Source organism: Caballeronia sp. 11_S32 (genome assembly GCF_056930355.1).
Map to the genome: position 1 here is coordinate 337,882 of NZ_JBXOWH010000001.1, position 230,686 is coordinate 568,567.

Below are 230,686 nucleotides of genomic sequence, written 5' to 3' on the forward strand. Positions count from 1 at the left end.
AGCGATGCTTTGCGAGATCCTTGAGCGCAATGCGCCTGCGTTTCGCGAGCGGGTGCGCGATGTTCGCGATCACCGCAAGCGTTTCGTCTTTCACGATCGCGCTGTCGTAGAGATACGGCGTTTGACTCACGCTCGTGCGGCATATCGCGAGATCCAGCCGGCCCGCGTCGATCAAACCGAGCAGACCAGGGCTCGTATCCTCGACGATTTCCACCGACATCTCCGGCTGACGCTCGCTCACGGCGGTAATGGCGTCGGTGAGGAGCGGCACCGCGCCCATGATCACGCCCACCGACACACGCCCGCCATAACCGCGCATGATGCCGACGATCTCTTCACGCAGATGCGCGAGGTCCGTATGAATGAGCCGCGCATAGCGGATCACGCAATGACCGACCGCGTTCGGCGCCAGCCCGCGATTGGTGCGCACGAAAAGCGGCGTGCCGAAGGTGGTTTCGATTTCATGCAGCGCCTTGCTTGCGCCCGGCTGCGTCAGTGCGAGCTGCTTTGCCGCGCCGAGCAGCGAGCCGCGTTCTTCGAGGGCGATCAACAAACGCAGCTGCTTGACGTGCAGGCGCGAGACGATCGAGGTGAGCGAGGGCGTCATCGAAAGATTTTGGGTTGACGAAAAGTTATAGCGGTATCAAAAGTCGTCAGTATCGCGCGGGCGCGTCCGCTCGTATACTGGCAGGCACCGGGCCGCCGGAACCGGAATGGGCCGGGCGGCAACGACTATAACCTTCAGTCAGTGACCATGTCTCTCATCAATTACATCACGCAGATTCAGTTCGATTTCGGCGCGGTGCGCCTGCTTGCCGGCGAGTGCGAGCGAATCGGCATTCGCCGTCCGCTGATCGTGACCGATGCCGGCATCCGCGCGGCGGGCCTGCTCGACAAGGTGCTCGATGCACTCGGTGCCTCATCCCCCGTGCCGGTGTTCGACGGCACGCCGCCCAATCCGAACGAAGCGGCCGTGCGCGAAGCCGTCGCGATGTTCAAGGAGAACCAGTGCGACGGCGTGATCGCGGCGGGCGGCGGCTCGTCGATCGATCTCGCGAAAGGCGTCGCTGTCTGCGCGACGCATGACGGCCCGCTGCAAAGCTTCGCGGTGATCGAAGGCGGTCTCGCGCGCATCACCGCGAAGACCGCGCCGGTGATCGCCATTCCGACGACCGCGGGCACCGGCAGCGAAGTGGGCCGCGGCGCGATCCTGATTCTCGACGATGGCCGCAAGGTCGGCGTGATCTCGCCGCATGTCGTGCCGAAGGTCGCGATCTGCGATCCCGAACTGACGCTCGGCCTGCCGCCGGTGCTCACCGCCGCGACCGGCATGGACGCGATCGCGCATTGCCTCGAAACCTTCATGGCGCCCGCCTTCAACGCGCCCGCCGACGGCATCGCGCTCGACGGCCTGTGGCGCGCGTGGCGTCACATCGAGCGCGCGACGCGCGACGGCTCGGACCGCGTCGCGCGCTGGAACATGATGAGCGCGTCGATGCAGGGCGCGCTCGCGTTTCAGAAGGGCCTCGGCTGCGTGCACAGCCTGAGCCATTCGCTCGGCGGCATCAATCCGAGGCTGCATCACGGCACGCTCAACGCCATCTTTTTGCCGGCGGTCATCGCGTTCAACAGCAGCGCGCCTTCCATGCAGGAAGAGAGCAAGCTCGACCGCATCGCGCAGGCGATGGGCCTGAAGTCCGGCAGCGAGGTCGGCGAAGCAGTGCGTCGGATGACTGCGACGCTCGGCCTGCCGCGCGGTCTCGCGGAACTCGGCGTGACGCGCGAACTGTTCCCGCGCATCATCGCGGGAGCGCTTAAAGATCACAGCCACAAGACGAATCCGCGCGAGGCGTCGAGCGCGGATTACGAGGCGATGCTGGAAGCATCGATGTGATTCCGTAAGGCGCGCCTCGTCCCAAAAAAGGGCCGGGGCGCAAACATCGTAGCGGCGGGCGATTTGCGGCATTGCAACAAACCCTTAGGGGAAAACCCTAGGCTCTGTTACAATGTTGCAAAAATTGAGGAACAGATCATGCGTCGCCGCTACGAAATGCTCGAAAAAGCCGCTTTTGCCTTGCTCACGATTTCCGCCGTCATGGACGCGAGCTACATCACCTGGGAAAAGCACCCGAATTTCCGTGAAAACGTCACGGAAATGGTCAAGATGAGCGCGGAACTGTCGCTCGCGAACCCGGGCGTGGGCGAGCCGACGCCGCTGGTTCCGATGGCGCTCAACTAAATCCCCCTCCCTGGCGCGACCTTCGCCGCGCCCTCTGCAGCAAGCCAGATACAGGTTATTCGACGCGCCGCCGCACGGCGCGCGCCGGCTGCTATATGCTGGCGGCTTCCCATGCCGTCGCCGCCCAGCATGTCTTCCGCTCTCCATTCGAACGCCGCTTTCGGCGACCAGCTCCGCAGCTTCGCCCGCGCGATCGGGCAAATCGTGCTTCAGCGCAACGCCGCGACCGGCGCGCTGCTGTTTCTCGCCGTCCTGTGCGCGAGTCCGCGCCTCGCGTGCGGGCTTCTGATCGGCACGCTGACGGGCAATGTCATCAGCGTGATCACGGAAGAGAGCGACGCCCCCGCGTTCCGCGACGATCTCTACGGCTTCAACGGCGCGCTCGCGGCGCTCGCCGCGTTCACCTTCATCGGCGATGCATCTCAGGCAGCGGCCGTCGCGATCGTGGCGGCGATGTTCGCGACCTTCCTCGCCCGCAAGCTCACGCGCGTGCTCGCGCGTCACCGTTTGCCGATCTTCTCGAGCCCCGCGATCATCGTGACCTGGTGCTGGCTGCCGTTGTTCGCGGACCGCGGCGACACGGGCGCGATTCCGCAAGTCGCGGCGGGCTTCATCACGATGCTTCAGGCCGCGTTCGCGGGTCTCGCGCCGATCACCTTCGCGACCGGCGCGCTCGCGGGCGCGTTGATCGCGGCGGGGCTATTCGCGTCGCGGCCGTCGCAGGCGGGATGGGCGCTGGCAGGCAGCGCGCTCGGCGCCACGTTGCACGGGCTCGGCGGCGCGAGCGATGCCGTCGTGCTGTCGGGCGCGTGCGGTTTCAACGCGGCGCTTGCGGCGCTCGCGACCGCGCCGCTAGGCAAGCGCTATGCGCTCGGCGCGATCGTCGCGGCGGTGCTGATCGAGCGCGTGATCGATTGCATCGGCATCGCGGCGCTGACCGCGCCCTTCGTGCTCGCGTCATGGGCGATGATCGTCGTTCAGCGGCGCTGGTCGGGAACATCGAAACAAGGAGATTCGCATGTCGTTCACCCACACGCCTGAGCGCAGGATCGCGGAAAGCGGACCGCGCTCGGCGGCCGAAAACGCAACGCGCGTGGACCTCGCCGCCGCCTACCGGCTGGTCGCGCTCAACGGCTGGGACGATATCGTCTACACGCACATTTCCGCGAGCGTGCCGGGCGAGCCGGGGCGCTTTCTCATCAATCCGTTCGGGCTTTCGTTCGATGAAGTCACGGCGTCGAATCTCGTGAAGATCGATATCGACGGGAACGTGATCGGCGAAAGCGCGCATCCGGTGAACGCGACGGGATTCGCGCTGCACGGCGCCGTGCATGCCGCGCGCCACGACGCCGCGTGCGTGATGCATCTGCATGTGCGCGAGGCCGTCGCGGTGTCCGCGCAGCCGCCTGGTCTGCTGCCGGCGTCGCAGCACGCGATGCGCTTTCATGGTCATCTCGCGTACCACGATTACGAAGGCCTGGCGTTCTCGCCGGCCGAAGGCGAACGCCTGGTGAAAAGTCTCGGCGCGCATCGCGCGATGCTGCTGCGCAATCACGGGCCGCTCACGCTCGGGCGCACGATAGCCGAGGCTTACGTGCTGATGGATATGCTCGTCAAGGCATGCGATATTCAGCTACGCGCGCTCGCGGGCGTGGGCAAGATGATCGTGCCGACTCCGGAAGTCGTCACGCGCACCGCGGCGCAACTGCATGACGATGACGCCATCGAAGGCGCGCTCGAATGGCCCGCGCTATTGCGCAAGCTCGATCGCATCGATGCGTCTTATCGCGATTGAAGCCACTTTGAAAAAGGAGATCAACGGCATGCCGACATTCAACATTCAGCTTTTCGAAGGCCGCACGGTGGAAGAGAAGCGCAAGTTCGTCGAGGCGATCACGCGCACGACGTGCGAGACGCTCGGCTGCGAGCCGGGCTCGGTGGATATCATCCTGACGGACGTGAAGCGCGAGAACTGGGCGACCGCGGGCAAGCTCTGGTCGGAGCAGTGAAGACGGCGCGCGCACGCCGGTTCGCGTGCGCGCGCTTTCAGGTTACATCGATTCCTTCACGGCAAGACGGAACTTGTGCAGCAGCGGTTCCGTATAGCCGCTCGGTTGCGTGCGGCCTTCGAACACGAGCGCGCACGCGGCCTTGAACGCGAACGAGCTGTCGAACGAAGGCGCCATCGGGCGATAGTACGGATCTGCCTCGTTCTGCTTGTCGACGACAGCGGCCATGCGTTCCAGCGTCGCGCGAACCTGCTCTTCCTTCACGATGCCGTGACGCAGCCAGTTCGCGATGTGCTGGCTCGAAATGCGCAGCGTCGCGCGGTCTTCCATCAGGCCGACATCGTGAATGTCCGGCACCTTCGAACAGCCCACGCCCTGATCGACCCAGCGCACGACATAACCGAGAATGCCCTGCGCGTTGTTCTCGATCTCGTTCTTGATGTCCTCTTCCGACCATGTCGGCTTGTCGACGACGGGAATCGTCAGCAGGCCGTCGAGCAGCTCGTTCTTCTGGCTGTCATAGTCGATGCTTTCGAGTTCCTGCTGAACCTGCTGCACATCGACCATGTGATAGTGCAGCGCGTGCAGCGTGGCCGCGGTCGGTGACGGCACCCATGCGGTGTTCGCGCCCGCCTTCGGATGCGCGATCTTCTGCTCGAGCATGGCGTGCATGAGATCGGGCATGGCCCACATGCCCTTGCCGATCTGCGCGCGTCCGCGCAAACCCGTGTTCAGGCCGACGAGCACGTTGTTGCGCTCATACGAGCTGATCCACTTCGACGACTTCATGTCGCCCTTGCGCATCATCGGGCCGGCTTCCATCGACGAATGCATCTCGTCGCCGGTGCGGTCCAGGAAGCCCGTGTTGATGAACGCGACGCGCGGGCCCGCCGCCGCGATGCACGCCTTGAGGTTCACGCTCGTGCGGCGTTCCTCGTCCATGATGCCCATCTTAATGGTGTGACGCGGCAGACCGAGCAGGTCTTCGACGCGCGAGAAGAGCTCGTCGGCGAACGCCACTTCGGCGGGGCCGTGCATCTTCGGCTTCACGATATAGATGGAACCCGTGCGCGAGTTCATCTTGTTCTTGAGATCGTGCATCGAGCCGAGCGTGGTCATCACGGCGTCGAGGATGCCTTCGGGGATTTCCTTGCCGTCGCGATCGAGCACGGCGGGGTTCGTCATCAGATGACCGACGTTGCGGACGAACAAGAGCGAACGTCCGTGCAGCTTGATGGTCGAGCCATTCGGCGCGACATATTCACGATCAGCGTTCATGCTGCGCGTGAAGGTCTTGCCGTTCTTCGTGACCTGCTCGGAGAGATGGCCTTGCATCAGGCCGAGCCAGTTGCGATAGAGCTGCGTCTTGTCGGCGGCGTCGACGGCCGCGACCGAATCCTCGCAGTCGATGATCGTGCTCACCGCCGATTCGATCAGCACGTCCTTCACATGCGCGGCATCCGTCTTGCCGATGGAGTTGTTCGCGTCGATCTGAATCTCGAAGTGCAGATCGTTGTGCTTCAAAAGAATGGCGGACGGCTCCTTCGCATCGCCCTGATAGCCCGCGAACTGCTCGGCGTTCGCGAGCCCGCTCTTGCTGCCGTCCTTCAGCGTGACGACGAGCTTGCCTTGCTCGACGCCGTACTTCGTCGCTTCGGCATGCGAGCCGTGGGCGAGGGGTGCATTGTCGTCGAGGAAAGCGCGTGCATAAGCAATGACCTTCGCGCCGCGCTTCGGATTGAACTGCGCGGTGCGCTCGGCGCCGTCGCTTTCGTCGATGGCGTCGGTGCCGTAGAGCGCGTCGTACAGGCTGCCCCAGCGCGCGTTGGCGGCGTTCAGCGCATAGCGCAGATTCGAGAGCGGCACGACGAGTTGCGGGCCGGCCTGCTCGGCGATTTCGCGATCGATATTGGCGGTGCTCGCCTGCACATGCGCGGGCGCCGGCACGATATAGCCGACCTCTTCGAGAAACTTGCGATAGGCACGCAGATCGCGCACCGGGCCGGGATTGCTGCGATGCCAGTTGTCCAGTTCGGTCTGGAGACGGTCGCGCTCGGCGAGCAGCGCGCGGTTCTTCGGCGCGAGATCGTGCACGATGGCATCGAATCCCTTCCAGAACGACGCGCTGTCGACGCCCGTGCCGGGGATGGCTTCTTCATCAACGAACTTCGCCAGGCTCGCGTCGACCTGCAGGCCGTGTTGTTTGATCATGTCGTTCATGGGCACTCCGGCTGTGATTGCTGCTTAAACAGGGGTTTTGGGGATGGGCTGATGCTTATGTTAGCGCGTCTTGGGGGAGGATCGAACCCCAAGGGGCAGGCAAGCGGTGTGCCTGTACGAGTGTTCGTGAGCCGGAGAGGGTCTGGAAACGCAGAGGCTAAAAGGGCGCCTGCGACACAAGTAGCGTTTCCCGACGGCTGCTAGCTGATGCGCTGCAATTCTTCGGCGAGCAACTGGAACTGTCGACCAAGAGTCGGAAGGTCCTCGCGGACCGTCACCCAGACGATCCCGAAATCGATCTTATGGTAGCCGTGCGACAGCGCGTTGCGCATTTCGTACGCGGACTGGAAGGCACCTCGGGATGCCGGGCGGCGAAGTCAGGAAAATATCGCCGGATATTGCTACATGCTTCGCCGATCACTTCGATGTTGCGGACCACTGCGTCCTGCACGAACTCGTCTTTGCTGAAAGTCGCTTCGTTCAGTCCATCGGTATAGCGCGTGATACGTCCGATTGCGGTGAGAACGTGGTCAACGTACTCGGCCAACGTCGATGCGTCCCGGCTCATACGGGAATCGCGCCTGCGATGATGGTATCGCGCGTACGGTCGGGCAGCGCGCCGGGCGTCAACACATCCACCTTAACGCCGAGCAGATCGAGATCACTTTCTTCCGTATCTTCGCCGCGCGCGACCGAGCCGAAGATGCGCGCATTTTTCGCGCGATGCGCTTCGACGACGCGGCGAATTTCCTCTCGGTGACCTTGCAGGGCAACGGATGGCTTCATGGTTCGGCGCAAGTTAACGTTTCGATGTTACGCACAATCGGGAACAAGGCTGCGAGGGCAGTCTAGCATAGCGATTTGCATGCATCCGTCTGCTGTCCGCGGCTCAATGGAGCGCGGGAGAACTCGCCCCGCAGCATTGCTTGTACTTGCGCCCACTGCCGCATGGGCACGGCTCGTTTCTGCCGATCTTTTCGCTTTTCCGCTGCATCGGCGCGGGCGCATCGCGCAGCGCGTTTTCATTCCGGCGCGCGTCGAAGTAGCGGTAGATATAAGTCAGCCCGGCGATCATTTCCTGGATTAACGTGTCACGGTCTTCAAATGCTTCCGGGTCGGTCCGAAGCTCGGGATCGGGGTCGTCCTCGTGATAGAACATCAGTATCGGAAGCAACGGTTCCGCGTGCTCATCGTCGTTGAACAACTCGCCCCAGCTTTCGCGGCGCATCGCTATGCCTGCCATGAAGCCTTCCGCCCATTCGTTGGCGTGAGCGGTGCCGTCTTCTTCGTCAAGTGACAGCACGGGCAGATAGACGGCGTCTTCGTGCAGCGTGACTTCGAGATTGTCCGCGATGGTGTTCCAGTGACGAATCAGCAGTTGCAGCGTCTTCTCGGCGTCCCTTTCCTTTGCGAGCTCGAAATCCTTGCCCAGCACCGCGAGAAGCCATTCGTGCGGCGGGACCGCTTCGGGGCCGCAAATCAGCGCCGCAAAAAGGCCATCGACCATCTCGACGGTCATCGCCTCATCGCCGAAGGAATCGAGCAAGGCTTCCAGGCGATCGAGTTCGCGTTCGGTCAGCGGCTTGTCGGTGGGGTCTTTCATTTGTTTGCCTGATGGATGCGCGATTCGAAACCCGATTCGCCGCGGACCTCATTATACGAATCGGTCTCAGCGAATAAGCCCGGCTTCCGAATTGTCGAACGATACGGAAAGCCGGGGCGCGCCACCAACAGTGTTTAAAGCAAATCCTCGATCATCACCGGCAGCTTCCTCACCCGCACACCGGTCGCGTGATACACCGCACCCGTGATCGCCGCCGCGATACCCGCCAGCCCGATCTCCGCGATCCCGCGCGCGCCCAGCTCATTGAAGACCGTGTCCGGATAGTCGAGGAACGTGACGTCCATTTTCGGCGTATCCGCGTTGGTCGCGACCACGTAGTCCGCGAGGCTGCTGTTGACCGGCGCGCCAGTCCGCTCGTCGTAGACGGTGTGCTCGAAGAGCGCCATGCCGACGCCCATCACCACCGCGCCTTCGATCTGATTACGAGCCGCGCGCGGATTGAGGATCTTGCCGCCATCGATCACGGTCACGACGCGGCTCACGCGCAGGCGCGCGGTCGCGGGTTCCCACGTCACTTCGGCGAAGTGCGCGCCGTATGAGTGGATCGACCATTTCTTCTTCAATGGATCGTCGAAGCCGCCTTTCGCGCTGCCGCTGCCCGATGCGGCATGCAGCTTCGCCGCCTCGAGAATGCGCGCATACGGCACGCCGCTTTCGGGCCGCTCGTTCTTGCGATGAACATGGCCGCCGCTCAGCGCAAGCTCGCCGGCCTTCGCGCCCGCGAACGGAAAGCCCTCCGCCTTCGAAGCACGCGCAAGCAACGTCTTGATGGCCGCGCGTACCGCATCCGATACCGCCGGAATCACCGAAGCCGTCGCCGCCGATCCGCCCGAAACCGGACCGAGCGGCAGCGCCGTATCGCCGAGGCCGACTTCGATCTTGTCGAGCGGAATGCCCGTATGCTCCGCGACGATCTGCGCAAGGATCGTGTACGTGCCCGTGCCGATATCCTGCGTGCCGCACACGACGCGCGCGGTGCCGTCCGCGCGCAAATCGACGGTCGCGTCCGCCGAGAAGCGCAGCCCTGGCCAACTGCACGCGCCGACGCCCCAGCCGAGCGTGAGCCCGTCGCGTTTCATCGATCCGACTTCGGGCGTGCGCTTCGACCAGCCGAATTTCTCCGCGCCCGTCTTCAGGCATTCGACGAAATGCCGCGACGAGAACGGCAGGCCGCTGCTTTCATCGACGCCCGGTTCGTTGCGCAAACGGAGTTCGACCGGGTCGATCTTCAGCGCGGTGGCCAACTCGTCCATTGCCGATTCGAGTGCGTACAGGCCGGGCACGGCGCCGGGGCCGCGCATCGACGTGGGCGAACCGACATTGCGCTTCACGGTGCCGCCCGTCACGCGCAGATTGGGCGTGCTGTACATCGATGGCGTGGCTTCGCCGCAGTCCTCCGTGTAATCGTCCGCGATCGCTTCGTGATTCACGAAGTCATGCTGCAGCGAAACGAGCTTGCCGTCCTGTGTCGCCGCGAGCCGCACGCGTTGCTGCGTGGTCGGGCGATGGCCGACGTTCTGGAACATCATCTTGCGCGACAGCACGAGCTTTACGGGCCGCTCGAGTTGCCGTGTCGCGGCGGCGGCGAGCAGCGAATGCGGCCACATCCACAGCTTGCTGCCGAAGCCCGAGCCGAGATAGCGCGAGATCACGCGCACTTTCTCTTTCGGCAGGCCCATCATCTGCATCAGCGTGCCCTGATGATTGCTGACAGCCTGGCTCGTTTCATAGAACGTATAACTCTCGCCGTTCCAGTGCGCGATAGTCGCGTGCAGCTCGAGCGGGTTATGTGTCTCGACGGGCGTCACGTAGGTTTCGTCGATCTTCACGGGCGCGTCGTCGAACGCCTTGTCCGGCTCGCCGCGCTCGCTGTGTACATCCAGCTTCTTGCCGGGATCGAGCGCCGTGCTGACATCGTGCGGGGTCCTGTCATAGCCGACCTTGATCGCGGAAGCCGCCGCGCTCGCCGCTTCGAACGTATCGGCCACGACGAGCGCGACGTATTGCCCGTAGTAGCGAATGATGTCGTCCTCGAAGGGCGGGCGATTTTCGTCGACGAAACCGGTATCGATCGAATTGCCGGAAATGCGATAGAAGCGGCCGATATTGCCGCGATGAAGAATCAGCTTCACGCCGGGCATCGATTGCGCGCCGGCGAATTCGAGCGACGTGATCTTGCCGCTCGCGATGGTTGCGCCGACCGGAACGGCATACAACATGCCGGGCAAGTCGACGTCTGAGGTGTAAGTCGCGCGGCCGCAAACCTTCAGCGGTCCGTCGATGCGCGACTGGGGCCGTCCAATGAAGGACTGCGTGATGTCGGGCGCGGTGGACATGTTCGGTTCCTCGGTCGTGGTCAGGAAGTTTGCGTGGCCGTCTTCAGCGCATGCACGATGCAGCGCTTCGAAAGCTCGACCTTGAAGCCGTTCTCGCTTTGCGGCTTCGCAGAGCTAAGCGCGGCATCGGCGGCGCGCCTGAACGTCGCTTCATCGGGCGCTGCGTCCTGCAGTTCCTTCTCCGCCTCGCGCGAGCGCCACGGCTTCGTGCCGACGCCGCCGAGTCCCACCCGCGCATGGGCGATGCGCCCGTCCTTCACGCCGATCACGACACCCGCCGACGCCAGCGCGAACTCATACGACGCGCGATCGCGCAGCTTCAGATAGCACGAGCGCGCGCCTTCCACCGGCGGCGGCAAGGTCACATGCGTGACGAGATCGCCCGCGTCGAGCACGTTCTCGCGATCGGGCGTCGTGCCCGGCAGCAGAAAGAATTCGTCGATGGGAATCGCGCGCTTGCCGCCCGTGCCTTCGATATGAATCGTCGCTTCGAGCGCCTGCAGTGCGACGCACATATCCGACGGATTGCTCGCGATGCACGATTCGCTCGTGCCCATGATCGCCATCATGCGATTGAAGCCCTGAATCGCCGAGCAGCCGGTGCCGGGCTCGCGCTTGTTGCACGGCGAGGTCGTATCGCGGAAGTAGACGCAACGCGTGCGCTGCAGGATATTGCCGCCGGTGGTCGCCATGTTGCGCAGTTGCACCGAGGCGCCCGCGAGCACCGCTTGCGAGAGCACCGCGTAACGTTCGCGAATCAGCGGATGATGCGCGAGATCCGAATTGCGCGAGGTTGCGCCGATGCGCACGCCGCCGTCCGGTGTCGCTTCGATCTTGTCGAGCGGAAGACGGCTGATATCGACGACGCGCATCGGCCGCTCTACGTTGAGCTTCATCAGGTCGAGCAGCGTCGTGCCGCCCGCGAGAAAGCGTACTTCCGCGCCTTGTTGCGCGGTATGCGCGAGCGCGCCCGCGTTGATCGCGTCGCGCATGTCGCGCGCGCGGGAGAGCTGAAACGTGTCCATGTCGCTCTCCTTACTTTGCCGATGACTTGTTCGCGCGCACCGACTGGATCGCGCTGACGATGTTCTGATACGCGCCGCAGCGGCACAGATTGCCGCTCATCGCTTCGCGCACGTCGTCGTCGCTCGGACCGATGGGTTCGTCGAGCAGCGCGACCGCCGACATCAGTTGGCCGGCCGTGCAGTAGCCGCACTGATAGCCGTCGCATTCGACGAACGCGGCTTGCAGCGGATGCAGCGCTTCCACTTCGCCGATGCCTTCGATCGTCGTGATCGTGTCGCCGTCGCATGCGGCCGCGAAGCAGAGACACGAGTTCACGCGGCGGCCGTTCACATGAACGGTGCATGCGCCGCATTGACCGTGATCGCAGCCTTTCTTCGTGCCTGTCAGATGAAGATGCTCGCGCAATGCATCTAAAAGCGTCGTGCGTGGATCGAGCGAAAGCGTTTCGCTGTGGCCGTTGACGGTCATCGTGAAAGTGATGGACGCGCCATCGGCTTGAGCGGGCGTGGGCGCGAGTGCTTTGTTCGGCGTATCGGTATGTGTGGTTTTCGATTGGGGGACGGGACGTTGTGGCATCGAGCAATCTCCTGAAATAGTGCAGCAAGCTGCTGCACTGGATGCGGCCAAAGCAGCGGCAATGAGCGGCAAAGCGCGAGAGAGGCGAAGATGCGGCGAAGCGTGTCGCGCGCCGATGGCGCGGAGGAAGGGCGGCAAAAAAGGGTCTGCGCGCCGGGGCGCAGGACCTTCGGGCGCCGACGACGCGGCGAAAGACGACACTCAGCCAGTATAGGCATCCGCCGCGAAACTTTCCCGATCGAAAGCCGGCGGGGCATGCGGTGCTGCTCGCGCACGAAGCATGCCCGCTGCGGGCGAAGCGCTCAGTGCGTGAGCACGGTCCGCGCGAACAGCGAAAGCAGGAACACGCCGACCGTCGTGAAGACGGTGAGCACCACGAGGATCATGATCAGGCGAAGGATCAGTTGCATCGCGTGGCTCCAAAAAAAATGGCCGCTTGCGCGGCCGGAAGGAGGGGTGGGTCGGTCAGGCTTCAGATTAAGCACGCATTCTTAAGTCAGACTTAAGCGCGCCGTTCTTCCGTGCAGGCCGCCCATTTTCCTTCCTTTGCCGATTCGATGCAGCGCCTTAGCGCAGTGCTTCGCTATAGCGGTCGCGCAGCGGGAAGATCGTCAGGAGCGCGACTGCGCTGCCGAAGATCACGTAGTAGCAGATCGAGAGCGGATCGCCGGTGGTCATCGTGAGCCATTGCACGATGGCCGGTGCGAAGCCGCCGAAGATCATCACCGCGACGTTGTAGCTCACCGAGATGCCCGTCGAGCGCACGCTCGAAGGCAACAGCTCGGAGATGAACGCGGGATAGCAGCCCTGGAAGATGCCGAGGTAGGTCATCAGTAGCGCCTGACACACGACCAGCATCGGCAGGCTCGGATGCGCGGTCAGCACAGCGAAGATCGGATACGCGGTGACGAGCGACAGCGTGAGCGCGGTGGCCATCAGCTTCTTGCGGCCGATGCGGTCCGAAAGGCGGCCGAACACCGGGCAGCAGACGAGATACACGAGCGCGCCGATCGTCGAGCTGATGAGGCCATCGGTGAGCGCCATGTGCAGCACGCGCGTCGCGTGCGTCGGCAGATACAGAAGGAAGATGTACGTGCCGATGGTGCCGAACACCGTGAGGCCGAAGCCCGCGAGCACGGGCATCCAGTGCTTCGTGGCGGTATCGCGGATCGGGCGCGTGGTCAGCTCGTTCTTCTGCGCCTTCTCGACGAACACGGGCGATTCGTCGAGCTTCGAGCGCAGATACAAACCGACCGGCACGATCAGCAGGCCGATCACGAACGGAATGCGCCAGCCCCAGCTATTGAGATGCTCTGGGCTCAGCGTGCGCGTGAGCACCGCGCCGAAGAACGAGCCCGCGAGACTCGCCGCGGCCTGCGCCACCATCTGGAAACTGCCGAAATAGCCGCGCTTGTTGGCGGGTGCGTATTCAACGAGAAACGCCGTCGCGCAGCCCACTTCGCCACCGGCGGAGAAGCCTTGAATCAGGCGGCCGAGCAGCATCAGCAAGGGCGCGGCGATGCCGATGGCGGCATACGTCGGCGCGAACGCGATGATCGCGATGCCGACCGCCATCAGCGAGATGGTGAGCGTGAGCGCCGACTTGCGCCCGACGCGATCCGCGACCGCGCCGAGCACGATGCCGCCGAGCGGCCGCGTCAGAAAACCGACGCCGAAGGTCGCCCAGGTCGCGAGCAGGGAGATGGTGGGGTTCGTAGCGGGAAAGTACAGCTTGGCGATGATGACGGCGAAGAAGCCGTAGACCATGAAGTCGAACCATTCGAGCGCGTTGCCGATGGTCGATACGACGATGGCTCGTCGGCCGGACAGGTTGAGTGCGGCGTTTTCGTCGGCCGCGTGGGATGCAGGTAATACGGTGCTCATCGAATGCACTCCGTGGCGTGGTGCGATTGATCTGGTGCGACGACATCCGCTTTTTGTTGGCCCGCTCCGGGCAGGCGCGAGCCGCTGCAACACGCCAACATTACGCCGAGTTGAAATAAGAAAATATAGAATTTCTAAACTGACACTCAAGAAAACCTGATCGAACGATCCGGGTTGTCCCTTAGATCCATGAGCAACATTCGCTTCCTGCGCACCTTTATCGCGGTCGCGCGCTATGGCTCTTTCGCGGCCGCCGCCGAGAAAGTCGCGCTCACGCAAGCCGCCGTGAGCATGCAGATGCAATCGCTCGAAGACGATCTGAAACGGCCGCTCTTCGATCGCGTGGGCCGCACGAACCGGTTGACGAGCATCGGCAAGCAGGTGTTGCCGCAGGCCGAGCGCATCGTCGCGCTGTACGACAGCATGCGGCTCACCGGCCTCGACGATGAAATCGCCGGATCGGTTTCCATCGGCGCGGTCGATTCGGCGATGGGCGCGCTCGCATCCGTCGTCACCGAATTGAAAGGCCAGTATCCGAGGCTCGATGTGCGGCTCTTCACCGGCAAGGCGCTCGCGCTCGCGCCGCAAGTGGAGGCGGGCGAAATCGATGCCGCGGTAATCGTCGAGATGGCGGGCAAGACGCCCGCGAGCCTCAACTGGACGCCGCTTTATTCGGAGCCGCTCGTTGCTATCGGCTCGCCGGGCAGCGCGCCCGCGAGCGCCGCCGAGATGCTCGCGAGCCGCCCGTTCCTGCGCTTCGATCGCGCGCAGCGCACCGGCGCGATGATCGAGCGCGCGCTCAAGCACAACCGGCTCGCGGTGAATGAGTTTCTCGAATTGAATTCGCTGGAAGTGATCGTCGAACTGGTGCGGCAGGATGCGGGTGTCTCTGTCGTGCCGCTGCTCGAATATGGATCGTGGGCGAGCGATCCGGCGTTGCGCGTGCTGCCGCTCGCGAAGAACACGCCGCGTCGCGTCGTGGGCATGCTGGAGCGCAAGATTCACGACCGGCACGCGGTGATGAGCGTCGTGCAGGAACGCATCCGCATGCGTTCGCATGGCGCCCTGTCGCCGCGGGAAAGCTAAAGCTTTCCTTAAGTCACGCACAAGAAATATCAGCTTTCGCTGTGATTTCCGGCCATCGACAATGCTTCGGGCATAGCAACGCAGCCCGTTCACTCAAACACAAGAGGAAAGCATGTCGATCATTCCGGAGATCGCCCAGTCGCGCGACGAGATTCAGGCCATACGCCGCGATATCCACGCGCATCCCGAACTCTGCTACGAAGAGGCGCGCACCGCCGAGCTCGTCGCGCGGAAGCTCGAAAGCTGGGATATCGAAGTGACATGCGGGCTCGGCAAGACGGGCGTCGTCGGTGTGTTGAGGAAAGGCACGGGCACGCGCGCGATCGGCTTGCGCGCCGACATGGACGCGCTGCCCATCCCCGAGCTCAACACGTTCGCGCACGCGTCGCGTCATGAGAACAAGATGCACGCGTGCGGCCACGACGGCCATACCGCGATGCTGCTCGGCGCCGCGCAATATCTCGCGAAGCATCGCGATTTCGACGGCACTGTCGTGTTCATCTTTCAGCCGGCCGAAGAGGGCGGCGGCGGCGCGAAAGCGATGATCGACGATGGCCTGTTCGAGCGCTTTCCCGTCGATGCCGTATTCGCGTTGCACAACTGGCCCGGCATGGCGGCGGGCGAATTCGGCGCGCGTGTCGGCGCGACGCAGGCATCGAGCAACGAGTTCGAGATTCGCATCGAAGGCGTGGGCGCGCATGCCGCGATTCCGCACGATGGGGTCGATCCCGTGTTCACCGCGCTGCAGATCGGCACGGGCTTGCAGAGCATCGTGACGCGCAACAAGCGGCCCATCGATGCCGCCGTGCTTTCGATCACGCGAATGCAGGCGGGCCACGCGGTCAACGCGATTCCCACGACCGCGACGCTCGCCGGCACCGTGCGCACGTTTTCCGTCGACGTGCTCGATCTGATCGAGACGCGCATGAAGGAGATCGTCGCGGCGACGGCGGCGGCATATCGATGCAAGGCCGAGGTTAGTTTCGTGCGCAACTATCCGCCGACCGTGAATACCGAAGCGGAAACGCATTTCGCGCTGGGCGTGATGCGCGACGTCGTGGGCGCGGAGAAAGTGAACACGAACGTCGACCCGACGATGGGCGCCGAGGACTTTTCATACATGCTGCTCGAGCGGCCCGGCTGCTACGGATATATCGGCAATGGACTGGGCGGGCATCGCGATCATGGTCATGGAATCGGACCGTGCATGCTGCATAACAGCAGCTACGACTTCAACGACGATGTGCTCACGCTAGGCTCGACGTATTGGGTGCGCCTCGTCGAGAAGTTCCTCGCGCGTAGCTGAGGAGACGAACATGTTTTCATCGAGATACCAGGACGCGCGTCGGCGCTTTCTCGATACCGCGTCACAGCGAAAGCTCTCGGTCGATACGCGCGTGCTCGAAGGCATCGACGGTCTGGAAGGCGAGACGCTCGCAACCGACATCGTGCGCATCGGTCCGCGCGAGGCCACGCGCCTGCTCGTGCTCACGTCAGCGACGCATGGCGTCGAAGGCTTTTGCGGCTCGGGCGCGCAGATCGCGTTGATGCGCGACGACGTCTTGCCCGCGCTGATGGACAAGCTCGGTGTCGCGATGCTGCTCGTGCACGCGATCAATCCGTATGGCTTCTCGTATTTGAGCCGCACGACCGAAGGCAATGTCGATCTGAACCGCAACAGCGTGGATTTCGGCGAGCCGTTGCCGCGCAATCCGGGTTACGCGGAGCTGCATGATCTGCTGATTCCCGCGAGCTGGCCGCCGGACGAAGCGAACGTCGCCGCGATTCGCGGCTATATCGAAACGCGTGGCCAATGGGCGTATCAGCAAGCCGTGACGACGGGGCAGTACACGCACGCGCAAGGCATGTTCTACGGCGGCGACGCGCCCGCATGGAGCACGCGCACGATGCGCGCGTTGCTCGCGGAATACGGGGAGACGTGCAAGGCGATCGGCTGGATCGATTTTCATACGGGTCTGGGACCGAGCGGCTTCGGCGCGAAGATTTGCGTCGGCGACGTGCAGCGCGCGCGGCGCTGGTGGGGCGCGGACGTGACGAGCCCGGCGGACGGCACGTCGATCGCGGCGGATGTCGCCGGTCCCTTGCTCGATACGTTGCGGCAAACGTGTCCGCGTGCGGCGGCTGCATCGATCGCGATCGAGTACGGCACCGTGCCGCTCACCGACATGCTCGACATGTTGCGCACGGATGTGTGGGTGCGCCATCACGCCGATGCACCCGAAGCGTTGAAGGCCGATATCCGCAGGCAGATTCGCGCGGCCTTCTATATCGACGACGATATCTGGCGCGGGATGATCGTGGGTCAGGCGCGCGCGGCGGTATTGCAGGCGCTATACGGGCTTGCACGCGAAGAGGGTGCTTAACGCAACTCTAGCCACATCGGCTGATGGTCCGATGACCGGCTCTTCTGATCCGCTTCGCATCCGGCGATGCGCGGCTTCAGGTCTTCGGTGACGAAGATGAAGTCGCACGCGAACGGACCGTCGGGCCATTGATCGTGATCGTATAGGCCGACGGTCGCCGCGCGCGGCTCGTTCGGATGCGCGCGGGTCCAGGCATCGACGAACGAGGGCGCATCCGCGATCGGATCGAGCATCGCGCGATATGCCGATGCCTCGAACGCGCTGTTGAAATCGCCGCAGATGATCGCGGAGCCCGGCCGCGCGGTATCGGCGAACGGGCTCGCCTGACTCTCGGCCTTCGCGGGCTGACGCTCGTGCGCGCAGGCTTCGGCGTGCAGCTCGCGCAGTCGCGCGACTTGCGCGACGCGTTGCTTCTCCGAATAAAACTCCAGATGCGTGCTGATGATGCGCAATGGGCCGACGTCCGTGTCGATGACGGCTTCGAGCGCGATACGCAGCATCGATGGTTTGGCGGGGTCGGCGGGCCAGGGCAGCGAATGACGCAACACCTGACGCACCGGCAGGCGGCTGACGATCGCGTTGCCGAACTGGCGGCGCGCGAGGCCCGCGCCCACGGGCGGCAAGTCGGAGCCGATTCCGTCTATGACAGCCGCGCCGGGGATCAGCGCTTCGAGCTCGGCGAACTGATCGGCGCTCGGGCGTCCCGCGAGACCGCCCGCCTGTTCGCTTTCGTGAAAACCGCGCGTGACTTCCTGCAGGCACAGCACATCGAAGTCGTGCAGCGCCTTGGCTTCCGTGACAATGCGCGCGAGATCGACGCGGCCGTCCACGCCGCGTCCCCATTGGATGTTCCAGTCGACGAGTCGCATTTTCAACCTCGGCGTTAGGTACTGAGTTGATCTTCTCTTACGGGCAGCAAGGAATGTGCGCGGTCCGACGCGCAGCCGTGGCGTTCGCTTATTGAGATAAGCGGAGGTTGCCTGCGCTGCATGTCACTAGAATTCGGGCCATTACAAGAACGCGCAAACCCCGTCCTGCTGAGAGAGGAAACAAGTGGCAAAAGCAGAAGCAACAGTCGAAGAACTCGTATCGATGATCGAGCGCGGCGAACTACGGCTCCCGGAGATGCAGAGGCAGTACGTTTGGCGCTCCACGCGCGTGCGCGACCTGCTCGATTCGCTTTATCGCGGATATCCATCGGGCGCGATTCTTTTGTGGGAAACCGATGAAAAGATTGCCCTGCAGGATTTCGCGGTCAGTCAAACGAAGAATCCCTACCAAAGCACACGTCTCCTGCTCGATGGCCAGCAGCGGCTGACATCGCTTTCAGCGATCATTCGCGGTGAGCCCGTCACGGTGCGAGGGCGGCGCAGGCCCATCGACATTCTGTTCAATCTCGAACATCCCGACCAGCTCACCATCGTGACCGAAGTCGAGGAGCACGATGCGGACGACGAAGATATCGACGAAGACGATGAAGAAGTCGAAGATCATGCCGATTCATCCGAGGACGAACTGCAAAAGCGCTTCGACAAGATGACCTTCGTCGTGTCGACGCGCAAGCTCGAGCAGATGCCGCAATGGGTTCGCGTGTCGGACGTCTTCAGGAGCGACAGCGACAAGATGTTCCTCAAGCAGGCCGGCATCACGGACTTCGACGATCCTCGCTACGAAAAGTATAGCCAGCGTCTCGCAAGGCTGAGGGGCATTCGCAAGTATCTCTATCGCATGGACGTGCTCGAACGCACGTTGTCATACGATGAAGTCACGGAGATTTTCGTTCGCGTGAATTCGCTCGGCGCGAAGCTGCGCAGCTCCGACCTTGCGCTCGCGCAGATCACCGCCAAATGGCGCAGCTCGCTGCATATCTTTCTGGACTTCCAATCCGAATGCGCGAAGACGGGATTCGATCTCGAACTCGGCCTGCACCTCAAGAACCTGGTTGCATTCGCGACGGGCCAGTCAAGATTCCTCACGGTGGGCAGCCTGACGCTCGACGTATTGCAGACTTCGTGGAAGGAAGCATGCGAGGGCATGATTTTCGGGTTGAACTTCGCGAAGAGCAATCTCGGAATGGACAGCCCGGCGTTGCTGTCGTCACCGTATCTTTTGATCGTGATCGCCTATCTCGGGCACGCGCGCCGCTTCAAGTTGAGTGCGCACGAGGCCCGGCAACTCAGGCACTGGGCACTCGTCGCCAATGCGAAGGGGCGCTTTTCTCGCGGCTCCAGTGAAACCATTCTGGATCAGGATCTCGCAACTATCCGAAGCGGCGGGACGATGCAGGATTTGATCGACCGTCTGCGTCTGCAAGTCGGGCGGCTCGATATCACCCCGGGTGAACTGGAAGGCCGCAACCGGCGCAGTGCGCTCTTCAAGACGATGTTCCTCGCATTCCGCAATGCCGGTGCAAAGGACTGGCGCTCCAATCTCGCGATATCGCTGGATCACTCCGGTGCGCAGCACAAGCTGCAGTTTCATCATCTCTTTCCGAAAGCCCAACTGAAGCATGCTTATACGCCGAGAGAAGCGGACGACATAGCGAATCTCGCGTTTATCTCCGGACGGACGAACAGGGCGATCAGCGACAAGTTGCCGCTGTACTACTTTACGGGTCTCATCGAACAGCATGGTATCGAACCATTCGACGCGCAGGCGATACCCACTTCTCCGGAGTTGCTGGATCTCGCGAGCTACAAGGCATTTCTCGCCGAGCGGCGCGCGCTCATCGCGGCGAGATTGAACGATTTTCTTGGCACGCAAGCGAGCGTCTGATTGATCCGGAAATCATTCAAGATCATGAAACTCAGTATTTCTTATCGTCCATTGCCGTGACGGCGATACAATCCACTGGCAAATCACGAGCATCTTCTGAAACATGAACGCACGCATCAAACTTTCACTCGGCGCGCTTCTGCTGATATCGACCAGCATCGCGTGTCAGGCGCAACAGGCCCAGGCTCCGCAGCAAGCTTTTCAATCCGCCGCTGCCCGCTCGCTCACGAAGGAACAGCAGGACGCGCTCGACAAGCAAGACCAGGACATCGCTCAGGTTGCGTTGGCCGTCGTCAGGCTGATCGATCAAAGCAAGACAGGCGAGGTGTGGGATCAGGCGTCGCCCATCGCGAAACAGGTCATTTCACGCGATGACTTCACGAAGAAGATTACACACGACCGCTCGCCGCTCGGCACGCCGGGCATGCGCATGCCGATGGGCGTCAAGCATTACCACTACGACGGCTCCGGCAACATGCCGGCCGGTGCGTACATCAACATTCTCTTCGATACCCAGTTCAGCCAGGCCCATCAGTCGTCACGCGAGATGGTGACGTTCATCCTCGATTCGGACAAGGTCTGGCGTTTCGTCGGCTATTCCGTGCGCTGAAGCGGTATTACATGTTCGTGTACGATGCGCACCAGCCTTTTCCGGCCACGAGCTTGTCGTTGAAAAGGGTGCAGCCGCCCCAGGCATCGCTCGATTTGCCCTGGAACAGCGAGCAGTTCGCGCACGTCTGCCCCGCCGCGAAGTTGGAATACTTCGCCTTGTCCACTTTCGCGGCGTCCTCCTTGTAGCCGACGGCGACAGCAGCCGGATCGGATTCGCTGAGACGCGGCGCCTCGGCCTGGGCTCGCGTGAGCCACAGCGCCGAGCCCATGCCGATGCTGAAAATCATGAAGCTGCGACGGGACGTGTTCATCGTCTTGGACCGTTTTTTCGTTTGTGGGGAATGTCGTCGCGCGCTCTTCGGGCGCTAATCGAACGATACGCCGGCGCGTGCGGTCGTGCCTGTTTTGTAAATAGAACGTTCGATCCATTTTCCTGACGCACCGTTTGCGCACCCTCTTTTAACGCGCCGCTAAACCTTTGCGCGCGCGTGCCGTAAATCAGGCCAGAACGCAGTTGCAATCGCGTGAATCACTCCCGCGGCGCCCGGCCGTGGCTCAATTCAAAGGGGAACAGGCGTGACCGAAGTGGAATGGATGATGGCTGGCGTGTATCTCACGGCGCTCGTATGCAGCACGCTCTTGATGAGCGTGCTCGCGCGCCGCAGCCTGAACAGGGTGGAAAAGCGCGGGCATTGAGACTCGCACGCGGCTCGCATCGCACGCGGCTCGCATCGCAGGCGGCAAGCCGCAAATGAAACGCGCGCCGTGAGCCGACATCGAATCGGCCCTCCGGCGCGCGATAACTTTCCTGCCGACTTACTGGAACAGCTTGATCGCCTGCGTGAGCGTGTTCGTCACGCCCCATGCGAGCGGAATCAGCACATACGCCCAGAACATCAGCAGCAGCCCTTTATTGGACGAGTTGCCCTCATGAGTGTCGATGCGGGTATTCATCGCGGATCTCTCTCCTGAATCTCAGTTGGCGGCGTGCGCCGGCATGTTCATGTGATGCTTCTCATGCACCCGCGTGACGAGCAGGTTGCAGATGAAGCCGATGACGAGCAGCGCCGCCATGATATGCAGCGTCATCGTATAAGCCTCGGCGCCGGCGACGCCATGCGACACCTGATAGGCGCGCACGTAATTGACGAGCACCGGACCCGCGACGCCCGCGGCCGCCCACGCGGTCAGAAGCCGTCCGTGAATGCCGCCGACGAACGCCGTGCCGAACATATCCGCGAGATACGCGGGCACGGTCGAGAACCCGCCGCCGTACATCGAAAGAATCACGCCATAAGCCAGCACGAAGAGCGCGATGTTGCCCGCGCCGGCGAATTGCGGCACGAGGAAATACAGCACCGCGCCCAGCACGAAGAACACGAAGTACGTATTCTTTCGGCCAATCCAGTCCGACGCCGACGCCCACACGAAGCGCCCGCCCATGTTGAAAAGCGAGAGCAGCCCGACGAAGCCCGCCGCCGCGCCCGCCGTGATCGACGCCTTGAAGCTTTCCTGAATCATCACCGATGCCTGGCCGAGTACGCCGATGCCCGCCGTCACGTTCAGGAACAGCACGAGCCACAGCAGATAGAACTGCGGCGTCTTCAACGCCTGATCGATGTGCACGTGGTTCTTCGTGATCATCTTGTTGGCGGTCGCGGGCGGCGTCCAGCCAGCCGGCTTCCAGTCCGCCGGCGGGATGCGGATCGCGAGCGCGCCGATCGTCATCGAGATGAAATACAGCACGCCGAGCACGAGGAACGTTTCGGCTACGCCGGCGCTCGTCGCGCTCTTGAAGTGGTTCATCAGTGCGACGGAGCCGGGAGCGGCGATCATCGCGCCGCCGCCGAAGCCCATGATCGCCATGCCGGTTGCCATGCCGCGCCGGTCCGGGAACCAGCGGATCAAGGTGGATACCGGCGACACATAGCCGAGCCCGAGCCCGATGCCACCGATCACGCCATAGCCGAGATACAGCAGCCATATCTGATGCAGATGGACGCCGAGCGCGGACACGAGAAAGCCGCCGCCGAAGCAGCACGCGGCGGTGAACATCGTGCGGCGCGGGCCGACCTTCTCCAGCCACTTGCCGGCGAATGCCGCCGACAGGCCGAGGAACACGATCGCGAGCGAGAAGATCCAGCCGAGCGTGGTGAGCGACCAGTCATCGGGCGCGGACTTGGTGATGCCGATAACCTTCGTGAGCGGCGCGTTGAACACCGAGAACGCATACGCCTGCCCGATGCACAAGTGAACAGCCAGCGCGGCGGGCGGCACCATCCAGCGCGAGAAACCGGGCCGGGCGATGGTCGCCTCCTTGGAAAAGAAACCTGTCGGGCCGTGCACGGCCCCTTGATTGATTGTGCTGTTCATGTGGTCTCCGTGGCGCGTCATGCATGCACGTGCGCGCTCATCGTTTGCTTGAGGTGCCGTACGGGGTCGCCGGACAGCAGCCTGCCGTGGTCATGCGAGCGGCTACGCGGTTTGCATCGCGCGCTCGCAAGGCCATTTCGCGCCGCCCAAACATGCGATGGGACGACATATGGATGCGACGCTTTGCCACGGCTGGGCATGACCATAGACAACTGTGAATGCCTTTGCAATATGAACACTCGTGCCATAAGCGTTTGCCCGCAGCATCGGCGCGGCTCGCGCGGCAATGCGTGTGCTTCCCGGACGCTTTGACGGTTCCATCAATGCTGTATCGCATCGCTACAGGGCAGGGCAGGTGTTCTGAATGTGAACAGATCACATGGCCTTCGTATAAACCCTGACCATGCGATGCGAAACCGCGTGCCGATGCGGCTTTCGCGTGCATCGCGTCATCGCGCGGGCGATGGCATGGAACTCGCAATCTAGGGCGACCGGCGCCGGACATCGGCAGTGCCGGCCCGTTCACGTCGACATGCGAGGAGCACATAGAAATGAATCACGCGGAGATGCAGTTCCTGAGCACCGAATACCCCTACAAAAAGCAGTACGGCAACTTCATCGGCGGCAAATGGGTGCCGCCCGCGGGCGGCGAGTATTTCGACAACATCTCGCCGATCACCGGCGAGCCCTTCACGTCGATTCCGCGTTCGCGCGAAGCCGATATCGAAGCCGCGCTCGATGCGGCGCATGCAGCGAAGGCATCGTGGGGCAAGACCTCCGTCACCGATCGCGCGAACCTGCTGCTGAAGCTCGCCGATCGCATGGAGCAGAACCTGCCGCGTCTCGCGCTGGCCGAGTCCATCGACAACGGCAAGCCGCTGCGCGAGACGATGGCCGCCGACATTCCGCTCGCGATCGATCACTTCCGCTATTTCGCGAGCGCCGCGCGTTCGCAGGAAGGCGGCATCTCGGAGATCGATCACGATACGGTCGCGTATCACTTCCATGAACCGCTCGGCGTCGTCGGGCAGATCATTCCGTGGAACTTCCCGATCCTGATGGCCGTGTGGAAGCTCGCGCCCGCGCTCGCTGCCGGTAACTGCGTCGTGCTGAAGCCGGCCGAGCAGACGCCCGCATCGATCCTCGTGCTGCTCGAAGTGATCGAAGATCTGCTGCCGCCGGGCGTCCTCAATGTCGTGAACGGCTTCGGGCTGGAAGCGGGCAAGCCGCTCGCGTCGAACAAGCGCATCGCGAAGATCGCGTTCACCGGCGAGACCACGACGGGCCGCCTCATCATGCAGTATGCGAGCCAGAATCTGATTCCCGTCACGCTGGAGCTGGGCGGCAAGAGCCCGAACATCTTCTTCGAGGACGTGCTGAATGCCGACGACAGTTTCTTCGACAAGGCGCTCGAAGGCTTCACGATGTTCGCGCTGAATCAGGGCGAAGTGTGCACGTGCCCGTCGCGCGCGCTGGTGCAGGAGTCGATTTACGAGCGCTTCATGGAACGCGCGTTGAAGCGCGTCGCGGCGATCGCGCAGGGCCATCCGCTCGACACGAAGACGATGATCGGCGCGCAGGCTTCGCGGGAGCAACTGGAGAAGATCCTGTCGTATATCGATCTCGGCAAGCAGGAAGGCGCCGAGTGTCTCTCCGGCGGCGAGCGCAATAGCTTCGATGGCGAATTGAAGAACGGCTATTACATCAAGCCGACCGTCTTCAAAGGCCATAACAAGATGCGCATTTTCCAGGAGGAAATCTTCGGGCCGGTGCTCTCCGTGACGACCTTCAAGACCGAGGAAGAAGCGCTCGAGATCGCGAACGATACACTCTACGGCCTCGGCGCGGGCGTGTGGACGCGCGACGGCACGCGGGCTTATCGCTTCGGCCGTGCGATTCAGGCGGGTCGTGTATGGACCAACTGCTATCACGCGTATCCGGCGCACGCGGCGTTCGGCGGCTACAAGCAATCGGGCATCGGGCGCGAGAATCACAAGATGATGCTCGACCACTATCAGCAGACGAAGAACATGCTCGTCAGCTATAGCGACAAGCCGCTCGGCTTCTTCTAAAACCTGTGGGGCCGCCGCTGCGTCTCGCGGCGGCCGATTCGAACAACGGGGACATCATGAGCGAACAGGAAGTGCTGCGCGTGACGGCGACGCCCGCCGCCATCGACTTGATCGAAAAGCTCAGGGCCGAGCATGGCGACGTGTTGTTCCATCAATCCGGCGGATGCTGCGACGGCAGCGCGCCGATGTGCTTTCCAGTGAACGAGTTCATGGTCGGCGGGTCGGACGTCAAGCTCGGTGCGATCGGCGGCGTGCCGTTCTACATGACCGAATCGCAATACGAGTACTGGCAGCACACGCAACTCATCATCGATGCGGTGCCGGGCAACGGCGGCATGTTCTCGCTCGAACGCCCGACGGGACTGCGCTTTCTCACGCGCTCGCGTTTATACAGCGATGAAGAGAACGCGTGGCTCGAAAGGCACCCGGTCGAGCACGTGGGCTGAGCGCTCATGTCCAGCGCGGCGGCCGCTTTTCTATGAACGCCTGCGTGCCTTCGAGCGTGGCGTCGTCCATCATGTTGCAGGCCATCGTTTCCGATGCGAGCGCGTATGCCGCTTCGATGCCCGTTTCGAGCTGCCGATAGAACAGCCCCTTGCCGGCCGCGACCGCTTCGCGCGGCTTGGCGGCAATCGTGGCGGCGAGCGTGTGCACGGCATCGTCGAGCGCATCGGGCGATACGACGCGATTCACGAGGCCGCGCTCGCGCGCCGTGGCGGCATCGATGAACTCGCCGGTGACGAGCATTTCGAATGCAGCCTTGCGCGATACGTTGCGCGTCAGCGGCACACTCGGCGTCGCGCAGAAAAGCCCGAGATTCACGCCCGAAACCGCGAAGCGCGCATCGCTCGATGCCACCGCGAGATCGCACATGGCGACGAGCTGGCAGCCCGCCGCCGCCGCGACCCCATGCACGCGCGCGATCACCGGCTGCGGCATGCGTTGAATCGTGAGCATCATGCGCGAGCACCGCGCGAAAAGCGCGCGATAGTAGTCGAGCGCGGGTTCGGCGCGCATCTCTTTCAGATCGTGTCCCGCGCAGAACGCGCGGCCTTCGCCGGCAAGCACGACCACACGCGCATCCGATCCGGCGACATCCTTCAACGCGCTTTCGAGCGCTTCGAGCATCGCTTCCGATAGCGCATTGAACGCGCCGGGCCGATTCAGCGTCAGCCGGACCGCGCCTTTTACGCCGTATGCATCGTGTTCCACTTTAACGAGTGCATCGCTCATGGGCTGACTCTCCATCAAACGTCGATTGCCGTGACCGAGCCCGCGCGCTTGCGCAGCTCGAACTTCTGGATCTTGCCGGTCGATGTTTTCGGCAGCTCGCAGAACTCGATCGCGCGCGGCACCTTGAAGCCCGCGAGATGCTTCTTGCAATGCGCGATCAGGTCTTCGGCGGAGACTTCCGCGCCCGCCTTCAGTTCGACGAACGCGCAAGGCGTCTCGCCCCAGCGCGTATCCGGCTTCGCGACGACCGCCACCGCAAGCACGGCCGGATGCCGGTACAGCACGTCCTCGACCTCGATGCTCGATATGTTCTCGCCGCCCGAGATGATGATGTCCTTGCTGCGATCCTTGATGCGAACATAACCATCCGGATAGGCGACGGCCAGATCGCCCGTATGGAACCAGCCGCCGCGAAACGCTTCTTCCGTCGCGGCCGTGTTCTTCAGATAACCCTTCATCGTGATGTTGCCGCGAAACATGATCTCGCCGATGGCTTCGCCGTCCATGGGCATGAGTTCCATCGACATCGGGTCGCGCACCGTCACCGCATCCTGCAAGTGATAGCGCACGCCTTGCCGCGCATTGAGCCGCGCGCGCTCGCCGATATCGAGCGTGCTCCACGCCTCTTGCTGCGCGCAGACGGCGGCCGGGCCATAGACTTCCGTGAGCCCGTACACGTGCGTCAACTGAAAGCCCATGCGCTCCATGCCTTCGATCATCGCGGCGGGCGGCGCGGCGCCCGCGACCATCGCGTGCACTTTCTGTTCTATGCCGGCCTTCATCTCGTCGGGCGCATTGACGAGCAGGTTCTGCACGATCGGCGCGCCGCAATAATGCGTGACGCCTTCGCTTCTGATCAGTTCGAAGATGGTCTTCGCATCGACGCGGCGCAGACACACGTTCACGCCCGCGCGCGCCGCGACGGTCCACGGAAAACACCAGCCATTGCAATGGAACATGGGCAGCGTCCACAGATACACGGCGTGCTTCGGCATGTCCCACTCCAGCACGTTGCTGATCGCATTCGTGTATGCGCCGCGATGGTGATAGACCACACCCTTCGGATTGCCCGTCGTCCCTGACGTGTAGTTCAGGCAGATGGCGTTCCATTCATCCGATGGCGGCGACCATTCGTATGCGGGATCGCCGCTCGCGAGCAGCGCCTCATAGTCGATTTCGCCGATGCGTTCGCCCGCGCCCGTGTACTGCGAATCATCGACGTCGATCACGAGCACGGGCTGCGGCACGCTCGCGAGCGCCTTCTTCATGATCTCCGAGAATTCGCGATCGACGAGCACCGCCTTCGCTTCGCCATGTGTGAGCATGAATGCGAGCGTGGCTGCGTCGAGCCGCGTGTTGAGCGTGTTGAGCACGGCACCCGTCATCGGCACGCCGAAGTGCGCCTCGACCATTTCGGGCGTGTTGGGCAGCATGGCGGCGACCGTATCGCCCAGGCCGATGCCGCGTGCAACGAGCGCCGACGCGAGCCGCCGCGTGCGCGCATAGGTCTCGGTCCAGTTGCGCCGCACATCGCCGTGGACGATGGCGGGGCGCGTCGGATACACGGACGCCGCGCGCTCGATGAACGTGAGCGGCGTCAGCGCCGCGAAGTTGGCGGCCGTTTTGGGAAGGCCATCGTCGTACATGCCGGCTGTCATGGTTGTCTCCTCGAGCGCGGATCGAGCGAGGGTGCCCGCGCCACCGATGTTCTCAAGTTTATCGTTATCATGCGCGCGACTTACGTTAGCCTGACGTCCGGCCTCATGGTTTGCCCTTATACGGGCCTCGCAACAGGCGTCAGGCGAGATCGTCGAGCTTGACGTCGAAGCCGCGTCTGACGCCCGGACGCGCGAAGAGCGCTTCGTACCAGCGCTTGACGTTGGGGTAATCATCGAGCGAAACCTGATGACGCTCGTGCCGCCACGCCCAGCCGAGGATCGCGAAATCGGCGACGGACAATTCGCCCGCGACGTATTCAACCTGCGCGAGACGCTTGTCGAGCACGCCGTACAGGCGGCGGGTTTCATCGGAATAGCGCTTCAGTCCATAGCGTCGATCGCTTTCCGCTTCGACCATGCGGAAATGATGCACCTGTCCCGGCATCGGGCCGAAGCCGCCCATCTGCCACATCAGCCATTCGAGCACCGGCACGCGGTCGCGCAGGCTCGCGGGAAGAAACTTGCCGGTCTTCTCGCCAAGATAGAGCAGAATCGCGCCGGATTCGAACACGCTGATAGGCTCGCCGTCGGGGCCGTCCGGATCGACGATCGCCGGAATGCGGTTGTTCGGGCTGATGCTCAGGAAGTCGGGCGCGTGCTGCTCGCCTTTCGTGATGTTCACCGTCTTCACGGTGTAGGGCAGTTGCATTTCCTCCAGCGCGACGCTGATCTTGCGTCCGTTGGGCGTGTTCCAGGTATGAAGTTCGATGGTCATGGCGTTGCGTCCCGGTTCAGGTCAATGCGGGCGACACATAACGCTGGAAGCCCGCGCGCTGCGTGATGCCCAGATACCAGCGTTCGAGCGCGGGCAGGGCGGGCCGCACGAGTTCGGCGATGCCGAACCAGCGGCGCGCATAGGCCGCGATGACAAGATCGGCGAGGGTGAACGTATCGCCTTCGAGATAGTCGCGGCCCTTGAGATGCGCATCGACGGCGCGCCAGAGCTTTTCCACTTCGCTCGCGGCGGCGGCGAGTTGCGCGGCGTCGCGATCCGCCGCGCTCGTGCGGATATAGCCCCAGAAGACGGGGCGCTCGGCGGGCTGCAGCGTGGAGAGCGACCAGTCGAGCCAGCGGTCCGCACTCGCACGCACTTTCGGCTCGGCGGGGTAGAGCGTGCTGTCAGGCGCGTATTGCATCGCGAGATAGCGGATGATCGAGTTCGATTCCCAGAGGACGAAATCGCCATCGACCAGCGTGGGTATGCGGCCCATCGGGTTCATCGCGAGATAGTCGGGCTCGTTGTTGCGCCCGAATTGCAGGCCCGCGTCGATGCGGTCATATGCGAGGCCCAGTTCCTCGCAGCACCACAGCACTTTCTGCACATTGACCGAGTTGGCTCTGCCCCAGATCGTCAGCATTCGATGTCTTCCTCCGTTGGTTTCGCTTGCGCGTCGAAGCATCAATCTTAGCTGTGTTTCGCGGTTTGCCTTGAGCCGCGCTGGAAGCATGACGCTCTCGACGGTCGCCAGCACATGCGATCCAGCGTGTTCTTGGCTGGCTCGCTGCCCGTTCGCGCCGTGCGAAATGCGATCGATTCACTTTTGCTCCCGGCGGGCGCGCGGCTTGCTGAGTCATGTGCGATCGGCTGCGTTCGATAACGTCGCCGATCGCTATCACTAACATGAGCGCTGGCTCAAATCGGCGTCTCTCCAGGGAGGAAGAACATGAAGAAAGTTGCCACGGTTCTCGCGTCTTTACTGCTTGCCTCGACGGCGTTCGCGCAAACATCGGGCACTTCGGATACCACCAAGGCACAGCTAAAGGCAAACAGCGAGAAGAGTGAAGCGCAGGCTACCGCCAACAAGAAGAAGGCTGAAGCCCAAAGCGACGCCGACAAGGCTCAGGCGTCGGCTAACGAAGACAAGGCTTCGGCGCAGGCAGACGCTGACAAGAAGGCCGCAAAGACGGAGAAGGCCACGACTGCAAGGGAAGCGTCCAATGCGCGCGGAGACGCGGCGAAGGCGCAAGCCAAGGCCGACCAGAAGAAACGTGATGCTCAGGCCAAGGCCGACAAGAAGAAGCGCGATGCCAGCAAGGATGCGAGCGTGGCTCAAGCGAAAGCCGATAAGGACAAAGTCGAGGCGCAAAACGATGCGAACAAGAAAGCAGCCGATGAGAAGGTCGACGCTGCCAAAAAGTAGTAAGCGAGTTCGCTCGGTCGCGCGGATTTTGGCGACACAATACTGCTAGGATCAGTGAAAGGGCGAGCATTGCGTTCGCCCTTTTCAATAGCTTGAAAGTGGTTGCGTCTAACGCAAAAAGTCGGCTACTTAAATAAATAAAATACGTTCGTCGATAAAGATAAGTCGTTGCGCCAGTGGGATTGTATTCGGCGAAACCTTAGCGCGAGCTTAAGAAAAATAACGTGTATCGAATCCGCCAATCTTAGCGCTGACTTAGCGGTCGATAAGATGACAGACCGCATCGGTGTTTTCACTTAAAGCCTGTTTGACGGGCGCTTCTTTGTCACGAAGACAACTTTCAAATCTCCACGCGCCGCTTTACAGCGGAAGACGAGATGCGCCCTCGGGAGGCGCGAACGAAGCGCGGCCCCGCAACGGTTAGCGTACGCAAGCTTGCAACGCCACGGTTCTTTGGTCTGCCTTCAACATTACTAAGACCGTCAGAGTTCTGTTCTAAACAGATTACAGCAGTCATACGTCCATCAATAGTTCCATATAGGAACCATCAAATCATTTGCTGTGCATTGTTATGGATGCTTGAGCATGCTTGCGTCCATGAGTTTCGCGGCGGGTTCATAACCCAGTCGCGCCATGCGAGTGGTGCTCGGTCGGCAAAGACCAGCGCTCCGCTGGAAAGAGTCTCGGGTTTGCCAGTTCTGTCCCAACGAAGGAGCCAATTGATGAAAAAGCCTTTGATCGTGCTACTCCTTGCTGCAACTGCCGTGATAGCCGGATGTGGCGGCAGCGACAGCTCGGATTCGTCGACGTCCAGCTCGACACCGTCCACATCCACGCCCGTGAACTCGAAGCTGCTGACGAACATTGCCGTGCCGAATGCGTCGAGTCCGCCATTCAGCTTCGATATCGGCTACGTGGAAGCGGGACGATACTATCTGACCGATCGGAACAACAAGTCCGTCGATGTCGTCGATACGAAGTCGAATACGCTCATTGCCCAGATTACCGGCTCCTTCGCGGGCGTCGGCGCATCGACGGACGCGTCCGGACCGGACGGCATCGTTGGCATTACAGGTACGAATACGTTGTACGTGGGCGACGTGGACTCGGTCAAGATCGTCGATACCGCCGCGCTCAAAACGGTCAAGACGATTGCTGTCAGCAATTCGGGTTCACGCGTGGACGAGGGATGTTATGACCCGGACGATCATCTGGTGATGTACGCGAGCCCTGGAGAGACGCCGCCTTTCGTCACCTTCATCTCGACGACGACGCAAAGCGTGGTGTCGAAGCTGGTGTTCAATGGATCATCGGGGCTCGAGGCCTGCACCTATGATTCGACCACGAAGAACTTCTACATCAATAACGATGGCACGTCAGCGCACCCCGATGGCGAACTCGATGTCATCACGGCGAAATCGGTGGTTGCCGGCGCACCGGTTGTCAGCAAGGCTTTTCCGCTCGATAAGTGCTCGCCTACAGGCATAGCGCTGGGACCGAACAACGACGTGCTGGTGGGATGCGATCCTTCCGCCGGCAATCCGCTCATTACGCTGATTCTCGACCGAACCACCGGCGCGCAACTGGCCTCCGTGCCCTTCGGCGGCACCGACCAGGTGACATACGATCCGGGCTCGAATCGATACTTCCTGCCCGCGCGGCACTACGTAGCGAGCGGTACGGCGGCATCGTCGGGGTTCAGCCCGCAGATGGGCGTGATCGATGGCGCGACGCGGCAATTGCTCTACAAGGTGCCCGTTGGAGCGGGCGCGCATTCCGTAGCCGTGGACAGTGGTCTCGGTCAAGTCTATGTGCCGTTCCAGCCTGGCACGTCGACTCAATTCACAAATGGAGGCATATCGGTGTTTGCGACGAAGTAATCGCGCATCGGCGGCAAGCCCTTCGACGAGAACGTGTCGTTTTCGTCGAAGGGCCGAGCAATCAGGCTACGTGCGAAACACGGCCATCGCGGAGCGCAACTGCGCGGCCTGGTCTTCGAGCGACTTGGCCGCCGCGGCGGCCTGCTCGACGAGCGCCGCATTTTGCTGGGTCACCTCATCCATTTGACTGATCGCCTGGTTCACCTGCTCGATGCCGCGAGTCTGCTCGTGCGAGGCCGTGGCGATTTCGTCCATGATGTCGGTCACGTGCTGAACAGCCGAGCTGATCCGTTCCATGGTTTCGCCGGCCTTCGATACCAGTTCAGTACCCGCGTGCACCCGGCTTCCCGAGTTTTCGATCAGTTCCCTGATTTCCTTCGCGGACGAGGACGATCGCTGGGCCAGGCTGCGAACCTCTGTTGCCACTACCGCGAAGCCACGGCCCTGTTCGCCGGCTCGCGCGGCTTCCACTGCGGCATTGAGCGCGAGGATATTCGTCTGGAAAGCGATCCCTTCAATGATTCCGATGATGTCGGCGATCTTCGCGGAGCTTTCGTCGATTGAAGCCATCGTATGGACGACCTCGCCAACGATCTTCGCGCCTTCGTTTGCGACACTGCGCGCGTTGGCCGCAAGACCACTGGCTTGCCGGGCGTTTTCGGCGTTCTGCCGCACGGTCGCGGTGAGTTCTTCCATGCTGGCCGCTGTTTCCTCGAGAGAAGCGGCCTGTTCCTCCGTGCGGGACGAAAGGTCCGTGTTGCCCGATGCGATTTCTCCGCTCGCGTTCGCAATGGCGCCCGCGGACTGCTTGACTGTGCCGATAGCTGTCAGGAGTTGCGCCTGCATGCGCGACATGGCTGCCATCAGGCTCGTGCGGTCGTTCGCCGCCGTCTTCACGGAAACGGTCAAATTGTTATCAGCGATCTGGTTGGCGATCTCTGCCGCATAGGCTGGCTCCCCGCCCATCGAACGCAGAATCCCGCGGTTCAGGACGGTGACGATGGCGCCCAGCACGAACGCAAGCACGAATAGCGTGCCGAAGGTAGTCGCGAGGGACGAATAGAAATCCGCCGTGATGTCGTCGATATAGACCCCGGCGATGTAGATCCAGTCCCACTGCGGATAGGCGAGCACGTACGACAGTTTGGGCAACTGCTTCGTCGTGCCCGGTTTGGCGAACGCGTAGTGAACATAGCCGTGGCCGTCACGTTTCACGAGGTCGATGGCATCGCGGTATAGAAATACCCCGTTCTGATCGTGATAATCCAGCATGACCTTGCCGATGAAATCGGGCTTGACGCCATGCGTGAGAACCTTTCCCTGTGAGTCGATGACCGTGAAATATCCGTCGGCGCCAAAGCGGATTTGCCGAATGCTCTCGAGCGCCTGTGTCTTCGCCGCATCTTCCGACAACTTTCCTGACGCAACCTCGCTTGCGAAAGCCTTCACGATGCTGTTCACCACTTCGCTCGCGTGTTGCAAGTCCATCATCCGCTCTTCAGTGCGTATTTGACGCATCCGGTACGCGTCGGCGATGGACATTCCGACCATGCAAAGGAGACTGAGGATCAGCGGAAGCCAGAGTTTTTTTGAAAAAGACAAGTTCATTTGAGGCTCAAAGGTGATTCGCTTCTTTTCTCGGGGCATCGCGTGCGATTGCGATGCGCTCGCCGATAGGGTTTACGGCAATACCCAGCGATTCCTTATCCCGCCCTAAAAAGGTGGCTTCGAGCCCGTATTGAGATGTCGATCAAGCGAGAGCGATCGAATCCCCTGAGACAGGGTTCGAGCCGTTGCTTAAGCGATGCTTAACAACGCTTCCTGGAAGAAAAAATATTCATCTCGAAGAATAACCAATCGAAAGTCTTTGTTCACGGAGTCGACTCAAAGGCGCTGCACATTGTCGGGGCTGTTCGAGACGTCCTGATCGACCAATGAGGAAACGACATGAATAAAGGAACCTTGCAGGGCGCATTGCGCCTCTCTATGACTACGGCCATGCTCGCGATGTTTGCATCTCAAGGTGCGAATGCTGCGTCCGTCGACGGGAAACATGGCCACGGCGGCAACCCGGAATCCGTCTCGCGCGTCTTGCTGATCAGTTTCGACGGCTTGCACGAACAGGACGTGGCGCGCTGTATCGCGGCAAACGCATGCCCGAATATCGCAGTGCTCGCCAAAGCGGGTACGACATACCGCAACGCCTATACGCCCGGACTTTCCGATTCGTTTCCCGGTCTGGCGGCGCTCGTGACGGGCGGCTCTCCGAAGAGCGCGGGCCTCTTCTATGACGTGTCGTACGATCGCACGCTGTACGCGCCTGCCGATACGTCGTGCAGCGGCCCGCAAGGCTGGAACGTCGTGTTCGACGAAACCACCGGCTACGATGCGTTGAACGGCGGTCCGCTCACGCATCTCGACGGGGGCGGCAGATTCAATCCGCAGGCTATTCCGAATGCCAAGGTCGACGGTGTGTGCAAACCGGTCTATCCGCACGATTACGTGAAGACGAATACGGTTTTCGAAGTGGTCAAAGAGAAGCTTGCCAACGCGCGAACCGCATGGGCCGACAAGCACGCGTGGGGTTATGACTGGCTCAACGGCCCGTCTGGGCATGGCGTCGACGACCTCATGCGCACCGAGATCAACTCGGTCGACCCCGCAACCGGCACTGACTACACGGACGTCTATACGCACACGGAAAAGTTCGACGACTATCACGTGCAGGCGATCATCAACCAGATCGACGGAAAGACTTCCACGGGGAAGCGCGCCGCCGCTGTCCCGACGATATTCGGCACCAACTTCCAGACGTTGAGCGTCGCGCAGAAGGCGCCGGTCGCCGACGGCGGAGGCTATCTCGACGCGAGCTTCACGCCGGGGCCGCAGGTGACGGCGGCCATCGCCTATGTCGATGCGTCGCTCGGGCGCATGGTGGCGGAGCTCAAACAGCGCGGGCTGTATCAATCGACGGCTATCATCGTGACGTCGAAGCATGGCCAGTCGCCGGCCGATCACTCGAAGCTCGTTAAGAACGGAGACACGCTCTCGAAGCTGCTCGAATCGAACAACTACTTCGATGCGAGCGGGAACATCGGGCAAGCGAACACGAAAAGCGGCAACCTGAATGACGGCAGCGGACTGACCGGCACGGGCTTCATCCAGACCGACGACGTGGGCCTCGTCTGGCTGCGAGATCAGAATCAGCTCGCCGCCGCCGTAAAAACGCTCAAGGCGAATCTGGGCTGCAACGCGCCCGGCATCTGTGCAGACGGCCCGGGCGCGTACATTCTTTATGGCCAGCCGCTCGCGGAGCGCTTCGGCGATCCGGGGCAGGGCCGCACGCCCGACATCGTCGTTCAGCCGAACCCCGGCGTGATCTACACGACGAGCGCGAAGAAAGACGAGGAGCACGGCGGCAACGCACCCGACGATAGCCATCTCGGTCTGATCGTGTATGTGCCCGGCGCTCACGAGGCGGGCCGGATGATCGATGCGCCGGTGCTCACGACCCAGGTCGCTCCGACGATTCTAGAGTTGCTCGACATCGATCGGAAGCTGCTCAAGGCCGTCGAGCTGGAGGGCACACAGGCACTTCCGGGATTGGGCGCGAAACGCTTCTGAAACACGCTCTGTGCCGGCTCTTCGTCGGGCCGGCACGCGAAGCGCAGCAGTGGAATGCTGATTTCGCTTTTAGATCAGCTTCCGCCGGCTGCGAAAGCAATCCAGTCGCCGAGCTAAAAGTTTTACCGTTTCTTTCGTCAAGCCGGCAAATCAAACCAGCAATAGTTACTGAACTCCGTCCGACGGGTGTTTAAAGGAGCTTCGTCGACGAATTTCTTGTCGCCTGGCTTAAGCGTCGCTTAATGTGTATCGGCATAGCATCGCGCGCGAATGTAAAGGGGCATATTCCTTGATCTGGAATGTGTTCCTTTCATGACGCGACTTGATACGCTTGCAGACACTTCCACACCGGGGACAGGAATGAACACCATATCGGAAGAAGAAAACACGCTGACCGACAGCGAATTCCAGATGATGGTACGGGCGGTCGCTGCCTTGCGGGAAGGGGAGAGCGTACAGAAATTGCCCGTCGACTGGACAGGCGTGAAAGGACAGCTAGCCGCTGAACTGAACATGCTGGCCGATCAATGCGCGCGTCAGTCGTCGGCGCTCGGGCGCGCAACGGGGAATGCGGCAGCGGGCGTGCGCGATGGCCGCGGCGTCGACGAGGAAGGGCTGAGCGGCTTCTGGCTGCAACAGGCGCGCGACTCCAACGAACTTCTCCGGGCGTCCGACACGGCGCACGCGTGTACCCGGGATATCTACGCCGCGCTCATCGCCTTGAGAAAAGGAGAGGGGGCGTCGCTTGCCGCCGACTGGCCGGGTCTGCACGGCAAGCTCGCGGACGTTTTCAATGATGTGGTGGACCAGAACATCCGCATGTCGGATGAACTCGCGCGTCTGAGCCAGGCAGTCGGAAAGGAAGGCCGCATCTACGAGCGCGCTACCCTGCCCGATCCCCGGGGTTTCTGGCGCCGCTCGATCGACTCGGTGAATTCGCTCATCGTGGATCTCGTTCATCCCACGAGCGAAGTGGCGCGCGTCATCGGCGCGGTGGCGCAAGGGGATCTCAGCAAGAGCATGGCGCTCGAAGCGGACGGGCGGGCGCTCGAAGGCGAGTTCCTGCGCACGGCGAAGATCATCAATCGCATGGTCGAGCAACTGGGCACCTTTGCCGCGGAGGTCACGCGCGTGGCGCGAGAGGTCGGCACCGAGGGCAAGCTCGGCGGTCAGGCGGACGTGCAGGGCGTGGCGGGCACCTGGAAAGACCTGACCGATTCCGTGAACTTCATGGCGGGCAATCTGACGAGCCAGGTGAGAAACATCGCGGAGGTGACCAAAGCGGTCGCCGCCGGAGACTTGTCGAAGAAGATCACCGTGGACGTGAAGGGCGAGATTCTCGAACTCAAGAACACGATCAACACGATGGTCGATCAATTGCGCTCGTTCGCCTCCGAAGTGACGCGCGTGGCGCGCGAGGTCGGCACGGAAGGCAAGCTCGGCGGTCAGGCGGATGTCAAAGGCGTCGCGGGAACATGGAAAGACCTGACCGACAACGTCAACTTCATGGCGGGCAATCTGACGAGTCAGGTGCGCAATATCGCGGAAGTCACAACGGCCGTGGCGGCGGGCGACTTGTCGAAGAAGATCACTGTCGACGTGAAGGGCGAAATCCTCGAATTGAAGAACACCATCAACACGATGGTCGATCAGCTGCGCTCCTTTGCCTCCGAAGTGACGCGCGTGGCGCGCGAAGTGGGCACCGAAGGGAAGCTGGGCGGTCAGGCTGACGTGAAGGGTGTCGCCGGTACCTGGAAGGACCTGACCGACTCGGTCAACTCGATGGGCAGCAATCTGACCGCGCAGGTGCGCAACATCGCCGATGTGACGACGGCCGTCGCCGCCGGAGATCTCTCGAAGAAGATCACGGTGGACGTCAAGGGCGAAATCCTCGAACTCAAGAACACCATCAACACGATGGTCGATCAGTTGAGTTCGTTCGCATCGGAAGTGACGCGCGTGGCGCGCGAGGTCGGCACCGAGGGCAAGCTGGGCGGCCAGGCGGACGTGCAAGGCGTCGCGGGAACGTGGAAGGACCTGACCGATTCGGTGAATTCGATGGGCGGCAACCTGACCGCACAGGTGCGCAACATCGCCGAGGTGACGACAGCCGTTGCCGCGGGCGATCTTTCGAAGAAGATCACCGTCGACGTGAAAGGCGAGATTCTCGAGCTGAAGAACACGATCAATACGATGGTCGATCAGTTGCGCTCGTTCGCCTCGGAGGTGACGCGCGTGGCGCGCGAGGTCGGCACCGAAGGCAAGCTGGGCGGTCAGGCCGATGTGCAAGGCGTCGCGGGGACGTGGAAGGATCTGACCGACTCGGTCAACTCGATGGGCAGCAACCTGACCGCACAGGTGCGCAACATCGCCGAAGTGACGACGGCAGTGGCCGCGGGCGACCTATCGAAAAAGATCACCGTGGACGTGAAGGGCGAGATTCTCGAACTCAAGAACACGATCAACACGATGGTCGATCAGTTGCGCTCGTTCGCGTCGGAAGTGACGCGCGTGGCGCGCGAGGTCGGCACCGAAGGCAAGCTCGGTGGTCAGGCGGACGTGCAGGGCGTCGCGGGCACGTGGAAGGATCTCACGGACAACGTCAATTTCATGGCCGGCAATCTGACGAGTCAGGTGCGCAATATCGCGGACGTGACGAAGGCGGTGGCGGCGGGCGACCTGTCGAAGAAGATCACCGTGGACGTGAAGGGCGAGATTCTCGAACTCAAGAACACCATCAATACGATGGTCGATCAGTTGAGCTCCTTCGCCTCCGAAGTGACGCGGGTCGCGCGTGAAGTGGGCACGCTCGGCAAGCTCGGCGGACAGGCGGATGTTCAGGGCGTCGCAGGCACCTGGAAGGATCTGACGGATTCGGTGAATTTCATGGCCGGCAATCTCACGAGTCAGGTTCGCAACATCGCGGACGTGACGAAGGCGGTGGCGGCGGGCGACCTGTCGAAGAAGATCACCGTGGACGTGAAGGGCGAAATTCTCGAACTCAAGAACACGATCAACACGATGGTCGATCAGTTGCGCTCGTTCGCCTCCGAAGTGACGCGCGTGGCGCGCGAGGTAGGCACCGAAGGCAAGCTTGGCGGGCAGGCGGATGTGCAGGGCGTTGCGGGCACGTGGAAGGATCTCACCGATAACGTCAACTTCATGGCCGGCAACCTGACGAGCCAGGTTCGCGGCATCGCGCGCGTGGTGACGGCAGTCGCAAACGGCGATCTGGGACGCAAGCTGACCGTCGAAGCGAAAGGTGAAATCGCGGCGCTCGCCGATACGATCAACAGCATGACGGACACGCTCGCGACCTTCGCCGATCAGGTCACCACCGTCGCGCGCGAAGTCGGCGTCGAAGGGAAACTCGGCGGACAGGCCAAGGTGCCGGGCGCGGCCGGCACGTGGAAAGGGCTCACGGAAAACGTGAATCAGCTCGCGGCCAATCTGACGACGCAGGTCCGCGCGATCGCGGAAGTGGCGACGGCCGTGACGCAAGGCGACCTCACACGATCCATCACCGTCGAGGCGCTCGGTGAAGTTGCGGCGCTGAAGGACACGATCAACGAGATGATTCGCAACCTGAAGGACACGACCGCGCTCAACACGGAGCAGGACTGGCTCAAGACGAACCTGGCCAAGTTCAGCCGCATGTTGCAGGGGCAGAAGGATCTGGTCGCGGTCGGTCAGCTCATTCTCTCGGAACTCGCTCCGGTCGTCGGTGTGCAACAGGCGGAGTTCTATGTATTCGGGATGGTCGATCAGGCCGCCTCACTGAGGCTCGTCGCGAGCTATGCGTCGGACGGTCATCGTTCGCACGGAAAGCAAGTCGAGCTGGGCGAGGGGCTCGTCGGTCAGTGTGCTTTCGAAAAGCGCAAGATCCTGCTGGCGCCATCGGCGTCCGTGGACTATCGCGTCGAATCGGGTCTGCTCAGCGTCGTGCCGCAGAACGTGCTGGTGCTGCCGATCGTTTTCGAAGGGCAGGTGAAGGGTGTGATCGAACTGGCGTCCATCGAGCGCTTCAACTCGACTCACCTCGCGTTCCTCGACCAGTTGACCGAGAGTATCGGCATCGTCATCAATACGATCGAAGCGAACACGCGCACCGAAGATCTGCTCACGCAATCGCAATCGCTCGCGCAGGAGTTGCAGAGCCGGCAGGAAGAACTGCAGCAGACGAATCAGGAGTTGCAGGAGAAAGCGCGTCTGCTTGCGCATCAGAATCAGGAAGTCGAGCGCAAGAACTCGGAAGTCGAACAGGCGCGTCAGGCACTCGAGGATAAAGCGAAGCAGCTCGCTCTGACATCGAAGTACAAGTCAGAGTTTCTCGCCAACATGTCGCACGAATTGCGCACGCCGCTCAACAGCCTGCTTATCTTGTCCGATCAGCTTTGCAAAAATCCCGAAGGCAATCTGTCCGGCAAGCAGATCGAGTACTCGCGGACCATTCATTCCTCGGGGAATGATCTGCTGATGCTCATCAACGACATTCTTGATCTTTCGAAGATCGAGTCCGGCACGGTCGTCCTCGATGTTGCCGAGCATCGCCTTGCCGATATGACGACGTACGTCGAGCGCACTTTCCGCCACGTTGCCGAAGCGCGAAACGTCGATTTCGTCATTCATCTGGATAGCGATGTGCCCGTGTCGATCGTGACGGACCTCAAGCGGCTGCAGCAGATCCTCAAAAACCTCCTCTCCAATGCCTTCAAGTTCACGCATCAGGGGCAAGTATCGTTGTCCATCGAGCACGCGCTCGGAGGATGGGGCGAGGACAACGAAGCGCTGAATAGCGCGGGGTCCGTGATTGCCTTTTCGGTTCAGGACACAGGCATCGGTATTTCGCCCGATAAACAGCAGATCGTATTCGAGGCTTTCCAGCAGGCCGATGGCAGCACCAGCCGCAAATATGGCGGCACCGGACTGGGCCTTGCGATCAGCCGCGAACTGTCCAAACTGCTGGGTGGAGAAATCCGCCTGACCAGCGCGCCGGAAGAGGGAAGCACATTCACGCTCTTCTTGCCGCGTGCGAACGAACTCGTGAGAACGGGGCGCAGAAAGCACGCGCGCCGCGATGGAGCGGGCGTGACTGTTCTGGACGTATCGTCGAGCACGAGTCACACACGCGCGGACTTCGCGACGCAGCCCGAACTGGCCGTCGAGATTCCGCATGAAGTCGCGGGCACGCATATCGCCGACGACCGGAACAATATCGTGCAGGGCGACCGGGTCGTGCTGATCGTCGAGAACGATGTAGCCTTCGCGCGCGTCATGGTCGATGCGGCGCGGCAGCGAGGGTTCAAGGCGCTCACCACGGCATTCGGCGCGTATGCCCTGATGCTCGTCAATCAATTCAAGCCGGACCTTATAACACTCGATCTGTTTCTGCCCGATATGGAAGGGTGGCAAGTGCTCGCGCGAATAAAAAACGACATGGCCACGCGGCACATTCCGGTGTGCGTTATCTCGACCGATGAATCGCGCGACCGCGCACTGCGGTCCGGCGCTTTCGCCTTTCTTCCCAAGCCGGTCGAATCGCAGGCCATTCTGGATGACGCGCTCGCATCGATGGCCCGGTATATCGAGGCGAAAGGACGCGTCGTTCTTGTGGCGCTTTCATCGGTGATCGAGCGGGAACTGCTCTCCAGTGCATTGCAGGGCACGCAGGCCGCGGTGGTTTTTGCCAATTCACGCGATGCGCTGCTGCAGCAGTTATCGTCTCAGCCCGTTGACGCGCTGGTGCTCGCCGACGGAATCCTCGGCATCTCACCCGAGGACATCGAAGCGGCACTCGCTTCGCGCGAGAGCATTGCGCCGCTGCCGGTCATCGTGAGCGCGGCGGGCGATGTCCCGCCCGCACGCTGGAAACACGCCCGCGAAGGCTTTATCGTGCAGCACGCGGCAAGCCGAGACCAACTGCTGGATCTGAGCGTCGCCGCGCTTCACATCGATGCAAAGCGGCTCGCCCTGGAGCACGGCGCCATTCTGCATGCGTTGCGGGCGTCGCAGAGTGCGTTGAAGGGCGTCAAGGCGCTGATTGTCGATGACGACATGCGCAACATCTTTGCGCTCGCGACGATCATGGAAGACCTCGGCATGCGGCATGTGTGGGCCGACAACGGACGCGATGCGATACGGCAGGTGGAGTCCGATCCCGAAATCGAGATCGTCATGATGGATATCATGATGCCCGAGATGGACGGCCTCGCCACGATGCGGGAAATCCGCAAGAGACCAGTCGGAAAGGCACTGCCGATCATCGCGGTCACGGCCAAGGCGATGAAGGGCGATCGCGAGAAGTGCATCGAGGCGGGCGCGTGGGATTACCTCTCGAAACCCGTCAACCGCGATGATCTGCTTGCCGTGCTGCGCGCGTGGCTGCATCGTTAGGAGCGTGGGTATGGCTATGCTCGACGTATCCGCGCAAGACAAGGTCAGCATCCTCGTGGTGGACGACCTTGCCAGCCAGCACGTGGTTCTGCGCACCGTGCTCGAGGGCCCGGATCAGGAAGTGGTCACGGTGTCGTCCGGACGGCAGGCGCTGAAGGCGGTGCTTCAACAGGAGTTCGCCGTCATACTGCTCGACGTGAACATGCCCGAGATGGACGGCTTCGAAACGGCCAGCATGCTGCGCTCTTATCGGCGGACCGCATCGACTCCGATCATCTTCGTCACGGCTTATGTCGACGATGCCGAGATGGCGCGAGGCTATTCGCTTGGCGCGGTGGACTATATCTCGTCGCCTGTCGTGCCGGAGATTCTCAGCGCCAAAGTGCGGGTGTTCGTGCAAATGTATCGGATGAACCGCGAGTTGCTCGCCCGCGCTGCGCAGCGAGAAGAACTCGCGCGGGCGGAAGCCCAGCGCGCGTCCGCGGACCAGGCCCGTCAGCGCGCCGATTTTCTGGCGCACGTGAGCCATTTGCTCACGCGTTCGCTCGATGTGGAGACAACCCTTTCGCGCATCCTCGACACGTCGGTGCCTGCACTGGCTGATGTCGCGTGCGTCTACCTCGAAATAGACGGCGAACCGTCTGCGCGGACATCGCTGCACTGCGGTCCGGCCGTTTACGCACTGATCGATCCGGCCAGCGGGCAGGCGCGCCAGACCATCGCTCCGCTCGAGCAGTTCTTCGTGCTCGCGAAACAGATCGTGGATTCAGGCGAAAGTCTCGTGTGCCGCGGCGGCGCGAACAGCATATTCGGATGGACATCCGGCAGCGGACACAGGATGAACGCAGTCGAGTTCGAGGAGGTCGGGTTTCATCCGCTGCTGAGCGGCGCGGAGCGCAAGGCGGTCATCGCTTTCGGCATCGTTCGCTGTGACGAAAACCATCAGCCGGCGCCCGTCGTCACCGAGTTCGTGAGTCGCGCGTCCATCGCGCTCGAAAATGCGTTTCTGTTTTCCGCCCTCCGTGACGAGGACAGGCGCAAGAACGAGTTTCTCGCGATGCTCGCGCATGAGCTCCGAAATCCGCTCGCACCGATTTCGAACGCCGTGAGCGTGATGCGAAGCACTGAGCCGGGCGACGCCGAAGTGATGACGTGGGCGACCGGGATCATCGGAAACCAGCTCGATCACATGGTGCGCATCGTCGACGATCTGCTCGACGTATCGAGGATCGCGCGCGGCGCGGTGGCGCTGCAACGCAAGCCACTTTCCTTGCGCGTCGTGGTCGATCGTGCGGTCGAAACCAGCCGTCCACACTTTGCTGCCCGCTCGCAGGCCTTCTCATGCGAAGCGTGTCCGAACGATTTGATCGTCGAGGGCGATGTCGTCCGTCTCACGCAGGTTGTCGCGAACCTGTTGAACAACGCCTCCAAATTCACGCCGCCCGGCGGGCGCATCAGTCTTTCAACCGGCTTTTCCGACGGGACCGCCATCATCACGGTCACCGACGACGGCGAGGGAATCGAAGCCAAGCTCCTTCCGCGCGTCTTCGATCTCTTCGCACAGGGGGACAGCGCCCTGGATCGCGCGCAGGGTGGATTGGGAATCGGGCTGACGCTCGCGCGCCATCTGACCGAGCTGCATGGAGGCTCGATTCGTTGCTGGAGCGGCGGCCGCGGACGGGGAGCCAAGTTCACGGTGGAGTTGCCGGCGTCCATTGCGACGGAGAAACCAACTGCCGTCGCCGATGTCCTGCCGCTGCGTCGCAAGCGTGACGTGCGGGTGCTCGTCGTGGACGACTCCGTTGCGTCCACGGAAAGCCTGAAGATCTTTCTCGAACTGCACGGGCACGAGGTGCAATGCGCGCACGATGGCGTCTCCGCGCTTGCGCTGGCAAAGAAATTCGTGCCACAGGTTGCCGTTCTGGATATCGGCCTTCCGGGCATGAACGGCTATGACGTCGCCAGGGTCATCCGCGCGGACACCGCGCTGAAAAACTGCATGCTGATTGCCTTGAGCGGTTATGGCCAGGACGAAGATCGCCGCAAGTCGAGATCGGCGGGCATCGATCATCATCTGATCAAGCCCGCCGATTTAACCTTGCTTATCGAACTGATTGCGGCACACGTGCCGCGCGGCGGCGTGGGTGCCGAAGGAGAGGGACGGCCAGCGTAGAGATCCGCCGTAGCTTTTACCGAAGCCGCGGCGGCGCACAAAGGACTTCATACTCCGCATTGATTCTCCTCCCGCTGCCGCTTATTACAGGACATCGCGAGGTGAGCCGGTAACCGTCGCATCGCTGACCCAGGTGTCTTCCCAATATGGCGTGCGGCCATAGTGTTGATGGACACTCCTGGCCCAGGTCGCGTCCGCCATGGCCGGCCACGAGTCCTTGTCGAAGCCCGGCGCATTGCGTACCTGTTCCGACGTGGCGGCCAGTCTGAAGCACTTGTTGTTGGTGTCGAGCGTAAGCGCGCCCCACGGAATTGCCAGTAGCTTGTCGCCGATGCCGAGGAAGCCGCCGCTCGACAAGACGGCATAGGCCACTTGCCCCGAAGCCACATCCAGCATGATGTCCTTGATCTTTCCGACATCATCGCCGTCGCTGCTGAGGACGTTGTTTCCGTCCAGCGTGCTGGCCGCCATCACGTCCGGTCCCGGGCCTGCCGCCGTCTGCGCGCCCTTGCCGGTAATGTCCATCCTGCTGTTTTCGGTTGACACGGTTGATCTCCCTGGTTGATATCAACGCCAATGAGATCAGCAACGATCGTTCCTCGGGAGCGTGGGCGGCAGCGGGCACGCTGCAATCCGCCGATGATATGTTCCATCTCACGCGACATCCTCGCCGTGATGGACCCGTTTCGCATGTCCTGGACGCAGCTAAACCGCGTTCATCTGACGCGTCCGTTCTTATTGTTAGCTCAGGAACTCAGCATTCCTCTATTTATGGGATATTGAAGCGGCTATCAATTGCGCTCGTTATGCATTATTCGATGCAACGATCTTTCGCCGTCTTCTCACCTCCGTGGGCCAGGTCGAGCTTATTACGGTGCGTATGCGCCACCCCGGCTAGCTCGGTAAATATCTTGTTTCGAGGTGCGCTAATCCTTGGTTTTGGCTCGGCAGAATGGAAGCAGCCCAATTGGCAAGAACCGATTGGGCTACATGATCGACTTCAGCAGTTTCCTTTCTTTGCTTGCCCCGGCGGGCAAAATCCATTGCCAGGACCGCCTTGCGGCTTGACTGCGACCGGTGGCGCATCGGGGACGTATACGGCGCATCCATTGATCATGCCGGCCATAACCAGCAGTGACACGAGTAGAACCGCTCTTTTCATCATGATCTCCGTTTTGGAACGGAAGCGTTTCGACGCTTCGCGTTCCGGTTCTTTGCCCGTCAGAAGCTCAAATTGACGTTGCTCTGGCTCGTCGTCGCATTGACGGACGTTGACTGCGTTGCGCCCGAAGCCGCGTCTGCTTCCAACCTGTATTGGCCGGTTGCCGCCGATGCTGCCGCGAAGTTCACAGGCAGCGAGCCCGAGTAGGTGCTGACGAGCGGCGCTGCCGCAGGCAAGGAAAGTTGGTATGCGCCCGTATCGAGATTCGCGTTGACCGATGCGATTTCATACGCGCTCGTATCGATCACCTGCAATGCACGCACGAGAGCATCAGCGGCTGGACTCACCGTCCCGCTCACGGTGCTCATCGACGAGGAGGGCAGCGTAATGGGTGCGTCGGACGTCGAGACCGGCGTGTTCGTATTCACGACGACCGGCACCGAGCGCACGACGCCCGAAGCGACGCGGTTCTGGACGATCACCACATCGTAGTTGCCTTGCGTGGAACTTTGGATGAGCGGCGAAAGCACGAATTTGCCGGTGCTGTCAGCAATGGTGCCCTTGATGACCTTTCCGCCCTGCTCGGCATACACCGTGGCTCCCGCTTCCGCGCGCGCGACATAGCCAGAGATCTGGCCGCTCACCGTTGTCGGTGTGGCCGTCACCACCGGCTTCAGTGCATAAGACCCGTTGCCCCGCGTGACGACGGACTTGCAGGCGTTGAAGTCAAGCACCAGGTCGACCAGTGTGTTCGGCTGTACGGTGAAAGGCTGAATGATCTTGTAGCCGCTTTGTGTCGCGCTGGGCGTGTCGAGCGGCTGTTCCTTGCCGCCCGTAGGCACGACGGAGTTCGCAAGCGCGTTGCCCGAATTCGCGTTCAGGAGCAGGCGCACTTGCTGGTATTTACCGGCCGGCAGCGCGGTTTGGCCAAGATCGGCCAGCACGCCGTTCGTGAGAGAGAGCAGGTCGATTTTCTGCGGGGCGGGCAGCGTAATGGTTGTCCAGCCCGCGTCGTTGTCGGCCGCCTGCGCATTTGCGTTGACGCGCACCTGCGAGACAGTGATGTACACGTGATCGAAACCGCATGACGGCGCGTCCGTCATTGCGACGTGGAGCGTACCATTCGGCGGGCTCGATCCGCCATCGCCTCCACCGCCGCCGCACGCTGAAAGTACGATAGGCACTGCCGCCGCGAGCGCAAAGAGCTTCCAAGGCTTTCCAATCATATCCGCACCGTTTCTGTCTTGTTTGAGTGACGGAAGCTTAGCGGCGTTATCGTATGACGATTGTAACTGCTGAGCCCAAATCTGTAAGTTCCCGATCGAAACGTAAATGACGTCCGGCAAATACCGTTAGCGTCGCGCCAAATGTCTTCCGGCATTCACGCAAAGCGGGCTCTTAAGCGTTACTTAAGGTTCGCGGACGTAACCCGCCAGGTTCGATCTCGTAAGCTCGCCGGCTCCGACGAAGGACGAGATAGCGGCCGTTGCGGCCTCCGGCGTCAATGCATCGGTGATCGATAGCGGCGCGAGCAGGGCGCCAGTCATTACCGTCACGCACCCGCGTGGCACAAGTACTGGAAGCCCGCTGACGGTTCCTATCTCCTATGTCAACCGCAGCCCTTCAATTTCCGACATCTTCAACGACCCATCGCTGCGACCCGACACGCGCAAAGCATTCCTGTAGCGAAAGCAGCTTGAAAGAATGGAGGGGCATTCATGACGTTTTCGCATGATCGTCTTTATCGTTATTACTGATTCAGCGCTTGAAATGTGAGTGCTACTGTTTGTCGGCAAATCCTTAATTGCTGCATGTGTCTGTGTCTGGCTGTCGTCGCTCCAATATCGATTACCGATTACAAAGAGGAGACCGAAGATGTCAAAGCGCAAGACGTGGCGGGGAGTGAGCACCGCCATCGCAACGAGTACGGTGATGGCGGGGCTGGGCCTCTCGGCCACGGCGCATGCAGCAGGGGAGCCGATCAAGATCGGCGTCATCAGCGAAGAGTCCGCTGTCGCGGGCGCTTCGATCAGCAAGGCCGCGCAACTCGCGGCGGAAGAGATCAACGCCAAGGGCGGCGTCGACGGCAGGCAAATCCAGATCATCGCGTATGACGACCATTCATCGGCCTCCGACGGCGTGCGCGCATTCCAGCGCGCGGCGAGCCAGGACAAGGTGGTCGCGATCATCGGCAGCTATATCAGTGAAGTCGCGCTCGCGATGGAGCCGTGGTCCGCACGCCTGAAGATGCCGTTCATCACGCCGGGCGCGGCGAGCAATGAAATCTCGAAGCGCGTTCACGACGACTACGAGCACTACAAGTACACATTCCACGGCTGGATGACGTCGGCGTTCATCGCGCAGTCCATCTGCGATTTCTCGCATGACGTGCTCGTCGGCGAGTTCAAGATGAAGACGACCGTCGTGATGAGCGAGGACGCCGCATGGACCAAGCCGCTCGACGAGCGCTTCCTCGAATGCCTGCCGAAAGCGGGCCTCAAGGTGCTGGACCACATCCGCTTCAATCCGGACACATCCGATTTCACGCCGATCTTCAACCAGATCGAAGCGAAGCATCCGGACACGATCACGACCGGCATCAGTCACGTCGGCGTGCAGCCGACCGTGCAATGGCACGATCAGCAAGTACCGATTCCGATGACCGGCCAAAGTTCGCAAGCCACGACGACGAGCTTCTGGAAAGACACCAACGGCGCGACCGAAGGCGTCATCACCGCGTCGGCGGCGGCGCCCGGCGTCGCGATGACGCCAAAGACGGTGCCTTTCGTCGAGTCGTATCAGAAGCACTTTGCCGGCGTATCGCCCGCGTATGACGGCTTCACGAGCTATGACCTCGTGTACATCATCGCGGACGCGATTCATCGCAATCAAGGCTCGACCGATCCCGACAAGATGGTCGATGCACTCGAAAAGACCGACTATGTCGGGACGATTGGACGCTGGCAGTTCTACGGCAAGAACGATCAGTTCACGCATGCGTTGAAGTACGGTGAAGGCTATATCACCGGCATCAACCTCCAATGGCAGAACGGCAAGCAAGTGGCGATCTGGCCGAAGTCCGTGGCGAACGCGAAAGTCAAGTTCCCCGCCTTCGTGAAGGTGCAGTCGGCCTCGAACTAAACGCCTTGGCATCGTGAGGCGCGTGCGCTCCAACCGGCGCGCGCGCCTCGCGGCGCATGTTGCGGGGACCGGTTCCACATTGGCATCGACATAAAGGGCCGCTATGTTGCCACTGCAAATTCTCATCGATGGCTTCGCGATCAGTTCGCTCTACGCACTCGGCGCGATCGGCTTCACATTGATCTTCGGGGTATCGGGCGTGCTCAATCTCGCGCACGGCGGCGTGATGTTGATCGCCGCGCTGCTCGGCTGGGCGCTCGCGGGCGAAGCGGGTTTGGGCACGTATCTCGGCACGCCGCTCGGCGTGATCTGCGGAATGATCGCGGCGTACATCACGTATTTCATGGTGGTGCGGCCCATTCAACGTTCCACCGCAATTCCGCGGGAAGAGAAAGAAATCTTCGTGCTGACCGGCACGCTGCTGTGGGGCATCATGATCCAGCAGGGCATGGCTTATCTCTTCTCCGATAACCCCATCACGATGCGCCCGCTCATTCCGGGCGTCGCGAGTGTCGCGGGCGTGCGGGTGCCCTACAACGAGATCATGATCGCCGTGGTGTGCTGGGTCGTGATCGGCTTGTTATGGCTTTTCGTGAATCGCACGAAAGCGGGCAAGGCGCTGCTCGCGGCTTCGATGAATCCGCGCGGTCTCACGCTGCTCGGCTTCGAGCTCTCGCAGATCTATCTGCTCGCGTGGACCATCTACGGCGTGCTTGCGGGCATCGCGGGCGTGCTGCTCGCGTCATTCCTCGGCGTGAGCACGAACAACACCGGACAACTGACGGCGAGCGCGTTTTCCATCGTCGTGCTGGGCGGTCTCGGCAGCGTGTCGGGCTCGCTCATGGCCGCGTATGTGGTGGGCTATCTGGAGACGATCACCGCGTATCTCATCGCGCCGACGCTGCGGCCGCTGCCCGCGCTGCTGCTGCTCGTGCTCGTCGTGTATGTGCGGCCGCAAGGCTTTCTCGGACGGCGCTAATCATGAAAGACATCGTACGTTCCCGTCTGATATGGTCCGCGGTGCTCCTCGCGATCGTCGCCGCGACGTTGCCGTGGTGGCTCACCGGATACATCCTCGGCGTACTCACCGTTGCGTATTACTTCGGCGTATTCGCGATGTCGTGGGACTTGTTGTTCGGCTTCGCGGGTGAAGTCAACTTCGGTCCCACGTTCCTCATTGGTCTCGGCGCGTATTCCGCCGCGATACTCAACGCGCACGCCGCCGCGCCGATACCGGTATGCGTGATAGCGGGCGGCCTCGTTGCGCTCGTCGGCGGCTTGCTGCTCGCGGTGCCCGCGTTGCGATTGCGCGGGCCGTACTTCGGCCTCGTCACGCTCGTCGCGGTGCTGCTCCTGCAGAACGCGATCGTGATCTTCGCGGGCATCACGGGCGGCGAGATCGGCATGATGGTGCCCGATGTGATGTCCGTCGATGCCGACCATAACTACTGGATCGCGCTTGCCTTCCTGATCGTGTGCGCGATCCTCCTGTTCGGGTTGTCGCGCTCGGCGATCGGCCTCATCCTGCAGGCGAGCGGACAGGACACGGTGGGCGCGCAGGCGCTCGGCTTCAATGTCGTGAAGCACAAGCTCGCGGCGTTCTGCATCAGCGCGGTGTTCTCGGGCGTTGCGGGCGCGATGCTGGTGTTCTATCAGGGAACCGCATCGGTCAGCACGGTGGTGGATATCGGCATCGGCGTGCAGATCATCATCGCGGCGGTGCTCGGTGGCCGGCGCACGATACTCGGCGCGGTGCTCGGCTCGATCTTTCTCATCGTCGCGGGCGAGTTCCTGCGTCCGCTCGGGCAGATCAACACCTTCGTGGTCGCGGCCGTCGCGCTCGCGGTCATCCTGTTCTTTCCGGATGGATTGCTCGGCAACATCCTGCGCGTGAGGGAGCGCGAATGAACGATACTCCTCTGCTCTCCGTGCGCGGTTTGACGAAACGCTTCGGCGGCCTGGTCGCCGTGAAGGACATCGGTTTCGATATCAGGCCCGGCGAGATACTCGGCCTCATCGGTCCGAACGGCTCGGGCAAGTCGACGGTGATGAAGCTCATCATGGGCATCGAGCGGCCCAACGCGGGATCGATCAAGGTCGATGGCGTCGAGATGGCGGGCTGGCTGCCGCATCGCATCGCGCGAGCCGGCGTGGGCATCGTGTTTCAGCATTCACGGCCGCTGCATCGTCAGACCGTGCTGGAACATATCAAGCTCGCGCTGTTGCCCGATTCGCTCGTGAAGCTCGCCGCCGATCCGCACGTGAATCGGCGTGCGCGAGAGATCGCGGAGCGCGTGGGCCTGAGCAAGGTGATGCATCGTCATCCGTCGACGCTGCCCTTCGCCGATCTGCGCCGCATGGAGATGGCGAAGGCGGTCGCGCGCGATCCGCGAGTCGTGCTCGTCGACGAACCCTTCGCGGGTCTCACCGCTGCCGAGTCGGAAGCGTTCTCCGAATTGATTCGCGGCTTTCGTGCGGAAGGGCGCGCGGTGCTGCTCGTCGATCACAACGTGAAGAGTCTCGCGGCGCTCGCGGACCGCGTGCTCGCAATGTATCTCGGCGAGTATGTCGCGGAAGGCACGGCCGAAGAGGTGATGCAGAACGAGACCGTGCGGCGCGTGTATCTCGGCGGCAAGATCGAGGCGCGCGAGCGCGGCACGGAAGTGGTCAGCAACAAGCCTTCGATTCTGCAGGTCAACAATGTCGGCGTGCTGTACGGCAAGGCGCGCGCGCTCGACAGCGTGAGCATGCATGTGCGCGAAGGCGAGTTCGTGTCGGTCGTCGGATTGAACGGCGCGGGCAAGACGACGCTCTTCAATGCGGTCTCGGGGCTCGTGCCGTATCAGGGAAACATTCGATACGGCTCACGGGATCTGAAGGGCATGAGCGGCGCGGCGATCGCGCGCGCGGGCATCGTGCAATGTCCCGAGACGCGCGAACTGTTCGGCGACATGACCGTGCGCGAGAACCTCGATCTCGGCGGCTATCATCTCTCGGACAAGGTGCGCGCGGATCAGCTCAAGTGGCTCTTCGAGCTCTTCCCGATACTCGAATCGCGTCAGGCGCAGACCGCGCGCACGCTCTCGGGCGGCGAGCAGCAGATGCTCGCAATCGCGCGTGCCTTGATGATGCAGCCGAAGCTGCTCATTCTCGACGAGCCGACGCTGGGTCTTGCGCCGGTGATTCTGGAGCAACTGTCGAAGGCGATGGACTTGATGCAGAAGACCACGCCCATCACGGTGCTGCTCGGCGAGCAGAACGTCACGTTCGCGCTGCCTCATGCGGATCGCGTGTATGTGCTCGAGCATGCGCGGATCGTGTGGGAGGGCAGTCCGTCGCGCTTCGAGAAAGAGATGGGGCGCGGGTTTCTCGAAGCGGTGCCGTCGGAGCCCGTGCAGGCGATGCAGGCGAGAGCGTAATCAACTCCAGGGAGTTTGAAAGGCGCGACAGCGATCGATCGGGGCGCACTAAACGAGAGCCCGCTGTTGCGCAAAACACCACACGTATTGCACCGAACCACGCGTTGCGGCATTTGATGTGTTAAAAAACCGCGTGCCTTCTTCGCGCAGCGCCAAGCACGGTTCGCTCGGTCAGTGGACTGAAAGACTGCGCATCGAAGGCGTAATAAAAATCGCTAATAAATTAACGCGTCCAACACATCATGAACACATTCGCATCGCGCGCCGTTGCCGGCATCGGCGCTTCGGTCATCGCGCTCGCCTGTCAGTCCGCATTCGCGCAAAGCTCCGTCACGCTGTACGGCGTCGCCGACGTGAGCGTGCGCTATCTGACGAACGCCAACGCCAACAACGACGGCAACGTGTTCATGACCAACGGCGCGATCACCAACAGCCGGATCGGCTTCAAGGGCACCGAAGATCTCGGCGGCGGCCTGAAGGCGATCTTCCGGCTGGAAAGCGGCGTGGAGCTGCAGAACGGCCAGTACTCCGACAGCGCGCGCGCATTCAACCGCGCGGCCTTTGTCGGTCTTTCGAACCAGTACGGCACGCTGACCCTCGGCCGACAGAAGACGCCGCTCTTCGATATGCTCGGCGACACGTATGACCCGCTCACCGTTGGCAATTATTTCGAAAATGCATGGCTTCCCGTTGCGCTCGGCGCGGGTCTCTATGCGGATAACGCGGTGAAGTACAACGGCACGTTCGCGGGCCTGACGATCGGCGCGATGTACTCGTTCGGCACGAACTACACGTCGACCGGCGCGGGCGGATTCTCCGGTCAGGTGCCGGGCCATATGGGCGCGGGCAATATGTACGGCTTCACGGCTTCCTATGCGATGGGCCCGCTTTCCATCGGCGGCGGCTATCAGCAGAACAGCGACAACTCCGCGAACAAGCAGAAGATCTGGAACGCCAACGCGGTCTATGCGATCGGACCGGCGAAGCTCTATGTCGGCTATCTGCATTCGACCGACGACACCGGTTTCGTCGACAGCATTCTGCAGCAGCGCGGCCTCGTGGCGGGCACCGATATCCTGAAGGGCTCGGGGCGCCGCGACGACGGTCCGTTCGCGGGCGTCACGTATCAGGTCACGCCCGCGCTGTTGCTGACGGGCGCGTTCTATTACGATCACATGAAGAACGCGGCCATTGGCGGCGGCGCGACGGGCAGCGGCAATCGCTATACGGGCGTTGCGCTGGCGGAGTACGCGCTGTCGAAGCGCACCGAAGTCTACGGCACGGTGGACTTCAACAAGGTGACGGGCGCGGCGGATGTCGAATTGCCGGGCCGCTCGAACCAGACCGGCGTGTCCATCGGCTTGCGCAACATCTTCTGATCGCGCGTCAACGCACGCGCAACGTGTAGCGCGTGCGTTGACGATAGACCTCGCCAGGACGCAGGACGGCGCGCTCGCCGTCCATGTTGATCTCGTTCGGGAAGCCGCCCGCTTCGAGACATAGCCCCGCATGCTTGCGATAGCGCGCTCCATTGCGCGCCGCCACGCCTTCCAGATAATTTCCCGAATAGAACTGCAAGCCGCGCGCATCGGTCGAGACGCTCAGCTCGCGTCCGCTCGACGGATCGAACAGCACGGCTACGCGGCGCGGCTCGCGTGCTTCGTCATCGAATGCATAGCAATGGTCGAAGCCGCCGGCTAGCGCCAGTTGCGCGTGAGATGCATCGAGACGCGCGCCTATGGATGCGCTCGCGCGCAAATCGAACACGCTGTCCGCCACATTTGCGCGCGCGACAGGAATCGACCTTTCATCGATCGCGAAGTAGCTATCCGATGCGATCGATATCTCGTGATCGCGAATGCTCGCGCCGCCGCTCAGGTTGAAGTACGCATGATTCGTGAGACTGACGGGCGTGGGCGCGTCGGTGCGCGCTTCGTAATCGATCGACAAGGTGCCGCCATCATCGAGTGCATAGCGCACGGCCACATTCAGATTGCCGGGAAAGCCCGCTGCGCCCGCGGGCGAATCCAGTGCCATCACGAGCGCGCCATTCGAATGATCCGCGCGCCACATCTGCCGATGAAACCCCGCCGAGCCGCCATGCAGATGGTTCGCGCCTTCGTTGCGCTCGACCTCATGCGCGATGCCATCGAGCACGAAGCGCGCATCGCGGATGCGATTGGCCCAGCGCCCGATGATCGCGCCCATGAACGCGCTGCCGTTGCGGTATTCGTCGGGCGTGTCGTGGCCGAGCAGTACATCGGCGAAGTGGCCGTTGCGATCGGGCGCGAGCCAAGAGACGAGCGTCGCGCCGAGATTGCTGATCTCGAGTCGCATGCCCGATGCATTGCGCAAGGTGTACAGATGCGCGTCGCCCCAGGGGCGAACGTCGATGGATGCCGTCATATTAAGGCCGCGCGGCGACTTCGTCGAGATGCAGCAGAAGATCGGCCGGATCTTCATACACGCGCAACGCGCCGGAGCGCTCCAGCTCATCGCTGCCATAGCCGCCCGACAGCAAGCCGACGCCGAGCGAACGGCAACGCCGCGCGGCCAGCATGTCCCAGATGCTGTCGCCGACCACGACCGTATGCTCGATCGGCACGTTCAAACGCGCGGCCGCGGCGAGGAAGAGATCGGGATCGGGCTTCGCGTACTTCACCATGTCGCGCGTGATGACCACTTGCTTCGCGGGATCGACGCCGAGCGCTTCGAGATTGACCTGTGCCGTTTCCATGCGTCCGCTCGTCGCGATGGCCCAGCGCGTGCCGGCTTGCGTCAGCGCGTCGAGCAGCTCGCGCGCGCCCGGCAGCGGGCACACCTGCGCGCGCAGCCGCTTATACGCTTCCGCGTGCAACTGACGCAGCCGTTCGACGCGATCCGCGCTGATCTCGCCATGCGTCTCGCGCAGCAGTTGATTGGTGAAGAGCCCGCCGCTCATGCCGATCTTGCGATGGATGCGCCATACCGACAACTCGATGCCTTCGGCGTCGAGCGCTTCCTTCCACGCGAGCACATGTTGATAGACGCTATCGACGAGCGTGCCGTCCAAGTCGAACAGGAATGACGTTTCGATTCGCATGATGCGCTCCATTGAGTGTGTTCGAGTGTGTCGTGCCGGCTTCATCATACGCATGATCGAGCGCGCGGGCTGCCGCAAATGCGATAATGAATGTTTGCGCCGCAAGGCCATAAGCGCGCGGAACGCACGCATAAAGTCCCTGAATTTTGCATCAATTACGCATGACGGAGCCCATCTTGACCCGCATCGACAATCCCTCCCGCGATCAGGAGGCAGGCGTGGCCGACTCCACGCAAGACACGACCCGCATCGACGATACGCGCATCGGCGCCGTGCGTCCGCTGATCTCGCCGGCGCTGCTGCTCGACGAACTGCCGGTCACGCAAGGCGTGCAGACGCTCGTCGAGGAGAGCCGCGCGGCCATCGCCAATATCCTGCATGGCCGCGATGACCGGCTCGTCGTCGTGGTCGGCCCGTGCTCCATCCACGATCACGATCAGGCGATGGAATACGCGCAACACCTGAAAGCGGTCGCGGACCGCCTGCGCGACGATCTCTTCATCGTGATGCGCGTGTACTTCGAGAAGCCGCGCACCACGGTGGGCTGGAAGGGCTATATCAACGATCCGCGTCTCGACGGAAGCTTCCGCATCAACGAAGGCCTGCGCCGCGCGCGCGAGCTTCTGCTCGACATCAGCGGCCTCGGCTTGCCCACCGCGACCGAGTTCCTCGATCTGTTGAGCCCGCAATACATCGCCGATCTGATCGCCTGGGGCGCGATCGGCGCGCGCACGACCGAGAGCCAGAGTCATCGTCAGCTTGCATCGGGCCTGAGCTGCCCGATCGGCTTCAAGAACGGCACCGACGGCGGCGTGCAGGTCGCGGCGGACGCGATCGTCGCGGCGCGCGCGAGCCATGCGTTCATGGGCATGACGAAAATGGGCATGGCCGCGATCTTCGAAACGCGCGGCAACGACGACTGTCACGTCATTCTGCGCGGCGGCAAGACAGGCCCGAACTACGATAAGGAAAACGTCGCGGCGAGTTGCGCGGCGCTGGCTGCGCTCGGCCAGCGCGAGCAGGTGATGATCGACTGCTCGCACGCCAACTCCAACAAGTCGCATCTGCGTCAGGTGGATGTCGCGCAGGATATCGCGCGGCAACTGGAAGGGGGCGAGAAGCGCATCACAGGCGTGATGATCGAGAGTCATCTGGAAGAGGGCCGTCAGGACCTCAAGCCGGGCGTGCCGCTCAAGCACGGCGTATCGATCACCGATGCATGCCTTGGCTGGACGCAAAGCGAGCCGGTGCTCGAACTGCTCGCAAAGGCCGTGAGGAAGCGCCGCGCGGGATAAATTGCCCGTGCTGTGACAAGAGGGACAGGCGCGAAGCACCAACTGAGTGCAACGCTTCACAAAAGCTTCATTCAAGTTCGCGCGTGACGGGTCGTTAGGTTTGTCGATAGCACGTTCGATCGAAAAAAGGCCCATGTCCCTCAGCCTCTGTGCACCCGAGACGCAACCCTCCAGCATCCAGCGGCTCATCGCATCCAATGCGTTGACGGCCGTGTTTCGGCCTATCGTGCGTTTCGCGGACGGCGAAATCATCGGCTACGAAGGCCTGATTCGCGGGCCCGCGGGCAGCGGGCTGGAATCTCCCGCTGCGCTCTTCGAGCAGGCGGCGCTGGAGAAGCAAAGCATCGCGCTCGAACAGGCGGCGGCGCGCGCGTGCATCACGGCGTTTGCGCGGCTTGCGCGCGCGGGGCTTCTGTTCATCAACTTCAGCGCGGCGGCGATCGAATCGGGCGTTACCGAATGCGAGACGCCGGGCGATCTCGCGCGCGAAAGCGGGCTCGATGCGAAGCGTCTCGTCGTCGAACTGACGGAACAGAGCGTGATCGCCGATGCCGATCGTTTCGGCGAGAGCGTGCGCGCGCTGCGTGCATCCGGCTCGCAATTCGCGCTCGATGATTACGGCAGCGCGAATGCGTCGATGAATCTGTGGGTGCGCTTCGCGCCGCATTACGTGAAGATCGACCGCTTCTTCGTCGCGGATATCGCGCGCGATCCGCTCAAGTTCGAAGCCGTGAAGGCGATGGTGTCGTTCGCCAAGGCGAGCGGCGCCTCGTTGATCGCGGAGGGCATCGAGACGGAGGCGGATCTCGAGATCGTGCGCGATCTCGGCATAGCCTGCGCGCAGGGTTATCTGCTTGGCCGGCCCGCCGCGATGCCCGATGTGCATCTGCCCGAACCGGTCGCCAATGCGCTGCGCTCGGGGCAGATTTCGGTCTATCCGGCGCGCACGCGAACGAACGCCACCGCCGACATGAACGCGGTGCTGCTCGAACGCATGCTCGTGGAGGCGCCCACGCTCACGGTGAAGTCGCGCAATGACGACGTCGTGCGCCTGTTCAACGCGATGCCTTCGTTGCACGCGGTCGCGATCATCGACGATGGCAGGCCGGTCGCGCTCATCAATCGCCGTTCGTTCATGGATCAATATGCGCTGCCGTATCACCGCGAGGTGTTCGGCAAGCGGCCTTGCATGCAGTTCGCGAATCTCACGCCGCTCGTCGTCGAACGCGGCTCGACGCTGGAGCAGATCGCGCGTCTGTTTGCGAACGACGATCAGCGTGACTTGTCGGATGGCTTCATCGTCACGGAGAACGGGCGCTATGCAGGGCTGGCGACGGGCGCGAGCATGGTTCGCGCGGTCACCGAAGTGCGTGTGGAGGCGGCGCGCTATGCGAATCCGCTGACGTTCCTGCCCGGCAACGTGCCGTTGAATTCGCATATCGACAGGCTGATCGCGAACGGCTCGGCGTTCGTCGCATGCTATTTCGATCTGGATCACTTCAAGCCTTTCAACGATCGCTACGGTTATTGGCAAGGCGATGAAGTGCTGAAGGCGACGGCGAACACGCTCGCGTCGGTATGCGAGCCGACGCGCGATTTTCTAGGGCATGTCGGCGGGGACGATTTTCTGCTGCTCTTTCAGAGCGATGACTGGCGCGAGCGGGCCCGGCGCGCGATGGAAACGTTCAATGAACTCGTCCAGCGCTTCTATTCGCCGGAGGAGCGGCTCGCGGGCGGCATTCACGGTGAGGACCGGCTGGCGCGGCCGACGTTCTTCGGCTTCGTGCGCTTGTCAGCGGGGGCGGTGCTCGTCGAAGCGGGCGCGGCGCGCGGCAGCGCGCATGTGAGTAATGCCGCGGCCGTGGCGAAGAGATGGGCCAAGGAGCATGCGAGCGGGTTTGCGGTGCTCGATCTCGCGGAGTTCGATCCGGGGGTGATGTAGACCTACCTCACCACCGCCGCATTCAACGCATCGATCAACGCCAGAGGATCGAACGGCTTGCGCAGTTGAATGGCTTTGGGCAAAGCGCGCCGCTCGTCATCGCTGAGCGCGAGATCATAGCCCGTCACGAATACGACGCCGAGCCCCGGTGTTTCCCGGCAAGCGGCAATCGCAAGCTCCACGCCCGATTGCCCCGCGAGGTCCACATCCGTCAGCAGCAACTCGAACCGGTGCGCGCGCAACAACGCGAGCGCTTCATCGACGCTGCCCGCCTCAATCAGATCCAGCCCGAACGTGCGCAGCAACTCGGCGGTGCTTGCGCGCACGAGTTCGTTGTCTTCCACGAACAGCACGCGCATGCGCGAAAGCGCATCGTCTTGCGTGACGCCTGGCACGCTCGTGTCGATGCCCGTCAGCGCCGGCGCCGATGGCTGCACGGGTTGCCCGAGAACATGCCGGACCTTGCGCGCCAAAGCCTCGTGCGTATAGGGCTTGCTCAACAGATCGATGCCCTCGTCGAGCCGTCCCGCATGCACGATCGCGTTATCCGTATAGCCCGACGTGAACAGCACCGCGATGCCCGGCACGCGCTCGCGCGCCTTGCGCGCGAGTTCAGTGCTGCGCAAGGGGCCGGGCATCACGACATCGGTGAAGAGCAGATCGATCGGCACGCCGCTCTCGACGATGGCAAGCGCGCTCTGCGCATCCTTCGCGCGCAGCACGCGATAGCCGAGGTCCGCGAGCAGTTCGACGACGGTCGCGCGCACTTCTTCATCGTCCTCGACGACGAGTATGGTCTCGCTTCCGCCCTTCGCCGGCCCGGCGTCGATGGCCGTCTCCCGATCCTCTTCCTCGCGCGCGCGCGGCAGATAGACGCGCACCGTCGTGCCGTGTCCTTCTTCGCTGTACACCTTCACGTGCCCGCCGGACTGCTTGACGAAGCCGTAGACCATGGAGAGGCCGAGGCCCGTGCCCTGACCCTCGCGCTTGGTCGTGAAGAACGGCTCGAACGCGCGCTCCTGCACTTCGGGCGACATGCCCGCGCCCGTGTCCGTCACCGCGACCATCACGTACTGGCCCGGCATGACATCGACATTGCGCATCGCGTAGGTTTCATCGAGCGATGCATTGCCCGCTTCGATGGTGAGCTTGCCGTGACCGTTCATCGCATCGCGCGCGTTGATCGCGAGATTGAGCAGCGCGTTCTCGACCTGGAAGGGATCGACGAGCGTATTCCACAAGCCCCCCGACACGACGGTCTCGATCTCGATGCCGTCGCCGAGCGCGCGGCGGAACATGTCGTCGAGGCCGCGCACGAAGCGGCCCAGATTGACCACCTTCGGCGCGAGCGGCTGACGTCTGCCGAACGCGAGCAATTGCGACGCGAGATTCGCGCCGCGCGCGACGCCCGCGAGCGCGCTTCGCACGCGCTGTTCGGGCTTGTCCTGTCCCGCGACGTCCTTCGCGAGCAACTGCAGATTGCCGCCGATCACCTGAAGCAGGTTATTGAAGTCATGCGCGACGCCGCCCGTCAACTGGCCGATCGCCTCCATCTTCTGCGCGATGCGCAGCGCTTCCTCGGCATGACGCAGCGCATCGGCGGTTTCGCGGTCCGCGGTGACGTCGCGGCCCACGCCGTGAATGCGCCGCGTGCGCGGATCGAGCGAGACCGTCCACGCGATCCAGCGCCAGCCGCCGTCCGCGCGCCTCAACCTGCACTCGTAACGCACGGGCTGGCCGCTCGCGCGCAGTCTGTCGAGCTCGGCGGCCGCGGCGCGCGCATCGTCGGGATGCACGAGGTTCATCACCGTGTGCGAATGCAGGCGCTGCGAGTCGAAGCCGAGCACGGTAGTCCATGAAGGACTCACGCGCAGGAGGGCGCCCTCGAAGCTCGCGACGTAGAAGAGGTCTTCACTCAGTTCCCAGAGCCGATCGCGGTCCGCGACGGCATCGGCCACGCGGCGCTCCAGCGTCTCGTTCAGATCGTGCAGCGCGTCGTGCGCCTTCGTGCGTTCGGCGATCTCGGTCTGCGCTGCCTGAAAGAGACGCGCATTGTCGATGGCGATCGCCGCCTGCGATGCGATGCCCGTGACGATGTGCTCCGAGCGCTCCGTGAAGACGCCCGGCTGCGGATGCCCGAAGAACAGTCCGCCGAGCACTTCGCCGGTGCGCGAGATGACCGGCGCCGCGAGATAGCTGCACAGGGCGAGATGGCCCTTCGGCATGCCGTGATGCGGGGCGTTGTGACCGTAGCGCGGATCTTTCGTGATGTCGTCGGAGCGCACGATGCCTTCGCCCGCGAAGGTCGGGCCGAAGACGGCGGTGTTGCGCGGCATCGGGAACTTCGAGAACGTGTCCTTCGGCACGCCCGACAACGTATAGAGCGTGTAGCGCCCGCCCTTGTCGTCGAGCACGTTGTAGAAGAACGAGCCGAAGGCGGCGCCCGTCAGCTCCGTCGCGGCATCGACGACGACCTGCACGGCGCGGCTCAGTTCGAGCTCGCCCGCCACTGTCGTGCCGACGCGGTTGAGTATCTCCAGCGTGCGCGATTCGTCGCGCAGCTTCTGTTCCGTGGCATGACGCAGCCGCGCGAGCCGCAGATTGCTCGCCACACGCGCGAGCAGTTCGCGCGCGGAGAAGGGCTTGGTCAGATAATCGTCCGCGCCCGCTTCGAGGCCGCCGACGCGCGCTTCCTCGCCCGCGCGCGCCGACAGCAGCACGACCGGCGTATCGCGGAGCGACTCGTCCTCGCGCAGCGCGCGCAGGAGCGCGAAGCCGTCGAGGCGCGGCATCATCACGTCCGAGACGATCACTTCCGGACGCGACTCGCGGGCCATCGCGAGCGCGGCTTCGCCGTCGGCGGCGAGGCTCACGTCGTGGCCCGCCGCGATCAGCATGCGGCGCATGTAGTCGCGCAGATCGGCGTTGTCATCGACGACGAGCACGCGGCCCGGCATCGCGTCGGCGGGTGTCGGTTCATCGGCGGGCGTCGCGGCGAGCGACGTGTCTTCGTCGCTATCGACGACGGGGGAAGCGGCCGCGTCCGGCATCCAGCGCATGGCGGCGTCGACATACGAGCGCGCGCGGATGCTCGCCTCGACATGCTCCGCATGTGCAAGCGCGCGCGGCGCGGGCAGCGTGACCGTGAAGCACGCGCCATCGCCGAGCGTGCTTTCCACGCGGATCGCGCCGCCGTGCAGCTTGACGAGCTCCTGCACCATCGCGAGCCCGATGCCGCTGCCTTCCACCGAACGGCCCGCCGCGCCCGCCACGCGATGAAAGCGCTCGAACACGCGCGCCAGCTCGTTCTCGGGAATGCCGATGCCCGTATCGCGCACGCTCAGCGCGATGCCGTGATCCGCGCCGGCATGGAGCGAGATGCGGATGACGCCGTCGAACGTGAACTTGAACGCGTTCGACAGCAGGTTCATCACGATCTTTTCCCACATGTCGCGGTCGATATCCGCGATGACGGGCGTCGAAGCGATATCGGTCTCGAGGCGCAGGCCGGCCGCATCGAACGCCGAGCGAAACAGCGACGCGAGCTCGGCGGTGAACGCGGCGATGTCCGTCGGCTGGCGATGCATCTCGATGCGCCCGGCCTCGATGCGCGAGAAATCGAGCAGCGCGTTCACGAGCTTGAGCAGCCGCAAGCCGTTGCGATGCATGATCTCGACGAGCCGTATGTCCTCCGGGCCGATTCTTTCGGGACTCGCCAGCAGTTCTTCGAGCGGGCCGAGCATCAGCGTGAGCGGCGTCCTGAACTCATGGCTGATGTTGGAGAAGAATGTGGTCTTCGCGCGGTCGATTTCGGCGAGCGCTTCGGCGCGGCGGCGCTCTTCGTCGTAGGCGTGCGCGTAGCCGATCGCGGCGCCGATCTGGTTCGCGACGAGATTCACGAACGCGCGATAGCTTTCGTCGAACAGGCGATACGGATTGAGGGCGGCGATCAGCACGCCCGCGCGGCCGTTCTCGCCCGATGCCGGGATGGGCACGAGCACGGCGCTGCGCGGCGCCGTGTTCCATGCGCCGGTGGGCAGCGGCGCGTCGAAGAGACGATCGAGATCCGTCACGACGCGCGCTTCATTGGCGCGCAGCACGTCCTGAAGGGGCCAAGGATTCGCGCGCGCGGCCGGATGCTCCGGCTCGATGCCGCACGCGCCGACGAGCGTGGCCGCTTCGCCGCCCGGCTCGGCGGCATAGAGCAGCGCGAAAGGCATGTCGCGCGATGCGATTGCGAGCGCGTTCATCGACAGTTCACACGCCTCGCGCCACGTGCGCGCGTCCGCCGCCGATGCCGCGAGCTCGCGCAGCACGTTCAATTGACGTTCGCCGAGCACGCGCCGGGTGTCGTCGCTGTTCGCGCAGATGATGCCGCCGGTGCCGCCGCGGTCATCGGGGATCGGGCTGTAGGAGAACGTGTAGTACGTTTCCTCCGGAAAGCCGTTGCGCTCCATGATGAGGAGCTTCTGCTCGACGAATGTCCCTTCGGTGCCCGCGAGCGCGGTCTCGAGCAGCGGCCCGATGTCGCTCCAGACTTCGCGCCATACCACGGACGTCGGCTGACCGAGCGCGTGCGGGTGCTTGCCGCCGATGATCGATTTGTACGCGTCGTTGTAGAAGAAGAGCAGGTCGGGACTCCAGCCGACCCAGATCGGCTGGCGCGAGGTCAGCATGATACGGATGGCTGTCTTGAGGCTTTGCGGCCAGTGCTCCGGCGAACCGAGCGCGGTCTGCGTCCAGTCGAAACTGCGGATGAGCGCGCCCATTTCACCGCCGCCCAGGAGGAAGCTCGGGTCGAGCCCGTTCATCCTCGTGTCCGCAATCAGATTGTCAGCTTTCATCGACGCCTGGTCTCCTCGCCCTGTCTCTCGATGTGGCGACGCAATTGGTCCGGGACAACGCCCGTATTGATGTTCGAAACGTACGCGCGCGGTGCATTCGTATCGCACGCTGGCGATTCCGGATTCTCGCACGGAAAGCGCTTCCATTCGCAGCGGCCGCAAGCGCCGCAGGCCCGTCCTTAAAGGCGTTCGGGAGCGGTCGGAGCGACCGGCCGACTATGCCAGCGGCGCGCACGGTGCTCCGTTCCTGCGGCGACGCAAGTTGCCGTAGCAACGCGCGCGCCTCGCCGGGTGCGGCGGGCGATCGGAATGCCGCGGCAAAACGCGTGACCGGCTGCCAATCTTCGATAAGCCGCCCGGCGAATTGGGCGCCGGGCAAGTCGCTGATGTGCCGGAATCCAATATCGAATTCCATTCGCGGCCAGGGCGGCAACTTTCGTGAATAACAATTTCACGGGGGGAGCACGTCATTTCGACATAACTTTTTGCACTATACTGATTTGAATGCGTTATCGTCTCACCCCGTCCGATCGAGACTAGTTCGAACTTCAAACTGGTTTGCAGATTGATTCGCGATGCAAATCAATTGATTGAAGCGAAACGGACTGATTTCGCCAGTCCGCCGCGGTTTGTGTGATTCCTACGTGGTTCGACCGCGTCCATCGATTTTATTTGCGATGTAAATAAGAAAAAATCCATGATAATCAAAGACATGATTTTCGTCCGTCGTTTTCCGTGAATATGGCCCGTCCGGGCCGAATCCCGTATATGAGTGATTTCCCATGAGTCAACCAAACAGTGGTGCCAAATTGAGCCTGGAACAATCGGAAGCGGCGCTTCGTCAGGATCTGGCCAGAAACCCGAATTCCATCGCCGCGCAGAATAATCTCGCGCTCGTGTTGCGGCAGCTTGGCCGTCCGGCGGAAGCGGAAGAATTGCTGCGCGGGGCATTGCAATTGCAGCCGAATGTGGCGGACCTGCACGTCAACCTGGCGCTCGTATTGCTCGACCTCCAACGCACCGATCATGCCGAAGCGAAATTGCGCACCGCATTGGCGCTCGAACCGGAAAATGTGTATGGCAATTTTCTGCTCGGCGGCGTTCTGGCCAATGTCGGCCGTCGGACCGAGGCCCAGCCCATACTGGAGAAGGCCATCTCGCTGAAACCGGATCTGGCAGAAGCGCATCTGGCTCTGGGCAACACCTTGTTTCGTCTGGGACGCATATCGGAGGCCGAAGCCGCGTTTCATCGCGGGATCGAACTGCGCCCGGACATGATCGAAGGCCATCTCGGGCTCGGCGACGTGCATTGCGCGAACGGGAGCCTCGCGGCCGCCGACGATGCGTTCAAGCATGCGCTCGCCATGGACCCGGATTCGGCGGAGGCGAACTGCGGCCTGGGCAACGTCGCGCATCGCCGCATGGACCTGGAAGAGGCCGAAGCGCAATACAGGCTGGCATTGAAGAAGCGCCCGGTCTTCTTCGAGGCGAGCCGTGGCCTTGGCGTCACATTGATCGATCGCGGGCATTTCGTCGAGTCCGAAGCGGCGCTTCGAAGCGCATTGGCGATTCGGCCCGAGGACGAGATTGCCCGGAATGCGCTGAACTTCGTTCTGGCAAGAAAGGGGGATACCGGCAGCATCGGTCTCCAGACCGACCTCCGGACACTCATGGCGCAAGGCCGGTCTGACCGCTGAAATCGGACATACCCGGCAAACGATCGCAAGCCGGGCGCACTGCGAAAGAGCGGGGCCACGCACGCACCTCGAGAGGGATTCGTCGCGGCGTGGACTCCGCCGAATCCCAACCTTCCACTCTTCGCACCATCCTTCTGTTCCCGTCACCGTGCGCGGCGACGGCGGAACACTTATTGCTGACCTGCCCTGAACCGATAACGAGCACATGACGGCTCGCTGTCGCCGAGTGATCGCGCGGCGGCAGCGCGCTGTCTCATGCGCCAGCACGCCTTCAGCGAACCATGTCCAGACCGATGCCTAAAACCGCGCCAACATCCGAAGCAGGGACACACGAAGGCTTCGATATCTACGCGTCATACGTGGTCAACGCGACGGGCATGCACATCGGCACCCTGAAGGTCGTGAGAAAGCGCGACAAGCGCGTGCTCTATCCGTTCGACGGCTGCGAGACCATCGGCCCGTTCGAATCGAGCGATGAAGCCCGCCGCGCCGCCGAAGCGCTCGGCGAGCGGATCGTCGCGGCGGACATTGCCCATCCCGAACCCTGAGCCTCTTCGTCTTCCGGATTGTCCTATGACGCTGCGCGCGTCACCGCGGCGCGGCAAAACGCGCCGCGGTGACGCGCGTCAATCGGCAGAAATGGCCCGTGCTTTGGGGAAAACCCCAGCGTGCCGATCGTCCTAGGACATGCGAGGCATGCGCGATGCGTCTGTATCTTGAACTCAAGGCGGTGCGTGGCGCGCGAACTCGAGCGCAGCACCGGGTCAATGACGCATCCGGAAGACGACTATGAGTTACGTGCAACCATCCACGAAGCAAGCCGGCCAGTCGGCGTCTTATCAAGAGCCGTCGCGCGGGCCGCTCAAACGCGCGATGGCCGCCTCGGCCATTGGCAATGCGACCGAGTGGTTCGACTACGGCATCTACAGCTACGGCCTCACTTACATTTCAGCCGCGCTCTTTCCCGGCAGCACCGCGCAGGCGACGCTCTTCGCGCTCGCGACCTTCGCCATCTCTTTTCTGGTGCGGCCGCTCGGCGGGCTATTCTGGGGGCCGCTCGGCGACCGCCTCGGCCGCAAGCATGTGCTCGCGCTGACCATCATCATCATGTCGGTGGCGACGCTGCTCGTCGGCCTCCTGCCTTCGTATGCGAGCATCGGCATATGGGCGCCCGCGGCGCTCATCGTGCTGCGCATGATTCAGGGCTTCTCGACGGGCGGCGAGTATGGCGGCGCGGCGACCTTCATGGCGGAGTACGCCCCGGATCACAAGCGCGGCTTTTGCGGCAGCTTCCTCGAATTCGGCACGCTCGCGGGCTTTTCGCTCGGCGCGTTCCTGATGCTCGGCTGCTCGGTCCTGCTCGGCAACGACGCGATGCATGCATGGGGCTGGCGCCTGCCGTTCCTCGTCGCGGCGCCGCTCGGTCTCATCGGTCTGTATCTGCGCTCGAAGATGGAGGACACGCCGGTGTTCCGCGAATGCGCCGAAGCGGCGGAGCGCGAGCATCATGCGGGCGTGCCGCTGCGCGAGCTGTTCGCGAACTACTGGAAGCCGTTGCTGCAGCTCGGCGGGCTGGTTGTCGCGCTGAATGTCGTGAACTACGTGCTGCTCGCCTATATGCCGACTTTCATGAAGAAAGAGCTCGGCATGAGCGACAACGTTTCGCTGCTGCTGCCCTTGATCGGCATGTTGTCGATGATGGTGCTGCTGCCGTTCGCGGGCGCGTTGTCGGATCGCATCGGACGCAAGAAGGTGTGGTGGCTCTCGCTCGTCGGCATCTTCGTCGCCGCGGTGCCGATGTTCTCGCTGATGTCGCATGGCATCGCCGGTGCGCTGATCGGCCTTGCCGTGCTGGGCTTGCTCTATGTGCCGCAACTCGCGAGCATTTCCGCGATGTTCCCCGCGATGTTCCCGACGCAGGCGCGTTATGCCGGGATGGCGATCGCATATAACCTGTCGACGTCGATCTTCGGCGGCACCGCGCCGATGGTCACCGACTGGCTGATCGGGCGCACGGGCAGTACGCTGGTGCCGGCTTACTACATGATGGCCGCGTGTGCGGTGGGGGCGGTTGCGTTGTTGTTCGTCACGGAGACGGTGGGCTGCTCGTTGCGTGGGCGTGAGATTCCTGGGAAGGCGGCCGCCGATGCGCATCGTGAGGAAACGGTCCATGAGAGGATGCCGGAGCATCGGCACGCTTGATTCTTTCTGGTGTTTTGCTTCTTGAATAATGGCCTGCGGCCCGGACTGGCTTCTTTTGTGTTCGGGCCGTTTTTGTTTTTGTTTTCGGTTTTTTTTGCCGGATCCCGTGTTCGTGTCGGTCTATTAGCGTTGCCCCTGTGCGGGGCGGCAGTCACTTTCTTTGCTGAATCCAGCAGTGGGCGCGGATGCGCAGCCGCGTGCAGTTCTAACCGTCCGCCGAAAGGGAAAGCCCCGTGAAGGGGGCCTTCATGCGTCATTGATCGAGCTTCGCGCAACAGTTGTCTGGACATCCGATGCTAAACTGAATAAATGCTGATCGGCCCTCTGATCAATAGCTCGCTGGATTGCCAACAGAGCCTAGCTCGCTCTTGATCTCGATGGGCGCAATCGATAAACCTAAGTCCAACGCAAGCTTGGCCCCTTGACGGCTCGACGGCGTGCAAGCGCGTTAGGCTGACCTTCAGTGGGCATTGCATCTCCAGTAATAGAAAGCCATTCCTGGAGAGGATGTTTTGAGAGCATCTCAGAGGCCCGTTCGCGAAAGGAACGCTCTAAAATCCGTGAGGACATCGACTCAACAATCCGGTCGCCGTTGCTCAGGCGGCTACCGATCAACGCAACTGACCGGGCAACGTTCACGGCTGCCGCGCCAGCCCCATCGATGATGGTTGCTTCACTGCCATATTCGTAGGTAACCGTATCGCCAACACGCGCGAGCCAATGACTGGCTACAGTACCGGTACCCGATGCGCGCGTTACTCGTCCACCGCGCTCAGTGCGGGAACCAAGCGTCGGGAATAAATACTTCGTGCCGCTTTCTGTAATTTCGATAGAAGCTATAGATTCGATATGTTTATTATCGTCAAAAGACCAATCTCCAGATTTTCGATGACACTCGGCTTAGTGGTCAAACCAGCATAACGAGACGCTTTCTCGGTATTGTTAGCAATTGTTGTGAGGTGTGTGTGTTGCATTCCACAGGCGGCGCGCGTTAGTTGGCCGCTTGGCTAGCATGTCCGCAAATATCGGGCGTGAGGCGTCTCGAAGGGCTCAGGTGCAGTATCCTCGCCAAGCCGCGATTGATCTGCACATCGTGACATGTACGCGCACGGCGGCATACAGCGCACGCGCTGCGCTTTCACCAATCACCACCCCTTCGGCCGCGAAGACTGCGGCGGCTTGCTGGCGCGGACTCTCTTTGCGGAAAAAAAGAAGGTGACTGTTTTTGAGCGCCCGATAACTTTGGGAGCAATCCTGCCAGCAATTCGCGATTATGCAGATCGTCAAACGGCGACGCTTCGCTCAATTTCCGCCGAAATGACTGAAATCCGCACGTCGAGGGTAACCGCATTGCCCAGAACGCGCTTGAGCGAATTGTGTATGAAGGAAGTCGACTGCATACGAACTTGATGGCCGTGCTTTGCTTTTGATCGTGCTCGCATTCACCGGTGCTGCCGCGTGCTCGTCGTGCAAATATTCGCGGGATCATCTTAAGAAGCGATGACCACTCTTCTGGGAAAAGGAACGGCCCGCGCTTGGCGGGCCTTCTGCGCTACTTCTTCGGTGGCGTATAGCTTCCGTCACAAAGCTGGGCGCAATGCCCGTAGCATTGAGGTGTGAATTCTATGTACACGTCCCTAAGCCGCTCTCGCGCTTCCTTGCTCGGCGCAATGAGATGAGACAGGACCTTCGCGTCAATGAAGATATTCTGTTCTTTTATACCGAGTTGAAGCAGAATGTCCTTGACTGCGGCGGCGCGTTTCTTCGAGAGTTCTTCAGGCTTGCGCTCGGTGGCGAACGCTGGTGTGAGCACTGAAGCGATAGTTTCATCCGGCCACGCACGCGTGCGAATGATAGTATCGGCAAGCCTTAACCGCGCTTCGTTATGGATTTCTACAGCGTTGGGCGGCATGCTTGCCGAGAAATCCATAGACACCCTACACGCAAGTGCCGTTCCGCTCGAGACTAATCCCGCTGTGCACATAGCAACGAAAGAAAGTATCGCCTTGACTCGTATCACCTGCCTCATCGCTTGATCTCCTTACTGAGATCGACGCCTTCAAAGTGGGCAATGTAGTGCGCAATGTTATCAGCGTTTGTGAAGGCGTCAGCCTCGTGAGTGCGTGTCCATATTTCAAGACCACGCCCGTTTCCGTACATCGTATCTACAGAGTTGAATACATCGGTGAAGTGGGTGCATTCGTGTATTAGCGCTTTAACTTTGCAAGCCTTTTCCAGAGCGGCGTCGGGTTCCGTGCAGAAGTGAGAGTAGAAGGCAATCATTCTCTTGGTTGAATCCGGTTTGCAAACTGATGCATCGTTACTTCCAGAATCGGGTACCGGGCTGCATGTCAGTGTACGCTGACGTTCGTCGTCGTATCGCATGAAGTTTTCCGGCTTAAGCTCACCCAGTACGGCGCTCAAACGGGCTAGACCCGCTTGCAAAATACTCCTTGATTCTAAGTCTGACCGGCCGAGCCATAATTGCATGCGTTTTTGCTCTGTTGTCCACATTGTGCTTAACGCTACGGCCCGCTGCGTGATAAGGCGGAGAGAAATATCTCTTAATTGCATCATGAGATTTCTAAACTCTGCATTCGTCATGTTCGTGCAAATGGGCGCTGTGTTGACCGACACCTTGATGCATGAATCTGGTGTGTCATTTGTCACGCCAGTTGCCACCGTGCACCATTCATGAAGAGGCATCTTCAAATTCCTTTTACTTGAAGCTTGTAGTTTTCAGCAGTGCGAGTCGTGATCCGTCGAGTTCTACCCAATGCATTTGTGATGCCTTCGATCACCACGCCTGAATCACCAACTAACCGATAAGCTCGGTTAGCGAGCGGTGATCCGGTTTCAACATCGGTTAGCTGGAATCCTTCATCAAAAATGGAAGCGTCTAACGGCGCACCCGCAAACGACTCCGTTGTTGCTGCGCGGTTACTGGGCGCTCCACCTCCTGTGAAGAGAAATTCCCAATTTCCCGAGAGCACGCGGTTTTGTCCGCAAGGGCACAACACTCGATCTAGATGTTTGACCGTTGGCAGCCCATCATCGAGCCACGTGTCCGCAGTTCCCAATATAGGAAACGCCCCCTTACAGTTTCCGCACGTCGCGAGATCATTACGTCGGGCCAGCGTCTGACCGTTCGAGGCATACCAAGAAGACGAACCGCCGAGCACACGGCCTTGGGTCGTTGTTAAGTCCCCCTTGGCTACTAACCGATCGGTCATACAGCCCCCGCAGAGTAGTCAGGCGCAACGTAGGTAGGATCGAACAAACCGGGAATAATTCGGCTATGCCGAATAAATAAACCCGTTCGATCCTGAAGCGACTCGACAATCCGGTCGCCGTTGCTCAAGTGACTACCGACCAACGCAACTGACCGATCAACGTTCACGGCCGCCGCGCCAGCCCCATCGATGATGGTTGCTTCGCTGCCATCTTCGTAGATAACCGTATCGCCAACGCGCGCGAGCCGATGACCGTCTACAGTACCGGTGCCCGTTGCACGAGTTACTCGTCCACCGCGCTCGGTGCGGGAACCAAGCGTCGCGAAGAAATACTTCGTTCCGTTCTTTTCTGTAATGTCGATAGACGCTATAGATTCGTTATGCTTGTTTTTGTCCAAAAAACAATCTCCAGCCTTCGATGCCACTCGGATGAGTGGTCAAGCCAGCATAACGGGCTGCTCTCGCGGTATTGTTGAGAAGTGTCGCGAGTCGCGCTTGTCGCATTCCACGGACGGCGCGCGTTGGCCGGCCGCTTGGCTCGCACGTCCGCCATATTGCGCGTGAGGCGCCTCGAACGGCTCAGATGCTGTATTCCCGCCGAGCCGCGATTGATCTACACATCGCGACATGTACGCGCGCGGCGGGATGCAGCGCACACGCTGCGCTTTTACCAATCACCACGCCTTCGGCCGCGATGACGGCGGCGGCTTGCTTGCGCGGACGTTCTTCGCAGCAGCAAAGAAAGTGACTGCCGCCCCGCACAGGGGCAGTGCAAATAGACCGACACGAAATCAGGATTCCATAGAAGCGCAAATAAAACCTCATCGCGCCAGCAACCTCATCGCGCGAGCTTGACCGGCCTATTCAAAACCCGCGCCTGCAACACAATCACGAGCAACAAAAACAACCCGCGAATCACCGACTGCCAATACGCGGACAGCGAAATAAACCCAAGCCCATTCTCGAAGTTGAGCAGATTGAAAACGAGCCCGAGCAACGCAACACCGGCGATCGTCATCGCGATAGACCCATCACCGCCGGTCAGCCGCGTCCCCCCCAACACGACAGCCGAAATCGCGAACAACTCCCAACCGACGCCTTCATTCGGCTGCCCCGCGCCGAACTGCGCGGCGAGAATCGCTCCTGCGATACCCGCAAGCAATCCGGAAACGGCATAAACGAAGACCAGCGTGCGATCCACATTCAACCCCATCAGCCGCGACGCTTCTTCACTCCCGCCGATCGCGAGCGCATGCCGCCCAAACCGCGAGCTGCGCAACGCGATCCATCCGATCACAGCCACCGCCGCGCACACGATGCCCGGAATCGGCAGACCAAGAAAATCGCCTTGGCCGAACGCGGCGAAACGCATATCCGACGATATCGCCACCGCATCGTTATGACCAAGCAGCAACGCGAGCCCATGCGCGCCCAGGCTCGTCGCCAACGTGACGATGAACGGCAGAATCCGCATGTGCGTGATGACGAGCCCATTCAGCACGCCAATCGCGAGACCCGCGCACGATCCCGCGATCACGCCCGCCAGCGCGCCATGCGGACTCGCCAGCGCCGAAACGACACTCGCCAGCGCCGCCACCGCACCCACGGACAGGTCGATGCCGCCCGTGATGATGACGAACGCCATGCCCACGGAGATGAGCGCGAACATCGAGTTGTAGCGCCAGAACGACGTCACGTTATACGCCGACAGAAAATGCTCGTAACGCGTGACGCCAAGCACGAGCAACGCGACGAGCGCGATCAGAATGGGCAGGTTCTTCTTCATGCTCTGTCAGCCTCGCTTGCGTTGCACATACACCGCCGCGATGATGATCGCGGCCTTCAGCACGAGCGCGGCCGCATCCGGAATGCCGTGCGCGAGCAAGGTATAACGCAGCAATTGAATGATGAGCGCGCCGATCAGCGTGCCCGTGATATACGCCTTGCCGCCCGTCAACGCGGTGCCGCCAACCGCGACCGCCGCGATTGCATCGAGCTCAACGCCGAGCCCCACGACGTTCGCATCCGACGACGAATTCACGGATATCGATATGAGTCCCGCGAGTCCCGCGAGCGCCGCGCACACGGTGTACGCGATCATCTTCACGCGCGCGGTTGGAATGCCTGAGAGATACGCGGCGTCCTCATTGCCGCCCGTTACGAGAAGGTATTTGCCGAAGAGCGTCTTGCGCACGATCCACGTGAAGAGCGCGACCAGCGCGAGCATCAACAGGATCTGGAAGGGCACGCCCGCGATCTTGCCGAGCGCGATCCATTGAAACGCGGGATTGTTGAACGCCTGCAAACTGCCATCGGTGACGACCTGCGCGATGCCGCGTCCCGCGATAAACAGCACGAGCGTCGCGACGATAGGCTGCACATTGAGCCGAGTCACCAGAAAGCCGTTGAAGACACCGCACGCGGCGGCGGCCAATATCGGCAACGTGAACGCGAGCAGAATGCCGAGCGGCCCTTCGATGTTCATGAAGAGCATCGGCGCGAGCGCACCGGCAATCGCCATCGATGCGCCCACGGACAGATCGATGCCGCCAGTCGCCACAACGAGCGTCATGCCGATGCCGACGATCACGATCGTCACCACCTGCGTAAGATTCACGTTGAACGTCTGCAAAGAAACGAAGTGCTGCGTGAAGATGAGGTTGAACACGATCATCGCGAGCAGCACGGCGATTTCGCGCTGAATCGCGACGCCGCGTTTCTTTTTCGCGGGCGGCGTCTGTGCGAGTGAGGCGGCGTGCTGCGTCTTGTCGATCATCATTCGCTTCCTCGCGCCGTCGATTCGACCGCTTCGGCCAACGTCGATTGCTCTCCCGCGCCGTACGCGATCGCGTCCATGATCGATGCCTCGTTCATCTGCGCGCCGTCCAGTTGCGCGACCGTTTCGCCATCCCGGATCACGACCGCGCGATCGGCCACCGCCGTCAATTCTTCCAGTTCCGATGCGGACAGCAGCACCGCAAGCCCCGCATCGCGCAATTCGCGCACGATTTTCGCGACATCGGCTTTCGCGCCCACGTCGATGCCGCGCGTGGGTTCATCGAGCAGCAGGAGGCGAGGGTGCGTCGCGAGCCAGCGCGCGAGCAGCACTTTCTGTTGATTGCCGCCCGATAGCTCGCGTATAGGCTGATCCGGCGAGCGCAGCTTGATGCCGAGCGACTCGATGAGGCCATCGACGATTTCCTTCTGCTTCGCCACATCGACGACGCCGCGCTTCGTCAACGTGGGCAGGCATACGAGCGTGAGGTTGTCGCGCACGGATAGCTCGGGCACGATGCCTTCGGCCTTGCGATCTTCTGTCAGATACGCGACGCCGCGCGCGATCGCATCCTTCGGCGATCTGAACGCGGCCTGCTCGCCGCCGACAGCAAGCGCGCCTTTCGCGGGACGGTCCGCGCCGAAGAGCAGGCGCATCGTTTCCGTGCGTCCCGAACCAAGCAGGCCCGCGAGACCGACGGCTTCGCCCGCATGCACATCGAGCGATACATCAGTGACTTTCGCGCCCGCCGCAAGCCCCTGAGCCGACAGCGCGACCGGCCCGCGCTTCGCGAGATTCGCTTCCTTCACAGCGCTGTCCTCGTGCACGACCGCGGCAAGCGTCCGGCCGAGCATCGTCGTGACGAGCTTCAGCTTGTCCATCTCCCGCAGTGTGCTTTCGGCGACGGTTTGACCATCGCGCATGATCGTGACGCGATCGCACAGCGCATAGAGTTCATCGAGCCGATGCGATACGAAGATCACCGCGCGCCCGTCGTCGCGCAAACGGCGCACGACGGTGAAGAGCAGTTCGACTTCGCGCTCGTCGAGCGATGACGTCGATTCGTCCATGATGACCATCTTCGCATCCGAAGAAACCGCGCGCGCGAGCGCGACCATCTGCTGAATCGCGGTCGAATACTCGCGCACGGGCTTCTTCACATCGATATGCAATCCGAACGATTCGAGAAGATCAGATGCGCGCCGCTGCACCGTCTTCCAGTCGATGAGACCGAAGCGGCGCGGCTCGCGTCCGAGAAAGATGTTCTCCGCGACCGAGCGGAACGGCACGAGATTGATCTCCTGATAGATCGTGCTGATGCCCGCCTCGCGCGCGTCCTTCGGTGTGCGGAAATCGACCTCGCGGCCATCGAAGCGAATTGTGCCCGCGCTCTTGCGATACGCCCCGGTGAGAATCTTGATGAGCGTGGACTTGCCCGCGCCGTTCTGGCCGATGAGCGCATGCACTTCGCCTGCCGCGACGGTCAGGCGCGCGTGTTTCAACGCAGCGACACCGCCGAACGCGATGTCGATGTCCTGCATGTCGAGAAGGGGAGTCTGAGCCATGCCGTGATGTCCGTCGAAATGAAAAAGCGAGCGCCGGCTATCCGGCGCCCGCAAGACACACACTTCGCTCAGTACCCGTATTGCATGCTCGCGTCGACGTTGCTCTTGTCGTAGAAGCGGTCCGACACCTTGACCCACGGCGGAATCGTCTCGCCCTTCGCGTACTTCTGCGCGACATCACAGGCGAGCGGGCCGAAGAACGGGCTCGATTGCACGCTCGCGCCAAGCTCGCCCGCCTTGATCGCTTCGAGGCCGCCCTTGGTGCCGTCGATCGTCACGAGCACGATGTCCTTGCCCGGCTGCTTGCCCGCCGCCTTGATCGCGGCGATCGCGCCGAGCGCCATTTCGTCATTGTGCGCATAGACGGCGGTCACGTCGGGATGCGCCTGCAACAGCGTTTCCATCACCTGACGGCCCTTGTCGCGCGCGAAATCGCCGCTTTGCGACGCGACGATCTTCATGCCGGGATTCTTCGCGATGACTTCGTCGAAGCCCTTCTTGCGATCGTTCGCGGCGGACGCGCCCGTGGAGCCTTCCAGTTCGATGATCGTCGCTTTGCCGTTGGTCGCTTTCACGAGCCAGTCGGCGGCGCGGTGTCCCTGATCGATGAAGTCCGAGCCGATGAACGTGATGTAGTCTTTGCCTGCCTTCGCCATCGACTGATCGATATTGCGGTCGACGAGAATCACCGGAATGCCCGCCTTCTTCGCCTGCATCACGACGGGCACGAGCGGCTTCTCCTCGCGCGGCGGAAACACGAGCAGGTCGACGTGCTGAGCGATCATGCTCTGGATGTCCGAGACCTGCTTGGCCGCCGAGCTATTGGCGTCGGTCATGACCATCTGCCAGCCGCATTTCGCCGCGATGTCCTTGAAGCTCTTCGTTTCGGCGAGACGCCACGGGTTGTTGCTCTCGGTCTGCGCGAAGCCGACCTTCAACGGTTTCTTGGCCGCAATCTTCGGCAGGCCGTCATCGGCAGCGTGGGCGGCGGTGAAGCCGACCGCGAGCGTGAGGGCGGTGAGTGCGGCAGCGAGCGGGCGCAGGGCCAGACGCGATTTTTTCTCTAGCGACAGCATGTCTTCCTCCAAAGGATGGTTTGCCTTTTTCTAGTAGTGCCGATGCTTGTGTTGCCCGGTCTGCCTGCTGCGAGAGTGGTCATGCATGCTGCGACTTCGGCGATTATTTCATCGCGTTTTATTAATGGTCAATCGTTAATATTATGAACGGCGAGCTGCTTCGCCTCGTTGATCGTCCTGACCGAACCGCGCTCGATCAGCGGTCCATCGAGCTTCACGGTATGGCGTCTCACCGGCGCGCCCGCCGCGCGGTTCTGTTCTTCTTGCAGGAGTGTCTCGACTGCCCACCGGCCAAGTTCATAGTTCGGCAGCACCACGGTGGAAAGCGGCGGATGCGTGTGCCGCGCGATTTCCTGATCGTCATAGCCGAGCACGGAGACGTCGTCGGGCACGCGCAGGCCGAGCTGCTTCAGCGCCTCGATCGCGCCGAGCGCCATTAGATCGTTCGCGCAGAAGATGGCCGTCGGCGGATTCGGCTCGCGCATCAGCGAAAGCGTGTGCTCGAAGCCCGTGCCGGGGCTCCAGTCGCCTTCGCGCACGAGTTCAGGTGCGAACGGCAGGTCCGCCGTGGCAAGGGCAGTGCGATAACCCTTCAGGCGATCGCGCGCGGCGTCCTGCCAGGGCTCGCCGTTGATATAGCCGATGCGCCTGTGGCCCGCTGCCAGCAAGTGATCCGTCGCGGTGTGACCGCCCGCGACTTCCGCAGGCACGACCGACGACACATTCGCCTCGTTCGCATAGCAGTTGAGCAGCACGGTCGGCACCTTGGCCAGCGCGGCGGGCAGCGTGACGCGGCGCGTGTAGACCGTCGCGTAGATCACGCCGAGCACGTTGGGGTTGCCGAGCGTTGCGTCGAGCACGCGCGCTTCGATCTCCGCGTTGCCGTGCGTCGAATAGACCGCGAGCATGCGGCCGTTCGCAAACGCGGCATCGCGCGCGCCGTCGATGCTCACGACCGGATGCGGGCTCGTCGATATTTCATCGGCGAGATAGACGATCAGGTTGCGCTCGCCCTGGCTTTCGAGCGCCGCGACCGGCTCGCGCTGCGTCATGCGATAGCCGAGTTCCTGCGCGGCGCGCAGCACCTTGTCGCGTGTGGTGTCGGAGAACTTCGCGCCACTGGCGTTGTTCAGCACGAGAGAAACCGTCGATTGCGAGACTCCGGTGAGCTTCGCGATGTCGGTCATCGTCGGGCGGCGTTGCGTGGATTTTTTCATTGTGCGTGCCGCGTCGGGCGGCTGGACTCTTCGCGGACGATGTGTCGCGGGCCGGGAAAGCTTGCCATTAATATTAGTGGTGAACGACGCGGAAAGCACGCTTTTATTCGCCATTTGGATTCAGGGTTTTCACGGGCTATTACTAATAATATTGACGGATGGATTACACGCGTGCGATTCTCTTCACACTCGCAACGAGGAGACGGCGCATGAGCAAGTACGACGAGAGCACGCGCGACGCGCTCGCCGAGGCGTTCGAGCGGGACGGTTTCGTCCTGCTGCGCGATCACTTTCCGCGCGCGGTCATCGAAGCCTGGCGCCAAGCGTTCGAGCCGCTGTTGAAGCCGCATGTGGATGCAGCGCGTGAATCGTCCGCGAACGGGAATCGTGGGCCGGGCCGCTATTACGTCACGCTGCCGTTCGAAGCAGAATTCGCCGATCCATCGGTCATGTGCGACGGCGATATCGTCGGCATCGTGGAGCGCGTGGCCGGGCGCGATCCGGTGATGTGCCAGCTCGCCACCGATACGCCCGTGCTCGGCTCCGAGTATCAGGACTGGCATCGCGACACGCCGCCGCTCTTCGACGGCGGGCCCGAAACGCCGTCGTTCCAGCTCGCGGTGAACTTTCCGCTCGTCGATGTCGATGACCGCAACGGTCCGCTCGAAACCACGCGCGGCACGCATCGCCTGTCTCGCGAGGAAGCGCTGGCGGGCTTGGAGGCAGGGCGCTTTGCCGCCGAGCGTGTGCTCATGAAAGTCGGCGATGTAATGATCCGCGACGTGCGCGGCCTGCATCGCGGCACGCCGAATCTGACCGCCGAGCCGCGTCCGATGGTCGTGATCGGCTACAGCCGCGCGTGGTATTTCCGGCCCGAGGTGCATATCGACGTGCCGCGCGATGTCTTCGCCGAATTGCCCGCCCGGGCGCGGCGTCTGCTGCGCTTCAATCCGCAGGTCGAGAAGACGGCGCGCACGTTCGACGAAAGCTACCGGCAGTTCGCATATTGAGCGCCGCGCCGTCCGCTACGCTGGTCGAACTGCGTCACGGCGCGCGGCGCGTGCTGCTTGCGCCCGAAGTGGGCGGCGCCATCGCGGCTTTCGACGAAACGCGCGATGGACGTTCCATCCACTGGCTTCGTCCCGCGACGCCAGCCGCGCTTGCCGCGCGCGATCCGCTCGGCATGGCGAGCTTTCCGCTCTTGCCGTATTGCAACCGCATCCGCGATGCGCGCTTCATGTTCGAAGGCGCGCTCATCGATCTTTCCGAAGATGGCAATGCGTTCCCGCACGCGCTGCACGGCAACGCGTGGCGCCTGCCCTGGCGCGTGGGGGACGTGTCGGCATCGCGGGCGCGCTTGCATCTCTTGTACGAGCCTTCGCGTGAGGCGGCGCATCACTGGCCATTCGCTTACGAAGCGACGCAGGACATCGCGCTCGATGCACACACGCTAACCGTCACGATATCCGCGCGCAACCTGTCCGATCGGCCGATGCCCTTCGGCATGGGGCATCACCCATACTATCCGCGCACGCGAAATACGCGCGTGCATGCGCGCGTCGAAGCGATGTGGCATTGCACGCCCGATCTGCTGCCGACGCATGCGGGACCGCATCCGTGCGTCGACGCGATGGCATCGAGCGAAGGCATGTCCGCCGATGCTTTCGATCTCGACAACAACTTCGCCGGCTGGTCGCGCACGGCGACGATCGCCTGGCCGGACGAACGCCGCGCGATCACGCTGCGCGCCGACGCGCCTTTCGATCACATGGTGGTCTACGCGCCCGCGGCGCATCCCGATTTGCTCTGCGTGGAACCGGTGAGCAACGCGGCGGACTGGGTGAACTTGAATGTGAATCGCGCGCTGAAGGGTGGCGCGGTGCTTAAGGCGGGCGAGTCGGTCATCGCGACATTCGCATGGACGACTCGCATCGGGTGATGAGTCGCGGACGATGTTGCTCCCCGCCCGCGACGTAGAGCCTACGTCAGGTCATTGACCGAAGAAGACGTCGCAGCGAGGCGCGTCGCCGCAGCCGCCTTGGCGCCGGCCGCTCGCGGATGCGCTCGCGCCGGCTGCCATGCCGCCGTACGCGGAATCGTCGGCTTGCGCGGCGGGCATCGCGGCGCTTTGCGTCTGATCGGGCGTGTCCTGCGACATATACATCGGGCGCATCGTCTGGACCAGTTGCTGCGCGTCCGCGGGCATGCCCTGAGCGTGAGCCCCGCCAATGCTGGCGACGGTGGTGACGAGCGCGCTGGCGGCCATCATCGCGATGAGTTTCGGATTGAGTGTCTGCTTCATGTTCCAGCTCCTTGAAACGAATGCACAAGTAGCCGGGAACGCGATTCTCGGACTCCTTGCATTGTCGATGGACGGGATCGAGCGCAGCGGCTCAAAAGGCCGGAACATGCTTCGCTCGGCGCGACAATGAACAGCACGCCGGGCGCGACGGATAGCGCTCAGGAGCTAAGTTAAGGCAAGGGGCAAACGCGAGAAATCCCTATCTCGTAGGGATGCTTTGGAGGGGTGAGCGCAGAGGGCGGCCGGGCATTTGCATGGTTTGCGGATGGAAGGTGACGACACGCCCGGGCTTAAGCGAAGCCCGAGCGCGCGCTGTTGACGTGGACTTAGTACGACTTGGACGCGCCGCCGCTCGATGTGCCCGAGTCCGAACTGCTCTTCTTGTTCTTGTGCATCTTGTTGCTTTGCGACGAGCCCATGGTGTTCGCCCCCGATGCGCCCGAGGTCGTTCCCGTTACGCCGTTGCTGTTCGGCGTGCTCATGCCGGTGCCGCCTTGACCCGCGCCATTGCCGCCCGCCGTGCCGCCACCCGCGCCACCGCCCGCGCCTTGCGCGAACGCTGCACCGGATAGGCTCAGGATCATTGCCGAAACAAGCAGGCTTCTCTTCGCGTTCTTCATGGTGTCCTCCCGTTGATCGATGGTCTTGATGCGCGCCGCCTCGCACAATGCTGCGGCGTCGCGGAGTTCCTTGCGCAATCGCCGTGCCGCGCGAGATGGGGCGAGCGCCGGTTCGGCTTCAGACCGTACTACGGGAAGAAGCACAAGCGTCAGGCCAACGCCTCGTCGCACCATTCGATAGCCCACGCCCGCGCGCAATGCACGGCATCCGATTCGCTCGTGAAGGAATCGAGTTCGCCCGATTCGAAGGCTTCCATGTGCCCGCTGTGCTCTTCTGGCGAACGCGTGATCTTTGCGTGTGCGTAGTAACTTCCGTCCTGATCGTGACGCGCGGTGCAATCGATGTGGAACGTCTTGTAGTCGAATCGCATGAGGCTCTCCGATGAATGAAGTGTTGGGCCAGGCGCGAAGCATGCGAGAGGGGTTGCAAACGTCCTGCCATGGACATTTGTGTTTGACTCCGCGACCTACGTGAGATACTGTATAAACATACAGTATCATATGCAAGATGGATCTCTCCGAAAAGCTCGAAATTCTCGCGGATGCCGCCAAGTACGACGCTTCGTGCGCGAGCGGCGGCGCGCCCAGGCGCGAGTCGCGCGGCATCGACGGTCTCGGCGCCAGCACCGGCTCCGGCATCTGCCACAGCTTCACGCCCGATGGCCGCTGCGTTTCGCTGCTCAAGATCCTGCTGACCAACTTTTGTCTTTACGATTGCCGGTACTGCATCAACCGCCGTTCCAGCAATGTGCCGCGTGCGCGTTTCACGCCCGATGAAGTCGTCGGCCTCACGCTGGATTTTTACCGCCGCAACTACATCGACGGCCTGTTTCTCAGCTCCGGGGTGATTCGTTCGTCGAACTACACGATGGAGCAGCTCGTGCTCGTCGCGAAGACGCTGCGCGAGAAGCATCAGTTTCGCGGCTACATCCATCTGAAGACGATTCCTGATGCCGACCCCGAACTCATTGCGCAGGCGGGGCGCCATGCCGACCGCCTCAGCGTGAACATCGAGCTGCCGACGGAAATCGGCCTCGAGCGGCTCGCGCCGGAAAAAAGCGGCCGCACGATCAAGCTGGCGATGGGCAACATCCGCGTGGCGCGCGAGGAATCCGAAGCGGAGCCGCGCGCGCCGCGTTTCGCGCCGGCGGGGCAGAGCACGCAGATGATCGTCGGCGCCGATGAAACCGACGACCGCACCATCCTCGGCACCGCCGAAACGCTCTACGGCTCGTATCAACTGAAGCGCGTCTATTACTCGGCGTTCAGCCCGATTCCCGACAGCCCGTCTGGCGTGCCGTCGCAGGCGCCGCCGCTGCTGCGCGAGCATCGTTTGTATCAGGCGGACTTTCTGATGCGCGGCTACGGGTTCGCCGCCGCCGAGTTGCTCGGCGATGCCGGCAATCTCCCGCTCGATGTCGATCCGAAGCTCGCGTGGGCGCTCGCGCATCGCGAACGCTTTCCCGTCGACCTGAACGCCGCGCCCGCGCGCATGATCGCGCGCGTGCCCGGTATCGGCATGCGCAACGCGAAGCGCATTGTCGAATTGCGGCGGGCGCGGCGTGTGCGCTATCACGATCTCGTGCGGCTGCGCTGCGGCATGGACAAGGTGAGGCCGTTCGTCGTCACGGAGGATTACCGGCCGCCGCTCGCCGAAGCGCCTTCGGAAAATCTGCGGCGCGCGCTCGCCACCGGTCCGGTGCAACTCTCGCTGATCTGATGCGCGTCATCACTATCGACGACGATTTCGACGCCTGGCGCGCCGCCGCGCTCGATGCGCTCGCGCAGGGGCTCGCGCCCGAATCGGTCGACTGGCGCACGTCGCAAGCGGAGCCTGCGTTGTTCAACGAATCCGCGCCGTCCGTGCATTCGGCCGACACGCCTCGCATCCGCGTATCGCGTGAACTCGCCGCGCTCCTGAAAGACGCCGCGCATTTCCGCGACGCGCGCCGCTGGAGCTTTCTCTACCGCGTGCTCTGGCGCTGGGCGGCGGGCGACCGTTCGGCGGCATCGCCCGCCGATGAAGACGGCGCGCGGCTCTACAAGATGGCGAAAGCGGTGCGCCGCGCGCAGCACGACATGATTGCGTATGTGCGCTTTCGTCAGCGCGACGCGGCGCTCGGCGCGCCCGAATATGTCGCGTGGTACGAACCCGATCACGACGTGCTCGCCTGGGGCGCGGAGCATTTCGCGGCGCGCATGGGACGCTCGACATGGCTCATCGCGACACCCGACGGCGCAGCGATGTTCGACGGCGAGCGCCTGCAACTGGAACGCCGCCGCGCGCTCGCGTCGGACCATGCCGCGGACGCGCCCGATGCCGCCGAAGCCCTCTGGATGACCTATTACCGCAGCATCTTCAATCCCGCGCGCCTGAACGAATCGGCGCTCGAGCAGCACATGCCGGTGCGCTTCTGGAAGGGCCTGCCCGAAGGCGCGCTGATTCCCAAGCTCGTGAGCGATGCGCGTGGCGGCGCGCGGCGTGTCGCGCAGGCGCAGAGCGTCGGCGCGCTCGGCGGCAAGCCCGTTCAGGTCGATGCGCTCGATGCCCAGCCCGAACGCGACGCGCCCACGTCGCTCGACGCCTGCCGCCGCTGCGATCTGTGGCGCAACGCGACGCAGGCGGTGCGCGGCGCGGGTCCGTCCGACGCGCGCATCATGCTGCTCGGTGAACAGCCTGGCGATCAGGAGGATTTGAAGGGCGAGCCGTTCGTCGGTCCGGCGGGCCAGTTGCTCGACGACGCGATGCAACGCGCCGGCCTGCCGCGCGAGCACGTCTTTCTGACCAACGCCGTGAAACACTTCAAATGGGAGCCGCGCGGCAAGCGGCGTCTGCACAAGACGCCCGCGCAGCAGGAAATCGAAGCCTGTTCGTACTGGCTCGAACAGGAATTGCGCGACATCGGCGCGCGCGTGATCGTCACGCTCGGCGCGACGGCGCTCACCGCGCTTTTCGGCCGGCGCGCGAGTTTGTCGGCGCATGTCGGGCGCGTGGTGCCGTATCGGGACAAGCTCGTTGTCGCGACGTATCACCCGTCGTATGCGCTGCGCCAGAACGACGAAGCCGCGCGCGAGCGAACCGTCGCGGCCATCGTCGCGGCGCTGGAACAGGCGCGCGAACTCGCGTCGTCGTCGCAATGAGGTCGCGATAACGCCACGCGCTCAGAACGCCGCGCGCACGACGCCGCCGTCCGCGCGCAAGGCCGCGCCGTTCGTCGCCGACGACAACTCCGAGCACACATACGCGACCATGCTGGCGATCTCCTCCGGCGTGATGAAGCGCTTGAGGATCGAGGTCGGGCGCGCTTCCTCGAAGAACTGCTTTTCGAACTCGTGGAAACTCTTGCCGCCCGAAAGCTTCTCGACGAAATCGGTGACGCCTTCGGAACTCGTTGGCCCCGGCAGCACCGAGTTGACCGTGACGCCGGTGCCCGCGCAAGTCTCGGCGAGTCCGCGCGCAAGCGAGATTTGCGCCGATTTCGTCATGCCGTAGTGAACCATCTCGACGGGAATCTGGATGCCGCTCTCGCTGCTGATGAACACCACGCGGCCCCAGTTCTTCTCCTTCATCTTCGGCAGATACGCGCGCGACAGCCGCACGCCCGACATCACGTTCGCGTTGAAGAAGCGCAGCCATTCCTCGTCCGGAATCTCCTCGAACGGCTTCGGATCGAAGATGCCCATGTTGTTGACGAGAATATCGACGTGCGGGAAGCGCTTCACCAGATCAGCGACCTGCGCGGCATCGGAGACGTCGCCGGCGAAGCCTTCGGCCTGTGCGTTCGGCGCGAGTTCGCGCAGCTTGGCGAGCGCGGCATCGACGGATGCCTGCGAGCGGCCGTTGACGATCACGCGCGCGCCCTCGCGCGCGAGCGCCACCGCGATGGCGTGACCGATGCCCTTCGTCGATCCGGATACGAGTGCGAGCTTGTTGGCGATCTTGAGATCCATCTCTGCTCCTTTTCAAAGGTACGACGGAATGCATCGCGAATCGCACGATGCGTCGATCCGAAGTTAAGCAGAAGCGCGCAAAGCCTGCAGAAAAGCGCTACGAACGAGGCCCGCGCGAGGCGCGCCGAATGGGCTGAAAGCCGCGTCAGACAAGGCGCTCGGGACGATGAAACCGCGCGACATAAATGTTCGATGGCCTCGGCGGAAGGCATCGCTCATAGTTGCGCCAGCGTGATCGAAACGAAGCAGCAGCGAGAAACGAGAGCCGTATCACGCATCCATCCCAACACGATTCCCGGCGCGGCCGGCACGGAGATGCAACATGAACAGCCCGATCAAATTCTCGTCGCTCAACGCAATCTTCAAGAAGGCGCGCGGCGTGGCGCTGGCCAGTGTGGTCGTCGGCACGGCGCTGCTCACGGGCTGCGCGAGCAATCCCGCGCAAGCCGCGAGCCAGTACAACCAGTACGGCGGCCAGTACGTGCAGACCGTGGCCGCGACGCCCGCCATGCGCCCCGACACCATCTATGTCTACGCGTTCGCCAGCGACGCCAGCGACGTCAAGCTCGACAATCACGGCATGATCTCGAAGATCGGCTCCGCGTTCTCCAGCGATTCGCAGGCGCAGAAAGAGACGCAGGACGCGATCGCCGCGCGCGAGGAAGTCGCGAACGAGATCGTCGCCAAGCTCCAGTCTATGGGCCTGCGCGCGATCCGCGCCGATGTGCCGCCGCCGCAAGACCAGAACGTGCTCGTCGTCGAAGGCAGCATCAATACGATCGACGCGGGCAATCGCCGCCGCCGCATGCTGATCGGCCTGGGCGCGGGTGAGAGCAAGGTCGGCGCGACGGTGCAACTCGTCTTCAAGCCCGCGCACGGCGCGCCGCAACTGCTCGAACAGTTCGACGCGAAAGCCGATAGCGGTCACATGCCCGGCGTCGCCGAAATGGCGGGCGTGGGTGCGGCCGCGGGGCATGTGGCGAGTTCGCTCGCGGTGTCGGGCGGGTTGCACGCGGTATCGGAGACGAAGCACGCGGATGTGTCGTCCGACGAGAAGCGCCTCGGCGATTCCATCGCCAAGCAGATCGCCAAGTTCGGCCAGGAGCAGGGCTGGATGCCCGCGAAGAGCTGAACGCGGTCGGGCGATGCGCGGTCCGGAACCTGCTTAAACTAATGGGTCCGGACGGATGTTCGCTTCGCGAGGCCCGCGCATGCCGACGATTGCTTTGATTGCCCTGACGATTGTCGTGACGCTCGTCGTCGTGCTGGTGATTGCGAATCTGACGAGCGGCGAGAAGAAGATCGAGCACAAGATCGAACGGCTGTACTCGAGCGACGACCCGCAGTTCATCCGCTCGATGGGCCTGCTGCTCGGGCCGCCGGTGATCGGGGGCAACCGCTTCGAGGTGCTCGTGAACGGCGACGAGATTTTTCCGTCGATGCTCGAAGGCATCCGCTCGGCGCAGAAGACGATCACCTTCGAGACCTTCATCTACTGGTCCGGCGCGATCGGCGAGGACATTGCGCGGGCGCTGTCGGACAAGGCGCACGAAGGAATCGCGGTGCATGTGCTGCTCGACTGGGTCGGCTCGTCGAAGATGGACAAGCGCTACCTGCGCATGCTGCGCGACGCGGGCGCGGAAGTCATTCAGTATCACAAGCCGCACTGGACCGGCCTCGGGCGCATGAACGATCGCACGCACCGCAAGCTGCTCGTGATCGACGGGCGTATCGGCTTCACGGGCGGCGTAGGCATTGCCGAGGAATGGACCGGGCACGCGCAGGACGAAAAGCACTGGCGCGATACGCATTTTCGCCTGGAAGGTCCGGCGGTCGGCCAGATGCAGGCCGTCTTCATGGACAACTGGATCAAGGCGACGGGCAACGTGCTGCACGGACCGCGCTATTTTCCGGACCTCGAAGACGCGGGCGATGGCTTCGCGCACATGTTCAGCAGCTCGCCCTCGGGCGGCAGCGACGACATGCAGCTCATGTATCTGATGGCGATCACCGCCGCGACGAGCTCGATACATTTGTCGAGCGCGTATTTCGTGCCGGACAAGCTGACGATAAACGCGATCGTCGAGGCGGCGAGGCGCGGCGTCAGGGTGCGCATCATCACGCCGGGCAAGCGCATCGACACGCATACGGTGCGCGAGGCGTCGCGCGCATGCTGGGGCGATCTGCTCGCGGCGGGCGTCGAGATGTACGAGTATCAGCCGACGATGTTTCACTGCAAGCTCATTGTCGTCGATGAATATCTCGTCTCGGTGGGCTCGACCAACTTCGACAACCGCTCGTTCAAGCTCAACGACGAAGCCAATCTCAACATCTACGACCGCGATTTCGCGCGCCGGCAGACGGCTATTTTCGACGACGACGTCGCCCACGCGAAACGCATCACGCTCGATGACTGGCGCCGCCGTCCGCTCGTCGAAAAAGTGCTGGAGCGCGTCGTCGCGCTGCTCGATCCGCAACTTTGACCGGAGCGCGCAGCGGCCCGCGAATATTCGCGGGCGCGAGCCTAAAGATTCGGGAGCGTGAGCCGATAAGTCGCTGACGCAAACGAGTCTCCGGCTGACCCGCACTATGCATGGCACTTACAACTTATGGCTGGTCGCGGCATCGCTCGTCGTCGCGACGCTCGCTTCCTATACCGCACTCGATATTTCGGGCCGCATCGCGATGCTGTCGCGATCGCGCACGCGGCACGCCTGGCTCGCGGGCGGAGCGGCGTCGATGGGCATCGGCATCTGGTCGATGCATTTCATCGGCGTGCTCGCTTTCGAGCTGCCGATTCCGCTCGGCTATGACCTGAAGATCACTGCGGGTTCGCTCGGCATTGCGGTGCTCGTGTCGTTCTTCGCGTTGCATGTCATCACGAGCAGGCGGCTGACGGCGAAGCGTCTCATCGCGAGCAGCGTGCTGATGGGCGCGGGCATCGCGGCGATGCACTATACCGGCGATGCCGCCATGCGCATGAATCCGGCAATCGAATATGATCCGCGCCTCTTCGCCGCATCGATCGCGATCGCGATGATCGCGTCGGGCGCGGCGCTGTGGATCGCGCACGCGCTTTCCGATGCGAGCCAGACGCACGTGCTCGCGAAACGTACGGCTTCGGCGTTCGTGATGGGAATCGCGATCACCGGCATGCACTACACGGGCAACGCGGCGGCGAACTTTCTGCCGGGCGCGATTTGCGGCGCGGCGAACGACGTCGATGCGCGCTGGCTCGCGACGACCGTCGTGCTCTTCACGTTGGCGATTCTGATCATTACGCTCGTGCTGTCGCGCTTCGACGCGCGCACCGCGTTGCTCGCCGGTTCCGTGACGCGCCTGAATGGACAGATCGTGCGCATGGCGACTTTCGACACGCTCACGGACTTGCCGAACCGCCGCACGATGAACGAGCGAATCGAGCGCGCGATCCTCGGCGCGAAGCAGAGCGGCAGCCGCTTCGCGATTCTCTTCATGGACCTCGACGGCTTCAAGACCATCAACGATTCGCTGGGCCACACCGTTGGCGATGAAGTGCTGAAGGCGTTCGCGCGGAGGTTGCAGGAATGCGTGCGCGGCGGCGACACGGTTGCGCGACTGGGCGGCGACGAGTTCGTCGTGATGCTGGAGAACCTGCACGCGCCGACCGACGCCGAGACGATGGCCGAGCGTATTCTCGACATGATGAGAAAGGGTCTGCTCGCGGGAAATCATCCGTTGCAGGTGATGCCGAGCATTGGCATAGCGCTGTATCCGCAGGACGGCGATAGTGTCGAGTCGCTGCTCAAGCATGCCGATGTCGCGATGTACGAGGCGAAGCGCGGCGGGCGCAGCACGTATCGCTTTTTCGAGGCGAGCATGAACGAGGCGGCCGTGCGGACCTTGCAGATCCAGCAGGCGTTGCACGAGGCGCTGAACGGCGGCCATTTCTATCTGCTCTTCCAGCCGAAGTTTCGCGGCAAGAGCGGCGAGCTGGCGGGCGCCGAGGCGCTCATCCGGCTGGATCATCCGGAGATCGGCACGCTGACGCCGCTCGAATTCATCCCTATCGCGGAGCGTTCAGGGCAGATCGTGCAGATCGGCTACTGGGTCGTGCGCGAGACGTGCCGGCACCTTGCGCGCTGGCGCGAGGAAGGGTGTCCGCCGGTGAAGGTGGCGATCAATCTGTCGCCGCGGCAGATGAGCGAGGCGGATCTCGTTGCGAACATCATGACGATTTTGCGTGAAGAGGACGTGGCGAGCGAGCAGATCATGTTCGAGATCACCGAGACGGTGGCGATGCAGGATGCGCCGCGCACCATCGAGATGATTCGAGTGTTTCAGGAGAACGGCTTCGAGATTGCGATCGACGATTTCGGCACGGGATATTCGAGTCTTGCTTACTTGCAGCGCTTTCGCGCGAAGCAGTTGAAGATCGACAGGTTCTTCACCAATGGGCTCGACGAGAACGGACAGGAAGGACGGGCGATCGTGTCGGCGATCATCGCGCTCGCGCACTCGCTCGATATGGATGTCGTCGCGGAAGGGGTCGAGACTGGGTCGCAGCTCGATCGGCTGCAGGACATGATGTGCGATGAGATGCAGGGGTTTTTGTTGGCAATGCCGTTGACCGCTGACGCGTTTGGGGGGATGTTGGAGGGGAGTGGGGTGGTTCGGGTTTAGGGGGCTGTGGTTGGCCTTCGCTTCTATGAAATCCTGTATTCGCGTTGGTCTATTGGCTCTGCCCCTGTGCGGGGCGGCAGTCACTTTCTTTGCTGCTGCAAAGAAAGTAACCAAAGAAACAGCTATCCCCATCCAAAGTACTTCATGCCGGCCCCGGCACAGAAGATGGTATGTGGTCCGGCAGTAGCGAGTGCCCTCAAAGGTCTAACCGGGCTTGGATCGCGCACGGTCTGTCACATCGCGCCACTTAACTTACTGGTTCAGCACGAAATAGCTCCGGCCCGCTGCGCGGCCGACCGGTCCATCGGGTCCGCGCGCGCTTCTTTGCTGATACTTCCATCTCACTGCATTTGCCTTTCGTTGGGTTCCCTTGCAAACCCAGCGGCAGCGCGTAGCGCTGTGCCGGAGCTAATTCGCCCGGCGAAGAGCGCTTCTTCCGATGAGTCGGTTGCGCATGCGGCTATGGATTGAATGTTTTTTTGCTTTTCGGGCCGCTTCTTCTATGGAATCCTGTATTCGCGTCGGTCTATTTGCTCTGCCCCTGTGCGGGGCGGCAGTCACTTTCTTTGCTGCTGCAAAGAAAGTAACCAAAGAAACAGCTATCCCCATCCAAAGTACTTCATGCCGGCCCCGGCACAGAACTGCGCAAGTGGTCCGGCAGTAGCGAGTGACCTCAAAGGTCTAACCGGGCTTGGATCGCGCACGGTCTGTCACATCGCGCCACTTCACTTACTGGTTCAGCACGAAAAAGCTCCGGCCCGCTGCGCGGCCGACCGGTCCATCGGGTCCGCGCGTGATTCTTTACTAACGCTTCTATCTCACCGCATTTGCCGCACACTGGTTTCCCTTGCATACCCAGCGGCAGCGCGTAGCGCTGTGCCGGAGCTATTTCGTGCTGAACCAGCGTCCTTAATGCTCTAGCTAGACAGACCGTGCGCGGTCCAAGCCCTGTGAGTTTTGTGAGGGCACTCGCTACTACCGGACCACATACCATCTTCTGTGCCGGGGCCGGCATGAAGTACTTTGGATGGGGATAGCTGTTTCTTTGGTTACTTTCTTTGCAGCAGCGAAGCGAGCTATCGGCCGCAAAGCCTTACCGGGCGGTATTTCCAGCGAAAATTACCCGCGCTCACCCCCGCCGTTACCCCCGTCGAATCGACCGGATAATTTCCTAGAAAATCCCTTCTAATTTCCGGTGAATATTCTGCCTGAGATTGCACCGGATCGGCGCTCAATCGTCGGCAGCTTCGAGCGTGCGAATGTGGTGAGGCTTCCTTCGATGCGGGAATGCCGTTTCTAGCTGGCGGTGAAAGACTAGCGGGCGCTCGTGAGGGTCGGTGCGTATGGTAGAGCCTCCCGCGCTTCCAGCGGCTCCTACGCGAGCTTTTGCGAACGCGCGTGCGCCGGGAATGAGCGGTGCTCATGGTCACGGCCACCACGAGCGAGGCCCGCGATGATCGATTCCCTCTACACGCAATTGCGCGCCTTGCCGGTCGGTGCGGCGCTCGTGTTGCCGCTCGCCATCACCGCGCAGAGTGCCGAGCACGCGATTGCATCGATGATCGAGCGCCACCCGGAACGGCGCTATGCAATCGGTGCGCATGTTGCCCGGCCGCGTCAAGGCGAAGCGGTGCACCACGTGCGCATCGAGCGCTTGCCCGATGAGCCATGATGCGCCGTGAAGGGTGAGCCGATGCGGGAGCGCGAAGAAGACGGCGCACGCTCTCAAGCGATGATGTAAGACGGTCAACTAATGCGACCATCAAACGCCGCTCGCCCGGATAGGTTGATCGAGCTTCACGACGCGCGCGGGCGTCGCATGAAGTCGGCGTTGCGCGGTGTCGATGGCGCGAATGGTCGTGATGCTCGCTTCGGCGTTCGCCGGGATGGTGACGCACGAGAGTTCGAGCCATTGCCACTCGGTGAAGCGCATGCCGGGCGTGCCTCTGCCGCGTGGCTCCATCTTGATCGGCTTAAAGCCGATGCTCACGCCGCGCACGAGTTCGGCCTTGATCGATTGCCAAGCTTCTTCGAGCCGATCACGAAGCGCGCCGGGTTCGTCGCATTGTGCGAGCTTCGCCCGAAACCCGATGCCCCGCGCATCGGTGGCGGCAAACTCCACGCGGCCCACGGGCTTCGAAGTGTCGTGTTGCCACAGAAGCGCGAGCGGCAGCTTGTAGCGTGCGCCTTGCGGCTCGATCACGTCATCGTAGGCATCGGGGCTTGGTGTCGAAGCCACGCCCTCAATGATTCGCTCCGCTTCGTTCACGCGTTTCAAGATAACGACTTGCGCAACAGCACGATTGAGTGTCATGGCTTCTCTCCTTTGGTCTTCGCGCGAGCACGTAGCACACGATTGCGCATGCTCTCCGGGTCGCTATCGATCACACGCTGAAACTGCATATCGGCTTCGGATGCCGGGCGATATTGAGCAGTGACGATATCGACGGGCACCGGATCAGCAGGCGGCACGCCGTGCGCGCGTAGCGCTTGCGTCACGAGTTCGCCCGCGCATAGCTCGGTGCAAATGTCTTGGCTTCGCGCGAACGCTTGCAACTGAGCGTGCACGCCGGGCGTTATCCATGCAATCACGGGTAGGCTCACTCGCTCTTCTCCGTCGTCATCGGGTGCGCGGTGCCTTGCCAGTGCCGCGCCACTGTCCCGTGCTCGCGCGCTCGCTCACGGGTCATGCCGAAACGGGAGCTTTTGCGCACCGGCACGGCAAGCCTTGATCACGTCTTAACCCACGGCCGCTTCACGCTCGAAGCCTTTGGCACCGGCCGGGCATCGGCCGCATCTTGTCTCATGCGTGCACTCGGACAGATGCGAAGCTTGCCCGCTAACAAGCTCAGTGTGGCGCACGCGGTAGTGAAGGCGGTATGCGCCGGGTTGATCATCTTGCGTCCGCTCGAAGGGTTCTCGATGATCGCGCCTTGCTCATTCACGAGCTTCGCCAGTTCGCCCGCCATCACTGCCGCGTCACAATAGCGGTAGAGCAATTCAAGATCGCACTCTCCGAAGTGCGCGAGCGGAAAAGAATCGACGGTTTCCCGAAACACCGCACGTTGCGCCTTCGGCATGCCGCGCGGTGCCTGCATCTTTGTCGGCGGCACCAATTTCAATGAGGCGGCTCTGTCGTCGCTTGCCAATCGTCCACGTGCGCCCATATCAAGCCTCCGTATGGCTTTAGGTAGTCTCCCTAATCGATGTGGATTATGCGCCTTTCGAAAGCCGATGCGCGGCGGGATAGGCCCGGTGCGGTGCCGGTTTAAGCTCAGTTCATGGATCGTCGGGGTTTCCCTAAGTCGGTTCGAAACTTCGAACCCTCCCGCCCACGGGTGCACCCGCCAGCTTTCGAGCGCTCACGGGCCATCGATGAAGCCAGTGCGCACGAGCACGGCGCGAACATCTTCATGCGGCGCATAGCTCAATGCAGCGTGAGCCAACGAGCACGCGGCCGATGATCCGTAATGCCCACCGAGCACGAGCGCACGAAGCTCAGGTGCACCGCGCCATCCAGCGGCGGAAGCAAGCGCGAGCACTTCACCGAAAGCGCGCTTGCCTTGCTCGCGCTCGTGTGCGCTCTTCGATGTATCACGGGCCATCTCTCCCGCGAAGAGCACGATGCTCGGCAGTGATGCGGCGGTGGCCTTGCCTTCAAGATCGAGCGTGGCATTGAGCATGAGGCTTCTCCTTTTCGAATCACGCGCAGAGGCGAAGCGTGCGGGGATCATGTTGGTTTGGCCTATCGTTGTCGTTATCGCCATCGAGGATCGGCAGCACTCGCACGAGCACTTCACCGTGCGAGGTTTCGACCATCACGCAAACATGGCCCGCTTCGACGTCTTCATCTTCGAAGGCGTCGATTGAAACGAGCCGCGCATGATGCTCGATCACAAGCGCGGCGCATTCATCGCACAGCGAAGCAAGTGCGGCTTCGAAGTCATCGGATATGAGCGGGAAGCGCGGGTCACGCACAGTGCGATAGCGGCGCATTTCGAGCGCGCGGCACACGCGGCGCTTCACATAGGCGTGAGCATCATCCGTAGTCATGCTTTCGCTCCTTCGCTCGTGACAGGTTGAGCGGCACCGATGCCGGTGAGCACCGAGACTGAGCCGGGCGCGGCAAACCAGTTGCAATATTCAACGAGCCTGAGCGAGCTAAGGTCTTGTTGCCACAAGCTCACGAGTGTTGAGCCTTCGCCGTCATCGTCGGTGACTTCAATCGATGCTTCGGTGCTCGCGTCCGCAACGAAGATGCGCGGGGCCATCGCGATCATCGAGGGATCGCAGAGGATCAAGCTATCGGCGGGCACCGAGCGATGCGAGATGGCCGGTATCCCCGCCAGCGTGCCTACTTGCGCGGTGCCAATATCCGATGCGCCGATGCTCGCGCCACTCAGTGCAAAGGAGATGGCAAGCGATGGCGATAGCAAGAAGACACTCGATGAGAAGTCACCTTCGAAGCCGTCGGTGAGTGCTTCGATGTCGTCTTTCGTGTTGCCGGTGGCGGCGGTGGTCGTGGCATCGTGAAGGATGCCTCCGGGCGTGGTGTCGTCTGCCGCGTCATCCGATAGGAATGCATCGCTCTCGGTCTTGCTTGCCGCTCGTCGGAGCGCTCGATTGAGCGCGGCATCACCGGCCGGACCGAGAAGCCGAAGCATCTCCACGGTGAGCACGATCAAGCTCGCGAGCTTCAGCGGTGGCAAGCGCATCGTCGTGAAGCTTTCGCGCGAGGTCGTGATCGGTGAGCCTTCTTTGATCCAATAGCAAAGCGCGCCTTCGCCTTCAACAAGAAAGGGTTGTGCGGTCGGCACTTCGGGAAACGGGCTAACCGCGTTGATGGCGTCGATGATCGAGAGCGGCCGGGCCAACGAAAGGAAGGCGTTCGATGCGGTCGTGGCGTCCACATCACCAACGATAGCGCCCGTGTCGATGACGCCCTTCGCAAGAAGGCGCGTGGCGAGTGCCATTGCGCCATGCTGCGCTTCGAGGTAAGAGCGGGCTTGCGGTATCGAGCCACGAGCGATAGCCAATGCTCGCGCGATCCGCGCCAATGTGTAGCCGTCGCCGTCTGTCAGTCCCATGATGAGCCTCCGTGAAGTGAGGCATCAGCATCGCGCGCATCGAGCACATCGAACAGATACCGTAGCGGCCATCGCCGGCCGATGCCAGTCACGAGATGGCCAATGGTGGAGCGGTAACTTCATTGCACCGCTCCAAGATGGCGATGCATCGGCGGTGACATCGTTGTACCACCGAAGATCACGAAGGTTTTGTGTGGTTATCACCACGCGACCACACATGACGCGCCTTCGGCTCAGGCGGTAGCTTCGTGTCACCGCCTGAGTCGAAGGAAAAGGTGCCCACGCTTAGATTGTGCGGAGAGGTGATCATCCCGCACAACCGCGCCATACCAATCGCGTTCTACCGGAGTGGTAAGCACCCCGGTAGAAAAGGCACCTACGTTTGCCGAGCAAGGCATATCGAAGCAACAGGCTAAAGACTGGCAAGCCGAAGCCAAAGGTTCGCGCGGCACCATTCGCGGCCGTGATGCTTCGGGCAGTGCCATCGTTGCACCGCTCGAAATCACCGCGACGCGGTGCAATGATGGCACCGCGTCACGAGAGGGCCGATGGTCTCTGCTTCTTCTGGCGGTGTCATTGTCACCCCGCCAGAAACTACTGTGCATTCCTATTAGACTCACGAGACGGCATATCGATCACGCTCAAGCTCGATGTGCGTGGCGATGGCTCGGAGCGAATAGAACCATCGCGGGCCTACGCGCCGCCGTCCGTGGCGCAGTGCATCCGATAAGCGGCCTTCGGTGGACAAGCGGCGCAATGCCTTGAGCGAGATGAAGCCGAGTAAGCGGCACGCGGTAGGCTCATCGACTTCGCCAGCGGGCGAGACGGTGACGCCGTTAGCCCGGCACCACGCTTCAAGCATGATGAGCGTTAGCGCCACGCGCTCTTCGAAGCTCCGCATCGTCACGCGCTCTTCTTCACGTGAATCACCTTTCGGCCGGTAGCTTGCTTCTCATCGTGCCGCTTGACGTTCAATGCATCGAGCGCGGCTTGATGAGCGAGCGCGGCGCGATAGGCCATCACAAGCGCATCATCGGGAAGCAATGGCTCACGCGGCCAGTAGTCACCGCACCAATCATCGGGACCAACAAGCGGCCAGCGTGCATGGCTCAGATCGGCGGGTGCGGGCGATGCAAAGCGGCATTCGAGGTAAGGCGCGGTCGATGGCACCGCATACCGGCAGTGCTGGCACTGTGCAAGCTCCGCGAAGAGCGGGCCAGGCGGTAGCGCATCACCGAGCACGAAGGTTCCATCCGGGGCAGGCTTGTATCGAACGCTCATTGCGGCGCTCCCTTGCTTACAGTGGCGGTCCGAAGCACTTGAGCGAACGCATTGGAGCGCTCCATTGCAGCGGGTGAGCGGTGATCACTGCATATGCGCACGGTGAGCTTTCCTCTTTGCGCCGTCGCGATGTGGATCAAACCAAGTAGTGCTTCGGTCACTTGCTCTTCGGTGCCGAGCACGGTCATCGCTTCGTCACTTCCTGCAAGCTCGAAGGTGGCATACACCGAGCCGCCATCGAGCGCCTTGAAGTGCGCCGTGGCTATCGACGGCGCGCGGGTCTTGTTGCGTGGTCTTCCGTCTTTCATCGCATCACTCCTTTCGGGGCCTTGCATGGTTGAGTGCATCCGGTAGGCGGTCCATCACCTTCGACGGCGCTTCGGTTTCTTCGTCGCTTGCTCATCGAGCACGGCTTCAATGCATTGCATGAACGAGCGCGCACGGTGATGCATTTCGCCGCTTATGAAATGGCGGCGCATGGCTTCATCGAATGTCTCATCGCTTACGCGCGGGTCGCTCGCCAGCTTGCGAAGCCAAAGCGGTTGCGCGTTGCCCTTAATGAGCAAGTGCGAACGGCAGACCGTCTGCATCCGCTCGAAGCGCTCGGTGACTTCGGCCGGTGTGAGCGCTTCGGCTTCGCCTTTAGATCGCGAGGCGTTTTTTTTGCTGCGCTGCACCGCTTCATCGTCATCATCATCTTCGGGGTGAAGTGAAGCCGCCGCCGCCGCCGAAGGCGGTGCATCGTCGTGCGCCTCGCGCGCGCGACTTCGCTGCGGCGGCAGCGAACCCTGATTTGGACCCTGCTTGTTACCCTCATAACCCTCTAAACCCTTGTCCCCCACAGTGGGGGAGCGTTGACATGTTTTTGGGGGAGCGTTGACCCTTTTTTGGGGGAGCGTTGCATCCGATTTGGGGGAGCGTTGCGCTCCATTTGGGGGAGCGTTGACGTTATCCACAGGCTCCACGTTCCCCCACAGCGGGGGAGCGTCGAAGTGATCGAAGTGATTAACGGTCCCCGCGTGTGGGGGAGCGTCGAAGGGCGAGCGATCCCCATTGAGGCGCGGCCGGGTAGCGTTTTTGCTGCGCTGCACCTTGAGCCGCGTCTTGATTTCCTCCCACGGCGGCGGTGATCCGTACACTTGCTCGATGCGCTCCACGTTGATGCAATAGACGTTCGTTCCGCCTTGCCCTACGGTCTCGCCGGTAGCATGCAAAATGTCATTCTCACGAAGCTCGGCAACGATGCGCTCCACGGTTGTTTCACCTAGGCGCGTGCGCCACGCGATCCATGCAAGCGATGGATACACCACGTTTTTCTTTAAGCTTTGCATCAGGCGTGCAAGCACGATCAACACGATCATGATCTTGGCATCCGGCGCATGATCTTCAGCAGCGCGAATGATTGTTTCCGGGCCGCTCAGATGGTCTGCGTCCACGTGTCGATGAGCGTTCATGCTCGACCCCCGCGCTTGTATCGATCAGCGAAGCGATGGGCCATATATCGCCATCGTGCGTCGTCGGTTTTCGAGCCGAACGCCTTGCGAGCTTCACGGGCCACCCGATGCCATACGATTTCGCCGCGCTCGATTGATACGGTCTGAATCGCGTGCCAAAACTGTTTATCGGTCAAACCGCGCGACGCGAGTTCAACAAGATCGATAGCCATGCGGCTTCTCGCAAGGCGCTTAGTGCGGATCGGATGGCGGGCGGCATAGTGATCGAGCATTTCAAGCGCGCGCGCCTTTTGATCATCGCTCGCTGCCGTAGCTTCGATCATCTTCGATACTTCGGCTATCGGGTCATACCGCTCAGAGAGGAAGGGATAAGGGCCGTTCATCACCGATCACCTTCGGCGGTGCGCGCTTCGCTGCTCGCCTTCTTCGATGCGCGGTAACGCGAGCTATAGCTTTCCCATCCGTTCGCACGAAGATCGGCAATCGGTGTCGTCGGATCGATGGTCGATTCAAGGCGCTTGAAGATGGCGAAAGCTCTGTTGAGCCGGTCGATATCGACATTGCCCGCGCGGTCGGGATGAAGGCATCCGAGCACGAGCCGATATTCATCGAGCGTCATTAGTTGCGGCAAGCGCTTGCTCATCGCTTGATAGCGGCGCACTTCGTCGCGGGCCGCGCGCGCGTCTTTCTCGTATTGCTCGCGCAGTTCGATCAGGCGTGCTTCGCAATACTCGTTCGCGGTCTTGCTCAACAGTTGAGTGCCGAGCACCTTTGCAAGCAAACGGGCATCGTCGCGATAGTCTTCGGGCAAAGCATCGATCATTTCGTGGACGGATGCACCTTTGCAAAACACGTCGTTGTAAAACGTGGCAAGGCCATTCCAAAATGCGGCCGCGACGCTATCCACGGGCTGTTCGCGCGGTGGCGCGGTCTTCTCTTGCTTCTCGGTCTTCGGCTTCGTGGCCGGTTGCTTGCGCGCCTTGCCATCGGCACCGATGCGCTTTTGAACTTCGGAGATTTCCGAAGTTGATTCGAGTTTGTGGCGCACGCTTCCGACCGTCTTATCGGAAACGCTCAGGTCTTTAGCAATTGAGTTATCTGAACGTTCAGGCGTGTCACGCAGTTGGTCCGCTATCACGGCGCGAATCTGTTCACGCGTGAGCATCCGCCGGGTCGCGTTGATCGTGCGCGCGAGCGTGCGCTTCTGTTGATCGCTTAAGCCTGCGCGCACTTCGGTCGGGCAATGGATGCCGAGTTCGGCGGCGAGCTTGAAACGATGATGCCCGTCGATCACCGCGCCGTTTTCATCGATCAGCACGGACATCAGCACCCCGTGCATTTCGAGGCTAGCGCGTAGCTCCCGCTCTTCGGTGGCGCTCAGAGGTGGCATCACCTGATACGGGGGCGCGCTCATGCGAGCACCGCGAAGATGGTGATGTGCTCACCAATGGCGAGCGGAATTGCGGTGAGGTAGCATGCAGCATGCATCGCGTTTTTCCTCCGAATGGTGACGCGAAGGCATGCGAGAGCGGCCCGGATCATTCCCGGTGTCGCTCTTTTTTTCGTCTATGCCTTCGTGTGAATCAGCGGTAGGGGTGGCGTGCCGCGTGTACTTAAATCGTATCGAAAGTGAAGACTCCTACGCAGCGCGAGCGCGCTTGTTGGTTTGCGTTTCCTTCGCTTCGCGGGCTTGCTGGGCCTTCAGCTTCAGATACGCAATCCAGTCTTCGCGCATCCAGTGGTCCTGACCATTGAGCTTGAACGCGGGCGGGAAACTCGGGTCTTCGTTGATCAGGCGGCGGGCGCTCCCGCGCGACTTGTTGCCAATGTCGCGGGCAATGTCGTTGATGTCCACGGTGAGGCTTTCGCGCGGCACCGCAGGCGGGCGAGCCTTGCGCGGGCGTCCCGGTCCACGTTTGACTTCAGCTTGTTCTTCGCTCATATCGCGCCCCCTTGTTTACCGTGAAGCTTGGTTGAGCGAAACGATGCGCTTTCTTCACGGGCCTTTCAAGGCCGGGTGCCGCTCATCAAGCGTGCCTGAAGAGTGAATTTTTGCAGAATGGGGCTTTTTGGCGTGGCATCGGATGGCACTAAAACGATATGCAATGGCATCCAACGATATGCAATGGCACACATCGGTACTGTGCGCGATTTGCCGTTTATCGAACGGTTCTCCTCGTGAGAGCACGCAAGGCCGCGCATTCATTTTTATTTGATGGCGCGGCCGGTGCGCTTCTCACTGCACGAGCGCTTCGGCTTCGAGCGCTTCATCAGGCGGTGCGGTGTCGGCGGGCACCGCGTTGGAGGCGTCCACGAGAAAGGCGCTCCACTCGTGCATGATCGGTTCACGCTGCGTGAGAAAGGAAGTGCGCTCATAAATCCTTCTGAGCTTCCCGCGCCGCTCGTGCTGGATGATCGCATCGGCCACATGCACCGGCACTCCGGGCCGCTCGTCACCGATCCATGAGCGCACGCCGGTGCGTAGACCGTGAAGGGTGGCTTCGCCTACGGCATAGCCGATCTCGCGCAACACATCGTTGAGTTGTGAGTTTGCGTAGGCACGGCCACGCGGCGAAGCAAACACGAGCGCATCGGCATCGAAGGCACCGTTGCGGTAGCTCGGCAGGGCGCGCAACAGATCGCGCACCGGGCGCGTGAGCGGCACGATGAAGGGATCATTCATCTTCATTCTCTCGCCGGGGATGGTCCAGCGGGCCGCATCAAGATCAAGCTCACGCCACGTCACGAGCCGCGCCACTTGTTCGCGCACGCCGGTATGAGCGAGGAATTCGACGGCACGCGCCGCCGTGCCTTCGAGCGCTTGCAACTTGCGCACGGCGGCGGGCAGTTGCGGCCACGCGATGGCGGCGCGGTGCCCGCCTTCGTGCTCCACCTTCGGCAAGAGCTTCAAAACTGCTTCGGAAGCGGCGGGATTGTCGCCGCTCGCGCCTGTTTCCCGTTGCCACCAATCGAAGACGCATTGCACGCGGGCAAGCACGATTTTCGCGGTCGGGTTCATCTCTTCCCAGAACGGGCGCAACACATTCGCCACATCTTCAGGGCGCACTTCGTGACAGTCCAAGCGGCCGATGACAGGCGCGGCGAAGCGCTCGAAGTGGCTTCGCCATTCCTTGCGTTGCTTTTCGGTCTTCAGCTTGCGATCCGCGAGCGCCTTTTCAGCGGCCACGTTGAAGCTCATGCGGGTTTGATCGAGGCGCTTGGCTTCTCGCCGGTCGGCGCGCTTGGCGCTCAACGGGTCGATGCCCGTGGTGAGCACTTGCCGCATTTCGAGCGCGCGGGCGCGCGCCGCCTTGAGCGATACCACGTCCACGCTTCCAAGCCCGGCTTCACGCATGCGACCGTGGCGCTCGTAGCGAAAGAGCCATGACTTGGTGCCGGATGCCGAAACTTGCAAAACCAGATTCCCGCCATCGGACAGGTAACGCGCGCGGGCCTTGCCTCCCGGTTGCGCGGGTTCGCGTGGTGTGGCACTTTTGACGGTGGCGGCGGTGAGTTTGTTGGTTGCGGGCATCGAGCGTTCTCCGGTTCTCCGCCTTCACCCCCGTCCTTACCCCCGTCGATTTGTGCGGCGAGGTGAAGCGAAGTGAAGCGGCATTAAGCGAAGAATTGTACTCTGAGCCTTGAATTTAAAGGCTTTCAAGCTCAAGGCCGCGCAATGCCGATTCACCGATTATAGGCACCTTGCTTTGCAGCAGCAAAGAAAGTGACTGCCGCCCCGCATAGGGGCAGAGCCAATAGACCGACGCGAAAACAGGATTCCATAGAAGAAGCGGCTCGAAAAGCAAAAAACATTCAATCCATAGCCGCATGCGCAACTGACTCATCGGAAGAAGCGCACTTCGCCGGGCGAATTAGCTCCGGCACAGCGCTACGCGCTGCCGCCGGGTCTGCAAGGGAAACCAACTTGCGGCGAATGCGGAGAGATAGAAGCGTAAGCAAGGAAGCACGCGCGGACCCGATGGACCGGTCGGCCGCGAAGCGGGCAGGAGCTATTTGGTGCTGAACCAGTAAGTGAAGTGGCGCTCTGTGACAGACCGTGCGCGATCCAAGCCCGATTAGACCTTTGAGGGCACTCGCTACTGCCGGACCACTTGCGTTCTTCTGTGCCGGGGCCGGCATGAAGTACTTTGGATGGGGATAGCTGTTTCTTTGGTTACTTTCTTTGCAGCAGCAAAGAAAGTGACTTCCGCCCCGCATAGGGGCAGAGCCAATAGACCGACGCGAAAACAGGATTCCATAGAAGAAGCGTCTCGAAAAGCAAAAAAACATCAATCCATAGCCGCATGCGCAACTGACTCATCGGAAGAAGCGCTCTTCGCCGGGCGAATCAAAACCAGCAACGGCACCACCAACAACGTCGCGACGAACATCAACTTGAAGTCGTTGAGATACGCGATCATGGAAGCCTGCTGCGTAATGGTTTGATTGAGCACTGCCATATCCTGCACGGAGCCACCCGACAACATCGACTGCACCGCCGGATTGAAAGGCGTCACCTGCGCCGCAAGGTCCGCATGCGCGACTTGCGTATTGCGCGTCATCAACGTCTGCACGATCGAAATCCCGATACTGCTGCCAATATTACGCATGAGGCTATAGGTAGCCGTGCCATCGGCGCGCAATTCGGGCGTAAGGGTCGAGAACGTCAGCGCCGACAGCGGCACGAACACGAGGCCCAGCCCGAAGCCCTGAATCACGCCCGGCCACACAATGTCCGATGCCGACAGCACGATCGTGTAATGCATCATCTGCCAGAGCGCGAACGCGGAAATCAGAAAGCCCGAGAGCAACAGCAAACGCGCATCGATATGCTTCAGAAGCCGCCCCGCGACGAGCATCGCCACCATCGTGCCCGCGCCGCTCGGCGCCGTGACGAGGCCCGTCGTCGCGACCGGATAGTTCATCAGGTTTTGCAGCATCGGCGGCAATAGCGCGCGCGTCGCGTACATCACCGCGCCGATCACGAAGATGAAGCATGTGCCCGTCGCGAAGTTGCGATCCTTCAACAACTCGTACTTGAAGAACGAGCGCGCGCCGGCCGTCGCCGTATGCGCGATGAAGAAGATGAAGCTCAGCGCCGCGAGCACCGCCTCGATGCGAATCTCGATCGACCCGAACCAGTCGAGTTGCTCGCCGCGATCGAGCATCGCCTGAAACGCGCCGATGGCAAGGCCGAGCGTCGCGAAGCCGAAGGCATCGAACTTCACCGCGCGCCGCGCGACCTGCGTCGGCAGGAAGCTCATCACGCCAAAGAGCGCGAACGCGCCGATCGGCACGTTGATGAAAAACACCCAGCGCCAGTTGTAGCTGTCGGTGAGCCAGCCGCCGAGCGTCGGACCGAGAATCGGCCCGACCATCACGCCCATGCCCCATACGGCCATCGCCTGGCCCTGCTTCTCGCGCGGATTGATGTCGAGCAGGATCGATTGAGACAGCGGCACGAGCGACGCCCCGAAAATGCCCTGCAACAAGCGCGACGCGACGATCTGCACGAGCGTCTCCGACAGCCCGCAAAACGCCGACGCGACCGTGAAGCCCGCGATCGAAATGCACAGCAGCTTCTTCACGCTCAGCCGATCGGACAGCCAGCCGGTGAGCGGCGTCGCGATCGCCGCCGCCACGATGTACGAGGTGAGCACCCACGTGATCTCGTCCTGCGACGCCGACAGGCTGCCCTGCATATGCGGCAGCGCTACGTTGGCGATGGTGCTGTCGAGCGTCTGGATCAGCGTCGCGAGCATGATCGAGACGGTCAGCATGCCGCGATTGAGGGGCGCCGCGGCGTGTTCCGTGGTGACTTCGGAGGACATGGGGTACGGCCGTCTGGAGGCGGCTTTGATAAGTAAGGTAATAATAAGCAGGCTTATTATACGGCGTGGGTGGCGCGGCGCAATGCGCACGATTACGGGGCGCGCATGTGCACGCACTGAAAGCTCTTACCTATAATCGCGCGATGGAAACTCAACTCGACAAACGTTTCGGCTTCCTCGTTGCGGACGTGGACCGCCTGTGCGGCAACCGGTTCGATGAACTCGCGAAGTCATCGCTCAATCTCACGCGCGCGCAGTGCCGCGTGCTCGCCTATCTTTCGCATTACGGCGAAGTGAATCAGGCGCGGCTCGCCGGGCTGCTCGAAGTCGCGCCGATCTCCGCCGGGCGCCTGCTCGACCGCATGGAGGAGGGCGGCTGGATCGAGCGCCGTCCGAATCCCGGCGACCGACGCGAGCGCCAGGTCCGCATGACCGCGAAGGCCGAGAAGGCGCTCGACCGCGCGCGCCGCGTCGGCGACGAGATCACGTCGGAGGCGCTCGCGGGCTTCAGCCGCCAGGAAAGCGAGCAGCTGATCGCGCTCCTGCAGCGCGTGCGCGGGAATCTGAGCCGTATAGTCGATCGCTGAGGGTTCGGCGAGCCGTGCCAACGTGCCGCCGCATGGATCGCTTATTGCTGACGCGGTCCTCGCAAGCGCCGTTGCAGACCGTCGCCATCCATCCGGAGAAGATCGATCATGAACAAACGCACTGCACCAACCGCCGTCATCGCCATGACCGCACTGTGCCTTTCGGCGCTCGTCGCCATGCCCGTCGCGCAGGCGCAGGACACGGCGGCATCCACGCCGAAGCAGGTCAAGAAAGCCGAGCGTAAGGCGGCGCGCGAGAAGAAGAATGCCGAGCTGAAGGAGCTGGAGAAGAACGGCTATAACCCGGCCGGCGAGCAGACCAACTATCCGCAGAATCTGCAGAACGCGCAGTCGAAGATCAATGCGCAGAAGGCGGGGAAGCCGGCGCCGGCGTCGACGCCGTGATATCGGCTCCGCTGTAGCGGACATGCGCGCCCGGTTCGACGCGCTTCCGGCGTACCAAGAAGCCGGCGCATGCAGCGCGCGCCGGCCAGTTCCTGGCTTTACGAGGGCTGCCAGAAACCCTTCACGGCCGGACTATTGAACGAACGCGCCCGGTCGTTCGACCGTCACGCCGCGTCGGCGAGCGGCAGGTCGCGAGATCCGTCGCCGCGGCGCGGCGGCCTGCGTCGCGCCATCGTGCTGGCAAGACGCGCGCCGGGCACGTTGTCGATGCCGAACGCAGGCCGCGCGAGGAAAAAGCCCTGTGCGAGCACATGCGGCCATTGCGCGATCCATTGCGCCTGCGCGGCGGTCTCGACGCCTTCGACGACGATCGCCACCTTAAGCCGCGTGAGGAGCGTCAGCACCGACGAGAACACCAGGCACGCATTCGGGCAGCGCGGCGCCCCGGAAAGCAGTTCCTTCGCGATCTTCACGGTCCGGAAGTCGATCGGTCCGAGCGCGGCGAGACACGAGTAGCCGGTGCCGAAATCGTCCATCGCGACGCTCACGCCCTTGTTCTTAAGACGACGCACCACCTTCGGCATGGACGGCATGCGCGTGAGATCCTCGCTCTCCAGCAATTCGAGCTCGATGCAATCCGGCGCGACGCCGCGCGCACGGCAGATCTTCTCCATGCGTTCGGCGAAGTCGGGAAGCGCCGCGACCGATGGCGGCACGTTCACGGCCACGGAATAATGCGCGCCGCCGCGTGTGCGCCACGCGTCGATTTCGGATGCAACGGTATCGAGCACGAACCACGTGAGTTCGCACATGATGTCGGCGTCTCTGAACGCCTCGCTGAATGCGCCTGGCAGCAATACGCCGTGTTCCGGATGACGCCAGCGGATCAGCGCCTCCATTTGAGCGAGCTCGCCGCTGTCGACTCGGTAGATTCCCTGATAGGCGATGCAGAATTCTCCGGCCTTGAGGCCTGCGAGCACGCGATGCCTGAATGCATGATCTGAGTTCGGCGCGGCTTTCGGTGCAGATGAGCCGTGAGTCGTTCCTTTCATGCTCTAGCCATCCCCTCCCTGTTGGTCGTGGATGCGGTTGCACGAGTCGTGCCAGATCCGCCGTTCCCGTGCATCTCCATGCGCGCTGCGTCGACCGATGCGCCTCGATAGTGCTTGCACGCGGTCTCCGGCTATCACGATCGTGCGACAGCACGCTACATCGCGGTCAGGGTTACATAATGAATCGACAATGTGTTACGGGGTTTGTGGGGTGGCGCACATAGGACCGTGCCGCGCGGCCTCGTGCCAACAAGCCGTTTTGCAGTTTTGTACAGACAGGCTCTGGAATATTTGTAATCCCGACTAGTGTCGGGCGAGCGCGAAGGCGCCGATAGAAAGTGCTGCCGAGGCGCTTTTCAAGCGTATGCCGCGCTCGCGATCACCGTCAGACGGCCGCCGTCTCCGCCACAGGCCGCATGCGTTCGAGCGCGCTGCCGTCCTCGCGGAACAAATGCACGTGACGAATGCTGAAGCCCGCGTTCAGGCGCTGCCCCTCGACCGCGGTCGATTCCCCCGAGCCCTTCACCTGGATCACGAGCTCGTTGGGCAGGCGCACATGCAGCAGCGTTTCTCCGCCGAGATGCTCGATCACCATGACCTCGCCGGTGAGACCGCTGTCGATATCGCCGCTGCCTGCTTCGACGAAATGCTCGGGCCGGATGCCGAGCGTGAGCGTCTCGCCCGCTTTCAAGGACGAAGCCGCGAACGGCAGCGTGAGCGGCTCGCCGCCGGGCAGTTCGATCGTGACGCCCGCGGCATCGACGCGCATCACGCGCACGTCCATGAAGTTCATTTTCGGCGAGCCGATGAAGCCCGCGACGAAGCGATTGTGCGGCGTGCGATATAGCTCGAGCGGCGAACCGATCTGCTCGACGCGCCCATGATTCAGCACGACGATGCGATCGGCCATGGTCATGGCTTCGGTCTGGTCGTGCGTGACGTAGATCATCGTCGCATTGAGCTGCTTGTGCAGCTTGATGAGCTCGAGGCGCATCTGCACGCGCAAGGCGGCATCGAGGTTGGAGAGCGGTTCGTCGAAGAGAAAGACTTTCGGCTCGCGTACGATCGAACGGCCGATGGCGACGCGCTGACGCTGCCCGCCCGACAGCGCACGCGGACGCCGTTCGAGCAACTGGCCGATCTGCAGAATTTCCGCCGCGCGATGCACGCGCTCCTTGATCTGCGCTTCGGGCAATTTGAGCATGCGCAGTCCGAACGCGATGTTTTCGTACACCGACATGTGCGGATACAGCGCATACGACTGAAACACCATTGCGACGCCGCGCTGCGATGGCTCCAGCTCGGTGACGTCCTCGCCGCCAATCAGCACTTGCCCTGAGTCGCTGCGTTCGAGTCCGGCAATGGTGCGCAGCAAGGTGGATTTTCCACAGCCCGAGGGACCGACGAAGACCATGAACTCGCGATCCGTCACTTCGATATCGACGCCCTTCAGCACGTCGACGCCCGCAAAGGCCTTGCGAATCTGCTGCAGATGAACTGCGCTCATACGTTGTCTCCAGTTCGCTGCTGCGGCAGCGCAGCATCGGATGCATCGTCGATTTTTGTTCTTGACAACCTGTTCGCGCCAAAATATACAATTGTAAAACCGAAATTACAAGTGAAACGACACGCATGTTCCGAAGCACGCGCGAGCGTTGCGTGACGACGCGAATTCATATCTTCGACAGCAGGAAGAACCAGGAAAGAACCAGGAAAGAAGCAGGAAAGAACCGAACCCGTCAGCCGTACCCGCTCGAAAAAAACCAAGGAGACAGGCATGAAGAAGCGCTTCATCCCGGCCATGCAGCCCGGCCCGATCAAACACGCCGCGGCAATCGCGCTATTGGCGGCGAGCGCGGCGTTCGCCGCATCGAATGCGCAGGCCTGGACTCTGAAGGAAGCGGCGCAGCCCTACTCGGGCACCACCATCAAGGCCGTCTTTCTCGATCGTCCCGGCTACAAGGCTGCACAGCAGCTGATCCCGCAGTTTGAGAAAGAGACCGGCATCAAGGTGCGCTGGGAAGTGATTCCCTACGAGAACACGCGCGAGAAGGAAGTGCTCAATTTCGTCGGCGGCGGCGATCAGGACATCGTGCTCGTGGATGTCGTGTGGATCGGCGAGTTCGCGAGCAACAAGTGGCTCGTGCCAATCAAGAAGTTCACCGACGATCCCAAGCTCGCGGACCCGAACCTCAATCTCAAGGGCTTCTTCCCGATCCTTCTCGATTCGTTCGGTACGTGGGACAAGGTCACGTATGGCCTGCCGTTCGATAACTACTCGGGCCTGATGTTCTACAACAAGTGCATGTTGAAGGACGCGGGCTTCGACGAACCGCCGAAGACCTGGGACGAACTCCTCAACACCTACGCGCCGAAACTGACAAAGGGCGACAAGTTCGCGTTCGCGCTGCAATCGCGGCGCGGCGAGACGCAATCGGCGGACAGCTTCATGCGCGTGCTGTGGCCGAACGGCGGCTCGCTGCTGGATGCGAAGTTCAAGTCCAACCTGATGTCGGCGCAATCGCAGGCGGGCCTGGAATACAGGCAGAAGCTGATGAAGTACATGCCGCCGGGCATTGTCGACTTCGACCACGCCGAAGCGGTGAATGCGCTCGCGCAAGGGCAGGTGGCGATGATCACCGAATGGTCCGCCTTCTATCCGACGCTGACGGATCCGAGCAAGTCGAAGCTCGGCAACTGTCTCGCCATCACGACCGAACCGAAGGGCCCGGCAGGTCTGAAGCCCGCGCTCGGCGGCTTCTCGCTCGCGGTGAATGCGAAGTCGAACGCGAAGAAGCAGGCCGCTTCGTGGCTCTTCATTCAATGGATCACGTCCGAGGCGATGGCCAAGCCTTACCTCGAAGCGGGCGGCGTGCCGGCGCGCACGGCGGTGTATCAGGACAAGGCCGTGCAGGACAAATATCCGTTCGTGAAGCCGATGGTCGAATCGTGGCAGGGCGGCGTGCCGGATTATCGCCCGCGCTTCCCGGAATGGCCGGCGGTGTCGGAAGTCATCGGCGAATGGGGCAGCAAGATGATGCTCGGCCAGGTGACGGTGAAGGAGGGTGCGCAGACCATCGGTCAGAAGACCGAGGACATCCTGAAGAAAGCGGGCTATTACGACGGCAAGAAGCCTTTGCTGAAGTAAATCGCATAGAGAAAGCTACCAGGAACCGGAGGCGTTCGAATGGCATCACCCGCAATGCACGCGAGAGGACCGCGCAAACCCACGCGCTATTTCGGCATCCTGCCGCGTTCGCCCGCCTTCTGGTTCCTGATTCCCGCGATAGCCGCGCTCGCGATCATCGGCGTCTATCCGCTGCTGCTCGCGCTCTATAACTCGTTTCATCAATACAAGCTCGCGGATCTCGGCTCGGGCACGCCGTTCGTCGGTGTCGACAACTACATCGCGACGCTGACCGATCCGACCTTCTGGGAAGCGCTCGGCCGCACCGCCTTGTTCCTGTGTCTCGCGTTGCCGATCGAGATCGCACTGGGTCTTTTCGCGGCGCTTCTGCTTCATCGGACGGAATTGCCGTGGATGCGCGCGGCGGCGCGCGTGAGCCTCGTGATTCCAATGGCGACGACCTACGCGGTCGTCGGCCTGATCGGGCGCCTGATCTTCAATCGCCAGTTCGGCGTGGCGAACTATCTGACGGGCCTCATCGGCATTCCGCCGCAAGACTGGCTCGCGGACCCGACGCTCGCGTTCGTCTCCGTGATGATCATGGATATCTGGCAATGGACGCCGTTCTGCGCGCTGATTCTGCTGGCCGGACTGTCGATGGTGCCGAAGGAAGCCGAAGAAGCCGCGCGCCTCGAAACGCCGAAGTGGAGCATGATCCTCTGGCATTTGCAGCGGCCTTATCTGCTGCCGGGTCTCACGGCCATTCTCATTCTTCGTTCCGCCGACATGCTCAAGATGTTCGACGCCGTCTTCACGATGACGCGCGGCGGCCCTGGCGCCGCGACGGAATTCATCAGCGTCTATATCCAGCGCGTGGGCTTTCGTCTCTTCGATCAGGGCATGGCGTCCGCGCAGGCGATCATCCTGCTCATTCTGACGATCGTCCTGTCGCGTCTTTATATCCGTTTCGTGTATCGGGAGGCCGCGTGAGTTCACCGACTTTGCAGGCTGCCAATGGCGGCGCAACGCAACGAGCCAGACGCGCGCGCGCCGCGCGAAAACGCGCCACGGTATGGCATTTTCTGGGCCTCGTCGTCGTGTTCATGTCCTCGGTGTTTCCGTTCTACTGGATGGTCACGACGAGCCTGAAAAGCCAGGCCGATGCGCTCGCGTATCCGCCGAAATGGCTCTTCTCGCCAACGTTCCATCACTATTCGGCGGCGCTCTTCGAGCATGACGTGGCGGGCAGCCTGCTCAACTCGCTCATCATCGCGAGCAGCACGACGGTGCTCGCGATCCTGCTCGGCACGCCCGCGGCCTATGCGCTCGCGCGCTACGAATTCCGCGGCAAGGAAGACCTGTGGTTCTGGTTCATCTCGAACCGCATGGTGAGCCCGGTCGTGCTCGCGGTGCCGTTCTTCCTGATCGCGACGAAGCTCGATCTCGTCGATACGCATATCGTGCTGATCCTGCTCTATCTCACGTTCTCGCTGCCCATCGTCGTGTGGATCTGCACGGACCAGTTCCGCAATATTCCGGTGGAGCTCGACGAAGCCGCGCGTCTCGACGGCGCGTCGCCGTGGCGCGTGTTCTGGCGCATCAACCTGCCGCTCGCCATGCCGGGCATCGTCGTCTCCGCGATCTTCGCGTTCATCTTCTCGTGGAACGATCTGCTCTACGCGCTCGTTCTGACGCGCAGCGACGCGATCACGTCGCCGGTCGCCGCGACGAGTTACATGAGCGGCTATGAATTGCCGTGGGGCGAAATCATGGCGACAGGCACGCTGATCGTCCTGCCGATGGTGGTGTTCGCGTTGCTCGTGTCCGGCCGACTGGTGCAAGGCCTGACGATGGGCGCGGTGAAATAAAATCGCGGCGCCTTTCATTGAACACTGGGAAAACATGAGCAAGAGCGCACCGCCCATCGCCATCGCCGAAGCGGACGATTCCATCGATTCGGAAGAGGAACTGCAGGCGCGCGTCGCGTGGCATTACTACGTCGGCAATCTGACGCAGCAGGAGATCGCGCAGCGCATCGGCAGCAATCGCGTGCGCGTGAATCGCCTGCTTGCCGCGAGCCGCGAGTCCGGCCTCGTGCAGATCACGATCAACAGCAAGATCGCGCCGTGCGTCGCGCTGGAAGAGGCGCTCGCGAAGCGCTTCGGGCTGGAATGCGCGGTCGTCGTGCCGAGCGGCGCGAACAACGAGGCGAACAACGCGGCGCTCGGCATCGGCGCGGCGACGTACTTCGCGAAGCAGATCGTCGCGGGACAGACCATCGGGCTCGGCTGGGGCCGCACGATTCGCGCCGTGCTGCGCGCGATGCCGCAGCGCACGTATGGGCCGGTGTCGGCAGTGTCGTTGCAGGGCGGCCTGTCGCATTGCCCGAGCATCAACACGTTCGATATCGTGTCGGACTTCGCGAACATCTGCCGTGCCGACGGCTATCTCTTCGCCGCGCCGATCTATGTCAGCAGCCAGAAGGCGCGTGACGTCATCCTTCAGGAAGAGACCGTGCGCGAGACTTATGAACTCGCGCGCAATGCCGATCTCGCGTTGCTCACATGCGGCGACCTGACGGAATCGCTCGTCGTGACATATGGCATCGACAATCCCGAGCAGTTGCGCACGCTCGAAAAGGCGGGCGCTGTCGGCGACATGCTCGGTCATTTCATGGATGAATATGGCGAGCTGATCGATCATCCGCTGAATCGCCGCACGGTCGCGATCACGCTCGACGACCTGCGCAAGATCAGGCGCGTGATTCTCGTCAGCGGCGGCAAGAAGAAGTTTCATGTGACGCGCGCCGCATTGCGCGGGCGCTATCCGTCGGTGCTCGTGACGGATGAAGACACCGCAAGACGTCTCTGCGACGAACCCTGAAGACGACACCATGACGACCATCGACAGAAACCGCGAGTTCGCGGGCAAGACCGTGCTCGTCACGGGCGCGGGCAAGGGCATCGGTCATGCGACGGTTCATCTGCTGATCGAGCGCGGCGCGCGCGTCATCGCGTTGAGCCGCAACGCCGCCGACCTCGACGCGTTGAAGAACGAGACGGGTTGCGAAACCATCGCCGTCGATCTCGCGGATGCGAACGCCGCGCGCGATGCGGCGCGCGCCGTGCAGCCCGTCGATCTGCTCGTGAACAACGCGGGCATCGCCGTGCTGGAGCCGTTTCTCGAAACTTCCGTGGAATCCTTCGACGTGACGATGAACGTCAACCTGCGCGCCGCGATGATCGTCGCGCAAGAGTGCGCGAAGAGCATGATCGCGCGCGGCGTGGGCGGGTCGATCGTCAATGTGTCGAGCCTGTCGGCGAATGTGGGCTTCGCGCTGCACGCGGCGTATTGCGCATCGAAAGGCGGGCTCGATGCGATGACGCGCGTGATGGCCAACGAGCTCGGGCCGCACGGCATTCGCGTGAACGCCGTGCTTCCGACCGTCACCATGACACCGATGGGCGAAAGAGCCTGGAGCGATCCCGCCAAATCCGCGCCGATGCTCGCGCGCATTCCGATGAATCGCTTCGTGCAGCCGGTGGAAGTGGCGCGCACGATCGCCTATTTGCTCAGCGACGATTCGAGCATGGTGAGCGGCGTCAGCCTGCTGGTCGATGGCGGATTCCAGTCCTGCTGATAACGCCTATTTCTCTATCAAAGGAACGACGATGGAAGCACTGGTTCTCGAAGAAGCGAAACGCATCAGCCTGCGCCCGTTCAGCCTGCCGCAGGTCGTGGGCCCGCGCGATGTGCGCATCAAGATTCATACGGTCGGCATTTGCGGCAGCGACATTCACTATTATCAGCACGGGCGCATCGGGCCGTTCGTCGTGAACGAACCGATGGTGCTGGGGCACGAGGCTTCGGGCACGGTCGTCGAAGTGGGCGAGGAAGTGAAGCATCTCAAGGCGGGCGATCGCGTGTGCATGGAGCCGGGCGTGCCGGACATGGAATCGCGCGCATCGCGTGAAGGCTTATACAACCTCGATCCGAAAGTGCGCTTCTGGGCAACGCCGCCGGTGCATGGCTGTCTCGCGCCGTATGTCGTGCATCCGGCCGCGTTCACGTACAAGCTGCCGGACAACGTGAGCTTCGCGGAAGGCGCGATCGTCGAGCCGCTCTCGATTGGTCTGCAGGCCGCGAAGAAGGCCGCCATCAAGCCAGGCGATGTAGCGGTCGTTCTTGGCGCGGGCACTATTGGCATGATGTGCGCGCTGGCCGCGCTCGCGGGCGGATGCAGCCGCGCGATCGTCTGCGATCTCGTGCAGGAGAAGCTGGAATTGATCGGCAGCGTGCAGGGCGTGACCACGGTGAATATCCGCGACAGGCGCCCGCTCGATGTCATCAACGAACTGACGGATGGCTGGGGCGCGAATATCGTCCTCGAAGCGAGCGGCAACGAGAAGGCGTTCGAAGGCATTGTCGATCTGCTGTGCCCGGGCGGCTGTATCGTGCTCGTCGGCATGCCGCAGCGCGCGATTCCGCTCGATGTGGTCGCGGTGCAGATCAAGGAAGCGCGCATCGAATCGGTGTTCCGTTACGCGAATATCTTTCCGCGCGCCATTCAGTTGATCGCATCGGGCAAGCTCGATGTGAAGCCGTTCATCTCGCGCACGTTCCCGTTCGCGGAAGGCATCAAGGCATTCGAGGAAGCGGCGAGCGGCGTGCCGACCGACGTGAAGGTGCAGATCGTACTGGAAGAGTAAGCGGTTCATATAACCAGAGGGAGACACGTCATGGCCGATTCCGAAATGACGGCGATCGTATGCCGCGCGCCGAAAGACTATCGCGTGGAGCGCGTGCAGCGTCCGCGCCCCGGAAGAAATGAACTCGTGATTCGCATCGCCGCGTGCGGCATCTGCGCGAGCGACTGCAAATGCTGGTCGGGCGCGAAGATGTTCTGGGGCGGACCGAATCCGTGGGTGAAGGCGCCGGTGATTCCGGGCCATGAATTCTTCGGTTATGTCGAAGAACTGGGCGAGGGCGCGGAAGAACATTTCGGCGTGAAGAAAGGCGATCGCGTGATCGCCGAGCAAATCGTGCCGTGCGCGAAGTGCCGCTATTGCAAGTCGGGCGAGTACTGGATGTGCGAAGTCCATAACATTTTCGGCTTTCAGCGCGAAGTCGCCGATGGCGGCATGGCCGAATACATGCGCTTTCCGCCGACGGCGATCGTCCATAAGATTCCTGATGGCATTTCACTCGAAGATGCGGCGATCATCGAGCCTTTGGCTTGCGCCATTCATACGGTGAATCGCGGGGATATCCAGTTGAGCGATGTCGTCGTGATCGCGGGCGCGGGACCGCTCGGGCTGATGATGGCGCAGGTCGCGCATCTGAAGACGCCGAAGAAGCTCGTCGTGATCGATCTCGTCGAAGAGCGCCTTGCGTTGGCGCGCGAATACGGCGCCGATATCACGATCAATCCGAAGACCGACGACGCACTGGAAACGATTCGCTCGATCACGGACCGCTATGGCTGCGACGTGTATATCGAAACGACAGGCGTGCCGGCGGGTGTGTCGCAAGGGCTCGAACTGATCCGCAAGCTCGGGCGTTTCGTCGAGTTTTCGGTGTTCGGCGCCGATACGACCGTCGACTGGTCGATCATCGGCGACCGCAAGGAACTCGACGTTCGCGGCGCGCATCTCGGACCGTATTGCTATCCGATTGCGATCGATCTGCTCGCGCGCGGCCTCGTTACGTCGAAGGGCATCGTCACGCATGGCTTCACGCTCGAAGAATGGGACGAAGCCATCAAGATCGCGAATTCGCTCGACTCGATCAAGGTGCTGCTGAAGCCAAAATGATTGCATTTGCAATCTTCGACGGTGGCGTGATCAGGTAATAATTTCGCCGTCGTTCGGCTTATTGCTGGCCCTGTGTGAAACAGGGCCACATAAGCTATTGATTTTTATGACAGAATGCACGGCAGATGCGTGGAGTCATCCGTTCGCACGGTTGGCATGCGGTTATTGAGTAATTGTTGCGCATCCTTTCTGGATTCGACGTTCTCTCGTTTTAGGAGTGTTTTGATATGGGTAGTCTGAGCATTAGTCATTGGCTCATCGTTTTGGGTATCGTTGCGCTTATCTTCGGTACCAAGAAACTGCGTAGCGCCGGTTCCGACCTGGGTGGTGCCGTCAAGGCGTTCAAGGAAGGCATGGGCGGCGATGCGTCGAAGTCGGCTGACAACGCAACCGCAATCCCGGCGACGATCGAGGTCCAGGCGAAGGACGTGACCGCGCGATAAGAGAGAAAAAGCCGGTCGAAGAAATCCCCAAACTCGTGGCAGGACACTGCCGGGCAACACGGCCGCCTGCCACGACGTATCACTGCTGATCCGACGCGATCACTCTCTCCGGCCCGTCGCGGCCAAAACCCCTACTCACCGAAAACCTCAGCGCCACAGCGCCCGTAGCCGCTGGCGTCGTCGAGCGTTTTTCCTTCAAGCCGCTGATTTCCTCCGACAAAAATCCTGCTGCCGCCGACGGGAAAACCCCTAGCGCGCGAACCCGTCATTTCCTTTGACAGTCTTTCGAGTCGAAACTAAACTCCTTCGAAACGAAAGATAGGAAAAGGCAGAGACATGCTCCCAAGCAAAAGTTCGCTGAAGCGCAGGTTGCAGATCGTCGAACTCGTTCGAAAGCGCGGCGAGGTTTCCGTCGAAGAATTGAGCCAGGTTTTCGATGTTTCGAGCGTCACCGTCCGTACCGACCTGACCTATCTCGAGCAACAGCGTTACCTCGTCCGCTCGTTTGGAAAGGCGCGCTATCTCGCGCAGAAGGCTGGAGAGAACATCCTTGTGCCGGTGGCGGACGAGGCCACTCGAAAGGCATTGGAACTGGCGATTGCGCGGTTCGCGGCAGAAGCGGTAGATGATCACCAATCGTTGATGCTTGGCACCGGCGCAATCGTTCACAAGATTCTTCCGTTTCTTGCGGACCGGTCGAACCTCGCATTGATGGTTCACGACATTGAGATGGCTCGCACCGCGCAGCGCTTTCTTCACTGCGAGCTTTCGCTGACGGGAGGGCAACTGGAGACCGGCGAGATGATCCTGACTGGCCCTGATGCGGAGGCTCTGGTGAGTAGACGGTCCATCGACCTCTGCATCCTGGAGGCCAACGCGCTAGACCGTGACGGCCAGTTGCTGCGCGCGGACCCGGAGGTGGCGCGTCTGTTCGAGGTCGCGCGAAAGGCTGCGAAACGTACGATCGTGGTGGCCTGCCAGCCGCAGCTCGATGAGCGCGATGGGGAAGCCTTCGCGAATCTCGACGACATAGACGCGCTCCTCCTGGATGACGGCATCGACCCGCCGACGATGGAACTGATGCCTCAGAGGAAATTGATGCTTCATAGGCGGGAAAGCGGAATTCTCGAGTTTCGCAAGGAAGTGAGCTAAGGCGATCTCGAGAAATCGTTGAACGCGACAGGGGCGAACGTCTGGATCGTCCCTGATGAGTCAGTCCGTAAGTACAACCAATCGAATTGCACATCATGGCTATCACCGAACTGCATAAATCCGGAAAATCCGGCTACATCCTGGCGATGGGTGAAATCCTCGTCGAAATCATGGCCACGGAGCGCGGACAGTCGTTCCGCCGACCGGGCACGCTCGTCGGGCCGTATGCGAGCGGAGCCCCGGCCATCTTCATCGATCAGGTCGCAAAAGCGGGCAGCCCTTGCGCGATGATCGGCTGCGTCGGCGACGACGATTTCGGCGCGCTCAACGTCGAGCGCCTGCGAGCGGACGGCGTAGACGTCTCAGGTATCGCAGTCATCAAGTCGGCGACGACCGGAAGCGCTTTCGTCACCTACCGCGACGACGGCGACCGCGACTTCATCTACAACATCGCCAATAGCGCTTCGGGCCATCTATCGGTCGGCAACGTCCGGGACGATCTGCTCAAGCGATGCCGTCATTTCCATGTGATGGGCTCGTCGCTCTTCTCCTTCCGCATTATCGAAGCGATGAAGAAGGTCATCGAGACGGTCAAAGGCAACGGCGGCACCGTCAGTTTCGACCCGAACATTCGAAAGGAGATGCTTCGCATCCCGGAGATGCGCGAAGCGCTCGACTTCATTCTCGACTACACCGATGTCTTTCTCCCGAGCGGGCACGAAGTCATGCTGCTGATCGGCGCAGGCACGGAAGCCGGGGCGATCGAGGAACTGCTGAAGCGTGGCGTCAGGGAAGTCGTTGTGAAGCGCGGAAAGGAAGGCTGTAGCTACTACGACGGCGAGACCACGCTCCACTTGCCGGCGCTTCCTGTCGAAGAAGTCGACCCCACCGGCGCCGGAGACTGCTTCGGCGGGACCTATATTGCGTGCCGTTCGCAAGGCATGGCGCTGGAAAAAGCACTGCGCTACGCGAGCGCAGCCGGTGCGCTGGCGGTGAGTCACCGTGGCCCGATGGAGGGCACGGCCACCCTTGAAGAACTCGACGCGTTCATTGCAAGCAAATCGGAGTAATGGCATGACCAACGTTGTCTCTCGCCTCACGGGAAACCCGCGAGCAGCTCGGAAGCTCAAAGGCATGTACTCGATTTGCTCGGCCCATCCGTGGGTTCTAGCCGCCGCAATGAGCCAGGCGCTCGCCGATGACACGCCGCTGCTCATCGAATCGACGTCGAACCAGGTCGATCAATTCGGCGGCTACACCGGCATGAAACCGGCGGATTTTGTCCGCTTCGTGCATCTCATTGCCGACCGCGTGGGCTTGCCGCGCGAACGTATCGTTCTGGGCGGCGATCATCTCGGGCCGAACGCATGGCGCCAGCTTCCGGCTGAAGAAGCGATGAAGCGCGCGGAGGCGCTTATCGCCGCCTACGTGTCCGCGGGCTTCACGAAGATTCACCTCGATACGAGCATGGCCTGTCAGGGCGATGACGAGCGTTTGCCCGACGACACCGTGGCCGAGCGCGCGGCGCGACTCTGTGCAGTGGCCGAGGCTGCCGCCGACGATCAGGGCAAGCGTCAGCGGCCTGTCTATATCATCGGCACGGAAGTGCCCGTGCCGGGTGGCGCTGCCGAGGAACTGGAAACAGTGGAGGTTACCCACGAGACCGCGGCGCTCGACACCGTTGCAGTGCACCGCGATGCGTGGCGCAAGCATGGGCTCGATGCTGCGTGGGAGCGCGTGATTGCACTCGTCGTTCAGCCGGGTGTCGAGTTCGATCACACGAAAGTCGTGGACTACAAACCCGAGTTGGCGACGGAATTGTCCGGCGTGCTCCGTCGCTTGCCCGGGATGGTATTCGAAGCTCATTCCACCGATTATCAAAAGCCCGAAGCGCTCGCCGCGCTGGTCCGAGACGGCTTCGCCATCTTGAAGGTTGGACCCGGGGTGACGTTCGCGTTGCGCGAGGCGCTCTACGCGCTGGCCGAAATCGAAGATGAGCTTCTTGCATCGGACATCAGGTCGAATCTCCGCGCGGTCGTCGAAAAAGTCATGCTCGAAAAGCCGGGTAACTGGCAAAAGTATTATCGCGGCGACGAACAGCAACAGCGGCTATTGCGAACCTATAGCTACAGCGACCGCGTCCGATATTACTGGTCGGATCCCGAGGTCGACACAGCCGCGCAGAGGCTGGTGAGCAACCTCTCGAATCAGAAGATCCCGGAGAACCTGCTGAGCCGATATCTTCCCGAGCAGTATTGGCAACTGCGACGCGGCGAACTCGACGGAACGCCGATGAGCCTGATTCAAGGCAAGGTCCGCGATGTTATCGGCGCATACGCCGCCGCGTGCCGATGATGACGTTGTATTGACGGGTAGGTCGATTTTTACGGATGGTATTCAACCTTATATACGTAGCACACCTATTTGAAAGTTCGCGGGACACTTCCCAACAGGAGAAGAATCATGTTGTTGAAAGACAAGATTGCCATCGTCACTGGCGGTGGCACCGGAATTGGCGAGGCAGTGGTCCGTCGATATCTGAGCGAAGGGGCAAAGGTAGTGGTCGCCGATGTCAAAACGAAGTCGGACCTCGAAGCGACGTACGCGAAGGAGGACTCGTCTCGACTGCTCCTTTTGCAAGCGGATGTGACCCGGCGCGCCGGCGTCGAAGCGATTGTGAGTTCGACCGTCGAGCGATTCGGCCGCGTCGACATCCTGTTCAACAATGCAGCCGTCTTCGACATGCGTCCGTTGCTGGACGAGTCGTGGGAAATCTTCGATCGTGTCTTTGCCGTCAACGTCAAAGGGATGTTCTTCCTGATGCAAGAGGTTGCCCGTCAAATGGTCAAGCAGGGAGGCGGCGGAAAAATCATCAACATGGCTTCGCAAGCTGGCCGTCGTGGCGAAGCGCTGGTGTCGCATTACTGCGCAAGCAAGGCAGCTGTCATCAGTTACACGCAGTCGGCGGCGCTCGCGCTGGCTGTGCACCGCATCAATGTCAACGGCATTGCACCGGGCGTCATCGACACGCCGATGTGGAAGGAAGTCGACGCGCTGTTCGCCCGCTACGAAAACCGCCCGCTCGGTGAGAAGAAGCGGCTCGTTGGCGAAGCCGTGCCGCTCGGCCGCATGGGGCGGCCGGACGAACTGACAGGCGCCGCAGTGTTCCTGGCATCTGCTGACGCCGATTACATCACGGCGCAGACCCTCAATGTCGACGGTGGCAACTGGATGAGCTGATTGCAATCGTCATGACAAGCAGCCGCAGCACTTCAGAACTGAAGGTAATAACCATCCGGAGACAGAAATGAACGAAGCATCATCGGCTTGCGCGCCTGTTCGCAAAGCCCTCATCGCCGCAGTCACCCTGTGCGCGACTCAATTCGCGAGTGCTGCAAACGTCACGATCGCGACGCTCAACAACCCTGACATGCTCGAGCTCAAGAAGCTGTCGTCGAACTTCGAGAAGGCGAATCCGGACATCAAGCTCAACTGGGTGATTCTCGAAGAGAACGTATTGCGCCAGCGCGCGACGACCGACATCACGACGAACAGCGGTCAGTTCGATGTGGTGGCGATTGGCACGTACGAGGCACCGCAGTGGGGCAAGCGCGGCTGGCTCGCGCCGATGACGAATCTTCCCGCGGACTACGACCTCGAAGACGTCGTGAAAACCGCTCGCGATGGCCTGTCGTCGAACGGCCAACTCTGGGCGTTGCCGTTCTATGTGGAAAGCTCGATGACCTTCTATCGCAAGGACCTGTTCGCGGAAAAGGGTCTGAAAATGCCCGATCAGCCGACATACGATCAGGTCAAGGAGTTCGCCGACAAGCTCACCGACAAATCGAAAGGCATCTACGGCATCTGTCTGCGCGGAAAAGCGGGTTGGGGCGAGAACATGGCCTATGTCTCAACGGTGGTCAACACCTACGGTGGGCGCTGGTTCGATGAAAACTGGAAGGCACAACTCGACACGCCGGAATGGAACAAGGCCATCACTTTCTATTCGGACCTGCTGAAGAAGGACGGTCCTCCGGGCGCAAGCTCGAACGGCTTTAACGAGAACCTGACGTTGATGTCATCCGGAAAGTGCGCGATGTGGATCGACGCGACGGTTGCCGCCGGCATGCTCTACAACAAGGCGCAGTCTCAAGTCGCGGACAAGATCGGGTTCGCTGCTGCGCCGACCGGTGTTACGCCAAAGGGATCGCACTGGCTGTGGTCGTGGTCGTTCGCGATTCCGAAGACGTCGAAGTCGCAAGATGCGGCGAAGAAGTTTGCGGAATGGGCGACATCCAAACAGTACATCGAACTGGTGGCAAAAGACGAAGGTTGGGCTTCCGTTCCGCCGGGAACCCGCAAGTCGACCTACGCGCGGCCCGAGTACAAGCAAGCCGCGCCGTTCGGCGAGTTCGTTCTGAAGGCCATTGAAACCGCCAACCCGAACGATTCGACCCTGAAGAAGGTTCCGTATTCGGGCGTGCAGTTCGTCGGCGTTCCCGAGTTCCAGTCGTTCGGGACAGTCGTGGGCCAGGCTATTGCCGGTGTCGTCGCGGGCCAGACCGATGTCGCGTCCGCCCTGAAAGCAGGAAATGCGGCCGCCGACCGGGCGGTTCGGCAGGCCGGCTATCAGAAGTAACCGGTACGTCCAGAAAAGCGAGGCGCCGAGTTTGGTCTGCGCCTCGCTCGCACCCGAGGTGACTCATCATGCAGCAAGCTGTCTCTTCCGCTCATCCGCCAGCGGCACCCGCTAGCGGACTCGACCAGAAAGGCGCGTCGTCGTCACGCTGGCTCGTCAGCCCGTCCGTCGGGATCCTTGTCTTGTGGATGGCCATTCCGCTCGCGATGACGATCTGGTTCTCGTTCTCGCGCTATAACCTGCTCAATCCTGACGTCAAAGGATTCGCCGGCTTCGATAACTATGTATTCCTCGCATCGGATCCTTCCTTCGGGCCGTCTATCGGACACACGCTTCAACTGATCGTCTCCGTGCTGGTGATAACCGTAGTCGGCGGCATCCTCATGGCGGTTCTGTTCGACAGGAAGTTCTATGGGCAGGGCGTCGCGCGGCTGCTTGCCATTGCTCCGTTCTTCGTGATGCCCACAGTGAGCGCGCTGATCTGGAAGAACATGATTCTGCATCCAGTGTACGGACTCGTGGCGAGCGCGATGCGTGCGGTCGGTCTCACGCCGATCGACTGGTTCGCCGACTATCCGCTGACGGCCGTCATCATGATCGTGTCCTGGCAGTGGCTCCCGTTTGCGTTCCTCATTCTGTTTACCGCCATTCAGTCGCTGGATCAGGAGCAGAAGGAGGCAGCGAAGATCGACGGTGCCGGTCCATTCGCGATGTTCTTCTTCATCACGTTGCCGCATCTGAAGCGAGCCGTTGCAGTCGTCGTGATGATGGAGACGATCTTCCTGCTCTCCATTTTCGCTGAAATTTACACGACGACCGGCGGCGGCCCCGGCACAGCCACGACCAATCTGTCGTATCTCATCTATGCATTGGGTCTGCAGCAGTTCGATGTCGGTCTCGCATCGGCCGGGGGCATTCTCGCGGTGGTGCTCGCAAATATCGTGTCGTTCTTCCTCGTCCGGATGCTTGCGAGGAACCTGAAGGGAGAGTACGAAAAATGAGCCATGTTCTCACTAATGCCGATACCTCGAAGCGAACGTCGCTCTATTCTCCGTTTGCCTTTGCCCGGAGAAGCGCGTTGGGAGCGATCGCGTGGCTTATGGCGCTGCTGCTGTTCTTCCCGATTTTCTGGATGACGCTCACTGCGTTCAAGACAGAGCAGCAGGCATACGCTTCATCGCTGTTCTTCGTACCGACGCTCGATAGCTTTCGCGAGGTATTTGCGCGCAGCAACTACTTTGCCTTTGCATGGAACTCGGTGCTGATTTCTGTCGGTGTCACGATCCTGTGTCTTGTGCTTGCAGTTCCGTGCGCGTATGCGATGGCTTTCTTCCCGACCAAACGTACTCAGAAAGTGCTGCTCTGGATGTTATCCACGAAGATGATGCCGTCCGTCGGCGTGCTCGTGCCGATTTACCTGCTGTGGAAAAACACCGGCCTTCTCGACACGGTGACCGGCCTCGTGATCGTCTACACGCTCATCAATCTTCCGATAGCAGTGTGGATGGCGTTCACGTATTTCGCTGAAGTGCCGCGAGACATTCTCGAAGCGGGGCGAATCGACGGCGCGTCCACATGGCAGGAGATCGTATATCTGCTCATGCCGATGTCTCTTCCCGGACTGGCATCCACCGCGCTGCTGCTGGTGATTCTGTCCTGGAACGAAGCGTTCTGGAGCATCAACTTGTCGAGCTCTGCGGCAGCGCCGCTCACCGTGTTCATTGCCTCGTATTCGAGTCCGGAAGGGCTTTTCTGGGCGAAGTTGTCCGCAGCATCGTTGCTCGCCGTCGCGCCGATCCTGATTGTCGGCTGGCTGTCCCAGAAGCAGCTCGTGCGCGGGCTTACCTTCGGCGCGGTGAAGTAGCGAAGGAACGATGCCTGAGCTTCGCGGGCACTGAACTTGATCAGCCGGCATGCCGGCGAATGAAAGGAGACGCACCATGGCAGGACTAACATTGCGTGGCGTGAGCAAGCGCTACGAAGAACACGAGGTGATGCGCGACATCGACCTCGACATTGCGGACGGAGAGTTTGTCGTGTTTGTCGGTCCGAGTGGCTGCGGCAAGTCGACGCTCATGAGGATGATCGCCGGGCTCGAGGAAATCAGCGGTGGCGATTTGAGCATCGACGGGGCGCGGGTCAACGAGTTGCCGCCCGCCAAGCGAGGCATTGCGATGGTGTTTCAGTCCTACGCGCTGTATCCGCACATGACGCTTTACGACAACATGGCGTTCGGACTAAAGCTTGCCGGAGCGAAGAAGCCCGAGATCGACGCGGCGGTCCGAAACGCGGCAAAGGTGCTTCATATCGACCATCTGCTCGACCGAAAGCCGAAGCAATTGTCCGGCGGTCAGCGGCAGCGTGTCGCAATCGGGCGCGCCATCACGCGCAAACCCAAGGTCTTTCTCTTTGACGAGCCGCTCTCGAATCTCGACGCGGCATTGCGAGTCAAGATGCGTCTCGAGTTCGCCCGTCTGCATGATGAACTCAAGACGACGATGATCTATGTGACTCACGATCAGGTCGAAGCGATGACGCTTGCCGATAAGATCGTGGTGCTTTCAGCCGGTAACATCGAGCAGGTGGGAACGCCGACCGAGCTTTATCACCGGCCCGCGAACCGGTTCGTCGCCGGATTCATCGGCTCTCCAAAGATGAACTTCCTCGATGGCACGATCGAGAGCGTGGGGACGGAGAGCCTTGTAGTCAAGTTCGCTTCGGGGGAAACGCAGATTGCCGCTGTGAGGGCGCCGAACGCACGGCCGGGAGAGGAGGTCACTGTTGGAGTGCGACCGGAACATGTGCACGTGAGCGGAATGGGCAAGGGTATCGGTGTCAAGGTTCTGACGGTGGAGTCATTGGGGGACGCGGCATATCTTTATGCCGAGACTGCCCTGGCGCCAGACGGAGTGATAGCGCGGATTCCCCCGCTCGACCGCCATGTCCACGGAGCGCAACTCACGCTGGTCGTCGAGCCCGAGCATTGCCATGTTTTCGACGTTGACGGAAAAGCGTTCGAGCGCGTGAGCAGCCGCGCTCTAGCAGCGTGAGACGGCAGTCGGGCGTCGGGCGGATCGAAGATTCAGGATCAAAGCACCTTGCCAGGATTCAGAATCTGCCGTGGATCAAGGGCCGTTTTGAGCAGGTGCATCAGACCAATTTCAGCGTCGCTGCGTGTGCAGGCAAGGTACGGCCGCTTCAGCACGCCAATCCCGTGCTCTGCCGAAATCGATCCGCCCATTTCCTGAACGACCGCATAGACCGTGCGGTCGAGTTCGTCCGCGAGTGCTTCGTCGAGTTCGGTGAGGGACACGCCAATGTGCACGTTGCCGTCACCGATATGCCCGAAGAAGAGGCACACGATGCCCGGCCAGCGCGCGCGCAGCGCCGCCTCGCAACGTTCGGCGAACGCGCCAAGCTCGCCCGTCGGAAGGCTCACGTCGAAGTTCACGAGATGCGGCAACTCGTCGATCGCAAGGCCCTCGCGCAGCGTCCACATGTCGCGGGCCTGCCGCTCTGACGTGGCGAGCGCGGCATCGTCGATAAGCCCGGCTTCAAGACAGTCGGCGAGGCATGCTTCGAGCGCCTGCGCCGCATCGCCGCCCGGCGTGCTGGTCGCGCATTCGATCAGCACGGCGAATCCATCCTCGCCCGCGAATGGCGCCACGACGCCAGGCGTGTGACGGGAGACGTATTGGTAGAACGACGGCCACATCGCCTCGAAGCTGACGACCTCCTCCACAGCGCGCATCCGGTCCCACAGACGCAGCACCGCGTCGTAGTCGGCAACCAGGCACATCGCGGTGGCCGGTGCGCCCAGTTTCGGGCGAAGCCGCAGCACCGCGCGCGTGATGATCCCGAGCGTGCCCTCGCTGCCGATGAAGAGTTGCTTCAGGTCATAGCCTGCGTTGTTCTTCAGCATGCGATTCATCGACGACAAGACCGTGCCGTCCGCAAGCACCGCTTCGAGGCCGAGCACCTGTTCGCGCATCACCCCGTAGCGGATTGCGCGTGTGCCGCCCGCGTTCGTCGCGATCGTTCCGCCGATCTGGCACGAGCCGCGCGCGCCGAGATCCACGCCGAAAGTGAATCCGGCCGCGTCCGCCGCCTCCTGCACGGTTTGCAACGGCGTACCGGCGCGCACCGTGATCGTCGCTGCCGCCGCATCGAGCGACTCGATGCCCGCGAACCGTTCCATCGACAGCACGACTTCGCCGCCGAGCGCGACGCCGCCGCGCGCGAGCCCGGTCAGCCCGCCCTGAGGCACGATCGGCTGTCGAAGCCGCGTGCACAACGCGAGGGTGCGCGATACGTCGCCGACGCTGCGCGGCCGCACGAGCGCGAGCGGACGCGCACCGGGGGCCTCGTTGTACGCGGTGAAGTACCGCGGATCGATATCGGCCGACCGCGCGACGAGATCCGCCCCGAGTTCCGCGATAAGCGCGGACTCGATCGCGATCGAGTTCATTGCGCCGCCGTCCGGATTGCCGCTCGCGGCGGCGTAGTCGTGAGTCTGCATGGGTTCGCTTGGAAGAGATGGCGCGCGTGCACGAATCGGTAACCGGAAATATATTCAGGGCCCGTCTACGACCACAATCGATAATATTTCATGAAAGTCATGAGTTGATCGCATGCCTGTGAAAAGGCATTTGTATAGGCCGCGGGAAGCATGCGGCGTTTCAAGGCGCCAAGGCCTGTCGCGCAACGTCGGCTTCAACACCGGCGTTCAATTAAAAACGTGACGGCGGGCTTGATTCGATCAGAACTCAGGCACGCTTTCCACGTGGTTTGAAAGCGTGCCACGTTCCACAACGGGCGCTTCGAGCACGAGCTCATTGTCGCCGTCCTTGCCGTCGATCAGCGCCATCAGATGCCGCGCCGCGCGTGCGCCGATCTCGAGCGATGGCACGCGCACCGTCGTCAGCGGCGGCTGGGTAAGCCGGGCCTGTTCGATGTCGTCGAAGCCGGTCACTGAAAGGTCTTCAGGCACGCGAATGCCTTTTGCGCGGCATTCGTCCAGCAGCCCGATGGCCTGCAGATCCGTGCCGCATATCACGACGCTGGGGCGCACCTCGCCGTCCCAGAGTTCGCGCAGCGCCTGCCTTCCGCCTTCGAACGTAAACGGCGCTTCCACGATCCATTCGGGTCTCAGATCGAGGCCCGCTTCCCTGAGCGCGGCACGCGTGCCTGCCTGCCGCGCGCGCACGCGTTCATTTCCGAATGTGGACCCGCCGCACATGGCCACGCGCCGATGTCCGAACCCGACAATGCGCCGTGCCAATTGGTATGCGGCCTCGAAGTTCGAGAAGCCGACACAATGCGGATACTGCGTTTCGTCGACCGACCAGGTCAGAACATAGGGCAAGTCGTATTGGCGCGTAAGCTCGAAGACTTCGGGCGGATGGTCGGTGCCGACGAGCACGAGCCCGTCCACGCCGCGCTCGAGAATCGCGCGCAGCACTTCGAATTCGCGCGCTGGCTTGTATTCGTGGCTCGCGATCAGCAGCTGATATCCATAGCCCCACAGCGTTTGCTGAAGCGCCTGAATGGAATCGGCGTAAATGGGGTTATTGAGCGTCGGATAGATGGCGGCGACCGTGCGCGTCTTGCGTGAGGCGAGCGCCTGCGCCGCGCCATTTCGCACGTAGCCGAGTTGTTCGACGGCGCGCTGCACGTTCGCAAGCGTCTGCGGCTTGACCTGGTCCGGCACGGACAAGGCCCGCGACGCGCTGCCGAGCGATACGCCCGCGAGGCGCGCGACATCGGCGAGCGTGGCGCGGGTCGGCTTCATGGCGCGCTGCGCGTGCGTCCGTAGGCATCGGCGCGCGCAATGCCTTCGATCAGCCTTTGCGCCGTCAATGGCGGCGTCATGTGCCGGCTGTAACGCGTGGCGAGCGTCGCCTCGGCGATGAGCGAGAGCTCCATCGATGTGAGCGGGGCGTGCTGCCCCAGTTGTGCGAGCGTGAGTGGCAATCCGACTGCGGTCATAAGCGTGGCCAACGGTTCAATGTCCTCGGGCGATGAATCCTCGACGAACAATTGTACAAGCGTGCCGAACGCAACCAGTTCGCCGTGCATCATCGAGGCTATCGCGGGGATGGACGTGAGACCGCGAATCAACGCGTGCGCGAGCGACAGCCCGCCGCTTTCGAAGCCGACGCCGCTCAAAAGCACGGTCGCTTCGACCACGCGCTCGACGGCATCGGTGAGTTCGCCGCGCTCGACATCGGCGTAGGCGCGCGCGCCGTCGTCGAGCAAGGTCGCAAGCGTCGCGCGCGTGAGCAGCAACGCGCCCGGCAGCGGCGGCGTGCCGTACGAATTCAGACCGGCGGCGCGCTGACATTGCGCGGCTTCATACTTCTTGCTCAGGGCATCGCCTATGCCGGCCGCGAAGAGACGCGCGGGCGCGGCGGCGATCAGCGCGGTATCGACGATCACGGCATCGGGATTGCGCGGCAGCATCTCGATGCCAGCGACGCGGTGCGCTTCGTCATACAGGATGATGAGGCGGCTCGTCGGCGCATCGCTCGACGCGGCGGACGGCGCGATGACGATCGGCACGTTCAGCGCCCGCGCAACGCCCTTCGCCGTGTCGATGGTCTTGCCGCCGCCGATGGCCACGACGGCATCGGTGTGTGCTTCGCGCGCCTCGCCGGTCAGTCTCGCGATGACCGCCGCCGTGCATTCGCCCGGAAACGCGGCGATGCGCGGGGCGATGCGCGCGTCTTCCAGCGATTGCGTGACGTTCGCCGACACGCGCGCGGCGACCGCGCCATCGACGAGCACGAACGCACGGCGCGCGCCGAGTTCCGAAAGCGTCGATCCGAGCGCGGCCAGCGCGCCCGGACCTTGCGTGTATCGCCCCGGAAAGCCGATGGTCCGCCAGAGCGCATTCGTCATGTCATCAGCCATCCGCCGGCCACGTCGATCACTTGTCCGGTGACGAACGCGGCTTCGTCGGACGTAAGGAAGAGACACGTCGATGCCACTTCGTCAGGCGCGCCGAGGCGTCGCAACGGCGTTTGCCGCGCGACTTTTTCGTTGGCTTCGCGCGCGACGCCGCGCACGAGCGGCGTATCGATGCGCCCGGGCGCGATTGCGTTCACCGTGATGCCATGCGGCCCGAGTTCGCCCGCGAGATGCCGCGTCATGCCGATCAGCGCGGCCTTCGTCGTGCTGTAATGCGCGGCGACGATGTCGAGATACGCCTTGCCCGCCACCGACGACATCGAAACGATGCGCCCGAAGCGCCGCTCCACCATGCCCGGCGCAAGGATGCGGCAGAAGTTGAAGACGCTGTTCACATTCACGTCCATCACGCGGCGCCATTCGTCGGGCGCCATCTGCCAGATCGGCATGGGCTTGCCCGCGTGCTTCGGCGAGATGCCCGCGTTGTTGACGAGCGTATCGACGGGACCGAGCGCCGCTTCGATCGCGCGGCAAGCCGTCTCGCACGCGGCGAAATCGCCGACATCGGCGTGCGCGAAATGCACGCGCAGGCCCGCATCGGCAAGACGCTGTGCTAACGCCGCGCCCGTTTCCGCATTGACGTCGACGATGCCGACCGCCGCGCCATCGCGCGCATAGCGCTCGACGAGCGCCTCGCCGATGCCGCCGCTGCCGCCCGTGACCAGAACCACGCGCTTGTCGTGCCGCATGTTATTGGTCTCCCACTTTCAGCATGATCTTGCCGATATGTTGGCTCGATTCCATCAGCGCGTGCGCGGCCGTAGCGTCCGCGAAAGGCAGCACGCGATGAATCACCGGCAGCGCGCGGCCCGCTTCGAGCAGCGGCCAGACGTGCGCGTGCAGCGCCTTCGCGATGGCCGCTTTCTGTTCGATGCTGCGCGCGCGCAAGGTCGAGCCCGTGAAGGTGAGACGGCGCAGCATGATCGGCATGGCATCCAGTTCGATGCGGCTGCCTTCGAGAAAGGCGATCTGCACGAGCCGGCCTTCGAGCGCGAGCGCGCGGATGTTGCGCGGAATGTAGCCGCCGCCGACCATGTCGAGGATGATGTTCACGCCTTGACCATCGGTGAGCTTCGCGACGGCATCGACGAAATCTTCATCGCGATAGTTGATCGCGTGATCCGCGCCCGCTTCGCGGCACGCCTGCGCTTTTTCCGCGTTGCCGACGGTCGTGATGACGCGCGCGCCGAACGCGTGCGCGAGCTGGATCGCGGTCAGTCCGATGCCGCTCGATCCGCCGTGCACGAGGAACGTTTCCCCCGCCTGCAGGCGGCCGCGCTCGAACACGTTGGTCCAGACGGTGAAGTACGTTTCGGGCAAGGCCGCGGCCTGCAACAGCGTGAGGCCTTTGGGCACCGGCAGACAATGCGATGCATCCGTGATGCAGTATTGCGCGTATCCGCCGCCCGGCACGAGGGCGCAGACTTCATCGCCCGCGCGCCATTGCGTGACGGCCGCGCCCGTCGCGACGACGCGCCCCGATACCTCGAGCCCCAGGAGCGGCGACGCGCCCGGCGGCGGCGGATAGGAACCCGAGCGCTGCAGCACGTCCGGGCGGTTCACGCCCGCGTAGACGACTTCGATCAGCACGTCGTTCGGGCCGGGCGAGGGCAAGGGCCCTTGCGCGAGCCGCATGCAATCGGGCGCGCCGCCCGCGCCGTGATCGATGTATTGCATCGATGCAGGAAGAGTGGATGTCATGACGTTCAACGGATGATCGATTCGATGTAGTCGGCGGGCAGACCGATCGACGCGTAGTGCCTGCGCGCCGCCTCGATCTTCGTGAAGACGTCCTCGTAACCTTGCGCGACGCCTTGCGGATCGACATACGTGTAGCCGCCCGTCACGTGGAACCAGGTGATCATCTCGGGCACGTCCTCGGGCACGAAGAGCGTGTGCGTTTCGCCCGCGGGCTCGAATGCATAGCCGCCTTGTTCCGCGACCCAGTCGTGTTCGAGGTAGTACCAGCGGCCCTTGAGCACCATCGCATGAACGGCGCCGCTATGACGATGCCGCGACACGACCCCGCTGCCGCGCACGCGCAGCAGATTCACGTAATAGCCCTGGCTCGCGTTGAGAATGAGCGGCTTGAACGACACGGTTTCGGTCGCGGGCACCCACAGCTTGTCGTCTTCGAGCCAGTCGGTCATGACGCCGCCGTGCACGAGATCCTTCGACATGTACGGCACTTGCGGCAACTGGTACGCGGTGACCTGTTCGTCGGGCTTCACTTCGGTTTGCATGAGTTTTTCTCCGTGGTTTCTGAATGCGATGCGTCGGACCGGCGAATCAATGACCGAGATAGGCGCGCCGCACGTGGGGACTATCGAGCAATTCTGCGCCGGTTCCGGAAAGCGCGATGGCGCCGTTTTCCAGCACGTATCCGCGATTCGCGAGCTTGAGTGTATGAAACACGTTCTGTTCGACGAGCAGCACCGTCACGCCGCGCGCCGCGACCGTGCCGACCACTTCGAACATCTGCTCGACGAGCAGAGGCGAAAGGCCGAGCGACGGTTCGTCGAAGATCAATAGCTTCGGCGCGGACATCATGCCGCGCGCGATGGCGACCATTTGCTGCTCGCCGCCCGACAGCGATCCGGCGAGTTGCGTGAGACGCTCGCGCACGCGCGGAAAGAGTTCGAGCACCTCGTCCATGCGTTCGCGCCGCGCGCCGCGCGCGGCGTGACGAAACGCACCCATCAGCAGGTTCTCTTCGACGCTCAGGAAAGGGAAGAGCTGACGGCCTTCCGGAATCATCGTGACGCCCATCGCCACGATGTCGTGCGACGACTTGCCGACGAGCTCCTGTCCCTGAAACGTGATGCTGCCGCCGCGCGCCGCGACGATGCCGCAGAGCGTCTTCAGCGTCGTGGTCTTGCCCGCGCCGTTCGCGCCGACGAGCGTGACGATCTCGCCTTCCTGCACATCGAGCGAGACGCCGCGCAGAACTTCGCTCTTGCCGTAGCCGGCCGAGACGTTATGCAGCTTGAGCATCGAGATACCCCTTGCCGAGATAGGCCTGAATCACCTCAGGATCGTTGACGACATCGGACGGCCTGCCTTCCTTCAGCATGCGCCCGGCATTGATGACGATGATGCGGTCCGACAGCGCCATCGTCGCCTGCATCATGTGCTCGATCATCAGCACGGCGATGCCCGAGTCGCGGATGCGCCGCACCATGTTGATCGCGCGCGCGATGTCGGCGGGATTGAGACCGGCCATCACTTCGTCGAGCAGCAGCGCGCGCGGACGCGTGGCGAGCGCGCGCGCCACTTCGAGACGCTTCATGCCGCCGACGGTCAGGCTGCGCGCTTCGGTATCGAGCAACGAAGTGAGGTCTGTGATTTCCGCGACTTCGCGCGCGATCGATTCCGCTTCCACGCGCACCCGTGTATGCATGAACGCGCCGAGCATGATGTTCTCCAGCACCGAGAGGCCCGCGAACGGCTGGGCGATCTGGAACGTGCGGCCGATGCCGTCCTTCGCGAAGGCGTCGGGCGTGCGCGGCTCGGCCCAGGTGCCATCGGCGAGGCGGATCTTGACGATGCCTTCGTTCGGGCGGATGAAGCCCGAAAGCTGATTGAAGACGGTGGTCTTGCCCGCGCCGTTCGGGCCGATCACGCCGAGAATCTCGCCGGCGTGCAGCGTGAGGGAAACGTCGTCGGTGGCCACGAGCCCGCCGAAGCGCTTCTTCAGATGCTCCGCCACCAGCAAGGGCGTGCCGAGCGGCAAGGCATCGGCGGGCGCGATCGACTTCGCCGGTTCTGGCGACGGCGTGCGCGCGCCGGGCAGGCGGTCGATGAAGCGCAGCACGTGAGCGCCCAGATGCCCGACGAGCCCGCGCGGAATGAACAGCACGACGAGCACCAGCACGACGCCGTAGACGAAGCCGTGCGTGCCGCTGCCGAACGAGCTGAGCCAGCCGCGCGCGAGTTCGGCGATCGGCAGCACGAGCACGGTGCCCGCGAGCGGTCCGGCCACGCTGCCGAGTCCGCCGATGAGCGCGAACATCGCGATCTGCACCGACAGTTCCAGCGAGAACGCGGCGGACGGATCGATGAAGGTGAGATACATCGCGTGGAAGGAGCCGATCATGCTCGTCAGCACGGCCGAGATCACCGCCGCGCCAATCTTTACCTTCACCGCGTTGACGCCGACCGCGCGGGCCGCATCCTCACGCTCGCGCACGGCGATCAGATAGAAGCCGAAGCGCGAGCGGCGGATGAGCCATGCGGCCCACAGCGTCACCAGCAGAAAGCCGAACGCGATCAGCAGATACGCCCACTTTTCGCGAAGCACCATCCATTGGAGGCCGATATTGAGCGGCACGTTCAGGCCTGCCGAGCCGCCCGTCCAGCTTTCCTCGTGCACGGTGAGCAGCCGGCACACTTCAAGGAACGCGATGGTGGCGAGCGCGAAGAACGGCCCGCGCAGGCGCAATGTCGGATAGGCGATGACGATCGCCGCCGCCGCCGAAATCACGGCGCCCGCGAACATGCCGAGCCACGGCGTGATGCCGAAGTTGATGACGAGCAGCGTCGCCGCGTACGAGCCGATGCCGTAGAACACGGCGTGTCCGAGCGAAAGCTGCCCGGCGAACCCGCCGACGATGTTCCACGCCGTCGCGAGCGCGCCGAAGATGCACACGAGCACGGCAAGGTGAAAGGCGAACGGCGATTGCAGCGCGAACGGCACCGCGAGCAGCGCGAGGAGCGCCAGCGCGCCCATATAGCCGCGCGGATGCAGGAGATTGGGAAACATCGGATGCCTCGCTGAACGTTATTCGGAGCCGCGGCCGAGGCCGAAGAGGCCGGTCGGGCGCACCACGAGAATGACGAGGAAGATCGCGAAGTAGACGACTTCCTTCATGTCGGGCGAGATGTAGTAGCCCGCGAGACTGTCGATGAGCCCGATCACGATCGATCCGACGAGCGCGCCCGGCAGGCTGCCGAGACCGCCCAGCACGACGATGACGAAGGCGGTCAGCACGAAGTACTGGCCGACGGTCGGGAACACCGGATACTGCGCGACGAGCAGGCCCGACGCGAGCCCGACCAGCGCCGCGCCAATGCCGAACGCGAGCACATACGTGGTCTTCACGTTCACGCCCATCAGCGAGGCTGCGTAGCGATGCTGCGCCACCGCGCGAAACGCGCGTCCCGTGTAGGTGCGCTGCAGGAACAGATGCAGGCCGCCCGCGACCGCCAGCGCCGCCGCGAAGGTGATCAGCTGTCCGCTCACGATGTTGATGTCGCCGAATTGCAGATGCTCGGTGCCGAAGCTCACGTCGACGGGATGCACGTCCGCGCCGAAGATCATCAGCGCGAGATTGACGAGCGCGGTGGATACGCCGACGGTCGCGAAGATCTGAATGTGCGCATCGGCGGAGAGCAGCGGCTCGATGATGAAGCGCTGGATCAGCACGCCGAGCGCGAACAGCAGCAGCGCGACGGGCACCGCCGATACATACGGATGCCAGCCGAACTTCGCGGCGAGCAGCCACACGGCGTACATGCCGACCATCAGCAATTCGCCGTGCGCGAAGTTGACCACCCGCACGACGCCGAAGATCAGCGTCAGGCCGATGCTGATGATCGCGTACGCGCCGCCCAGCAACAGGCCGTTGACGAGAAGTTGCAAAAGAATGGACATGCTCGTTTCCTGGAGACCGCGCAGCGCGCCGGCGCCACGCGGTTCGAGTGAAAGAGAAACGCGGATTGACTGCGGCGGATTTACTGCGCCGCGACGGGCCTGGCGATCGCGACCGCTTCCGGATACACGGTCACGAGCTTGCCGCCTTGCCACTGCATCACGTTGGTGGTCGCGAGCTGGTTCTGGCCGTTGTCGGCGAACTGGAAACCCCAGCCGGCCGCCGTCGTGCCGGCCGCTTTCTTGTAGGCGAGCACGGCCGCGCGAATCTTGTCCTTGTCGGTGGATTTCGCGTTGGCGAGGACGTCGAGGAAAGCCTTCGCGCCGACGTAGTTCACGAGACTGTGGCCCGAGCGCGGCGCCATGCCGTAGTGCTTCTGATATTCGGCGGTGAACGTGTCCAGGCCGGGCGCGCCTTTTTCGTTCATCGCGACCTGCGGGAAGTCGATGTCGTACACGCCGTTCATCTGCGCGCCGATGGCCTTGGCGGTATCCGCGAGCGAGTAGCCGCCGCCCGCGCCGATCACCGCCTTCGGCTTGAAGCCTGCTTGCGCGGCCTGGCGGAAGAACAGGATCGAGTCGTTCTGATACGAGGTTTGCAGCACGACATCGACATCCGCGCCCTTGAGACGCAGGATCAGCGACGACAGATCGACGCTCTTCGCCGAATACGGCAGCACCTGCACGACATTCAGACCGAGCTTCTTCGCGCCTTCCTTCTGGAAGCCGGAGACGAGCGTGCCGTACGGCCCGTCTTCCGCGATGATGGCGATCTTCAGCGTCTTCGGATCCACCTTCAACTGCGGCGCGACGACCTTGGTGAGCGCTTCCAGCGTGCCGTCCGCGAAGGTCTTCGTGGTCGAGTTGCTGCGATACAGATACTTGAAGCCGCGGCTCGTGATGGTGTCCGCGGTCGCGCCGAGCTCGAAGAACGGCACGCCCGCGAGCTCGGTCACTTGCGTCGCCGCCGACGACACCGCCGACGAGTAACTCCCGAACACCGCCGACACGTTCTCCACCGAAGTCAGACGCCGTGCTTCGCCGACGGCCTGGTTGGCATCGACGGCATCGGCCTTGACGAGCACCACTTTTTCGCCGTTGATGCCGCCCGCGGCGTTGCGTTCATCGACGGCGAGCTGCACGCCGCGATAACTTTCGTCGCCGAGCAACGCGAGTCCGCCGCTAAAAGGAAAGAGGGCGCCGATCTTGATGTCCGCGGCATGCGCCGCGGTGAGGCTCGATGCAGCGATGCACGCGGCGGCGAGTGAGCGAAGGACCGTGCGGGGAAGGCGCGAGGACATGCGGTGTCTCCTTGTATTGTTCGAAATTGAAGCGCTTCAAATTTGAGGCGAGCGACTGATCTGATTCTCAAGGATTGTCGGTTTGTGCCTCGTCGACTAGCGAGACAGCGGCGGGATTGGGCAATCCGCAGCGCCATGGCTTGTAGAAAATCATATTTGAAGCGCTTCAAGTTTGCGTCGATGACGTAGCCTCGTCAACCAAGGGTTTCCACGTAACGACAACAAGTGGGGAGCAGAGGATCAACGGTTGCGTGTGCCGTCTCGCGTGGGAGCGAGGGACATCGTCCTTTGCCGGCCGCATCGAGAGACGGCAGGTCGAGGGGAACGCAGCAAGAGACACTCGACGGTTGGTTAGCGCGATCGGTGTGTATCGCTTACTCAACGTCTGCTTTGGTACTAAGCTTGGTACTGGCGTTCAAGGTGGAGGGCGGGGTATGAAAGTCTCCATGGCGGAACGCTTCATTGGCCTTGGCTTCACGCTCATCGGCGCCGTTCTTATCGGAGTCACGGGATATGGCTTCCTCAAGCTTTTCCTGTTGCTTCTCCTTGTTTTGTACGGAAGACAGTGAAGACGAATAGCCCAATGGTAAAAAGCTCGCGAGGTCCGCAACACCAGCACCCGCGCGCAGAGAATTCCGGCGCATCGTGTGCTGCCGCTCGATGCCAGCAGCAACGTTCCGACACTCGGGCCGTGCAAGCATGTCAAAGCCGCATGGGACGAGCATCGGGCCAATGGTCTGCAAGTCTGTGAGCGGCACGGCACACGCATCGAGCCCGTGTCGAGGGACGCGTCCGTTCTCAATGTCGGCCTGCCCGTATGTCGATACGGCCCAAGTGGGCAGACAGACTCGCTAGAACCTTCCCACCCTGTAAGGCACCGGATCGGTGAAGCACGCTTCCCCGCTCATCAACTCGCCGACGAGCCTGCCGGTCACCGGTCCGAGCGTGAGCCCATGATGCGCATGCCCGAACGCGAACCAGAGACCGGGGTGGCGGTCCGCCGGTCCGATCACGGGCCGCATGTCCGGCGTGCAGGGCCGCAGGCCGAGCCACGGCGACTCGTCGATCCGCGCGCCGAGGCCGAACACCGGCCGCGCGAGCCGCTCCGCTTGTTCGAGCTGCACCGGGCTCGGCGGCCGGCCTGGGCAAGCGAGCTCGACGCCGGTAGTCAGACGCAAGCCGCGCCGCATCGGCGCCACCACATAGCCATTCTCGATGTCGACCACGGGCCTCGACAGCGCCGCGCGTCCGTCGCTTTCGTAATGCATGTGATACCCGCGCTTGGGCATGAGCGGAACGCGATAGCCGAACCTGCGCGCCACATCGCCGGACCATACGCCGAGCGCCACCACCGCCGCCTGCGCCTCGACCGGCCCGCTCGCCGTCATTACGCGCCAGCCGCTTCCCGATGGTTCGAGCGTCGCGGCGTCGCCGGTCAGGAAGCGTCCACCCTCGCGCTCGAGAAGCGCCGCATAGCCTTTCGTCAGCGCGCCCGGATCAATCACGCTGCGCGGGTCCGTCCAGTGGATCGCGCCCGCATAGCCACCATCGAGCGACGCCTCCAGCCGATGCAGCGCGCGCGCATCGAGCACCTTCATGCCGAGTCCGTGCTCGTTCGCGATCCGCTCGGCGGCGCCCGCTTCCCGCTCGAACTGCGCGCGCGAGCGATAGGCTTCGAGCCAGCCCGTGGGCCGCACGAGATCGGCGAGACCCGCCCGCGTGATCAGGGCCTCATGCTCGGCCACGCTTTTCCGAATGAGCGGCAGCATGTCGCGCGCGGCGGCCGCGAGCCGCCCGGGCGCCGACTCCCGCCAGAACCGCGCGAGCCACGGCGCATATGCGGGCAGCGAGCGCAGGTCGTAGCGCAGCGCGGTCGAGCGGTTCATCGCGAACTTCAGCACGGTGCCCCAGTCGCGCGGAAACGCATAAGGCACGACCGATGAGGCCTCGATCAGCCCCGCATTGCCGAAGCTCGTCGCCTCGCCGGGCGCGCGGCGGTCGACGAGCGTTACCTGCCATCCGCGCTGCCGCAGATGCAGCGCGACGCTTACCCCTACGATGCCCGCTCCGAGCACGATCACGTCCTGAGCCATGTTGCGATGCCTGATGAAGTGCGTATATCGCAATCATGTCGCGTTTGAAGTATTTCCGCGACAGTTGGCTCAGTGTGCCGTCCTTCCTGAATCGGCGCGGCGACCGCCCGATGCGGCATTGAAGGGGAAGAGCCGCTTTCTGCCGGTCATCTGAGCCATGCGGTTCTCGTTCGAACGGCGCGTCCACCCCGAACACGCCCGATGGTCGACGCGCACATGCTGGCCAGGGCAGGCCTAACTTTGATGGCCCCAGAGATCGTCAGCCGCGCGGATCGCAAGCAAATAGCCGTTCGCGCCAGCCCCGCAGATCACCGCGGTGGCCGCCACCGAGATCGTCGAGTGACGGTACTCTTCGGAGCGCCGGTGAATGTTCGTAATGTGCACTTCCACCACCGGCCGGCGGATCAGCTTGACTGCGTCGAGCACCGGAATCCGTCCGAACGAAAAGCCCGCTGGGTTGATGATCAGCGCGGCGTCCTGCAGAAACGCTTCCTGGATCCAGTCGATCAATTGGCTTTCGCTGTTGGTCTGACGGAACACGCAATCGAACTTGAGATCCTCGGCCAGCGCGAGACAGTTCTGTTCGATGTCCTTCAGCGTCGTATTGCCGTAGATGTGCGGCTCCCTCACGCCGAGCATGTTCAGGTTGGAGCCATTGAGGATGTGGAGTTTGCGAGTCATGGTTTCAGTGTGTGGCGCTACGTTCAAGGGACGTGTCTTTGGTTTCCCGGGACGTCGCGATCATGAGGAAGGAGAGCAGGTTCAGCGAGCCGCAGACAGCGACGATGGCCCACGGCGAACCGTGAAAGGCGTTGAGCAGTGCCACGGCGACGATCGGCATCGGTCCGCCGGTGAGCAGGTTGGCCCCCGAGTACGACAGTGCGGAGCCCGTGTAGCGCGCTTCGGTCGGAAAGGACTCGGCAAACCACACCGGCTGGATGCCGCTCTGGAACTGTGTAAAGCCGAGGAAGGCGCCCATCACGGCCATCGTCATGGCGACCGAGTGCTGGTTGAGGATCGGAAAGTAGATCAGGCAGCAGACCAGCGTGCAGAACGAGCCGATCATCAGCGCGCCTTTACGCCCGATCCGGTCGCTGAGGTAGCCGCCCGCCAGCGCGCCCGCGATGGCGCAGACATTGGCCACCATCAGGAGCATGAAGCCGGTCTGTTTGGGTACGCCGAGGTTCTTCGTCAGATAGCTGAGCGAGAAGACCACGATCAGGTAGAACAGCGCTGCCGGGCCGCAGAAGAACAGCGTCAACCGCAGTGCGGTTCGCCAGTGGAACCTGAAGACGATGCCGAGCGGATTGGCGGCGCGCGCGCCTTCGCCTTTCTTCTTGAGCGCCTCGAAGGCCGGCGTCTCGCTGACTTTCATGCGGATATAGATACCCAGCAGCACCAGCACGAAGCTCGCAAGGAACGGGATTCTCCATCCGAACGATTCGAAGTCGTCGGCTGAAAGCAGACCGGACAGCGTGAAGAGCGCGAAATTGGCAAGGATCTGGCTGAGCGGCGAGCAGATGCCGAGCAGGCCCGAATACAGCCCGCGTTTTGCTGCGGACGCGTGTTCCACCGCCATCAGTTGCGCACCCGTCGATTCCCCGCCGAGCGCGAATCCCTGAATGATGCGCAGGGAGACCAGCAATGTGGGCGCGAGGATGCCGACTTGCTGGTAAGTGGGAAGCAGCCCCATGAGGAACGACGACGCGCCCATGACCGAGACGGTTATCAGCATCAGGTTGCGGCGTCCCCAGCGATCGCCGAGCATGCCGCAGATCACCGCGCCGAGCGGGCGTGCGGCCAGCCCGGCCCAGAAGCTCGCGAGCGACGCGAGCAGCGAGGCTGTCGGGTCGAGTGACGGGAAGAACAGCTTCGGAAAGATCGTGGCTGCGACCACGCCGTACAACGCGAAGTCGAACCATTCGAGCGCTGTACCGACGGTGGCGCCCGCCACCGCGCGACGCGCCATCAAGTGAGTCTGTGCGGTTTGTTCGCCCGCGGCGATGTCTGAGTCAGCAAGCACTGACATGGTGTCTCCCCAATGTTGGTCTGGTGAAGCGTTCGTGTCTGGTCACGAACCAGTGCTATTGTTTGCCCTGCAAAGGAGGCGCGTTCCGCACCGGAACTGCATTTCATATCACGAAAATCAGCGGGACATGTCGCTCAAAAACGGCCTGAGAATTCTGGATTTCCTCGCGTCGCAAGGCGAAGGCACGGGCCTCCTGGCCATTGCGGACGCCCTGGGCCTGCCGCGCAGCACGTGCCACCGCCTGCTCGCCGAACTCGTCGAAAGCGGGTATGTCAGGCAGCTGGTCGATCACAGCCGCTACATCCTCACCATGCGCATGACGTCGAACGGGCTGGAATTCCTGAGCCTGACCGGCATCGCGGATATCGCCCAGCCGATCATCGAACGCGTTGCTGCGCAGACTGGCGAACTGGCGCGGCTGTCGCTCGTGGACGGCGACGCGATCATCTGGGTGGGCAAGGCGGACGGACAGCGCACCGGCTTCCGCTACGATCCCGACATGGGTCAGGCAGCACGACTTTCCTGCACCTCGACCGGACACGCGTGGCTCATGACCATGACCGACGAACAGGCCGCCGCGCTGGTTCTGAAGCAGGGCTTCGGACAGCCGAATGAATTCGGACCCGGCGCGCCGACGACGTTGAAAGCACTGCTTGGCTTCCTGCACGCAGCGCGCGTGCGCGGCTATGCAATGATCGACGAGGTCTTTGCCCCGCGCATGTCGGCGGTGGCGGTGCCCGTGGTGAGCGGCTCGCGCTGCGTCGGCGTCATCAGCCTGGCCGGACCGCGCGTGCGGCTGACGGCCGAGAAGATACACGAGTACTCGGTGCTTCTGCGCGAGGCCGCCAATGAGCTGGCCCAGTTGAGCAATATGGCCGGATTTCCCACTCGGCCACCGCTCGGCAAGGGATGAGCCGGAAAGCAAATAGACTGATGACCGCGCGGATTTTGCGGCTGATGGCAGGCATCGCACTGCAGCGTGAATCGCGCTTCGGCACTTCCTATGCTTTCGGGGAGCGACGCGAGCGCAGGTCACTGTCGGATCGCCTCGCTCCAGCCCGGTAATCGTCACCCGGAGGTTAGCGATGCCCAACGCGATGGACGTGGTCAAGGAAGCCTATTTTGCTTTTGGCCGGGGTGATGTCGCCGGCATGATGAAGCTTGTTTCGGACGTAGTCGACTGGCGCGTCGCTGGACCATCAAGTCTGCCGTATGCGACGACCTGCCGTACTTGTGGAGAGGTTCGGCGTTACTTCGAGGACCTCCTCGCGGCAGAGGAAATCGTACAGTTCGAACCTCGCGAATACATCGATGCAGGCAATAAAATCGTCGTCATTGGCTTCGTTGCCGCTGTCATCAAGGCGACAGACAAGCGATTCGAATCTGAATGGGTGCATATCTTCACGGTCGAGGACGGTAAGGTGACCCGCTGGCTCGAATTCTTCGATACGGCCGCGCATGGCTGAACCTATAGGCGCAAAAGGCCGGGGCTGGCGCATAATCGTGAACCTGTCACTCGGGGCGTTCGTAACCTCGCGCGGCAGTCCCCGCACAGGTCAATTGCATCGAGAAAATGAATAACAACGCATCCAGGCTATATGTCTTCACCGGCGCGGGACTATCCGCCGAAAGCGGGCTATCGACGTTCCGGACAGGGGACGGCATCTGGACTCGAAACAGCGTCGAAGAGGTTTGCAACATTCGAACGTGGCGGAAAAATCGTCCAGCCGTCTTCGACTTCTACAATGACCGCATCCGGGAGAAGCACGACGCGCAACCCAATGCCGCACACAATCTACTCGCCAAGTGGCAAAACAAGTGGGGAGCAGAACGCGTCCAACTGCTGACTCAAAACGTCGATGACCTGCTCGAAAAGGCCGGCGCGACTTCCGTCATTCATCTGCACGGCGACCTGAACTCGTTGCTGTGCACGGCGTGTGACCTCGCGTTTCCGAAGGAAGGGCTGTACTTCGACCCCGCGACCGCCTGTCCGATTTGCGGCAACCACGAGGGCGTCAAGCCAGGGGTCGTCTTCTTTGGAGAGGCGGCGCCTGCCTATAACCATCTCCATCGAATCCGGATGGAGATGCGCGCGTGCGACGTGTTTCTCGCCATCGGAAGCGCCTTCGAGGTCGTACCGCCCGAGGCTATGCTCCCTTGGGACCGACAAACCAAACATCCGAATAACTTCCTCGTCGATCCGTCACCCAGTCGGCGCGAGATGTTCGGCGTCGTGCAAGCGCAGCCGGCGACGATAGGGCTGCAGCATCTCGAGGAGCAGATCTCGGTTCTGATGGATTAGCCGGGCTCGTACGGGAATACCCGATCACTCCGCACGCACACGTCTCATTTGCGCAGCACACGAATCAAACCGACGAAGTGCGTACTATGATGTTTCGGTCAACGTGGATGATCGCGGAGGCCGAATGTGAAACGAAAGGACCTGCTTTACGTTCTGATCGTGGCCGTTCTTCTATACGTTGCTCCGACGTTTTGCATTGCGTTCATTGCATGCGGCTTCGCGGATTTCCAACGCAGCCGCCAATTCAATGTGGCTAGCTGGCGCCGCTATTACCTGGGCAATGGTCTGCTGACGTGGGTGCTTTCTCCACTCAACCTGCTCGTGGATTTGATATGCACGCACAATCGCGGCGTGTATGCGCTTGCTGATCTGCCCGAGGGTCATCAGGAAGAGATACGCTACGTCGTCGCGGCGTTCCGGAAAAATCTTCCGTTGGTGCAGCAACGCCTCGCCGCGCAAATGCCGAACAAGCGACGCGGCATGTGCTTCGCGCGCTGGTATGGCGTGCCGATAGAAAGCTCGATCGATCTGCCGGAATTTACGCGTGACTTCAAGTATGTGCAGACGATCGGCATATCGGTTTTCAACCAGCGTCAAAGCACATCGGTGCATTACGGGCCGTTGCGGCTCACGTTGCGTTGTCTCTACAATCTGCAGCCGGTGCACGACGAGAATGTCTATATCAAGGTGGCGGGGCGCCGCCATTATTGGCACGACGATCCGCTTTTCATTTTCGACGACACGCTCGTGCATCAATCGGTGAACGAGTCGGACCGCCTGCGCTACTGCGTCTTTCTCGACGTTCTACGGCCCACATATTTCGGCCGCGTGCTTCATGCGCTCGTCACGTGCGTGCGTTTGAGCGTGATATCGGTGAGACGCGTGTTCTATGCGAACTGGGAGATGATCCGCTGACCTCTAAGCCGATGCATCGTGTTCACGAAAGCGACACGCCCAGCAGCTTGCCGATTCCGTACGTGCAGCCCGCCGCAATCATTCCGATCAACACTTGCCGGACCGAAGAAAACAGCGCGCCGCGTCCGTTGAAGAGCGATGTGAACACGCCGATACCCGCAAGCCCGAGGCCGCTCAGCACGATGCACTGCACGATGCCTTCCACGCCGCTCGCCCACAGAAACGCGATGGCGGGAATGATCGCACCCACGGCGAACAACGTGAACGATGCGAGCGCGGCAGTCCATGGATTGCCGCCCAGCTCGCGCGGATCGAGACCGAGTTCTTCGCGCGTGAGCGTGTCGAGCGCCTTGTCCTTGTCGCGCATGATCTGCGCAGCGACGCGACGCGCTTCCGCCGCATCGATACCCTTCGCCTGATAGATGAGCGCGAGTTCGTGACGCTCCGCATCGGGCATATGATCCAGCTCGTCTTTTTCCTTCGCGATTTGCGTGCGAGCGAGTTCACGCGCGTTGGTGACGGAGAGCCACTCGCCGAGCGCCATCGAGGCCGCGCCCGCGATGAGGCCGGCGAATGCGGTGAGAAGCACGGTCCTGCTGTCGCTGCCCGCGCCCGCAACACCCATGATGAGGCAAAAGTTCGAAACGAGCCCATCGTTCGCGCCGAGCACGGCGGCCCGCAAGTCGTTGCCCGATGCCACGCCGCGATGCCACGATTCCGCCGCCGCGATTGCGCCGCCCTTGCTCAGCCCTTTGCTGCGATTGGCCACTTCCTGCACGATATCCGCATGATGCCGTTCTTCCGCCGACATCTGCGCCGCATCGGGCTGGCCAGCGTATTTGTCGCGGTCTGCCATTTCGTTCGCGGCGACCGAGCGCAGCACGAAGTCCGGTCCGAATGCTCGCGCGAGCGTGCGCATGATGCGCGTCTTCGCGCCGATGCGATGCGTTCGCACCGACACGCCGTTCGCGCGCAATTTCGCGGCCCATATGTCGGCGTGACGCCGTTCGGCTTCGGCTAGTTCCGCGTACACGCGGCGCTTGTCGTCCTGCTTTTCGGCTTGCGCGAGCGTGTCGTAGAGCGCCGCGCTGTCGAGTTCATCGGCGAGATTGGAGGTGAAGCGCTTGAGCTCGGTTTGCGACGCCATGTCGTCACCATTTTCGTTCGTCTCATTGATTGAAGAGTAAAGACGAAGCGTATATAGCGGCGCGAATACCCCTAAGAAACGTGATGAGTGAGAATGGAATCGCGTCTCGTCATTGTTTAGATGTGGCCTGCTTGCGATGCGTCGGCAGCATCCGTTCGAGCGTGCCATCGCGCAGCACGAACTGATGAAAGAGCGCGCCCGCGATATGCACGCCGGCGAGCGCGATCAACACCCACGCGAAGTTGCGATGCCAGTCGCCGAGCGCATGACCGATCGACGAACCGGCGGGTGAAAGCGGTGGCATCGGAACGAAGCCGAGAAACGCGACAGGCCAGCCACGCGACGATGCATTGGCCCAGCCCATCAACGGTATCGCGATCAGCAACACATAAAGCAACCCATGCGTATATCGCGCGAGCGCGCGCAACACGGGCGGCAACGTGGTGGGTTCGGGCGGCGCGGCGTGGGCGCTTCGCCAGAGGAGTCGCACGAGCACGAGCAGGATGATCGCCATGCCGATGCCCAGATGCCACGCAATCAGACCGATGGGCTTCGTGTCGCGATGCACTTCCGGCATCGTCCAGGCGAGTACATATTGAAGAAGCAACAGCAGGGCGGTGAGCCAGTGAAACAGCCGGGCGGGCGCGTTATAGACGGACGCGGGTTCGTATCGCATGGACGTATCTCCAATGGGACGGGCCTGGCGGCGAGTGCCAAGCAGGCCGTGAAGCATCGGGGAGTTATCTTAGCTGAGCCTTAGGGCCGTTCGCGCCGTTATTGTTATCGATATCGACGACGATCTTGCCGCGCGCCGTGCCGTCCGCAAGCGCTTCGTAAGCGTCTTCCGCGCTGTGCAGATCGAAGCGCCTTGCATCGACGCGCGGTGCGAGCTCGCCTGCTTCCGCAAGCCGCGTGGCTTCGCGCAGCATCTCGCCGTGATGCGCGCGATGCTGGCCCATCAACAGCGGATACAACGTGAACACGCCGGAATAGCTTGCCTCGCGAAACGAAAGTGGCGCGAGCGCATGAGTGCCCCATCCCAACGCGCTGACTACATGACCGAAGTGTCTGACCGCTGCAAACGAGGCATCGAGCGAAGCGCCGCCCACCGTATCGACCACGAGATCGAAGCCCGAACCGTTCGTATGCGCCGCGACATATTGCTCGACGCTCATCGCGCGATAGTCGATCGGCACCGCGCCGAGACTCTCGATGTAGGCGTGGTCGCGCTCGCTTGCGGTCGCGAACACATGCGCGCCGAGTGCCCGTGCGAGTTGCACCGACACGTGACCGACACCGCCCGCGCCGCCTTGCACGAGAACCGTTTGTCCCGCCTGCACATGCGCGCGATCGAAGATGCCCGCATAAGACGTGATGAACGCGAGCGGCAATGCGGCGGCGCTGCGCATCGACAGATTCGCGGGCTTGTGGGCGATAAGCGCGGCGTCGACCGAGGCGTATTGCGCGAGCGAACCCTGAATGCCGCCGACACCGCCCGTCATGCCGTATACCGCATCGCCGGGTCTGAATGTATCGACGCCCGCACCGACCGCTTCGACGATACCGGCCATATCGATGCCGAGCACGAGCGGCAGCGGATGCTTTGCATGAGCCGCCGCGCCCGCGCGAATCTTCGTGTCGAGCGGATTGAGTCCGCTCGCGGCGATACGCACGAGAACCTCACCCGGCCGGGGCTCGGGCCGCTCGATCTCGACGAGTTCGAGCGGGCCGTTGTGGCGATCGAGAACGAGTGCTTGCATGGTGGACATCGAAGGCTCCGAAAAGATTGAACGTCGATAGCGATGCGTTCATACTCCGCCATGCACGCAAGCATGTAAATCGACACTTTTGCACGGTAGTCATACGAATATGAATGGGCCGAATCTCGAATGGAGCGACGTGCGCGTCTTTCTCGCCATTGCACGTAATGGCACGCTGGGCGCGGCCGCGAGGATGATCGGCCAGACGCAGCCGACGATGGGACGCCGCCTGCGCGCGCTCGAGGAAGCGCTGGGCCATGTGCTGTTCCAGCGCACGAGCGACGGTTTCGTGCTCACTGACGAAGGCTCGGCCGTGCTTGCCTATGCCGAGCGCATGGAGGAAGAGGCACTCGGCTTCATGCGCGCATTGGCCGGGCAGGACGCCAGGCTGACCGGGTTGCTGCGCGTTTCATCATCGGACTGGTTTGGCGTGCATGTGCTCACGCCGGTATTCGCGCGCTTTCTCGCGAAGCATCCGGAAGTATCGATCGAACTCGTCACCGATGCGCGACGCTATGACCTCGCGCGGCGCGAGGCGGATCTCGTGTTTCGCATCGTCCCGTTCGATGAGCCGGATGTCATGCAGCGCAAGCTGATGCATATCGATTACGCGTTGTATGGCCGCGCCGATCTCGTTCCGCCCGAAGCGGGCAACGGAGAAAGGCAGAGGCTTATCAGCATGGATAGCGCGTTCGAACGATTACCGGATGTGGCTTGGGTCAAGCGCATGCTGCCCGCAGCGAAGATCGTTTTCGGCAGCAATAATCGCGACGCGCAGGCCCACATGTGCGCGCAAGGCGCAGGCTTCGCAGTTCTGCCATGCCCGCTCGGCGATGCCGATGCACGTCTCGCGCGCTTCGATCTCGGCGAAGCCCCACCCGGACGCGACGTATGGCTGGGTTATCACCGCGACCTGAAGCGCGTCGCGCGCTTGCGTGCGTTGCTGGATGAAACGATCGCGGCGCTCGGCAGTTGATAACTTTCAAATAGACGGACAGAAAAGGCGCAATGTCCTTATCGATTTGCGATGCAACTAACTGTCGATTTCACTAAGCCCCATCAACACGACTCCCGCTTCCTTTAAAGCAAATAGCAAAGCAAGCATTCAGCCGGACCTTTAGGCAATCCATCGAATAGAAAAGGACACGCACCAATCTGGAACGCGATAAGCAAAGCTATCTGTAAGCACCCGTCGTTCAAGCTCGATTTATTAAGCGGCGCTACAATCCCGATGCCTCAAAGCTGACTGTCCCCACGCAGTCCGCCATTTGCGATATCCGCACATACCATCCAGAAGCCGGAGCCGCTCATGACCACGCTTTCCATCAACGGCCAGAACCATACGATCGATGCGCCGCCCGATATGCCTCTCCTTTGGGTATTGCGCGACATCGTCGGACTGACCGGAACCAAATTCGGCTGCGGCATTGCGCAATGCGGCGCGTGCACCGTTCATCTCGATGGCGTCGCGGTTCGTTCATGTGTTTTACCGATCGCGGCAGTAGGCGATCGCAAAGTGACGACGATCGAAGGTGTCGGAGCCACACCTGCGGGCAAGAAAGTGCAGGAAGCATGGCGTCAACTCGACGTCGTGCAATGCGGTTATTGTCAGTCCGGGCAAGTGATGTCCGCGGCTGCATTGCTCACGACCGTCCCCAATCCCGACGACTCGGATATCGATGCGGCAATGGCGGGCAATATCTGCCGCTGCGGTACTTATCATCGCATCCGCGCCGCCATCAAGCAGGCCGCGAAGGAGGCGTGAGATGTCGCAAGGACTGATCGAAGCGGGACGTCATGCGGCTCGCAAGGAATTTTCGCGTCGTGCATTCCTCAAGCTCGGAGTGAGCGCGGGCGTTGCCGCAAGCGGCGGATTGCTGATCGGCTTCAGCTTGCCCGCTGCGAGTCAGGATCAGGGCAAAGGCAAATCCGTGATCGGCGGCGATGGCATCGAGACGCCGCAAGACGGCGTATTCGCACCGAATGCATTCGTGCAGATCGACAAAAGCGGCAAGGTCGTGCTGATCATGCCGAAGGTCGAGATGGGTCAGGGCGTCTATACCGCGCTGCCGATGTTGATTGCCGAAGAACTCGATGTGCCGCTCGACAGCGTCACCATCGATCACGCGCCGCCCAATGAGAAGCTATTCACGGACCCATTGTTGGGCGGCCAGCTGACGGGCGGCTCGACTTCCGTGCGCTATGCATGGGAACCGTTGCGCAAGGCGGGCGCCGCCGCGCGCATGATGCTCGTCGCGGCGGCGGCGCAGCAGTGGCAATGCGATCCGTCGTCTTGTCAGGCACAAGCGGGCAAGGTGATGCATGCATCGGGCGATCGCAGCGCAAGTTATGGCGATCTCGCCGAAGCCGCCGCGAAATTACCGGTGCCGCAAGACATCAAGCTCAAGGATCACAAGGAGTTCAAGATCGTCGGCACGCCGGTGAAGCGTCTCGATTCGCCGGAAAAAGTGGACGGCAGCGCGGTGTTCGGCCTAGACGTGCGCCTGCCCGGCATGGTGTACGCCGCGATCGTCAATTGCCCGGTATTCGGCGGCACGCTCGCCTCAGTCGACGATAGCAACGCGAAGAAGATTCCCGGCGTGCGTCAGGTCGTGAAGTTCGACAACGGCGTCGCGGTGATCGGCGATCATACGTGGGCCGCCAAACGAGGCGCGGCTGCGTTGCAGATTCAATGGAACGAAGGACCGGGCGCGAAGGTATCGACGAAGCAGATCGTCGATGACATGGCGAACGCGTCGCAGCGCGCGGGCGCGGTCGCGCGCAAGGACGGCGATGTGAACAATGCGTTCTCGAATGCGAAGACGCGTGTCGATGCTATCTACGTCCAGCCGCTTCTCGCGCATGCGACCATGGAGCCGGTCAACTGCACCGTGCATGTTCGCCCCGATGGCTGCGATATCTGGCTCGGCACGCAAGTGCCCACGCGCATTCGCGATGCAGGCATGAAAGCGACGGGCTTGCCAGCCGAGAAGATCGTCGTGCATAACCATCTGCTCGGCGGCGGCTTCGGCAGGCGCCTCGAATTCGATATGGCCACGCAGGCGCTCAAGATCGGCAAGGCCCTCGGCGTGCCGGTCAAGGTGACATGGTCGCGCGAAGAAGATATTCAGCACGACATGTATCGCCCGTGCTATTACGACAGGCTATCCGCCGGACTCGATGCGAACGGCAAGCCGATTGCGTGGACACATCGCATCGTGGGGTCGTCGGTGCTCGCGCGTTTTGCGCCGCCCGCGGTGAAGGACGGAGTCGATCCCGATGCGGTGGAAGTCGCATCCGATCTTCCCTACGATCTGCCCAACCAGCTCGTCGATTACGTGCGGCTCGAACCGCATGATGTGCCCACCGCGTTCTGGCGCGGTGTGGGCCCGACGCGCGGAACCTTCGTCGTTGAAAGCTTCATCGACGAACTGGCGGCGCAAGCGAAAGTGGATCCCGTCAAATACAGACGCGATCTGCTCGGCAAGTCGCCGCGTGCGCGCAATGTGCTGGATGTCGCGACACAGGCGGCAGGCTGGGGGCAGGCCTTGCCGCAAGGACAAGGACGCGGCGTTTCAGTGATGCACGCATTCGGCAGCTTCTTTGCGATCGTCGCGGATGTCGCTGTCGACAAGGACGGCGCGGTGAAGGTGAACCGCATCGTATGCGCGGTGGATTGCGGCATGGTCGTGAATCCCAATACCGTCGAAGCGCAAGTGCAGGGCGGCATCATCTTCGGCATTACCGCCGCGCTCTATAGCGAAATCACCATCAAGGACGGACGCGTCGAGCAAAGCAATTTCACCGATTATCGAATGCTGCGCATTCACGAAACGCCGCCGGTGGAAGTGCACATCGTCAAGAGCACCGAGGCGCCCGGCGGCATCGGTGAACCGGGCACGGCGGCGCTCGCGCCCGCCATCACCAATGCGATCCATGCCGCGACGGGCAAGCGACTGAGGCAGTTACCCGTAGGCGATCAATTGCGTAGCGCTTGAGGAGGCCGTCCATGAAGAACGCATTCAAGCCGCTCTTTGCAGCGCTGATCGGTGCAGGTATCGCGTTTGGCATGATGTCTTCCGCAAGCGCCGCCGATGATACACTCGTCGCGCGCGGCGCGTACCTCGCCAAAGCCGGCGATTGCATTGCCTGCCATTCCGCGCCGCGCGGCAAGCCACTCGCCGGCGGCTTGCCGATGATGACGCCGCTGGGCGCGATCTACACGACCAATATCACGCCTGACGCTGAGACTGGCATCGGCCACTATACGGAAGAGGATTTTGCGCGCGCACTGCGCGAAGGCGTGGCAAAGGACGGCCACAATCTTTATCCGGCGATGCCTTATCCGTCGTACGCGAAGATCAACGACGAGGACATGCATGCGCTCTACGCGTACTTCATGCATGGTGTAGCTCCGGTCAAGCAGGCCAATCGCGAGCCGGACATCAAATGGCCGATGAACATGCGCTGGCCATTGAAGTTATGGAATGCGGTCTTTCTCGACAAAGGCGCTTATCAGAACAAGGCCGGAAAAGATGTCGCCTGGAATCGCGGCGCTTATCTGATTCAGGGGCTCGGGCATTGCGGATCGTGTCACACGCCGCGCGGCATCGCGTTTCAGGAAAAAGGGCTGGACGAGAGCAGCAGCACCTATTTGACGGGCGGCCTGCTCGATAACTGGTTCGCGTCCAATCTGACCGGTGAACACAACACGGGGCTCGGACGCTGGTCCGAGCAGGACGTCGCGACCTTTTTGAAGACCGGCGCGAACGCGCATGCGTCGGCATTCGGCTCGATGACGAGCGTGATCAATAACAGCACACAGGAATTGACCGACGCGGATATCGCCGCAATGGCGCGTTACCTCAAATCATTGCCCGCGGCGGGCGGCAATGGCGGCGCGCCGTATTCGTATGACCCGAAGGCCACGAAGGTATCGCTGACGCGTCCGGCCGCAAACGACACGGGCGCGCGCGTCTACACGGCCTATTGCATGCATTGCCACGGCGTGGACGGACGCGGCTTCGCGCCGATGCTCGCGCCGCTCGCCGGCAATCCGAATGTGCTGGAGAGAGATGCGTCGTCGCTCATCAACGTAACGCTGAACGGCACCGGTGACCTCGTTCTTCATGGCGTGCCCGCGCCTTATCCGATGCCGCGTTATGCACCGGTGCTGAGCGATCAGCAGATCGCAGACGTGCTCACGTTCATTCGCGGCGCCTGGAACAACGGCGCGCCGGCGGTTCAGACCGAGGATGTGGCCAAGATGCGCAAGGCGACGCAGGCGGCGCGTTGATCGCGCCGCTCAGTGCCGCATTTGCAATAGCGGACGCATCAGGAAGAAAAATCGATGACGTCCAGATGAACAGAATTGGACGGATGCGCAAGAAACTTTCGATGCACGCGCGCGCTGATGCGCTCGTAGCCATCGCTCAGTGCTTTCAGCAAACGCTCGTCGCTCGCCCCTGTCGGTGCCCAGAAGCACTGCTCCAACGCCTTGCGCGTGATGTTGCATGGAATCGCCCGCTCCCGGGAGAACGCGATAAAGCTGACGGAGGCGCGGTCCGCCGAGATGGTGGCATCGATCGAGAGCTTGCTTGTCATGATTCGACAGGAGAAATCCGGTTTACTCGTTTTTATTGTGTCAGAAATCGACGAGTTCGCGCATCCTCGAATAAGCGCGAAACGTGCGCAAACGGTCAAATGAGGCTGTTCGCCCGGGCTTTGTTGTCTCGACGAGACTCGAACAGTGGGGCACCGCACAAACGTATGAATATTCAATCGAACGTTCGTTCGATTGAATGAACTGTTAAGCGCTGTCTAGTTTTCGACCCACCGCCGCAATTGCGCAAGCCACAGTTGACGCACCTGTTCAAGCTCGTCCAGGAAAAATGAAAAGAAAAGCATGCTCAGGTGTACTACTCTAGGAACGATCATCCGAAGCGGCGCGGCACACCGGCTCAGGAAATGGGACGTGCGGCGCATTCCCGGAACTCCATCGGCAACGTCCGCCCGACTTCTGTTACGGCGCGCGTTGTCGCCAGCAGGAGCGGAACATGAAGCATCCATCATTGATGGATCCCTGGAGCCGTACCCTGGCAATGCTCGATAGCCGTTCGAGCCGGCCGTCGGAAGTGAACGAGAAACTAGCGTTGATGTCACGATCGCTCGTGCACAATCTGCCGGGCAAGAGCATCTGCGCCGGTCCGGGCGAAGGCCATTGCGTCAATATTCGCGTGCTGGAGCGCCTGAGCGATTCCACGCTGGCGCTATCTTGGCACGATCCCACTTCATTCAATTACTCGGAACAGGTCTGGGCGCTTTGCACCGCCCGCAAGCGCGGAACATGCGCATTGAGCGGGCAGGCGATCAGGCGCGGGCAACCGGTTTATCGGCCCAGGCGGGTCGGCAGCTCGGTTCCGCTCAATAGCGGTGCGATGATTCTCGCGCTTGCGCTGACACCGGCTGAACAGGAAGCGAGCCTCGTTTCCGAATGATTACCTGAAGACTCGCAGGACGCGTGCGCAATGCATGCGTTTCGTCATCGCGTGCGCCAGCGCAGTCGCGAGCGCCGCTGTTGCATGAACACGCGATGACAATTTCATCGGCATGGGTGATATCGCGTGAACCGGACGAATGCATCAAACCCGAACAGGGCAATCGTGCTGATGATATGCGCCTTTGGAAATTGAAGTATTCAAAGGAAATGTTTTGCACAAGAGTGCTTATGATCGACGTTATCCCTACAAGATATGTCCGTGCATCGGAGTTCAGGCGTAGAGCCACGATCTAGGGAGGAAAAATGGCCACACTGGAACAATTGGAAAGCCAGATTGAAAAACTGCAGCGCCGGGCGGATGCATTGCGGGAAAGAAAGTCAGCGGAGGTGATCGCCAAAATTCGCGCGATGATGGACGAATTCGGCTTGACCACAGCCGATCTCGCCAAGGCCGGCTTAGGGGCGGCGAAAAAGCGAGGGCGTCCGTCCGGTTCAAAAAATGCCGGCTCAAAGAAAGGTGCAACCGGGTCGAAGCTGCCGCCGAAGTACCGCGACCCGGTATCGGGCGCAACCTGGAGTGGTCATGCGCGCCCGCCCGCATGGATCAAGGATGCGCCGGACCGCAGCGCATATCTGATCGATGGCGCGGACGGTACTGCAACTGCGAAGAGCGCCGCGGCAAAGAAAGGAGCGGCAAAGAAAGGGGCGCGGCGACCACGCGCGGCATCGGCATCGCGCGCCGCGGGTGCGAAGCGGGCCACTAGAAGCGCGGCAAAGAAATCCTCGAAACGCGCTGGCCGCACGACCGTCAAGAAAACCGCGCGCAAGAATGCGCAAGACGCCGCGGCCTGAAACTCGCGTGCTTTAGTCGAGCAAAGGACTGCGCGCGCCGGAAAATCCGCTCGCGCGATCGTACGCGAGCCCGATTTGCAGGACGCCCAGATCGCATTGTGTCGGCCCGATGATCTGCAACCCGGCTGGCAGACCGCCTGGGCCGAAGCCGGCTGGCGCGCTCAGCGCGGGCAGCGAAGCCATCGTTGCAGGAACGACGGTTTCCATCCAGCGATGATAGGTATCCATCTCCTGACCAGCGATGACATGAGGCCAGTCCAGTCCGGCGTCGAATGGAAACACTTGTGCCGAAGGCAGGACCAGATAATCGAAGCGATCGAATAGCGCGTTGATCGCCTGATACCACGCCGCGCGATTGCGAACGGCGCGCGAAACATCTTCTCCGGTCAACTTCAGGCCTCGCTCTATTTCCCATATCGCTTCGGGCTTGAGCAACTTGCGCTTCGCGTCATCGCGATACAGCGACGCATTGGTGCCGGAGAACGTGAGGCTGCGCAGATCGATCCAGGCATCCCAGAGGCGGTCGAGATCGAAATCGACCTTGGCCGCATCGACGGTGCAGCCCGCCGTTTCCAAGTGACGCAGCGCCGATACATACGTGTCCATCAAACCCGCTTCAAGCGGCAAGCGTCCATTCAAATCGCCGAGCCATCCGATGCGCGTGCCGCGCATGTCGCGTTCGAGGGAACCGGCGAAATCCGAAGGATTGTCGCTTCTGCGCGATAGCGGCGCGCGCGCATCGAAACCCGCCTGCACGGACAACAGCAAGCCGAGATCCGGAACGTTTCGCGCGATGGGACCAGCGACACTGAATTGCTGAAAGAAAACATCGTCGCTGGGCGCATAAGGCACGCATCCCGGCGTCGTGCGAAAGCCGAAAACATTGTTGAATGCGGCCGGCGTGCGCAACGAGCCCATCATGTCCGAGCCGTCCGCGCATGGAAGCATGCGCAATGCGACGGACACGGCCGCGCCGCCACTGCTGCCGCCCGCCGAGCGCGATGGATCGAAAGCATTGCGCGTCGTGCCATAGACCGGGTTATAGGTATGGCCGCCGAGGCCGAACTCCGGCGAATTCGTGCGGCCCACGAAGATCGCGCCCGCCACGCGCATGCGCTCGAACACGACCGCGTCGACCTGCGTGACTTCGCCTGCATAGATGGGCGAGCCTTTCGTCGTCACCATGCCGGCGACGGGCAAGATGTCCTTGGGCGCCTGCGGAAAGCCGTGCAAAGGCCCGAGGCTTTCGCCTTTGGATAACTGTGCGTCGCGCTCGGCGGCAAGGGCGTTCAATGCATCGCGATTCTGCAGCGCGACGATTGCATTGACGGCCGGATTCATGCGATCGATCTGCGCAAGATAGGCGTTCATCACTTCGACGCACGAGACGTCGCGTGCGTGAATCGCGCGGGAAAGCTCGACGGCATCGAGCGAAAGGATATCGTCGGGCAGCGAGGAAGCGGAGTTTGCGTCGAGTGCGGTCATGGTCTTGTCGTGAATGAACGAGCGGATTCAGCGATGAAACTCGGGAAGCACATAGGCAGCGACTTCTTCGATGATATCGCGCGCGGGCCGTCGTTCCGAACTGATGTTGAGCGTGACGTGATGCGTGCCGCTCTCGCGCATGTCCTGCAGCAGGGACGCCAGCGCGTGACGCCCGGTGCGATAGCCAAGCGGGATATCCGTTGCGGGCTCGTTTGCATCGTCACCGAGATCGAGCCGCATCGCGACGCCGAATGCACGAAAGGCGCCCGATGCCGCGCGCTCGACGGCCGCGCGCCACATGCCGTAACGGCCGCGTTGCGCTAGCGGCTCGCGATGATAAGTCATCCAACCGAGCGAATGACGCGCTATCCAGTCCACGCTCTGACCGCCCGAACCGACCGCGAGCATTGGAATGGATGTGGCCTGACGCGGCAAGAGAAAGAACTCGGGCGTGCCTTCGGGGGCGCTGTCGGGAATCACGCGAGAGGGCACGGTGACGGCAGCGGCGAGCGTTTCCCAATGCTGCCGATACAGGTCGCGTCGTTCGTCGGGATTTCGGCCGAATGCGGCGTATTCCGCAGGACGATCGCCTGAACCGACGCCGAGGATGAAGCGTCCGCGAGAGAGTGTGTTGACGGAGATCGCGGCCTTCGCGACATGAAGCGGATGTCTGAGCGTCAGCACGATCGCGCCGCTGATGAGCGCGACACGCTCCGTGTTCGATGCGAGCGCCCCGAGCAGCACCCACGGATCGAGATGTCCGACCGGATCGGGATAATCGATGCTGTTGAGCGGCACGTCGCGAACCCAGAGCGCGGTATAGCCGAGTTGATCAGCGAGCCGCGCAAGCGCGATTTGCTCGCTGTAGTCGACGATGCTTTGATTCTCGTCCGTGATCGGCAGCGTGATGCCGATGGAAAGCTTGTCCTCTTCGAATACGGCTTTCGCGATCGGGGACGATGCCACGGTGTTATCGCTTGCGGTCATGAGCGCTTGCCGACGAGCATCGCGCGCTTGCCGCCGAAGCCCGCGACCTTGCGATACTCGAAGCCGTTTTCAAGGAGCGCGCGTTTGACTTCGCCCGCGCTGGTGTACGTGGCGAACGTCGCGTCGTGCGCGGCGATGCGTGCGAGCGAGGCGAAGATGGCGGGGGTCCACATGTCCGGGTTTTTGGCGGGCGCGAAACCGTCGAGATAGATGGCGTCCGCCGTGACGCGATGGTCGGCGAGGCGATGCAGAACATCGGCTGCATCACCGAAAGCGAGCGTCAATGTAATCATGCCGGCATCGAACGCAAGCTGATGCATACCTGCTTCGAGCGGCGGCCATGCCGAGACGAGCGACGCGGCGAGCGGGACGATAGCGGAATCGTCGATGATCATGGCATGGGCGCGGCTCAAATCGTCCGCGCTGAACGGATGCTTTTCTATCGAGATGAATTCGAGCATCGTCGCGCGATATGCGTCTTCCCGCCATGCGGCCCATGTCGCAAGAAAATTGATGCCCATGCCGAACCCGGTCTCGAGCACGATGAAACGTTTGCGGGCGCGCCAACGCGCGGGCAGGCCGTTGCCGTGGAGAAATACATGACGCGCCTGAGCCAGCGCGCCCGCCGCGCTGTGATAGATATCGTCGTGACGCGGCGAATACGGCGTGCCGTCGTCGCGAAACACGAGCGATGCCGATGTCAGCAGCGCATCCATGACTCAGGCGTCGGACGACGGCTCATCCAGCGTAATGCCCAGTTCACCTGCCATGCGCTCAACCATTGCGCGCAGTTGCGCGACTTCGTGAGCAAGGCGTTTTTGCTCCGACTTCAGTGCTTCGAATTCGGACAGCGAAAACGATTCGCCGCCTTGCGATTCGCGCAAAGGCATATCGCTTATGCTGACTTCACCGCAGAGCAGATGCATCCAGCGGCTTTCACGCTCGCCGGGCGTGCGCGGCAGCTTCACGACACGCGGCGGATCGTTCTCGGCGAGCTCGTCGAGAAAGCTTTCGACCGATGATATGTCCGCAAACGAATGCAGCCTCGCGCTGTTCGCGCGCAATTCCGCCGCCGTTTGCGGACCGCGCAGAAACAGCGTCGCGAGCAGCGCAACGGACTGGCTCGGCACGCCGAGCACGCGGTTCACGTTATGCTCGAAGCGCGGGACACGGCTGCTGCTGCCCTCGATAACGAGGCTTAAGCGCTTGAGTCCATCGATGGTCGTCAGCACTTCGTCCTCGCTGACGTTCATGACAGGCGAGCGCGCGGTCTTCTGATTGCAGCCCGAAGTTAGGGAATTCAACGAAAGAGGATAAGTGTCCGGCACGGTATGCTGCTTTTCGACGAGCACGCCCAGCACGCGTGCCTCGAGAGGCGTGAGTTCGCGCAGGGCGGGACGGGGTGCGGCTTCGGAAGGCGTATTCATATGCGTGGTGACGTGCGGTGAGACGCCTATGATACCGGTGCCGCGAGGCGTTCCTGTATTTCGCGCACCGTCGTGCAGCATGAAACCGATCCTCAAGCTGTGCAGGCGCCTGAGACGATGCGTCGTTTTGGTGCAAGCGCGTGGTTCAATCCTGTTCAAACGCGCGTTTCGCAAGGAGGCAGATCACATAAGACATTGGCATTGAAGTTGCTTTTTCTGATTCGGCACTGGGCTGCCCACGCAATCGATGCTTCACACGAAACGGTGTGAAAGATATCAGAGCATCGCGCTTCGAGGTCGCCTATCGACGTGTCCGCAATGCGGGGCACGCCGCGTCTTTCGGGCTCTTCAGGCGTCTTGCGAGTGCAACCAGGAATACGAGCGAAGGGGAATCGCCACCCCGGCATGCACTTCATATGGAAGACCGGTTATGACGCAAGCATTCTTCAATGAGATGTTCGAGCGCAGCGATCTGGAGGCGCGCGGCCTGCCGGCGGCGGCGTTTCGTGCCGTGGGCGATCCTCGCACGCATTACCGCGATTTCATGATCTGGCTCTCGGCGCAAAGCGAGCAGCAGATCGATATCAAGCGCGCGCAAGCGGATCTCAACTTCAGGCGCGTCGGCATAACATTCGCGGTTTATGGAACGAGCGATCTGCCGGGCATCATTCCTGAGCGCACCATTCCCTTCGATGTCATCCCGCGCATCTTTCCCGCCGACGAGTGGCGCGCATTGGAGCGCGGCCTGCGGCAACGCGTGAACGCGCTCAACCGCTTCATCCACGACATCTATCACGAGCAGGACATCATTCGCGCGGGCATCATTCCTGAGGCGCAGATTCTCGGCAACGCGCAGTATCGTCCGGAAATGCGCGGCGTCAATGTCGCGCGGGATATCTACGCGCATATCGCGGGCATCGATATCGTGCGCGCGGGACAAGGCGAGTTCTATGTGCTCGAGGATAACCTGCGCGTTCCGTCAGGCGTGTCGTATATGCTCGAAAACCGCAAGATGATGATGCGGCTCTTTCCCGATCTCTTCGCGCGCAACCGTGTCGCGCCGGTCGCGCATTATCCGGACTTGCTGCTCGATACCTTGCGTGCCGCCGCGCCCGCCGCAGCGGAGAACCCGACCATCGTCGTCATGACGCCGGGCATGTATAACTCGGCTTATTTCGAGCACGCGTTTCTCGCGCAGCAAATGGGCGTCGAACTCGTCGAGGGGCAGGATCTCTTTGTCGAGAACGACTATCTGTATATGCGCACGACGCAAGGGCCGCAACGCGTCGATGTGATCTATCGCCGCATCGACGACGATTTTCTCGATCCGCTCGTGTTTCGTCCGGACTCCGCGCTCGGCGTGCCCGGTTTGATCGGCGCCTATCGCGCGGGCAATGTCTCGCTGTGCAATGCGGTGGGCACGGGAATCGCGGACGATAAATCGATCTATCCCTACGTGCCGGACATGGTGCGTTTCTATCTCGGCGAAGAGCCGATCCTCAACAACGTGCCGACGTGGATGTGCCGCAAGCCCGACGATCTCAGGTATGTGCTCGATCACTTGCCAGAGCTCGTCGTGAAGGAGACGCACGGCGCGGGTGGTTACGGAATGCTGGTCGGGCCTGCGTCGACGGCGGCGCAGATCGCCGAGTTCCGCGCGGTGCTCGAAGCGCATCCGGAGAAATACATCGCCCAGCCGACGCTCGCATTGTCCACATGCCCGACTTATGTCGAAGCGGGCATTGCGCCGCGTCATATCGATCTGCGTCCGTTCGTGTTATCGGGCAATGAAGTGCGGATGGTTCCAGGCGGCCTGACGCGCGTGGCGTTGCGCGAAGGCTCGCTCGTCGTGAATTCTTCGCAGGGTGGCGGCACGAAGGATACGTGGGTGCTGGAGCGCTGAAAAAAGACAAGCTGAAGCAGGCAATGCGGTCGTAAAGACAAAGATAAACAACCGGGAACACCCATGCTGAGCCGTACCGCGGATCATCTCTTCTGGATGGCGCGCTATACCGAACGCGCCGAAAACACCGCCCGGATGCTCGATGCGAACTATCAGCTCTCGCTCCTGCCGCAGTCCGATGAATATGCGGAGTTGGGCTGGCGCGCGATGCTGTCGATATCGGAACTGAGCGGCATCTATTCCGCTGCGCATCACGGCATGAAAAGCCGCGACGTGATCGACTTCATGGCGCGCGATCTGACCAATCCGTCATCGATAGTCAGTTGTTTGCGAGCCGCGCGTGAAAACGCCCGCGCCGTGCGCAGCTCGACCAATAGCGAGCTATGGGAATCGCTCAACACGACGTGGCTCGACTGTCAGCGCATGCTCGCCGATGGCATTCTCGAGCGCGAGCCTTATACGTTCTTCGAATGGGTGAAGTTCCGTTCGCATCTCTCGCGTGGCGTGCAGCTCGGCACGCTCGTCAAGGACGATGCCTTCTACTTCATGCGGCTCGGGACATTCATCGAACGTGCGGACAATACGGCGCGCATTCTCGACGTGAAGTTCGAAATGATGGAGCAACGCGCCGATACCTCCGCACAACCGTTCGATTATCACCATTGGGTCGCCGTGCTCGGTTCGGTGTCGGGTCTGGAGGTGTATCGCAGGGTTTATCGCGATGTCATCACGTCGGAACGTGTCGCGGGGCTGCTGATTCTCTATGGCGACTGGCCGCGCTCGCTCGCGGCGAGCATCGCGGAAGTGGAGCAGTTGATCGGGCAGGTGACGAAGGGGCGCGATACGGAAGCGGCACGTCTTGCGGCGCAACTGAGCGCGGAGCTGAAGAACGGGCGCATCGGCGACATCCTCAAAGGCGGGCTGCACGCTTATCTCGTGGATTTCCTCGCGCGTGTGAATGATCTCGCTGGCCGCGTGAGCCGCGAGTTCCTGTTGCCGATCGCGCCTGAAGAACCCGCCGCGCCGGAGCCGACGCAGTCGCAGTCGCAATCGCAATCGCAATCACAAGGCACGGCCTGAGCGCGTGCAATCAGCGCTTGGCAGCCGCCGCGACGACGCGATGAACGAAGCGCAATTTGTCGATGACCGCGGGCGCGAGCGTGAACGGATAGCCGTCCGGCATGCCGAGGCTGCGGTTGAGGCTGTTCAGCACATAAGTGAGAGGAAACCAGCGTTTCATGAGGTTATCGAACGTGGTTTCCTCGACCGGTGTCTGGTCGGTAAGCGTGGGCTCGTGCGGGCTGTCGGGCACGAGCACGAGACCGCACGATACCGCGGTGTCGAGCGTGTCGACGATATGCAGGTAATGCGCCCACGTCTCCGCCCAGTCTTCCCATGGATGCACCGTGGCGTAGGCGCTGATGAAGTTGTCCTCCCAACGCACGGGCGGACCTTCCTGGTAGTGGCGATCGAGCGCGGCGGCATAGTCGGCTTGTTCATCGCCGAAAGCGGTGCGAAACGGCGCGATGCGCGCAGTGTCGGCGATCAGCCGGTCGAAGAAATAGTGCCCGGATTCATGACGGAAATGACCGAGCAAGGTGCGGTAAGGCTCGTGAAGCGCGGAGCGTGTCTTCTCTCGATGGGCGTCGTCGGCCTCGGCGATGTTGAGTGTGATGATGCCGTTGTTATGCCCCGTCGTCACGCCGTGGCCTTGGGCGTCGCCTTCGAGGAACTGGAATTCGAGGCCGCGTTCGGGATCGTCCTGACGGGATATCACGGGCAGCCCCAGTTCCGAGAATGTGTAGAGCAGCCGGCGCTTGGCGGCCTCGATGCGATACCAGAAGAGACGGTTCTCCGGATTCGAAAGGTTGGGAATGGTGCTCGTCAACTGGCAGGAGCAGCAGAGCGTCTCGGGCGTACCGGTATCGGGCGCGGGCACCATCCAGTTGCAGACGTTCTCGACCGCATAGTTATGGCACGGCCGGTAAAGAACATCTTTCGCGAGCGGATGCAGGCTGCGCCAGCGGCCGTCACCGGTCTGGTCGAAAGCGCTGATCTGATTGATGTCGGGCACGTAGCCGAGCAGCGCGCCGCAGCTTTCGCAATGCGTGTTTTCGAAAAACACCAGCTGGTTGCAGCGATTGCAGTGAAAGGTCTTCATCGTGTGGTCGGCGGAAGTGTTGTCGCGCGATGTGGCGCGCGTGCTGTCGGCTGTGCAGCCGCAAACATCGTGCCGCATATCGTGCAGGGAAAGAGGCGTTTTTTCCATGACAAACAGAAAACGCGTTGCAGCGCGTGTCGCGCGCACGGCGTCATTTGAACAAAGGAGTCAGGTGTGTCCATACGTGTCGCGTTGAACCATGTCACGCATTATCGTTACGACCGGTTCGTCGGTCTGTCTCCGCAAGTCGTGCGTTTGCGCCCGGCGCCGCATTGCCGCACGCCAATCTTGTCCTATTCGATGCGCGTCGAGCCGGAGGATCATTTCATCAACTGGCAGCAGGACGCGTTCGCGAACTATCAGGCGCGCCTCGTCTTCCCCGAGAAAACGCGCGAATTCAAGGTGACGGTCGATCTCGTCGCCGAAATGGCCGTCTATAACCCGTTCGATTTCTTTCTCGAACCGTCGGCCGATGACTTCCCGTTCACCTATGCGCCCGAGTTGCTGCACGATCTTGCGCCCTACATGGTCAAGCGCGAGCCGACCCCGCGCTTTGCGGCGTTCGTCGAAAGCATCGATCTTTCGCCGCGCGGCACGGTGGATTTTCTCGTGGAGCTCAATCAGCGGCTCGCGCATGAAATCCGCTATCTGATCCGCATGGAGCCGGGCGTGCAGACGCCGGAAGAAACGCTGGAAAGCGCGGCGGGCTCGTGCCGCGATTCGGGCTGGCTGCTCGTCGAGACGCTGCGTCATCTCGGTCTCGCGGCGCGCTTCGTGTCGGGCTATCTGCTGCAACTTGCGCCGGATACGAAATCGCTCGATGGTCCGAGCGGCGCCGAAGTGGATTTCACCGATCTGCACGCGTGGTGCGAAGTGTTTCTGCCGGGCGCGGGCTGGATCGGTTTCGACCCAACGTCGGGCCTGCTCGCGGGCGAGGGGCATATTCCCGTCGCGTGCACGCCGGAGCCGGACAGCGCGGCGCCGGTTTCCGGCGCGGTGGACCCATGCGAAGTCGAGTTCGTGCACACGATGTCGATCGAGCGCGTGCTCGAAACGCCGCGCGTGACGAAGCCATACAGCGAGGAGGACTGGAGCGCGATGCTGCGCATGGGCGCGCAGGTGGATGCGCGGCTGAATGCATCCGACGTGCGCCTCACGATGGGCGGCGAGCCGACCTATGTGTCGGTGCGGGACCGCGACGCGCCAGAATGGAACACCGATGCGCTCGGCCCGACGAAGCGCGCCTACGCCGTCTCGCTGATGGACAAGCTGCGCGCGCAGTACGGAGCGCGCGGCTTTCTGCATATCGGGCAGGGCAAGTGGTATCCGGGCGAGCAGTTGCCGCGCTGGGCGCTGTCGCTGTTCTGGCGCGCGGATGGGGAGCCGTGCTGGCACAATCCGGCGCTCTTCGCGGACGAGCGCCAGCCCGCGTCGTACACGTCGGACGACGCCGCGCGTTTCATTCGCCATCTCGCGGGCAAGCTGTCTTTGGATTCAAAATACATTCAACCGGCATACGAGGACACCTGGTACTACCTCTGGCGCGAGCGGCGCCTGCCGGTGAACGTCGATCCTTTCGACTCGCGTCTCGACGACGAACTGGAGCGCGTGCGCCTGCGCCGCGTGTTCGACGCCGGCCTGCCGTCCGTCACCGGCTACGTGCTGCCGATCTCGCGCGAAGGCGGCCCGGCAATGCAGCCGGAGCGCTGGACGAGCGGGCCGTGGTTCTTCCGCGACGAGCGCATGTACCTGATTCCGGGCGATTCGCCGATGGGCTATCGCCTGCCGCTCGACTCGCTGCCGTGGGTGTCGGAGGGCGACTACCCGTGGCAGCACGCGCACGATCCGTTCGGCCCGTCGGCGCCGCTGCGGACCGCAACGGAATTACGCATGCAATATGCCGATCTGAATAATGAATCACGCATGCAAAATGCCGATGCGGGCGGCACGCGCCACGCCATGAGGGCGGGGGAAGCGCGGGAGCGCATGCCCGAGCGCGGCGAGTCGGCCGGCTGGATCGCGCGCACGGCGTTGTGCGTGGAAGCGCGCGACCCTGCGCGCGCGGCCGGTCCGAAAGCGGAAGCCGATGCGCTGGACAAGCTCGGCAGCGGCAACAAGCTCATGCACGTGTTCATGCCGCCGCTCACCGAGGTCGATGACTATCTCGATCTGCTCGCCGCCATCGAGGCGACCGCCGCCGATCTCGAGATTCCGGTCATCATCGAAGGTTATCCGCCGCCGCGCGACGCGCGCCTCAAGATGCTGCAGGTGACGCCGGACCCCGGCGTGATCGAGGTGAACATTCATCCGGCGGCGAACTGGAACGATCTCGTCGAGCACACCGAGTTTCTCTACAACGCGGCCCACGAGTCATATCTGAGCCCGGAGAAGTTCATGCTCGACGGCCGGCATACCGGCACGGGCGGCGGCAATCACTTCGTGCTCGGCGGCGCGACGCCCGCCGACAGCCCGTTCCTGCGCCGCCCCGATCTGCTCGCGAGTCTGATCGCGTACTGGCATAACCATCCGTCGTTGTCGATGCTGTTTTCAGGGCTTTTCATCGGACCGACGAGCCAGGCGCCGCGCGTCGACGAAGCGCGCAACGATCAGGTGTATGAACTCGAAATCGCGTTCGCCGAATTGCAGCGTCAACTCGACCTGCTCGGCGGGCGCGGCAATGCGACCGTGCCGCCGTGGCTCATCGACCGGATTCTGCGCAACATCCTCATCGACGTGACGGGCAACACGCATCGCGCGGAGTTCTGCATCGACAAGCTGTATTCGCCCGATGGCGCGACGGGGCGCCTCGGCCTGCTGGAACTGCGGGGCTTCGAAATGCCGCCGCATGCGCGCATGAGTCTCGTGCAACAGCTGCTGTTGCGTGCGCTCGTCGCGCGTTTCTGGGAGACGCCCTATACCGCGCGCCTCACGCGCTGGGGCACCGAGCTGCACGACCGCTTCATGCTCGGCACTTTCGTGCAGATGGATTTCGACGACGTCCTCGCCGAATTGCGCGATGCGGGTTTCGCATTCGAACGAGGCTGGTTCGCGCCGCACTTCGAGTTCCGCTTTCCGATCGTGGGCGCATACGATACGAACGGCATCGCGCTGACGATCCGCAACGCGCTGGAACCGTGGCATGTGATGGGCGAAGAAGGCGCGATAGGCCGCACGGTGCGTTATGTGGATTCGTCGGTCGAACGCCTCGAAGTGCGTGTGCTCGGCCTGAACGGCAATCGTCATGTCGTGACCGTGAACGGCGAGGCGCTGCCCTTGCAGCCGACGGGACGCGTCAGCGAATACGTCGCGGGCGTGCGTTTTCGCGCGTGGGCGCAGGCGGCGTCGCTCCATCCGACCATCGGCGTGCATGCGCCGCTCACTTTCGATATCGTCGATACGTGGACGGGACGCGCGATCGGCGGTTGCCAGTATCACGTCGCGCATCCGGGCGGGCGCAACTATCAGACCTTCCCGGTCAACGCCTATGAAGCTGAAAGCCGCAGGCGCGCGCGATTCTTCGCGACAGGCCACACGCCGGGCGCCGCGCAAGTCGAAGCGCGCGAACGCAGCTTCGAATTTCCGTTCACGCTCGACCTGCGCTATGGTTGAAGTGCAATCATCATTCGAATAAAGAACCGAGACGACTTTGGCCTATCAATCGACCTTGCCGTTCGACATCGCCGCGGCACGCATCGATGCGCTCGCGCTGCTGCGCACGCTGCCCGCGCGCGAAGGGCATTGGGACGAACTGCGTGATGCTTCCGGCCAGTTGCGCGAGCCATGGCGGCAATTCTTCGAACTGCTCGGCGAGCAGGGCATCGCACGTCTCGACGATGCCGTCGCCGCCGTCGCGCAGCAGATTCGCGACAACGACATCACGTACAACGTGTATGCCGACAATGGCAAGCCGCGCGCGTGGTCGCTCGATCTCCTGCCGCTCATCATCGACGAGGAAGAATGGGCGGTGATCGAGCGTGGCGTCGCGCAGCGCGCGAGACTGATGGAAGCCATCGTCGCCGATGTCTACGGTGCGCAGACGCTGCTGCATCGCGGGCTCCTGCCGGCCGCGCTCGTGTTCGGACATCCCGGCTATCTGCGTGCGGTGAAGGGCTTCGTGCCGCCGCTCGGGCGCTTCCTGCAAATCGTCGCGGTGGATCTCGCGCGCGCGCCATCCGGTGCGTGGACGGTCATTGCGCATCGCACGGAAGTGCCCTCTGGCCTTGGCTACGCGCTGGAGAACCGGCTGATCGTCGCGAGTCTGTTCTCGGATCCCTTTCGCGCCATGCGTGTGAGCCGTCTCGCAACCACGTATTCGCAACTCATCGCCACCGTCGCGCAAGCCGCGCGCGCGACGATGCGCGATGACGAAAACGGCCGCGGCGATGCCTCGAACGATGCGCCGCATATCGCGCTGCTGAGCCCAGGCCCTTTCAGCGAGACCTGGTTCGAGCATGTGTTTCTCGCGCGCTATCTCGGCGTGACGCTTGTCGAAGGCAAGGACCTCACGGTGCGCCACGACAAGCTTTATCTCAAGACATTGGCCGGCCTGTCGCGCGTGCATGCGGTGTTGCGGCGTCTCGATGATGCATTCTGCGATCCCGTCGAGTTACGCGCGGATTCGACCATCGGCGTGCCGGGGCTTCTTCAGGTGATGCGCGCGGGCAATGTGATGGTGTCGAACGTGCCGGGCGCGGGCTTCACCGAATCGCCCGCGCTCAACGCATTCTTGCCGGGCATCGCGAAAGCATTGCTCGATGAAGCACTCGAATTGCCCACCGTGCCGACATGGTGGTGCGGCGAGGAAGCCGCGCGCCACGAAGTCTTCGAGCATCTCGATAGCGCGCTCATTGCGCCGACATGGCCGGGCACGCAACCGGATCACGCACCGGGCATCGACGCGGGCGTGCAGGAACTCGAAGCATGGCGCGAGCGCATCGAACGCGCGCCGGATGTGTTCACGGTGCAGGAGAACCTGCCGTTTTCGACCGCGCCGCGCTTTCACGATGGCGCGCTCGGCTCGCGTCCGTGCGTGCTGCGCGCTTATGCGATCGCCAACATCGACGGAAGCTGGAGTGTGATGCCCGGCGGCTTCACGCGGCTCGCCGCCGACAAGCGCGCCACGGTGTCGATGCAGTTCGGCGGCAGCAGTGTCGATACATGGGTGATGTCGAGTCATCCCGGCGCTGCCGGTTCGCAGGGTCCCACGCCGATGAAACCCGGCGACTTGCGCAAGCATCGCACCGTATCGAGCCGCGCGGCGGAAAACCTCTTCTGGGCAGGGCGTTACGGCGAGCGCGCGGAAAACAACGTGCGGCTGTGCCGTCTGCTGCTCGGCATGCTGGACGGCAGCGACGCCGAAGAACTCTTCCCGACACTCGCCGAACTCGCAACGCAATGCGGACTGATTCCGTCGATCGATACGCTCGCACGCAGCACGCCGCAAGCATTCGAGCGCGTGCTCGTCGCGGGGCTGCCGGAATCGAGCAACGCGACGAGCATCGGCGGCAATCTCGCGGATCAGGCGCGCGCATGCGGCGAGATACGCGACCGTCTTTCGACGGACCACTGGCGCACGATCCTCGCATCACGCAACGACTTCCGCGATGCGCTCGCCGAGACGGGCGTGGAAGACACGGCGCGCATCGGCCGTGGATATGATCGCCTGCTGCTTGCGAGCGCGCTCGAACATCTCGCGACGCAACTGTGCGCGATCAGCGGCGCGCAGGGCGATCGCATGACGCGCGACGAAGCATGGCGGCTGCTGTTCATCGGACGGCACATCGAACGCGTTTCGACCATGAGCACCATCCTGCGCGTCGTCGCGGAGTGCCGCACGCTCGCATCGCCCGCGGGCTTCGATCTGCTCTTGCAACTCTTCGACAGCACGCTCACGTATCGTTCACTTTATCCGGGAAGGCTCGAAGTGCCGGCGCTGCTCGATCTGATCGTCGTCGATCAAACCAATCCGCGCGGACTGTATGGCGTGTACGCGCGTCTACGTACGAAGCTCGACGAAATCGCGGCGGCGGCGGGCGGCGCGCGCCGCGCACAGGCGACGCGCTTCGCGGATCTCCTCGTTCATGCCGATGCGTTGCCGGACCTCGCCGCCCTCTGCGAAACGCGCGACGACGGCCGCCATGAAGCGTTGATCGCGTTGTGCGACAGGCTCGTTGCGTCGGTCACCGCGGCATCGAATGAAGTGAGCGCGCGCTACTTCAGCCATGCGAATCCGCTTGCGGCGCAGGTGTCGGCATGAGTCTCGGGCTGAACGACACCGTGCTCGCGGTCACGCATCGCACGACATATCGCTATTCGACGCCGGTGGAGATCGCACAGCATCTCGCGACCATTCGCCCGCTGCATTGCCCGTGGCAGCAGGTGATCTCGCATACGGAGCGCATCGAGCCGGTGCCGTCGTATGTGCATAGCCGTGTCGATGCATTCGGCAACGACGTGCTGTACTTTTCGCTCGATGCACCGCATGAGCGTCTTTCCATGACGAGCGAAACCACGGTGCGCCTTACCCCGCGCTGGAATGCGCTGGATGCGGACGCAACGCCGCCGTGGGAAGAAGTCGCGCAACGGCTGCGCTATCACGCGGGCGGGCCTTTCTATCCGGAAAGCGAGTTTTGCTATGCGTCGCACAATATCTCGCTCGATCACGAATTGCGGAATTATGCGCAGGCCAGTTTCGACGCCGGCACGCCGCTCGTTGCGGGCGCCATCGATCTGATGCATCGCATTCACGCGGATTTCGAATATCGGCCGTCAGCGACCGCGTTCGATACGCCAGCATCGCGCGCATTCGAATTGCGTCATGGCGTGTGCCAGGACTTCGCGCAAGTGATGATCGGTTGTCTGCGCACGCTCGGGCTGCCTGCGCGCTATGTGAGCGGCTATTTGCGCAACGATCCGCCGCCGGGACATGCGCGTCTGATCGGCGCGGATGCATCGCATGCGTGGGTTTCGGTGCATTGCCCGCACAGTGGATGGATCGATCTTGATCCGACCAATGATGTGCTCGCCGACCTCGATCACGTCACGCTCGCGACAGGACGCGATTACGGCGACGTCTCGCTTTTGCGCGGAATGATTCTCGGCGGAGGCGCGCATCATGTGGATGTGGCGGTGAATGTGCTGGCGTTATGAGATAGGCGAGTCCTGCTTGATGAACTCCGGACTAGAATGAATGTTCGAAGTCCAATTCAAGCGGGAAGAGGGAATGATGGATCTAGGTATCCTGGTGTACGTCGACGATAGCCCGAGCATGCTCGAAGAGTTCGACTGGCTTTATAAAAGCCTCTACTATTCGGGCGTCATTTCGCGTAGCGGCATTATCGCCGTTTGCAATCCAAGAATCATTCAGGCTTTGCCGAAGGATGAACGCATCACGGTCATTCCGAGCGTGCCCTACGAGCAGCGCCACCCCGAATGGAACGGCTACAAGTTCATCAATTCCATCGGGAACCTGATCGAACAACCCGTGCTCGATGCATGCAAGCAATTCGAATTCATCCTCAAGACGGATTGCGATACTTTCGTTACGCCCGCTCTGCGCGATTTCCGTCCGTCGGGATTGTGCGCGGGTTTCGGCGGCTACGCGTATCAGGACGACGTGCGCGAGAAGTTATCGGAAGTGAGCGCGCGCTGGGGCTTTCCACATTCGGGGCTGCATAACGTCGGTGCATCGGTGCTTGGTCCGGCCGAGATGGTGGAGCAGTTTCTTCTCGCGCAGATGCGGGCATGCGAACGGCTCTGGCGCGAGGAGTTTCAGAACCATGACGGCGTGTGGCCGGGCTGGTGCAAGCAGGTCGTCACCATGTACGCGGGCGAACTCGCGCTTCGCGTGACATATCCCCAGCGTTGTTCTCTTGGCTTGCTCGATGCATTTCCCGCGGCGGATCGTGAACTGGCGAGCGACGTGCTGCACGTTCATGCGTGGCAGACGGACGCCTACTGGTCCAAGCGGATCTATCGCGAGGGCGGCTATGCGCATATCGCGCGCGACAGCATCGATCGCACGAAGCTGGCCGGTTATTGCCACTGGCTCGCCGAAGCCAGCATCGAGGAAGTGAAGCGCGCGGCGCAATGAGTCACCGACGCCGCGCGGCTGGCATGGCCTACTGGCCTTCCGGAAAATCGGCACCCGCCGATACGTCTTCCCAGCCATCGAAGTCCTTGCGCAACGCATCGATCTTCACGCGCGCATTGGCGAGCGCCGCCTTGCCGAGCAGCAGGCGCAGCGGCGGATTTTCGCTTTCCACGGTCTTGATGATCGCTTCGGCCGCGCGCACCGGATCGCCCGGCTGCTTGCCGCTGTAGCCGCGAATCGTGTCGGTGCGCGCCTGCGCGGTGCTCGCGTAATCCGCGATCGTGCGCGGCGCTTCGTTTGCCGAGCGGCCCGCCCAGTCGGTGCGAAACGGCCCGGGCTCGACGATCAGCACCTTGATGCCGAGCGGCGCGAGTTCATGCGACATCGATTCCGACACCGCTTCGACAGCGAACTTCGTCGCATGATAGAAGCTCACGCCTGGAAACGCGATGATCCCGCCGATCGACGATATGTTCACGATGGTCCCGCGCTCCTGCTTGCGCATTTCGGGCAGCACGGCGCGCGTCATGTCGACGAGGCCCCAGAAGTTGATATCGACCATCTTGCGCACTTCGTCCATGTCACTTTCTTCGAACGAGCCGAAATAGCCGATCCCCGCATTGTTCACGAGTACGTCGATGCGCCCGAACTTCACGATCGCCGCGCGAACGGCGGCCTGCACGTGATCGGGCTTCGTCACGTCGAGCTGCAGCACGAGCGCGAGATCGCCGTATTGCTTCGCAAGATCGTCGAGCGCGGCGGGATTGCGCGCCGTGACGACCGTGGGATAACCGAGGCTCAGCGTTTTCGCCGCAAGCTCGCGGCCGAAGCCCGTCGAACAGCCGGTGATGAACCAGATGGGTTGGGTCGAGGACGTCATGATCGGCATCTCCTGCGAAGGGTGAGGGCGAAAGAAGTCTGCGTTGCAGATAGCGTGCCCGAGCGAAGGAAGCGCGCTATGCGAGACTGCGTTAATGTCTAGGGTTTCGTCGCCATGCGCAAGCAATCGCGTGTGCCTTTCGTTTTGCAAGGAGATCCGCACGATGGAATATGTGAAACTGGGTTCGACCGGCCTCGACGTGTCGCGCCTTTGTCTCGGCTGCATGACTTATGGTGTGCCGGAGCGCGGCACGCATCCTTGGACGCTCGATGAAGAAAAGAGCCGTCCGCTCATCAGGCAGGCGCTCGAAGCGGGCATCAATTTCTTCGACACGGCCAATACTTACTCGGATGGCACGTCGGAGGAAATCGTCGGACGTGCGCTGCGCGATTTCACGAAACGCGACGACATCGTGATCGCGACGAAGGTGTTCAATCGCATGCGTCCCGGCCCGAATGGCGCGGGGCTGTCACGCAAGGCGATCTTCAACGAGATCGACAACAGCCTGAAGCGCCTCGGCACCGATTACGTCGACCTTTATCAGATCCATCGATGGGATTACACGACGCCGATCGAGGAAACGCTCGAGGCGCTGCACGATGTCGTGAAGGCGGGCAAGGCGCGGTATATCGGCGCGTCGTCGATGTATGCGTGGCAGTTCAGCAAGGCGCTTTATACATCGCGCGCGAACGGTTGGACCGAGTTCAGGACCATGCAGAATCACCTGAATCTGCTGTATCGCGAGGAAGAGCGCGAGATGATGCCGCTGTGCAAGGATCAGGGCATCGGCATGTTGCCGTGGAGTCCGCTTGCGCGCGGCCGTCTAACGCGCGAATGGGATGCAACGAGCGCGCGGCAGGAATCGGATGCATTCGGCAGCACGCTCTATCGCACCGATGAAGCCGACCGCGCGGTGGTCGAAGCCGTCGCTGCCGTGGCGCAAGCGCGGGGCGTGCCGCGCGCGCAAGTCGCGTTGGCATGGGTCGCGCAGAAAGCGCCGGTCACCGCGCCGATCGTCGGTGCATCGAAGCCCAATCATTTGAGTGATGCGGTGGCGGCGTTGGAGTTGCATCTCACGGCGGAAGAGATCGCGCAACTGGAAGCGCCCTATGTGCCGCATGCGGTCGCGGGTTTCAAATGATGCGCGGATAAGCGCAAAGCGCGCGCGGCTCACAACTGCGATTCGATCGGCAATATCCCCAGCATCCAGATGCCCGCGCGCTTGAACGCCGACACGTCCGGCTCGCTATCGAGCACGGTCGTGTTGCCGTTCGCATCGGTATCGATCCATACCATGCGCGTGTTGCCGTTGCCGTCATCGCGCAACTCGACGCGCCACGCGATGCGATCGATATTCGTCCCGATGCCGTCCGCCACTTGCTCGGCGGCGGCCGCGCTCTCGCAATACACGCCGATCTCAGTATTCAACTGCACGGAACGCGGATCGAGATTCATCGAGCCGATGAAGATGCGCTTTCGATCGAACACATACGTTTTCGCATGCAGTGAAGCTTTCGACGATCCGAATGTCGACTTCTTGGCGCTCTTGTCGTTATCGGCCGATGCGACGGGCTTCAGTTCATATAACCGCACGCCCGCTTCGAGCATGTCCTTGCGATAGCGCTGATAGCCCGCATGCACCGCGGCGACATCGGTGGCCGCGAGCGAATTCGTGAGCACGGTGACGCGCACGCCGCGCGATGTCATCGAGCGCAGCCATCGCACGCCTTCCTTGCGCGGCACGAAGTAGGGCGACACGATCAGCATTTCCTGATCGGAAACGAGACTCAGCGCCTTGAATTGCGACATCAGATGGCCTTCGGTGTCGCCGGGCGCGCGCGTGATCTTCGCGGGATCGTCATAGAGGAGCGTCGCCTTGCCCCACGAGAACGCGGTGTCGTGCTGCTGAATTACCTGGGCGAGACGCTCGCGTACCTGCGCGACATATGGCGAATGTTTCTCCGACAACAGATATGCATCGAGCTTCTCGCGATAGCCCGCGAGCGCATCGGGATCGGCATGACGTCGCATCAGGTTATCGATCGGATACGCGGCTTCCGAATTCCAGTAGAGATCGAATGCACTCGATACCTCGCGCACGACGGGACCATGCACGAGCACGTCGAGATCGCCGAATGCGACCGTGCTCGATGCGCCGAAGTACTCGTCGCCGATATTGCGCCCGCCGAGAATCGCGGCCTGATTGTCGGCGATGAGCGCCTTGTTGTGCATGCGCCGGTTCACGCGAAAGAACTCGGCCGCCGAGCCGAGCCTCTTGAACGTGCGGTTCGCGACCGGATTGAAGAGCCGCACCCGCACGTTGGGATGCGATGCGAGCGCGAGCAGGAACTGATCGTCGGCATTGGTGCCGAGATCGTCGAGCAGAAGCCGCACGCGCACGCCGCGGTCCGCCGCGCGCATGATCGATGCGGCCATCTCGCGGCCCGTGAGATCGTCGTGCCAGATGTAGTACTGGAGATCGAGCGTGCGCTCCGCGGTTTCGCTCAGGATCACGCGCGCGATCAGGGCGTCCATGCCGTTCGATAGCAAGTGAAACGCGTTGTCGCCGGGATGCGCGGCTTCGCTCGCCGCGAAGGTCATGCCGAGGCGCGTGTTCGCGGTGTCGGTGAGGGCGTGAGTTTCCATGCGTCCGGTTTGAGGCGGAAGGCTGGCGCAGGCGGTCATCAAGGACATCAACGCAACGGCGAACCATGTACGACATTTCATCGCGCGCCCTCCGTTATGTCATGCGCGTCTGGACCGTGCTCTTTTCCCGTCGCGCCGCTTCGCTCAAACGCGAGCGCACGAAGCTCACGTGCTCGCGCAGCACATAGAGCGCATCGGCATGGGCGAGCGGCAGCTTGAGTGTATCGAGCGATTCCTCGATGTAATCCAGCTCGACGAGCAGCGCGCGCCGCTCTTCTTCACTGGCGACGCGCATCGCGTTGCGCTCCACCGCGATCAGCGCGCCGTAATAGCGATAGATGCGCGAACGCACGCGCCATCGATAGAGCGCGGGCACGAGCCGCAGCGCCGGAAAGACCAGCACCGCGACGGGCAGCAACAGCACGAGCGCGCGATCCGCGATATTCGCGAGCCAGAACGGCAGCATGCGATACAGGAAGCTCTTGCCCGAGCGGTAATAGCGGCTCGCATCTTCGCTGATCGGAAACTCGTGCGCGACCGCGCTCGGAAACTGACCGGCATGCTGCAGCAGACCGGCCGCGCCATGCACTTCCTGCGCCGCCTCGATGAGCAGATCCGATAGCGCGGGATGCAGGCTCGGCCGCGCGATCAGCTCCGCGGTCGGGCTGATCAGATGCACCGTTTCCGGCGGAATGCGCCGGCCGATATCGAGCACGCCGGGCGGCAGCTCGATATCGTCGAGATAGGGAAAGAGGCGCGTGTAGGCGCGCGCTTCCTTGAAGTCCATCACCGAGATGCCGGGCACGCGCAAGAGCCGCAGCATCAGCCCGCGCGTCGCGGAGTCGCCGGAGAGAAAGACCGCGTCGGCTTCGTTGCTGACGAGTTGCGTGGCGGCCTGCAGGCCGTCCGTCGAAAGAAGCTGAGTGTCGCCGCCCGGATAGATGCCGTTCGCTTCCAGCAGCTTGAGCGACAGCATGCGCGTGCCGCTGCCTTCGCGGCCTATCGCGATGCGCTTACCTTCCAGTTGCGACAGCAGCGTGAGCCCCTTGCCGCGATAGAACACGACGAGCGGCACATATGACACGCTGCCGAGCGACATCAGCTTAGACGCCTCTTCCTTCGTCGCGACGCCGCCTTGCACGAGCGCGAGATCGACGTGCTGCTTCGGATCGAGCAGACGCTCGAGATTTTGCACGGAGCCGTCCGAAGGCAGCACTTTCAGCTTGATGCCGTTGCGCGCGAGGATTTTCGCGTATTCCTGCGAGACGACGTAGAACGAGCTGTCGGGCTGACCTGCGCTCATCGTGATGATCTTGGGCGGCGCGGGATCGACGAGCCAGTAGACGAGCGCGGCGACGATCGCAATGACCAGCACGACGGGGCCGGCGGTCCACGTGATGTCATGCAGGACGCCTTTGGCATGATCGCGAGGCAGATGCGGTCGGTTCATGCGGTGCCTCGTCATGAGGAGACGGTCCAGACTGCTTGCGTGTCGCGAAAGACATGGAGCATGTCGTGTCGGTGTCGGAAGCGGCAATTGCTTTGCAGTGTAACGCCGTATGCACGCAAAACGACAAGGCCGGCGCGCATGCGGCCGGCCTTTCAGGTTTCGTCGTGGTTCCTCCTTTATGCCCAGTGCGCGGGAATCCAGAACCGGCCGACCCAGTGGCCCGGGATCAGGACCGCGCGGTGCGGCATCACATAAACAGTCTTCGGCGCCGGCGCGACATAAACCGTCTTGACCGGAGCCGGGGCCGGCGCGACATAAACCGTCTTGACCGGAGCCGGGGTCGGTGCGACATAAACCGTCTTGACGGGAGCCGGGGCCGGCGCGACATACACGGTCTTGACGGGAGCCGGCGGCGCGACGACCACGGTGTTCGCGGGCGGCGGCGGGGGCGGCGTGACCACGACCGTCGACGAAGCCGGCGGCGGCGCAACCACCACGGTCGTCGAAGGCGGCGGCGGCACGATCACGGGCGCGGCCACCACCGTCGTGCCCGTGGCGACCGGCGTGGTCGCGACCACCGTCGTGCTCGATGAAACCGTGCCGCCGCCCACGACCGTCGTGCTGTGCGAGCCGTTCGTGACCGTCGCGGTGCCTGAGGTCGTGACGACGCCCGGCGCCACGCTCGTCGCGCTGCCCGAATGCGTGACCGTGCCGCCGTTCGCCGTGTTGACCGTGCCGGAGCGGTTGCAGGTGTAGCCCGCGCAATTCGTCGATGCCGAGTGCGTCGACATGTTGCCGTTCGGCCCCGTCACCGAGCCCGATGACGTGTACTGGCCGGGCGCCGTGCGCGTCACCGTATCGCTGCCCGTCGCGGTCTTGCCGTTCGGGCCGGTCGCGCTGCCGGTGTGCGAGCAGCTGCCGCCGGCGCAGCTCGTGTCGCCCGAATGCTGCACGGAGCGTCCGTTCGGACCGTAGGCGGTGCCGGAGTTGGAGAACTGGCCCGGCGCGGTGCGTGTCACCGTGCCGGAGTTCGTCGCGACGCGGCCCCACGGGTTTTCGACGCCGCCCGCGTGCGAGCAGCTGCTGCCGCCGCAGGAGCCGACGTGCGCGCCCTGGTATTCGCCGCGGCCGGTGTAGGCCGTGCCGCCGCGCGCCCAGCCCGCGAAGGCCGAACTGCTGCAGAGCGTGAGCGCGGCGGCTGCGGCGATCACGAGCGCGTGGCGCACGCGGCGCTTGCCGGAAGCCGCGTCGGAGGCGGAAGCAACGCGGACGTTTGAAGCGAAAGTCGATCTGTTTTTCACGGGATGTCCTTCTCGGTTCTTTAGGCCACGTTGCGTTTCGAGTGGCGACGGAAGTGACTATAGGGAAAGCGCCGCGCGAAGTCCCGCGGTAACTTATTTCACGTTATGTCATGGGTGGCGGCCCCCGCTTTCCCCTTGTGGCGCAAGGCTTTGCGGGATTTCCGGCGGACCGTCCGCGTGCCCGTCCGACATGATTTCCGGCCTTGCGTCACACTAGCGGCTCTCGTTCAATCCATTCGTCACACCAGACGGAACCGCCATGCCCACGTCCACTCCGATCAAGGTCGCCGTTCTCGACGACTACCAGAACGTCGCCCTTTCCATGGCCGACTGGTCGCCGCTCGCCAGCCGCGCCGACATCACCGTGTTCAACGATCACATCGCGGAGCGCGACGCGCTCGTCGAGCGCCTGCGCCCCTTCGATGTCGTCTGCGCGATGCGCGAGCGCACGCCGTTCTCGCGCGACATCATCGGCAACTTGCCGAACCTGAAGCTGATCGCGTCGACGGGCGCGGCCAATGCGTCGATCGATCTCGATGCCGCTGCCGAACGCGGCGTCGAAGTGCGTCATACCGGCTACGCGTCGACGCCGACGATCGAATTCACGTGGGCGCTGATTCTCTCGATGATGCGCAACATTCCCGCCGAAAACCGCTCGCTCAGGGAAGGCGGCTGGCAGACGGCGCTCGGCGCCGAACTGGCGGGCAAGACGCTCGGCCTGCTCGGCCTGGGGCGCGTGGGCTCGGCGGTCGGCGTGATCGGCCGCGCGTTTCGCATGAATGTGATCGCGTGGAGCCAGAACCTGACACGCGAGCGCGCGGAAGAAAAGGGCGTGCAACTCGTCGACAAGGACACGCTCTTCAAGACCTCCGATGTGCTTTCGATTCACGTGCGCCTGAGCGAGCGCACGCGTCATCTCGTCGGCGCGCAAGAGCTCGCGCAGATGAAGCCGACGAGCCGTCTCGTGAACACGTCGCGCGGGCCGATTGTCGATAACGCGGCGCTCGTCGATGCGTTGAAGTCGAACACGCTCGCGGGCGCGGCGCTCGACGTCTACGACGAAGAGCCGCTCGCCGCGAACGATGTACTGCGCTCATTACCGAACGTGCTCGCGACGCCGCATATCGGCTATGTGTCGGAGGAACTGTATCGCACGTTTTATGGCGATACGGTGCGCAATATCGTCGATTGGCTCGATGCGCGCAAAGCTTGACGTCGCGGTTATGACGCTTTCGATTCGCCGGGCGGCAACAGCGCGAACAAGGTTTCGATGGCCACGCTGGCGCGGCGCTTGCCGTCCGTGCGGCCCACCGCGAGATCGATGACCGCGAGCCCGACGACGAGCGCATGCACCATCGACACATGCTCTTTCGTGACGGCGAGGCCCATTGACTCGAGCATGCGCGTGATACGCGCCGCGACGCCTTCGGCCAGCTCGCGAAAGAGGCTGCGTATGGTCGGTTCTTCGTCGGCGGCTTGCGCGAGCGCCATCAGGACGCGCGTGTTTTCGTGGCGCATTGCGACATTGGCGATGGATGCGGCCGTGACCTTGGGCGATGCTTCGCCCGCGAAGGCATCCACGGCGGCGAGCTGGCCGTCGATCGCGGTGCGCGCGACGGCTTCGATCAATGCGAGACGCGTCGGAAAATAATAGGTGAGGTGACTCTGACGCACGCCCGCGCGCGCAGCGACGCGCGGCTGCGTGAAGCCCGCATAACCTTCTTCACGCAATGTGGCGAGGGCGGCTTCGAGTATGGTTTGTCGGCGATCCTGCACGGGGCGTGGTCCGTCGTTTGGTTGATGTACCAAACCTTAGCGCGCGCGATGCACGGCGTCAACCTAATCGGCCTCATCGGCTTCATGAAGTGCCGTATGAAGGCGGCTGCGGATTGTGCGCGGGGTTCGTGTCGAACTTGCGGATATCCGTGATTGCTTCGCTCGCGAGCAACCGCAGATCGGCTTCGAGCGCATCGGCCAAGGCTTTGTCATAGACTTCGTCGCCATTCACATAGAGCGTGAACGCTTCGAGATATTTGGCTTTTTTCGCGGGATTTTCGATGGTTTCGCGCGTCCATCGATAGAGCGGATAGTGCTCGATGCCATCGCGCTCCGCTTGCGCCACGTAGTCGGCGAAGGCGTCGTACTGGCATTTCAATTGAGCATTGTGTCTGATCAGGAGCGCATTGAGCGGCGCGAGTTTTTCGCTCGCCGGATCTCGACGTGCCAGTGCCGCATGCTCGGGCGCGAGCCTGATTCGAACTTGGTATTGCCAGGATTCGGTCATGATGTCCTTTCAGCATTGAAAGTGTGGAAAACACTCGCGTGCGTTTCAGTCGATTCATGCACTACACTTCCTCTCGCATCGCGAAGCAAGCCGACCATCGATGTTCATCATTGCAGGCGACGAACAGAAGGAGGGTAACAGTGAGTCTTCGACACCCGATGTACTGCCCATGTTGCGACACGGCGCCGGCCACCGCAAGCCGCCGCCGCTTTCTGGCGCTCGCGGGCCAGAGCGCCGCCGCGCTCGCGCTCTTCCCGCATCTCGCGTACGCCGACAGCGATGTGCCGTCCATTTCATACGATTCCGTTCCCGATCCGGTGCGTCTGCCGCGCGACGTGTACTTCGGTGAATGCTCCGGCGTCGCGCTCAATTCGGCGGGACATATCTTCGTGCTTTCGCGCGGCAACACCACCGGTCCCGCTTATGGCGCGGCCGCGGCGCAACTGCTCGAATTCGACCGCAACGGACGCTTCGTGCGCGAGATCGGGCATAACCTTTATGCGTGGTCGTTCGCGCATACGGTCAAGGTGGATCGGCAGGATAACGTCTGGGTCACCGACAAGGGCTCGGACATGATCATCAAGTTCACGCCGGAAGGCCGCGTCGCGATGGTGTTCGGACGCAAGCAGGAAGCATCGGACGAAGAAACCGCGCCGCTCAAGCATCCGAATCCGCCTCTTCGTTCGGAGTCGGGCCGCTTTCGTCAGGTGACGGACGTCGCATGGGATGCAGAGGGCAATACGTACATCAGCGACGGCTATATCAACTCGCGCGTCGCGAAAGTGGACAAGGACGGCAACTGGCTCAAATCGTGGGGCGATCGCGGCAATGGACCGGGGCAGTTTCATACGCCGCACAGCATTGCCGTCGATGCGAACAACCTGGTGTATGTCGCCGATCGCAGCAACCGGCGCATCCAGGTCTTCGACGGCGAAGGGAATTTTCAGCGTCAGTTCACGATCGACGTGCCGGTGCCATCCGATGCGCGGCCGGCCATCGGCAACATACCCGACGAAGCGGCGATCGCGGCGGGCACGTTCGCGCCGGGCTCGCCATGGGCCATTTGCATTTCGCCCGGGCCGAATCAGGTGTTGTATTGCTCGGATGCGTTTCCGGGCCGCATTTACAAGCTATCGCTCGATGGCAAGCTGCTCGGCGTGCTCGGGCGATCGGGCAAGCAGTTGAAGCAGTTCGGCTGGATTCATGAGATGGCTTGCCCGGCGGAGAACACGTTATTCGTCGCGGAGCTGCTCAACTGGCGCGTGCAGAAGCTCGTGTTGCATGCGTGAGTTGTATTGGCCGGCATTACTTGTTCGCAGCCTTCGTCCGCATCGACATGATCGGCCTGGGCTGCGCATCGCGGCGATCCTCGCGCCACGCGCGCAACGTGTCGAGCGCGACGGAATTGCGCACATAGCGATGCCACACGAACGCGAGATCGAAGATGAGAATCGCGAGCCACCACGCATAGAGAAAGAACGCGCCGCCGATCACGACGGGCCATAGCGGCGCCGTGTCCCGCTCGTCCCATAGCCTCACGCCGACGATCAGCGCCATCATCAGCGCGCCGAGCGCGACGAGCACGCGACGGCCCACGCGCGGCTTGCGCGGAGCGAGCCATCCGCTTATCGCGCACACCAATCCGGCGACGACGAAGAGCACCTTGCCGACGACGGAATCGACCGTACCGCCATGCAGCAGGGCCGCGAACGGGCTGGCAAGAAACGACGCGACCTTGATCGACAACACGGACCAGAAGATCGACGCGCCCGCGACGAATGCGAGCAGCGCGACGATGCGCCAGCGCAGCCACGCGCCCGTGCGCTTTCTGCCGCGCGCCTTGACGAGCCGCGGAAGGCGCGCGGCGACCGTCGTGCCCATCAGGAGGCAGGCGAGCGCGAACACCGAGCGCGTGAGCTGGATGAACTCCGGCGCGGCGCTCGCCGCTTTCGCCGCCGACTCGGACGAAGCCGTGACTGCCTTGTAGATAAAGAACACCGCGAGAAGATGCAGCGCGAAGCTCAGCAAATAAGGAATCGCCGTGCTGACGATGCCGCGAAAGCGCCTGTTTTCCGGGGCTTTCGCGGAGTTGCGATCGAGCACGACGTTCTCGATGAAGTGGCCGAATACATCGGCATCGGTCCAATAGTCCGTGTGCGCCTTGCCCGGCAGCCAGTAGCGCGAGAAGCCGAAATCATGCGCCGGCTCGAATTCGAACGCACGGCAGCCGCGATGATCGAGATAGGCGCGCGCCGTATCGAGCGCGAAGCCCACGGGGTCGCCGAAGTCATAATAGTTGCGCCACTTGATGCGCGAGGGCAGCGTGACCGGGCCACCGGGACGCTCGACCTGGCTGACCGCATCGCCCTGCATTTCGCTTTTCAGCGCCATGCCTTCCCAGAGTTTCGGCCACAGCAGGATGTGCTTGTCGATAGGCGAGCCGATGGTCATGAAGCCGCGCAGGCTTTGCACCCAGTCAGTGCTGATGATCTGCTTGGTGTCTTTCGGGTCCGTCACGGTCGATATCGACAGCGCCTGCAGAATGCCGAGAAAGCTGATCACGGTCCCTTCGCTGTGCGCGACGATATACACCTCGGGCGCACACTGGCAACGCGCGGTGACGAGCGCGACGAGGCGCTCCATCACGCGATGAAAGCGAAACACGATCGTGTCGCGATGCTGGCGGAAATCCGCGACGAGCTGCACGTCGCCGACATAATCGCGCAGCACGGGCGCGAGATCGAACTTGAAGATGCCGGCTTTTTCCGCGACCGCGAGCAGGCTCTGCATGACCGCCACGGTCTCGACGATCTCCTCGACGACGCCCGACGCCAGCGAGAAATCCGCGGGCTCGAGCTTGCGCTCGTCGACGTTGAGCATGTAGGCCGCTTGCGCGCGGCTCACGATCGACAGGCCCCACGCCTTGCTTTCCTCGAGCGTGTCGTCCTGCTTCACGACTTCGCGCGGAATGTCGGCCCAATACACTTCCGCGAAACCGAGCGCCGAATAGAAGTCGCGCTGCTCGGCCGTATAAGGGCCGCCCGCGGGAAGATCGAGCTGGCGCACATCCACTTCACCGACCCCCGCGATATCGAAATAGCCGAGCGGCATCACGGGCAGCGGCGGGTCATAGCGCGCGCCGAACTGGCTCGCCACCGAGCGCACCGTGTCGCTGTGCAATTGATTGCCGATGCCATGTATTGCGACGACGATCTTCTGCACGCGCGGCGCGATCGGCACATCGGGCAGGGGTGGCGCCTGCGCTGCGGCGCGCGCGTTGTTCCGGTCTCGCGCGTCGAGGGATGATGCGTTCATGAGCGTCTCCCGATGGCGTTTCGTTAGCGCTTCTTCGTCTTGAACGTTGCCGCCGCGTGCTGGTTCGCGGCTTCGGCGGCGCGCGGCTGCTCGATGCAGATTAGTCCATTTTCAAGACTACGGAACGAAATCGTCGTCGGGGTGCATGGGTGTCATGCGACGTCCATCGCGCCGATGGCATTTTGCATGCACGATGCTGCACGCAAGATGCAAGCGCGGTCGAATGCACGCAATGTCAGCCGCCGCGCGCGAGCCCTGTTTCCATCGCCACGCCGTTCCACAAGTGCATCGCCGCATAGGCGCGCCACGGACGCCAGCGCTCGGTGCGGGCGCGCTGCTGGGCGGGTCTGACAAGCGACGGGTCGCGCCGGGCGATCGCCTGCATGAGCACGAGATCGGCGTCGGGCCATGCGTCGGGATCGCGCAGGGCGCGCATCGCGACATAGCCGACGGTCCACGGTCCGATACCCGGCATCGCGAGCATTTCGCGTTTCACGAACTCGGGATCGGCGCCGGCATCGTCGAGCGGCAGCGCGCCCGTCGCGACCGCCTGTGCGAAGCGTTGCACGGTCTCGATGCGCTTCGTCGGCATGCCGATCTTGTCCAGATCGGCGGCGGCGAGCTCGGCGGGCGTAGGGAAGCGCCATGCGGTGCCTTCGTGCGGATGTCCCTCGATCCTTCGGCCCGCGCGCTGCACGATGCGGCTCATGATCGTCGACGCGCCTTTCACGCTCACCTGTTGCCCGACGATAGTCCGCACCACCAGCTCGAAGCCGGACCACGCGCCGGGCACGCGCAGCCCGGGCGCGGCCGCAACGAGCGGCGCGAGCACCGGGTCGGCCGCGAGGCAGCGGGAAATCTCGTGCGGGTCGGCGTGCAGATCGAACATGTGCGCGAGCGGCGCGGCGAGCGAATCCGCGTGGCGCGCCACCGCGCCGTGGATGGTCGCGACCAGCCGATGCCTGCGTTCATGCGGCCTCACTTCGATGATGCCGTCATCGCCGCGCCATTCGATCGCGCGCCGGTACACGCCGTCCTCTACCGACTCGACTCCCGCCGACGCGCGCCCGCCGATGAATTTCAGCATGCGTGTCCAGTCGAAGGGCCGCTTGAAGGGCAGTTCCAGCGTGGCGGTCGATGTGTCGAATGTCGAATGCATTTTGAATGCCGATTTGCGCGATGGTCGATTGCATGCCGATGTTACCGCGGCACGCGTGCGCCATCGGCGATGCTCATTCTTCGCTAACTCTCGGCGGCCACAATGCTTTTCACCGACAGCAACGATTCAGCCACATCAGCAGCCAAAGGAGCCGACCATGAACGCCATTTCGATCAGTATCGTCGCCATCGTCCTCACCGCCGCGCTCGCGGCCATCGCGCCGGTCACGCATTACACGCGGCACGAGATTGCCGTGCTGAGCGCGCACGCCGCGAGCACACGCGCTCAGGTTCGACTCGGCGAGGGCAGCGGACTGACGGTTTGAGAGTAGTTTTCCGAAGAACGTCTTCAGGGAATTCGCGCGACCGTCTTACCCGCTATTGCTCATCCTGCGCGGTCTTGTTCACCGCGCGCTTTTTCGGCGCTGCGGGCTTCACCGTCGACATCGTGCGCTCGGCGAGCACCGCATCGCGCTTCGACAGCAAATGCTTGCGCAGGATCTCGCCCATGCGCTTGCCATCACGCGTCTCCAGCGCTTCGATCATCTCTTCGTGATCGCGAATCGCGCTATCCCACTTCGGCGTCTGGAAATTCGAGCGAAAGCGCAGCGCCATCAGGCGCCGGTTGATCGACACATAAGTCTGTCGCAAGGCCGTGTTGCGCGCCGCTTCGTTGATCTTGTCGTGAATCGCCTGATTGCGGCTGTAGTAGCCCGACAGGTCATTCTGCGCGCGGCACGCGAGCATCGCGTAATGGAGCGCCTTGATCTCGGCGATCTCGAGCGGCGTGATGCGCTCGCACGCGAGCTCACCGGAAAACGCTTCGAGCCCGCTCATCAGTTCGAACATCTCGCGGATCTCGAACTCGCTCATCTGCGATACCGACGCGCCGCGGTTCGGCGAAATCTCGATAAGGCCCTCGGCGGCCAGCACCTTGAGCGCCTCGCGCAGCGGCGTGCGCGAGATGCCGAGCGTCTCGCACAGCTTGCGCTCGTTGAGCTTCACGCCGGGCGCGAGCAGACCCTCGACGATGAAGCCGCGCAAGTGATCGACGACGGTGTCGTGCAGACGCAGCCGCTCGACCTTCGGCAGCGGCGAGGAGACGTGCGTTTCTGGTAGATCGGGATTTTGCATTCAATACCTCGAATTCCTTTTGCGGCAATTTTAACCCGATGCAAGTGGAAAAAACCGCCAGCGGGTTATCCCTAGGCCGTTCGGCCTATGTATTTCTTTACGCGGCCAGATCGCTGCGTTATTGTATTTTGCATGCAAAATTACATTTCAAAGGACGCGCACCCATGCTGAAGCTCGACTCCCATCCTGCTGGCCGTCACTTCCTGCAGATTCCCGGGCCGAGCCCGGTGCCTGATCGCATTCTTCGCGCGATGAGCTATCCGACGATCGACCATCGCGGTCCGGAGTTCGGCGCGCTGGGTCTTAAGGTGCTCGATGGCATCAGGAAGATCTTCAAGACGAACCAGCCGGTGGTGATCTATCCGGCGTCGGGCACGGGCGCGTGGGAGGCGGCGCTGTGCAACACGCTGAGTCCCGGCGATGCCGTGCTGATGTACGAGACAGGCCACTTCGCGACGCTGTGGAAGAAGATGGCCGAGAACCTCGGTCTGAAGCCCGAGTTCCTGGGCTTGCCCGGCATCGAAGGATGGCGGCGCGGCGTGCAGGCCGACGTGATCGAAAAGCGCTTGCGCGACGACACGCGGCACGCGATCAAGGCCGTGTGCGTCGTGCATAACGAAACGTCGACGGGCGTGACCTCGGATATCGCCGCGGTGCGGCGCGCCATCGATGCCGCGAAGCATCCCGCGCTGCTGATGGTCGACACGATCTCGGGTCTCGCCTCCGCCGACTATCGCCACGACGAATGGGGCGTGGACGTGACCGTCTCGGGTTCGCAGAAGGGCTTGATGCTGCCGCCGGGGATCAGCTTCAACGCTGTGTCGGAGAAAGCGCGCGAGGCTTCGAGGCGCGCCACGCTGCCGCGCGCGTTCTGGGACTGGACCGACATCATCGAGATGAACAAGCAGGGCTACTGGCCCTACACGCCGAACACGAACCTGCTGTATGGCCTTTCCGAAGCGCTCGACATGATTCTCGGCGAAGGGCTCGACAACGTGTTCGCGCGTCATCAACGGCTCGCTGCGGCGTGCCGCGCGGCGGTCACCGCGTGGGGGCTCGAGATCCAGTGCGCGGACCCGGCCGTGTATTCGCCGGTGCTCACGGGCGTGATGACGCCCGAAGGCGTCGATGCCGACGCGGTGCGCAAGCTCATCTACGAGCATTTCGACATGTCGCTCGGCACGGGGCTTGGCAAAGTGAAGGGCCGCATGTTCCGCATCGGCCATCTGGGCGACTGCAACGATCTCACGCTGATGGCCGCGCTTTCCGGCTGCGAGATGGGCCTGAAGCTCGCGGGCATCGAACTGAAAGACAGCGGCGTGGCCGCGGCGATGAACTATCTGACGAGCCACGTCGCGAAGCCCGCGTTGAAGGCGGCCGCATGAGCGCCGCGTTCGACGCCGACGCGCTCGCGCGGCTGTTCGTCGAGGCACGCGCGCATCGCGCGAAGCTCGACGCGTTGCCGGACGGCGCGCGCCCGGCGAATGCCGACGAAGCATACGCGGCGCAGGAAGCGACATTGCGTGCGCTGCGCGCGGACATCGGCGGATGGAAAGTCGGTGCGAAATCGGCCGATGGTCCGATTCAGGGCGCGCCGCTTCCCGCCGACGGCGTGCATGGCTCGGGCGCGCGTCTGTCGATGGAGGCGTTCGGCAAGGCAGGGCTCGAACTCGAAGTGGCGTTCAGGATCGGCAGGCGCTTCGAGCCGGGCAGCGGTCCGTATCGCGATGAAGAGGTGCTGGCCGCGATCGAGTCCGTGCATGCGGCGATCGAAGTGGTGGCGAGCCGCTTCGCCGCGTGGCCGGATGTCGAGAAGCCCTGGCAGCTCGCCGACTTGCAGAACCACGGCGCGTTGATCGTAGGCGAGGGCGTGCCGTATGACGCGGCGTTTCCGTTCGTATCCCCGGCGATGACGTTCACGTTCGACGGCGCAGCGCTCTTTCAGGGCGACCCGGCCAATCCGGCGGGCGATCCGCGCCGGCTGCTCGCGTGGACGGTGAATCACAGCGTATCGCGCGGTCTCGCCGTCGAGCGCGGGACCGTGCTCACGGCGGGCACCTACACCGGCCTCGCGTTTCCCGCCGCGCCCGGCACGGCAGTGGGCCGCATCGAGGGCTTGCCCGCAGTCGAATTGCATTTCGCATAACGCATTCATAAGGCCAGGACCGCACCTCATTCCTGCACTCACCGACAGCGACGATGCTCAATTCCCCCACTGACCAGCTCATCAAGCCGATCCATCTGATGCCGGCTTCCGCGCGTGCGCGGCTCGCGTCCACGCCGACGCCGCTGCAGGCGCGTCTGCAACGCGAGCTTAAGGGCGATGTGCTGTTCGATCGCGCATCGCGCGGGCGCTACGCCACGGATGCATCGATCTATCAGATCATGCCGCTCGGCGTCGTCGTGCCGAAGGATCAGGACGACTTGCGCCTCGCATTGCAGATCGCGCGCGACACCCACGCGAGCGTGCTTGCGCGCGGCGCGGGCACGAGCCAATGCGGTCAGACGATGGGCGAGGCGCTCGTCATCGACACGACGAAGTGGCTCAACAACATCGTTCATTTCGACAAGCAGGCGCGCACCGTCACGGTCGAGCCGGGCGTCGTGCTCGATCATCTGAACGCGTGGCTCAAGCCGCATGGCCTGTGGTTTCCCGTGGATGTGTCGACGGGCGCGCAGTGCACGATCGGCGGCATGGCGGGCAACAACTCGTGCGGCTCGCGCTCGATGGAATACGGGATCATGGTGCATAACGTCGACGCGATCGACGCGATCCTCGCCGATGGCCATGAAGCGCGTTTCGGCAGGCTCTCGACCATGATGAGCGATCTACGCACGCGCGATCTCGTCTCCGGCGTGCGCAGCATCGCGATGCGCGAGCAGCAGGAGATGCGCGAACGCATCCCGAAGGTGCTGCGCCGCGTGGCCGGCTACAACCTCGATCTCTTCGATTGCCAGAGCCCGCTTCCCTTCAGCACCGACGGCGAGCCGAATCTCGCGAACCTGCTCGTCGGATCGGAAGGCACGCTCGCATTCAGCCGTCAGCTGACCTTGAAGCTCGCGCCGTTGCCCGAGCACAAGACGCTCGGCGTGGTGAACTTCCCGAGCTTCTATGATGCGATGGACATGACGCAGCACATCGTGAAGCTCGGACCGGTCGCGGTGGAGCTGGTCGATCGCACCATGATCGAACTCGCGATGTCCAACCCGGCGTTTCGTCCCGTGATCGAAAAGGCTCTGGTGGGCCGGCCCGAAGCGGTATTGCTCGTCGAGTTCGCGGGCACGGATCGCGACACGCAAGCCGCGAAGCTCGCGCAACTCGTCGAGCTGATGAGCGATCTCGGCTTGCCGGGCTCTGTCGTGCAGATGCCCGACGCCGGTCCGCAAAAGGCGCTATGGGAAGTGCGCAAGGCGGGCCTGAACATCATGATGAGCATGAAGGGCGACGGCAAGCCGGTGTCCTTCATCGAAGATTGCGCGGTGCCGCTCGAGCATCTCGCCGAGTACACGAGCCGTCTCACGGAAGTCTTCAGAAAGCATGGCACCGAAGGGACGTGGTACGCGCATGCGAGCGTCGGCACGCTGCACGTGCGGCCGATTCTCGACATGCGGCGCGACGGCGCCGTGAAGATGCGCGCGATTGCAGAAGAAGCCGCGGCGATGGTGCGCGAATACAAGGGCGCGTTCTCGGGCGAGCACGGCGACGGCCTGTGTCGCGGTGAATGGGTCGCATGGCAATACGGCCCGCGCATCAACGAGGCGTTTCGCGATATCAAGCAGCTCTTCGATCCCGAGAATCGCATGAGCCCGGATCGCATCGTTGCGCCGCCGAAAATGGACGATGCGAGCCACTTCCGCTTTCCGCCTTCGTATCGCGAGCGCGCATTGACGCCCCATCTCGACTGGTCCGCATGGAACGTGACGCGCGATCCGATGACGGGCGAAGAGGGCGCGCCGGGTTCGGGCGGCGATCTGTCGGGCGGCCTCGCGAAAGCGGTCGAGATGTGCAACAACAACGGCCATTGCCGCAAGTTCGATGCGGGCACGATGTGCCCGAGCTATCGCATCACGAAGGACGAGCAGCATCTCACGCGTGGCCGTGCGAATACGCTGCGGCTCGCCTTGTCGGGACAGTTGGGCGACGACGGGCTCGCGAGTCAGGACGTGAAGGACGTGCTCGACCTGTGCGTATCGTGCAAGGGCTGCAAGCGTGATTGCCCGACGGGCGTCGATATGGCGCGCGTCAAGATCGAGGCGCGCGCCGCGTGGACCGAGCGTCATGGCCTGCGCTTGCGCGATCGGCTGATCGCGTTTCTGCCGCGCTATGCGCCGTATGCGGGCCGCATGCCGGCGGTATCGAATGCATTCGAGGCGAACATGCCGGGCGTCGCGCGCTGGCTCAAGACGAAGCTCGGCCTCGCGCCGCAACGGGCGTTTCCGCGCTTTACGAGGCCGTTTCTCGCGGGCGAGAAGAGCAAACAAGTTGCATCCGCAACCAATGAGGTTCTGCTCTTCGTCGACACCTTCAACAACTACATGGAGCCGGACAACGCGCGCGCCGCGAAGCGCGTGCTCGAAGCCGCGGGCTACACGGTGCATCTCAACGTGAAGGCGGGCGAGCGGCCGCTGTGTTGCGGGCGCACTTTCCTCTCGGCGGGTCTCGTCAATGAAGCGAAGGCCGAAGCGCGCCGCGCGCTCGATGCGCTCATGCCTTATGTCGAGCGCGACGTGGCGATCGTGGGACTTGAGCCGTCGTGTCTGCTTTCGTTGCGCGATGAATTTCTCGGTTACGGCTATGGCGATGCCGCGCGCAAGCTCTCGCAAGCATCGTTTCTTTTCGAGGAATTCCTGGTGCGCGAAGAGGCGGCAGGCCGATTGCAATTGAAGCTGAAAGCACTGGATAAACCGAAGGCGTTGCTGCACGGGCATTGCCATCAGAAAGCATTCGACGCCGTGCGTCCTATCGAGAAAGTTCTCGGCTGGATTCCGGGTCTCGATGTGAAGACGATCGAATCGTCATGCTGCGGCATGGCGGGCAGCTTCGGCTATGAAGCAGAGCATTACGATGCATCGCAGGCAATGGCCGAGATGTCGCTGTTGCCTTCGGTGCGAGCGGCGCCCGATGCGCTGATCGTCGCGGACGGCACGAGTTGCCGTCACCAGATCGCGGATGGCGCGCAAAGAGAAGCGCTGCACGTCGCGCGCGTTCTGGCGATGGCGCTGGATATGAAGCAGTGAAGGCAGCGAGACGAGAGATTCATCCACCGATGCAAAACAGCGGACCTAGACGAGCCGCGACCAGGAGACGAGCCATGACATCACCGCGCAAACCACGCATCCGCAAGCTGCGCCGCCGCACGCAATAAGCAGGCGCATATCGAGCCGCAACTCCATCCGACGTACCCAAGCGAAGTTCCGCATGCCGTGATATCCGGCGCCTCTCGACATCCGAAGGCGCCCGGCCCACGCGCGCGGTTACACAAGGAGACGATGATGTTTCGTCGAGCCACGACGCGTGTTCTGCTGCTGCTATGCGCGATGTATTTCATCACCTATATCGACCGGGTCAATGTCAGCACCGCGGCGAGCCAGTTCGGCGCGGAGCTGGGTCTTTCGCATACGCAAATCGGTTTCGTGTTTTCCGCATTCGCGTATCCGTATCTCGTGTTCCAGATCATCGGCGGCTGGGTGGGTGACCGCTTCGGGCCTCGTCGCACGCTCACGCTGTGCGCGATCATCTGGGCGGGCGCCACCGTGCTGACGGGTCTCGCGGGCGGCTTCGCCTCGCTGATCGTGGCGCGCGTGCTGCTCGGACTCGGCGAAGGCGCGACCTTCCCGACCGCGACGCGCGCGATGTCCAACTGGATGCCCGCCGATCAGCGCGGCTTTGCACAAGGCATTACGCATGCGGCATCACGCATCGGCAATGCGGTGGCGCCGCCGCTCATCGTCTGGCTGATGGTCGCGACGAGCTGGCGCGGCGCGTTCGTCATCACGGGGATCATCAGCTTCCTGTGGGCGATCGCGTGGGTCTTCTACTTCCGCGATAACCCGCGCGATCATCCGCGCATCACGGACTCCGAGTGCGCGACGCTTGCGACCTACTCGGGCGTGAAGCAACGCACGCCGGTGCCGTGGCGCACGCTGCTCGGCCGCATGGCGCCCGTCACAGCCGTGTACTTCTGCTATGGCTGGGTGCTGTGGCTCTTCCTCGGCTGGATTCCGCAATACTTCCTGCACAGCTATCACATGCAACTCGGGAAGTCGGCGCTGTTCGCATCGGGCGTGTTCTTCGCGGGCGTGCTCGGCGACTGGCTCGGCGGTTCCGTCACCGACCGCATCCTCAGAAAGAGCGGCAACGTGCGCCTCGCCCGCAACGTGATGGTCGGCGTGTGCATGCTGCTGACGCTGCTGTCGCTCGCGCCGATCATGCTGATCTCCAACATCTCGATCACGCTCGCGGCGGTATGTCTTTCGGCAGGCTTCTTCTTCAACGAAATGACGATCGGGCCGATGTGGTCCGTGCCCATGGACATCGCGCCGAAGCATGCGGGTACCGCCTCCGGCATCATGAATTCCGGCTCGGCGCTCGCGGCGATCATCAGCCCCGTGGTGGGCGGCTGGCTCATCGACCGCACCGGCAACTGGAACCTGCCGTTCACCGTGTCGATGATCCTGATGGCCGTGGGCATCATCCTGTCGTTCACGATGCGCCCCGACCGCTCGCTCGAGGTGGAGGAGCAAAAGCAGGACGCGGCGGACGCGCGCAAGTTCGTGTGAACCCGGCGGACCCGTCGTTGAATGTCCGGTTCAATGCATTTTGCATGCATTGAACCGGATCGAATAACGCATGCAGCATTCAATTCAAGGAGGCGATGTGGCGGAACCATCCATCCTGATCGAGCGCGACGGCGATATCGCGACGGTCGTCATCGACCGGCCCGAGAAGCTCAACGCGATGACCAAACACTTGTGGCGCTCGCTCGGAGAGACCATCGAGACGCTGTCCGCCGACGACACCCTGCGCTGCATCGTGCTGCGCGGCGCGGGTGAGAAAGCATTCTCGCCGGGCAACGACATCGCGGAATTCCGCACGGATCGCTCCAACGTAGAGCAGGCGAGGGCGTACGGCGCCATCATGCATCGCACTTTGCATGCATTGCGCGAGTGCCGGCATCCGATCGTCTCGATGATTCACGGCATTTGCGTCGGCGGCGGTCTCGAGATCGCGGCGATGTGCGATCTGCGCATCTGCGGCGAATCGAGCCGCTTCGGCGTGCCGATCAAGAATCTCGGCCTCGTGATGGCGCATGCCGAAATGGAAGGGCTCGTGCGTCTGGCCGGGCCTGCCGTCGCGCTCGAGATTCTTCTCGAAGGCCGCATCTTCGATGCGAGGGAAGCGCTTGCCAAAGGGCTCGTCACGCGCGTCGTGGCGGACGCGGAGGTCACGGCGCATACGTATGAAACCGCGCGGCGCATCGCGGACGGCGCGCCGCTCGTCGCGCGCTGGCACAAGCAGTTCGTGCGCCGCGTGATGGACCCCGCGCCGCTCACGGACGAAGAACGCGACGAAGGCTTTGCCTGCTTCGGCACCGACGATTTTCGCGCCGGCTATCAGGCCTTTCTCGACAAGATCAAACCGCAATTCAAGGGACGTTGACATGGCAGACACGAAACCAGCGGCCGCAACGGGCGCGGGGCCGCTCGCGGGCATGCGCGTGATCGAGCTCGCGCACATCATGTCTGGGCCGATCTGCGGGATGATGCTCGCGGACATGGGCGCCGACGTCATCAAGGTCGAAAAGATTCCCGGCGGCGACGATTGCCGGCGTTTCGCGCCGATTCTCCCGAGCGGCGAATCCGCGTCGTTCATGATCGTGAACCGCAACAAGCGCGGCATCGCGCTCAACCTCAAGACGGAAGGCGGCAAGGAAGTGCTCAGGAAGATGCTCGCGAGCGCGGACGTCGTCACCGAGAACTATCGGCGCGGCACGATGGAAAAGCTCGGCATGGGATATGAAGCGCTCAGGGCGATGAATCCGGGCCTCATCTATTGCGCAATTTCGGGCTATGGCCGCAGCGGGCCCATGGCCGACAAGGGCGGCTTCGATCTGATCGCGCAAGGCCTGAGCGGGTTGATGAGCATGACCGGCGAGCCGGGGCAGGCGCCGATCAAGGCGGGCTCGCCTGTCACCGACATCAACGCGGGCATCCTGGCGGCGCTCGGCATCAGCGCGGCCTATGCGAGAAAACAGGCGACGGGCCTTGGCCAGATGGTCGATACGTCGCTCTTCGAAGCGGGCCTGCAGCAGATGTACTGGGCCTTCGCCAACTACTTCGCGGACGGCACCGTGTTGCCGAAAGCGGGCTCCGCCAATCCGACGAGCGCGCCGTATCAGGCGTTCCGCACACGCGACGGCTGGGTCAACATCGGCGCGGCGAATCAGAGCAACTACGAGCGTCTCGTCGGCGTGTTGAATATTCCCGGACTTGCCGAAGACGAGCGCTTCCAGACGAATGCGGGACGGCTGAAGCATCGCGCGGTGCTCGTGGAGATACTGAACGCGCGCCTCGTCGAACGCACCACGGACGAGTGGCTCGCAAGCTTCGACGAGATCGGTTTGCCGAGCGGCGCGGTGCTCGGCGTGCCGGAAGCGTCTACGCACGAACAGGCGATTGCGCGCGGGATGATCGTCGAGACGGAGCATCCGCTCGCGGGGCCGATGCGCGGCATCGGCTTGCCGATTCACTTCTCCGAAGGATGCACGAAAGCCTCGCGTCCCGCGCCGCTTCTCGGGCAGCACACGAGCGAAGTGCTCGACGAATACGGCTTCGACGAGGCGCGCATTCAGGCGCTCAAGGACGAGGGCGCGGTCCTGGAAACGGAAGTGACGGCATGACATCGACACACGAGCAAATGGTTTTATGCATTCATCATGCAGAATGCCGCGCGCTATGATCGATGTCTGATCCACTTTCGTCGACACGCCCCGCCATGACGCTTACACCTCCTCCCGCCGCTCGCGAGGGCGACACGCTCGCATCCGTTGCCACGCCTTCTCTGATGATCGATCTCGACGCCTTCGACGCCAACCTCGCGGCGATGTCCGCGTTCGCGGCGAAGCATGGCGTCGCCTTGCGTCCGCACGCGAAGGCGCACAAGTCCAGCGCCATCGCGAAGCGCCAGGTCGAAGCGGGCGCGGTCGGCGTGTGCTGCCAGAAGTTGTCGGAAGCGTATCCGTTCGCGGCGGCGGGCATCGCGAGCATTCATGTGAGCAACGAGTTCGTCGGCGTGGATAAGCTGACGATGGCGGTCGAGCTCGCATCGCATGTGCGCTTGTCCGTTTGCGTCGATGCATTGCCGCAAGTGCAGGCGCTCGGCGACGCGGCGGGGCGCGCGGGCGTGACGATCGACGTGCTGCCCGAAGTCGATGCCGGGCAGCATCGCTGCGGCGTGACGAGCGAAGATGCGCTGCTTGCACTCGTCGATGGCATCGCCGCGCAGAACGCGCTGCGTTTCGCCGGCATTCAGGCGTATCACGGCGGCATCCAGCACGTCGCCGACTGGAACGCGCGCAAGAGCGAAGCCGGCCGCGCCGCGGATATCGCCGCGCGCTACGTGCGCGCGCTCGATGCACGCGGCGTGCGCTGCGGCATCGTGACGGGCGGGGGCACCGGCACTGTCGAGTTCGACGCCACGAGTGGCGTCTTCACCGAACTGCAACCCGGCTCCTATCTCTTCATGGACGGCGATTACGGCGGCATTGGCTGGGGCGGCGAATTGCGCTGGCGCCATAGCCTTTTCGTGCTGTCGACGATCATGAGCGCGACGCGGCCCGGCATAGCCGTTTGCGACGTGGGCCTGAAGGGTCTCGCGGTCGATTCGGGCCTGCCGCGCAGCGTGCGCTGGCTCGACGCGCCCGCCGCGCCCGCGCTGACCTATATTTCCGCGAACGACGAGCACGGCATGCTGCAAGCGCAACGTGCGCCCGACGACGACTTCGCAAACCTCGTCGGCAAGCGTGTACTGTTGCCGCCGGGGCACTGCGATCCGACCGTGAATCTCTACGACGAATACGTGTGTTATCGATGCGAGCGCGTGACGGATGTATGGCCCATCGATGCGCGCGGCCTCTCGCGCTAAGCCGAACGCTCCTTGAGCGGATAGATCGTCGTGATCAACGCATCGAGATCCGCGACGATCAGCCCGACGACGAACTGCGCCACTTCCTGGGCGCCGTGCGTCGCTTCCTGAGTCGCGAGCGTGCTCTTGAGCTCACTCACGGCTGTACGGGCGCGAGCGAGCTTCGCATCGTCCTGACGATTCGATGCGAGCACGCTCGCGAGCGTCTCGAACAATGCCTGCAGTTCGCGGCCCGTTGCGCCGAAGCGCATCGCGCATGTCTCGCGATCGAGGCGCGAGACCGCCTTTGCGAGAAAGAGCGCATCGCCATGCAGGCGCCGCAGGAAAGGCGCGGCTTTATCGATGGCGTCGGAACGGTGGTTCTGCAAGAGCACGATGATGTGCTCGCGTTCGGCCTCCTTCAGCGCATCGTCGAACGCCTGCTGCGCGTCCGTGCTTTGCGTGTCGAGGCGCGTTGCGCGGGCCTCATCGCGTTCGCCCGACAGATAAAGCCCGATCAACCGACCCAGACTCTTCAAGGTATCGCCGACACTGCGATGCGCGGCCGTGAGCGCACGATTCGGCCACAGCGCCGATACGACGAACGACGATGCCGCGCCGATCAATATCTCCATCACGCGATGCATCGGCCGCTCGAAGGGCGAGCCCGGACCCGCGGGAATCAGCACGACGATCACGAGCGTCACGCATGCGAGCCGGAATGCGGGACGTTTCGCGCTCAGTGCGGCAAGCGGCACGAGCGCGACGCTGAAGACAGCGAGCGGCGGCGCGCCACGCTCCATCGCGACGATGCCGAGCACGCCCGCGACCGCGCCGATGAATGCGCCGATGATCTGATCGCGAGCGATATCGACTGCTTGCGTGAGACTCGGTTGCGTCACGATGACGAGCGTCGTGATGAGCGCCCAGTATCCCTCGGGCAACGCGGCGAGTCGCGCGGCGCCGTAGCTGATCGCGCAACTCATCAGCGTCCGTATCAGTCTTCTTGCTTCGGGTGCGCCGAAGAAGGCGCGCGCGCGGCGTCGAGTGCGGGTGATCGCGATCATGCGGTCTCGGTCGATGACGAAACAGTGAGCAAGACAACGGGGAAGGCGCGACGTGCGCGCCCGGTGCTGCATTATGCCAATGCGCACGGCGCGGAATGAAAGAGGACGTTCAGGAAGAGAGAAAGCCAAAGCGGCAACGGTGCCCATGTTTGCGGGCATGTTGCCGCGTTGGTATCGCGACGAACCGAAGGCTCGACGAAACGTCAGGGTGTGTCGTCAGGTGAGCATCGGCACTGCTTCGATCAGCGCAAGCCCGAGTAGCGCCCCGATGGCTGCGCTGATGAGCTTCGGATGCCAGCGATCCAGATGCAGCGCCGTGAGCAGCGCGCCGATCAGGATGACGCCGAGCAAAGCGAAAATCACGACAAGATAGCCGATTTCGAACTGGTTATTGATAAGCACGACGCTGGCCTCCCGCCGGCTCAGGCCGGCTGACTTGCGCATTGCGCCGCGTTGCGGCACATGTCGATCCGCCCGCGCGACACTTTAATTATATGTCACGTTGTGATGTATTAAAAGGCGCGTTGCGGGCGTACGCATTGCGAACTCAGCGCCCAGGTCCGGCGTTGAGCGGCAGGGTCGAGGCGCGCGCGCTGTCGGCTGTCATCTTCGCTCCGCCCGGTTTGTACCCGTTCGACATCAACAGAAACGCCATGATGTCCGCGTAGTCCTGATCCTTCATCTTGCCGGGACGATCGGCGGGCATATTGGTCGCCATGTAATTGAAGATGCCGCCAACCGTCAGATGAGAGTTCGATGCCGGCGCGAACGATGGTCCCTGCAACGCGGGCGCCGTCATGCCCTGAAGCTGCGCCCCGTGACACTTCGCGCACGAGCTCGAATAGAGCGCCTTGCCGTGTGCGATTTGCGCCTGTTCGAAAGAGGGCGGTTCTGCGCTTCCTTCATTCGCCACCTTGATGAAGCGGCCCGCGCGCGATGCGTTCGCGTCCGCGAGCATGATGCCCGTGTGCATGTTCGATGCGGTCGAAGGCGTGTCGAGATAGCGCGCCGCCGAAGCGGCTGGCGCGGGCAAGGTCCATTGTTTCGTCAGCGCTTGCAGGCGGCCATCGTTGGTCATCGCGGTGAGCGCATCGTCGATACGCGGACGCAACGCGGCGGTCCTCTCGCCGAAAGCGAAGGTCAGATGCCAGTCCGCATACGGCGAATCTGCGTTCGCAACCGTGAACCTGCGCTCCGGATGCGCGATGCGATAGGCGACGACCGCGGGATACCAGACGATAGCCCGTTGCGCACGTCCGTTCGCCACTGCTTCGACCGTCGAAGCCGATGTGTTCTCGAGGTCGAAGGTCACGCCTTGCTCCTGCACGGCGATCAGTTGCGCGGGGCTCGCATATGTCGCGGCGACCGTGCGCTTTGCGGCATCCTTCAGTTCGGCACCGGGCGCTTCGATGCTGACATAGCCCGCACGCAGATAGCCTTGTGAGAAGCGCATCGTGCCGCCGGATGCATCGGCGACGGTGGAGCGCGGAAAGCCCGCGATCACATCGCAATTGCGCGCAAGTGTTTTGTCGAGTTCGTGAAGCGAAACGCCGTCGTCGTCGCCTTCGCCGATACCGTTCGATACGAAGGTCGTCGCGAGATTGGCGCGCGCGAAGACCGCTTGCGCAACGGCACGGTCCATTGCCGCCGAAGGACTGCCGGGAAACGTGCAGATCTTCACGGCGGCACCGGAAGGCGTAGGCGTGAGCGCGATGCATGCGGCCAGCATGCTCACCGCGCGAATGCGATTGAGTGAATGATTCATGTCGAAGCGTCCGATGAAGTCGATGAACACCGCGAGCGCGCAATGCAGCGCACTCGCGGTTCGATCAGTGGTCAGGTGCGATTGAGCGCGAACACATAGAGCGTGCCGCCGCGCGGCACCTTGTCCGCGGCCTTTGCCATCGGGCCGCCCCAGATTGGATTCGCCCCGCCATAGCCCGCGAGAATGGCGACGTATTCCTTGCCGTCGATCTCATACACCGAAGGCTGGGCGATGATGCCGCTCGCGAGCTTGGGGCTTTGCCACAAGACCTTGCCGGTCTTTTCGTCGAATGCGTAGAGATGGCCATCGAGCGAGCCGCTGAATGCGAGGCCGCCCGCCGTCGTCGCGACGCCGCCGTTCCAGGGCAGCTTGCTCCAGTGGCTCCAGACCTTCTTGCCCGTATCGACATCGATCGCCTGCAACTCGCCATAACCCTTGCTGTTGGGCTCGGGCTTGATCTCGAAGCCTTCGCCGAGATACGGCAGGCCTTCCATGTAGTTCACCGACTTGCCCGACAAGGACATGCACGCATGCAATGCCGGCACGATCGCGAGATGCTTCTGCGGATCGTATGACACGGACCACCAGTTCTTGCCGCCCAGGAAGCTCGGGCATGTTTCGATTGTCGTGCCCGTCTTCGGATACTTCGATGCATCCTGAATCGGCTTGCCATCGTCCGTATAGCCCGTGACCGATGTCGCGGTGACGAAAGGCCGCGCATAGATCAGCTTGCCGTTGCTGCGATCGATCGCATGGAAGAAGCCGTTGCGATCCGCATGAATGATCGCGTCGTAATCCTTGCCCTCGTACTTGATGTTCGCGAGCACGGGCGTGTTGACGCCGTCATAGTCCCAGGTGTCGTGCGCGGTGTATTGATAGTGCCACTTGAGATCGCCGTTCTTCGGGTCGAGCGCGAGCAGCGAGTCGGAATAGAGATTGTCGCCAGGGCGAAGATCGGCGAGCCACGGCCCAGGATTGCCCACGCCCCAGTAGAGCGTCTTGCTTGCGGCGTCATACGTGCCGGTGAGCCATGCGGGCGCGCCGCCGTGCTCCTGCATGCCATCGGGCCACGTATTGCCGCCGGGTTCCTTGGCGCCGGGCACGGTATAGCGCTTCCAGAGCACCTTGCCATCATTGGGGTCGAGTGCCGCGATGAAACCGCGCGCGCCATACTCGCCGCCCGAGCTGCCGACGACGAGCGCGCCATCGAGCGCAAGCGGCGCAAGCGAGAACGAATAGCCGACGCCCGGATCGAACATCGCCTTCTTCCACACGAGCGCGCCCGTTTGTGCATCGAGCGCGGCCACCTCGCCGCTCAGCATCGCGACATACACGTTCTTGCCATACAACGCGACGCCGCGATTGATCACATCGCAACATGCGGTCTTGAACGATTTCGCATCGAGATTCGGCTCGTATTTCCAGAGCTGTTTGCCTGTCGCGGCATCGAAGGCATAGACGTTGTCCTTGGGCGTGGTCACGAAGAGAAAGCGTCCGTTCACGATGGGCGTCGCTTCGAAGCCTTGTTGCAAGTCCTTGGGAAACTTGTAGCTCCAAACCTGCTTCAGTCCCTTCACGTTGCTCGTATCGATCTGCTTGAGCGGAGAATGCGCGTGACCGTTATACGTGCGGTAGTACGTGAGCCAGCCGGGATCGTCCTGCGCGCTCGTGAGACGTTCATAGGTGACGTCCGGATATTGCGCCGACGTGTCGCTGGCCGCGATGGCCTGATGCTGTGCAAAGCCGAATGCGGCAGCGGCGCCTGCAGCGAGGGCTGCAGTGCGCATTGCCGGACTGAAGCGAGTTTTCATCGTTGTCTCCTGGGTATTGTCGGTGCAACGTCTTCTGGAATCTCGATAAGCGATGCGAACGGTTGCGAGGTCATCAAGGCAAGTCATGTGCCATTGACGATGCATGCGCGCGTATGCCTTGCTGCATGCGGATCTCATGCACGATGCGATGCATTCGAACGCTATGGCGCGTTCATGCGTGTGTGTTGCATCGTGGAGCAGTGGGACGTTTGGCGTGTTGCCCGATGTGACAATGCCCGGTTCAATCGAGCCAGCCGAGACGGCGCGCATCATCGATGAAGCGATACACGTCCGTCGCAAGCCCCGATCTGCCGAAGCGTGCTTCGAGCTCGCCGATGATGTCGTCGAGCTCGCGCGTGCCGTCGCAGCGCGCGAGTATCTCGCCCGCGCTGCGATTGAGTTCGACGCTGCCGCGCGGATGCACGATCTCGCATGTGCGCATATCCGCGTGCCAATGCAGCTTCAATGGCGCGCGCAGACGCGGGCGCGTGGGTGCGCCCGCACGCGCGGTCGTTGAGTTCATGTGGAGAAGAGAAGAGGGTGCAAGGCCGGGTGAGAAGAGTCACCCGGCCTTGTTTTTATCGCAGCATTAACGTGTGGCGATATACATCGTGATCTCGAAGCCGAAGCGCAGATCGGTGAAGGCGGGCGTCGTCCATTGCATGTTCATCTCCTTGGTGATGTTCGAGTAAGATCGCGAACCGTTTCGCAATCGGACGTCGAAAATGCAAGCTCCGTGCCTTCGACGAAGCGACCGTGCATGTGCACGCCGCTGCCTTTCAGTTCGATTTCGATGACGTGCGGTCATCGTGGCTGCGCTGTGCCTTCCCGCAACAGGGGTGTATCGAAGTGGAACACCGCATGGAACAGGTCATTGTTCCATCGTTGAACATGCGGGCATCTTGCGATAGATCGTGTTGCGCGAAACGCCGAGCGCGCGCGCAGCCGCCGACACGTTGCCCCGATGCCGCGCGAGCGCCGCCGCTATCACCGAGGCCGTTACTTCCTGCAGACGCCCCGAAGCGAACGTCGATGAAACGCTTGCTTCAGACGGGCTTTGCGCCTTCGCGCGTGGTTCATCGAAGAAGTCTTCGGGAAGATGCTCGCGGCGAATGCAGCCGTCGTTGTCCACCATGGCGGCGGCCGTGCGCAGCAGATTGCACAGTTGCCGGAAGTTGCCGGGCCACGCGTAGTGCTCGAACAGCGCCATCACCTCATTGTCGATGGACAGGCGCATGCCGCACGCTTCATCGGCGCTCACGGCGTGCAGCATCTTCGTGATGACGGCCGCGAGGTCGGTGCGCTCGCGCAATGGCGGGAGCTTCACAACGAGACCGTTCAGCCGGTAATACAAGTCTTCGCGAAAGCGGTTCTGCTCGATCATCTCGCGCAGGTTGCGGTGCGTCGCGCAGATGATCGCGACATCGACAGGTATCGACTTGCTCGAGCCGAGCGGGTCGACGACGCGTTCCTGAAGTACCCGCAACAGGCGCACTTGCAGCGGATAGGGCATGTCGCCGATCTCGTCGAGAAAGAGCGTGCCGCCATTGGCTTGCAACAGCTTGCCCGCCGCGCCTTTGCGGCGCGCGCCCGTGAACGCGCCTTCCTCATAGCCGAAGAGTTCCGATTCGATCAGGTTCTCCGGAATCGATGCGCAATTCACCGCGACGAACGGCCCCGCGCGGCGCGGCGAATCGCCGTGAATGGCTTGCGCGAGCAGTTCCTTGCCGGTGCCGGTTTCGCCGGTGATGAGTATCGGTATGTCCTTGCCGATGACCTTGCGCACCTTGCCGATGACGGCGCTCACTCTGGAATCGCCCGTATCGAGCGATGCGAGTTTCGACGATGTATCGATAATGGCCGATGCGCGCGGCGCGCTTTTGGACAACACGGGAGACGAGGCCGCCACTTCGCCGATGGGCGCGCGATTCAGGCGCACGCGCGCACACACGACAGTGCCGTTGTTCAGGTCGAGCGGAACGTGCGCCGCGCGGCTCGAATGCGAACGTTCGATCAGTTGCGCGCTCGTCAACCCGAAGAGCGACGACAGGGTATGCGCGCGCAGCGCCGAGAGCGGCAAGCCAAACTGGAATTGCGCGCTGCGATTGGCGGAGAGAAAACGCCCATCGCACGTGAAGGCCATGATGCCTTCCATCAGCGTGCCGAGAAATTCAGGGCGGCCATGAAACGCGATCTGCAGCATGCCCTGAAACGTACTGGAAAACAGGTGGTTTTCGATCATCTGCACCGACATGCGCGCGAGCGCCATCGTGTGACGATGGTAGCTGCGATGATCGCCGGTGACGTCGAGCACGCCGATCAGATCGCCGTATGGATCGAGGATCGGCACGCTGGAGCACGTGAGAAAGCGATTGGCGGCGAGATAGTGCTGATCGCCATGCACGACAGTCGGAGAGCGTTCCGCGATCGCCGTGCCGATCGCATTGGTGCCTTGCCGCTCCTCCGCCCAGTTCGCGCCGGCCCTGAGCGCGACTTTTTCGGCGCGTGCGAGGAAGTCATCGTCGCCCGTGGAATGAAGGATGAGTCCTTGCGCGTCGGTCAGCACGATCATGCTTTGCGTGTTGACGATCTGTTCGCGCAGCGTTTCCATCACCGGCGTCGCGTGCGCGCACAGCACGCGGTTTTGCTCGAGCTTGAGCAGCAGATCGCCTCGGGTCAGTACGTCGTAGTCGGGGCGCGTCGACGCATTCAGGCCGAACGTCTCCGACCGTTCGTGCGCCTTGCGGATCGATGGAATCAGCCAGCCGCTCTCTCGCTCATCGTGGGAAGCCGTGATCTCGCGAATATCGTCTTGCATCGTCTCCTCCTTGTGCAAGTGCCGGTCGTATCGCCGGATGTGTGAGCGCGAGGTAAAAGCAAGTCCTGCGCCAATGAGCGCGAGGAATCATGGACGTTAGCTAAACGAAAGGAGAGGTGTCGCGCGGCGTCTTGCGTTATGCGTTTTGCATGCGAAATTACAGGCCGTTCCTGCCCGCCGCGAGCACGAGGCGCAGGCCGAGCGCCGCGATCACGCTGGCCGCGATGCGGTCGATCCACTTCTTCGCGCGCAGGTACATGTCGCGCGGACGCTGGCTGGAAAAGCCCAGAGCCACGACGGTGTACCAGCCGGTCTCGATCGCGAAGACCATCGGCGGCAGCACGAAGTAGCACCACAGCGGGGGATGTTGCGGCAGAAGCGCCGCGAAGATGCTGCCGTACCAGATTGCCGTCTTCGGATTGCTCAACTGCGTCGTCAGGCCGAGCCAGAATGACTTGCGTGCGCTTCTTCGCGTGAGTCCGGGCGCTTGGTTTTGCGCCGGCATCTGCATCGGCTGCGCGGCGCCGCGCCAGATCTTCGCCGCGATATAGATCAGATAGAGGCCGCCGGCGACCTTCAGCGCGACATAGAGCCATTCGACGGCGACGAGCAGCGTATAGAGACCCGCGAGCGCGATGCCGCCGAAGAAGATGCCGCCCACGCCCATGCCGAGCGCGGTCGCGAGGCCATCGGCGCGCGATATGCCGATCGCGTTGCGCGCCACGATCACGAAGCTCGGTCCGGGAATCATCGCGCCCAGCAGCAACGAGAAGAGAATCGCGAGTACGGCGCTCGATGCGGTCATCGAATTGTCTCCTTCCGGATGCGGCCCGGATGTTATCGATTGCTTTTGCATGCGGCATGCAAAACGCCTGATTGCAGCAGCATGATACGCCCGATGCCGCGCATCGCTTCACGCGCCTCCACTAGCACCGCTGTCTTCGTGAATCGCGCGATTGCGTCCGGTGCGCTTCGCGAGATAGAGCGCCGCGTCGGCGCTGCTGAGCAGCTTGAGGAAGTCGTCGCTTTGGCGCGGCGAGGCCGTGGCGCAGCCGATGCTGATCGTCAGTACGCGCCTGGGCGCGGCGCCGTTGGGGATCGCGAGCGCCTCGACCTTCACGCGCAGGCGTTCCGCGAACGTGACCGCGCCGCTCGCGGCGGCGCCCGGCAATACGACGACGAACTCCTCGCCGCCATACCGCGCGACGATGTCGCCGGGCCGCTTCGCGGAATTCTGTATGCAATCGGCCACCGCGATAAGCGCATCGTCGCCCATCGCGTGACCGTAGGTGTCGTTATAGAGCTTGAAGTAATCGACATCGACGAACAGCGCCGAAAGCGGCTGGCCGACCCTGCGCGCGCGCCGCCATTCCTCGTCGAGCCGGCGATCGAGCGCGCGGCGGTTGCATAGCCCGGTGAGCGAATCGGTGCCCGCGAGCCGCTGCAGCTTCTCTTGCGCGATCGCCCGCGAACGCAGCGAGATCGCGAGCAGCCAGGAGATGATGATGAAGCCGCCGCCGAACATCAGCGTCAGGCCGCCGATGATAATGCTGCGCTGGCGCCAGGCACTGAGCACGTCGGCTTCCGCGGGCGCGACCGCGGCGATCAGATGCGTGCCCGGCACGTGCTGGAAGGTGTAGAGCCGCCGCACGCCGTCGATCGCCGATTTGGAGATGTAGGAGCCGGAAGGTGCATCTTTCATCGCGGCCAACGCCGGCGACTTCACGACGTATCGCGCTTCTTCCGACTGCAACGCCGGCTCGCGCGCGATCACCACGCCGTCCTCCTGCACGATGAACACCGAGCCGGACGGGCCGACGCTCACGCGCGAAAGCAGGTTCGTGAAGTACGAGACGTTCAGGGCGATCACGGCGACGCCCGCGAACGAGCCGTCGGGGGCATCGATGCGCCGGCTCATCGCGAGCGAGCTCGCGCCCTTGCGCAACCGTGACGCATACGGTCCGGAGATGAAGAGGCCTTCGTTGGGGTTGTCGGCGTGAATCCTGAAGTAATCACGGTCGTTGAACAGCAGGTCCGCATGCTGGGACGGATCACGCTCGACGACGATGCGTCCTTCGCGATTCATCACGAACGCGCCGCCGACATAGCTCATACCGGTGGCGCCATCGAACAGGACAAGGTTGCGCAGATCGGGGGGAAGCGCCATCACTTCGGGGTTTTGCGCGCCGCTGACGATGGTGCGCAGCGACAGGTCGCTCGCTTCGACATTGCGCACGATATCGGCGCTCAAGGTGGCGACGAGATTGGCCGATGCCTGATGCGCGTTCTGCAACGCTTGCGCGCGTCCCTGCCAGAGCGCGGCGAAGGACAGCACGGCCATGGAAACGGCGATGGCGGTGCCGAGAAGTCCGGCGAGCACCGGAAACCGCGAGAACGCTTCGGCGAAGCGCATTGCTGCGCTGCGGTTGCGACGCATCAGCCGGCGACTGACCATGCGCCCGGTCTTGCGAACGGCATTCAATCTGGCGGGCATTCAGGTTCTCCGCATGGCGCCATTCCCGCACGGCAGAGCACGGCATGACGTCCGGCGCCGCCCCGCATTGCGTCGAAAAACTCCGTGTTTTATGGGTTGAAATGATGTGACGCGCATCCGGAGGATCCGGCGAATACGCGCTTCACATGCCTGTGCATAAGGATTGTAGTCGGTCATGCCTCGGCCGTTTCGCACGGCCGTCCGCGAATCATCCGCCGCGTCCGCTCATGCGCTTGCGGATTTCCGAGTCGAGAATGAGCCGCCCGCGCAGCTTGCCCTTCATGCGCTTCACGTAGCGCGGCGCTTCGGTCATGTGGACCACCATCAGTTCGCGCACTTTCTCCGCATCCCGCGCGCGCGCCGCTTCGGTGATCGCCTTGTGAATCTTCACGTTCGCGCGGCCGAAGCGTTCGTGCTCCGTTTGCGGCGTGTCGTTCCTGAACTCGATGAGCTGCCGGATCATCTCGTTGATGAGCTCGCACGTGAAGCGCAAGAAAGGGTTGGGATTCGCCGCGGCAAGGATGTCGTGGAAGTTCACGTCTTCCTGACGCTGCCTCACGATGTCCCGATTCGCATGCGCCGAAGCGGGTTCATCGCAACACGCGATGTTCGCTTCGAGCGCCGCGAAGTCTTCTTCGGTGAGATGCGGCACCGCGCCCGCCGCGAGCTCCGGCTCGAGCAGTTGACGGACGGTGTAGATATCGTCGATGGTCACGTCCTTGAAGAACAGATAGTTCTGCAAGAGCTGCAAGGTGCGATCGAGCGGCACTTCGACGATGGTGCCGCCGCCCGACGGCCCCGTCGTCACTTTGATGAGGCCTTGCACTTCGAGCGACTTGAGGGCCTCGCGCGTCGTGCTCTTGCTCACCGAGAAGAGTTGCTGCAATTCGACTTCACGCGGCAGCTTGTCGCCGGGCTTCAGGTTCTTTTCCGTGATCAGCCGCTTGATTTCCTCGGCGACCAGATCCGCGCGCTTCGGCTGCTTGATCGGCTGCTGCGCGATCTCGATTGCCGCGCCGGCGCGCTTTGCACGCTCCATCACCATGTCGATGCTCCTTTCTTTGTCTGCTTGTCCGCTTGTCGGCTTCGTACGCGCGCGCACGGCGAAATCGCTGACCCGAATTTTGCCTTATTGACACCCGAATTTATTGTTCCTAGCATCAGGTTCATTCTATTTATCATGATAAATAGAATGAACCGAGCCGAGGCTTGAACGTACCACGAAAATAACGCGGGGCGGCTGCGCGGGTCATCTTCTCTAGGAGCGTCAATTTTGAATCGCCGAAACATGTTGAAGCTGGCCGCGCTGTCGGCCATTCCCGGATCGTTCGAGGCGCTCGTCGCAAGAAGCGCCTTTGCGCAGGGCTCGCCTATCCAGTTCGCGTGCCCGGTCCCGATGTCGGGTCCGTTCGCGGCCAATGGCAAGTACGCCGACCTCGGCATGAAGCTCGCGATCGAGCAATACGGCAAGGTGCTGGGGCAACCGCTCGCTTATACGACGCTCGATACCGAGGGAAAACCCGCAACCGCCGTGCGGCGCGTGCAGGAAATCGCGCAGCAAAAGAACGCGCGCTATTTCGCGGGCGGCATTCTTTCGTCGGAAGCGCTTGCGATGGGCAAGGAAGCCGAGAAGGCCGACGGCATCTTCATCACGACGGCAGGCGCGGACGAGCTCACCGGCAAGGACTGCAACAGCGCGACCTTCCGCTGGTCGGTGCCGACTTTCGGCGCGATCGAGCAGACGGTGCGTCCGCTGATCGAATCGATGCCCAAGGCGAAGCGCTGGTACACGATTACGCCGCAATACGTGTTCGGCGACGGCCTCCTTTCGGCGGCGAAGAACATCTTCAAGGAAAAGGGCATCGAGCATGTGGGCAACAGCTATCACTCGCTCAATGAAAAAGAGTTCAGCGGTTATCTGACCAATGCGGTCGCCGCGAAGCCGGATGTCCTTCTCATCCTCAACTTCGGCTCGCAATCGTCGGACACGTTGCGTCAGGCCGTGAGCTTCGGCATGAAGAACAATTGCACGATCCTGATGGCATGGGCATCGGGTCTGGAGCAATTCGAAGCGCTCGGTCCGGATATCTGCGAGGGCGTGTACTTCGGCGCTCAGTACTGGCATGCGATCGAGACGCCGCTCAATCACGATCTCGTCAAGCGCGTGAACGCGGCCTATAAGTCGAACCCCAACTACAGTCTCGCGGGTTCGTACATCTGCACGAAGATTCTTCTCGATGGCATCGTGAAGGCGGGCACCGCCGATACGAAGAAGGTTATCGCCGCGCTTCAGGGCATGAAGTACGCGGGCCTGACCGGTCCCGAAGAGATTCGCGCGGGCGATCACCAGGTGCTGAAGAACTACTACCTGTTGAAGGGCAAGCCCAAGAGCAAGATGAAAGACAAGGACGATTACGCCGATATCGTGAGTTCGGGTCAATCGTTCCTGCCGCTCGACAAGACGCAGTGCAAGCTGGCCTGATCGCTTGATGTGCTGACGCGTTGTTCTCATGCGAATGCAGGCTAGCCTTGCATTCGCGCCGCCACTCTTCTGATGCAAGGCCATGAACGTTTATTTGTTGCAGGTCGTGAACGGCATCGGCGTGGGCATGTTGTATTTTTTGCTCGCGGTCGGTTTGTCGATCGTGTTCGGGTTGCTGCGCTTCGTGAACTTCGCGCACGGCGCGTTCTATCTGTTGGGCGCGTACTTCTGCTATCAGGCGATGCAGTGGTCCATGAGCTTCTGGGCCGCGCTCGTCGTCGTGCCCATTGTCGTCGGCGCGTGCGCGTGGATCGTCGAAAAGGCCGTGCTGCGGCATGTCTATGCGCAACAGCACGAGTTCCATATTCTCGCGACGGTCGGTCTCGCGCTCGTGATACAGGAATGCGCGATCATCGCGTGGGGACCGCTCGGCGATAACGTGGCCGTGCCCGACATCCTGAACGGCGTCGTAATGTGGGGCAGCTTCATCTACCCGAAATACCGCCTCTTCGTGATCGCGTTCACGGCCGTGCTGGCAGGCATTCTGTGGTGGGTGCTCGAAGGCACGCGCCTAGGCAGCGCGGTGCGCGCGGGCAGTGAATCTAGCGAGATGGTGTCGCTGCTCGGCATCAACGTGACGCGCGTCTTCAGTCTCGTGTTCGCGCTCGGCGCAGGCACGGCGGCGCTCGCGGGCGTGCTCGCCGCGCCGATACGCGGCGTCGATCCCTTCATGGGCATCGAAGCGCTCGGTGTCGCGTTCGTCGTCGTCGTGGTGGGCGGCATGGGCAACTTTCTCGGCGCGCTCGTCGGCGGATTGCTGGTCGGCATCGTGCAAAGCGTGATGAGCACGCTATGGCCCGAAGGCGCACGTCTCATGATCTATGTCGCGATGGCGGCAGTGCTGCTGCTGCGTCCGAACGGCTTGCTCGGGAGGACAGCGTGAATTCCAAACTCGATTCGAAGACATTGGACGTGAGCGTGCCCCAACGATCCCTCAGGCATTCGCTGCATCGATATCGGTTCCTGCTGCTCGCGGCGATCGTCGTCTGCATCCTGCCGGTGACGATGCGATCCGGATCGCTCGCAACGGAAGTGCTCGTCTATGCGCTCGCCGCGCTCGGCTGCAATCTGCTGCTCGGGCATACGGGCTTGCTGTCCTTCGGGCAAGGCATCTTCTTTGGACTCGGCAGTTATAGCGCCGGCCTGATACTCACGAAGTCAGGACTGCAAGTACCCGTTGCGTTGCTCGGTGCGATCGTGGTGGGTGCGGTCGCGGCGGCCATCGTCGGATGGTTCTCGATCCGTCAGCGCGGCGCGTACTTCGTGATGCTCACGCTGGCATTCGGGCAGATGTTCTACTTTCTCGCATACACCACGCCCGATCTCACCGGCGGCGACAACGGCCTGCTCGATATTCCGCGTCCGGCCTTGTCGATCTTCGGTCAGCCGCTCGTATCGATCGCATCGCCGTGGCAGTACTACACGTTCGTCGCGGTGCTGTTCCTGATCGCGTTCTGGCTGATGCTGCGTGTGTCGCATTCGGTCTTCGGCCGCACGTTGCTCGCGATCCGCGACAACGAAGCGCGCGCCGCTGCCGTCGGCTACGACGTCAAGCGCTTCAAGCTCGCGGCGTTCGTGGTATCGGGCGCGGTCACGGGCCTGGCCGGCGCGCTGCACGCGATGATGACGGGCATTGCGCCGCTATCGAATATCGACTATCACACGAGCGAGATGATTCTCGTGATGACGGTGATCGGCGGCACGGGCAACCTCTTTTCCTCCGTGCTCGGCGCGGCGTTCTATGTGTTGTTCGCCGACTGGCTCTCGACGCTCTGGCCGCGCTGGCTCCTGCTGCTCGGGCTCGTGCTGATTGCCGTGAGCCTTTTCGTGCAGCGCGGACTGTGGGGACTGGGCGAACGTATCTGGCGCGCGGTGAGGCGCAATGAAGGAGAGCCGGCATGAGCGCGTCGATACTGGAAGCGAAGGGCGTCGCGAAGCGCTATGGCAAGTTCTCGGCGTTGACCGATGTGAATCTGCGCATCGTGAAGAATACGGTGCATTCGGTGATCGGCCCGAACGGTGCGGGCAAGACCACGCTCTTTCACGTGCTGACGGGCACGGTGCCGATCACGTCGGGCAATATCGTGTTCGATGGTCACGACGTGACGCATGAGCCCGATCATCGCCGCGTGAAGCGCGGCATTGCGCGCTCGTTTCAGGTGACGAGCCTGTTCACGAATCTCTCCGTGCGCGAAAACCTGCGCCTCGCCGCGCAAGGCGTCGACTCGAAGCGCGCGCTCAATGCATGGACGCCGCCGCGCGGCGCGCTCGAACATCGCGATACTGTGGATGGCGTTCTCGAGCGGCTCGCCCTGCAACGCTTCGCATCGACGCAGGCGGGCGCGCTGTCGCATGGTCAGCAACGACGCCTCGAAGTAGGCATGGCGCTCGCCGCGCGGCCCAAGGCGATCTTTCTCGACGAGCCGACCTCGGGCATGGGCATCGACGATCTCGACGACATGAAGCATCTGATCCGCAGCCTGCGCGACGACTATACGGTCGTGCTGATCGAGCACAACATGGATATCGTGATGGACATCTCCGACACGATCACGGTGATGCAACAAGGCCGCGTGCTCGTCGAAGGCAAGCCGGCCGATATTCGCGGCGACGAACGCGTGCGCAGCGCCTATCTCGGCAACATGATCACCGGAGGCCGCGCATGATGCTCGATGTCGATAACATTCACGGCTATTACGGCAAGAGCCATATTCTTCAGGGCGTATCGCTCAAGATTGGCGAGGGCGAGACTGTCACGCTCCTCGGGCGCAATGGCGCGGGCAAGTCCACGACGCTCAAGAGCATCGCGGGCGTCGTGACAGCCCAACGAGGCAGCGTGAAATTCCAGGGTGCAGAGCTCGCGAAACTCCCGCCTCACAAGATCGCCGCGCGCGGCGTGTGCTTCGTGCCCGAGCATCGCGGCATCTTCAAGTTGCTGTCGGTGGAAGAGAATCTTCGGCTCGGCGCGCGCAAGGACTCGCCTTGGCAACTGGCCGATATCTATCGCATCTTTCCGCGACTGAAAGAGCGGCGCACGAATGGCGGCGGCCAGCTTTCCGGTGGCGAACAACAGATGCTCGCAATCGGCCGGGCGCTGATGAATCATCCGCGCCTGCTCATGCTCGACGAACCGGTGGAAGGACTCGCGCCTGTGATCGTCGAGGAGATCGTCGCGCAACTGAAGCTGATTCGCAAAGCGGGCGTGACGATCCTGCTCGTGGAACAGAACCTCGAAGTATGCACGCAGCTCGCGGATCGTCATTACATCATCGAGCAAGGGCGCATCGTGTACGAAGGCGCGAACGACGCGTTCATCGCCGATGAATCCATCAAGGACCGTTATCTCGGTGTCGGCGTGGTTTGACGCCGCGCTTGCCATTACTTAGCGAAGGAACCTCGAATGCAAGCTCACGATATGCCGGCGCATGCCGGCTTGCGCATCGACGGTGCGCGTCTCTGGAACAGTCTGATGGCGCTGGCTCGCATCGGCGCGACGGAGAAGGGCGGCGTGTGCCGTCTCGCGCTCACCGAGCTCGACAAGCAAGGCCGCGATCTCTTCGTCGCGTGGGCCAAGGAGATCGGCTGCACGGTGCGCGTCGATGCCATCGGCAATATCTTCGCGCGCCGCGCGGGCACGCGTGACGATCTGCCGCCTGTCGTGACGGGCAGCCATATCGACACGCAGCCGACCGGCGGCAAGTTCGACGGCAACTACGGTGTGTTGGCGGGCCTCGAAGTATTGCGCACGCTGAACGACAACAACCTGCGCACCGCCGCGCCGCTCGAAGTTGCCGTATGGACCAACGAGGAAGGCTCGCGCTTCGTGCCGGTGATGATGGGCTCGGGCGTGTTCGCGGGCGCGTTCACGCTCGAGCATGCGCTCGCGCAAGTGGATCGCGAAGACGTGTCCGTGCGCGATGCACTCGCGTCGATTGGCTATGCGGGCGAGCGCGTCGCGGCCCATGACGTGGGCGCGTATTTCGAGGCCCACATCGAACAGGGCCCGGTGCTCGAAGCGAACGACAAGGTGATCGGTGTCGTGCAGGGCGCGCTCGGCCAGCGCTGGTACGACGTGACCATCGACGGCATGGAAGCGCATGCAGGCCCGACGCCGATGGAACTGCGCCGCGATGCGCTGCTCGTCGCCGCGGACCTGATTCGCACAGTCAATCGCATCGCGCTCGATCACGCGCCGCATGGACGTGGCACGGTTGGCTGGCTGAACGTGCATCCCAACTCGCGCAATGTGATTCCTGGACGCGTGAAGCTGACCGTCGATCTGCGCGCCGCCGACGATGCCACTTTGCTCGCAATGGACCGCGCATTGCGCGAAGCCTGTGCGCAAGCGGGCTTGCCGGTGACGGTAGACGAAGTGGTCTACTTCGCGCCGCAGCCGTTCGCGGACGCGCTGGTGGCTTCGGTGCGCGAGAGCGCAGATGCGCTCGGCTTCACGTCGATGGGTGTCGTGAGCGGCGCGGGACATGACGCCGTATATCTCGCACGCGTGGCGCCGGCCGCGATGATCTTCGTCCCGTGCAAGGACGGCATCAGCCATAACGAAATCGAGGATGCGCGCGCCGATCATCTCGAAGCGGGCTGCAACGTGCTTCTGCACGTGATGCTGCGGGCGGCGAATGCAGCTGAAGGAGACGCCGCATGAAGATTCTCATCGCGCGGATGAATCACGAGACCAACACGTTTTCGCCGGTAGCGACGCCGCTCGAAGCGTTCGGGCGCGACGGTCCCTGTTATGGCGACGATGCGTATCGCGAGAATGCGGGCATGCGCACGGCGATGTCCGCGTTCATCGATGCGGCGAAGCGCGAAGAGGCCGAGATCGTCACGCCGATATCGGCATCGGCGAATCCGAGCGGACGTGTAGCAGCTGCGGCTTATGACGCGATCTGTCAGGCGATCGTCGATGCAGCCGAAGGTTGCGATGCGGTGATGCTCGATCTGCACGGCGCGATGGTCGCGGAGAATTCGCCCGATGGCGAAGGCGATCTGCTCGAACGTGTACGGCGTGTGCTGCCGCATGCGCCCATCGCGGTATCGCTCGATCTGCACGCGAACGTCACGCAGAAGATGATCGACAACGCAGATGTGATGACGAGCTTCAAGACGTATCCGCACGTCGACATGTATGAAAGCGGCGAGCATGCGGCGCGGCTATTGCTCGATCTCATTCATGGCAAGGCGAAGCCCGTGATCGCATGGGCGCAGCCGCCGCTGCTCACGCACACGCTCAGGAGTTCGACCGCCGAGGGTGCGATGAAGCGCGCCGTCGATGCGGCGCGCGCCGCCGAGCGCGAGAACGGCGTGCTGGCGGTGTCGGTGCTATCGGGTTTTTCGCTGGCCGATATCGCCGCGCCTTGTATCAGTGTCGTTGTCGTGGCGGATGGTGCGCGCGCGCAAGCGCAGGAGGTTGCGGACCGCATCGCGCGGCAGATCTGGGACGAGCGCGACGACTTCGTGTATCGCAGCGCGCCGCTTGCGCAGTCGATCAGCGCGGGTGCCGCACTCGCGCGCGAAACCGACAAGCCCGTGCTGCTGCTCGATCACGGCGATAACTGCATGTCGGGCGGAACGTGCGACACGACCGATGCATTCGAGGAAGCGTTGAAGCAAGGACTCGACGGCATCGTCGTCGGGCCTTTGTGCGATCCCGAAGCGGTGGCGAAGCTCTTTGAAGCAGGCGAGGGCGCGACGGTCACGCTTGGCATCGGCAACAAGCTTGCAAGCGTGGCTTCGCTCCGCAAGCCGTCGCTCGAAGTGAAGGGCGTCGTGCGCGCGTTGACCGATGGCGAGTACATCATCAGCGGCCCGACCTACACGGGACAACGCGCGTACATGGGCCGCGCGGCGGTGATCGAAACGCCGGCGGCGCGCATCCTCGTGACGGAGCGTACGCACGAACCTTGGGATCTGGGCGTGTTCGAGAGCGTCGGCATCGATCCGCGTGACGCGCGGTTTCTGATCCTCAAGTCGCGCATGTATTGCCGCCCGGTGTTCGTGCCGATTTCAGGTGGCCTCGTCGAATGTGATAGCCGTGGCGTCACGAGCTCCGACTATGGCCTTTTCTCGTTCGAGAACCTGAAGCGGCCTGTCTATCCGCTGGATTCGGCCATCGAGTATTGATCGGGCCGGGATGCGGCGCGCCTGCTATTTCACGAGGCGCAGCCGCTTCGTCACAATGGTGCCTTCCTTGCGATCGATGAGCCACGCCGCATCGACGCTTCCATTCAGTGTCGACGTTCTGCGCGTGATGTCCGTGGGTTCTTCGTCGGTGGGCGCGCTGTGCTCGACGTCGTCCAGCAGATAGGGCGGCGCGAGGGTGCAGATGAGCACGATCGCGAAGTCCTCGTTGTCGTGCTCGTGATCGAACTTCGGCAGCAGCGTGCGGCCTCGCACGGTGGTCTTGATGCCGCCTTCGGGTTTCAACTGAATGACGTCGAAGGTCTGCACGAATCCCTTCGCTTTTGCCTCCGGCGCGACGACGAGCTTGCGGCCGCTTTGTCCCTTCACGGTCTGCTTGAGCAGAATCGCGTCCGGATTCTCCGGCGCCGCCAGCGACACATTCACGGTGAGCACCTTCTTCTTCGACAGGTAGCGCACGCCGTATGAAACCGGAATGACGAACGTGAACGTGCGGTCGGCCCGCGTGTCTGTCTGCGTTTTCGATTGACTTGCACCGGCCGCCGCAGAAGCGCCTTGCTGCGATTTGCGGAACGGATGCGAAAGAAACGCCCGCACACGGCTCGCGATCGATGGCGCCTGACCAGGCGCCGGGTGGCCCGCCAGTGCATCGCGCACGTGCTCGGGATCGTCGCCGGTGAAGTTGGGCGGAAGGGCATTGGCGGACATGATGGCCGGCGCCGATGCGCCGCTCGCGGCATCGTCAGCGGTCGCTGAATGGCCGCCGCCCGTCGCGGCCGCGAAAGTGGATATCGACCCGCACAGCAGCGCGCATGTAACACATAGCGCGGCGCCACGTCGACGTTTCAATAGAGACACCTGCCACTCCTGGCGCAAGAAGCCGAGGTCATGATGAAGTGGCTATCTTAAAACGAAGCCGGGCGGATCGGCATTTTGCATGCGTGATGATGAATTCGATCGGTGCGGCCCGCGACACGCATGACGTCGCGGGTGAGGCGCTTTTACATTCTCGACGACGCCCGACCGAACCTCGAACCTCAAACCGCAGCCGCTTCCACCCGCTCGACGAACGCGCACACGGCGGCCGTCACTTGCGCGGTCGTCGCCTTGCCGCCCAGGTCCCCGGTATGCAGCGACGGGTCTGCCGTCACCGCTTCGACCGCGGCCATCACGCGCTTGGCGGCCTCGAATTCGCCGAGATGCTCGAGGAGCATCACGACCGACCAGAACGTGCCGATCGGGTTGGCGAGACCCTTGCCCATGATGTCGAAGGCGGAGCCGTGGATCGGCTCGAACATCGAAGGATAGCGGCGCTCCGGATCGATGTTGCCCGTCGGCGCGATGCCGAGGCTGCCCGCGAGCGCGGCGGCGAGATCGCTCAGGATGTCCGCATGGAGATTCGTCGCGACAATAGTATCGAGCGTGGCGGGGCGGTTGACCATGCGCGCGGTCGATGCATCCACCAGTTCCTTGTCCCATTTGACGTCGGGGAATTCCTTCGCGATTTCGCCCGCGATCTCGTCCCACATCACCATCGCGTGACGCTGCGCGTTGCTCTTCGTGATGACGGTCAGCAGCTTGCGCGGCCGCGACTGCGCGAGTTTGAATGCAAAACGCATAATGCGTTCGACACCGGCACGCGTCAGGATCGATACATCGGTCGCGGCTTCGATCGGGTGCCCCTGATGCACTCGGCCGCCCACGCCCGAATATTCGCCTTCCGAGTTTTCGCGCACGATCACCCAGTTCAGATCTTCGGGCCTGCAGCGCTTGAGCGGAGCATCGATGCCCGGCAGGATGCGCGTCGGGCGCACGTTCGCGTACTGGTCGAAGCCCTGGCAAATCTTCAGACGCAGGCCCCACAGCGTGATGTGGTCGGGCACGTCGGGATCGCCGGCCGAGCCGAACAGAATCGCGTCCTTGTCGCGGATCGCATCCAGGCCATCGGCGGGCATCATCACGCCGTGCTGGCGGTAGTAGTCCGCGCCCCAGTCGAAATTCTCGAATTTGAATTCAAAATTTTGCGTGCTGCGTGCCAACGCTTCGAGCACCTGCTGGCCGGCCGGCACGACCTCCTTGCCGATGCCGTCGCCGGGAATGGTCGCGATGCGATACGTCTTCATGTCTCGTCTCCGTCTTCGATGTGTCGGGTGTATCTCGATGTGAGGCCACTCTACACAACTTCCAGCGCTGGAGCCGGCGCGAGACTCAAAGCATCTTTAACCTGAATTCACAAGTGGGCGTCGCGAGCGAGGCCGTTCCGGTCGGCGGATGTGCGGGAGTTTGCGGGCAAGAAGCAGCGATCGCGGCGCTATACTGACCATCCTTTCACCGCATCCCACCCGCGGGCTCATCCGAGGCGCAAATCCACAAATTGGCTGAACACGATCTAGAAAAACTCAAAATCGACCGGGGACCGTCCGCCGCCATGCCGCGGCGCCGGCGCCACTGGCTGCGTTATGCGGTCATCGTCGCGATCCTGCTCGTGCTCGCCGCCGTGGCATTGCGCCTGACCGGCCCGCAGGCCGTGGAAAGCGCCACCGTGACGTCGGTCTATCCGTCGCAAAGCTATACGCTGCTGAACGCCACCGGTTACGTCGTGCCGCAGCGCAAGGCGGCCGTCGCGTCGAAGGGACAGGGACGCGTCGAATGGCTCGGCGTGCTCGAAGGCACGCCGGTGAAGGAAGGACAGATCATCGCGCGGCTCGAAAGTAACGACGTCACCGCGTCGCTCGCGCAGGCGCAGGCGCAGGTGAAGGTCGCGCGGGCCAATCTCGAGCTGCAGCGCGCCGAACTGAAGAACGCGGAAGTCGATCTCAGGCGCTTCAGGATTCTGGCTCCGCAGGGCGCGATTCCGGCGACGCAGTACGACGCCGCGCTCGCCCGCTACGACAAGGCCAAGGCGTCCATCAATAGCGACGAAGCCGCGATCGTGTCCGCGCAGGCCAATGCGCAGGCCGCGCAAGTGGCCGTCGATCAGACCGTGATCCGCGCGCCCTTCGACGGCGTCGTGCTCGAAAAGCATGCGAACGTCGGCGACAACATCACGCCGTTCTCGTCGGCGTCGGACAGCAAGGGCGCGGTCGTCACCATCGCAGACATGAAAACGCTCGAAGTCGAAGCCGATGTCGCCGAGTCGAACATCTCGCGCATCGCCGTCGACCAGCCGTGCGAGGTCCAGCTCGACGCATTGCCCGACGCGCGCTTCGCGGGCCGCGTGTCGCGCATCGTGCCGACGGTCGATCGCTCGAAAGCCACCGTGCTCGTGAAGATTCGTTTCGTCGAGCGCGATGCGCGCGTGCTGCCCGAGATGTCCGCGAAAGTCGCGTTCCTCTCGAAGCCCGTGCCGCCCGAGGAGAAGAAGGCGGTCGTCGCGGTGCAGCCGACGGCGGTCGTCACGCGCAACGGCAGGCAAGTGGTCTACAGGATCGAGCACGACGCGGCGCGCGAAGTGCCGGTGTCGGCGGGCGAACGCATCGGCGAGCTGCTCGCGGTGCAGGGCGTGAAACCCGGCGACGTGGTCGTGCTGTCGCCCGGCGACAAGATCAAGGACGGCGCCAGAGTCACTCTGGCCAAGAAATAGCGTGAGCGCCCCGCCTCTGGTTCAAATCAGCCACGTCGCGAAGTCGTATCGACGCGGCGTGCAGACGGTGCCGGTGCTGACCGACATCACGCTGTCCATCGGGCAAGGCGATTTCGTCGCGTTGATGGGCCCGTCCGGTTCCGGCAAGAGCACGCTGCTCAATCTGATCGCGGGCATCGACAGGCCCGACAGCGGCGAGCTGCTCGTCGGCGGGCTCGACATCACGCGTCTGCCCGAAGCCGCGCTCGCGGACTGGCGCGCGGCGAACGTCGGCTTCATCTTCCAGTTCTATAACCTGATGCCGGTGCTTTCCGCGTTCGAGAACGTCGAACTGCCGCTGATGTTGACGCGCCTCACGCGCCACGAGCGGAAGGAGCGTGTCGCGATGGTGCTCGACATGGTCAACATGGCCGACCGCATGAGCCACTATCCGTCGGAGCTGTCGGGCGGGCAGCAGCAGCGCGTCGCGATTGCGCGGGCACTCATCACGGACCCGAAGCTGATCGTCGCCGATGAACCCACCGGCGATCTCGACCGCAACTCCGCCGCCGATGTCCTCGCGATGCTGCAGCGCCTCAACGACAAGCTCGGCAAGACCATTATCATGGTCACGCACGATGCACACGCCGCGAGCGCGGCGAAGGCGCTCGTGCATCTCGAGAAGGGCGAACTGATCGATGGAACGCCGCGCTAAGCCATCATGTACGTGCTCAAGCTGATCCTGCGCAACGCGCTGCGTCACAAGCTGCGCACCACGCTGACGGTGCTCGGGTTGACGATTGCCGTGCTCGCGTACGGCCTGCTGCATACGGTGGTGGATGCGTGGTATGCGGGCGCGGCGGCGGCATCGAACGCGCGGCTCGTCACGCGCAATGCGATCTCGCTCGTGTTTCCCTTGCCGCTCGCTTACGAGAACCGCATTCGCGGCGTCGATGGCGTGACCATCGTCGCGCGCTCGAACTGGTTCGGCGGCGTCTATCGCGATCCGAAGAACTTCTTCGCGCAGTTTGCGGTGTCCGAGAACTATCTCGATCTCTATCCCGAGTTCATCGTTTCCGAACAGGCGCGCGCCGATTTTCGACGCGACCGCAAGGGCGCGCTCATCGGCCGTCAGCTCGCGGATCAATACGGCTTCAAGGTCGGCGACGTGATTCCGCTCAAAGGCACGATCTATCCGGGCACATGGGATTTCGTCGTGCGCGGCATCATGGAAGGGCGCGACGAATCGACCATCACGCGGCAACTGATCTTTCACTGGGAGTATCTGAACGAGACGATCCGCAAGACGACCAAGCGCAACGTCGATCAGGTCGGCGTGTATGTGGTCGGCATCAAGGACCCGGACGAAGCCGCGGCCGTCTCGCGCAATATCGATGAGGTCTTCAAGAACTCGCTCGCCGAAACGCTGACGGAAACCGAGCAGGCGTTTCAGCTCGGCTTCGTCGCGATGTCGAATCAGATCATCGCGGCGATACGCGTCGTGTCGTACGTGGTCATCCTGATCATCATGGCCGTGATGGCGAACGCGATGGCGATGAGCGCGCGCGAGCGCACCACCGAGTACGCGACGCTGAAGGCGCTCGGCTTCGGGCCGGTGTTTCTCTCCGTGCTCGTGTTCGGCGAATCGATGGCGATCTGCGCGATCGGCGGCGGCATAGGCATACTCGCGACGCCGCCGATGGCCGAAGTCTTCAAGCACGCAACGGGCGGCGTGTTCCCGGTTTTCATGGTCTCGCGCGAGACCATGCTTTTGCAGGCCGCATGCGCGTTCGTCGTGGCGCTCGCGGCGGCGATCGTGCCGGCGGTGCAGGCGAGCCGCGTGCGCATCGTCGAAGGCCTGCGGGCGATCGGCTGAGGACGCGCGATGGCCATTCCCGTCTCCTACGTCGCACGCAATCTCTGGGCGCGCCGTCTCACGACGCTGCTCACAGCGGGCGGCCTCGCGCTCGTCGTGTTCGTGTTCGCGACCGTGCTGATGCTCGACGCGGGCCTGAAGAAAACGCTCGTGTCGACCGGCGAGCGCGATAACGTCGTCCTGATCCGCAAGGGCGCGGAGACCGAGATCCAGAGCGCGATCGACCGCGCGCAGGCCAATGTGATGGAGATGCATCCATCGGTTGCGATGAACGGTGACGGCGCGCCGCTCGCATCGAAGGAAACCGTGGTGCTGATCTCGCTCACCAAGCTCGGCGCGAACACGCCCGCGAACGTCGTGATTCGTGGCGTCTCGCCGATGGGCGTGCAGCTGCGCCCGCAAGTGAAGCTCACGGAGGGACGCATGTTCAGACGCGGATCGTCGGAGATCGTCGTCGGGAGCAGCATCGCGAAGGGCTTCGGCGGCACGCGCATTGGCGATCACTTGCGATTCGCGCAGCGCGACTGGACCGTGGTCGGCCACTTCGACGCGGGCGGCAGCGGCTTCGATTCGGAAATCTGGGGCGACGTGGATCAGCTGATGCAATCGTTCAGGCGCACGAGCTTTTCGTCGATGGTCGTGCGTCTCGCGCGCAGCGATGCGTTCGAACGCTTCAGGGCAGACATCGACGTGGACCCGCGCCTCGCCGACGAAGCCAAGCGCGAGCAGGTGTTCTATGGCGATCAGTCGAAGGCGCTGTCGACGTTCATCAATATCCTCGGCTTCACGCTGTCGACCATCTTTTCGGTCGCGGCGATGATCGGCGCGATGATCACGATGTATGCGTCGGTGGCGAATCGCGTCGCGGAGATCGGCACGTTGCGGGCGCTCGGCTTCAAGCGCTTCGATGTGCTCGGGGCGTTCCTGCTCGAAGCATTGCTGCTGGGCCTCGCCGGTGGTGTCGCCGGGCTTGGCTGTGCCGCGCTCATGCAGTTCGCTTCATTTTCAACGACCAATTTCCAGACCTTCGCGGATCTGTCGTTTCGCTTCCTTCTGACGCCTTCGGTGGTCGCGCAGACGCTCGGCTTCTCGCTGCTGATGGGATTGATCGGCGGATTTCTGCCGGCGTTGCGGGCTTCGCGGATGAATATCGTGGAGGCCTTGCGGGCGCGATGATTCGATTTTGTCGAACGGTCGATGCAGAACTATTCGATATTCAGCACCGATAGCGCGGCGTAGAGTGGACTCACCCGGCGATTGACTCATCGCTTTCGATTCCGTTTCGAAGGAGCATCCACCATGCCGCTCGTCCGCATCTCACTCGTGAAAGGCAAGCCGCGCGAGCACATCCGCGCGATCTCGAACAGCGTGCACGAAGCGCTCGTGGAAGCGTTCAAGGTTCCCGCCGACGATCGCTTCCAGCTGATTCAGCAGCACGAACGCGAAGACTTCATCTACGATCCGGGCTATCTCGGCATCGAACGAAGCGATGATCTCGTCTTCATCCACATCACCGCGAGCGATTGGCGCGACATCGCGACCAAGAAGGCTTTCTACAGGACGCTCGCCGCGAAGCTCGCGGTATCGCCGGGTTTGCGGCCCGAGGACGTGCTGATCGCGCTCGCGCCGAATCGCCGCGAAGACTGGTCGTTCGGCCACGGGCTCGCGCAATATGTGGAGGACGCGGCGTGAAAAATGGAAGGAGAGACCGACGATGAGTCCGACAACCCTGAAAGGCGCGTGCCATTGCGGCACGGTCACATTCGAAGCCGATACGCCGATCGAACCTGCCGTGCGCTGCAATTGCAGTCTTTGCAGGCGGCGCGGCGCGGTGATGTCGCCGCCGTTTCCGGCGGACAGGCTGCGCATCCTTTCAGGCGAGGACGAACTCGCGATGTATCAATTCAACACGCACGTCGCGAAGCATTTCTTTTGCAAGCGCTGTGGAATTTACACGTTCCATCAAACGCGGACGAATCCGGCGGAGTGGCGCGTGAACCTCGGCTGCATCGAAGGGGTCGATGCATATTCGCTCGACGCGAGCGTCGCGGACGGCGCGAGCAGTTCCGTCGTGACGAGTCCATAGCCTTCTGTCGTGTGAGTGAAAGGTGTTAGGAATGGCAAATGCTACATCCCGGCACCACAAGCCGTTCGCCTCCGAGGTCCTGTAGCGCAACCGCGTTTCAGACGAGCGGCGTCCGATAACTACACTCGCACGGAGCGCCGTCATGGCTCAGAAACCCTCGAACGAACCCGACGCGGTACGCCGCCGTCTGCTTGCTGCGCTCGCGAGCACGGCCATGCTGTCCGCATGTGGCGGCGGTGGCAGCGACGACAACTCCGGCACGGTCACGCCGACGAGCCCCATCGGCAACGTTCCGCCCGATCGCGCGAACCTGCCGCGCCCCGCGCTGCCCGCGCCGGCGACATCGGGCATCGATCACATCGTGCTCGTCACGATGGAGAACCGCTCGTTCGATCACATGCTCGGCTGGGTGCCGGGCGCGGAAGGCCAGCAGGCCGGCAGGCAGTTCACCGATGCATTCGGTGAGACGCATCCCACATTCTCGCTTTCCGCCAATGCGGCCTATGGCTTTCAGGGCTGCCAGTTCGCGGACCCGGATCATGAATATGACGCGGGCCGCACGCATCTCGCCAACGGCGCGATGAACGGCTTCCTGCTCACGCCGGACACGAACAAGACGGGCGGCGATCTGCTGCCCATCGGTTACTTCACGGGCAGCGATCTCGAGTTCTATCGCCAGGCGGCGACGCAATACACCGTCTGCGACTATTACATGACCGGCATTCTCGCCGATACGTTTCCGAACCGCGTCTATCTGCATAGCGGCGAAACGGACCGGCTGAGCGACACGCTCGATACCTCGTCGCTCTCGACAATCTGGGACCGACTCGACGCAAAGAACGTGTCATCGAAGTACTACTACAACGACGTGCCGTTCACGGCGCTGTACGGCACGCGTTATGTCGGGCGCTCGAAGCGCTTTTCCGATTTCCTCTCCGATGCGGCCGGGGGCAATCTGCCGTCGTTCTGCATGGTCGATCCGAGCTTCGCGGGCGAGGCGAACGGCACCTCGAACGACGATCATCCGCACGCCGACGTGCGCAACGGTCAGGCGCTGCTCGGGCAGATCTACGAGGCATTGCGCACCGGCCCGAACTGGAGCAGCACGCTCATGATCATCGTCTACGATGAATGGGGCGGCTTCTTCGATCATGTCGCGCCGCCGGTGAGGCCGCTGACCTCCGCCGAACAGAAGCTCGGCAACGACGGCCGCCTCGGCTTCCGCGTGCCCTGCATGCTGCTCGGACCACGCGTGCGCGCGAACAACGTGGCGCGCTATCCATTCGATCCGAGCTCGATTCATCAACTGCTCGCTTGGCGCTTCGGGCTCGATCCGCTGGGCGTGCGCGCGAGCGATCCCAACACGTTCAACATGGCCTATGCGCTCGACCTGAGCGCCGCGCCGCGCACCGATGCGCCGGCGCTCGCCGTGCCGCAAGGGCCGTTCGGACTCGAATGCTCGAACACGCCGGCAACCGGCACGGGCCTCGGCACCGTCGACAAATCGCAGGCGGCGAAAGCGGCCGAGGGCGCATCGCAAACGCCGACACCCGGCGGACGCTTCGCCGACTTGCGCGCAAAGGCGACGGCGCTCGGCTTTCCCTCCTGAGGCATAGACGTTGCACGCGCCGGTCGAGTCGCAGCGGGCGGCTCGGCCGGAAAGATATCGAAAGGTTTGTCTTGCCCTTGTGACGCACGCGATATGGGCCCCGAATGCTATCGTGCCTTCACATACGATTCTTACAAGGGCGCCATGCGCAGCACATGGATCAGAGGCACGGTCAGATCGCAACTCGACGCGAAGATCATGGCGTTCGTATCGAAGCACGCGCGCGCGACGAAGCCGCTCATCGACATGCGGGTGGCAATCAGGAACGAGAACGGAGAGATTTACCGGTTGATCATCGCGGACGGCGTGATCGAGATGATTCGCACCGACAAGTTTCTCGTCAGCATCGGCTGTATCGAGGAAAGCACGGACGAATTCGATGTTCTCTTTCGCGTGCCTCTTTGAACGGACGATGCGCGCGGGCGGATCATTCGAACCGCAGTGTCATGAAGACCGAATCGTGATACGTACCGCCGATCTTCAGCGCTCGCGGTTCGCGGGCATATTCGACGAACCCCGCCGCGGCGTATAGCCTGATGGCCGCGAGATTATCGGGTGCCACTTCGAGCTTCATTTCATCGACGACACCGCGCGCATGCGCGAGCACGCAATCGAGCAGCGCTCGCGCAAGTCCCGTGCCGCGCGCGCTTTCGCGCACATACATGCCCCATAGAATGCCTTTGTGCCTGAGCTTCGCGCCGGGCGGCACGAGAAGTCCGGCTACGCCGGCAAGCGTTCCATCGCTCGCATAGGCGCCGAATACCGCGTGATCCGCAATGCGCGCGCGAAACCATTCGAGCGCTTGTGTGTGTTCATCGTCATAGGAAGCGCCGAAGGACGCGGGATAGCGTTGCAGGCCCTCTAGACGGATGGCGCGAAATGCTTCGGCGTCAGCGGGCGTGAGGCGGCGAAACAATGGCGCGAATGTTTTCGGCATGATGCGCTTTTGGCGAAGCGGAATTGAAGCGTCAATCATAGCCGAGCTTCAAAAGCTCACCGAGGCAATGATCTTCATCGAAGATTACTAATGAAACCTTGAACCTCGAGTCGATAAGTTTCCTTGAGTAATGCTGACTGCGCCGATCAGCAGGCTGAATGCCGTACCGCGCTTTACAAAGCCGATGAATTCCAATATTGCTGGGGAATGGCCTTCGGGTCTATCGGATTCAGGCTTCAACCGCGCGGAGGTGAAGACATGGGAACGCGCACAAACGCGCGACAGCATCGCCCGGCAAGGCGCGTGCAGGCGGCGCTGCTCACGCTGGCTTCGATATTCGGCGCGGGCAACGCTTGGGCGACGGAAGGTGCGTTGGGACGGCCCGTCGCGGGGACGAGCGTGCTGTCCGGCGTCGGCATCGTGCCGACAGAGCCGGTGTGGATCGCGAGCCTGCAGACCGTCTATCTCGATGGCTCCATCGGCGCTGGGCGTCAGGTGCCGGTTGCGGGACAGACTTCGCTCGGCCTGAACGGCGAGTTGTCGCTCACGCTCGCGAGCCTGCTGAAGGTATGGGGAAGCTACGGCGGCTGGGCGTTCGCATCGGGCATCACGCTGCCCTACATCTGGGAGAAGGTGACGGGCAGCTTCGCCGCCGGTCAGCTCACCAGGACGACGAGCGATCGCGCGTCGAATCTCTATGACATGCTCTTCACGCCGATCGAAGCGGGCTACCATTTTTCGGAGACCGATCACATCGCGCTGTCCTTCAACATCTGGGCGCCGACGGGCAATTACGAAGTCGGCGCGCTCGCGAACCCGAGCCTCAACAACTGGACCTTCGTGCCGACCGTCGCCTATACGAAGCTCGTGCCGAAGTACGGCCTCGAGTTCGACGCGGTCATGAGCTTCCAGTTCTACACGCGCAATACCGCGACGAACTATCAGAACGCACCGCTCTTCACGCTCGACGTGATGGGCCTGAAGAAGTTCGCGAACGGCTTCGGCATGGGCGTGGTGATGGGTACCGTGCAGCAGCTCGGCGACGACACCGGCCCGACCGCCGATCGCCTCAACGGCTTCGTCGGGCATGACTTCACGGTCGGTCCGATCATCACCTACGACACCAAGCTTGGCGGCAAGGCGCCGCTATCCGCGAGCCTGCGCTGGGTGCCTTCGGTTACGAGCACCAACCGGCTGAAGAGCACGAAGACCTTCATGGCGACGGCCACGCTCGTGTTCTGACGCACTTCTGCTTTATTCCGCTTGGCCCAGCACCCAGCGATAGTACGGATTCGCGCGATCCGCCTGCAGCACCGCGCCGATGTCGCTCGTCCATGCTTCACGATCGCCGCGATACGCATCGAGCCCCGCGCGATAGAACGCGTGCAGTGTGCGGCGCTCGGCGGCGAGCGTATCGACGAAGGCCGGGTCCGCGTTCGCGAGCGGAGGCGCGCTTTGCAACGCGAGCATGTGCGAGAGCGTCGCGGCAAAATCGGCGCGACGCACCCACGGCGCATATTCGATGCGCGGATCGTCGTCCGTGACGGGGCGCGCATCTTCGGCGTAATAGGCGAGGGCGGAGCGGTCCGCGATCCACGTCGCCGCGAACGCTTCCGGCGACGCGATGCCGACTTCACGCAATGCGCGCGCGACCTCGGGCTGCGCGAAACGGGCGCGCATGCGCGGCACGTCGAGCGGCATTGGCTGCATCGAGCCGACGAGCATCATCTCGTGAAACTCGGTCGTCCATAGGGCCGCATGCGGAAACACCTGCAGGAAGCTCTGGATGAGCGAGCGCGTCTGGTTCTCGTTCTGTGTCGCGAGCGGCAGCCATTGCGCAACGATGCCGCCTTCGTTCAGACGCGCCGCCGCGAGGCGATAGAAGTCCGTCGAATACAGATTGACGACGCCCGCGGCTGACGGCGGCGGCGGCTCCAGCGTGACGAGATCGTAGCGTTCGTCGCGCGAAAGCAGTTCACGGCGGCCATCGGCGACACGCAGATCGATGCGCGGATCGGCGCTCATGCCGTAATTGCCATCGAAGCGCGACGACGCGCGCACGACCGCGGGCAACAACTCCGCGACGACGCGCTTCTCCAGCGTCGGCCACGTGAGCAGCGCGCCGCCGGTGATGCCGGTGCCGAGGCCGATGACGAGCGCCGAGCGCGGCGTGCCCGTATGCACCATGAGGGGCGCGAGCGCTTGCAGACGCATATAGCGGCGTGAGGTCATCGCATCGCCGGAGTTCGACACGCCTTGTATGTAGAGCCGGCGAAAGCGCTGCGCGCCGTCGCCCTGATCGAGCACGGCGACCGTGCCGCCCGCGCTTTCCTCGTAGTACGCGAGACTGCCGCCGTGCGAAGTCGCGAGCAGCGCGCCGAGCCGGTCGGCGGGCGTGATGATCGCGACGATCGCGGACAGCGCCGCTATCGACGCACATGCGACGATGCCCGCACGACGCGCGAGACCGCCGCTCAACGCCGCCGACAAACCGATCAGGCCCGCCGCCGCCGCGAGCACGCCGAGCGAGCGGATGAGCCCGAGCGACGGAACGAGCCCGAAGCCCGCGAACAGCGTGCCCGCGATGCCGCCCGCCGTGTTGAGCGCGAGCACGCGCCCGACATCCGCGCCGATGCCTGAGTTCGTATCGCCCGCGCGGCCGTCGGCAGCCATGCGCAGCGCGAAGGGGAAGGCGGCGCCGAGCAGCAGCGTCGGCACGAGCACGATCGCGCAGGCAGCCACCGCGAAGCTCGCGCACATCGACGTGAGCAGATTGCCGGTCGCGGCGAGCGTGAGCGCCGATGCGTGCCGTTGCGCGTCCATGAGCCAGCCGCCCGCGCCCGCGACGCCGCCGAGCGCGGAAAGACCCGCCATGCCGATGAGCACGCCGAACGCGCTCCATGGATCGCGCACGCGGTCCGCGTAGCGCGCGGCGATCGCGCTGCCGAGCGCGAGCCCGAAGAGGTAGGTCGCGAGCACGATCGAGAACGCGAAGCTGCGCGTGCTGATGAACTGCGCGATCGCTTGCGACCACACGACTTCATAGCCGAGCGCGATGCCGCCCGCGACCGCATACAGCGCCACCGCGATGCGCGCGTGCGCGGCATCGGGCGACGATTGCGCGCGTGGCGCATCGGCGGCGATGGACGCGGCCAGGCCCGGCCGCGGCTGACGCGAGATCGCCACGGCGCCGAGCGCCGCGACGGCGTTCAACGCGGCTGCGGCCAGTGCGCTGCCCTGCACGCCGAGCAAGGGAATCAGCACGAAGGCGGGCAGCAGGGCGCCCGTGATCGCGCCCGCGGTGTTCGCGGCATAGAGCCGTCCGCCCGTGCCGCCGACGCCCTGCCGCGACGGCGCGAGCGCGCGCGTGAGCACGGGCACCGTGCCGCCCATCGCAATGGCGGGCACGCCGACGAGCGCGAAGGGCAGCGCCCACGCGAGCGGACCGGCGCTCGCCTGCAACGCGGCGAAAGGCGCGGCGCTGTGCGCGAGCGCCTGCGTCGCGCCGATGCCGAGCAAAAGCGCCGCGATCTCCAATGCGGCATAGAGCAGAAAGGGCCGCCCGGCATGATCGGCACGATCCAGACGATCGGCGAGCTTGCCGAAGAGCCATCCGCCGAGCGCGAGGCCCGCGAAGAACGCGCTGATCGCGATCGTCACCGCCTGCACTTCGATGCCCACGACGAGCGTGAGCTGCTTCACCCACAACACCTGATAGATGAGCGCCGCCGTGCCGGATGCGAAGAGCAGCAGCGCGGGCACGGCGGTCTTCGTGACAACGCGCGTGTCCCGCGAGTGCGCACGGCGCGGCTTGCGGGCCGCTTCGCATCGGACGGACTTCGGATGGTCGGCGCTGAGGTGGCTCATCGCTTGCAAGTTCCGAGGAAAGCCCGCTGCGTCTTTCGATGCAGCGGGCATGGTCATCGAATGACCGTGGGCGGCTTAATTGCCGGTCGTGCCGAGGCTCTTCATCAGCGACTCGGTCATCTGGTCGATGCTGAAGCTCGCGGGCCGCTGGCTCGGCGGATACTGCTTGAAGGTCGCGAGGAACGGTGCGACCTTGGTCACCGCGTATTGCGCGAGATAGACGTTCTTCGTGCTCCAGTCGTAATACTGGTCGGACACGACATCCGCGCGTTCGTACGGGTCCATGCGCAGATTGAAGATCTTCGGCACGCGCAGGCACGTGAACGGATTGGCCCATACCTGGAACCCGCCCGGCGCGCGCTGCTCGCAGAAGACGAACTTCCAGTTGTCCTCGCGCATCGCGACGAGCAGGCCATCGTCGTTGAAATAGAAGAACTCGTGGCGCGGGCCTTCCTTCGCCTGCCCGGTCAAATAGGGCAGGAAGTTATAGCCGTCCAGATGCACCTTGAAGTTCTTGCCGCCGACCGCCGCGCCTTTCAGCAGGCGCTCGCCGATGTTCGTGTCGCCCGCGGCGGCGAGCAGAGTCGGAAACCAGTCGAGCCCGGACATCATTTGCGTCGATACGGAGTTGGGCTTGATATGTCCCGGCCATCGGACCATCGCGGGCACGCGGAACGCGCCTTCCCAGTTGGTGTCTTTCTCGCTGCGGAACGGGGTCGTCGCCGCATCGGGCCAGGAGAACTGGTTCGGGCCGTTGTCGGTCGTGTAGACAACGATCGTGTTGTCCGTGATCTTGAGGTCGTCGAGCGTCTTGAGCAGCTTGCCGACATCGCCGTCGTGCTCGATCATGCCGTCCGCGTACTCGTTGCCCGGCATGCCGCTTTGCCCTTGCATCGAGGGCCGCACGTGCGTGAAGAGGTGCATGCGCGTGGTGTTCATCCAGACGAAGAAGGGCTTGTCCGCCTTCGCCTGCTTCTGAATGAAGTCGATCGCGGCTTGCGTCGTTTCGTCGTCGATCGTTTCCATGCGCTTGCTCGTGAGCGGGCCTGTGTCCTGAATCTTGCCGTCCGCGAAGGAATGGATCACGCCGCGCGGCGCGTTGGCTTTCACATAGGCCGCATCGTTCTTCGGATAGTACGGACGCTCCGGCTCTTCCTCCGCGTTCAGGTGATACAGGTTGCCGAAAAACTCGTCGAAGCCGTGTGCGGTGGGCAGATATTCGTTGCGGTCGCCGAGGTGATTCTTGCCGAACTGGCCCGTCGCGTAGCCGAGCGGTTTCAGCGCCTGCGCGATCGTGATGTTCGCCGCCTGGAGTCCGACCGGCGCGCCCGGCACGCCGACCTTCGACAAGCCCGTGCGCAGGGTCACTTCACCCGTGATGAACGTGGAGCGGCCCGCCGTGCAACTGTTTTCCGCGTAGTAATCGGTGAAGATCATGCCTTCGTTGGCGATGCGGTCGATATTCGGCGTCGTATAACCGACCACGCCCTTGCTATACGCGCTGATATTGGTCTGCCCGATGTCGTCGCCGAAGATCACGAGGATGTTCGGCTTCTTCGAGCTCTGGTTGCCGGCGGGCTTCGCAGTGTTCTGCGCGGGCGGCTTCGCCGGCGCGGCGGGCTTCGCGTTGTTCTGCGTCTGCGCGGTCGAGACCATCGGCGGCACGACGAGCACGCAGATGGCCGCGATCGCGGCGAGTGCGCCGGTGAAATACCGGACGCGTCGAAGATTCGGCCTTGTCATTGTCGTTCTCCTTTCGCGATGCACCCGCACGCCTCAGAGAAACCGCTACTGCCTCGCGTCGCGCGGATAGATAGTGCTCCACTCGTCCTTCATGCTCACGACGATCCAGCCTTTCGCGAGCGCTTCGTCCCATGCGTGATCGAGCTTGCCAACCTTCGATTGCCGGTCGTAGGCGAACTCGCGCGAGGCATCGTCGTGATGCACGATGAGCGCGAGATGCGGGCCGGGCTGCGCGGCGGTGTATTCGAGCATCTGCTGGTCGCCGTCCGAATTGCCGAACGCGAGCACCGGCTTGCGCCCGATGTTCCGATAGATGCCGACGGGCTTGCCCGGCCCGTCATCGACGAAATCTATCTTCGGCTGGCGCACGAGCGCAGGCTTTCCGTCGCGCATTTCGTAACTCACGACCTGGCTCGAGCCGATCACCTGCTCGGGCGGAATGCCGTAGACGCGCTCGGCGAATGCGCGCATGAATTCGATCGTCCCGCCCGAGACGATGAACGTCTTGAAGCCATTCGCGCGCAGATACGCGAGCAGCTCCAACTGCGGCTGATAGACGAGCTCGGTATAGGGCCGCTGGAACTTCGGATGCTTGGCCGTTGCGAGCCAGGAGCGGATCGCGCTGTCATATTCGTCGACGGTCATGCCGCTGTTCGCGATGCCGACGAGCTTCATCAACTCCTTCTGCTGACCCGCGAGCGCTGCCTGATCGTGCGCGGCGAGCGCGCGGAACGCCGGATTGTCGCGCCACTCGGGATGCTTCGGCGCCGCGGCTTTCACCTGGTCCAGCAGGAACACGAACTGGAAGTAGAGCGGCTGTTCGCTCCAGAGCGTGCCGTCGTTGTCGAACACCGCGATGCGCTCGGCGGGCGGCAGGAACGAGGGCGAGCCTTCGCGGGTCACGTCGCCGACGAACCTGATGATCGCGTCGCGCGCGGGACCATTGCGCCACGAAGGCAGCACCGCGGCGGCGGCCTGTGCCGTGGAGGTTGCCTGCGCGCCGGCCGTGGGCTGAACGCTCGCGCTATCGACCTGACTCGCACATCCGGCGACGAGCGCCGCGGCGAGCAGCGACGCCGTGCAGCCGCGCAGACGTTCGAGCGGACTGCGCGACCCGTGCATGGTTTCTTGTTCTTCGAATCTCAAGGTCTTGCTTCCTCTCTGCTCAACGAGCGGTCGTGACAAGAGCTTCGTGCGTCCGGTCCCAGACATCCTTGTCCATCACGAGCCGGAATCCCAGATGCGACATGCTGTTGTAGGGGTCGGTGCCGCGCCGCGCGCTCGGGCGATAGCTCAGGCAATAGGCTTCGTTGCATAGAAACGAGCCGCCGCGCGTGACGCGCTTGGGTGCCTGCACGGGCACGCCGGGATCGGCGGGGTCCCATGAATCGGACGGGCCTTTGGGTTCGTCGACCACGCCGCCGGCCGATGCCTCGCGTCTGAACTGGTCCGCGCGATACCAGTCCGCGACCCATTGCCATGCGTTGCCGGTCATGTCGGAGAGGCCGTAGCCGTTGGCCGGGAAGCTGCCGACAGGGCTCGTGCCCGCCGCGCCGCCCGCCTTCGCGTTGACGACGGGAAACGGCTGCGCCTGTTGCCCTTGCCAGACGTTCGCCATTTGCTTGCCATCGGGCGTGAACCGATCGCCCCACGAATACGTGGCCTGCTCGAGCCCGCCGCGCGCGGCGAACTCCCATTCGGCTTCGGTGGGCAGGCGTTTGCCGGCCCATTTCGCGTAGGCCTCGGCATCTTCATACGAGACCTGCACGACAGGATGATCGTCCTTGCCTTCGATGCTGCTCGCGGGTCCGGTCGGATGCCGCCAGTCCGCGCCGGGCACGAAGCGCCACCAGCGCGAGTAGTCCTGGAGCGGCACTTGCTCCGCGGTTCCGACGAACACCATCGCCCCGGGCACGAGCTTGCTGTCGGGCGGACGCGGCGTGCCGGGCGGTAGCTGCACTTCCAGGGTTTCCCACGCGGGCTTCTTCTCGGCGGTGGTGACGTAGCCCGTCGCCTCGACGAACTTGCGGAACTCCGCGTTGGTCACGTGATGCTCGTCCATCCAGAAGCCATGCACGCGTACCGTGTGCGCGGGGCGTTCGTTGGCTTGCGCGAGCTTGCTGTCGCTGCCCATCAGGAATTCGCCGCCGGGCACCCACGCCATGCCTTTCGGACCATGCTCGCCGTCGCCGAGGACGATGCGGATGGACGGCTGCGCTTGGCTGGTCATCGCCCGGCTCACCGCGTAGCCGACGAGCGCGGGGCACAGCAGAAGCAGCACGGCCCATAGCGCGATGCGGCGCACACGCGAGCCGCGCACGGCTGGCTGCGATACGAGTTTCGAATTCTGCTCGCGCGTCGCGTGCTTGCGCTTCATCGACTCATTGCTCATGCACGTCCCTCCACTTGCGGCTCGGCGGCATTCGGACTCACCAATATACGAACGCCTACGCGTTTTCAATCTTTTTTTAAGCGGTGCCGCGAAGGGATGGAGGGCGCCGCTCGCAATGGAGCAACATTACTTTCATTGCTGCACCGAACGTTTCAAGAAATGTAGCAATGCGATGCTTTGACGAAAACGCCCTGGTCCAGTAACTTGTCGCTCACGCGGACTTATAGCGTCACGAGGCGGGACACATGATGGACAACCATCGGAAAGAGCCAGTCATGCGCGATACCATCCGGCGTTTCGAAGCGAGCATCGGACAAGCGGTCGTGGGGCAGGAAGCCGTCGTACGGCAGATCCTGATCGCGCTGCTCGCCGATGGCCACGTGCTGCTAGAGAGCCTGCCCGGCCTCGCGAAGACGCGCACCGTGAAGGCCATCGCGGCGCGCCTCGCCGCGACGATGAAGCGCATCCAGTTCACGCCCGATCTGCTTCCTTCCGACATCACCGGCGGCGAAACACTGCTGCAATCGGGCACCGAGCGCACGCTCACGTTTCAGCCCGGCCCGATCTTCGGCAATCTGATCCTCGCGGACGAAATCAATCGCGCGCCCGCGAAGGTGCAATCCGCATTGCTCGAAGCCATGGAAGAGCGGCAGATTTCCGTGGCGGGCAAGACGCATGCAATGCCCGACCTCTTCCTCGTCATGGCGACGCAAAACCCCATCGAACAGGAAGGCACGTATCCGCTGCCCGAAGCGCAGATGGACCGCTTCCTGTTGAAGGTGCTGATCACGTATCCGTCGCAGCAGAGCGAATGCGAGATGCTGCGTCTCCTGCGGCGCGAGACGGAAGGCGAAAAGACGAGCTTCGACACGCTCTCGCAGGAAGACATATTCGCGGCCCGCGAGGCCGCGCGCCGCGTGAGCGTGGCGCCGGCCATCGACGAATACATCGTGTCGCTCGTGAATGCGACGCGGCATGGCGAGACCATCGACGCCGACCTCGGCAAATGGATCGAAGTAGGCGCGAGCCCGCGCGGCGCTATCGGTGTCGATCGTGCGAGCCGCGTGCACGCATGGCTCGACGAGCGCGCGTTCGTTACCCCTGATGACGTGCGCGCGGTGATTCATCCTGTGCTGCGTCATCGGCTGCTGCTGTCCTACGATGCGAACGCGGACAACGTCGGCGCGGACGCGGTGATCGACCGGCTGGTGGAGAAAGTAGCCGTGCCTGCCTGATTCCGGAGGAACGTTTCGATGGCGGCGAGCGCAGAGGATCCGATCGGAAGCGTGTATGTCGATGCCGCGCATCTCGCTCGGCTCGAATACCGCGCGCGCGGCCTGAGCTTTCTCGCGCCGGCGCCGGTGTCGAGCATTCTGTCGGGCAGGCATGCATCGCGCATGCGCGGGCGCGGTTTGAACTTCGAGGAACTGCGCGGCTATCTGCCCGGCGACGATATCCGTCATCTCGACTGGCGCGTGAGTCTGCGCACCGGCAAGCCGCATGTGCGCGTGTACACCGAGGAACGCGATCGTCCCTTGCTCGTGGTGGTCGATCAGCGCATGAGCATGTTCTTCGGATCGAGCCGCGCGTTCAAGTCGGTCGTCGCGGCCGAAGCGGCCGCGCTCGCGGTATGGATGGGTTTCGCGGCGGGCGATCGCGTGGGCGGCGTCGTCTTCGGTGACGACGAGATCGTGCGCGTGCGGCCCTTGCGCAGCAGAACGCGCATCGAGATGCTGTTCGGTGCGATCGGCCGCATGAATCGCGCACTCGCCGCCGACAGTCCCGCGCGCACGAACTACACGCAACTGAACGCCGCGCTCGAAGGCGTGCTGCAGATCGCGGGGCATGATTTTCTCGTGTGCATCATGAGTGATTTCGCGGGCGCCGATGAACGCACGCGCCAGCTCTTGCGGCAACTCTCGGCCCATAACGATGTGATCGCCGCGCTCGTCTTCGATCCCATGTGGCAGCGCATGCCGGCGCATCGCGCGCTCGTCGTCAGCGAAGGGCGCCTGCAGGTGGAATTGCGTATCGAGAACGAACGCGTGCGCGCGCCGCTCGCGAGTCTCTTCAGGGGCCGCGCCGCCGAGATCGCGGACTTGCTGCGCGCGAGCGGCGTGCCGTTGATGGCCTTATCGACGGCGGAGCCCGTTGTCGATCAGGTGCGCAGGCTATTCGGCGAACGGCCGCGTCATGCGCCGCGAGGCGGCCTATGAGCGACGCGCTCGTTCCGCAAGACACGCCGGCCGCGCTGCAAGCGCTGCGTGAGTTGCCGTTGCCCGCGCCGGTTTCGTATGCGCCGCAGACCATCGGCTGGCTGTTCGTCGCGTTGCTGGTGGTCGTGATCGCGCTCGTCGCCGCATTGTTTGCGTGGCGTCGTCGTGAGAAGTCGCGTTACCGTCGCGAGGCGCTTGCCGCGCTCGCACGCATCGAATCGAAGCTGAGCGATGAATCCACGCGCGCGGAGGCGCTCGCCGAACTCGCGCCCCTCATCAAGCGCACGGCGCTCGCAGCCGCCCCACGCGGGCAAGTAGCCGCACTGAGCGGCGCATCATGGCTTGCGTATCTGAAGAAGACGAACGGCTCGTTCGACGATGAAAGCGGCGCTTTGCTCTACACGGCAAGCTATGCGCCCGCTGAACTTTTGGCCGCCGTCACGCGCG

At 62.7% G+C, this 230,686-nt stretch carries 204 protein-coding genes and 2 pseudogenes (2 of these 206 running past the window's edge); 100 read left to right on the top strand and 106 right to left on the bottom strand.

Annotated features, from left to right (window positions below; genetic code table 11):
* A protein-coding gene (locus AC1Z32_RS01585; protein WP_483476960.1) for a LysR family transcriptional regulator crosses the window boundary here: on the bottom strand, positions 1-607 show its 5' portion. The gene continues 329 nt to the left of window position 1, outside the view; 607 of the gene's 936 nt are visible here — the first part of the coding sequence; it begins with the start codon at positions 605-607; its stop codon lies off the left edge, out of view.
* A gap of 147 nt (positions 608-754) precedes the next feature.
* Between AC1Z32_RS01585 and AC1Z32_RS01590 the strand changes: the two genes are divergently transcribed.
* The 5 genes from AC1Z32_RS01590 (at position 755) to AC1Z32_RS01610 (ending at position 4,248) form a co-directional block, all read left to right on the top strand.
* Positions 755-1,894, top strand: a complete 1,140-nt coding sequence (locus tag AC1Z32_RS01590) for an iron-containing alcohol dehydrogenase (RefSeq protein ID WP_483476961.1) — start codon at positions 755-757, stop codon at positions 1,892-1,894.
* Between the two features lie 138 nt (positions 1,895-2,032).
* Complete coding sequence (locus tag AC1Z32_RS01595) at positions 2,033-2,239, top strand: hypothetical protein (RefSeq protein WP_483476962.1); 207 nt, start codon at positions 2,033-2,035, stop codon at positions 2,237-2,239.
* 129 nt (positions 2,240-2,368) lie between these two features.
* A complete protein-coding gene (locus AC1Z32_RS01600) occupies positions 2,369-3,280 on the top strand; it encodes an urea transporter (RefSeq protein ID WP_483476963.1) in 912 nt (303 codons plus the stop codon).
* On the top strand, positions 3,258-4,034 hold the full coding sequence (locus AC1Z32_RS01605; RefSeq protein WP_483476964.1) for a class II aldolase/adducin family protein: 777 nt from the start codon (positions 3,258-3,260) through the stop codon (positions 4,032-4,034). Before AC1Z32_RS01600 ends, AC1Z32_RS01605 begins: the two co-directional genes overlap by 23 nt.
* 28 nt (positions 4,035-4,062) lie before the next feature.
* Positions 4,063-4,248: a 4-oxalocrotonate tautomerase gene (locus AC1Z32_RS01610; protein WP_008347661.1), complete on the top strand. Its 186-nt coding sequence runs from the start codon at positions 4,063-4,065 to the stop codon at positions 4,246-4,248.
* 42 nt (positions 4,249-4,290) lie between these two features.
* On the opposite strand, the gene AC1Z32_RS01615 is transcribed toward AC1Z32_RS01610, so the two are convergent.
* The 9 genes from AC1Z32_RS01615 to AC1Z32_RS01655 form a co-directional block, all read right to left on the bottom strand.
* A complete protein-coding gene (locus AC1Z32_RS01615) occupies positions 4,291-6,468 on the bottom strand; it encodes a malate synthase G (RefSeq protein ID WP_483476965.1) in 2,178 nt (725 codons plus the stop codon).
* A 200-nt stretch (positions 6,469-6,668) separates the two neighbouring features.
* Positions 6,669-6,800 (bottom strand): HepT-like ribonuclease domain-containing protein, encoded by a 132-nt coding sequence (locus tag AC1Z32_RS01620; protein WP_483476966.1) that lies wholly within the window; start codon positions 6,798-6,800, stop codon positions 6,669-6,671.
* The gene (locus AC1Z32_RS01625) at positions 6,743-7,036 is read right to left on the bottom strand and encodes a HepT-like ribonuclease domain-containing protein (protein ID WP_483476967.1); all 294 of its coding nucleotides are present in this window, start codon (positions 7,034-7,036) and stop codon (positions 6,743-6,745) included. Before AC1Z32_RS01625 ends, AC1Z32_RS01620 begins: the two co-directional genes overlap by 58 nt.
* Entirely contained in the window at positions 7,033-7,254 is a 222-nt protein-coding gene (locus AC1Z32_RS01630; RefSeq protein WP_483476968.1) for a nucleotidyltransferase family protein, read from the bottom strand. The genes AC1Z32_RS01625 and AC1Z32_RS01630 overlap by 4 nt, the downstream gene beginning before the upstream one ends.
* A gap of 103 nt (positions 7,255-7,357) precedes the next feature.
* A complete protein-coding gene (locus AC1Z32_RS01635; RefSeq protein ID WP_483476969.1) occupies positions 7,358-8,071 on the bottom strand; it encodes a UPF0149 family protein in 714 nt (237 codons plus the stop codon).
* Positions 8,072-8,205: 134 nt separating this feature from the next.
* Positions 8,206-10,428, bottom strand: coding sequence for a xanthine dehydrogenase family protein molybdopterin-binding subunit (locus tag AC1Z32_RS01640; protein WP_483476970.1), 2,223 nt, complete (start codon positions 10,426-10,428; stop codon positions 8,206-8,208).
* A 20-nt stretch (positions 10,429-10,448) separates the two neighbouring features.
* Positions 10,449-11,453, bottom strand: a complete 1,005-nt coding sequence (locus AC1Z32_RS01645) for an FAD binding domain-containing protein (RefSeq protein ID WP_483476971.1) — start codon at positions 11,451-11,453, stop codon at positions 10,449-10,451.
* Between the two features lie 10 nt (positions 11,454-11,463).
* Positions 11,464-12,030 (bottom strand): (2Fe-2S)-binding protein, encoded by a 567-nt coding sequence (locus AC1Z32_RS01650; RefSeq protein ID WP_483476972.1) that lies wholly within the window; start codon positions 12,028-12,030, stop codon positions 11,464-11,466.
* A 567-nt stretch (positions 12,031-12,597) separates the two neighbouring features.
* Positions 12,598-13,914 carry an MFS transporter gene (locus AC1Z32_RS01655; protein ID WP_483476973.1) on the bottom strand — a complete coding sequence of 439 codons (1,317 nt, stop codon included), beginning with the start codon at positions 13,912-13,914 and terminating at the stop codon, positions 12,598-12,600.
* Positions 13,915-14,103: 189 nt separating this feature from the next.
* On the opposite strand from AC1Z32_RS01655, the gene AC1Z32_RS01660 reads away from it, so the two are divergent.
* The 3 genes from AC1Z32_RS01660 to AC1Z32_RS01670 all read left to right on the top strand — a co-directional run bounded on the left by AC1Z32_RS01660 (position 14,104) and on the right by AC1Z32_RS01670 (position 17,384).
* Positions 14,104-15,000, top strand: coding sequence for a LysR substrate-binding domain-containing protein (locus tag AC1Z32_RS01660; protein WP_483476974.1), 897 nt, complete (start codon positions 14,104-14,106; stop codon positions 14,998-15,000).
* Positions 15,001-15,112: 112 nt separating this feature from the next.
* Positions 15,113-16,306 (top strand): M20 aminoacylase family protein, encoded by a 1,194-nt coding sequence (locus AC1Z32_RS01665; RefSeq protein ID WP_483476975.1) that lies wholly within the window; start codon positions 15,113-15,115, stop codon positions 16,304-16,306.
* A 10-nt stretch (positions 16,307-16,316) separates the two neighbouring features.
* Complete coding sequence (locus AC1Z32_RS01670; protein WP_483476976.1) at positions 16,317-17,384, top strand: M14 family metallopeptidase; 1,068 nt, start codon at positions 16,317-16,319, stop codon at positions 17,382-17,384.
* Here AC1Z32_RS01670 and AC1Z32_RS01675 read toward each other — a convergent pair.
* A complete protein-coding gene (locus AC1Z32_RS01675; RefSeq protein WP_483476977.1) occupies positions 17,381-18,253 on the bottom strand; it encodes an endonuclease/exonuclease/phosphatase family protein in 873 nt (290 codons plus the stop codon). The genes AC1Z32_RS01670 and AC1Z32_RS01675 overlap by 4 nt on opposite strands.
* Before the next feature lie 184 nt (positions 18,254-18,437).
* Here AC1Z32_RS01675 and AC1Z32_RS01680 point away from each other — a divergent pair, with 184 nt between their 5' ends.
* Together AC1Z32_RS01680 and AC1Z32_RS01685 are read left to right on the top strand one after the other, a co-directional pair.
* Entirely contained in the window at positions 18,438-20,159 is a 1,722-nt protein-coding gene (locus AC1Z32_RS01680; protein ID WP_483476978.1) for a GmrSD restriction endonuclease domain-containing protein, read from the top strand.
* Between the two features lie 103 nt (positions 20,160-20,262).
* Complete coding sequence (locus AC1Z32_RS01685; RefSeq protein ID WP_483476979.1) at positions 20,263-20,769, top strand: DUF4019 domain-containing protein; 507 nt, start codon at positions 20,263-20,265, stop codon at positions 20,767-20,769.
* A gap of 7 nt (positions 20,770-20,776) precedes the next feature.
* On the opposite strand, the gene AC1Z32_RS01690 is transcribed toward AC1Z32_RS01685, so the two are convergent.
* From AC1Z32_RS01690 to AC1Z32_RS01700, 3 genes are all read right to left on the bottom strand, one after another.
* The gene (locus AC1Z32_RS01690; RefSeq protein WP_483476980.1) at positions 20,777-21,082 is read right to left on the bottom strand and encodes a high-potential iron-sulfur protein; all 306 of its coding nucleotides are present in this window, start codon (positions 21,080-21,082) and stop codon (positions 20,777-20,779) included.
* A 505-nt stretch (positions 21,083-21,587) separates the two neighbouring features.
* Positions 21,588-21,725 carry an MFS transporter small subunit gene (locus AC1Z32_RS01695; protein WP_483476981.1) on the bottom strand — a complete coding sequence of 46 codons (138 nt, stop codon included), beginning with the start codon at positions 21,723-21,725 and terminating at the stop codon, positions 21,588-21,590.
* 21 nt (positions 21,726-21,746) lie between these two features.
* Positions 21,747-23,144 carry an L-lactate MFS transporter gene (locus AC1Z32_RS01700; protein WP_483476982.1) on the bottom strand — a complete coding sequence of 466 codons (1,398 nt, stop codon included), beginning with the start codon at positions 23,142-23,144 and terminating at the stop codon, positions 21,747-21,749.
* 551 nt (positions 23,145-23,695) lie between these two features.
* On the opposite strand from AC1Z32_RS01700, the gene adh reads away from it, so the two are divergent.
* Positions 23,696-25,216 carry an aldehyde dehydrogenase gene (gene adh, locus AC1Z32_RS01705; protein WP_483476983.1) on the top strand — a complete coding sequence of 507 codons (1,521 nt, stop codon included), beginning with the start codon at positions 23,696-23,698 and terminating at the stop codon, positions 25,214-25,216.
* Between the two features lie 56 nt (positions 25,217-25,272).
* A complete protein-coding gene (locus AC1Z32_RS01710; protein WP_483476984.1) occupies positions 25,273-25,662 on the top strand; it encodes a DUF779 domain-containing protein in 390 nt (129 codons plus the stop codon).
* A 4-nt stretch (positions 25,663-25,666) separates the two neighbouring features.
* On the opposite strand, the gene AC1Z32_RS01715 is transcribed toward AC1Z32_RS01710, so the two are convergent.
* The 4 genes from AC1Z32_RS01715 to AC1Z32_RS01730 all read right to left on the bottom strand — a co-directional run bounded on the left by AC1Z32_RS01715 (position 25,667) and on the right by AC1Z32_RS01730 (position 29,525).
* The gene (locus tag AC1Z32_RS01715; protein ID WP_483476985.1) at positions 25,667-26,449 is read right to left on the bottom strand and encodes an enoyl-CoA hydratase; all 783 of its coding nucleotides are present in this window, start codon (positions 26,447-26,449) and stop codon (positions 25,667-25,669) included.
* 14 nt (positions 26,450-26,463) lie between these two features.
* Complete coding sequence (locus AC1Z32_RS01720) at positions 26,464-28,107, bottom strand: acyl-CoA synthetase (RefSeq protein WP_483476986.1); 1,644 nt, start codon at positions 28,105-28,107, stop codon at positions 26,464-26,466.
* A gap of 139 nt (positions 28,108-28,246) precedes the next feature.
* Entirely contained in the window at positions 28,247-28,882 is a 636-nt protein-coding gene (locus AC1Z32_RS01725; protein WP_483476987.1) for a glutathione S-transferase family protein, read from the bottom strand.
* A gap of 16 nt (positions 28,883-28,898) precedes the next feature.
* Positions 28,899-29,525 carry a glutathione S-transferase family protein gene (locus AC1Z32_RS01730; RefSeq protein ID WP_483476988.1) on the bottom strand — a complete coding sequence of 209 codons (627 nt, stop codon included), beginning with the start codon at positions 29,523-29,525 and terminating at the stop codon, positions 28,899-28,901.
* 306 nt (positions 29,526-29,831) lie between these two features.
* Here AC1Z32_RS01730 and AC1Z32_RS01735 point away from each other — a divergent pair, with 306 nt between their 5' ends.
* Both AC1Z32_RS01735 and AC1Z32_RS01740 read left to right on the top strand, forming a co-directional pair.
* A complete protein-coding gene (locus tag AC1Z32_RS01735; RefSeq protein ID WP_483476989.1) occupies positions 29,832-30,308 on the top strand; it encodes a hypothetical protein in 477 nt (158 codons plus the stop codon).
* Positions 30,309-31,030: 722 nt separating this feature from the next.
* A complete protein-coding gene (locus tag AC1Z32_RS01740) occupies positions 31,031-32,188 on the top strand; it encodes a YncE family protein (protein WP_483476990.1) in 1,158 nt (385 codons plus the stop codon).
* A 66-nt stretch (positions 32,189-32,254) separates the two neighbouring features.
* Here AC1Z32_RS01740 and AC1Z32_RS01745 read toward each other — a convergent pair whose 3' ends face one another.
* Positions 32,255-33,796: a methyl-accepting chemotaxis protein gene (locus AC1Z32_RS01745; RefSeq protein WP_483476991.1), complete on the bottom strand. Its 1,542-nt coding sequence runs from the start codon at positions 33,794-33,796 to the stop codon at positions 32,255-32,257.
* A 390-nt stretch (positions 33,797-34,186) separates the two neighbouring features.
* Here AC1Z32_RS01745 and AC1Z32_RS01750 point away from each other — a divergent pair, with 390 nt between their 5' ends.
* From AC1Z32_RS01750 to AC1Z32_RS01760, 3 genes are all read left to right on the top strand, one after another.
* Positions 34,187-35,812: an alkaline phosphatase family protein gene (locus AC1Z32_RS01750; protein WP_483478177.1), complete on the top strand. Its 1,626-nt coding sequence runs from the start codon at positions 34,187-34,189 to the stop codon at positions 35,810-35,812.
* Between the two features lie 360 nt (positions 35,813-36,172).
* Positions 36,173-42,205 (top strand): hybrid sensor histidine kinase/response regulator, encoded by a 6,033-nt coding sequence (locus tag AC1Z32_RS01755; RefSeq protein WP_483476992.1) that lies wholly within the window; start codon positions 36,173-36,175, stop codon positions 42,203-42,205.
* A 10-nt stretch (positions 42,206-42,215) separates the two neighbouring features.
* On the top strand, positions 42,216-44,378 hold the full coding sequence (locus AC1Z32_RS01760) for a response regulator (protein ID WP_483476993.1): 2,163 nt from the start codon (positions 42,216-42,218) through the stop codon (positions 44,376-44,378).
* 84 nt (positions 44,379-44,462) lie between these two features.
* On the opposite strand, the gene AC1Z32_RS01765 is transcribed toward AC1Z32_RS01760, so the two are convergent.
* Positions 44,463-44,903 carry a PRC-barrel domain-containing protein gene (locus tag AC1Z32_RS01765; RefSeq protein ID WP_483478178.1) on the bottom strand — a complete coding sequence of 147 codons (441 nt, stop codon included), beginning with the start codon at positions 44,901-44,903 and terminating at the stop codon, positions 44,463-44,465.
* Positions 44,904-45,599: 696 nt separating this feature from the next.
* A complete protein-coding gene (locus tag AC1Z32_RS01770) occupies positions 45,600-46,766 on the bottom strand; it encodes a DUF4382 domain-containing protein (RefSeq protein WP_483478179.1) in 1,167 nt (388 codons plus the stop codon).
* A gap of 649 nt (positions 46,767-47,415) precedes the next feature.
* On the opposite strand from AC1Z32_RS01770, the gene AC1Z32_RS01775 reads away from it, so the two are divergent.
* From AC1Z32_RS01775 to AC1Z32_RS01795, 5 genes are all read left to right on the top strand, one after another.
* Positions 47,416-48,681, top strand: a complete 1,266-nt coding sequence (locus AC1Z32_RS01775; RefSeq protein ID WP_483476994.1) for an ABC transporter substrate-binding protein — start codon at positions 47,416-47,418, stop codon at positions 48,679-48,681.
* A 103-nt stretch (positions 48,682-48,784) separates the two neighbouring features.
* Positions 48,785-49,660: a branched-chain amino acid ABC transporter permease gene (locus AC1Z32_RS01780; RefSeq protein ID WP_483476995.1), complete on the top strand. Its 876-nt coding sequence runs from the start codon at positions 48,785-48,787 to the stop codon at positions 49,658-49,660.
* Positions 49,661-49,662: 2 nt separating this feature from the next.
* Entirely contained in the window at positions 49,663-50,589 is a 927-nt protein-coding gene (locus AC1Z32_RS01785) for a branched-chain amino acid ABC transporter permease (RefSeq protein ID WP_483476996.1), read from the top strand.
* Positions 50,586-52,100 (top strand): ATP-binding cassette domain-containing protein, encoded by a 1,515-nt coding sequence (locus AC1Z32_RS01790; RefSeq protein WP_483476997.1) that lies wholly within the window; start codon positions 50,586-50,588, stop codon positions 52,098-52,100. The genes AC1Z32_RS01785 and AC1Z32_RS01790 overlap by 4 nt, the downstream gene beginning before the upstream one ends.
* A 242-nt stretch (positions 52,101-52,342) precedes the next feature.
* Entirely contained in the window at positions 52,343-53,479 is a 1,137-nt protein-coding gene (locus AC1Z32_RS01795) for a porin (protein ID WP_483476998.1), read from the top strand.
* A 7-nt stretch (positions 53,480-53,486) separates the two neighbouring features.
* Here the strand turns inward: AC1Z32_RS01795 and AC1Z32_RS01800 are convergent, their stop codons facing one another.
* Both AC1Z32_RS01800 and AC1Z32_RS01805 read right to left on the bottom strand, forming a co-directional pair.
* Positions 53,487-54,506 (bottom strand): aldose epimerase family protein, encoded by a 1,020-nt coding sequence (locus AC1Z32_RS01800; RefSeq protein WP_483476999.1) that lies wholly within the window; start codon positions 54,504-54,506, stop codon positions 53,487-53,489.
* Between the two features lies 1 nt (position 54,507).
* Entirely contained in the window at positions 54,508-55,182 is a 675-nt protein-coding gene (locus AC1Z32_RS01805; protein WP_061173279.1) for an HAD family hydrolase, read from the bottom strand.
* A gap of 176 nt (positions 55,183-55,358) precedes the next feature.
* Here AC1Z32_RS01805 and AC1Z32_RS01810 point away from each other — a divergent pair, with 176 nt between their 5' ends.
* A complete protein-coding gene (locus AC1Z32_RS01810; RefSeq protein WP_483477000.1) occupies positions 55,359-56,477 on the top strand; it encodes a 3-deoxy-7-phosphoheptulonate synthase in 1,119 nt (372 codons plus the stop codon).
* Positions 56,478-56,610: 133 nt separating this feature from the next.
* On the top strand, positions 56,611-58,419 hold the full coding sequence (locus tag AC1Z32_RS01815; protein ID WP_483477001.1) for a GGDEF domain-containing protein: 1,809 nt from the start codon (positions 56,611-56,613) through the stop codon (positions 58,417-58,419).
* A gap of 2 nt (positions 58,420-58,421) precedes the next feature.
* On the opposite strand, the gene AC1Z32_RS01820 is transcribed toward AC1Z32_RS01815, so the two are convergent.
* A complete protein-coding gene (locus AC1Z32_RS01820; RefSeq protein ID WP_483477002.1) occupies positions 58,422-63,263 on the bottom strand; it encodes a response regulator in 4,842 nt (1,613 codons plus the stop codon).
* A gap of 782 nt (positions 63,264-64,045) precedes the next feature.
* On the opposite strand from AC1Z32_RS01820, the gene AC1Z32_RS01825 reads away from it, so the two are divergent.
* From AC1Z32_RS01825 to AC1Z32_RS01835, 3 genes are all read left to right on the top strand, one after another.
* Positions 64,046-64,960 carry a tetratricopeptide repeat protein gene (locus tag AC1Z32_RS01825; protein ID WP_483477003.1) on the top strand — a complete coding sequence of 305 codons (915 nt, stop codon included), beginning with the start codon at positions 64,046-64,048 and terminating at the stop codon, positions 64,958-64,960.
* Between the two features lie 293 nt (positions 64,961-65,253).
* Positions 65,254-65,508, top strand: coding sequence for a DUF6723 family protein (locus AC1Z32_RS01830; RefSeq protein WP_483478180.1), 255 nt, complete (start codon positions 65,254-65,256; stop codon positions 65,506-65,508).
* A 241-nt stretch (positions 65,509-65,749) separates the two neighbouring features.
* Positions 65,750-67,162, top strand: a complete 1,413-nt coding sequence (locus tag AC1Z32_RS01835; protein ID WP_483477004.1) for an MFS transporter — start codon at positions 65,750-65,752, stop codon at positions 67,160-67,162.
* Positions 67,163-67,558: 396 nt separating this feature from the next.
* Here the strand turns inward: AC1Z32_RS01835 and AC1Z32_RS01840 are convergent, their stop codons facing one another.
* A complete protein-coding gene (locus AC1Z32_RS01840; protein ID WP_483478181.1) occupies positions 67,559-68,011 on the bottom strand; it encodes a PAAR domain-containing protein in 453 nt (150 codons plus the stop codon).
* Positions 68,012-68,260: 249 nt separating this feature from the next.
* Here AC1Z32_RS01840 and AC1Z32_RS01845 point away from each other — a divergent pair, with 249 nt between their 5' ends.
* Complete coding sequence (locus tag AC1Z32_RS01845; RefSeq protein WP_483477005.1) at positions 68,261-68,572, top strand: hypothetical protein; 312 nt, start codon at positions 68,261-68,263, stop codon at positions 68,570-68,572.
* 142 nt (positions 68,573-68,714) lie between these two features.
* Here AC1Z32_RS01845 and AC1Z32_RS01850 read toward each other — a convergent pair whose 3' ends face one another.
* The 10 genes and pseudogenes from AC1Z32_RS01850 to AC1Z32_RS01895 all read right to left on the bottom strand — a co-directional run bounded on the left by AC1Z32_RS01850 (position 68,715) and on the right by AC1Z32_RS01895 (position 77,029).
* Positions 68,715-69,092, bottom strand: coding sequence for an OmpA family protein (locus AC1Z32_RS01850; protein WP_483477006.1), 378 nt, complete (start codon positions 69,090-69,092; stop codon positions 68,715-68,717).
* Between the two features lie 95 nt (positions 69,093-69,187).
* Positions 69,188-69,868 (bottom strand): M35 family metalloendopeptidase, encoded by a 681-nt coding sequence (locus AC1Z32_RS01855; protein ID WP_483477007.1) that lies wholly within the window; start codon positions 69,866-69,868, stop codon positions 69,188-69,190.
* A gap of 2 nt (positions 69,869-69,870) precedes the next feature.
* Positions 69,871-70,155: a hypothetical protein gene (locus AC1Z32_RS01860; RefSeq protein WP_483478234.1), complete on the bottom strand. Its 285-nt coding sequence runs from the start codon at positions 70,153-70,155 to the stop codon at positions 69,871-69,873.
* Between the two features lie 24 nt (positions 70,156-70,179).
* Positions 70,180-70,395, bottom strand: a pseudogene (locus AC1Z32_RS01865) (PAAR domain-containing protein); the annotation flags it as partial.
* Positions 70,392-70,793 carry a PAAR domain-containing protein gene (locus AC1Z32_RS01870; RefSeq protein WP_483477008.1) on the bottom strand — a complete coding sequence of 134 codons (402 nt, stop codon included), beginning with the start codon at positions 70,791-70,793 and terminating at the stop codon, positions 70,392-70,394. The gene AC1Z32_RS01870 and the pseudogene AC1Z32_RS01865, both read right to left, overlap by 4 nt.
* Positions 70,794-71,233: 440 nt before the next feature.
* Positions 71,234-72,181: an ABC transporter permease gene (locus AC1Z32_RS01875; protein ID WP_483477009.1), complete on the bottom strand. Its 948-nt coding sequence runs from the start codon at positions 72,179-72,181 to the stop codon at positions 71,234-71,236.
* A gap of 6 nt (positions 72,182-72,187) precedes the next feature.
* Entirely contained in the window at positions 72,188-73,171 is a 984-nt protein-coding gene (locus tag AC1Z32_RS01880; RefSeq protein WP_483478182.1) for an ABC transporter permease, read from the bottom strand.
* The gene (locus AC1Z32_RS01885) at positions 73,171-74,736 is read right to left on the bottom strand and encodes a sugar ABC transporter ATP-binding protein (RefSeq protein WP_483477010.1); all 1,566 of its coding nucleotides are present in this window, start codon (positions 74,734-74,736) and stop codon (positions 73,171-73,173) included. Before AC1Z32_RS01885 ends, AC1Z32_RS01880 begins: the two co-directional genes overlap by 1 nt.
* A 68-nt stretch (positions 74,737-74,804) precedes the next feature.
* Positions 74,805-75,812 carry an ABC transporter substrate-binding protein gene (locus tag AC1Z32_RS01890; protein WP_483477011.1) on the bottom strand — a complete coding sequence of 336 codons (1,008 nt, stop codon included), beginning with the start codon at positions 75,810-75,812 and terminating at the stop codon, positions 74,805-74,807.
* A 128-nt stretch (positions 75,813-75,940) separates the two neighbouring features.
* Complete coding sequence (locus tag AC1Z32_RS01895) at positions 75,941-77,029, bottom strand: LacI family DNA-binding transcriptional regulator (protein ID WP_483477012.1); 1,089 nt, start codon at positions 77,027-77,029, stop codon at positions 75,941-75,943.
* Positions 77,030-77,238: 209 nt separating this feature from the next.
* Here AC1Z32_RS01895 and AC1Z32_RS01900 point away from each other — a divergent pair, with 209 nt between their 5' ends.
* Both AC1Z32_RS01900 and AC1Z32_RS01905 read left to right on the top strand, forming a co-directional pair.
* On the top strand, positions 77,239-78,039 hold the full coding sequence (locus AC1Z32_RS01900) for a phytanoyl-CoA dioxygenase family protein (protein ID WP_483477013.1): 801 nt from the start codon (positions 77,239-77,241) through the stop codon (positions 78,037-78,039).
* Positions 78,036-78,968, top strand: coding sequence for an aldose 1-epimerase (locus tag AC1Z32_RS01905; RefSeq protein WP_483477014.1), 933 nt, complete (start codon positions 78,036-78,038; stop codon positions 78,966-78,968). Before AC1Z32_RS01900 ends, AC1Z32_RS01905 begins: the two co-directional genes overlap by 4 nt.
* A 51-nt stretch (positions 78,969-79,019) precedes the next feature.
* On the opposite strand, the gene AC1Z32_RS01910 is transcribed toward AC1Z32_RS01905, so the two are convergent.
* From AC1Z32_RS01910 to AC1Z32_RS01920, 3 genes are all read right to left on the bottom strand, one after another.
* Positions 79,020-79,331, bottom strand: a complete 312-nt coding sequence (locus AC1Z32_RS01910) for a hypothetical protein (protein WP_483477015.1) — start codon at positions 79,329-79,331, stop codon at positions 79,020-79,022.
* A 326-nt stretch (positions 79,332-79,657) separates the two neighbouring features.
* A complete protein-coding gene (locus AC1Z32_RS01915; protein WP_483477016.1) occupies positions 79,658-80,029 on the bottom strand; it encodes a hypothetical protein in 372 nt (123 codons plus the stop codon).
* A gap of 71 nt (positions 80,030-80,100) precedes the next feature.
* A complete protein-coding gene (locus tag AC1Z32_RS01920; RefSeq protein ID WP_483477017.1) occupies positions 80,101-80,322 on the bottom strand; it encodes a hypothetical protein in 222 nt (73 codons plus the stop codon).
* A gap of 137 nt (positions 80,323-80,459) precedes the next feature.
* On the opposite strand from AC1Z32_RS01920, the gene AC1Z32_RS01925 reads away from it, so the two are divergent.
* Both AC1Z32_RS01925 and AC1Z32_RS01930 read left to right on the top strand, forming a co-directional pair.
* Positions 80,460-81,671, top strand: coding sequence for a putative DNA modification/repair radical SAM protein (locus tag AC1Z32_RS01925; RefSeq protein ID WP_483477018.1), 1,212 nt, complete (start codon positions 80,460-80,462; stop codon positions 81,669-81,671).
* Positions 81,671-83,092, top strand: a complete 1,422-nt coding sequence (locus tag AC1Z32_RS01930) for a UdgX family uracil-DNA binding protein (RefSeq protein ID WP_483477019.1) — start codon at positions 81,671-81,673, stop codon at positions 83,090-83,092. The genes AC1Z32_RS01925 and AC1Z32_RS01930 overlap by 1 nt, the downstream gene beginning before the upstream one ends.
* Positions 83,093-83,113: 21 nt before the next feature.
* Here AC1Z32_RS01930 and AC1Z32_RS01935 read toward each other — a convergent pair whose 3' ends face one another.
* Complete coding sequence (locus tag AC1Z32_RS01935) at positions 83,114-83,902, bottom strand: SDR family NAD(P)-dependent oxidoreductase (protein ID WP_483477020.1); 789 nt, start codon at positions 83,900-83,902, stop codon at positions 83,114-83,116.
* Positions 83,903-84,224: 322 nt separating this feature from the next.
* Here AC1Z32_RS01935 and AC1Z32_RS01940 point away from each other — a divergent pair, with 322 nt between their 5' ends.
* From AC1Z32_RS01940 to AC1Z32_RS01955, 4 genes are all read left to right on the top strand, one after another.
* Positions 84,225-85,034 carry a DUF4410 domain-containing protein gene (locus tag AC1Z32_RS01940; protein WP_483477021.1) on the top strand — a complete coding sequence of 270 codons (810 nt, stop codon included), beginning with the start codon at positions 84,225-84,227 and terminating at the stop codon, positions 85,032-85,034.
* Between the two features lie 79 nt (positions 85,035-85,113).
* The gene (gene cls / locus AC1Z32_RS01945; RefSeq protein WP_483477022.1) at positions 85,114-86,385 is read left to right on the top strand and encodes a cardiolipin synthase; all 1,272 of its coding nucleotides are present in this window, start codon (positions 85,114-85,116) and stop codon (positions 86,383-86,385) included.
* A 106-nt stretch (positions 86,386-86,491) separates the two neighbouring features.
* Positions 86,492-88,564, top strand: coding sequence for a putative bifunctional diguanylate cyclase/phosphodiesterase (locus AC1Z32_RS01950; protein ID WP_483477023.1), 2,073 nt, complete (start codon positions 86,492-86,494; stop codon positions 88,562-88,564).
* Between the two features lie 1,453 nt (positions 88,565-90,017).
* Positions 90,018-90,236 carry a hypothetical protein gene (locus AC1Z32_RS01955; RefSeq protein ID WP_483477024.1) on the top strand — a complete coding sequence of 73 codons (219 nt, stop codon included), beginning with the start codon at positions 90,018-90,020 and terminating at the stop codon, positions 90,234-90,236.
* 90 nt (positions 90,237-90,326) lie between these two features.
* On the opposite strand, the gene AC1Z32_RS01960 is transcribed toward AC1Z32_RS01955, so the two are convergent.
* The 15 genes from AC1Z32_RS01960 to AC1Z32_RS02030 form a co-directional block, all read right to left on the bottom strand.
* The gene (locus AC1Z32_RS01960) at positions 90,327-90,878 is read right to left on the bottom strand and encodes an HK97 family phage prohead protease (protein WP_483477025.1); all 552 of its coding nucleotides are present in this window, start codon (positions 90,876-90,878) and stop codon (positions 90,327-90,329) included.
* Entirely contained in the window at positions 90,875-91,168 is a 294-nt protein-coding gene (locus tag AC1Z32_RS01965; protein ID WP_483477026.1) for a hypothetical protein, read from the bottom strand. The genes AC1Z32_RS01960 and AC1Z32_RS01965 overlap by 4 nt, the downstream gene beginning before the upstream one ends.
* A gap of 128 nt (positions 91,169-91,296) precedes the next feature.
* Positions 91,297-91,731: a P27 family phage terminase small subunit gene (locus AC1Z32_RS01970; protein ID WP_483477027.1), complete on the bottom strand. Its 435-nt coding sequence runs from the start codon at positions 91,729-91,731 to the stop codon at positions 91,297-91,299.
* Between the two features lie 195 nt (positions 91,732-91,926).
* The gene (locus AC1Z32_RS01975) at positions 91,927-92,247 is read right to left on the bottom strand and encodes a hypothetical protein (RefSeq protein ID WP_483477028.1); all 321 of its coding nucleotides are present in this window, start codon (positions 92,245-92,247) and stop codon (positions 91,927-91,929) included.
* Positions 92,248-92,266: 19 nt separating this feature from the next.
* Positions 92,267-92,617: a hypothetical protein gene (locus AC1Z32_RS01980; protein WP_483477029.1), complete on the bottom strand. Its 351-nt coding sequence runs from the start codon at positions 92,615-92,617 to the stop codon at positions 92,267-92,269.
* Positions 92,614-93,651: a phage major capsid protein gene (locus tag AC1Z32_RS01985; RefSeq protein WP_483477030.1), complete on the bottom strand. Its 1,038-nt coding sequence runs from the start codon at positions 93,649-93,651 to the stop codon at positions 92,614-92,616. The genes AC1Z32_RS01980 and AC1Z32_RS01985 overlap by 4 nt, the downstream gene beginning before the upstream one ends.
* Positions 93,652-94,267: 616 nt before the next feature.
* Complete coding sequence (locus tag AC1Z32_RS01990) at positions 94,268-94,531, bottom strand: hypothetical protein (RefSeq protein ID WP_483477031.1); 264 nt, start codon at positions 94,529-94,531, stop codon at positions 94,268-94,270.
* 23 nt (positions 94,532-94,554) lie between these two features.
* Positions 94,555-94,932: a hypothetical protein gene (locus tag AC1Z32_RS01995; protein ID WP_483477032.1), complete on the bottom strand. Its 378-nt coding sequence runs from the start codon at positions 94,930-94,932 to the stop codon at positions 94,555-94,557.
* On the bottom strand, positions 94,929-95,267 hold the full coding sequence (locus AC1Z32_RS02000) for a hypothetical protein (RefSeq protein ID WP_483477033.1): 339 nt from the start codon (positions 95,265-95,267) through the stop codon (positions 94,929-94,931). The genes AC1Z32_RS01995 and AC1Z32_RS02000 overlap by 4 nt, the downstream gene beginning before the upstream one ends.
* 27 nt (positions 95,268-95,294) lie before the next feature.
* On the bottom strand, positions 95,295-96,386 hold the full coding sequence (locus AC1Z32_RS02005; protein ID WP_483477034.1) for a hypothetical protein: 1,092 nt from the start codon (positions 96,384-96,386) through the stop codon (positions 95,295-95,297).
* Positions 96,383-96,769, bottom strand: coding sequence for a hypothetical protein (locus AC1Z32_RS02010; RefSeq protein WP_483477035.1), 387 nt, complete (start codon positions 96,767-96,769; stop codon positions 96,383-96,385). The genes AC1Z32_RS02005 and AC1Z32_RS02010 overlap by 4 nt, the downstream gene beginning before the upstream one ends.
* A complete protein-coding gene (locus tag AC1Z32_RS02015) occupies positions 96,769-97,800 on the bottom strand; it encodes a hypothetical protein (RefSeq protein WP_483477036.1) in 1,032 nt (343 codons plus the stop codon). The genes AC1Z32_RS02010 and AC1Z32_RS02015 overlap by 1 nt, the downstream gene beginning before the upstream one ends.
* Positions 97,801-98,025: 225 nt before the next feature.
* Complete coding sequence (locus tag AC1Z32_RS02020; RefSeq protein ID WP_483477037.1) at positions 98,026-98,328, bottom strand: hypothetical protein; 303 nt, start codon at positions 98,326-98,328, stop codon at positions 98,026-98,028.
* Positions 98,329-98,622: 294 nt separating this feature from the next.
* The gene (locus tag AC1Z32_RS02025; RefSeq protein WP_483477038.1) at positions 98,623-99,918 is read right to left on the bottom strand and encodes a tyrosine-type recombinase/integrase; all 1,296 of its coding nucleotides are present in this window, start codon (positions 99,916-99,918) and stop codon (positions 98,623-98,625) included.
* Positions 99,919-100,675: 757 nt separating this feature from the next.
* The gene (locus tag AC1Z32_RS02030; RefSeq protein ID WP_483477039.1) at positions 100,676-102,217 is read right to left on the bottom strand and encodes a DHA2 family efflux MFS transporter permease subunit; all 1,542 of its coding nucleotides are present in this window, start codon (positions 102,215-102,217) and stop codon (positions 100,676-100,678) included.
* A 143-nt stretch (positions 102,218-102,360) separates the two neighbouring features.
* Here AC1Z32_RS02030 and AC1Z32_RS02035 point away from each other — a divergent pair, with 143 nt between their 5' ends.
* Both AC1Z32_RS02035 and AC1Z32_RS02040 read left to right on the top strand, forming a co-directional pair.
* Positions 102,361-102,804 carry a MarR family winged helix-turn-helix transcriptional regulator gene (locus AC1Z32_RS02035; protein ID WP_483477040.1) on the top strand — a complete coding sequence of 148 codons (444 nt, stop codon included), beginning with the start codon at positions 102,361-102,363 and terminating at the stop codon, positions 102,802-102,804.
* 108 nt (positions 102,805-102,912) lie between these two features.
* Positions 102,913-103,209, top strand: a complete 297-nt coding sequence (locus AC1Z32_RS02040) for a DUF4148 domain-containing protein (protein ID WP_483477041.1) — start codon at positions 102,913-102,915, stop codon at positions 103,207-103,209.
* 164 nt (positions 103,210-103,373) lie between these two features.
* On the opposite strand, the gene AC1Z32_RS02045 is transcribed toward AC1Z32_RS02040, so the two are convergent.
* From AC1Z32_RS02045 to AC1Z32_RS02055, 3 genes are all read right to left on the bottom strand, one after another.
* Complete coding sequence (locus AC1Z32_RS02045) at positions 103,374-104,261, bottom strand: EAL domain-containing protein (RefSeq protein ID WP_483477042.1); 888 nt, start codon at positions 104,259-104,261, stop codon at positions 103,374-103,376.
* 385 nt (positions 104,262-104,646) lie between these two features.
* Positions 104,647-105,768 (bottom strand): ABC transporter ATP-binding protein, encoded by a 1,122-nt coding sequence (locus tag AC1Z32_RS02050; RefSeq protein ID WP_483477043.1) that lies wholly within the window; start codon positions 105,766-105,768, stop codon positions 104,647-104,649.
* On the bottom strand, positions 105,765-106,055 hold the full coding sequence (locus tag AC1Z32_RS02055; RefSeq protein ID WP_483477044.1) for a hypothetical protein: 291 nt from the start codon (positions 106,053-106,055) through the stop codon (positions 105,765-105,767). Before AC1Z32_RS02055 ends, AC1Z32_RS02050 begins: the two co-directional genes overlap by 4 nt.
* On the opposite strand from AC1Z32_RS02055, the gene AC1Z32_RS02060 reads away from it, so the two are divergent.
* From AC1Z32_RS02060 to AC1Z32_RS02135, 16 genes are all read left to right on the top strand, one after another.
* Entirely contained in the window at positions 106,039-107,409 is a 1,371-nt protein-coding gene (locus AC1Z32_RS02060) for an ABC transporter substrate-binding protein (protein ID WP_483477045.1), read from the top strand. The genes AC1Z32_RS02055 and AC1Z32_RS02060 overlap by 17 nt on opposite strands.
* 39 nt (positions 107,410-107,448) lie before the next feature.
* Positions 107,449-108,378, top strand: a complete 930-nt coding sequence (locus AC1Z32_RS02065) for a carbohydrate ABC transporter permease (RefSeq protein ID WP_483477046.1) — start codon at positions 107,449-107,451, stop codon at positions 108,376-108,378.
* A complete protein-coding gene (locus tag AC1Z32_RS02070) occupies positions 108,375-109,256 on the top strand; it encodes a carbohydrate ABC transporter permease (protein ID WP_483477047.1) in 882 nt (293 codons plus the stop codon). Before AC1Z32_RS02065 ends, AC1Z32_RS02070 begins: the two co-directional genes overlap by 4 nt.
* A 34-nt stretch (positions 109,257-109,290) precedes the next feature.
* Entirely contained in the window at positions 109,291-110,271 is a 981-nt protein-coding gene (locus tag AC1Z32_RS02075; protein WP_483477048.1) for a sugar-binding transcriptional regulator, read from the top strand.
* 10 nt (positions 110,272-110,281) lie between these two features.
* A complete protein-coding gene (locus AC1Z32_RS02080) occupies positions 110,282-111,028 on the top strand; it encodes an SDR family oxidoreductase (RefSeq protein WP_483477049.1) in 747 nt (248 codons plus the stop codon).
* A gap of 31 nt (positions 111,029-111,059) precedes the next feature.
* Positions 111,060-112,097 (top strand): NAD(P)-dependent alcohol dehydrogenase, encoded by a 1,038-nt coding sequence (locus AC1Z32_RS02085; protein WP_483477050.1) that lies wholly within the window; start codon positions 111,060-111,062, stop codon positions 112,095-112,097.
* Positions 112,098-112,127: 30 nt separating this feature from the next.
* Positions 112,128-113,201, top strand: coding sequence for an alcohol dehydrogenase catalytic domain-containing protein (locus tag AC1Z32_RS02090; RefSeq protein ID WP_483477051.1), 1,074 nt, complete (start codon positions 112,128-112,130; stop codon positions 113,199-113,201).
* A 227-nt stretch (positions 113,202-113,428) separates the two neighbouring features.
* On the top strand, positions 113,429-113,644 hold the full coding sequence (tatA, locus tag AC1Z32_RS02095; protein WP_483477052.1) for a Sec-independent protein translocase subunit TatA: 216 nt from the start codon (positions 113,429-113,431) through the stop codon (positions 113,642-113,644).
* 336 nt (positions 113,645-113,980) lie between these two features.
* A complete protein-coding gene (locus AC1Z32_RS02100) occupies positions 113,981-114,796 on the top strand; it encodes a DeoR/GlpR family DNA-binding transcription regulator (RefSeq protein WP_483477053.1) in 816 nt (271 codons plus the stop codon).
* 95 nt (positions 114,797-114,891) lie between these two features.
* Positions 114,892-115,866, top strand: a complete 975-nt coding sequence (locus AC1Z32_RS02105; RefSeq protein WP_483477054.1) for a tagatose kinase — start codon at positions 114,892-114,894, stop codon at positions 115,864-115,866.
* A gap of 4 nt (positions 115,867-115,870) precedes the next feature.
* Entirely contained in the window at positions 115,871-117,151 is a 1,281-nt protein-coding gene (locus AC1Z32_RS02110) for a D-tagatose-bisphosphate aldolase, class II, non-catalytic subunit (RefSeq protein ID WP_483478183.1), read from the top strand.
* 108 nt (positions 117,152-117,259) lie between these two features.
* Positions 117,260-118,036: an L-iditol 2-dehydrogenase gene (locus tag AC1Z32_RS02115; RefSeq protein WP_483477055.1), complete on the top strand. Its 777-nt coding sequence runs from the start codon at positions 117,260-117,262 to the stop codon at positions 118,034-118,036.
* A 67-nt stretch (positions 118,037-118,103) separates the two neighbouring features.
* Positions 118,104-119,435, top strand: coding sequence for an ABC transporter substrate-binding protein (locus tag AC1Z32_RS02120; protein ID WP_483477056.1), 1,332 nt, complete (start codon positions 118,104-118,106; stop codon positions 119,433-119,435).
* Between the two features lie 68 nt (positions 119,436-119,503).
* A complete protein-coding gene (locus AC1Z32_RS02125; protein ID WP_483477057.1) occupies positions 119,504-120,436 on the top strand; it encodes a carbohydrate ABC transporter permease in 933 nt (310 codons plus the stop codon).
* Positions 120,433-121,299, top strand: coding sequence for a carbohydrate ABC transporter permease (locus AC1Z32_RS02130; protein WP_483477058.1), 867 nt, complete (start codon positions 120,433-120,435; stop codon positions 121,297-121,299). Before AC1Z32_RS02125 ends, AC1Z32_RS02130 begins: the two co-directional genes overlap by 4 nt.
* Before the next feature lie 76 nt (positions 121,300-121,375).
* Positions 121,376-122,485, top strand: a complete 1,110-nt coding sequence (locus AC1Z32_RS02135; protein ID WP_483477059.1) for an ABC transporter ATP-binding protein — start codon at positions 121,376-121,378, stop codon at positions 122,483-122,485.
* 38 nt (positions 122,486-122,523) lie between these two features.
* Here AC1Z32_RS02135 and AC1Z32_RS02140 read toward each other — a convergent pair whose 3' ends face one another.
* From AC1Z32_RS02140 to AC1Z32_RS02205, 14 genes are all read right to left on the bottom strand, one after another.
* Positions 122,524-123,954 (bottom strand): FAD-binding oxidoreductase, encoded by a 1,431-nt coding sequence (locus AC1Z32_RS02140; RefSeq protein ID WP_483477060.1) that lies wholly within the window; start codon positions 123,952-123,954, stop codon positions 122,524-122,526.
* Positions 123,955-124,194: 240 nt separating this feature from the next.
* The gene (locus AC1Z32_RS02145; protein ID WP_483477061.1) at positions 124,195-125,226 is read right to left on the bottom strand and encodes a LacI family DNA-binding transcriptional regulator; all 1,032 of its coding nucleotides are present in this window, start codon (positions 125,224-125,226) and stop codon (positions 124,195-124,197) included.
* Positions 125,223-126,335: a glycerol dehydrogenase gene (locus AC1Z32_RS02150; protein ID WP_483477062.1), complete on the bottom strand. Its 1,113-nt coding sequence runs from the start codon at positions 126,333-126,335 to the stop codon at positions 125,223-125,225. The genes AC1Z32_RS02145 and AC1Z32_RS02150 overlap by 4 nt, the downstream gene beginning before the upstream one ends.
* Positions 126,332-127,093, bottom strand: coding sequence for an SDR family oxidoreductase (locus AC1Z32_RS02155; RefSeq protein ID WP_483477063.1), 762 nt, complete (start codon positions 127,091-127,093; stop codon positions 126,332-126,334). The genes AC1Z32_RS02150 and AC1Z32_RS02155 overlap by 4 nt, the downstream gene beginning before the upstream one ends.
* 1 nt (position 127,094) lies before the next feature.
* The gene (locus AC1Z32_RS02160) at positions 127,095-128,081 is read right to left on the bottom strand and encodes an NAD(P)H-quinone oxidoreductase (protein ID WP_483478184.1); all 987 of its coding nucleotides are present in this window, start codon (positions 128,079-128,081) and stop codon (positions 127,095-127,097) included.
* Positions 128,082-128,110: 29 nt separating this feature from the next.
* Positions 128,111-128,647 carry a 2,4'-dihydroxyacetophenone dioxygenase family protein gene (locus AC1Z32_RS02165; RefSeq protein WP_483477064.1) on the bottom strand — a complete coding sequence of 179 codons (537 nt, stop codon included), beginning with the start codon at positions 128,645-128,647 and terminating at the stop codon, positions 128,111-128,113.
* A 46-nt stretch (positions 128,648-128,693) separates the two neighbouring features.
* Entirely contained in the window at positions 128,694-129,398 is a 705-nt protein-coding gene (locus tag AC1Z32_RS02170; protein ID WP_483477065.1) for an ABC transporter ATP-binding protein, read from the bottom strand.
* Positions 129,382-131,166 (bottom strand): branched-chain amino acid ABC transporter ATP-binding protein/permease, encoded by a 1,785-nt coding sequence (locus tag AC1Z32_RS02175; RefSeq protein WP_483477066.1) that lies wholly within the window; start codon positions 131,164-131,166, stop codon positions 129,382-129,384. The genes AC1Z32_RS02170 and AC1Z32_RS02175 overlap by 17 nt, the downstream gene beginning before the upstream one ends.
* Before the next feature lie 18 nt (positions 131,167-131,184).
* Positions 131,185-132,057: a branched-chain amino acid ABC transporter permease gene (locus tag AC1Z32_RS02180; protein ID WP_483477067.1), complete on the bottom strand. Its 873-nt coding sequence runs from the start codon at positions 132,055-132,057 to the stop codon at positions 131,185-131,187.
* Between the two features lie 80 nt (positions 132,058-132,137).
* On the bottom strand, positions 132,138-133,355 hold the full coding sequence (locus tag AC1Z32_RS02185; protein ID WP_483477068.1) for an ABC transporter substrate-binding protein: 1,218 nt from the start codon (positions 133,353-133,355) through the stop codon (positions 132,138-132,140).
* Positions 133,356-133,729: 374 nt separating this feature from the next.
* The gene (locus AC1Z32_RS02190; protein ID WP_483477069.1) at positions 133,730-134,113 is read right to left on the bottom strand and encodes a hypothetical protein; all 384 of its coding nucleotides are present in this window, start codon (positions 134,111-134,113) and stop codon (positions 133,730-133,732) included.
* Positions 134,114-134,206: 93 nt separating this feature from the next.
* Positions 134,207-135,448 (bottom strand): NAD(P)/FAD-dependent oxidoreductase, encoded by a 1,242-nt coding sequence (locus AC1Z32_RS02195; protein WP_483477070.1) that lies wholly within the window; start codon positions 135,446-135,448, stop codon positions 134,207-134,209.
* Between the two features lie 234 nt (positions 135,449-135,682).
* Positions 135,683-136,129: a type II 3-dehydroquinate dehydratase gene (locus AC1Z32_RS02200; protein ID WP_483477071.1), complete on the bottom strand. Its 447-nt coding sequence runs from the start codon at positions 136,127-136,129 to the stop codon at positions 135,683-135,685.
* 4 nt (positions 136,130-136,133) lie between these two features.
* Entirely contained in the window at positions 136,134-137,417 is a 1,284-nt protein-coding gene (locus AC1Z32_RS02205) for an MFS transporter (protein WP_483478185.1), read from the bottom strand.
* Between the two features lie 187 nt (positions 137,418-137,604).
* On the opposite strand from AC1Z32_RS02205, the gene AC1Z32_RS02210 reads away from it, so the two are divergent.
* The 4 genes from AC1Z32_RS02210 to AC1Z32_RS02225 all read left to right on the top strand — a co-directional run bounded on the left by AC1Z32_RS02210 (position 137,605) and on the right by AC1Z32_RS02225 (position 140,694).
* A complete protein-coding gene (locus tag AC1Z32_RS02210) occupies positions 137,605-138,390 on the top strand; it encodes an IclR family transcriptional regulator (RefSeq protein WP_483477072.1) in 786 nt (261 codons plus the stop codon).
* 172 nt (positions 138,391-138,562) lie between these two features.
* A complete protein-coding gene (locus AC1Z32_RS02215; protein WP_483477073.1) occupies positions 138,563-138,943 on the top strand; it encodes a nuclear transport factor 2 family protein in 381 nt (126 codons plus the stop codon).
* A 107-nt stretch (positions 138,944-139,050) separates the two neighbouring features.
* Positions 139,051-139,779, top strand: a complete 729-nt coding sequence (locus AC1Z32_RS02220) for an SIR2 family NAD-dependent protein deacylase (protein WP_483477074.1) — start codon at positions 139,051-139,053, stop codon at positions 139,777-139,779.
* A 126-nt stretch (positions 139,780-139,905) separates the two neighbouring features.
* Positions 139,906-140,694 carry an aspartyl/asparaginyl beta-hydroxylase domain-containing protein gene (locus AC1Z32_RS02225; protein ID WP_483477075.1) on the top strand — a complete coding sequence of 263 codons (789 nt, stop codon included), beginning with the start codon at positions 139,906-139,908 and terminating at the stop codon, positions 140,692-140,694.
* A gap of 22 nt (positions 140,695-140,716) precedes the next feature.
* On the opposite strand, the gene AC1Z32_RS02230 is transcribed toward AC1Z32_RS02225, so the two are convergent.
* The 3 genes from AC1Z32_RS02230 to AC1Z32_RS02240 form a co-directional block, all read right to left on the bottom strand.
* Positions 140,717-141,841: a VIT1/CCC1 transporter family protein gene (locus AC1Z32_RS02230; RefSeq protein WP_062610880.1), complete on the bottom strand. Its 1,125-nt coding sequence runs from the start codon at positions 141,839-141,841 to the stop codon at positions 140,717-140,719.
* A 109-nt stretch (positions 141,842-141,950) separates the two neighbouring features.
* The gene (locus tag AC1Z32_RS02235; protein WP_483477076.1) at positions 141,951-142,517 is read right to left on the bottom strand and encodes a cytochrome b; all 567 of its coding nucleotides are present in this window, start codon (positions 142,515-142,517) and stop codon (positions 141,951-141,953) included.
* A gap of 64 nt (positions 142,518-142,581) precedes the next feature.
* On the bottom strand, positions 142,582-143,610 hold the full coding sequence (locus AC1Z32_RS02240) for a zinc-dependent alcohol dehydrogenase family protein (RefSeq protein ID WP_483477077.1): 1,029 nt from the start codon (positions 143,608-143,610) through the stop codon (positions 142,582-142,584).
* 100 nt (positions 143,611-143,710) lie between these two features.
* Here AC1Z32_RS02240 and AC1Z32_RS02245 point away from each other — a divergent pair, with 100 nt between their 5' ends.
* From AC1Z32_RS02245 to AC1Z32_RS02260, 4 genes are all read left to right on the top strand, one after another.
* Entirely contained in the window at positions 143,711-144,577 is an 867-nt protein-coding gene (locus tag AC1Z32_RS02245; protein WP_483477078.1) for a LysR family transcriptional regulator, read from the top strand.
* Between the two features lie 333 nt (positions 144,578-144,910).
* Positions 144,911-145,366, top strand: coding sequence for a (2Fe-2S)-binding protein (locus AC1Z32_RS02250; protein WP_483477079.1), 456 nt, complete (start codon positions 144,911-144,913; stop codon positions 145,364-145,366).
* Position 145,367: 1 nt separating this feature from the next.
* Positions 145,368-147,599 carry a xanthine dehydrogenase family protein molybdopterin-binding subunit gene (locus AC1Z32_RS02255; protein ID WP_483477080.1) on the top strand — a complete coding sequence of 744 codons (2,232 nt, stop codon included), beginning with the start codon at positions 145,368-145,370 and terminating at the stop codon, positions 147,597-147,599.
* An 11-nt stretch (positions 147,600-147,610) separates the two neighbouring features.
* Positions 147,611-148,897 carry a c-type cytochrome gene (locus AC1Z32_RS02260; RefSeq protein ID WP_483477081.1) on the top strand — a complete coding sequence of 429 codons (1,287 nt, stop codon included), beginning with the start codon at positions 147,611-147,613 and terminating at the stop codon, positions 148,895-148,897.
* A gap of 38 nt (positions 148,898-148,935) precedes the next feature.
* On the opposite strand, the gene AC1Z32_RS02265 is transcribed toward AC1Z32_RS02260, so the two are convergent.
* Entirely contained in the window at positions 148,936-149,205 is a 270-nt protein-coding gene (locus AC1Z32_RS02265; protein WP_483477082.1) for a DUF1488 family protein, read from the bottom strand.
* A gap of 452 nt (positions 149,206-149,657) precedes the next feature.
* Between AC1Z32_RS02265 and AC1Z32_RS02270 the strand changes: the two genes are divergently transcribed.
* A complete protein-coding gene (locus AC1Z32_RS02270) occupies positions 149,658-150,098 on the top strand; it encodes a DUF3331 domain-containing protein (RefSeq protein WP_483477083.1) in 441 nt (146 codons plus the stop codon).
* Positions 150,099-150,403: 305 nt separating this feature from the next.
* Positions 150,404-150,952, top strand: coding sequence for an H-NS histone family protein (locus AC1Z32_RS02275; protein WP_483477084.1), 549 nt, complete (start codon positions 150,404-150,406; stop codon positions 150,950-150,952).
* 12 nt (positions 150,953-150,964) lie between these two features.
* Here AC1Z32_RS02275 and AC1Z32_RS02280 read toward each other — a convergent pair whose 3' ends face one another.
* The 4 genes and pseudogenes from AC1Z32_RS02280 to AC1Z32_RS02295 all read right to left on the bottom strand — a co-directional run bounded on the left by AC1Z32_RS02280 (position 150,965) and on the right by AC1Z32_RS02295 (position 154,851).
* The gene (locus tag AC1Z32_RS02280; protein ID WP_483477085.1) at positions 150,965-152,437 is read right to left on the bottom strand and encodes an amidase; all 1,473 of its coding nucleotides are present in this window, start codon (positions 152,435-152,437) and stop codon (positions 150,965-150,967) included.
* A 27-nt stretch (positions 152,438-152,464) separates the two neighbouring features.
* Positions 152,465-153,424: an LLM class oxidoreductase gene (locus AC1Z32_RS02285; protein ID WP_483477086.1), complete on the bottom strand. Its 960-nt coding sequence runs from the start codon at positions 153,422-153,424 to the stop codon at positions 152,465-152,467.
* Between the two features lie 5 nt (positions 153,425-153,429).
* Positions 153,430-154,140: pseudogene (mnmC2, locus tag AC1Z32_RS02290) on the bottom strand (tRNA (5-methylaminomethyl-2-thiouridine)(34)-methyltransferase MnmC2); the annotation flags it as partial.
* 3 nt (positions 154,141-154,143) lie between these two features.
* Positions 154,144-154,851 (bottom strand): YceH family protein, encoded by a 708-nt coding sequence (locus tag AC1Z32_RS02295; protein ID WP_483477087.1) that lies wholly within the window; start codon positions 154,849-154,851, stop codon positions 154,144-154,146.
* A 430-nt stretch (positions 154,852-155,281) separates the two neighbouring features.
* Between AC1Z32_RS02295 and AC1Z32_RS02300 the strand changes: the two genes are divergently transcribed.
* Together AC1Z32_RS02300 and AC1Z32_RS02305 are read left to right on the top strand one after the other, a co-directional pair.
* Positions 155,282-156,754, top strand: a complete 1,473-nt coding sequence (locus AC1Z32_RS02300) for a circularly permuted type 2 ATP-grasp protein (protein WP_483477088.1) — start codon at positions 155,282-155,284, stop codon at positions 156,752-156,754.
* A 63-nt stretch (positions 156,755-156,817) separates the two neighbouring features.
* Complete coding sequence (locus tag AC1Z32_RS02305) at positions 156,818-157,834, top strand: alpha-E domain-containing protein (protein ID WP_483477089.1); 1,017 nt, start codon at positions 156,818-156,820, stop codon at positions 157,832-157,834.
* A gap of 10 nt (positions 157,835-157,844) precedes the next feature.
* On the opposite strand, the gene AC1Z32_RS02310 is transcribed toward AC1Z32_RS02305, so the two are convergent.
* The gene (locus AC1Z32_RS02310; RefSeq protein ID WP_483477090.1) at positions 157,845-158,915 is read right to left on the bottom strand and encodes a zinc-binding metallopeptidase family protein; all 1,071 of its coding nucleotides are present in this window, start codon (positions 158,913-158,915) and stop codon (positions 157,845-157,847) included.
* A gap of 174 nt (positions 158,916-159,089) precedes the next feature.
* Between AC1Z32_RS02310 and AC1Z32_RS02315 the strand changes: the two genes are divergently transcribed.
* Genes AC1Z32_RS02315 through AC1Z32_RS02330 form a run of 4 tightly spaced genes read left to right on the top strand, consistent with a single transcriptional unit; the run spans position 159,090 to position 167,007 of the window.
* Positions 159,090-162,524, top strand: a complete 3,435-nt coding sequence (locus tag AC1Z32_RS02315; protein WP_483477091.1) for a transglutaminase family protein — start codon at positions 159,090-159,092, stop codon at positions 162,522-162,524.
* Between the two features lie 37 nt (positions 162,525-162,561).
* Positions 162,562-165,171, top strand: coding sequence for a circularly permuted type 2 ATP-grasp protein (locus AC1Z32_RS02320; protein WP_483477092.1), 2,610 nt, complete (start codon positions 162,562-162,564; stop codon positions 165,169-165,171).
* The gene (locus AC1Z32_RS02325) at positions 165,168-166,064 is read left to right on the top strand and encodes a transglutaminase family protein (RefSeq protein WP_483477093.1); all 897 of its coding nucleotides are present in this window, start codon (positions 165,168-165,170) and stop codon (positions 166,062-166,064) included. Before AC1Z32_RS02320 ends, AC1Z32_RS02325 begins: the two co-directional genes overlap by 4 nt.
* A gap of 40 nt (positions 166,065-166,104) precedes the next feature.
* Positions 166,105-167,007, top strand: a complete 903-nt coding sequence (locus AC1Z32_RS02330; protein ID WP_483477094.1) for a DUF7164 domain-containing protein — start codon at positions 166,105-166,107, stop codon at positions 167,005-167,007.
* Positions 167,008-167,035: 28 nt separating this feature from the next.
* On the opposite strand, the gene AC1Z32_RS02335 is transcribed toward AC1Z32_RS02330, so the two are convergent.
* Positions 167,036-167,887, bottom strand: coding sequence for an oxidoreductase (locus AC1Z32_RS02335; protein WP_483477095.1), 852 nt, complete (start codon positions 167,885-167,887; stop codon positions 167,036-167,038).
* A gap of 163 nt (positions 167,888-168,050) precedes the next feature.
* Here AC1Z32_RS02335 and AC1Z32_RS02340 point away from each other — a divergent pair, with 163 nt between their 5' ends.
* On the top strand, positions 168,051-169,028 hold the full coding sequence (locus AC1Z32_RS02340) for an aldo/keto reductase (protein WP_483477096.1): 978 nt from the start codon (positions 168,051-168,053) through the stop codon (positions 169,026-169,028).
* 29 nt (positions 169,029-169,057) lie between these two features.
* Here the strand turns inward: AC1Z32_RS02340 and AC1Z32_RS02345 are convergent, their stop codons facing one another.
* From AC1Z32_RS02345 to AC1Z32_RS02355, 3 genes are all read right to left on the bottom strand, one after another.
* Positions 169,058-170,614, bottom strand: coding sequence for a phospholipase D family protein (locus AC1Z32_RS02345; protein WP_483477097.1), 1,557 nt, complete (start codon positions 170,612-170,614; stop codon positions 169,058-169,060).
* Positions 170,615-170,627: 13 nt separating this feature from the next.
* On the bottom strand, positions 170,628-171,983 hold the full coding sequence (locus AC1Z32_RS02350) for a TAXI family TRAP transporter solute-binding subunit (protein WP_483477098.1): 1,356 nt from the start codon (positions 171,981-171,983) through the stop codon (positions 170,628-170,630).
* Positions 171,984-172,159: 176 nt separating this feature from the next.
* Positions 172,160-173,284: a hypothetical protein gene (locus tag AC1Z32_RS02355; protein ID WP_483477099.1), complete on the bottom strand. Its 1,125-nt coding sequence runs from the start codon at positions 173,282-173,284 to the stop codon at positions 172,160-172,162.
* A 259-nt stretch (positions 173,285-173,543) separates the two neighbouring features.
* Here AC1Z32_RS02355 and AC1Z32_RS02360 point away from each other — a divergent pair, with 259 nt between their 5' ends.
* Positions 173,544-174,497, top strand: coding sequence for a D-2-hydroxyacid dehydrogenase family protein (locus tag AC1Z32_RS02360; RefSeq protein ID WP_483477100.1), 954 nt, complete (start codon positions 173,544-173,546; stop codon positions 174,495-174,497).
* A gap of 8 nt (positions 174,498-174,505) precedes the next feature.
* Here AC1Z32_RS02360 and AC1Z32_RS02365 read toward each other — a convergent pair whose 3' ends face one another.
* Both AC1Z32_RS02365 and AC1Z32_RS02370 read right to left on the bottom strand, forming a co-directional pair.
* Positions 174,506-175,060, bottom strand: coding sequence for a TetR/AcrR family transcriptional regulator (locus tag AC1Z32_RS02365; RefSeq protein WP_483477101.1), 555 nt, complete (start codon positions 175,058-175,060; stop codon positions 174,506-174,508).
* An 82-nt stretch (positions 175,061-175,142) separates the two neighbouring features.
* On the bottom strand, positions 175,143-175,568 hold the full coding sequence (locus AC1Z32_RS02370; RefSeq protein ID WP_483477102.1) for a hypothetical protein: 426 nt from the start codon (positions 175,566-175,568) through the stop codon (positions 175,143-175,145).
* A 158-nt stretch (positions 175,569-175,726) separates the two neighbouring features.
* On the opposite strand from AC1Z32_RS02370, the gene AC1Z32_RS02375 reads away from it, so the two are divergent.
* Positions 175,727-176,857 (top strand): peptidyl-alpha-hydroxyglycine alpha-amidating lyase family protein, encoded by a 1,131-nt coding sequence (locus AC1Z32_RS02375; RefSeq protein WP_483478186.1) that lies wholly within the window; start codon positions 175,727-175,729, stop codon positions 176,855-176,857.
* Between the two features lie 16 nt (positions 176,858-176,873).
* Here the strand turns inward: AC1Z32_RS02375 and AC1Z32_RS02380 are convergent, their stop codons facing one another.
* Positions 176,874-178,883: an MFS transporter gene (locus tag AC1Z32_RS02380; protein ID WP_483477103.1), complete on the bottom strand. Its 2,010-nt coding sequence runs from the start codon at positions 178,881-178,883 to the stop codon at positions 176,874-176,876.
* A gap of 235 nt (positions 178,884-179,118) precedes the next feature.
* Positions 179,119-180,042, bottom strand: coding sequence for a DNA-3-methyladenine glycosylase family protein (locus tag AC1Z32_RS02385; RefSeq protein ID WP_483477104.1), 924 nt, complete (start codon positions 180,040-180,042; stop codon positions 179,119-179,121).
* A gap of 157 nt (positions 180,043-180,199) precedes the next feature.
* Here AC1Z32_RS02385 and AC1Z32_RS02390 point away from each other — a divergent pair, with 157 nt between their 5' ends.
* Entirely contained in the window at positions 180,200-180,367 is a 168-nt protein-coding gene (locus AC1Z32_RS02390; RefSeq protein WP_232477684.1) for a hypothetical protein, read from the top strand.
* 52 nt (positions 180,368-180,419) lie between these two features.
* Here the strand turns inward: AC1Z32_RS02390 and AC1Z32_RS02395 are convergent, their stop codons facing one another.
* A complete protein-coding gene (locus tag AC1Z32_RS02395) occupies positions 180,420-181,175 on the bottom strand; it encodes a GntR family transcriptional regulator (protein WP_483477105.1) in 756 nt (251 codons plus the stop codon).
* 164 nt (positions 181,176-181,339) lie between these two features.
* On the opposite strand from AC1Z32_RS02395, the gene AC1Z32_RS02400 reads away from it, so the two are divergent.
* The 7 genes from AC1Z32_RS02400 to AC1Z32_RS02430 all read left to right on the top strand — a co-directional run bounded on the left by AC1Z32_RS02400 (position 181,340) and on the right by AC1Z32_RS02430 (position 191,319).
* Positions 181,340-182,560, top strand: a complete 1,221-nt coding sequence (locus AC1Z32_RS02400) for a pyridoxal-phosphate-dependent aminotransferase family protein (RefSeq protein WP_483477106.1) — start codon at positions 181,340-181,342, stop codon at positions 182,558-182,560.
* The gene (locus tag AC1Z32_RS02405) at positions 182,557-183,321 is read left to right on the top strand and encodes a 2-keto-4-pentenoate hydratase (RefSeq protein ID WP_483477107.1); all 765 of its coding nucleotides are present in this window, start codon (positions 182,557-182,559) and stop codon (positions 183,319-183,321) included. Before AC1Z32_RS02400 ends, AC1Z32_RS02405 begins: the two co-directional genes overlap by 4 nt.
* Positions 183,322-183,374: 53 nt before the next feature.
* Positions 183,375-186,413 (top strand): FAD-binding and (Fe-S)-binding domain-containing protein, encoded by a 3,039-nt coding sequence (locus tag AC1Z32_RS02410; protein WP_483477108.1) that lies wholly within the window; start codon positions 183,375-183,377, stop codon positions 186,411-186,413.
* Between the two features lie 252 nt (positions 186,414-186,665).
* Positions 186,666-187,955 carry an MFS transporter gene (locus tag AC1Z32_RS02415; RefSeq protein WP_483477109.1) on the top strand — a complete coding sequence of 430 codons (1,290 nt, stop codon included), beginning with the start codon at positions 186,666-186,668 and terminating at the stop codon, positions 187,953-187,955.
* A gap of 70 nt (positions 187,956-188,025) precedes the next feature.
* Positions 188,026-188,835 (top strand): enoyl-CoA hydratase/isomerase family protein, encoded by an 810-nt coding sequence (locus AC1Z32_RS02420; RefSeq protein WP_483477110.1) that lies wholly within the window; start codon positions 188,026-188,028, stop codon positions 188,833-188,835.
* Between the two features lies 1 nt (position 188,836).
* A complete protein-coding gene (locus tag AC1Z32_RS02425; protein ID WP_483477111.1) occupies positions 188,837-190,075 on the top strand; it encodes a CaiB/BaiF CoA transferase family protein in 1,239 nt (412 codons plus the stop codon).
* Between the two features lie 95 nt (positions 190,076-190,170).
* The gene (locus AC1Z32_RS02430) at positions 190,171-191,319 is read left to right on the top strand and encodes a DSD1 family PLP-dependent enzyme (protein WP_483477112.1); all 1,149 of its coding nucleotides are present in this window, start codon (positions 190,171-190,173) and stop codon (positions 191,317-191,319) included.
* Here AC1Z32_RS02430 and AC1Z32_RS02435 read toward each other — a convergent pair.
* The 10 genes from AC1Z32_RS02435 to AC1Z32_RS02480 form a co-directional block, all read right to left on the bottom strand.
* Positions 191,316-192,365 (bottom strand): FUSC family protein, encoded by a 1,050-nt coding sequence (locus AC1Z32_RS02435; RefSeq protein WP_483477113.1) that lies wholly within the window; start codon positions 192,363-192,365, stop codon positions 191,316-191,318. The two genes, AC1Z32_RS02430 and AC1Z32_RS02435, sit on opposite strands and share 4 nt — an antisense overlap.
* 216 nt (positions 192,366-192,581) lie before the next feature.
* Positions 192,582-192,767 carry a hypothetical protein gene (locus AC1Z32_RS02440; protein WP_483478187.1) on the bottom strand — a complete coding sequence of 62 codons (186 nt, stop codon included), beginning with the start codon at positions 192,765-192,767 and terminating at the stop codon, positions 192,582-192,584.
* Positions 192,768-192,912: 145 nt separating this feature from the next.
* Positions 192,913-194,130, bottom strand: coding sequence for a c-type cytochrome (locus tag AC1Z32_RS02445; RefSeq protein WP_483477114.1), 1,218 nt, complete (start codon positions 194,128-194,130; stop codon positions 192,913-192,915).
* Positions 194,131-194,201: 71 nt separating this feature from the next.
* The gene (locus tag AC1Z32_RS02450) at positions 194,202-195,941 is read right to left on the bottom strand and encodes a methanol/ethanol family PQQ-dependent dehydrogenase (RefSeq protein WP_483477115.1); all 1,740 of its coding nucleotides are present in this window, start codon (positions 195,939-195,941) and stop codon (positions 194,202-194,204) included.
* A gap of 241 nt (positions 195,942-196,182) precedes the next feature.
* Positions 196,183-196,464 carry a pyrroloquinoline quinone biosynthesis peptide chaperone PqqD gene (gene pqqD / locus AC1Z32_RS02455; RefSeq protein ID WP_483477116.1) on the bottom strand — a complete coding sequence of 94 codons (282 nt, stop codon included), beginning with the start codon at positions 196,462-196,464 and terminating at the stop codon, positions 196,183-196,185.
* Between the two features lie 66 nt (positions 196,465-196,530).
* Positions 196,531-196,605, bottom strand: a complete 75-nt coding sequence (pqqA, locus tag AC1Z32_RS02460) for a pyrroloquinoline quinone precursor peptide PqqA (RefSeq protein WP_008347847.1) — start codon at positions 196,603-196,605, stop codon at positions 196,531-196,533.
* 207 nt (positions 196,606-196,812) lie between these two features.
* The gene (locus AC1Z32_RS02465) at positions 196,813-198,759 is read right to left on the bottom strand and encodes a sigma-54-dependent Fis family transcriptional regulator (RefSeq protein WP_483477117.1); all 1,947 of its coding nucleotides are present in this window, start codon (positions 198,757-198,759) and stop codon (positions 196,813-196,815) included.
* Positions 198,760-198,916: 157 nt separating this feature from the next.
* Positions 198,917-199,564 carry a LysE family translocator gene (locus AC1Z32_RS02470; RefSeq protein WP_483477118.1) on the bottom strand — a complete coding sequence of 216 codons (648 nt, stop codon included), beginning with the start codon at positions 199,562-199,564 and terminating at the stop codon, positions 198,917-198,919.
* A 108-nt stretch (positions 199,565-199,672) separates the two neighbouring features.
* Positions 199,673-201,253 (bottom strand): sensor domain-containing diguanylate cyclase, encoded by a 1,581-nt coding sequence (locus tag AC1Z32_RS02475; protein WP_483477119.1) that lies wholly within the window; start codon positions 201,251-201,253, stop codon positions 199,673-199,675.
* A 208-nt stretch (positions 201,254-201,461) separates the two neighbouring features.
* A complete protein-coding gene (locus AC1Z32_RS02480; RefSeq protein ID WP_483477120.1) occupies positions 201,462-202,298 on the bottom strand; it encodes a FadR/GntR family transcriptional regulator in 837 nt (278 codons plus the stop codon).
* Positions 202,299-202,526: 228 nt separating this feature from the next.
* Between AC1Z32_RS02480 and AC1Z32_RS02485 the strand changes: the two genes are divergently transcribed.
* From AC1Z32_RS02485 to AC1Z32_RS02515, 7 genes are all read left to right on the top strand, one after another.
* The gene (locus AC1Z32_RS02485; protein WP_483477121.1) at positions 202,527-203,735 is read left to right on the top strand and encodes an ABC transporter substrate-binding protein; all 1,209 of its coding nucleotides are present in this window, start codon (positions 202,527-202,529) and stop codon (positions 203,733-203,735) included.
* 82 nt (positions 203,736-203,817) lie between these two features.
* Positions 203,818-204,678, top strand: a complete 861-nt coding sequence (locus tag AC1Z32_RS02490; protein WP_483477122.1) for a branched-chain amino acid ABC transporter permease — start codon at positions 203,818-203,820, stop codon at positions 204,676-204,678.
* On the top strand, positions 204,675-205,697 hold the full coding sequence (locus AC1Z32_RS02495) for a branched-chain amino acid ABC transporter permease (protein WP_483477123.1): 1,023 nt from the start codon (positions 204,675-204,677) through the stop codon (positions 205,695-205,697). Before AC1Z32_RS02490 ends, AC1Z32_RS02495 begins: the two co-directional genes overlap by 4 nt.
* Entirely contained in the window at positions 205,694-206,461 is a 768-nt protein-coding gene (locus AC1Z32_RS02500) for an ABC transporter ATP-binding protein (RefSeq protein WP_483477124.1), read from the top strand. The genes AC1Z32_RS02495 and AC1Z32_RS02500 overlap by 4 nt, the downstream gene beginning before the upstream one ends.
* On the top strand, positions 206,458-207,159 hold the full coding sequence (locus AC1Z32_RS02505) for an ABC transporter ATP-binding protein (RefSeq protein WP_483477125.1): 702 nt from the start codon (positions 206,458-206,460) through the stop codon (positions 207,157-207,159). Before AC1Z32_RS02500 ends, AC1Z32_RS02505 begins: the two co-directional genes overlap by 4 nt.
* A gap of 36 nt (positions 207,160-207,195) precedes the next feature.
* Positions 207,196-208,455 (top strand): Zn-dependent hydrolase, encoded by a 1,260-nt coding sequence (locus tag AC1Z32_RS02510; protein WP_483477126.1) that lies wholly within the window; start codon positions 207,196-207,198, stop codon positions 208,453-208,455.
* Positions 208,452-209,933, top strand: coding sequence for a M81 family metallopeptidase (locus AC1Z32_RS02515; protein WP_483477127.1), 1,482 nt, complete (start codon positions 208,452-208,454; stop codon positions 209,931-209,933). Before AC1Z32_RS02510 ends, AC1Z32_RS02515 begins: the two co-directional genes overlap by 4 nt.
* A 24-nt stretch (positions 209,934-209,957) precedes the next feature.
* Here AC1Z32_RS02515 and AC1Z32_RS02520 read toward each other — a convergent pair whose 3' ends face one another.
* Positions 209,958-210,809: a hypothetical protein gene (locus AC1Z32_RS02520; protein WP_483477128.1), complete on the bottom strand. Its 852-nt coding sequence runs from the start codon at positions 210,807-210,809 to the stop codon at positions 209,958-209,960.
* Between the two features lie 179 nt (positions 210,810-210,988).
* On the bottom strand, positions 210,989-212,074 hold the full coding sequence (locus AC1Z32_RS02525) for a tartrate dehydrogenase (RefSeq protein WP_483477129.1): 1,086 nt from the start codon (positions 212,072-212,074) through the stop codon (positions 210,989-210,991).
* A 305-nt stretch (positions 212,075-212,379) separates the two neighbouring features.
* On the opposite strand from AC1Z32_RS02525, the gene AC1Z32_RS02530 reads away from it, so the two are divergent.
* The 8 genes from AC1Z32_RS02530 (at position 212,380) to AC1Z32_RS02565 (ending at position 219,489) form a co-directional block, all read left to right on the top strand.
* Positions 212,380-213,534: an efflux RND transporter periplasmic adaptor subunit gene (locus AC1Z32_RS02530; protein ID WP_483477130.1), complete on the top strand. Its 1,155-nt coding sequence runs from the start codon at positions 212,380-212,382 to the stop codon at positions 213,532-213,534.
* Position 213,535: 1 nt separating this feature from the next.
* Positions 213,536-214,228, top strand: a complete 693-nt coding sequence (locus tag AC1Z32_RS02535) for an ABC transporter ATP-binding protein (RefSeq protein ID WP_483477131.1) — start codon at positions 213,536-213,538, stop codon at positions 214,226-214,228.
* A gap of 6 nt (positions 214,229-214,234) precedes the next feature.
* Entirely contained in the window at positions 214,235-215,389 is a 1,155-nt protein-coding gene (locus tag AC1Z32_RS02540) for an ABC transporter permease (protein WP_483477132.1), read from the top strand.
* 9 nt (positions 215,390-215,398) lie between these two features.
* Positions 215,399-216,565, top strand: coding sequence for an ABC transporter permease (locus AC1Z32_RS02545; protein WP_483477133.1), 1,167 nt, complete (start codon positions 215,399-215,401; stop codon positions 216,563-216,565).
* A gap of 123 nt (positions 216,566-216,688) precedes the next feature.
* A complete protein-coding gene (locus AC1Z32_RS02550; RefSeq protein WP_483477134.1) occupies positions 216,689-217,081 on the top strand; it encodes a tautomerase family protein in 393 nt (130 codons plus the stop codon).
* A gap of 22 nt (positions 217,082-217,103) precedes the next feature.
* Positions 217,104-217,475 (top strand): GFA family protein, encoded by a 372-nt coding sequence (locus AC1Z32_RS02555; RefSeq protein ID WP_483477135.1) that lies wholly within the window; start codon positions 217,104-217,106, stop codon positions 217,473-217,475.
* A gap of 142 nt (positions 217,476-217,617) precedes the next feature.
* Positions 217,618-219,084: an alkaline phosphatase family protein gene (locus AC1Z32_RS02560; protein WP_483477136.1), complete on the top strand. Its 1,467-nt coding sequence runs from the start codon at positions 217,618-217,620 to the stop codon at positions 219,082-219,084.
* Positions 219,085-219,228: 144 nt separating this feature from the next.
* The gene (locus AC1Z32_RS02565) at positions 219,229-219,489 is read left to right on the top strand and encodes a hypothetical protein (RefSeq protein WP_483477137.1); all 261 of its coding nucleotides are present in this window, start codon (positions 219,229-219,231) and stop codon (positions 219,487-219,489) included.
* A gap of 22 nt (positions 219,490-219,511) precedes the next feature.
* Here the strand turns inward: AC1Z32_RS02565 and AC1Z32_RS02570 are convergent, their stop codons facing one another.
* Positions 219,512-220,021, bottom strand: coding sequence for an N-acetyltransferase family protein (locus AC1Z32_RS02570; protein ID WP_483477138.1), 510 nt, complete (start codon positions 220,019-220,021; stop codon positions 219,512-219,514).
* 258 nt (positions 220,022-220,279) lie between these two features.
* Here AC1Z32_RS02570 and AC1Z32_RS02575 point away from each other — a divergent pair, with 258 nt between their 5' ends.
* Positions 220,280-221,263: a SphA family protein gene (locus tag AC1Z32_RS02575; protein WP_483477139.1), complete on the top strand. Its 984-nt coding sequence runs from the start codon at positions 220,280-220,282 to the stop codon at positions 221,261-221,263.
* 12 nt (positions 221,264-221,275) lie between these two features.
* Here the strand turns inward: AC1Z32_RS02575 and AC1Z32_RS02580 are convergent, their stop codons facing one another.
* From AC1Z32_RS02580 to AC1Z32_RS02595, 4 genes are all read right to left on the bottom strand, one after another.
* Positions 221,276-223,888 (bottom strand): fused MFS/spermidine synthase, encoded by a 2,613-nt coding sequence (locus AC1Z32_RS02580; protein ID WP_483477140.1) that lies wholly within the window; start codon positions 223,886-223,888, stop codon positions 221,276-221,278.
* Positions 223,889-223,963: 75 nt separating this feature from the next.
* Entirely contained in the window at positions 223,964-225,631 is a 1,668-nt protein-coding gene (locus tag AC1Z32_RS02585) for an arylsulfatase (protein WP_483477141.1), read from the bottom strand.
* 45 nt (positions 225,632-225,676) lie between these two features.
* Positions 225,677-226,753: an HAD family hydrolase gene (locus AC1Z32_RS02590; RefSeq protein WP_483478188.1), complete on the bottom strand. Its 1,077-nt coding sequence runs from the start codon at positions 226,751-226,753 to the stop codon at positions 225,677-225,679.
* A 43-nt stretch (positions 226,754-226,796) separates the two neighbouring features.
* Positions 226,797-227,861, bottom strand: a complete 1,065-nt coding sequence (locus AC1Z32_RS02595; RefSeq protein ID WP_483478189.1) for a formylglycine-generating enzyme family protein — start codon at positions 227,859-227,861, stop codon at positions 226,797-226,799.
* 437 nt (positions 227,862-228,298) lie between these two features.
* Here AC1Z32_RS02595 and AC1Z32_RS02600 point away from each other — a divergent pair, with 437 nt between their 5' ends.
* The 3 genes in view from AC1Z32_RS02600 to AC1Z32_RS02610 are tightly spaced (at most 18 nt apart) and all read left to right on the top strand, a layout consistent with a single transcriptional unit that may run on beyond the window.
* The gene (locus tag AC1Z32_RS02600) at positions 228,299-229,258 is read left to right on the top strand and encodes an AAA family ATPase (protein ID WP_483477142.1); all 960 of its coding nucleotides are present in this window, start codon (positions 228,299-228,301) and stop codon (positions 229,256-229,258) included.
* Between the two features lie 18 nt (positions 229,259-229,276).
* A complete protein-coding gene (locus tag AC1Z32_RS02605; protein ID WP_483477143.1) occupies positions 229,277-230,239 on the top strand; it encodes a DUF58 domain-containing protein in 963 nt (320 codons plus the stop codon).
* A protein-coding gene (locus AC1Z32_RS02610) for a DUF4381 domain-containing protein (RefSeq protein WP_483477144.1) crosses the window boundary here: on the top strand, positions 230,236-230,686 show its 5' portion. It continues 65 nt past the right edge of the window; only the first 451 of its 516 coding nucleotides appear in the window; it begins with the start codon at positions 230,236-230,238; its stop codon lies beyond the right edge, outside the window. Before AC1Z32_RS02605 ends, AC1Z32_RS02610 begins: the two co-directional genes overlap by 4 nt.

Bases quoted from the DNA above. Each gene is read 5' to 3' on its own strand.
- AC1Z32_RS01590 (WP_483476961.1), top strand. From the start codon at position 755: ATGTCTCTCATCAATTACATCACGCAGATTCAGTTCGATTTCGGCGCG.
- AC1Z32_RS01595 (WP_483476962.1), top strand. From the start codon at position 2,033: ATGCGTCGCCGCTACGAAATGCTCGAAAAAGCCGCTTTTGCCTTGCTC.
- AC1Z32_RS01600 (WP_483476963.1), top strand. From the start codon at position 2,369: ATGTCTTCCGCTCTCCATTCGAACGCCGCTTTCGGCGACCAGCTCCGC.
- AC1Z32_RS01605 (WP_483476964.1), top strand. From the start codon at position 3,258: ATGTCGTTCACCCACACGCCTGAGCGCAGGATCGCGGAAAGCGGACCG.
- AC1Z32_RS01610 (WP_008347661.1), top strand. From the start codon at position 4,063: ATGCCGACATTCAACATTCAGCTTTTCGAAGGCCGCACGGTGGAAGAG.
- AC1Z32_RS01615 (WP_483476965.1), bottom strand. From the start codon at position 6,468: ATGAACGACATGATCAAACAACACGGCCTGCAGGTCGACGCGAGCCTG.
- AC1Z32_RS01620 (WP_483476966.1), bottom strand. From the start codon at position 6,800: ATGCGCAACGCGCTGTCGCACGGCTACCATAAGATCGATTTCGGGATC.
- AC1Z32_RS01625 (WP_483476967.1), bottom strand. From the start codon at position 7,036: ATGAGCCGGGACGCATCGACGTTGGCCGAGTACGTTGACCACGTTCTC.
- AC1Z32_RS01630 (WP_483476968.1), bottom strand. From the start codon at position 7,254: ATGAAGCCATCCGTTGCCCTGCAAGGTCACCGAGAGGAAATTCGCCGC.
- AC1Z32_RS01635 (WP_483476969.1), bottom strand. From the start codon at position 8,071: ATGAAAGACCCCACCGACAAGCCGCTGACCGAACGCGAACTCGATCGC.
- AC1Z32_RS01640 (WP_483476970.1), bottom strand. From the start codon at position 10,428: ATGTCCACCGCGCCCGACATCACGCAGTCCTTCATTGGACGGCCCCAG.
- AC1Z32_RS01645 (WP_483476971.1), bottom strand. From the start codon at position 11,453: ATGGACACGTTTCAGCTCTCCCGCGCGCGCGACATGCGCGACGCGATC.
- AC1Z32_RS01650 (WP_483476972.1), bottom strand. From the start codon at position 12,030: ATGCCACAACGTCCCGTCCCCCAATCGAAAACCACACATACCGATACG.
- AC1Z32_RS01655 (WP_483476973.1), bottom strand. From the start codon at position 13,914: ATGAGCACCGTATTACCTGCATCCCACGCGGCCGACGAAAACGCCGCA.
- AC1Z32_RS01660 (WP_483476974.1), top strand. From the start codon at position 14,104: ATGAGCAACATTCGCTTCCTGCGCACCTTTATCGCGGTCGCGCGCTAT.
- AC1Z32_RS01665 (WP_483476975.1), top strand. From the start codon at position 15,113: ATGTCGATCATTCCGGAGATCGCCCAGTCGCGCGACGAGATTCAGGCC.
- AC1Z32_RS01670 (WP_483476976.1), top strand. From the start codon at position 16,317: ATGTTTTCATCGAGATACCAGGACGCGCGTCGGCGCTTTCTCGATACC.
- AC1Z32_RS01675 (WP_483476977.1), bottom strand. From the start codon at position 18,253: ATGCGACTCGTCGACTGGAACATCCAATGGGGACGCGGCGTGGACGGC.
- AC1Z32_RS01685 (WP_483476979.1), top strand. From the start codon at position 20,263: ATGAACGCACGCATCAAACTTTCACTCGGCGCGCTTCTGCTGATATCG.
- AC1Z32_RS01690 (WP_483476980.1), bottom strand. From the start codon at position 21,082: ATGAACACGTCCCGTCGCAGCTTCATGATTTTCAGCATCGGCATGGGC.
- AC1Z32_RS01695 (WP_483476981.1), bottom strand. From the start codon at position 21,725: ATGAATACCCGCATCGACACTCATGAGGGCAACTCGTCCAATAAAGGG.
- AC1Z32_RS01700 (WP_483476982.1), bottom strand. From the start codon at position 23,144: ATGAACAGCACAATCAATCAAGGGGCCGTGCACGGCCCGACAGGTTTC.
- adh (WP_483476983.1), top strand. From the start codon at position 23,696: ATGAATCACGCGGAGATGCAGTTCCTGAGCACCGAATACCCCTACAAA.
- AC1Z32_RS01710 (WP_483476984.1), top strand. From the start codon at position 25,273: ATGAGCGAACAGGAAGTGCTGCGCGTGACGGCGACGCCCGCCGCCATC.
- AC1Z32_RS01715 (WP_483476985.1), bottom strand. From the start codon at position 26,449: ATGAGCGATGCACTCGTTAAAGTGGAACACGATGCATACGGCGTAAAA.
- AC1Z32_RS01720 (WP_483476986.1), bottom strand. From the start codon at position 28,107: ATGACAGCCGGCATGTACGACGATGGCCTTCCCAAAACGGCCGCCAAC.
- AC1Z32_RS01725 (WP_483476987.1), bottom strand. From the start codon at position 28,882: ATGACCATCGAACTTCATACCTGGAACACGCCCAACGGACGCAAGATC.
- AC1Z32_RS01730 (WP_483476988.1), bottom strand. From the start codon at position 29,525: ATGCTGACGATCTGGGGCAGAGCCAACTCGGTCAATGTGCAGAAAGTG.
- AC1Z32_RS01735 (WP_483476989.1), top strand. From the start codon at position 29,832: ATGAAGAAAGTTGCCACGGTTCTCGCGTCTTTACTGCTTGCCTCGACG.
- AC1Z32_RS01740 (WP_483476990.1), top strand. From the start codon at position 31,031: ATGAAAAAGCCTTTGATCGTGCTACTCCTTGCTGCAACTGCCGTGATA.
- AC1Z32_RS01745 (WP_483476991.1), bottom strand. From the start codon at position 33,796: ATGAACTTGTCTTTTTCAAAAAAACTCTGGCTTCCGCTGATCCTCAGT.
- AC1Z32_RS01750 (WP_483478177.1), top strand. From the start codon at position 34,187: ATGCTCGCGATGTTTGCATCTCAAGGTGCGAATGCTGCGTCCGTCGAC.
- AC1Z32_RS01755 (WP_483476992.1), top strand. From the start codon at position 36,173: ATGAACACCATATCGGAAGAAGAAAACACGCTGACCGACAGCGAATTC.
- AC1Z32_RS01760 (WP_483476993.1), top strand. From the start codon at position 42,216: ATGGCTATGCTCGACGTATCCGCGCAAGACAAGGTCAGCATCCTCGTG.
- AC1Z32_RS01765 (WP_483478178.1), bottom strand. From the start codon at position 44,903: ATGGACATTACCGGCAAGGGCGCGCAGACGGCGGCAGGCCCGGGACCG.
- AC1Z32_RS01770 (WP_483478179.1), bottom strand. From the start codon at position 46,766: ATGATTGGAAAGCCTTGGAAGCTCTTTGCGCTCGCGGCGGCAGTGCCT.
- AC1Z32_RS01775 (WP_483476994.1), top strand. From the start codon at position 47,416: ATGTCAAAGCGCAAGACGTGGCGGGGAGTGAGCACCGCCATCGCAACG.
- AC1Z32_RS01780 (WP_483476995.1), top strand. From the start codon at position 48,785: ATGTTGCCACTGCAAATTCTCATCGATGGCTTCGCGATCAGTTCGCTC.
- AC1Z32_RS01785 (WP_483476996.1), top strand. From the start codon at position 49,663: ATGAAAGACATCGTACGTTCCCGTCTGATATGGTCCGCGGTGCTCCTC.
- AC1Z32_RS01790 (WP_483476997.1), top strand. From the start codon at position 50,586: ATGAACGATACTCCTCTGCTCTCCGTGCGCGGTTTGACGAAACGCTTC.
- AC1Z32_RS01795 (WP_483476998.1), top strand. From the start codon at position 52,343: ATGAACACATTCGCATCGCGCGCCGTTGCCGGCATCGGCGCTTCGGTC.
- AC1Z32_RS01800 (WP_483476999.1), bottom strand. From the start codon at position 54,506: ATGACGGCATCCATCGACGTTCGCCCCTGGGGCGACGCGCATCTGTAC.
- AC1Z32_RS01805 (WP_061173279.1), bottom strand. From the start codon at position 55,182: ATGCGAATCGAAACGTCATTCCTGTTCGACTTGGACGGCACGCTCGTC.
- AC1Z32_RS01815 (WP_483477001.1), top strand. From the start codon at position 56,611: ATGTCCCTCAGCCTCTGTGCACCCGAGACGCAACCCTCCAGCATCCAG.
- AC1Z32_RS01820 (WP_483477002.1), bottom strand. From the start codon at position 63,263: ATGAAAGCTGACAATCTGATTGCGGACACGAGGATGAACGGGCTCGAC.
- AC1Z32_RS01825 (WP_483477003.1), top strand. From the start codon at position 64,046: ATGAGTCAACCAAACAGTGGTGCCAAATTGAGCCTGGAACAATCGGAA.
- AC1Z32_RS01830 (WP_483478180.1), top strand. From the start codon at position 65,254: ATGCCTAAAACCGCGCCAACATCCGAAGCAGGGACACACGAAGGCTTC.
- AC1Z32_RS01835 (WP_483477004.1), top strand. From the start codon at position 65,750: ATGAGTTACGTGCAACCATCCACGAAGCAAGCCGGCCAGTCGGCGTCT.
- AC1Z32_RS01845 (WP_483477005.1), top strand. From the start codon at position 68,261: ATGTACGCGCACGGCGGCATACAGCGCACGCGCTGCGCTTTCACCAAT.
- AC1Z32_RS01850 (WP_483477006.1), bottom strand. From the start codon at position 69,092: ATGGATTTCTCGGCAAGCATGCCGCCCAACGCTGTAGAAATCCATAAC.
- AC1Z32_RS01855 (WP_483477007.1), bottom strand. From the start codon at position 69,868: ATGCCTCTTCATGAATGGTGCACGGTGGCAACTGGCGTGACAAATGAC.
- AC1Z32_RS01875 (WP_483477009.1), bottom strand. From the start codon at position 72,181: ATGAAGAAGAACCTGCCCATTCTGATCGCGCTCGTCGCGTTGCTCGTG.
- AC1Z32_RS01880 (WP_483478182.1), bottom strand. From the start codon at position 73,171: ATGATCGACAAGACGCAGCACGCCGCCTCACTCGCACAGACGCCGCCC.
- AC1Z32_RS01885 (WP_483477010.1), bottom strand. From the start codon at position 74,736: ATGGCTCAGACTCCCCTTCTCGACATGCAGGACATCGACATCGCGTTC.
- AC1Z32_RS01890 (WP_483477011.1), bottom strand. From the start codon at position 75,812: ATGCTGTCGCTAGAGAAAAAATCGCGTCTGGCCCTGCGCCCGCTCGCT.
- AC1Z32_RS01895 (WP_483477012.1), bottom strand. From the start codon at position 77,029: ATGAAAAAATCCACGCAACGCCGCCCGACGATGACCGACATCGCGAAG.
- AC1Z32_RS01900 (WP_483477013.1), top strand. From the start codon at position 77,239: ATGAGCAAGTACGACGAGAGCACGCGCGACGCGCTCGCCGAGGCGTTC.
- AC1Z32_RS01910 (WP_483477015.1), bottom strand. From the start codon at position 79,331: ATGAAGCAGACACTCAATCCGAAACTCATCGCGATGATGGCCGCCAGC.
- AC1Z32_RS01920 (WP_483477017.1), bottom strand. From the start codon at position 80,322: ATGCGATTCGACTACAAGACGTTCCACATCGATTGCACCGCGCGTCAC.
- AC1Z32_RS01925 (WP_483477018.1), top strand. From the start codon at position 80,460: ATGGATCTCTCCGAAAAGCTCGAAATTCTCGCGGATGCCGCCAAGTAC.
- AC1Z32_RS01930 (WP_483477019.1), top strand. From the start codon at position 81,671: ATGCGCGTCATCACTATCGACGACGATTTCGACGCCTGGCGCGCCGCC.
- AC1Z32_RS01935 (WP_483477020.1), bottom strand. From the start codon at position 83,902: ATGGATCTCAAGATCGCCAACAAGCTCGCACTCGTATCCGGATCGACG.
- AC1Z32_RS01940 (WP_483477021.1), top strand. From the start codon at position 84,225: ATGAACAGCCCGATCAAATTCTCGTCGCTCAACGCAATCTTCAAGAAG.
- cls (WP_483477022.1), top strand. From the start codon at position 85,114: ATGCCGACGATTGCTTTGATTGCCCTGACGATTGTCGTGACGCTCGTC.
- AC1Z32_RS01950 (WP_483477023.1), top strand. From the start codon at position 86,492: ATGCATGGCACTTACAACTTATGGCTGGTCGCGGCATCGCTCGTCGTC.
- AC1Z32_RS01955 (WP_483477024.1), top strand. From the start codon at position 90,018: ATGATCGATTCCCTCTACACGCAATTGCGCGCCTTGCCGGTCGGTGCG.
- AC1Z32_RS01960 (WP_483477025.1), bottom strand. From the start codon at position 90,878: ATGACACTCAATCGTGCTGTTGCGCAAGTCGTTATCTTGAAACGCGTG.
- AC1Z32_RS01970 (WP_483477027.1), bottom strand. From the start codon at position 91,731: ATGGGCGCACGTGGACGATTGGCAAGCGACGACAGAGCCGCCTCATTG.
- AC1Z32_RS01975 (WP_483477028.1), bottom strand. From the start codon at position 92,247: ATGCTCAATGCCACGCTCGATCTTGAAGGCAAGGCCACCGCCGCATCA.
- AC1Z32_RS01980 (WP_483477029.1), bottom strand. From the start codon at position 92,617: ATGACTACGGATGATGCTCACGCCTATGTGAAGCGCCGCGTGTGCCGC.
- AC1Z32_RS01985 (WP_483477030.1), bottom strand. From the start codon at position 93,651: ATGGGACTGACAGACGGCGACGGCTACACATTGGCGCGGATCGCGCGA.
- AC1Z32_RS01995 (WP_483477032.1), bottom strand. From the start codon at position 94,932: ATGAGCGTTCGATACAAGCCTGCCCCGGATGGAACCTTCGTGCTCGGT.
- AC1Z32_RS02000 (WP_483477033.1), bottom strand. From the start codon at position 95,267: ATGCAAGGCCCCGAAAGGAGTGATGCGATGAAAGACGGAAGACCACGC.
- AC1Z32_RS02005 (WP_483477034.1), bottom strand. From the start codon at position 96,386: ATGAACGCTCATCGACACGTGGACGCAGACCATCTGAGCGGCCCGGAA.
- AC1Z32_RS02010 (WP_483477035.1), bottom strand. From the start codon at position 96,769: ATGAACGGCCCTTATCCCTTCCTCTCTGAGCGGTATGACCCGATAGCC.
- AC1Z32_RS02015 (WP_483477036.1), bottom strand. From the start codon at position 97,800: ATGAGCGCGCCCCCGTATCAGGTGATGCCACCTCTGAGCGCCACCGAA.
- AC1Z32_RS02020 (WP_483477037.1), bottom strand. From the start codon at position 98,328: ATGAGCGAAGAACAAGCTGAAGTCAAACGTGGACCGGGACGCCCGCGC.
- AC1Z32_RS02025 (WP_483477038.1), bottom strand. From the start codon at position 99,918: ATGCCCGCAACCAACAAACTCACCGCCGCCACCGTCAAAAGTGCCACA.
- AC1Z32_RS02030 (WP_483477039.1), bottom strand. From the start codon at position 102,217: ATGTCCTCCGAAGTCACCACGGAACACGCCGCGGCGCCCCTCAATCGC.
- AC1Z32_RS02035 (WP_483477040.1), top strand. From the start codon at position 102,361: ATGGAAACTCAACTCGACAAACGTTTCGGCTTCCTCGTTGCGGACGTG.
- AC1Z32_RS02040 (WP_483477041.1), top strand. From the start codon at position 102,913: ATGAACAAACGCACTGCACCAACCGCCGTCATCGCCATGACCGCACTG.
- AC1Z32_RS02045 (WP_483477042.1), bottom strand. From the start codon at position 104,261: ATGAAAGGAACGACTCACGGCTCATCTGCACCGAAAGCCGCGCCGAAC.
- AC1Z32_RS02050 (WP_483477043.1), bottom strand. From the start codon at position 105,768: ATGAGCGCAGTTCATCTGCAGCAGATTCGCAAGGCCTTTGCGGGCGTC.
- AC1Z32_RS02060 (WP_483477045.1), top strand. From the start codon at position 106,039: ATGAAGAAGCGCTTCATCCCGGCCATGCAGCCCGGCCCGATCAAACAC.
- AC1Z32_RS02055 (WP_483477044.1), bottom strand. From the start codon at position 106,055: ATGAAGCGCTTCTTCATGCCTGTCTCCTTGGTTTTTTTCGAGCGGGTA.
- AC1Z32_RS02065 (WP_483477046.1), top strand. From the start codon at position 107,449: ATGGCATCACCCGCAATGCACGCGAGAGGACCGCGCAAACCCACGCGC.
- AC1Z32_RS02075 (WP_483477048.1), top strand. From the start codon at position 109,291: ATGAGCAAGAGCGCACCGCCCATCGCCATCGCCGAAGCGGACGATTCC.
- AC1Z32_RS02080 (WP_483477049.1), top strand. From the start codon at position 110,282: ATGACGACCATCGACAGAAACCGCGAGTTCGCGGGCAAGACCGTGCTC.
- AC1Z32_RS02085 (WP_483477050.1), top strand. From the start codon at position 111,060: ATGGAAGCACTGGTTCTCGAAGAAGCGAAACGCATCAGCCTGCGCCCG.
- AC1Z32_RS02090 (WP_483477051.1), top strand. From the start codon at position 112,128: ATGGCCGATTCCGAAATGACGGCGATCGTATGCCGCGCGCCGAAAGAC.
- tatA (WP_483477052.1), top strand. From the start codon at position 113,429: ATGGGTAGTCTGAGCATTAGTCATTGGCTCATCGTTTTGGGTATCGTT.
- AC1Z32_RS02100 (WP_483477053.1), top strand. From the start codon at position 113,981: ATGCTCCCAAGCAAAAGTTCGCTGAAGCGCAGGTTGCAGATCGTCGAA.
- AC1Z32_RS02105 (WP_483477054.1), top strand. From the start codon at position 114,892: ATGGCTATCACCGAACTGCATAAATCCGGAAAATCCGGCTACATCCTG.
- AC1Z32_RS02110 (WP_483478183.1), top strand. From the start codon at position 115,871: ATGACCAACGTTGTCTCTCGCCTCACGGGAAACCCGCGAGCAGCTCGG.
- AC1Z32_RS02115 (WP_483477055.1), top strand. From the start codon at position 117,260: ATGTTGTTGAAAGACAAGATTGCCATCGTCACTGGCGGTGGCACCGGA.
- AC1Z32_RS02120 (WP_483477056.1), top strand. From the start codon at position 118,104: ATGAACGAAGCATCATCGGCTTGCGCGCCTGTTCGCAAAGCCCTCATC.
- AC1Z32_RS02125 (WP_483477057.1), top strand. From the start codon at position 119,504: ATGCAGCAAGCTGTCTCTTCCGCTCATCCGCCAGCGGCACCCGCTAGC.
- AC1Z32_RS02130 (WP_483477058.1), top strand. From the start codon at position 120,433: ATGAGCCATGTTCTCACTAATGCCGATACCTCGAAGCGAACGTCGCTC.
- AC1Z32_RS02135 (WP_483477059.1), top strand. From the start codon at position 121,376: ATGGCAGGACTAACATTGCGTGGCGTGAGCAAGCGCTACGAAGAACAC.
- AC1Z32_RS02140 (WP_483477060.1), bottom strand. From the start codon at position 123,954: ATGCAGACTCACGACTACGCCGCCGCGAGCGGCAATCCGGACGGCGGC.
- AC1Z32_RS02145 (WP_483477061.1), bottom strand. From the start codon at position 125,226: ATGAAGCCGACCCGCGCCACGCTCGCCGATGTCGCGCGCCTCGCGGGC.
- AC1Z32_RS02150 (WP_483477062.1), bottom strand. From the start codon at position 126,335: ATGACGAATGCGCTCTGGCGGACCATCGGCTTTCCGGGGCGATACACG.
- AC1Z32_RS02155 (WP_483477063.1), bottom strand. From the start codon at position 127,093: ATGCGGCACGACAAGCGCGTGGTTCTGGTCACGGGCGGCAGCGGCGGC.
- AC1Z32_RS02160 (WP_483478184.1), bottom strand. From the start codon at position 128,081: ATGCAATACATCGATCACGGCGCGGGCGGCGCGCCCGATTGCATGCGG.
- AC1Z32_RS02165 (WP_483477064.1), bottom strand. From the start codon at position 128,647: ATGCAAACCGAAGTGAAGCCCGACGAACAGGTCACCGCGTACCAGTTG.
- AC1Z32_RS02170 (WP_483477065.1), bottom strand. From the start codon at position 129,398: ATGCTCAAGCTGCATAACGTCTCGGCCGGCTACGGCAAGAGCGAAGTT.
- AC1Z32_RS02175 (WP_483477066.1), bottom strand. From the start codon at position 131,166: ATGTTTCCCAATCTCCTGCATCCGCGCGGCTATATGGGCGCGCTGGCG.
- AC1Z32_RS02180 (WP_483477067.1), bottom strand. From the start codon at position 132,057: ATGTCCATTCTTTTGCAACTTCTCGTCAACGGCCTGTTGCTGGGCGGC.
- AC1Z32_RS02185 (WP_483477068.1), bottom strand. From the start codon at position 133,355: ATGTCCTCGCGCCTTCCCCGCACGGTCCTTCGCTCACTCGCCGCCGCG.
- AC1Z32_RS02195 (WP_483477070.1), bottom strand. From the start codon at position 135,448: ATGGCTCAGGACGTGATCGTGCTCGGAGCGGGCATCGTAGGGGTAAGC.
- AC1Z32_RS02200 (WP_483477071.1), bottom strand. From the start codon at position 136,129: ATGACTCGCAAACTCCACATCCTCAATGGCTCCAACCTGAACATGCTC.
- AC1Z32_RS02205 (WP_483478185.1), bottom strand. From the start codon at position 137,417: ATGGCGCGTCGCGCGGTGGCGGGCGCCACCGTCGGTACAGCGCTCGAA.
- AC1Z32_RS02210 (WP_483477072.1), top strand. From the start codon at position 137,605: ATGTCGCTCAAAAACGGCCTGAGAATTCTGGATTTCCTCGCGTCGCAA.
- AC1Z32_RS02215 (WP_483477073.1), top strand. From the start codon at position 138,563: ATGCCCAACGCGATGGACGTGGTCAAGGAAGCCTATTTTGCTTTTGGC.
- AC1Z32_RS02220 (WP_483477074.1), top strand. From the start codon at position 139,051: ATGAATAACAACGCATCCAGGCTATATGTCTTCACCGGCGCGGGACTA.
- AC1Z32_RS02230 (WP_062610880.1), bottom strand. From the start codon at position 141,841: ATGGCGTCGCAAACCGAGCTCAAGCGCTTCACCTCCAATCTCGCCGAT.
- AC1Z32_RS02235 (WP_483477076.1), bottom strand. From the start codon at position 142,517: ATGCGATACGAACCCGCGTCCGTCTATAACGCGCCCGCCCGGCTGTTT.
- AC1Z32_RS02240 (WP_483477077.1), bottom strand. From the start codon at position 143,610: ATGTCCACCATGCAAGCACTCGTTCTCGATCGCCACAACGGCCCGCTC.
- AC1Z32_RS02245 (WP_483477078.1), top strand. From the start codon at position 143,711: ATGAATGGGCCGAATCTCGAATGGAGCGACGTGCGCGTCTTTCTCGCC.
- AC1Z32_RS02250 (WP_483477079.1), top strand. From the start codon at position 144,911: ATGACCACGCTTTCCATCAACGGCCAGAACCATACGATCGATGCGCCG.
- AC1Z32_RS02255 (WP_483477080.1), top strand. From the start codon at position 145,368: ATGTCGCAAGGACTGATCGAAGCGGGACGTCATGCGGCTCGCAAGGAA.
- AC1Z32_RS02260 (WP_483477081.1), top strand. From the start codon at position 147,611: ATGAAGAACGCATTCAAGCCGCTCTTTGCAGCGCTGATCGGTGCAGGT.
- AC1Z32_RS02265 (WP_483477082.1), bottom strand. From the start codon at position 149,205: ATGACAAGCAAGCTCTCGATCGATGCCACCATCTCGGCGGACCGCGCC.
- AC1Z32_RS02270 (WP_483477083.1), top strand. From the start codon at position 149,658: ATGAAGCATCCATCATTGATGGATCCCTGGAGCCGTACCCTGGCAATG.
- AC1Z32_RS02275 (WP_483477084.1), top strand. From the start codon at position 150,404: ATGGCCACACTGGAACAATTGGAAAGCCAGATTGAAAAACTGCAGCGC.
- AC1Z32_RS02280 (WP_483477085.1), bottom strand. From the start codon at position 152,437: ATGACCGCACTCGACGCAAACTCCGCTTCCTCGCTGCCCGACGATATC.
- AC1Z32_RS02285 (WP_483477086.1), bottom strand. From the start codon at position 153,424: ATGACCGCAAGCGATAACACCGTGGCATCGTCCCCGATCGCGAAAGCC.
- AC1Z32_RS02295 (WP_483477087.1), bottom strand. From the start codon at position 154,851: ATGAATACGCCTTCCGAAGCCGCACCCCGTCCCGCCCTGCGCGAACTC.
- AC1Z32_RS02300 (WP_483477088.1), top strand. From the start codon at position 155,282: ATGACGCAAGCATTCTTCAATGAGATGTTCGAGCGCAGCGATCTGGAG.
- AC1Z32_RS02305 (WP_483477089.1), top strand. From the start codon at position 156,818: ATGCTGAGCCGTACCGCGGATCATCTCTTCTGGATGGCGCGCTATACC.
- AC1Z32_RS02310 (WP_483477090.1), bottom strand. From the start codon at position 158,915: ATGAAGACCTTTCACTGCAATCGCTGCAACCAGCTGGTGTTTTTCGAA.
- AC1Z32_RS02325 (WP_483477093.1), top strand. From the start codon at position 165,168: ATGAGTCTCGGGCTGAACGACACCGTGCTCGCGGTCACGCATCGCACG.
- AC1Z32_RS02330 (WP_483477094.1), top strand. From the start codon at position 166,105: ATGTTCGAAGTCCAATTCAAGCGGGAAGAGGGAATGATGGATCTAGGT.
- AC1Z32_RS02335 (WP_483477095.1), bottom strand. From the start codon at position 167,887: ATGACGTCCTCGACCCAACCCATCTGGTTCATCACCGGCTGTTCGACG.
- AC1Z32_RS02340 (WP_483477096.1), top strand. From the start codon at position 168,051: ATGGAATATGTGAAACTGGGTTCGACCGGCCTCGACGTGTCGCGCCTT.
- AC1Z32_RS02345 (WP_483477097.1), bottom strand. From the start codon at position 170,614: ATGAAATGTCGTACATGGTTCGCCGTTGCGTTGATGTCCTTGATGACC.
- AC1Z32_RS02350 (WP_483477098.1), bottom strand. From the start codon at position 171,983: ATGAACCGACCGCATCTGCCTCGCGATCATGCCAAAGGCGTCCTGCAT.
- AC1Z32_RS02360 (WP_483477100.1), top strand. From the start codon at position 173,544: ATGCCCACGTCCACTCCGATCAAGGTCGCCGTTCTCGACGACTACCAG.
- AC1Z32_RS02370 (WP_483477102.1), bottom strand. From the start codon at position 175,568: ATGACCGAATCCTGGCAATACCAAGTTCGAATCAGGCTCGCGCCCGAG.
- AC1Z32_RS02375 (WP_483478186.1), top strand. From the start codon at position 175,727: ATGTACTGCCCATGTTGCGACACGGCGCCGGCCACCGCAAGCCGCCGC.
- AC1Z32_RS02380 (WP_483477103.1), bottom strand. From the start codon at position 178,883: ATGAACGCATCATCCCTCGACGCGCGAGACCGGAACAACGCGCGCGCC.
- AC1Z32_RS02385 (WP_483477104.1), bottom strand. From the start codon at position 180,042: ATGCATTCGACATTCGACACATCGACCGCCACGCTGGAACTGCCCTTC.
- AC1Z32_RS02390 (WP_232477684.1), top strand. From the start codon at position 180,200: ATGAACGCCATTTCGATCAGTATCGTCGCCATCGTCCTCACCGCCGCG.
- AC1Z32_RS02395 (WP_483477105.1), bottom strand. From the start codon at position 181,175: ATGCAAAATCCCGATCTACCAGAAACGCACGTCTCCTCGCCGCTGCCG.
- AC1Z32_RS02400 (WP_483477106.1), top strand. From the start codon at position 181,340: ATGCTGAAGCTCGACTCCCATCCTGCTGGCCGTCACTTCCTGCAGATT.
- AC1Z32_RS02405 (WP_483477107.1), top strand. From the start codon at position 182,557: ATGAGCGCCGCGTTCGACGCCGACGCGCTCGCGCGGCTGTTCGTCGAG.
- AC1Z32_RS02410 (WP_483477108.1), top strand. From the start codon at position 183,375: ATGCTCAATTCCCCCACTGACCAGCTCATCAAGCCGATCCATCTGATG.
- AC1Z32_RS02415 (WP_483477109.1), top strand. From the start codon at position 186,666: ATGATGTTTCGTCGAGCCACGACGCGTGTTCTGCTGCTGCTATGCGCG.
- AC1Z32_RS02420 (WP_483477110.1), top strand. From the start codon at position 188,026: ATGCAGCATTCAATTCAAGGAGGCGATGTGGCGGAACCATCCATCCTG.
- AC1Z32_RS02425 (WP_483477111.1), top strand. From the start codon at position 188,837: ATGGCAGACACGAAACCAGCGGCCGCAACGGGCGCGGGGCCGCTCGCG.
- AC1Z32_RS02430 (WP_483477112.1), top strand. From the start codon at position 190,171: ATGACGCTTACACCTCCTCCCGCCGCTCGCGAGGGCGACACGCTCGCA.
- AC1Z32_RS02435 (WP_483477113.1), bottom strand. From the start codon at position 192,365: ATGATCGCGATCACCCGCACTCGACGCCGCGCGCGCGCCTTCTTCGGC.
- AC1Z32_RS02445 (WP_483477114.1), bottom strand. From the start codon at position 194,130: ATGAATCATTCACTCAATCGCATTCGCGCGGTGAGCATGCTGGCCGCA.
- AC1Z32_RS02450 (WP_483477115.1), bottom strand. From the start codon at position 195,941: ATGAAAACTCGCTTCAGTCCGGCAATGCGCACTGCAGCCCTCGCTGCA.
- pqqD (WP_483477116.1), bottom strand. From the start codon at position 196,464: ATGAACTCAACGACCGCGCGTGCGGGCGCACCCACGCGCCCGCGTCTG.
- AC1Z32_RS02465 (WP_483477117.1), bottom strand. From the start codon at position 198,759: ATGCAAGACGATATTCGCGAGATCACGGCTTCCCACGATGAGCGAGAG.
- AC1Z32_RS02470 (WP_483477118.1), bottom strand. From the start codon at position 199,564: ATGACCGCATCGAGCGCCGTACTCGCGATTCTCTTCTCGTTGCTGCTG.
- AC1Z32_RS02475 (WP_483477119.1), bottom strand. From the start codon at position 201,253: ATGCCCGCCAGATTGAATGCCGTTCGCAAGACCGGGCGCATGGTCAGT.
- AC1Z32_RS02480 (WP_483477120.1), bottom strand. From the start codon at position 202,298: ATGGTGATGGAGCGTGCAAAGCGCGCCGGCGCGGCAATCGAGATCGCG.
- AC1Z32_RS02490 (WP_483477122.1), top strand. From the start codon at position 203,818: ATGAACGTTTATTTGTTGCAGGTCGTGAACGGCATCGGCGTGGGCATG.
- AC1Z32_RS02500 (WP_483477124.1), top strand. From the start codon at position 205,694: ATGAGCGCGTCGATACTGGAAGCGAAGGGCGTCGCGAAGCGCTATGGC.
- AC1Z32_RS02505 (WP_483477125.1), top strand. From the start codon at position 206,458: ATGATGCTCGATGTCGATAACATTCACGGCTATTACGGCAAGAGCCAT.
- AC1Z32_RS02510 (WP_483477126.1), top strand. From the start codon at position 207,196: ATGCAAGCTCACGATATGCCGGCGCATGCCGGCTTGCGCATCGACGGT.
- AC1Z32_RS02515 (WP_483477127.1), top strand. From the start codon at position 208,452: ATGAAGATTCTCATCGCGCGGATGAATCACGAGACCAACACGTTTTCG.
- AC1Z32_RS02525 (WP_483477129.1), bottom strand. From the start codon at position 212,074: ATGAAGACGTATCGCATCGCGACCATTCCCGGCGACGGCATCGGCAAG.
- AC1Z32_RS02530 (WP_483477130.1), top strand. From the start codon at position 212,380: ATGCCGCGGCGCCGGCGCCACTGGCTGCGTTATGCGGTCATCGTCGCG.
- AC1Z32_RS02540 (WP_483477132.1), top strand. From the start codon at position 214,235: ATGTACGTGCTCAAGCTGATCCTGCGCAACGCGCTGCGTCACAAGCTG.
- AC1Z32_RS02545 (WP_483477133.1), top strand. From the start codon at position 215,399: ATGGCCATTCCCGTCTCCTACGTCGCACGCAATCTCTGGGCGCGCCGT.
- AC1Z32_RS02550 (WP_483477134.1), top strand. From the start codon at position 216,689: ATGCCGCTCGTCCGCATCTCACTCGTGAAAGGCAAGCCGCGCGAGCAC.
- AC1Z32_RS02555 (WP_483477135.1), top strand. From the start codon at position 217,104: ATGAGTCCGACAACCCTGAAAGGCGCGTGCCATTGCGGCACGGTCACA.
- AC1Z32_RS02560 (WP_483477136.1), top strand. From the start codon at position 217,618: ATGGCTCAGAAACCCTCGAACGAACCCGACGCGGTACGCCGCCGTCTG.
- AC1Z32_RS02565 (WP_483477137.1), top strand. From the start codon at position 219,229: ATGCGCAGCACATGGATCAGAGGCACGGTCAGATCGCAACTCGACGCG.
- AC1Z32_RS02570 (WP_483477138.1), bottom strand. From the start codon at position 220,021: ATGCCGAAAACATTCGCGCCATTGTTTCGCCGCCTCACGCCCGCTGAC.
- AC1Z32_RS02575 (WP_483477139.1), top strand. From the start codon at position 220,280: ATGGGAACGCGCACAAACGCGCGACAGCATCGCCCGGCAAGGCGCGTG.
- AC1Z32_RS02580 (WP_483477140.1), bottom strand. From the start codon at position 223,888: ATGAGCCACCTCAGCGCCGACCATCCGAAGTCCGTCCGATGCGAAGCG.
- AC1Z32_RS02585 (WP_483477141.1), bottom strand. From the start codon at position 225,631: ATGACAAGGCCGAATCTTCGACGCGTCCGGTATTTCACCGGCGCACTC.
- AC1Z32_RS02590 (WP_483478188.1), bottom strand. From the start codon at position 226,753: ATGCACGGGTCGCGCAGTCCGCTCGAACGTCTGCGCGGCTGCACGGCG.
- AC1Z32_RS02595 (WP_483478189.1), bottom strand. From the start codon at position 227,861: ATGACCAGCCAAGCGCAGCCGTCCATCCGCATCGTCCTCGGCGACGGC.
- AC1Z32_RS02600 (WP_483477142.1), top strand. From the start codon at position 228,299: ATGCGCGATACCATCCGGCGTTTCGAAGCGAGCATCGGACAAGCGGTC.
- AC1Z32_RS02605 (WP_483477143.1), top strand. From the start codon at position 229,277: ATGGCGGCGAGCGCAGAGGATCCGATCGGAAGCGTGTATGTCGATGCC.